This is a genomic window from Streptomyces sp. V4I23, assembly GCF_030817975.1.
Lineage (GTDB): Bacteria > Actinomycetota > Actinomycetes > Streptomycetales > Streptomycetaceae > Streptomyces.
The window spans coordinates 623,442-854,127 of record NZ_JAUSZW010000004.1; the positions used below are offsets into that span (position 1 = coordinate 623,442).

Here is a 230,686-nt window from a genome sequence, read left to right on the forward strand (position 1 = left end):
GCAGTCGCACACTTCATACGCAAACGGACATACCGGCAATGAAAGAGAAACGCCCCATACCGGAAAGTCCGACGCTCTATTGAGTGCCAATAGTCCGTTTTCTTCTGTATGTAATGGCATCGCCCGCTTCGGGTACTCGGGCGTGGTGGCCGGACGCGCGGCGCCGCCCGTACGACGGCCGCAGGCCGCCCACCGGAGAGCAACGCGGGAGGACACGATGCGCGCACTGACATGGCAGGGCCGGCGGGACGTCCGGATCGAGACCGTCCCCGATCCCCGCATCACCGAGCCGAAGGATGTGATCGTCCGGGTGACGTCCACCGGCATCTGCGGTTCGGATCTTCACCTCTACGAGGTCCTGGGCCCGTACCTCGATCCCGGCGACATCCTCGGCCACGAGCCCATGGGCGTCGTGGAGGAGACCGGTCCCGAGGTGACGGCCCTCTCGGCCGGCGACCGCGTCGTCGTGCCGTTCAACGTCTCGTGCGGTGAGTGCTTCATGTGCGCCCAGGGCCTCCACTCGCAGTGCGAGACGACCCAGGTGCGGGACCGCGGCATGGGCGCGTCGCTGTTCGGCTACACGAAGCTGTACGGGCAGGTGCCCGGCGGGCAGGCCGAGTACCTGCGGGTGCCCTTCGGCGACACACTGCCGGTCAAGGTGCCCGAGGGGCCGCCGGACGAGCGTTTCGTCTACCTCTCGGACGTGCTGCCGACGGCGTGGCAGGCCGTGGAGTACGCGGACGTACCGCCCGGCGGGTCGCTGACCGTGCTCGGCCTCGGACCGATCGGCGACATGGCCTGCCGCGTGGCCCTGCACCGGGGCGCCGGACTCGTCATCGGCGTCGACCTCGTCCCCGAGCGTCTCGACCGGGCCGAGGCGCGTGGGGTGACGGTCCTCGACCTGCGCGAGCACGACGAGGTCGCCGACGCGGTCCGCGACCTGACGGACGGCCGCGGCTCGGACGCGGTCATCGACGCCGTGGGGATGGAGGCCCACGGCGCACCGGTCGCCAAGGCGGGGCAGTGGGCGACCGGTCTGCTGCCCGGACGCGTGGCCCGGCGCGTCATGGAGCATGTCGGCGTGGACCGGCTGGAGGCGTTCTACACGGCCATCGACGCGGTACGGCGCGGTGGCACGATCTCCCTGGTCGGGGTCTACGGCGGCATGGCGGATCCCGTGCCGATGCTCACCCTGTTCGACAAGCAGATCCAGCTCCGTATGGGGCAGGCCAATGTCCGGCGCTGGGTGGACGACATCCTTCCGCTGCTGACGGACGCCGATCCGCTCGGCGTCGAGGGCTTCGCCACGCACACGTTGCCGCTGGAGAAGGGCCCCGAGGCGTACGCGACGTTCCAGGCCAAGGCCGACGGCATGGTCAAGGCCCTGCTGAAGCCCTAGCGAGGCCGAAGCCCTGGCGACCCGGGCTCCGCGCGGCCGGGTCGCGCCGGGCGGCTCAGCTCTGGCAGGCGGGGCACCACACGGAGCGGCGGCCGCCCGTGCGGCCCGAGCGCAGCGGCCCACGACAGCGCGGGCACACCGGGTCGCGGTCGTCCCGCCGTCCGGTGAGCCAGGTCCGCCGGGGCGGCACGCGCGCGGCCGGGACCGCGGACCGCAGGACCCGGCCCATCGCGGCGTGGACGCGGCGCAGTTCGGCCTCGTCCACATCACGCGCGGGGCGGCCGGGCGCCACCCCGGCGCGCCAGAGGATCTCGTCGCTGAGGAGGTTGCCGAGCCCGGCGAGCACCGACTGGTCCATCAGCACGTTCTTGACGGCGCCCCGCCGCCCGGCGACACGCTCGAGGAACGTGTCCCGGGGCAGGCCGAGAGCGTCGGGCCCCAGGTCGCCGAGGACGTGTCCCACGGCCTCGTCGCTGCCGGCCAGGTGGACGCCCTGGAGCTTGCGTTGGTCGCGGTAGTGCAGCCTGCGGTCGTCGTCGAGCGTGAGCACGATCCGGTCGTGGTCCGCCACGGGGTCGTCGGGCGCTGCTGCCAGCAGCAGCCCCGTCATCCCGAAGTGCCAGACGACGCGGGGTCCGTCGGTGGGTGCGACGAGCCATTTGCCGTGCCTCCAGGGCTCCCCCAGCCGCTGCCCCTCCAGTTCCTTCCGCAGCCGCCGCACGGTCACCCCGCGCAGCACGCCCGGGTCGCGCACGTCGACCCTCCGGATCCGCCGGCCCGTGCCGCAGGAGCGCAGCACCTCGCGGAACCCTTCGACATCCGGCAGCTCGGGCATGTCCTTCTCCCTCATCGGCCGCCCCCTGGACGACGCGCCCCGCGGCATGCGGCGCGACCCCTGCCGGGTACCCGCCGCATGGCCGCCCTCCCAGCGGAGGGCCCGCGGGCCGGGGCGCATCCGGGGTGAACCGGCCACCGCCACGCTCCCCCGCGTCCGTAAACGGGTCTCCCGCGGCCTGCGCACGGGCGGCCTCGGGCGCGGCCGGGCGCTGCTGAGGCGGGGGGCGGGGGCGACAGGCCGCCGGCCTACTGGGAGGGCCGCGCCTGGCACGATGTGAGCGGCGACGAGCTCAACCGGCATCTGCGCCGGCTCGCGGGCCGCCCCTCACCAGCAAGGACTTCCGGACCTGGCACGCCACCGTCCTCGCGGCCGTGGCGCCGGCCGTGGCGGCGCCCGCCGCGAGGACGTCGCAGGCGGCCCGGCGGCGCGCGGCCCCCGTGCCGTGCGGGAGGCGGCCGACCACCCGCGGCCCGCGTCAGCGGAAGTCCCACGGCGCCGGTGCGTCGCGCACGAGGATGCGGCGGCCCGTGACCCGGTCGGGGGCGAGGACGATCCACAGGTCCCGCTCGCCGCCCGCCCACGGCGCGCTGTACGCCTGCCGCTCCAGCTCTTGTACGGCGTCCTGGTCCGTGACCGGCCGTGCCGCGCCGACGATCAGGACACTCCAGCCACGGCTGAACGCCTCGTCGATGTGGTCCACCTCGAAGGCGATCTCCTCGCCCGCCACCTGACCGGGCCGTGCCTCCCGGGAGGTCCGGAAGGCCACCTCGCCTTCGGCGACCAGGTAGTTGACCGGGAGGATGGCGGGCCCGTCCCGGCCCGCGACGGCGATGCGCCCCACCCCGTGCGTACCGAGCAGCGCCCAGCACTCGTCCTCGGCCAGCTCCACCAGTTCGGGCCGGCGCGCGGCGCGCCCCGAGCCGGGCGGCGCGTCCGCGCCGCCTCCGGTCAGGGCGGTGACGGTGGTCTCCAGGGCGTCGGCCAGCCGCAGCAGGAAACCCATGCCCGGGGTCGCGGTCTGCTCCTCCAGGTACTCGATGTACCCGGGCGCGGATCCGGCCCGCAGCGCGACGTCCTCGCGGGACAGGCCGAGCTGCTGCCGGCGGGCGGCCACCCGGCGGCCGATGTCGCCCTTCGACGGCCCCGCGGCCGGGCCTCCCGTCTGCGGTTTCTCGGGCATGGTGGCACCTTCCCAGGTCGGCGTTCCCGGTGCGTCTCGCGCCTCGCGCCCACGGTAGTCAGGCGCCCGGCGGGCCGCACGGCGACGACGCCCGGCGCGCCGCCCCGCCGCGACCGGCCGGGGCGGCTCGGAAATACTGGGGTCGAGGACCTGTACGCAGGTGGAGGTGGAGCCATGACGCCGAGGACCGGTGCGGGATGAGACACCGCTGCGTCGCCGACCTGATGACACCCGAGGCGGTGAGCGTCCAGCGCGGCACCGTCTTCAAGGAGATCGCCCGGCTGCTCGACGAGTTCGGCATCACCGCCGTGCCCGTGATCGACGACGACGGCCGGCCTGTCGGTGTCGTGTCCGAGGCGGATCTGCTGCGCCGGCACACCAGCGGTACCGGCTCCGACACGGCCGAGGGGCTGATGACGAGCCCCGCCGTGGTCGCACGGCCGGAGTGGAGCGCGGTGGAGGCGGCCCGGGTGATGGAGGACCGGCACATCAAGCGGTTGCCGGTGGTGGACGGCTCGGGCCAGTTGATCGGGGTGGTGAGCCGCAGCGACCTCCTCCAGCTGTTCCTGCGGCGGGACCGGGCCATCCAGGAGGAGATCGTGGAGGACGTCCTCGGCGGCACGCTGGGCGTGTCCCCGGCGGCCGTCACCGTCCAGGTCGACGAGGGCCGGGTGACGCTCAGCGGGACGCTGGACCGCAAGAGCCTGGTGCGCGTGGTCGTTCGCCTGTGCCAGAGCGTCGACGGCGTCGTGGACGTGGTGGACCGCCTCTCCTTCGCGGACGACGACACGCGCGCGACGTGAGCCGGCCTGATGCAAAAGACCTGCCTGATCCAAAAGACCGGCCTGATCCAGAAGAGAGGACCTAGTCGACCGGGAACGGCAGCACGCAGGACGTGCCCGGCTCCACCGACACCGTGCGGTCGGTGAGGCGTACGTCGATCGGGGACTCGTCCGAGTCCGGTACACCGATCTCCAGTTCCCCCGGCCGCATGCGCACGCGCACGCCCCAGTGCCCGTGGTAGCGGATGGAGAAGCCGTAGTCGGGGAGTTCCGGCGAGTGGACGGGGTCGAACCAGAGCGCCCCGCTGCGGGTCTCCATCCCGGTCAGGCCGCGCTGCACGAGGTCGAGCGTGCCGGCCATGGCGCCCAGGTGCACGCCCTCCTCGGTGGTGCCGCCGTGCAGATCGGCGATGTCGCCCTCCAGCGCCTCGCGGCAGTACTCCCATGCGTCCTGCCGCCGCACCCGGGCGAGGACCCAGCCGTGGACCAGGCCGCTCAGGGTCGAGCCGTGGCTGGTGCGCTCCAGGTAGTAGTCCACGGTCCGGTGCCAGGTGTCGTCGTCGAGGCCGTAGCCGAGGCGCCGGAAGAGACCGCGCAGTTCGGCGGGCGAGAACAGATAGCCGAGCATGAGGACGTCGGCCTGCTTGGACGCCTTGTAGCGGTTCACGGTGTCGCCCTCGGCCTCCAGGACGCGGTCGAGACGGCGGATGTCCCCGTGGCGTGCGCGCAGTCCGGCCCAGTCGAGTTCCGTGAGGTCGCCGTAGCCGTGGAACTGGCTGATGACACCGTCGTGGAAGGGCACGTACAGCCGCCGCGAGACCTCGTCCCAGTGCTCCAGCTCCGACTCGTCGAGCAGGGTGCGCTCGCTCAGTTCGCGGCGGCGGGGCGCGGGCAGTTCCCGGATGACGTCGAGTGCGCGGGCGAGCACCCAGGCGGCGGTGACGTTGGTGTACGCGTTGTCGTCGAGGCCCGGCAGCTTCGATCCCGGGTACGCGTCGTGGTACTCGTCGGGTCCGACGACCCCGCGGATGCGGTAGCGCTCCCTGTCCTCGTCGTACGTGGCGCAGTGGGCCCAGAAGCGGGCGATCTGCGTCAGCATCTCCGCGCCCTTGGTGTGCAGGAACTCCGCGTCTCCGCTCGCCTCGCAGTACTGCCAGACGTTGTACGCGATGGCCGACCCCACGTGGTGCTGGAGCCGGGAGTGGTCGGGCAGCCAGCGCCCCGAGCGCGGGTTGAGATGCAGCTCCTGCGTCTCCTCGCGGCCGTCGCTGCCGCTCTGCCACGGGTACATGGCCCCGATGTGCCCGATGTCGCGGGCCAGCCGCAGTGCCGCCTCCAGGCGGCGGTGGCGGTACATGAGCAGCGCCCGGGACACCTCGGGGAAGTGCAGGTTCAGATAGGGCAGGACGAACAGCTCGTCCCAGAAGATGTGCCCGCGGTACGCCTCGCCGTGCAGCCCGCGGGCCGGTACGCCGACGTCGAGGTCGGCGGTGTGCGGCGAGAGGGTCTGCAGGACGTGGAAAAGATGCAGGCGCAGGATGCGCCCGGCCTCCCCCGGCACGTCGAGTTCGCCCCTGCCCCACAACTGCCGCCAGGCGGTGCGGTGGGACTCCAGAAGGGCGTCGAATCCAAAGGCGCGGTCGACGCGGTCGACGGCGGCGTGCAGAGGGTCGCTGATCGCCGCGTCCCGGGAGGTGTGCAGGGCGACGGTCTTGTCGACGGTCCGGGTGCGGCCGTCTTCGAGGAACAGCCGCATCAGCTGCACGGCACGCAGCGGTTCGTGGGCCGTGCGCAGCCGCTCCGCGTCCGCCCGCCGCGGGTCCCCGGGCTCGTCGGCGGTGGTGCGGGCCGCCATGCCGATGCGGATGTCGGAGGTGGTGGTGCGGCAGCGCAGCCACACCGCCTCCCGGTCGCCGTCCCCCGCGTTGACATGGACGAGGTGGCTGCCGTTGAGCTCGCGGTAGCGGGCGACGCCGCTGTTGGTCACGGAGCCGTCCAGCGCGGCCTCGACCTCGATGTCCCCGGACCAGCCCTCGGCGGTGAACTGGGTGCGCAGCACGGCGAGATGCGGGTCGCCCATGTGGACGAACCGCAGCTGGCGCACCGCCAGTACGCGTCCGTCGCCCGCCGCGTACCGCAGGCTGCGTTCGAGCGTCCCGGAGTACAGGTCGAGCCGCTGGCGGTGTTCGCGCAGGGCAGGGCTGTCGGGGTGGAACCAGGGTGCGTCGCCGCTCGAGGTGTGCATGCGGAAGCGCAGCGGCAGCCAGTTGGGCAGGTTGACCATGTCCTCGTTGACGACCTGGCGCCCGGCGACGGTGGAGGTCAGCCGGTTGTAGCAGCCGGCCGCGTAGGTGCCGGGGTAGTGCACGACGTCGGCGACGCATTCGGGGGCGGCGCCGCGGGTGGCGAAGTAGCCGTTGCCGAGTGTGCACAGGGCCTCCCGCAGTCGCTCCCGGCCGGGGGCGTAGCCCTCGTACGTCCAGATCCACTCGGGCATCGTCAGTCCTCGGGGGTGGCGGGGAGCAGGTCGGCGAGGTCACGGACGACGAGGTCGGCGCCGTGTTCCAGCAGCGCGGCCCCCGTTCCGGGGCCGGCGGTGCGGTCGACACCGACGACCAGGGCGAAGCCGCCGCGCCGGCCCGCCTCCACACCGGCGAGCGCGTCCTCGACGACGGCGCACCGGCCGGGCGGCACGCCGAGCCTGCGCGCCGCCTCCAGGAAGAGAGCGGGGTCGGGTTTGCCGGGCAGCCGCAGCCGGGCGGCCTCCTGCCCGTCCACGAGGACGTCGAAGTACGGCAGGACGCCGGCGCGGGTGAGCAGTTCGCGGGCGTGGCGGGACGCGGACACGGCGGCGAGCGGCACGGCCCGGGAGCGCAGCTCGGTCAGGAGCCGTACGGTCCCCGGAAAGGCGTCGACGCCCTGCTGCCGCAGCCGTTCGGTGAACAGCCGTTCCTTGTACGCGGCGACTTCGCCCACGGTGCCGGTGCCCGGCGGGTCGTCGGGACTGCCCGGCGGCAGGCGCATGCCGCGGGAGCCGAGGAACGCGGCGGCCCCGTCCAGGCGGGACCTGCCGTCCACATGGCGCAGATAGTCGTCGCGGACGTCGAAGGGGCGCCGGTCCTGCGGGGCGTCCGGCGGATGCTCCTTCAGGCAGGCGTCGAAGGCGGTCTTCCAGGCGGCCGCGTGGAGGCGGGCGGAATCGGTGACGACGCCGTCGGTGTCGAGGACGACGGCCGCGGCGTCGCGCCAGAACCGACGGGTGCCGGGGGCCGTCCACGAGGCGCCCCGTCCGGCCGGACCCTGGGCGCGGTCCGGCCGCCCGGCGCCCTTGTCCACGGTCATGGCGTCCCTCCCTGTCGTTCCCCCTGCGGCACCGCTGCGTGCGGCGGCCCCGTCCCCGCCGCCGGGCGGCGGAGGGGGACGTGCCATGCGTTCGGGCGGGCGGGTACCCCGTCCCGCGCCCGCCGAACGGCGTTCCCGCGCCCGGCCGCGCGTCCCGGCAGCGGGCCCGGGCGTACGCGCGCGGGCGCATGCCGCCGGGCGCCGTCGAGCGGGACGCTGGAAAGTGGCCGCAGGAGCGATCCGAAGGAGGAACGGACCATGACGCATGTGACCGTCGGCCTGGACAACTCGCCCGAGAGTCTCGCGGCGGCCCACTGGGCGGCCCGGGACGCGCGGCTGCGCGGCGCGGACCTGCTCCTGGTGCATGTGGAGGAGTGGCCGCTGCCGGTGGCCGTGGCCATGCCCACGATCACCCACGACGACCACCGCAGCTGGGCGGACAGGCTGCTGGAGAGCGCCGCCGGGGAACTGCGGCGCACCCACGCCGGGCTCCGGATCTCCACGCGCCGGGTGTCGGGGCGGCCTCCCGCCGCACTCGCCCTCGAGGCCGCCGACGCCGAGCTGCTGGTGCTCGGCTCGCGGGGACTGGGCACGGTGATGGGGGCCCTGATGGGCTCTGTCGGTCTGGCGACCATCGGGGCCACGCGGACGCCGGTGGTCGTCGTGCGGGCCGAGGGCAACGTCGGCGGGCACGACCGGAACAAGGACGTCGTGGTCGGAGTGGATCTCCACCGGCCGGCCGATCCGGTGCTCTCCTTCGCCTTCGGCGAGGCGGCGCGGCGCGGGTGCGCGCTGCGGGCCGTCCACGGCTGGAAGCTGCCGCTCGTGGTCGGGCACTCGGCCGACGCCCGGGCCCAGGGCGCGCGCGAGGCGGCCGCGGCACTGGGCGCCGCACTGCTGCCGCGGCGCCGGGAGCATCCCTCGGTGGAGGTGGTGGAGCGGTCCGTGATGGGCTCCGCCGCCGGGGTGCTGGTGGACGAGGCCGCCGACGCGGGGCTGGTGGTCGTCGGGCGCCATGTCCGCCACGCTCCCCTGGCTCCGCACATCGGCCATGTCGCGCACGCCGCCATGCACCACTGCACGGCGCCGGTGGCCGTCGTCGCCCACGAATGATCCCGGCGCCCGGTGAGCGCGAGCGGCTCACGGAGTCGTGTAGGGCCAGCCGTATCCGGCCCCCGGCGGGCTGCCGTCGCCGGCTCCGACCGCTTCGAGGTCCCGGTCGGCGGCCTTCATCAGCTGCCGTGTGAGGCTGTGCATCGCGCGGGCGGCCGCCAGCTCGTCGCCGATCTCGGGTACGTCCACGTCCTGCGGGTTGCGGTGGGCCGTGCCGTGACCGGTGATCGTGTCGGTGCCGGTGTCCAGCACGGCCTGGGCCCTGGTCGTGCCGTCCTCCTCGACGAGGACGATCGCGACCTTCCACTCCAGCGTCCTTGCCATGGCGCACTCTCCCGCCCTGTCGGAGGTCCTGCTTCCAGCATCCGTCCCGGCCCGCTCTTCGGCGACCGGCTGCGGGGCCCGGAACCGGCGGGGGCACAATGGCCACCATGACGAGTGCGATACTGCGGCCGCGGAAGCGGGTCCGTACTGCCACGCCCGACGGGAGGACCGCGGACGGGAGCACCCAGCCGACGCGGATCCTGGACTGGCGCCATCCGCGGGTCGGCGAGCTGCTCGGCAGCCTCGGCTCCACTGCGGGCCGCGACGTGTCCGCCGGCGATCGGCTGGCGGCCCTGCGCCGTGCACACCGCAGGATCGCCGCGACCGTCCGGCCGGTCTACTCCGTGCAGGACGAACGCCCCGTGTCGGAGGTGCTGCGGCGCGGGCGCGGGTCGTGCAGCCAGCGGCTCGCGGTCCTCGAATCGGTCGCGCGGGCCGGTGGTGTCGCCACCCGCGTCCGCGGCCTGGTCGTGGACGGGGCGCTGTGGTACCCGCGCTTTCCCCGGATGCGCCGGTTCGTCCCGGACCAGGTGCTGCTGGCGTGGCCCGAATTCCGCATCGGGCCGGCCGAGGAGGCGGACGGCGGGTGGCTTGCCGTCTCCGAACTCTTCGGCGGGCTCGACGAGTTGAGCGGGCACCCCGGCGGCGGCTTCACCAACGCGGGCCCGGAGACCCTGTTCGAGGCACTGTCCCGTACGGCGATCGACTGGGACGGGCACACGGTCTGCCCGGCGGACGCAGCGGCCTGCGACCTGTCCGGGCATGTCGTCGCGGACCTGGGCCGTTTCGACTCGCGCGACGACCTCTTCGACGTCCACGGCCAGACGCTGTGCCGCACGGCACGCCTGGTGGCCGAGCCGGTGATGGGCCTCCGCTCGGCGGGGGCGTCGGCCGGCTGATCGAGGCCGGGCGTGCTCCGCGCCGGCCGCGGTCCGGGCGAGGCCCCGGGGCCCGGCGGGCGCTCCCCGCAGGCCGCCGTCCCCTCTCCGGGCGCAGTCCGGCGGGCCGGGACCGGCCCGGCCCGCCGCAGTGCGAACGAATTCAGGCCGCCGCCGGCTGACCCCTGCGGCCGCCGTCCGGAGCCTCCGGTGGGGGGACCGCCCGGTCCGGGGACGGGACGCGGGCCACCACCGGGAAGTGGTACGTCTGGTGTCCGCCGCTGGCCAGCATCCGCACCTCGCCCCGGTCGCTGATCTCCGCGCGCACGATGCCGGTGTCGTCCTCGTAGACGGGGTAGCCGCCCGCGCCCGTCCGCTCGGTACGACGGACCACGACGACGTCGTCCTCCACGGCGGGCGCCTGGAACACGAGCTCATAGGTTTCAGGACTGTTGTTGTTCATGAATGCCACCGCCTTCTTCCATCGTGGCCCGCGCGCTCGCCCGGCGCCTCCCGGGACGGCGTACCGGCGCGGCCACTGCGATGACCTGCCGCTGCGCATGCATGTCGTCGAGAATCGGGGTACCCGCAGGGTGTGATTTCACTCGGCCGCGGACGTGCGGCCGCCTGCACACGGGAGCACACCATGGCGAAGAACAAGGGCAGGGGCGACAGGCTGAAGGGCAAGGCCAAGGAAACGGTGGGCAAGGCCACCGGCAACGAGCGGATGGAGGCCGAGGGCCGCACCGACCAGGCGAAGGGCCACGCCAAGAAGGCCGTCGGCGACGCCAAGGACAGGGCACGCGGCGTAGGCGAATCCCTGCGGGACGAATCCTGACCCAGCGGCTCCGCCGCCGTCCCTGCTCCGGGACGGCGGCGGAGCCTCGCTCACAGACCGAACTCGGTGGGTGACAGACCGAGGACGGAGCACGCCTCGCGCAGCATCTGCTCCTCTGCGGGTGCCACGTATCCGTCCGCGCCGGCGACGACGAAACCGGTCTGGACGACGGCGCGGGCCTCCGCCGGCTTCTTCGCCGCCTTGGCGACCTCCTGCAGGGCCTCTCCCTTCCCCTGCGCAAAGTTGAAGGCCAGCTGGTCGACGTGCTTGTTGAACCGCTGGCGCAGCTGCTCCGGCGGGAAGTTCTGCAGGACGTCGTTGCTCAGGATCAGCGATTCGACGTGCTGCCTCTCGGCCGGGTCGACGTGGCCGTCGGCGGCGGCGACGAGGGCGCACATCGCCATGCTCGCATCCCGGTACGCGCCGCTCTTCAACTCCGTCTTCAACGAGGTGAGCTGCGACTTCAGCGTGCTCACCAGCTGAGCCCGGGAGCCGCCCGAGGAGCCCGGTCCCGGCCTGCCGTGTCCGCCTGCGCCCCGCACGCCCTGGGACTGCTGCTGCAGGCCCTTGGCCTGGTCCTTGATCCGATCCCACATTGCCACTGGTGCACCTCGGCTTCCGCCTGTGTCGTTCCGGTCCGTACTCGGCGCGTACCCGCGCGTCACCATGGCAACGCCGTGGGGCCCCATGAGGTTCCTGGCCCGGGTGCGCGGCCGTGCCGGTGGGGCCGCCTCGCGCCGCCGGGCCGGGGGACGCCACACTGAACGCACCCGACCGACGCGGAGGAGTGGACGGATGCCGAACGAGCGCGCGGGACAGCAGGCGCGGCCCGAGGACCTCATCGACGTGGCGCGGCTGGTGACCGCGTACTACGCCCTGCACCCCGATCCGGCGGACCCGGCGCAGCGTGTCGCGTTCGGCACGTCGGGGCACCGCGGTTCCTCCCTCGCGACGTCCTTCAACGAGGACCACATCGCCGCCACGAGCCAGGCGATCTGCGAGTACCGGGCGCGTCAGGGCGTCGACGGGCCGCTGTTCCTGGGCGCGGACACCCATGCGCTGTCCGAGCCCGCGCGGGTGACCGCCGTCGAGGTCTTCGCGGCCAACGGGGTGACCGTGCTGGTCGACACGGCCGACGGCTACACGCCCACGCCGGCGGTGTCGCACGCCGTCCTCGCCCACAACAGCTCGCGTCCCGCAGGGCGGGCGGACGGGGTGGTGGTCACGCCGTCGCACAATCCGCCGTCGGACGGCGGTTTCAAGTACAACCCGCCGAACGGCGGACCGGCCGGGTCGGAGGCGACCGGCTGGATCCAGGAGCGGGCGAACGAGATCATCGGCGGCGGGCTGAAGGACGTACGGCGGATTCCGTACACGCGGGCCCTGGCCGCGGAGACGACGGGCCGGTACGACTTCCTCGGCTCGTACGTGCGGGACCTGCCCGCGGTACTCGACCTGGACGCGGTGCGCGCCGCGGGGGTGCGCATCGGCGCGGACCCGCTCGGCGGCGCCTCGGTGGCGTACTGGGGCCGTATCGCGGAGGAGCACCGGCTCGACCTGACGGTGGTGAACCCGCACACCGATCCCACGTGGCGGTTCATGACGCTCGACTGGGACGGCAGGATCCGGATGGACTGCTCGTCGCCGTACGCGATGGCCTCGCTGATCGAGGCCCGCGACCGCTACGCCATCGCCACCGGCAACGACGCGGACGCCGACCGGCACGGCATCGTCACGCCGGACGGCGGGCTGATGAACCCCAACCACTACTTGGCGGTCGCGATCGGCTACCTCTACCGCCATCGCGAGCGGTGGCCCGCCCGCGCTGCCGTCGGCAAGACGCTCGTGTCGTCCGGGATGATCGACCGAGTGGCCGCCGACCTCGGCCGCGAGCTGGTGGAAGTGCCCGTCGGCTTCAAGTGGTTCGTGGACGGGCTGGCCGACGGCACACTCGGCTTCGGCGGTGAGGAGTCGGCCGGCGCCTCGTTCCTGCGCCGCGACGGATCGGTGTGGACCACCGACAAGGACGGCATCATCATGGCCCTGCTCGCCTCCGAGATGCTGGCGGTGACGGGCCGGACGCCGAGCGAGCAGTACGCGCAGCTCACCGCCCGGTTCGGCGAGCCGGCCTACGCCCGGGTCGACGCGCCGGCCACGCGGGAGGAGAAGGCGGTGCTGAGCCGCCTGTCCCCGGGCCAGGTGACGGCGGGCACGCTGGCCGGGGAGCCCGTCACCGGTGTGCTCACCGAGGCGCCGGGCAACGGGGCGGCGATCGGCGGCATCAAGGTGACGACGGCCAGTGCCTGGTTCGCGGCGCGCCCCTCCGGCACGGAGGACGTGTACAAGGTGTACGCGGAGTCCTTCCTCGGCCCCGACCACCTGGCCCGCGTCCAGGAGGAGGCCCGCGCGGTCGTCTCGGCGGCGCTGAGCGCCTGACCGAGCCGACCTGTTGTCCTGGGCCGACGGGGTGCGGGCCTCCCGTCGGCCGGGCCAGGCGGAACAGGTCCGCACCGCCAAGGCCGTCGATAGGCCGATTGCACCAACGCGCCACCGCCCGGCCCACATTGTCGGTACCGCCTGTCACCTGGTCTTTCGCCCTTCTTCGGGAGACGGCAGGGGAGATGTGGGCGTGCCGCTGCCGGTGATCGTGCGCACAGTGTGTACGGGAGGCAGCCGACGACACCCCCTCGGGGGACGCTGCGGCCACGCCTTCCGCCTCCAGGGCTGCCTTCCGTTGAGGAGTGTCATGCGTGTTTCACGGAGATGTATCGGGCTGGCCGAAGCCGCTGTCGTCGGGGTACTGACGCTCTCGCCGACGGTGGCGTGGGCGAGCGGCGCTCCCGGGGCCGGAGCGGGGCCGTCGAATGTACGGGTGAGCCCGGGGCAGGTGCATCAGGGCGCGACGCTGGCGGTCACCGCCTCGGGCTGTACCGGCGGCGGGACTGTCACCTCGTCCGTCTTTCCCACCGTCACGCTGCCCCGGGGCGCGACGTCGACGGCCACTGCGCGGGTGGACAACACCGCCACCCCGGGCAGGGCCACCCTGAGCGTGCACTGCGGCGGCCGCACCGCCCATGCCACCTTCACCGTCCTCGCCGGCACGGCGGCGCAGGGCGGCCTCGGTGGCTCTTACACACCCGGCACCAGTGAGGTCGCCGCGGGCGCCGCCCTGACGGGCATGGCCGCGGCCGCTGGAGCCGTCCTTCTGCGTCGCCGCAGCCGCGGCCGGATCTGACCCGGGCAACGACCCGCCCAGGACGGGTCCGACCGCTGCCCGGCCCGCACAGCCGGCGTGCGTTCCGTTCGCGGCGGGGTGGGCGGCGGCCTGTGTCAGGGAGGTGAGCCGGGCACGGCGAGGACCGCACCGGCGTCCGCCGGTGCGGTCCTCGCATGAGGTGCTGCCCGGTCAGACCTGGACGCCGGGCACGCCGTCCTCGACCACGACGCTCGCGCGCGTGCTGATCGGAGCTCCGGGCCTGGTGACGTACGGCAGGACACGGAAGTCGCTCGTCCAGCGCCGGCGGTCGACGCGGACGCGCACGTAACCGCGCTGGCCGTTGAAGAACTTCATGTGCGGGTTGGCTGCGAGGAACGTCTGGCCCTCGGCCGTCATGTCGGCGCCGTCGCCACCGCTGGTGACGGACGTGCCGACGAACTCGGCTCCGACCGTGGCCGATTCCGGGTCCGCGTAGTCCCGCTTGAGGTCCCAGGCGTAGTTCTGGTGCCGGTCGCCGGTGATGACGACGAGGTTGCGCACCCCTCGGGAGTCCGCCTCGGCGAGCAGGCGGTTGCGCTCGGCGGCGTAGCCGTCCCAGGGGTCCATCCACACCTTGGTGCCGGGGCCCGGGTCATGGTCGGTCTGGCCCATGGGAGCCTGATTGCCGAGGACCTGCCAGCGGGCCGGGGAGCGGCTGAAGCCCCTGAGGACCCAGTCGCGCTGCGGTGCGCCGAGCAGGGTCCGGTCGGGGGCGAACCGGTCGGCGCAGTCCGCCGAGATGCCGTCGCCGCACGGCTGGTCGTCCCGGTACTGCCGGGTGTCGAGCATGGTGAAGTCGGCGAGGCGCCCGTAGGAGAGCCTGCGGTACATCTGCACGTCCGGGCCCTCGGGGAGCTGGGGGCGGCGCAGCGGCGCGTGCTCGTACAGGGCCTGGAAGGCGGCGGCCCTGCGCAGCATGAAGGCCGCGGGGTCCTGGTCCTTCTCCGGGATGCCGTCGGCCCAGTTGTTCTCCACCTCGTGGTCGTCGAACGTCATGATCCACGGGAAGCGGGCGTGGGCCTGCTGCAGCGGGGCCTCGGACTTGTAGAGGCCGTACTGGAGCCGGTAGCGGGCGAGGTCGACGGTCTCGGTGTGGAACTTCGGGTCGGTGGTGACGCCGCGCCTGTTCGACTTGACGCCGTACTCGTAGAGGTAGTCGCCGAGGTGGACCACCAGGTCGAGGTCCTCTTCGGCCATGTGCTGGTAGGCGGTGAAGTACCCGTCCTGCCAGGCCTGGCAGGAGGCGAACGCGAACTTCAGGTCAGCGGGGTTCGCCCACGGCAGCGGGGTGGTCCGGGTGCGGCCGACCGGCGAGATCTCGGAGCCCGCGCGGAAGCGGTAGTAGTAGACCCGGTCGGGCCGCAGGCCCTCGATCTCGGGGTGTACGGAGTGGGCGAGCTCGGGCGTGGCGACGACGCTGCCGCTGCGCACGACGCGGCGGAACCGCTCGTCCTCGGCGACCTCGTAGTGGACGCGGACGGGTGCGTCGGGCATGCCGCCCATGCCGTCCTGGGCGAACGGGTCGGGCGCCAGCCGGGTCCACAGCACGACGCCGTCGGACCGCGGGTCGCCGGAGGCGACGCCGAGTGTGAAGGGGTTGCCGGTCAGGGCGGGGGCGGCGAACGCGGCGCCGGAGCTCCACTCACCGGTGCCCAGCATCAGCGCCGCGGCCCCTGCGCCGCCGAGGCCGAGCAACTTCCGCCGGGATAGGGGACGTACGCCCACGAGGTCCTCCTTGGCTGTTCGGTGTGAACCGCCAGAACCCTCGTGCGGGTTGATGTCCCACGGCCGCCCCTGATGTGACCGGTTCCCGAGAAATACGTGAACACAGCGGCCGGTTGGGGCGGGCAGCGCGCCGTCTGCGTTTCGTTGCCCTGGTGTTCGCCCGTGCTCGGGCCGTCGTTCAGGCGGCCGCGGTGTGTGTGGACCGACAGGCAGCGCAAAGCGCGGCGAGCACGGGCGGAGCCCGTGCTCGCCGCGGCTTGCCGGGGTGGTCCACCGCTCATGCGGCCCGTCCGGTCCCAGCCGCGCGGCCTCCGCGCGGCGGACAGGTCAGCCCATACGGCTCTCGGCCCGGGCGAGGAAGGTGTCGAGCACGCCGTCGCCCACCTTCACCTGCGCCTTGACTTCGACCACGACTTCCCGGCGCTGATCGCCCGCTCGTACCGCCTGTGCCCGTCTTCAGGGTTCGCCCGCCAGGGACACGTCCGCGATCTCACTCGGCCCGCTGCCCTCGATGTGCCCTGGTGCCGGTCCCGGTCACGTCGCAATCCGCAGCCCGCCGGCACAGCGGTCAAGGCGCGGGCAGAGGCGTAACGGGAAGCGGTCGTCAGGTGGCGTCTCATCAACGTCCCAACGACTCAACCGGTGGTGCCGGTATTGATGGTTGGCACAGTCGACGGAGGTGCCGACGAGGTCGGGACGGGAGCCGGCGGGGTGGGTGCGTTGGGCGACGAAGGCAGGGCACCACCGGGGACGCCGCCCCCCTCACCGCCCGGCGTACTCGTGCCCGGGGATGGCACCGGAGCGGACTGGTTGCCAGCGGGTCGCCCCGGTGCCGGAGTGTTGTCCGCCCTGCGTGGCGGCGGTGTGTGTTCCGATTGCCGTGCGTGGTGGCGACGCACACCCGGTGCGGTGTCAGAATCCGAGCCCGGTGTGTCGGGCACCGCGACGGGGCCGCCGGAATATACGCGCATCCAGGCCAGTACCAGGTGGAGATAGGACTCTGAGTGGTTGTACGCGAGCACGGCCCGCCGCAGCCCCTCGGGTGTGGCCACATCATCGCCGGCCGCGCACAGGTACCGGCCTGCGGCCAGCGAAGCGTCGAAGACGTTGTTCGGATCGGCCCTCCTGTCGGCATTGCCGTCGGCGGCCCAGCTGTGCCAGGTGGACGGGATGAACTGCATGGATCCGACAGCGCGGTCCCAGACGGTGTCGTCGTCGTAGACCCCGTGATCCGTGTCGGCGATCGCCGCCACACCGGGACTGCCGTCCAACCGCGGTCCCAGAATCGGCGTCCGCGTGGTGCCCTGGGCGTCGACATCACCGCCCCGCGCATGCCCGGACTCCACCTTCCCGATCGCCGCCAGCAACGGCAGCTGCAGGTGGCAACCCGGCTCCGATGCCCTGGTGTTGTCCACCGCCCGCTGATAGGCCTGCAGCACCGTCGCCGGAATCCCCTGGACAACAGGCCGCGCCTGCCCCCTGCCTCCCCCGTTCCGCACGCCAGGGCTGTCGGTCACACTCGGCAGATCCGGCAGTGACACGAAATTGGGGTAAGCGGGATAGAGAGGGGTGCTTCCGCCGCCGGCACCCGGGCCCGTGACGACTCTCTCCTCAGCAGCGGCCGTAGCGACAGCTGCCGAGGAAGGTACGACATGCTGCACCACCAGTATCGTCGACAGCGCTCCGGCCAACTTCTTCCAACGCATCATGCGGACATGGCGCTCCGGCCGTGTCGCATGGGGATCGGACAACGACATCACCGGGCGTCCGAGGCGGTCGTCATGACCGGATTGCTGCTTTCCTGGTTCCTGCATGGTCAACCTCACAATGTCTCAAGGCACTCGGTCGGCTACCGGCGCATCAGGCGGTCGCCCCTGCGGGGCAACGCACTTTCCCTTGTTCGTTCTCCTCGCGAACCAGCACCCCGCGCCGTCGGCATGACCGCTCGTCAGCGGCGTGCGGAGGCATAGTTGTTCGGTGCTTTCGGCCGCCCGCAGCAGCCCCGCGATCCGTTTCGCGCATGCCATGGCCTCGGCCAACGGATCTGCCGCCACATGGTTGGCGAGCCCCATCGCGACGGCGCGCGGCCGGGATGCGGGCGCCGGTGAGTGCGTACTCTTTGGCGAGGAGCAGGCTGGTGTGCAGGGTGAGGTGAGCAGGCCGCCGTCGGCCGTGACCAGCCCGATCTGCACGTGCGGGTCGGCGAGGTAGGTCGTCTTGTGGTGACCCGCTGTTCCAGTCGAGCCGGTCGGGTCACCGCTCGCGCAGCGGCCGTAAGGCGGCTCGGCGTCGACGCGGCCGGGGAGAGCGGGCACCCTCTTCTTGCCAGGGCCGCCCGGCGTCTCCGCCGCCGGGTGGCTTCATACCGGCTACTGATCAGTGGTCAGCGGCAGATCCGGTACCTCCGGTTCGGATGGCTGATCCGACGGAGCGGGCGCGTCCGGCTCCTGTCGCTCAGGGGGTCCGTCTGGGCTCGGGGACGGGCTCTCCTCCTTGCCTTGCCGTGGAGGCTGTCGTGGTGGTTCCTTGTCCCGCCGTGAGGGCTCATCGCTGGGGCGCGGTTCCGCCGGCGCAGTGTGCGTCGGTTGCGTGGCCGGCGAGGTGTCGACCGCCGCCGCCTCGCCCGCGTAGACGCGCATCCACGCGAGCACCAGGTCCAGGTACTGCTCGGAGTGGTTGTACGCGAGCACGGCTCGGCGCAGGCCGCCGTCCCGGCTCACGTCTCCTCCCGCGGCGCACAGGTAGTGGGCCGCCGCGAGCGCGGAGTCGTCCACGTTGTGCGGGTCCGCGGTGCCGTCGTCGTTGCCGTCGGCTCCCCAACGGTGCCACGTCGAGGGAATGAACTGCATAGGACCGACCGCGTGGTCCCATGCGGTGTCACGGTCATAGACCCCGTTGTCCGTATCGCGGATCGCCGCCACACCGGGGCCGCCGTCCAGTCGGGGGCCGAGGATGGGGGTGACGGTGCTGCCGTCCGCATTGACCCGGCCACCGCGGGCGTGACCCGATTCCACGCGACCGATCGCCGCCAGCAGCGGCCATCTGAGCCCACAACCAGGCCGCCGCTCGTTCAGCACGGCCACCGCATTCCGGTAGGCGGCCAGCACCCGCGCGGGGATCGCGACGGCCCCTGCCGGCCGCATCCGATCCGTACGATCACGCTCGTCGGCGTGCGTCGCCGACGGAGCCGGTGAGGGCTCCAGCAACAGGGCGCCCACCGGTGGCGGCTCAGGATACAGCGGTCTTCCGCCGTCAACCGCGCCCGCCATGACCTGGCTGGCTGCGGCCGGCTGGGCGACCTGGTACACCGCCACACCGGTCGCCGCGGTGGTCGCGGCGACCGCCCCGGCCACCGCGGGGGTGACCTTGATCCGCAGCCACGGCCACTTGGTCAGAAGCACGTCAGCGTCTCTCCTCACGAGGCTCTCGTGTTGCGCAGTTGTGGCAGGGCCCGCCTCAACCCTGCCGGGCGGGTATCGCAACGCGCGGCGGCGCGCAGACCCGGCAGGGCGCGAGGTTGCGATCGATCGCCGCCTCGATGCCGAGCAGCTCGGACTCGTCCCGCGCCTCCGACAGCCCGCAATCGACGCGGTGGTAGGACGCGGCACCGGCCACCACGTAGCCACTGAAGCCCGGACCCTGCGCGCCGGGACCGCCGAGCCCCTGCTTCTCTGCCGCGACGGCGAGACGGTCGATCGCCGCCTCCAAACGCACCCGGTCCACCCGGTGGTTCTGCACGATGAGCATCGCGGCGCCCACCACCACGACCGCCAGGCCGATGACGCCGCCGGAGATCAGGTAGGGGAACTGCGCCGGAAGTGAGTTGTAGCTCGCCGCCCCGTTCCAGCCGAGGGACATCAGGACGAAACCGATCAGGCACAGCAGCACACCGAGCTGCCCGCCCAGCCGACCGAAGTTGATCTGCATGATGTATGACTCCTATGCACCTGATCCGAGGTACGCCTCGCGCAGGTTGACGGTCCGCAACTCGTCTCCCACGCCGGTGTACACCAACGTTCCCTTTTCCATGATCAGCGCGCGGTCCGCGAACGGCAGCGCGCCGGCGTTCTGTTCCACCATCAGCACCGTGGTGCCGTCGGCCTTGATCCGCGAGGTGACCTCCCAAACGGTGCGCGCCACGGTGGGCGACAGGCCGAGCGAGGCTTCGTCGATCAGTAGCAGCCTGGGGCGGGACATCATCGCGCGCCCCACCGCCAGCATCTGCTGCTCGCCGCCGGACAGCGTGCCGGCGATCTGGTTCTCCCGCTCGGCCAGGCGCGGGAAGTAGTCCAGCACGAGGTCCATCTGCCGCTTGAGCGTCTTGGAGTCGCGGCGGCGGGACCACGCGCCGAGCTTCAGATTCTGACTCACCGTCAGCCGGGGGAAAAGCCGTCGGCCCTCCGGGCTGAGCGAGATGCCGCCGGCCACCCGCTGTGACGGCGAGCCCTTGCGCAGCTCCTTGCCGTCGAAGGTGATGGAGCCGGACTGCGGCTGCAGCATCCCCGCGACTGTGGTGACCGTGGTGGTCTTGCCCGCGCCGTTGAGGCCGAGCAGCACGCAGCACTCGCCCTGCTCGACGTCGAAGCTGACGCCGTGCAGCACCGGGTACTGGTCGTAGCCGACCACGAGGTCGCGCACTTCGAGCAGCGCCATCAGACGTACTCCTCTCTCGCCCGCTCGGTGGCCGACGCGTCGGCCGTGGTGACCGTCGGTGCCTCAGGTTCCTCCGGGTCCTCGCCCAGGTAGGCGCGCACGACCTCGGGATGCTGCCGCACCTCGTCCGGTTTGCCTTCGGCCAGCACCTGGCCGAAGTTGAGGCAGTAGACGTAGTCGGACACCCTGGTGACGAGCGGCACATGGTGGTCGATCATCACGATCGTCACGCCGAACTCCTTGCGCAGTTCGAGCAGCGTGTCGCCGAGCTGGTGGGCTTCCTCCGGACCCATGCCCGAGCCCGGCTCGTCCAGAAGCAGCAGGTCGGGGTCGGTAGCCAGTACCGCGGCGATCTCCACCTTCTTGAGCACGCCGTAGGGCAGGTCGGCCACTCGGGCCCGCGCGACTCCCTCGAGGTTCATCAGCTCGAGGATCTGGTGTGCCCGGTCGGCGAGCCTGCGCTCCTCGGCGAAAGTGGCCGGTCCACCGAGGATGCCGGCGAACGGGTCGTAATCGGTCTCCAGGTGCTGGGCGGTCACCAGGTTCTCCAGCACGGTGGTGTTCTTCACCAGGCCGACGTTCTGGAACGTGCGGCCGATCCCGAGCTTGGTGCGCTCGTGCACCGGCTTGCCGGTGATGTTCGTGCCCCGGTAGCGGACGCCACCGCTGGTGGGGCTGTAGAACCCGGTGATGCAGTTGAACAGCGTCGTCTTGCCGGCCCCGTTCGGGCCGATGATGCCGACGATCTCCCACTCCCCAACCTTCAGGTCAATGTGCTGCAGCGCCTTCACGCCGCCGAAGTGGATACTGACGTTGTCGACCTCAAGCACGGACATCGGTTACCTCCACGTCCCGCACCTTCCCGGTGTGGATGTCGAATTTCCGGCCGAGCATCCATTCCTTGATCGGTGCGATCTGCTGCCCGATACCGCCGGGGTGGGTGGTCAGCGTCAGGATCAGCAGGACGGGGCCGAGGACATGGGGCACGAAGCTCAGCGGCAGCCCGATGCCGTCCTCGATCAGCCAGTCCACACCGACGGTGTCGAACAGCCAGGTCTTGAACAGCCAGCCGCCCTCCATGAGTGCGAAGAACGCCGAGCCGATCACCACTCCCGCACGGTTCCGCAATCCGCCCACGACGGTCATCAAGATGAACGACAGCGCCAGCTCGAAGCCGAAGTTCTGTGGGACGATCAGGTCCTTGCCGTGCGCGAACAGCGCTCCGGCCACGGCCGCGAACACTCCCGAGCTGACGAACGCGAGCAACGTGAAGGCCTTGACGTTGATCCCATAGGAGGACGCCACCCTCGGGTTCTCCCGCAGGGCCTGCAGTGCCCGTCCGCCCTTGGTTCTGGTCAAACGCCAATCCAGCCAAAGCACCACGACCACGAACCCGAGGCACAGGTAGTAGTAGGCCGTGGGGCTCTGGAACCCCATCGGCCGCGTAACCGCCTTACCGGCGTCACCGCCCGTGAAGCTGATGATTCCGAAGATGCTCTCCTCGGTGAACACGCCATAGGCGAAGGTGACCAGCGCGAAGTACAACCCGGTGAGCCGCAGCGAGATCGCGCCGAGCACCGCTGCCTGCATGCCACCCACGATCGCTGCGATCGGCACCGCCAACCAGAAGTCGATGCCTAGGTCGACCTCCATGTAGGCCGCCATGAACGCCCCGATTCCCACGAACGCCTGGTGGCCGAGCGAGATGGTACCGGTGTATCCGATCAGGATGTTGAGCGAGAGCCCGGTGATCACGAACACGGCAGCGGTGATCAGATGCCCGATGTCCTCGCCATGGAGGTCGAAGGGCGACAGGAAGTTGCCGGGAACCGCGAACACGAACCACGCCAGGGCCGCCCACGCCAAACCGCGGGCGAGCCACCCGGCGGTGGTCGGCCGGAACCGTGACTCGGGCTCCCCCACCACGCTGGGCAGAACGAGCGTGCTTTCGGCGGACGCCTCCTTGCCGGGTGATGCCTGTACCGCACTCATGCGCCGACCACCTTTCGCGCGAACAGGCCCTCCGGGCGGAGCAGCAGGACTACCAGCAGGAACACGAAGAGAATCGTCGCCTTCGGACCGGGCAGGCCGGCCAGCGCGCTGAGCGCACCCAACTGCTCCACGAAGCCCACCAGAAGGCCGCCGGCCAGCGCCCCGGGCATGCTGCGCATCCCGGCGAGCACCGCGGCCATGAGGCCGGGCAGCAGCGCCGCACCGCCGCCGAAGGTGAGGAACGCCGCGGTGAAGGTGTCGTTGGGACCCGACAGGATCCCCGCGAGCCCACCGAGGGCCGCGGCGATTCCCCATGTCATCATCGACACCCGGCGCACGCTGATGCCCACCAGTTCGGCGGCGGTGGCCTCCTGCTGCGCGGCCTGGATCGCCAGCCCGGACGGCGAGCGGAAGAACGCCGCCAGCGCCAGCGCCACCACGATCAGTACCAGCACCGTGATCACCTTCTGGTAGGTGATGGCGACTCCCAGAACCGTGGCGATCGAGCCCTCGACGATCGGCGGCATCTCCCGGATCGGCTGCTCGTTGGTGAGCCAGAACTGGATGCCGATCGCGGTCGTCGCGACACCGGCGGTACCTACCAGCAGCGTCACCTTCGAGCTGTGCCGCAACGGACGGATCACCACTCGCTCCGTCACCAGCCCCATGACGACGGCCACGGATATGCCGAACAGCAGGCCCAGCGCGTAGTCCCAGTGCCACATTTCCACGGCCACGAAGGCTGCGAACAAGCCGGTGGTGCCGAACTCCGTCTGCGCGAAGTTGAACACACCGGTCGCGCGGTACACCAGCACGATGCCCAGAGCTACCAACGCGTACACACTGCCCCGGAACAACCCATTGACCAGGGCGACGACCAGCTCCTGGCTCACGGCTTGTACCTCCCGGGCCGGGTCTTGTACTGCCGCGAACCACAGTCGGCTTCCAGCAGGTACATCGCGCTGCCACCGAACCTCTTGTTCGGTGCGAACTTGACCGACGGGAACACCCCGGCGTCGAAGGTCTTGCCACTGTTGAGCGTCGCCATGAACGTGCGGTGGCTGAGGTTCTTGCCGGCCGCCTGGAGCATCTGACCGACCAGCTTCTCGAGGCCCCAGGCATTGATTGCGATATCGTCCGGATCAGCTCCGCCGTTCTTCGCCTTATACGCTTTCCGGAACTCGGGGTCGATCGAGTCCATCCTGTCCAATTGCGGGAACGACGAGAAGAACCGGGCGCCGTCGATCTGCGGGCAGCCACCCGTGGCAACCACGTTGAGCCCGCTCGTGTTCCCGGGACCGTAGAATTTCACGCTGCACGTCAGCGCCTTGGACACATTCACCAGGCCGCCAGGGCTCGCGTTCCACACGACCGCCTTCGCACCGCTGTTGCAAATCTTCGCCGCGATCGACGTTGCTTCTGCCTGGATCTTCTTCGGAGCGCGGTCGTTCAGCACGAGTTTGGTTCCGAACGCCTGCTTCAGTGAATTGCCCTGTATCTTCGCATAGTTGTCCAGATTATCGTTCTCCGCGACGATCAGCCCGACTTTCTGCCCGGAGAAGGCCGCCCTCATCTCACGTGTGATCACCGGTGCCTGCTGCTCGTAGGTGAGGTAGGCCGCGAAGTAGGTCTGCAGCGCGTTCAGCGATCCGAGACGCGGATTGGACTCATGCACACCGCCCGAGATGTAGGGCCACTGCCGGGAGTTGGCGTAGCGCGCGCAGGCGTCGATCTGGTCGGCACCGGCGGAACCGATGACCAGGAAGTACTTCTGTTCGATGAAGCTCTTGCACTTCGATACCGCAGTCGACGGGTCGAAGTTGTCGTTCTCGAGCTTGACCTGGAGCTTCCGCCCGTTGATCCCGCCCTTCTTGTTGATGTAGTCGGCGTACACGCCCACCGCGTGCTCGATCGAGTTCTGGGGGATCGCCGCCGCGCCCGTCACCGGTGCGTGCACGCCGATCTTGATCGGCGCGCCCGGCTTCAGCGGCGTGGGATCGCCGATACCCGGCGGCACCGGCCCGCTGGTGCCGCCACCGCTGCCGCCCCTGTCACCGGTTCCCCCAGTGCCCGTCCCGGTCCCGGCCCCGTTCCCGGCCCCGGTGCCGGCGGCGTCTGTGCCGGCGCCCGCACCCACATCCTGCGCGCCGGTGTCCAGGGCGCCTGGGTCAACCGGCTGACCGTCCGTACCAACCCCTCCGAGCTCACCTGCAGCGGTGCCCTGTCCACTCGGTCCACCCGGCCCGGCGTAAAGCCCGCTCACGCCCGGCTTCTGCCCGCAGCCCGAGACCACCGCAAACGCCAGCGCCACCGCTGCGACACCGATCTGCCTCGACCGTCGCCGGATCACTTCGCCTCCTTGAAAAGCGTCTTGACCACCCGGAGTTGGTCGAGCGCGCGGCCCACACCGTGACGCGCACCGGACAGCACCGGCTCACCGTTCGGGCCGAGCGCGAACATCACCGCATAGGCGAGCCCGAGCCCGACCGGGATCAGGAAGAGAACTCCGCCGGGGATGTCCTCCAGCATTGAGCCCACGTGCGTCACCGGGGTGGCCGCAGCCGGCAACGGCAGCCCGCTCTTGCGGGCCACGTCCGGGGCTTCCGTGGCGGCCGGCGCCGTGGCGTCATCCGGCATGGTTCCTGCATCCGCCGGTACTTCCCCGGAGACGTCCGTACCGGCACCTGTGTCGACCGCACCCGAATCGCCCGTCGTCCCGCTGTCCGCCGGTATGTCAGCCGGCGGTTGGGGTGTCGCTCCCCCGGTCGCCACCAGCTTCATGCCGATGCCCTTGTCCGACGGCCCGTCCCAGGTCACCTGGAAACTCATCGGAGCCTCGACCTGCTCCACGAGGGCGATCGAGGTGGGTAGCTGACTGTCCTGCGCCAGCCAGAGCCGCGCGATCGGCGTGAGGTCGAAGTGCCAGATCCCGTCCTTGCCGCGTTTGCCGGCAGCAGCGGCGCTTTCACAGTCGTAAGCCGGCCGCGACGACCACTTTCCACCCTCGGCCTTGGTCCAGAACGCCTCCGTGACAGGGCACGCCACGACCTTGACGCCCTCGCCGTCGGAGTTCACGTTCGAGTCGGGGGCGGACGATTCCCTCAGCATCACATCGAACGAGGTCACATCCGCGCCAGGGCCGTACTCCAGGGCGAACTCGACGGCCGCGACCATCTCCTCCGCACCATTGACCGCCGCCACGGTCATCGCACCGGCAGGCACATTCGGCGGCGTCGGCTCAGGCCGAGCGATGAGGCCCGATTTATCGACCTCGTTCTCGTCGTTGCTCTTCCACCACCAACCCGCCTGATAAACTTTTCCTCCGATGGAGGGGCCCGGCTCAACGGCGGGTTCCGCGCTGACCGGTGCGGCCGCACTCAGGATCACGGCGCACGACGCGGCGAACCCGGCGCCGAGACTGCTGGGAGTAGACATCTGTCTCCTTGGCTAGTCCAACTGCCCTGTTGGACTGAATTGCTTGGGGGCCGGCAAAAGCCCGATTTCGGTCTCCCACGACTCGAGGGAGCACGCCGCGCCCGCGGGCATCGAGGAACACCGGGTCACGGAGGCGACCCAGAAGTCCGGCCTCACTGACGACATCCAGCGCGCACCCGCATCGAGGTCGCACCGGGCCAGTCGGCGTCTTGCGGGCGACGTGCACCCGGAATTGACATACGCACCTGGTCGACACGGCCGTCGAGCATGAGTGGGCGCGCTGCGTACGGCGCCCACCATGGCGTCAGTTACACGCCTGCGACATCTTTTTCGTACGGTGCCGGGTCGTAGACACAGCTGATCGCCAGGTCGGGGTCCGCGCGCCGGTAGGGCTCGGCGATGCGGGCGTGGTTGTCGCGGACCTTCTTCAGGTCGAATGCGACAAGGATTTCCCTGGCGCGCAGGGCGGCCGGTACGGGGAGTGGCCGTCGATCGTTCCGTGGTGGCAGAAGGCGTCGCCGCACTGCGGCGGCCAGCGGTGCCGGCGTCCACAACGACACAGGCGCGTCGGTACGACGGCGGCCAGTTGGCTCGCCGGGTCGGGTGCCGAGGCGATCACCGTACGGACCAGGGCGGACCGCTCGACGGCCGAGGTGAGGGCGGCGGCCGTGGCCACCTTGCGCCGTCTCCTTGCGTCGTCGGCCGCGGCCGTGGTGGGGAGGGGGGTGAGCGGGTGCTACGGCAGGCGCCGTGTCCATGGGTGCACACTCCGGTGGGTGGGGGGAGGGCAGGGGGATATGGGCGGAGCAGGGGGGTGGCATCGCGACTGGGGGGAACGTACTGACCGGACGGTATGTACGTCAACGGGTTGTGCAGCAGTTCTTTGCCTAAGCGGTACAGGTGGTTCCGGCCAGGACAGCACTGTGGACCCGGCGTCATGGGACACCGGGCCGGAGCCGGAGACGACCGCAGGAGGGCACCGCAGGACATCGTCGGTTGCGCCCGCCCGGCGGACGAACTCCTCCTTCGCCGGCGATCCGGGCGGCCTGCAGCGTGGCCGGCCCCACGCCGAACACCGCGAGGGACTCGGCTTCGCGGACGCGCGCGGAGTGGTGGACGGCACCGTCTCCGGTGAGCACCGCGCAGCCGCGCGCCGCGTCGGTGAGCCGGACCCCGGCGGCGCCGGCAGCACGCAGACCGGCAGCCCGCCGAGAACGTCGCCCAGCTCATGGGGGCTCACCCGTGAGGAGCAGGACACGTTCGGGGTGAACCGCTCCGGGATCGGTGGAGGCTCCATGCGCTGACTCCGGCCGCCATTGGGGCTGGTGTCGAGCGTAGGGGTTGGTCTCGTGTTCGTGGGGTGGGATGTCTCCGATCGCGCTGTGGAGGCGCTGGTTGTTGAACCAGTTCGACCCATTCCGCGCTGCCGGCCCCACTGACAAGACCCCGCCACCACAACTCCCCACCTGGCAACAGGTAAAGGAAGACCGGCCCCCCTGCTCAGGGGTGTCCCGCAATGATCAACTGACCCGACACGTCAGCATCGGGGATGCCAACCTTGGGCCGGTCCATCCGGCGAGCGCGAGGTTGTGGAGGTGGGCCATGCCAACCATGGCGTGATGGAGGGGGCCGTCAGAGTCTCGCGAGGGACTGGAGTGGTCAAGGGGTTGCGTGGGGTTCTGTGCGATCGGCCCGTTGGGTTGTGGGTGCATTGTGATGCCCTTGTCCAGCAAGGGAGTTGGGGAGCGCCGGACACCGGACGGAGGGACCTCCGCCCGGTGTCCCACGCTGTGCCCTAGGCGCAGTGGAACTTGGCCGCTGCCCAGTCGCCGTGGTCCCCGGTCTTGGACCCGTTGGTGTCCGTGACCTTGAGCCGCACGTGCCGGGCGCCGGCGAGCGGCACGTCGACGGGCACGGTGGCCGACGCCCCGGTCACCTTCGGGGACGTCCACAGCACCTTGCCGTCCGCCTCGACGGAGAAGGCCACTTCGCCGTAGCCGTTGATCTCGTCGTCGATGCCGGCATCCGCCGTGAAGGCCGTGCACCGGCCTCCGGTGTAGACCTCGATGTCGGAGTCGGCGTGCACGCCGATGCCCTTCGCGTAGGTCTTGCCCGCCAGGGTCAGGGTGTGTCCGTCGGTCGCGCCGGACTCGCCGTTCGACCGGTCGCGCTCGGCGGGGCCGTACCCGTTGACGGATCGCAGCCACACGAGGTCGCTCGCCCATGCGTCCGCCGTGGGCGGCGGGGGCATCACGGCGGTGGCGAACCGTCCGGTGGACGTGCGGGACTCGCCGTCCGACCGGTACCGCACCAGCGCTTCGAGCGTCGCCTCACCGGCCTTGGCCCCCTGGGCGGGAGTGACGGTGACCTCCACCCTCTTCGTCGTGCCCGCGCGGATGCGGCCCACCGTGCCCGCGGGCGCGGCCTGCCAGCCCTCCGGCGTCCGCAGAGTGAGGTCCGCGTCCGTCACGTCCGCGGCGCCCGCGGTGATGTCGACGGCGACGGAACCGGCGGTACCGGCTCCGAGTTCCTGCCCCGCGGGGGCGGAGACGGTCGCCGCCGCGGCCGGGTTCCTGCCGCCGACGGCGCTGGTGTCCTCCAGCGTCACCGTGAACGGGCGGTCGGTGGTCAGCGGACGGGTCTTGACCTTCACGACGCCGCCTCGGTCGTCCCGGTCGTACCACCAGCCCTCGGAAGCGGCCTCGAACGCGGCCTCGGAGCCGAGGCTCGGCAGCTTCCCCTGGAGCGTGACCGCGCTCGGGCGCGAGCCGGTGTGCACGGTGAACTCGTACGGCCGCTCGGTCTGCTTGCCGGTGAACTCGCCCCGGCTCGCGCCGATCCGCACGGTGACGTCGCCCGCGCCGCGGGCCGGCGCCTCGACGTCGGCGCGCTGGGTGGCGTACGCGCCCTCGCGGTGCTGCCGGGTGACGCCGTCGTCCTCGTACAGCGTGAAGGAGGAGCGGCCCTGCGGGTAGACGTCCCAGGCCAGCGGGGATTCGGCCGTGCGGTCACGGTACGAGCGGATGCCGGGCCACATGGGCACGGCCGCGCCCGCCTTCACGAACAGCGGCAGGGTGTCCAGCGGGGCGCTGTAGTCGTCGACCGTCGCCGGGCCCTGGTAGGTGCGCCCGGTCCAGTAGTCGATCCACGTGCCCTTCGGCAGGTAGATGCCGTCACGCTCGGTGGCGTCCTTGTACACGGGGGCGACGAGGAAGTGCTCGCCCGAGAGGAACTCGTACTTCGCCGCGTCGGTCGCCGCCTGCGGGTCGTCCGGGTACTCCAGGACAAGCGGACGGACCATGCCCACCCCGGTCTTGGTCGCCTGGTGGGCGTAGGAGTACTGGTAGGGCAGCAGCGACTCCTTCAGCTTCAGGTAGTCGCGGTTGACGGAGGTGTACGGCTCGCCGTACCGGAACGGCTGCTTGTCGCTCGCGGCCCATCCGTCCATCGTCATCGTGGTGCCGAGGAACATCTTCCACTGGAGGTCGCGGGTGTACGTCTTGGCGCTGCCGCCGAAGATCCCGTCGACGTCGCCCGTGGTGTAGGCGAGGCCGGACATGGTGGCGCCCGCGTAGGTGGGGATCTGCCAGCGGATGTACTCCCAGCTGCCGGACTGGTCGCCGGACCACTGCACCCCGCAGCGCTGCGCACCGGCCCAGCTCTCCGGCGCCCAGGTGAAGCCGCGGGCGTCGCTGTTGTCCTCGATGCCCTGGTACGCGTCCTTGCAGCCGTCGAGCGCGAACTTGTAGCCGCCGCCGACCCAGGCCACGTCCAGCTTGGCGACCCGTTGCCCCGCCTTCACCTGGTCGGCGATCTTCTCGATGCCGTCCTCGGTCCACAGCCCGAGCTGCATGCCGCGGTCCTGGAGGCCCTTGGCCGTCTCGGCGAGGTTCTCGTAACCGCAGCCGTAGCCGTCGTTGACGAGCATCCAGCCGTTCGGCATGTCGTGCTCGAGGTACCCGTCGGCGACCTTCAGGGCGTCGAGCGTGTGCCGTTCGCCGCGGTTGGCGTTGTGCAGGTAGCAGTCCGCGTCGCCGATCTCCATGCCGTAGATCGGCGGCAGGAACGGCTTGCCGGTGAGCTCGGTGTACTGGCCGATGACGTCCTTGGCGTCACCGGTGAAGTAGTAGGCGTCGAAGCGCTTCTCGCGGGCGGCGGCCGTCACCGGCTCGCCGAAGGTGTAGGTGTTGGGCGCGTACGTGTTGCGGAAGACGCCGTAGCCGCCCGAGGAGAGGTAGAACGGAACGGAGTTGGGGTGTCCCCCGTCGTTCCAGTTGTAGTCGACGCTGACCTCCACCTTCTTGCCCCGGTGCGAGGTGTTGCCGCGGCCGTTCTGCATGCCGGCGCCGTAGAACTGCTCGTCGGCGCCGCGCGCGAGGCTCTGGGTGGTGCTGTCGGCGGTCCAGGTCAGTCCGGTGGTCTCGGACCAGACCCTGCTGCCGTCCGCGCGGTGGAGGGCGAAGCGCAGCGGCGACTTGTAGGCGCGCAGCGTGATCCTCGGCGTGCTCAGCTCGTAGCGGTCGGGCCGCTCCTTCCAGTGCGTCACGGGCGCCGGGCCCTGCGGCAGCACGATGTCGTCGCCCGTCGGGTCGGTGAACCTGCCGTCCGGCGCGAGTTCGATGCGGAACGTCTCGTCGGAGACGAAGGTGACCCTCGCCGCGGCGCTGCCGGCGCCGATCCGGTAGACGGCTCCCGAGGCTTCGAAGTCCGTGATGTCGCCGACCGTCGTGCCGGGCGGTTCCGCGGGGGCGGCCGCCGCACCGCCCGGCCCCGCGAAGACCGAGAAGAGACCGAGCACAGCGACGACCGCTGCCACTCGTATGCGCGTTAGTGATTGCATGACGCGTGTTTAGCGCAACTACAAGCACATGACTAGAGTGCGGCCGCCACAGTCCCGATCAGCCGGGCAGCTTCCACTGCTGCTCGGCTCCGGCGGTGCAGGCCCGGATCAGGAGTTTCGCGCCGTCGGCACTGCCACCCTCGGCGTGCAGACACCGGCCCGACTTCACGTTCCGCAGTGTGCGGTCCGGCAGAGGGGTCCACGCCTGCGCCGGTGTGCCGTTGCACGGGTACAGCTGGACGACCGTGCCGTCCGCGACCGCGCCGCCCCGCACGTCCATGCACTTGCCGTACGCGCGCAGGGTGCCGTCGCCCGGCACCGTCCACGCCTGGGCGGGCGTGCCGTTGCACGAGTACAGCTGGAGTGCCGTGCCGTCGGCGGAGCTGCCGCCGGTGACGTCGACGCACCGGCCGCCGGAGTCGGTCACCGGCCCCGTGGCCGCGGGCGCGGGCAGCGCGCCCTGGACCTCGGCCGCCTTGGCCACGGGATCTCCCGACGGCTCCACCGGATAGCGGTCGCGCTGCTGGTTCCAGGCGTTCTCCCAGGCGAACCAGTCGATGGCGGCGGGAGCGCGCCCGGTCGCCAGTGCCGTGTCGAGCGAATCGAGGTAAAGCGCCCACCGCTTGGCGTAGAAGCCGGACACGAGCCCCGACCACTCGCGGTTGGCGTAGTCGCGCAGTCCCCCGTTGTCGCTGCCTGAGCGGTGCCCCCAGGTGGTGAGGACCGAGCGGGCGTCGAACTCGGCCGCGGCCCTCTCCGCGTCCGTCGTTCCCCACGACGTGGCGTCCTTCAGCCACGGGCCCAGCAGGAACCGGCTGTCGGTGGCGAGCAGTTCGTCGAGGAGGGCCAGGTCGTCCTGCCATTCGGCGGCCAGCCGGCGGAACAGGGCGAGGTCCTTGGCGTCGTACGCGGCCTTGATCTGCGGCAGCAGGGTGCGGCTGCGGTTGGCCATGGCCTGGCGGGCGACGTCCACCAGGTCGTAGCGGTAGGCGTCCGTGCCGCGCAGTGCAGGCGCGACCTGGAGGAGTTCGGCGAGCGCGCGCTGCACGGTGGCGGGGTCGTAACGCATGTGTCCGGGGCTCCAGCCGGCGGCCGTGGTCGCCGTCAGCCGCGGCCGGGCCGTGAAGAGACTGTCCTGGGACTCGCTCCAGGTGCCGGACGGTGTGCTGTACGGGCCGGTGCGCAGGAGCTCCCACGCCTTGGCGGCGTGCGGGTCGACTCCGCCGTAGCGGCGTTCGGCGTACGCGGCGTACCAGGCGCGGTGGTCGACCGGGCCGGTGCGCCAGGCCAGTTCGGTGAACAGCTCGTAGGCGACGGGGTTGCCGCCAGTGCCTTCGGGCAGGTAGGCGATGCCCTTCAGGGCACTGCCGGGCTTGCTGCGCCACTGGTCGAACCGCTCGGCCCAGACGGCGGTGTTGGCGCCGATGGTGGTGTGCCCGCCGAAGTTGGGGATCGTGCCGAACGCGTACGGCGCACCGTGCCATGCGCTCTCGCGGTCGAGTCCGTTGTACCGGTCGGACAGGCCGTCGACGATGAGCAGTCTGCTCTTGTCGACCGCGTCGATGATCTGGGTCGACGGGTTGTTCTGCCAGCCGAGCAGTACCCAGGTGGCGCCGGGTCGGGCGGTCTGCAGGGCGTTCATGACGGCATCGGCCGCGTCCCCGATCGGCACGTCACCAGGGCGTCCGCCCTCGTGGAGCAGGTCCATCTTGTACATCGCGGAGTCGCCGAACAGGGTTCGCTGGTGGCGGTAGAACGCCTCGGCGACCTCGGGGTACAGCGTGTTGCGCGGGTCGAGCCAGTCGGGGCGTTCGAAGCCGACCCAGTCGCCCTGCGGGACCACCCGGCCCGCCGGGTTCTTCTCGGTGAACCGGGGCGGGACCGTGCCGTAGTAGCCGGGGAGCACGGGGGTCATGCCCAGTTCGCGGACGCGGTCGGCGATCCTGCGGCCGAGTTCGGCGCGGTCGGCCAGCAGCCGCTCGGAGACGGGGCCGCCGAAGCCGGCCATGTTCTGCATCAGCCACCACGGCTGGTGCGCCGGGCCGGGGATCCACGAGCGCAGTTCCCGCCCGGAGTAGCCGAACTCCTTGAACGTCTCGTAGTAGACGGCGTCCGCGCCCATCTGCACGAACACCTCGTTGACGCCGTGCAGGGCGAGCAGGTCGAGCTGCTTCTCGTACGCGGCCCAGCCCCGGTAGGCGCCGGAGTAGCCGTCGTCGGTGTCGTTGAGCGCGAAGCGGTGCGGCACGGAGGCGTCCTTGCGCACGGGCGCCGCCGGTGCGGGAAGGATGGCGGGCAGCCGGGCCGTGCTGTCACCGGGCCAGCCGATGTCCACCCTGGCGGTGTGCTTGAGGTACCAGTTGACGCCACTGAGCAGGACGGCGGGGCTGGTGCCCTCGACGCGTACGCTGCCTGCGCCGCCGGAGACGGTGAAGTAGTCGCCGGAGGCGGGACGGTCGACGGGGACGAGGCGGAACTGGGAGACGTGCCGCGGCAGCAGCCGGGCGAGCGCCGCCCTGGCCGGCCCCGGCGAGAAGGAGGGGTCGCCGGCGGTTACCGCGGCCTGGGCGGAAGGAATGCCCAGCACCGCGGCGAGCACGGCGAGGGCTGTGGCCGCGCACACGGCGGCCCGGGATCTGAGGCTTGTCATGGAGTTTCCCCGATCACGAGGGAGTTATTAACAAAGCGTTCGTTAATATGGGCGCGTCTCGAAGTCCGGTCAAGGGCACGGCCGTTGTGGATTCCGGCGGCTCGGTAGAGTTCCGGGACGGTCAGGGGAAGGGGCGACGACACATGCCGGCCAGGAAAGCGGCGGCCACGGGGCCGCATGTGCTGCGGCAGATGAACGTGGCCGCCGTCCTGGCGGTCCTGCGCGACGACGCCTCCACGGCGGCCGGTGTCAGCGCCGTCGCGGCCGCCACGGGACTGTCCCGCCCGGCGGTGACCAGAGCACTGGCGGAGCTGAAGGACCGCGGCCTGGTGGAGTTCACGGCGGCGGGCGGCGCGCGGCAGCCCGGCAGGCCGGCGCAGTACGCCAGGTTCCGCGCCGAGGCGGGACATGTGGCGGGCATCGACATCGGCCCGCACAAGGTGCTGGTGATGATCGCGGATCTGGCGGGCCGGGTGGTGACCGCCCGCGACTCGGCGGTCGACTCCGGCGCGACCGGGCCTCAGGTGTTCGACATCGTGCGCGGCGCCCTGACCGCCGCGGCCGCCGAGGCCGGGGTCCCGCTGTCCGGCCTGTGGGCCGTCAGCGCGGGCACTCCGGGCGTGGTGGACCGGGACCGGGGCGAGGTGCTGCTCGCGCCCAGCATTCCCGGGTGGGCGGGCCTGCCCGCGGTGTCGATGCTGCGGGAATGGCTGCACTGCCCGGTGTCCATCGAGAACGACGTCAACTTCGCGGTGCTCGGCGAACGGTGGCGGGGGGCCGCGGCCGACGCGGTGGCGGAAGGCGGATCCGACAGCCTGGTGTTCGTGCAGTGGGGGCGCAGGATCGGCACCGGGATCTTCATCAACGGCAGCCCGTACCGGGGCAGTTCGGCCGCCGCCGGTGAGCTGGGGTTCATCGACCTCGTCCGGGACCCGGACGCTCCGGCCGGCCCCCGTCCGGCCGACGGCACGGGGCCGTTCGAGCGTCTGGTGGGAGCGGCGGCGATCCACCGGCTCGCCCTGGAGGCGGGCGCCCCCACGGGCGACGAGGACGACATCGCGCCCCTCTTCGAGGCTGCGGCGGCCGGGGACCCGGTGGCCGTGGCGGTGGTGGATCGTGTGGCGACGCGTTTCGCCAGGGGCCTGGCGGCCCTGCTGCTGGTGCTCGACCCCGGTCGGGTGGTGATCGGCGGAGGCGTGTCCCGCGCGGGCGAGGTCCTCCTCGAACCGGTCCGCAGGCAGCTGCGCCTCCACACCCTGGTGCCGGTGACCGTGCAGGCGTCGGTGCTCGGTGAGCAGGCGGTGGCGTACGGCGCGGTGCGCCACGCCCTCGATGCCGCAGAGGAACGGATGACGGCCGGCTGACCGGCGCCGGCCGCCCGCGGGGCGGGCCTCCCGGTGCGCCGCGCGGTGTCAGACGGCGATGACCTTGACGCCCGCCTCGACCAGGCGGGCCGAGGTCTCCGCGGAGACGTTGGCGTCGGTCACGAGGACGTCGATGCGGTCGAGTCCGCAGATCCGGGCGAAGGCGCGCCTGCCCAGCTTGGACGAGTCGGTCACGACGATCACCCGGTGCGCCCGCTCGGCGAAGAGCCTGCTGACGCTGGCCTCGTCCTCGTGGTGCGCCATGATCCCCAGCTGCGGGTCCACGCCGTCGACGCCGAGGACGACCGCGTCCAGCACGACCTCGTTGAGAACGCCCATGGTCAGCGGTCCGACGAGCTCGTACGTCTGCGGGCGGGCCACACCGCCGGTGGTCACGATCTTGATCTGGGGGCGGACCGCGAGCTCCCCCGCGATGTTGAGCGCGTTGGTCACCACGGTGAAGGCGGGCGAGGGCGCGCCGGTGGTCTCCCGCTGCCCGCCGCTCGCCCGCAGCGCGAGCGCCCGGGCGACCTCGGTCGTGGTCGTCCCGCCGTTGAGTCCCACCACCTCGCCGTCCCCGATGAGGTCGGCGGCCGCCGCGGCGATCCGCTGTTTCTCCGGGGCGTGCCGCGAGGACTTGTAGCGCAGCGGCAGTTCGTAGGAGACGCCGTGCGCGATCGCGCCGCCGCGGGTGCGGACGAGCATCTGCTGCTCCGCGAGCTCGTCGAGGTCCCGGCGGATGGTCGCGCTGGAGACGTCCAGCGCGCTCGCGGCCTCCTCGACGTCCAGGCGCCCCTCGGCGGCCAGCAGCTCCAGCAGCGCGTTCCAGCGCTCGTGCTTGGACATCGTCGGACTCCTTGTCGCCTGTGCAGCCGCCCCTGAGCTGCCACTGATCGTACTGGGGACGCCTGCCGACCAGTGCGGGCCGGGGCCCGACCGTCGCCCACCCCTCATCGTTTTCGCTTACTTCTGCTTGAAACTCATGAGAAATGAGCAACTCTTGACAAGAGTGCCGACAATGCGACAGCGTGCTCAGCGCAAGGGACCCCGTGCAGGGTCGAGGTCTTGTGACAAAGGCGGTCTTGGCAGTGAACAAGCGCATACTCGCTCTCTCCGCGGCCTGCGCGATCGGCGCGCTCACGCTCACGGCATGCGGAGGCGGCGGCGGTTCGGCCGACGGAGAGGTGACGCTGAAGCTCGTCGCCGCCGACTACGGGGACAAGGCGTCCAACAGCTCGACGGCCTACTGGGAGGACGTGGCCAAGAGGTTCACCGCCGCCAACCCCAAGATCAAGGTCGATGTCCGGGTCATCAACTGGAACGACATCGACGCCCAGGTCAAGACCATGATCCAGAGCGGGAACGTCCCCGACGTCCTCCAGACCGGCGGCTATGCCGACAAGGTCGCCGACGACCTGCTCTACAAGGCGGACGAGGTCCTCTCCGAGAAGACCCGCGCCAACCTCATCGACAGCTTCGCGAAGGCGGGAGAGGTCGACGGGACGCAGTACGGCATCCCGTTCGTCTCCTCGGCCCGTGCCCTGTTCTACAACAAGGACGTCTTCGCGAAGGCGGGCATCACCGAGGCTCCCACGACGTGGGACGAGGTGAAGTCCGCCGCCGAGAAGATCAAGGCCAAGGCTCCCGGCGTCACCCCGTACGCGCTGCCGCTCGGGCCCGAGGAGGCACAGGGCGAGTCGCTGATCTGGGAGCTCGGCAACGGCGGCGGCTACACCGACGCCGACGGCACGTACACCCTGGACAGCAAGGCCAACGTCGAGGCGTTCTCCTGGCTGAAGTCCCACCTCGTCGAACCGGGCCTCACCTACGCCAACCAGCGACGACGGACCGCAAGACCGCCTTCGCGGACTTCGCCGCCGGCAAAGCCGCCATGCTCAACGGCCACCCCTCACTGATCCAGATGGCGAAGGACGGCAAGGTCGACTACGGCGTCGCCCCGATCCCGGGCAAGTCGGGGGCGCTGAAGTCCACTCTGGGCGTCGCCGACTGGATGATGGCCTTCAAGGACAACGGCCACCAGGAAGAGATCAGGAAGTTCCTCGACTTCGCGTACTCCAAGGAGAACACGCTGAAGTTCGACGAGACCTACAACCTCATGCCGGTCACCGAGGACACCCTGAAGGAAATGACCGGCAACGGGAAGCACAAGGACCTGGAGCCGTTCTTCGAGCTTCTGCCGAACGCGGTGTTCTACCCGCTCGGCGACACCACCTGGGACATCGTCTCGGCCGAGATCAAGAAGAGCGGCGGCACCGCGGTGAGCAGCGATCCGGCGAAGGTGCTGGGCGAGCTGCAGAAGAAGGCCGAGGACGCGGTCGCCGACCAGTAGCCGACGGCCCGTCACGCACCGACACGGAAGGCACCCTCGTGTCCACCACCTCCCCCACGACTCGCCGCTCCGGCCGCTCCGGCCGGGGCGGCGGGCTCGCCCGCCTCGGGCCGCTGCCCTGGATCGGCCCCGCCGTCCTGCTCATCGTGCTCGTCGTGGTCTGGCCCGTCTACGAGATGGTCCGCACCTCGTTCCTCAAGATCAGCAGCAGCGGTTTCGTCCGCGGCTCGGCAGGATTCGACAAGTACAAGCAGCTGTTCGACGAGCCCGCGCTGCCCTCGGTCCTCCTCGCCACGGTCGTGTGGACCGTGGTCGTGGTGACCGCCACGATGGTGATCTCCCTGGCGCTCGCGCAGCTGTTCGACCAGAGGTTCCCGGGCCGGCGTGTGACCCGCTGGGCGCTCATCGCGCCCTGGGCCGCGTCGGTGGTGATGACCGCCATCGGCTTCAAGTGGATGCTGAACCAGACCGCGGGCGTCCTCAACACCCTGATGACGGACCTGGGTCTGATCGACGGCCCGAAGGACTGGCTCGGCACGCCGTCCACCGCCTGGCCGTGGATGATGTTCGTCGCGGTCTTCGTCTCCCTGCCGTTCACCACCTACACGCTGCTCGCCGGTCTGCAGACCGTGCCGGGCGAGGTGTACGAGGCGGCGAGGGTCGACGGCAGCGGTCCGTGGCAGACGTACTGGCGGATCACGCTGCCCCTGCTGCGGCCGGCCTTCCTGGTCGGCGTCGTCATCAACCTGATCAACGTCTTCAACTCGTTCCCGATCATCTGGAGCATGACGCACGGCGGCCCGGACAGCGACACGGCCACCACCACCGTCTTCATGTACCAGCTCAAGAACTCCGACATCGGCGAGTCCGCCGCCATGTCCGTCGTCAACTTCGCCCTGGTCGTGGTCATGGTCGCCGTCTTCCTCAAGGCCAGCCGGTGGAACCAGGAGGAGTCCTGATGGCCCAGCAGACGCTCGCCCCCGCCGTCACCCGGCCTCCTGCCCGGCCGCGTACGGACACCGTCCGGCCGGGCGGCAGCCTGCGGCCGCGCACGGTCGTCGCCGCCGCGACCGCCTGGATGATCGCGGTGGTCTTCCTCCTGCCGTACGCGGAGATGGTGATCACCGCACTGCGGCCGGCCGGTGAACTGCGCGACGCGACCTACCTGCCCGGCGAGTTCGCCTGGTCGAACTTCGTCGGCGTGTGGCGCGAGTCGAACCTGGGCGCCAACCTGCGGGTCACCCTCCTGGTGGCCGGCGGGTCCACGCTGCTCGTCCTGCTGGTCGCCCTCCCCGCCGCCTACTACACGGCGCGCACGAAGTACCGGGGCCGCAAGCTGTTCCTGCTGCTCGTGCTGGTCACCCAGATGTTCCAGCCGACGTCGCTCCTGGTGGGCCTCTACCGCGAGTTCTACCAGCTGGACATGCTCAACTCGGTGTGGACGCTGATCCTGTGCAACGCCGCGTTCAACCTGGCCTTCGCCATCTGGATCCTCACCGCGTACATCGGCTCCATCCCGGTGGCCCTGGAGGAGTCGGCGATGATCGACGGCCTCGGGCGCATGGGGGCACTCGTACGGGTCACCCTGCCACTGGCGCTGCCCGGGGTCGTCACCGCGATGATCTTCACGTTCATCGCCGCGTGGAACGAGTTCGTCATGGGCCTGACCCTGTCGACGATCCCCGAGAGCCAGCCGCTGACCGTCGGCATCAACAGCTTCATCGGCAATTACACCGTGCAGTGGAACTATCTCTTCGCCGGCTCGGTCATCGCCATCGTGCCCGTCGTCGTGCTGTTCGCTTTCATCGAGCGCAAGGTGGTGTCCGGTCTGACCGCCGGATCCGTCAAATAGCGGGCCCGCGCCCCTCATTCGTCAACCGACCCTTCTGAGCAAGGAGTTCAGCCCATGACCGCCCCGGACGCCTCCCGCACCTCGGTCGAGATCGCCTCCCAACCGGACACCTGGAGGCGAGCGGCCGAGTCCGTCGGTTCGCTCGAAGGCGTCCTGCCGCGCCGCGGCGAGCGTGTCGCCGTCGTCGGCTGCGGCACCTCCTGGTTCATGGCCCTCGCCTACGCCCGGCTCCGCGAGGCAGGCGGCCACGGGGAGACCGACGCCTTCGCCGCCTCCGAGTTCCCCGTGGGCCGCGGCTACGACCGTATCCTCGCCATCACCCGGTCCGGCACCACCACCGAGGTCCTCGGCCTGCTGGCCGAGGTGAAGGGCACCGTCGCGACCGCGGCCCTCACCGCCGACCCCGCCACCCCCGTCATGGACGCCGCCGACGCCGTCGCCGTCCTGGACTACGCCGACGAGCAGTCGGTCGTCCAGACCCGCTTCGCCACCACCGCGCTCGCCCTGCTGCGCGCGCATCTGGAGGCCGAGGACGCGCTGCCCGCAGGGGTGCGTCCGCTGGCACGGGCCGTCGAGGACGCCGAGCGTGCCCTCGCCGAGCCGCTCAGCGCCCAGGTGCGCGCCGCCGAGCAGTTCACGTTCCTCGGCACGGGCTGGACCTACGGCCTCGCCCTGGAGGCGGGACTCAAGATGCGGGAGGCGGCGGGCGCGTGGACCGAGTCGTACCCGGCCATGGAGTACCGGCACGGGCCGATCAGCATCACCGGACCCGGCCGCGTGGCGTGGCTCTTCGGTCCGACGCCTGCCGGACTGGCCGACGACGTCGCGCGGGTCGGCGGCGCCTTCGTCGCCGGGTCGGGGGACGCGGCCGGCGAGCTCGACCCGCTGGCGGACCTGATCCGGGTGCAGCGGCTGGCCGTCCTGCTCGCCGAGGCGCGCGGGTACGACCCCGACCGTCCCCGCAACCTCACCCGGTCCGTGATCCTCGAGAACAGCCATGCCTGATCCGCACGGCACGCGCGACTGCGTCGTGGCGCTGGACGTCGGCGGCACCGGTATGAAAGGGGCGCTGCTCGACCGGGCGCTGACGCCCCTGGCCGTGCTGCGCAGGCCGACGCCCCGCCGGGACGGCCCCGACGCGGTGGTGGCCGCGATCACCGGCGCACTGCGCGACCTCGCGGCCCAGGCCGCCGACCGGCGCCTGACGGTCCGCCACGCGGGCACGGTGGTCCCCGGGATCGTCGACGAGGAGGCCGGACGGGCGGTGTACTCCGCCAACATCGGCTGGTCCGACCTGCCGCTCGCGGCACTGCTGCGGGACGCGTCGGACCTGCCCGTCACGCTCGGGCACGACGTGCGCGCCGGCGGGCTCGCCGAGTGCCGTACCGGTGCCGCGCGCGGTGCGCGGGACGCGCTCTTCGTGCCCGTCGGCACCGGCATCTCGGCGGCCGTCCTGTGCGAGGGCCGGGTGGTGCGCGGCCTCGGGTACGCCGGGGAGCTCGGTCATGCCGTGGTGGAGCCGGACGGCGATCCGTGCGCCTGCGGCGGCCGCGGCTGCCTGGAGACCGTGGCGTCCGCCGCGGCGATCGAGGCCGCGTACGCGGCGCGTTCCGGGCGCGCCGTCGACGGCGCCGCCGGGGTGGCGCGCCTGGTGGCGCAGGGCGATCCCGTGGCCGTGGCCGTGTGGGACCGCGCGGTCGACGCGCTGGCCGCGGCGCTGGCGACGTTCACGACGCTCCTGGCCCCCGGTCTGATCGTGATCGGCGGCGGTCTCGCGCAAGCGGGCGGCCTGCTGCTCGATCCGCTGCGGGCCCGCCTCGGCGAACGGCTCACGTTCCAGCGCCGGCCCGAAGTGGTCCGCGCCGAACTGGGCGACGAGGCGGGCTGCCTGGGCGCCGGGATCCTGGCCTGGCAGGCGGCGGGGGTCGAGCCGGCCTTCCGCGAGCCGGCCTTCCGCGAGCCGGCTTTCCGCGAGCCCGTGACCGCGGGAGCCGCGGCGCCGTGATCCTCACCGTGACCCTGAACGCGGCGCTCGACGTCACCTACGAGGTCGACGCCCTGGTGCCGCGCGACTCCCACCGTGTGCGCGCCGCCTACGAACGGGCCGGCGGCAAGGGCGTCAACGTCGCGCGCGTCCTGTCGGCCCTGGGCACCCCGGCGACGGTGACCGGGCTCGCGGGCGGCCCGACGGGGCAGCTCATCCGGGACGAGCTGCGCGCGGCCGGACTGCGGGACGAGCTGGTCCCCATGGCGGGCGACTCGCGCCGCACAGTCACCGTCGTCTCCCGCGAGGACGGCGATGCCACCGTCTTCAACCAGCCCGGCCCTCAGGTGAATCCGGTCTCCTGGGCGGACTTCACCGCCCGCTTCGCCCGCCTGGTCCGCGAGGCCGCGGTCGTGGTCCTGTCCGGCAGCCTGCCGCCCGGACTGCCGTCCGACGCGTACGCGCAGCTCGTCCGGTCGGCCGCCGGGGCGGGGGCGGCGACCGTCGTCGACACCAGTGGTCCTGCCCTGCTCGCGGCGCTGGCCGCCGGGCCGGACGTGGTCAAGCCCAACGCGGCCGAGATCGCCAAAGTCACCGGTCACCAGGACGTCGTGGCCGCCGCGGAGGCCCTGCGCGCGCTCGGAGCACAGGCCGTGGTGGCCTCGCGAGGGCCGGAGGGGCTGTACGCGGTCGCCCCGCAGGGTGCGTGGCGGGCCACTCCCCCGCACCGGCTGTCCGGGAACCCGACGGGCGCGGGGGACGCCTGTGTCGCCGCGCTCGCCGCCTCGCTCGCGCACGGCGATCCGTGGCCCGTGCGGCTGCGCGAGGCCGTGGCGCTCTCGGCCGCCGCGGTCCCCTGCCCCGTGGCGGGCGATGTCGACGCGGACCTCTACGACCAGTTCCGTACCACCGTTTCCGTGGAGAACACCCATGCCTCTCACGTCCACTGACGACATCGTCGGTCCGGCCCGCGCGAACACCTCGGGTGTCGGCGCGTTCAACGTCGTGCAGCTCGAACACGCAGAGGCGATCGTCGCCGGCGCGGAGCTCGCCCAGCTGCCGGTGATCCTCCAGGTCAGCGAGAACACCGTCCGCTACCACGGCGGGCTCGCCCCGATCGGGCTCGCCTCCCTCGCCGTGGCGCGGGCGGCCGATGTCCCGGTGGCGGTCCATCTCGACCACGCCGAGTCCCCCGGCCTCGTCCGCGAGGCCGTCGACCTCGGCTTCACCTCCGTCATGTTCGACGCCTCCAAGCTCCCCTACGACGAGAACGTGGCCGCCACGCGGGAGATCACCGACCATTGCCACAGCGCCGGCGTGTGGGTGGAGGCAGAGCTGGGCGAGGTCGGCGGCAAGGACGGCGCCCACGCGCCCGGCGTCCGCACCGATCCGGACGAGGCCCGTGCCTTCGCCGCGGCGGCCGGCGTCGATGCGCTGGCCGTCGCCGTGGGAAGTTCGCACGCCATGCTCACCCGGGACGCGGTCCTCGACTTCGAGCTCATCGCGCGGCTGCGCGAGGCCGTCCCCGTGCCGCTGGTGCTGCACGGTTCGTCGGGTGTCGGTGACACGGACCTGGGGAAGGCCGTCACGGCGGGGATGACGAAGGTGAACATCTCCACTCACCTGAACAAGCTCTTCACCCGCACCGTGCGGGAGCGTCTGGAGGCGTCCCCCGACGTCGCGGACCCCCGCAAGTACCTCGGCCCGGCCCGTGACGCGGTGGCGTCGGAGGTCGCGAGGCTGCTGGGCGTCCTCGCGGGGGTCTGAGACCCGCGAGGCGGGAGGAGGGCGACGGGAGCGGGCCGCTGGTGCGGTCCGCTCCCGTCGTGCGTCCGGGGCGCTGCGGCCGGCGGACGCGAGAAGGCCCGCCGTCCGCGCTCTCCCCTGGTGGCGCGGACGGCGGGCGGCTGGGGGCCGGTCAGGAGAACGTCTCGATGTACTCCTCCGTCGGGCCGAGTTCGGGGTTCTCGCGCAGCTCGACCGTGTCGCCGAGGTGCTCCAGTTCGAGCACGGTGAGGCTGTTCCCGCCCGCGGCGGTGAGCGGTGCCGGGAGGTAGAGGGTGGCCTGCGGGCCGATGTTCCAGTAGCGGCCGAGCAGGAAGCCGTTGATCCAGACGAAGCCCTTGCCGGAGCCGGGGAACGCGAGGAAGGTGTCCGCGGTCCCGTCCGCCGTGAACGCGGCCGTGGCGAAGCCCGTCGTCCCGTCCGCCGGTGCGGCGTCCACCGCCCGGCCGAGGAGGCCGGCGGTCCACTCGTCGAGCGGCAGCGGGTGCATCGTCCAGTTGTGGACGAGGCGGCGCCCGATGCGCACTCCGCCGAGAATGCCCTTGCCCTGGCCCAGCAGCGGGCCGTAGTTGATACGTCCCTGGTTCTCGACGAGCAGTTCCAGGCGGACGACGCGGCCGCCCTCGCCGTCCAGGGTGAGGGACGCCGTCTCCCGTTCCAGTACACCGACGGGGCTGCCGTCGACGAAGACCTGCGCGCGGTCGTGCAGGCCGGTCACGGTCAGTTCGACGGTGCCGGGGGGAAGTACGGGGTGGGCGCGGTACAGGACGAGCCCGGACGCCTGACCGAGCTGCCCGAAGCTCAGCGGATCGGGCGAGGCGACGGCGTCGGACACGGCCTCCACCGCGCCGAGCAGTCCGGCCCGCCGTGTGAGGGGCAGGGTGCGCGGGGCGAGCAGGCGCGGTGGTGCGGGCAGGGGGCGCGCCTCGGCGGCGGTGGCCGCCAGCAGCCGGTCCCGCATCGCGTGGAACTTCGGAGTGAGCGCGCCGTGTTCGGCGACCGGCGCGTCGGAGTCGTAGCTGGTGACGGTGGGCTGGAGCGCGTCACCGTCATGGTTGGCGCCGGCCCACAGCCCGAAGTTGGTGCCGCCGTGCGCCGGATAGAGGCTGACCGAACCGCCCTCGCCGAGGATCTCGTCCAGCGTGGCGGCGGCGCTCTCCGCGCCGCGGGTGTGGTGCTTCTCGCCCCAGTGGTCGAACCACCCGTTCCAGAACTCGGCGCACAGGAACGGCTCCCCTTCCCGGCGCGAGCGCAGCAGCCGGGCCGCCTGGTCGGCGCGGGAGCCGAACGTCGCGGTGGCGAGCACACCGGGCAGGGTGCCTCCGTCGAGCATCAGCTCGGTGGGGCCGTCGGCGGTGTAGAGGAGTTCGGTGATGCCGCGCTCCACCAGGGCGTCGCGCACCCAGCGCAGATAGGCGTGGTCGTCCCCGTAGCTGCCGTACTCGTTCTCCACCTGGACGGCGACGACGGGCCCGCCCTGTGCGGCCTGGAGGGCGGCGATCCTGGGAACGAGGACGTCGAACCAGCGGGCGACCTCCTCCAGGTAGGGGGCGTGCGAGGAGCGCAGCCGCATGCCGGGCCGGTCGGTCAGCCACGCGGGCAGGCCGCCGTTGTCCCATTCGGCGCAGATGTACGGGCCGGGCCGGACGATCACGTCGAGACCGGTCTCCTGGGCGGTGCGGACGAAGCGCTCGACGTCGTGCCAGCCGTCGAACCGGTGCTCGCCGGGGCGCCGTTCGTGGAAGTTCCAGGCGACGTACGTGTCCACGGTGTTGAGGCCCATGGCGGCCAGGCGTTGCAGCCGGTCGCGCCACTGGCCGGGGTGGACCCGGAAGTAGTGCAGCGTTCCCGCGAGGACTCGGTGCGGGCGGCCGGCGCGCAGCAGTTCGCCGTCGGGGTGGGTCAGCAGGGCGTTCGGGGCGGTGCGGCTCACTTGACGGCTCCAGCGGTCATGCCCGCGCGCCAGAAGCGCTGCAGGGCGACGAAGGCGACGATCAGGGGGATCACGGAGATCAGCGAGCCGATGACGACGAGCGGGGCCGGTACGGCCACACCGTGGCTCGCGTTCCAGCCGACGAGGCCGACGGTGACCGGCTGGAGCCGGTCGTCGCCGAGCACCATGGCGGGGAGGAGGTAGTTGTTCCAGATGTCGACGAACTGGAAGAGGAAGATCGTCACCAGGGCGGGAAGCATCATCGGCAGGCCGATGGTCCGGAAGATGCGGAACTCGCCCGCCCCGTCGAGGCGTCCGGCCTCGACCACCTCGCCCGGCACCGACTGGGCGGCGAAGATCCGCGCCAGGTAGACGCCGAACGGGCTGACGATGCTCGGGAGCAGGACCGCGAGCGGGTTGTCGATCAGGCCGACGCCGGAGAACATGAGGTACAGCGGCAGGGTGAACAGGATCTTGGGGACCAGGACGGCGGCGAGCACCGTGCCGAACAGTGCGCCCCGGCCCCGGAACTCGTACATCGCGAGCAGATAGCCGGCCATGGCGGACAGCAGGGTGCCGACGAGGGCGCCGATCCCGCAGTAGAGCACGCTGTTGAGCATCCAGCGCCAGAAGATGCCGTCGTTCTGCGCGGTCAGCCTGCCGATGTTCTCGAAGAGACCGAATCCGTCGAACCACAGCCCGTTGCCGCTGAACTGCCGCCCGAAGGGTTTGGTGACCGAGACCAGCAGCCACCACAGCGGGAACAGGAAGTACACGGTGGAGATCAGCAGGAGGGACAGGACGACGGCGCGGCTCGTGGCCGTCGTGTCGCGGCGCGCTCCCGCCGTGGAGATGCCTCGCGTCGCGGCGGCGCTCATGCGTTCTCACCCCGGTCGGTCAGCTTGAAGAAGACGAAGGACAGCGCGCCGACGGCAACCGCCAGGACGACCGACTGGGCCGCGGCGTAGGGGTAGTTGCCGGCGGCGACGGCGGCCTGGGCGGACATGATCGGGGTGAAGGCGGACGAGATGGAGCCGCTGGAGATGGGCTGGAGCACGGCCGGTTCGTTGAACAGCTGCGCCGAGCCGATGAGGGAGAACACGGCGGTGAGGACGAGGGAGCCGCGCACGGCCGGGATCTTGATGCTCCACGCGATCCGCAGCGCGGAAGCGCCGTCCATCCTGGCTGCCTCGAGCACCTCGCCCGGGACGGTCTGCAGAGCGCTGTAGATGATGATCAGGTTGTAGCCGGTCCAGCTCCACGTCACGATGTTCGCCACGGACCACAGGACCGAGCCGCCCGCGAAGAACGGGATCTGGATGCCGAGGGGCTCCAGCAGGTGATTGATCGGGCTGGACTCGGTGGAGTACATGAACGACCACACGAGGGCCGCGCTGACGCCCGGGATGGCGTAGGGCAGGAAGGCGGCGAGGCGGAAGAACCCCTTGCCGCGCGCCGACTTCGCGTCCAGGAGCAGGGCGAGTCCCAGGGCGAGTCCGAGCATGAGCGGCACCTGGACGACGGCGAAGAGCCCCACGCGGGCGAGCGCGGCGAGGAAGTCGTGGTCGCCGAAGGCCTGCGCGAAGTTGTGCAGCGGGTCGAACTCCCGGGTGGGCGCGGCCAGTCCGAGGCCGGAGCGCTTGACGACGTAGAGGCTGCTCACCGTCGCGTACACGATCGGGGCGATGTACATCGCCGTGAACAGGACCACGAACGGCCCGCCGAACAGCAGCAGTGTGCGTCTGCCGAGCGCGGTCTCCCGCGTGCGCCGCCGTGGCAGCGGCCGGGTCCGTCGCGGTGGTGCGGCGGTCTGCGCCGCCCTGACTGTGGTGGTCACGAGCTCTCTTCCGGTCTCATCCGGTTGTCCTTCGGTCCGACGCCCGGCCTGGCGGCCGCCGCGGGGGACGCGGGGCCGGGCCGGCAACCGCCGTGGGCGAGGCGTGGCCCGGGCCCCCGCGGGTCCGCCCTACTCGGCCACCTTCATGCCCTGGTTCCTGAGTTCGGCGACCGTTTTGTCCTGGGCGCTGCGCAGGGCGTCCTTGAAGGTGCCCTTGCCGGCCCATGCCTTGCCGAGCCCGTCGTCGAGGTCGGCGGTCGTCTTAGTCATGACCGGGCCCCAGGTCCAGTCGGGGTTGACCTCGGGCGCCGCGGCGGCGAAGACGTCGTAGATCTTCTGGCCGCCGAAGTACGGGTCGGCCGCCTTGAGTTGCGGCAGGTCGAGCAGCGCGGGAGCCGCCGGGTAGAGCGACGCCTTGGTGACGAGGTCGCCGTAGGCGGCGCGGTCGGTGCTCAGCCAGTGCGCGAACGTCCAGGCGGCCTCGGTCGACTCGCAGCCCTTGAGGACGGCCGTGGCGGATCCGCCGGCGTTGCCGACGGGCTTGTCGCCGGCCCTCCACTGCGGCATCGGCGCGACGGCCCAGTCGCCGGCGCCGTCCTTCACTCCGCCCTTGATGACGCCGGCCTGCCAGACGGCCCCGACGACGGTCGCGATGTTACCGCTCCCAAGACCGGCGTACCACGCCTGGTCGTACATCGGCGCTCCGCTGATCAGGCCCTCGTCGACCAGGCCCTGCCAGTAGTCCGCGACCTTCTGGTCGGCCTCGGACGCGAGGCCGACCCGCCAGGCGTCGCCGTCGACGCCGAACCAGCCGGCACCCGCCTGCCAGGACAGACCGGCGTAGTCGTAGCTCAGGTACGGCGAGGAGATGTAGCGGTCAGGGTCCGACGCGTGGATCCTCTTCGCCTGTGCCTTGTACTCGTCCCAGGTCGCCGGGGGCTTCAGGCCCAGCGAGTCGTAGACCTTCCTGTTGTAGAACAGGGCCATCGGGCCGGTGTCGACGGGCGCCCCGTAGACCGCGTCCCCGAGGGAGACCGAGCGCCAGGCCGCCTGCTGGAAGTCCTTCTCGTCGCCCTTCGCGTGCTGCGAGACGTCCTCCAGGGCGCCCTGGGCGGCGAAGCTCGGCAGTGTCTCGTAGCCGACTTGGGCCAGGCAGGGGGCGTTGCCGGCCTGGACCGCGTTCAGCATCTTCTGGTAGCCGCCCTTGGCGCCGGGCTGCACCTCCTGGTAGGTGACCTCGATGCCGGGGTGCGCCTTGTTGAACGCCTGGACCGCGTCCGCGTAACCGGGCGACCAGCCCCAGAACGTCAGCGACGCCGGCTCACCGGCGCCGGAGCCCTCCTCGGCCGACGAGCATCCGCCGAGCGCCAGCCCGAGCGCCACGGCTGCGGCGACTGACGCCGTGCGCGTACGAGACTTCTTCACGGCCCCTCCTTGTGAACGTGGGCAGGGATCAGACCCGGACACGATCGGCGGGGTCTGCTGCGAGATCGATGTGCGACGGGGGCCGTCCATGGCTCCGCCTTCGCACTGATGGCCGGAACTATGGCAGAGAATGTTATCGATGCCAATACCTGTTGTCGCCTGCCCTCATCACCCTGATGTCGTGGGGATGAGGCCGGTATCATCCGGCCCGTAGGAACGAAGAGAGGGCCGCATGCAGACAGTGAACGGTGGCGAGGGCGCCGGACGGCCGCCCGGCATGGCCGACGTGGCCCGGGTCGCGGGGGTGTCCGCGCAGACCGTCTCGCGCGTGCTCTCCGGGCACCCGAACGTCCGGGAGCGAACCCGCGAGAAGGTGCTCGCCGCCGTCGACCAGCTCGGCTACCGCATGAACAGCGCGGCGCAGATCCTCTCGTCCGGCCGGAGCCGGACGATCGGCGTGGTGACGCTGCAGACGACGTTCTACTCCCGGCTGACCCTGACCTTCGGCATCGAGAGCGCTGCGCGGGCGGCCGGGTACGCGGTGTCCACCGCGTCGACCGCCTCGCTCGACACCTCCGCCGTGGAGGGCGCGCTCTCGCGGCTCGCGGACCAGCGCGTCGAGGGGATCATCCTGGCGATCCCGCTCATCCATGTGAGCCCGCGCATCGAGCAGCTGACCGGTTCGCTGCCCACCGTCACCATCGACGGTTCGCGCACCGAGGCGTCCGAGGTCGTGGCGGTGAACCAGTCGCAGGCCGCGCGACTGGCGACGCGCCACCTGCTCGACCTGGGGCACGAGACGGTCTGGCACGTCGCGGGGCCGGGCGAATGGCTCGACGCGGCGAGCCGCCTGGAGGGCTGGCGGGAGACGCTGGAGGCGGAGGGCAGGACCGTGCCGCCGGTGCTCAAGGGCGACTGGTCGCCCTCGTCGGGGTACCGCAACGGCCTGATCCTGGGCCGTATTCCGGAGGTGACGGCAGTCTTCGTGGCGAGCGACGAGATGGCGTTCGGCGTGATCCGGGCCCTGCACGAGCTGGGCCGGCGTGTGCCGGAGGACATCTCGGTCGTCGGGGTCGACGACATCGCGCTGGCCGAGTACTGCTCGCCGTCGCTGACGACGGTGGCGCAGCCGTTCGCGGAGATGGGCGCGCTGGCGGTGGGCCATCTGCTGCGGCACATCGATGACCCGGAGGCCGCGCCAGAACCGGCGTCCGTGGAACCGAAACTGATCGTCCGCACGAGCACGGCCCACGCCCGCGGCACGACTCCCTGACGCCTCCCCGCGGACCCCGGGGCGGGCATGCGCTCCCGGGGCCCTCGGGCGCCGCCCCGGTGTAGAAGCCCGGGGCCCGGCGGGGCCGAAGCGTGGCAAGCACGCGGGGCAGGGGTGCCCGGCCGGCAACCCCAGTGGGGCCGGCAGCGCCGGGTGGGCCGAGGAGCGTCGTCCCCCGCGCAAGAGCCCGTTGCCCGACGGGGCCGGGCCGTGCCGGGTACCCGGGGACGCGGCACTCGGTTGGCACTCCAGGACCGGCGCGTTGTGCACCCGGCAGCGCCGGGCAGGGGCCCGTCCGCACAGCGCGAGGGCGGGACAACCGGCCTGCGCACAGCCCCAAGCGCCCAACGAGACAGGCTCGTTGCGCCCGTGCGTGCACCAGGACTCCGCGCACGCGGTGTGTTGCGGCGAGGCCGGACTCCCGCTCAGCACCCGGGGACTACCGGACGCGGCCTGCGCGTCCCCGTGAGTGCCGTCCCGGCACAGCAGAGCCGCCCGCAGGCGTCCTGCACCCGGGGCCCGGACCACTCCCCAGTGGCACGCCGCCGGCCGGCACGGCGACCGCGCAGGTCGCACTCCGCAAGCCCCTTGTATGTTTCTGTTTGGAACTCCGTTCTTGCGAGCATCTATTGACACGCCTGCGACCGTCCCGTCAGAGTCGTCCCGCCAGTGATGCCGACCCCATGTCTGGAGCTCGTCATGCCTGAAGTCCCCGAAGTCTCACGGCGTTCGGTGCTCGGAGGCGCCGCCGCCGGTGCGCTCGCCGTCGGTCTGGGGGCCGGCGCCGCCTCTCCGGCGTTCGCCGCGCCGGGCGCCGACGCCGACGTCGCGGCCGGAGCCGCCGCGCCGAGTCGCCGGGCCGGTCAGACGTCCATGATCAACGTGCCGTACGAGGCGCACCGGACAGTCCGCGTCGCCACCATCGGCCTCGGCAACCGCGGCAACGGGATGACCAAGGGCTGGTCCGTCGTTCCCGGTTGCCAGGTGACCGCCGTCTGCGACATCCGCGCCGACCGCGCGAAGCGCGTCGCGGACGACCTGGTCAAGGCGGGCAAGCCGCGCCCCGCCGAGTTCGGCGGCTCCGCCGAGTCGTACGCCGAGATGCTCAGGCGCGACGACATCGACCTCGTGTACATCGCGACGCCGTGGGAGTTCCACTACCAGCAGGGCAGGGCCGCCCTGCTGGCCGGCAAGCACGTCATCGTCGAACTCCCCATCGCCACCGAGCTCGACGAGCTGTGGGACCTGGTCGACACCTCCGAGCGGACCCGCCGCCACCTGATGCTCGCGGAGAACTGTTCGTACGGGCGCAACGAGCTGGCGATGCTCAAGATGGCGCACGAGGGCGTGTTCGGCGACGTCACCAACGGGCACGGCGGCTACCTGCACGACCTGCGCGCGCTGCTGTTCTCGAACACGTACTACACGGACTCCTGGCGCCGTCTGTGGCACACCCGCAGCACGGCCTCCTTCTACGCGATGCACGGGCTCGCACCGGTCGCCGCGGCGATGGACATCAACCGCGGCGACCGGATGACGACGCTGCGCGCCACCGCCACGGCCCCCAAGGGACTGGCCGACTACCGCGAGCGCTTCGTTCCCAAGGGGCACCCCTCCTGGAACGAGACGTACATCAACGGCGACCTCGTCACCTGCATGATCGAAACAGCGAACGGCCGCGTCATCCGGGCCGAGCACGACGTCAGTTCGCCGCGTCCGTACAGCCGCATCAACTCCCTCGCCGGCAGCCGTGGCATCTTCGAGGACTACGCGGGAACGTCCCGGACCGGCGGGCGCGTCTACTTCGAGCCGGACCACGGCGGCCACGCCTGGCGGGACTTCGAGCCGTACCGCAAGGAGTTCGACCACTGGCTCTGGAAGAAGATCGGCGACGACGCGGCGAACAACGGCGGCCACGGCGGCATGGACTACGTCCTCCAGTGGCGCACGGTGCAGCAGATGCGGGCCGGTCTGGTGCCGGACATCGACGTGTACGACTCGGCCACCTGGTGCTCCCCGGTTCCGCTGAGCGTCATGTCCCTCGACCGCAAGGGGAAGCCCGTGGCGGTGCCCGACTTCACGCGGGGCGCGTGGGTGAACCTGCGCGGCGGGCTCGACTCCCGTATGACCGAGATGCCGCCGGTGTGACGCCGGCTCTCTCCCTTCCCCCTCCCCCTGAGACAAGGAGCGAGCAGCGATGTCCGTCCTTCTGACCGCGCCACGAAGAGCCGTGGCGGCCCTGTCGGTGGCGGCCCTGGCGTTCACCGGCGCCCCCGCGGCCGCCGCACAGGCCGCCGAGGAGCCCGTGCCCGCGGCACGCACCGAGGTGGCGATCGCCCCTGTCGATCTGGACGGTCCGGCCGTCTCGGCGGTCAAGGTCACCGTCACCAACGCGGGGCCGGAGCGCATGCGCCGCCTCAAGGTCGCCTTCGAGGGCCCCGCCGGGTGGGCGGTGCAGCCCGCCGTGCGCAGCGTCGACGGTTCGTACGCGCCGGGCGCGGACGCCACGGCGGAGTTCAGGATCCAGGTGCCGGAGCCGCGCCCCGGGTTCACGATGCGCACGTTCACGGCCACCGCCACCTATGAGGGCGGCGACGGCCGGGGCACCGCCACCGGCACTCGCGTGCAGCGCTCGGGTCCGGTCCTGGCCCGCCTCTCGGACGCGTACAACAACGTCGGCATCACCGACGAGAACAACACCGGGCCCGGGGACTACGACGGCGAGGGCAACAGCTTCTCCGCACAGAAGCTGGCGGCCGTCGGGCTCACGCCGGGAGCGCCCGTGACCGCCCTGGGGGCGCGGCTGACCTGGCCGTCCGCCGCGCCTGGCACGAAGAACAACGTGGCGAGCACGGGGCAGGCCGTGCGGTTCGACGCCAAGGGAAGCCGCCTGGTCCTCCTCGGCTCGGGCGTCACCACCGGGGCCACCGGCACCGCGACGGTGATCTACACCGACGGCACCAGCACCAGTGGCGCGGTGGGCTTCCCCAACTGGTCGTTCCAGGACGCCACGGAGCACGGCGCGACGCTGGTCAGGTCGACGGACGGCCGCAACCGGCCCGACGGTTACGGCAACGCGGGCATCGCCTACCGGGTGTTCGCCAACTCGATCCCGCTCGATCCGGCGAAGACGGTCGAGGTGGTCGTCCTGCCGGCGAATGCCAACGTCCATCTGTTCGACATGGCGGTCGCCCCGTAGGACGCGGGCGCGCTGTACGGCCGGCCGGCGGAGTGAGACGCCCTCCGCCGGCCGGCTTTCATCCGTGCGGTGCCGGGACCTGGGCCGCAGCAGTTTCCGCGGCACGGTACACGCCTGCGGGACGGCCCCTGCCGCCTGGCGCGGAGTCAGCCCGCGACGGTCTCGTACTCCGCGAGGGCCTCACGCATCGCGCGGCGGGCGACGGTGGCGAGCACCGGATTCCTGACGCGGTAGCAGTGCTCGGTCGTCAGCCCCCAGGCCAGTGCCCAGCCGCGGCCGCGCGCCCACGTGGCGTCGTCCACCTCGGCCGCCTCGCGGAACAGGTCCCGGGTCCCGGACGTGAGCAGTGTCCAGGCGGCCATCATGTCGCAGGCGGGATCCCCGACGCCCACGCAGCCGAAGTCGATGACGGCGCTCAGCCTGCCGTCCCTGACCAGCACGTTGCCCGGCAGGAGGTCGCTGTGGACCCACACCGGGCCGCCCTGCCACTGAGGCAGCCGCAGGACCTCCTCCCACGCCGCCGTGGCGGCGTCCGCGTCCACGGTGCCGTCCGCGCCCAAGGCCCGGATCGCAGCCCGGACGTCGTCCTGGCGGGTACGGACGGGGCCGCCGCGGAAGGACGGCGGCCCGCCGGCGGCGTCGACCGTGCGCAGGGCCGCGCGGAACCGGCCCAACTCCACTGCGGTGTGCGCGAGATCGGCGACGGGCTCGTCGAACGCGTTCGCGCCGTCGAGCCATCCGTACACCGACCAGGGCAGCTCGTATCCCTCACCGGGAACGCCCTTGCCGACCGGCACGGGCACGGGCAGCGGAAGGTGCATGGGCGAGCAGCGGCAGCCAGCGCTGCTCCTTGCCGACCTGGCGCGCGGCCCCGGGGACGCGCGGCAGACGGACCACCAGGTCGTCCCCCAGCCGGTACATGATGTCGTCGGTGCCGGCGGAAGGGACCTTCCTGAGGGGCAGATGCGCCCAGCGCGGGAACTGCGCCGTGACCAGGCGGCCGACGAGCGACGCGTCGATGTCGACCTCGTCCGCATGCATCTTCACGCCGGACATGGACCTCCTCGACCGGGACGGACGGGTGCGTGACGTGCGTGTCCGCGTCACGGCGCCGGGAGTCCAGCCAGCGCTTCCGCTTCCGGGCGACGGGTTTTCCGCGCGCCGGACGACATGGTCAGACGGCGGACGGCGGCTCGCTCAGCGGGTGCCCGCCTCCTCCGGCGGGCGCAGCAGCTGTGCGACCGGGGTCGACGGCTCCGCCGTGACCTGCGCGAGCAGTGCGGTGAAGTCCTCGCTCCAGGCCCGGACCGTCGCCGCGTCGAAGAGGTCGGTGGCGTACTCGAAGGTGACGTCGATGGTGTCGCCTCGGGGGACGAGCACCGCGTAGAGCTCGTTGCGGGCCACCGCTCGGGTGGGCAGGCCGCGGACCGTGGTGGATACCGCTCGCAGGTCCAGCGCCGGCGGCGGCGTCGTGACCACCGTGAACAGCACGGTGGGGAACAGTCCGTCGGCCGTCTCGGGCGAGACGAGCCGGACGACCTCGGTCAGCGGCAGGTCCTGGTGGTCGATGGCGGTGAACAGCGTCGAGCCGAGCCGCGTCACCAGGTCCGCGAACGCCGGTGCCTCGGACAGGCGGGCGCGCAGCAGCACGGCGTCGCCCAGCAGCCCGACCACGCCCTCCCGCTCCGGCCGGGCTCGGTTGGCGCTGGAGGCCGCGAGGACGATGTCGTCGGTGCGCCCGCACAGCCGGGCCGTCCAAGTGGCGAAGGCCGCGGCGAGGACCGCGTAGGGAGTGACCCCGAGACGCTCCGCCGTCTCGGCCGCGTCGGCGGGCACGGTGCCGCCGATGACCCATGTGTGCAGGGCGCCCCTGCCGGACGGCACATCAGGGCGCGGGCGGTCGCAGGGCAGGGCGGGCCCCAGTTGCAGGCCGGCGAGCTCGATGCGCCAGAAGCGTTCGAGTGCGGCCCGGCGGCTGTCGGTGAGCCGGTGTTCCGCCCGGGCGACGTCCGTGAACTGCGCCGGCGGCGGCGCGAGCGCCGGGGCCGCGCCCTCGCTGCGGGCGTTGTAGAGCTCTTGCAGGTCGTGCCAGATGATGCCCATGGACCAGCCGTCGCAGACGGCGTGGTGCAGGACGGTCACCAGGACCCAGCGGTCCGCGCCGAGCCGGCCGATCCGGAAACGGAACAGCGGTGCGCAATCCAGCGCGAACGGCTCGCTCGCGTGGTCCTGGCACCAGCGCTCGATGCGGGTTTCGTCGTCCGCGGACGCCGTCAGGTCGGTGACCCCGACGTCCACCGGCACCTCGGCGAGCACCTCGAGGAGATGGTGGCCGTCGCGGTGCACGGCCCTGCTGCGCAGCGCCTCGTGCCGTGCCACCAGGTCCCGCAGCGCGCACTTCAGCGCGTCCGTATCGAGGGCGCCGTGCAGGTCGATGCGGTGGGCGACGTTGTAGACGCCGGGATCGGTGTGCTCGTGGTGACGTCTCCACAGCCGGCGCAGGGAGGAGGTCATGGGCACCGTGGCGACGACCCCGGCAGCGGGTGCGGGGGCTTGCGCTTCGGTGCTCGGCACCGGCGAGCGGTGTTCCTCGCACCGTGCCGCGACCGCCCGGATGGTGGGGGCGCGGAAGAACTCCGCCATGCCGAGCTCGGCGCCGAGCAGCGCCGACATCCGGTTCAGCAGGCGGATCGCGCTCAGTGAGTGTCCGCCCAGTTCGAAGAAGGAACGCGTCACGGACGCGTGCGGCAGCCCGAGTTCGGCGCACCACAGTTCGTGCAGGTCCTTCTCCAGCGGGGTGACGGGTTCGGCGCCCTGCTGCGGCGCTCCCGCGTCCGGCGCGGGCAGCCGTTCCCGGTCCAGCTTGCCGGACGCGTTGACGGGCAGCCGGTCCACGCGGACCCAGTGGCGCGGCACCAGGTGATCGGGGAGTTCCGCGGCGAGGGCGCTGCGCAGCCGACCGAGGTCGGTGTCCGGTTCCACGGGGGCCACACAGGCGACGAGTTCGGCCTCCCCGGCCCGGTCGCGCCGGGCGACGACGGCGGCCTCGGCGACCTCCGGCCGGGCGTTCAGCACGACCTGGATCTCGCCCGGTTCGACCCGGTGGCCCCGGATCTTGACCTGGTCGTCGGCGCGGCCGAGGTAGGCGAGGGTGCCGTCGGAGCGCCAGCGCGCGAGATCGCCGGTCCGGTACTGGGGGGCGCCGGTGTCGTCGGTGACGAACGCCGCGGCCGTCTCCTCGGGACGTGCGTGGTATCCGTACGCGACCGGCGTCCCGCTCACGTGGATCTCGCCTACCGCGCCCAGCGGCACCGGCCGGCCCTCCGTGTCCAGGAGCCGGATGCCCGCTCCGGCGACCGGGGTGCCGATGGGCGGCCGTTCCTCCGCGCCGTCGACCCGGTGCGAGGTGACGATGACCGAGGTCTCGGTGGGCCCGTACTGGTTGTACAGCGTGCAGCGGGGATGCGCGGCGAGGAACCGGCGGAATCCGGCAGTGAGCTCCAGTGCCTCACCGGCCGAGAACAGCTCGCGCAAGGAGGGCAGTTCGGGTCCGGTCTCCATCAGATACCGGAGCGGGGTGCAGGGCATGAAGACCCGCTCGACCGCGTGGCGGCGCACGGCCTCGGCGACGGCGGCCGGGTCGAGCCGCACGTCGTCGTCGACGAGGACGAGCTCCGCCCCGGCCGCCAGGGTGGTGAAGATCTCCTGCACGCTGACGTCGAAGGCGGGCGAGGTCCACTGGAGGGTGCGCAGCGCGGGGTGCCGTTCCAGATGGCCGCGCACCAGGCCGACCGGGCCGCGGTGCGGCACGACGACGCCCTTCGGGCGGCCGGTGGAGCCGGAGGTGTAGATGCAGTACGCGGGGTCCTGCGGCCGCGGGCCGACGAGCGGGCCGGAGGTGTCCGCCCCGCCCGCGACGCCGTCCCCCGCCGCCGTCTCCGGTCCGCCCGTCAGGTGCACGGGCCGGGCCGCGAGGGACGGGTTGCGGTCGAGCAGGGCGGGCGTGGTGAGCAGCAGAGCCGGAGTGCCGTCGTCGAGAAGCAGCTCGAGCCGGGCCGTGGGCAGGGAGACGTCGAGCGGCAGGTACGCGGCGCCGCTCTTGAGCACACCGAGCAGCGCCGTGATCAGCTCGGGCCCGCGGGGCAGCAGCACCGCGACCCGCTCGCCGCGTCCCGCTCCCCGGGCCCGCAGCTGCCGGGCGAGCCGCTCGGCCCGCCGGTCGAGCTCCGCGTAGCCGATCCGTTCATCACCGTGGACGAGCGCGGTCGCGTCCGGGGTCCGCCGCGCCTGTGCCTCGAACAGCCCGTGCAGCGTGTCGTCGTGCGCCGGCGCAGGCTCGTCCAGGCGGCCGAGGCGGGACAGGGCGGCGCGGTCCGCGCCGGTGAGCGCCGTCAGCTCGGGCAGGGTGGCGGTCGCCGTCTCGAGCGCCCGGCGCAGCACGCTCTCCACGTAGGCGAGGAGTCGTCTCACCGTGGACGCGTCGAAGAGGACCGTGTCGTACTCGACCGCGCACCGCACTCCCTCGCGGTGGTGCGTCAGGTACAGGGTGAGGTCGAACGGCGCACGCTCACTGGGCATGTCGAGCAGGGTGGCGGTCAGCCGAGGCGGGTCGAACTCCGCCTGCCCCTCGTTCTCGTACTCCACCAGCACCTGGAAGAGGGGATTGCGGCCGGCGTCGCGATGCGGGTTGAGCGCGCCGACGAGCTCGTCGAAGGGCACGTCGCGGTACTCGAACGCCGCGGTGCTGCTCTCCCGTACCCGGCGCAGCAGTTCGCCGAAGTCCGGGTCCCCGGACAGGTCCAGGCGCAGCGGCACGGTGTCGAGGAAGAGGCCGATGTGGTGTTCGGCGCCGGCGGGCCTCGCGGCGACGGCGGTGCCGATCACGACGTCCCGCTGTCCGCTGAACCGGCCGAGCACGGCGCCGATCGCGCTCGTCAGCACCATGAACAGGGTGGCGCGGTGCTCGGCCGCCAACCGGCGCAGGCCCTCGGTGAGTTCGGCGTCGAGTTCGTACGTGAGGCTCGCGCCCTCGCCCGACCTGGCCGCGGGCCGGGGACGGTCGGTGGGCAGGGCCAGTTCCGGGGCGCCGCCCAGCTCGCGCCGCCAGTGGGCGAGGGCCTCCGCCGTCCGGGCGGGGTCCGGCGGAACGGCGGGCAGGACGGGCAGGGGCGGCAGCACGGGCGGGGCGGCGGTGTCGTCGTGGTGCGGCCAGGCCCGGTAGAAGGCGCCGAGATCGCGGGTGAACACGGTGGTGGAGGACGAGTCGAAGACGATGTGGTGGGCGAGCAGGAACAGCAGGTGCCGGTCGTGCGCCAGTCGCAGCAGCCGGGCCGAGACCAGGGCTCCGTCGCTCAGGTCGAAGATCCGCCGGCCCTCGCTCTCCATGGCGGCCCGCAGCGCGGCCTCCTCCGTGTCCCCGGTGTGGTCGGCCACCGGGCAGTCGAGCCGGACGTGCGGGAGGATCTCCTGGTAGGGGACACCGTCGGCTTCGCGGAAGACGGTGCGCAGCGCGGGGTGGCGGTCGCAGACCTGCTGGAGCGCCCACCGCAGCGCTTCGGTGTTCAGCGGGCCCTCCAGCCGTACGGCCTTGGGCTCGTGGTACATGCTGGTGCCCGGGTGCAGCTGTTCGAGGAACCAGATGCGTCGCTGTGCCGGTGACAGCGGTGTCCGCCGTCCCTCGTGCCCCGTGGTGTCCGTACTTCCTCCTCCCGGTGCCTTTCCGGTGCCTGCGCGCCCGATCTGGCGCTGCCGGAGCCGGTCGAGCACCGGCAGCGCGGCCAGCACCCGCTCGGCCGGGACCCCGAAGTCGACGAAGCAGGCGATCTCGTCGGCGCCCGCGTCCACGAGGCGGCGAACCGTCGCGGCCGCCGTGTCCTCGTCGCCGATCAGGGCCCGGGAGTCGCAGTACCGCTCGTAGGCACGGCCGAGCAGGAACTCCACGTCGTCCTCGGGGGTGTTCTCGAGGTCCACCTCGAACCCGAGGCTGTTGGTTACCTGGTCGAAGAGGGACAGCGAGGACCGCAGGTAGGACACGAAGGGCGCGTAGGCCTCGGCGCGCGCCCGCTGCGCGTCCTCGCCGAGGTACGTGTGCACGAGCACGACCACACGGCCCGCGTCCGGGTCGAGGCCGTGCTCGGCACGGGTACGGCGGTACAGGGCGATGTTCTCGGCGAGCTGCTCGACCGTCTGCGCCATCAGGTTGGTGACCACACCGAGGTCGCGCGCGGCCGCCTGCCGGTAGCTGTCCGGGTTGCCCACGACCGCGACGTACAGGGGCGGTTCGGCCTGGACGGGGCGCGGGTGCAGCCGGACCTCGGTCCGTGTGCCGTCACCGGCGGTCACCGGGAGCGGCTGCCCCGACCACAGACGCCGGACGTCCTCCAGGCGCTCGTACATCACGTCGCGGTGCCGGCCGAAGTTCTCCGGGGCCAGGGCGAAGTCCGTGGCGTGCCAGCCGCTCGCGAAACACAGTCCCGCGCGGCCGCCCGAGAGGTTGTCGACGACCGACCACTCCTCGGCGACCCGGACCGGGTGGTGCAGTGGCAGGACCACCGAGCCCGCGTGCAGCCGGATCCGGTCGGTGCGGGCGGCCAGGGCGGCGGCGAGCACGGAGGGGTTGGGGAACAGCGCGCCGAAGGAGTTGAAGTGCCGTTCGGGGAACCACAGGGCGTGGAAGCCATGCCGGTCGGCGAATGCGGCCGCTTCCATGATCAGCGCGTACTTGTCGCCGTCGGCATCCTGCGGGTAGTCGCCGAAGAAGTACAGGCTGACGTCGCAGTGCGCCGCGTGGGGAAGCGGGCCGGGCCGCGCCGGCTCCGGCCGCGGCGGCGCCTCCGGACGCACGGCCTGCGGCGCCGCGGCGGGCGGCGCGAGGGGCGCCGGGAGGGCCGGCACGACCGGCTGGGCCGGTGGGGTCGGCGAGGCCGGTGAGGCCGGCTGGGCGCCGGGGAGGGCGTCCAGTTGGCGGGTGAGCAGACCGGTCACCTGCTCCACGAGGTTCTCGGCGAGCCGGATCTGCTGCGTGAACAGCTGGTGCAGGCTCTCGTCGACGGCCGGAGGCGCGGCGGCCCGCCCGTCGGGCCCGGCCACGGCCGGCACGGCCGCGGGCGGCACGGCGGTTACGAACGCGGGCGGCGCGGCGGGTTCGGAAGCGGGCGGCGCGGCGGGTTCGGAAGCGGGCGGTGAAGCCGCCGCCGCGAGGGGCTCTCCCGGGGACGCGGCGGCAGGCTGTACGGAGGACTCGGCGGCCCCGTCACCCCGCAGGTCCGCCACATGGGCCGCCAGCTTCCGCGGGGTGTCCGCGTCCGAGAACAGATCGCGGACCCGGACGCGCACGCCGTGGCGGCTCTCCAGTTCGGCCACCATGCCCATCAGGGCGAGCGAGTCGGCGCCCAGGGCGAAGAACGAGGCGTCGGGCGAGGTGTCGGCGATGTCGGTCCCGAGCTTCTGCGCGGTCAACCGCCTGATGTCGTCGAGCAGTTCGCCGGACTGTACGGGCCCGTGGCCTGTCAGCGCGGGTACGGGCACGGGTACGGGCGCCGGTACGGGCACGGCGACCGGCCCGGGTCCGGCGGCAGGACCGGCCGCCGCCCGCGCGGGCACGGTGGTATTGACCCTGCGGCGCCGCAGCGGATGCCCGGGCAGGGGGACCCGGCCTCCGCTCCTGACGACGGCCCGCCAGTCGAGTGCGGCCCCCGCGCGGTACAGCTCACCGAGCGTCCGCGTGATCCCGGCCGGCTGCTCGGCGCCCTCTCCCTGGCCGCTGTACCAGCGGCTCTCCGGCGCGCAGTGCCTGCCCAGGCCCGCGAGCGTGCTGCCCGCCCCGATCTCCAGGAAGTCCGCGCACCCCTGCGCCGACGCGGCCGCCACCGCCCGGTCGAACCGGACCGGCTGCCTCGCCTGGCGGCAGAGGTACTCGGCGTCGACGGTCCAGCCCGCGGGGCGCAGCGCGCCGTCGAGTCCCGAGGCGAGCGGGGTGTGCAGCGGCGCGTACGTCGTCTTCTCGGCGTACGCGCGGAATGCGCGGAGCGCCTCGTCCAGCGCGGCCGAGTGGAACGCCCGGTCCACCGGCAGCGCACGCCACGGTATGTCCTCGTCGGCGAGCAGGCGTGCCGCCTCCTCCAGGGCCCGCTCCGACCCTGATATCACCTGGGACCGCGGCCCGTTGCAGGCCGCCGGCTCGGCGCCCGCCGCGCAGGCGATCCGTTCGGCGGTCGCGGCGTCGGTTCGCACGGCGAGCATCCCGCCCGGAGCGGCGGCCTCCCGCATCAGTCCGCCGCGCCGGGCGGTGAGCCGCAGGCCGTCCTCCAGCAAGAGGGCGCCGCCCGCGCACAGGGCCGCGTACTCGCCGAGGCTGTGCCCGAGGAGCAGGGCGGGGCGCACACCGAACGCGCGCCAGACCTCGATGAGCGCCATGTGGTGGGCGAACAGGGCCGGTTGGGCGGTGTCGGTGGGCCAGACGCCGTCGTCCTCCCCGTCGTCCCCTCTGTCCTCCCCGTCGGCGCCGAGGAGCAGCGGCAGCAGGGTGCCGCCGAACTCGTCGGCGTGGACGCGCTCACAGCGTTCGAGGACACGGCGCGCCTCGGGGTACGCGTCCCAGATGCCGCGTGCCATGCCGCGCCGGGCGCTGCCCTGCCCGCTGCAGGCGAAGGCGACGGGACCGAGGGGTGTCACCGGGCCGGGCGGGCTTTCCAGCGCGCGGGCCAGGTCGCGGGCCGTCCTGCCGACGACAGCCGTGCGTGCCTCGCGGTGCGGGCGGCCGAGCGCGAGCGTCGCCGCCACGTCGGCGGCCGCGAGCCCGGGGTGTGCGAGCAGGTGCTCGCGCAGCCGGGTGGCGTACTCGTCCAGTGCCTGGGGGTCGCGCGCGGACAGCGGTACGAGGACCGGCCCGTCCGCGGGACCGGGGCCGGGGCCGGCGGGCTCCGGGCGCTCGGGGGCCTCTTGGAGGATCACATGGGCGTTGGTGCCGCCGACCCCGAGTGCGCTGACGCCCGCCCTGCGCGGCACACCGTCCCGCGTCCGCCAGGGTCCGGTCGCCGTGCCGAGCGCCAAGGGGCCGCCGGACAGGCGCAGTTCGGGGTTGGGCCGGTCGAGGTTGAGCGTCGGCACCAGGGTGCGGTGTTCGAGCATGAGCACGGTCTTGACGAGACCGGCCATGCCCGCGCAGCTGTCGAGGTGTCCGATGGCCGGTTTCACCGAGCCCACGGTGCAGAAGCCCGTCCGGTCGGTGTCCTCGCCGAGAGCCCGGGCGAGTGCCTCGAACTCCACCGGGTCGCCGAGCCGTGTGCCCGTGCCGTGCGCCTCGACGTACGACACGGTGTCAGCGGGGACGGCCGCCCGGCGCAGTGCCTGCCGTACGACCTCGACCTGGCCCGCGACGCCGGGCGCGCTGAACCCGACCTTGCCGGCTCCGTCGTTGTTGACCGCCGAGCCGAGGATCACGGCGTGCACGGTGTCCCCGTCGGCGAGGGCCCGGTCGAGCCGCTTGAGGAGGACGGCGGCCACGCCGTTGCCGCCCACGGTGCCGTCGGCGTCCGCGTCGAAGGCGCGGCAGCGCCCGGTGGGCGACAGGATAGACCCGGGGTGGCTGCGGTAGCCCGTCTCCTGGGGGGTGTGCACGGCCGCGGCGCCCGCCAGGGCCAGGTCCGTGTCACCGCTCAGCAGGGCCTGGACGGCGAGGTGGACGGCGACCAGCGAGGTCGAGCACGCCGTCTGGACGCCGATGGCGGGGCCGGTGAGGCCGAGCCGGTAGGCGACCCGGGAGGCGAGGAAGTCCGGCTGCTGCCCGATGGCCGTCTGCATGCCGGTGGCGGGATCGCCGTCGTCGGGGGAGGACGCGGGCGGCTGCTGGTGGCCGTAGAGGTTCATCCCGGAGCCGGCGAACACCCCGACGCGGGTCCCGGGACCGGTCGCCGCGTAGCCGCCGTCCTCCAGTGCCTCGTGGCAGCATTCGAGGAACAACCGGTGGGCCGGGTGGGTGAGTCCGGCCTCCCTGGGGCTCACACCGAAGAAGTCCGCGTCGAACTCCTCGACGCCGTCGAGGACACCGGCGACCGGTACCCGGTCCGTGGCCCGCGCCTCTTCGGCGGACAGCCCGGCGCACACCAGGTCGTGGGGCGTGAAGCGGCGGACGCTGTCCACGCCGTCCCGCAGATTCGCCCAGAACTTCGCCGTCGAGCCCGCCCCGGGGAAGCGGACGGACATGCCGATGACGGCGATACGGTGGTCCGCCCCCGCAGCAGGATCGCCACCCGCGTCAGCGACAGGGGTCCGACGGGTACCCGCATCCTCACCGGGCTGTCGACGCGTAGCCGCGCCCGTACCCGCGTCCGCTGCTGCCCGCGGCGCGGCGTCGGCGGCCGTCCCTGCCGGCGACCCGGGGACCGCGGCCAGGTGGGCCGCCAGATCGGCGGCCGTGGGGTGCTCGAAGAGCACGGTCTGCGCGATCTCCCTGCCGAGGCGTTCCTCCAGACGGACGCGCAGCCGTACCAGCTTCACGGAGTTCAGGCCCAGTTCGTAGAACGGGACGTGCGCGGCCACCGGGCGCCCGAGCACGGCGTTGAGCTCCTCCTGCACGGCGGAGGACACCTCGTCCGGGTGCGGGAGGGCGACGGCGGGAGCCAGGGCGGTGGGCCCGCCGGCGGCCAGCCGGTCGCGCAGGTCGCCTCGGCGCACCTTGCCGGCCGGAGTCCTCGGGAACGCGTCCGGCGGAACCGGCACGACATGGGACGCGGTGAGCCGGAGCCGGGCGTACAGCACCGACTTGAGCTCCTTCTCGATGCGCGCGTCCTCGCGGGCGCCGCGACTCACGAAGAACACCGCCAGGGTCTCGGTCCCGCTGTCCGGGTCGGGAACTCCGCACGCGGCCACGTCGCCCGTGCGGACGCCGGTGACGGCGGTGGCGGCGTCCTCCACCTCGTGACAGGAGATGTTGTGACCGTTGAGAATGATCAGGTCCTTGCGCCTGCCGGTGATCACCAGCTGGTCTTCCGCGAAGAAGGCGAGGTCACCGGTGTCGAGCCAGCCGCCTTCCCCGGGGAAGGCGGCCGCGTCGGCCTTCGGGTCGCGGACGTAGCCCGGTGTGACGCGAGCCTGGGACCGCACCTGCAGCCTGCCGATCCTGTTCTCGGCGACGGGCTCCCCCGCGTCGTCGACGAGGCGCAGCGTGGTGCCGTGCGCGGGCGAACCGACCGCGACGAAGGTGACGCAGTCCTCGTCGGGGGTGTGCTCCGCGGCTGCCACCAGCGGACCGCCGAGGCTGCTTCTGAGGATGCGCTGCACGGTCCCGGGCCGGTCGAGCCTGCCGTACGTGATGCCGGTGACCGTCTCGGCCATCCCCCACGCCGGCACGATGTGCTCCTCCCGGACGCCGTACGCGGCCGTGGCCGCGAGGAAGCGGCGGAGCACCGGAAGCGCGATCTGCTCGCCGCCGCAGACCAGGGTCCTGAGGTGGTCGAGACGCCTGCCGCCGCCCGGCCGCTCGGCGAGCGCGTCGGAGACCAACTGGTAGGCGAAGGTGGGCGCCCAGCTGTGCTCGGCGCGGTGTTCCTCGAGGAGGTCGAGCCAGCGCAGGGGCTCCGCGACGACGTGTCCGGTGGGGGCGTGCACGTTGGTGCAGCCGGTGAACACCGCGAGCACGTGGTACAGGAGGAAGGCCCCGCTGTGGTCCACGGGCAGCCAGTTGAGCATCGTGTGTCCGGGGCGCACGTCGAGGATGCGCCGGCTGCTGGCGGCGAAGTCCGCGAGTCCGCGGTGGGTGAGCTGCGCCGCCTTGGGCACGCCCGTGCTGCCGGACGAGAGCATCAGCAGGGCGACGTCGCTCCCCGCCGGTTCCGTGTGGTCGTACGCGGGAGCCCCGCGCAGGCAGTCCTCCGCGACCGCGACCCGCAGTTCGCGGGCGGTCCGGGCGAGTGTCGCGGCTCCGGCGGCGTCGCTGAGCACCAGCGGTCCGTCCAGCAGGTCGCAGGTGTGCCGCAGGCGTTCGAGAGCCGCGGTGCCGTCGCCGGGGCGTTCCGCGACGGCCACGGGCCGGGCGCCGCCGAGGACGGCGGCCCAGAAGGCGGGGAAGAACTGGTCGAGGGGAAGTCCGCAGAGCACGAGCGCGTCGCCGGGGCGCAGGCCGTTGCCGCGCAGGCCGGTGAGCAGCCGACGGGCGCGTGACAGGAGTTCGGGGTAGGTCTGCCGGGTCGTGGCGCCGTCCGGTCCGACGGTGACGACGGCCGCGCCGGGAGAGCCGTCCGCGGCGCACAACAGCGCCTGGACCGCGTCTCTCGGATCGTCGTCGGTGAACTCCGGCTCAGGCCCCCGGCGTATCGCCTGTCCCCGTCCGCGCTCCATGCGTGGTCCCCTCTCCTCGTGTCACACCTTGTGTGGGTCGTGTCCGCCGAGGGGCCGTACCGCCCCGCGCCGTCAGGACCAGCAGGGCCAGCGCCCCGCATACGGCTGTTCCGTGGAACGCCCCCACGACGGCGAGGGCGGGCAGGGCCTCGAGCGCCGCGGCGGCGGCGACGGTCCCGAGCGTGAATCCGGACGTCTCCGCCGTGGCCGACAGGCCGAACAGCCGGCTGCGCCACCGGTCGGGGACGGCCTGCAGCCGGGAGGTGTAGACGATCTCGGTGAAGCCGTCCGCCAGACCCGCGCCCAGGGCCACGGCCACCAGCGCGGGGGCGGGCAGTCCGGTGAACGCGAGGACGAAGAACAGGGACATGGCGCAGGTGCCGATCGCGAAGGCACGGTCTCCCGCGGCCCGGCCTCCGCTCATACGGCGCTTGACCACCTGGTGGGCGAGCAGGGTGCCGACGGCCCAGGCGGCCCAGAACTGGGTCATGAACAGGGCGGGGTGGTCCGGCGACGCGGCCCCGGCGGCGACCGGCAGTGCCACGTTGTGCGAGGACGACGCCAGGGCGTCGGCGCCCCTGAGGAGGATCATCCCGATCAGCAGCGCGGACAGGCCGCGCAGCCCGCGCGGCCCGCCCGCCGCACCGACGTCCCCGGGTGCGGCGGGCCCCTCCGCCTCGTCGCCGTCGGTGCTGGGCCGCAGCACGAGCAGCGCCGCCGCGGACACGAGGAAACTGGCACCGTTGATCGCGAAGGCGGCCGCGTAGCCGCCGTATGCGATGACGGGGGCCGCCGACGCGAAGCCGAGCACGGTGGCGAACGACCGCACCGTGACGAGCATGCCGTTCGCCCGTACGCGCTCCTCGTGGCCGACCATCACCGGCACCGCGCTGCGCAGGGCGACGGTGAACAGGGTGTTCCCCGCGCCGAGCACCACGACCGCACAGGCGAGCAGCGGCACGCGGGTGCCCGGCGCGGTCAGCGCGAGCACGGCCATGGCCGACGCCTGGGCGAGGTCGGCCAAGAGCATCAGGGCCCGGCGGCCCGCCTTCTCGGCCAGCGCTCCGGCGGCGAGGCCCGCGAGCATGCCGGAGAACAGACGCAGTGCCATGAGCGCGCCGATGCCGAACGCGCTGCCCGTCACCTCGTAGGTGAACAGGCTCAGGGCGATGAGGCTGAGGTAGTTGCCGTAGGAGGACACGGCGTACGCGGACACGAGGCAGCGGAACCGCCCACTCACAGCCGTCACTTCACTCCCCCGAGTACCGCGGATCCTCCGCCGCCCCGGAACCGTAGCCATGCCGTCCCCGGCGTGTCGAGGGCGGCGCGGACCGGACCGGCGCGCAAGGCGGACGCCGCGGCCCCGGGCAGGTGCCCCGGGGCCCGGCCCGCACCTGGGTTCCCCCTTCATGGACAGCCGTGTCGCACGGTTGTACGGTGCAGCAACGCAATGGCCGGGTTCGTCCCCGGCCACGGACGTCGACTGCCGGCGGAGGGGGCCGTAGTGCGTGTCGCGACATCCGGTGAGCACATCCGCGACGGCATGAGTTCCGTCGACGCGTTCAGCCGCACCGCCCTGGCCGTCTTCCACCTGAACGGCAGATTCGGGGCACTGCTCGACCAGTTGACCGTGCCGTCCGGCCTCAGCGCAGCGCAGTGGCAGGTCCTCGGCGCGGTCGAGGACGAACCGCGGTCCGTGTCGGGCATAGCGCGCATGCTGGGCGTCACCCGGCAGAGCGTGCAGCGCATCGCCGACCTGCTGGTGGAGCAGGGGCTCGCCGACTACCGTGCCAATCCCGCGCACCGGCGCGCCCGACTGCTGGCGGCCACCGAGCGGGGCGAGGCGGTGCTCCGCGAGGTCGACGCCGGTCACGCCGAACTGGCCCGTCGGCTGTGCCGGGAGCTCGGCGGGGAGGAGGAGTTCGGCCGGACCACCGATGTGTTGCGCGAGCTGTCGCTCGCCCTCGGCTCCGTCGTCCCCCAGGCCCGGTCCTGAGCTCGCCCGCGCACCACCGCGCGGCGTCCGGACCACCCCCCGACGGCCCGCCCACGGCACGGCGTCCGCCCCGCTCACGCGGCGACTCCCCGCTGATCGGGGGCCACTTCCTTGTTGTACCGTTACCGACCTGCCTAGAGGTCACAGGCCGGGGGGACCAGTGAATCAGTTCGTCTTCAGAATGCTGGGGCCGCTGCTCGTACAGGCCGACGGGCAGCCCCTGCGCATCAAGGGCAGGCGGCAGTCCACCGTTCTCGCGATGCTGTTGCTCTCGGCGGACCGGATCGTGTCCGTCGACACGCTCGTCGACGCCGTGTGGCCCGAGTCCCCTCCCGCGACCGCCCGCAACCAGATCGCGATATGCGTGGCGACGCTGCGCAAGACGTTCAAGGAGGCCGGCGGGAGCGACATCCTGCTCACCTCTCCCCCGGGTTACGTCCTCGCCCGGGGCACGCACCGCATCGACGTCGTCGAGTTCCTGCACGAGGCCGAGCGCGGGCGGGACGCCGCACGGCACGGCCGGGCCGAGGAGGCGTGCGCCCTGCTGGAGGAGGCGCTCAGCAAGTGGCGCGGCGCGGCCCTCGACGAACTGTCCGGGGCGCGGATCGAGGCGGAGGCGGCCCGGCTGGAACACCTGCGGCTCGACCTGATCGAGGAGCGCGCCGGGCTGATGCTGGAGCTGGGGCGGCACCGGCTCCTGACCGGCGAACTGGGCGAACTGGTGGCCCGGCACCCGCTGCGCGAGCAGTCGCGCGAACACCTGATGCTGGCGCTCTACCGTTCGGGGCAGCGTGCCGAGGCCCTGGAGGTGTTCCGGCAGGGCCGCTCGCTGATGAACGAGGAGCTGGGCATCGAGCCCGGTCCCGCGCTCCAGCACCTGCACGAACTGATCCTGCACGACTCGCCGGAGCTGACCAGGCCGGTCGCCGCCGCGCCCGCCGCCCCGGTCGCCGTCCAGACCACCCCGGCCCAACTGCCCGCGGACGTCATGCGGTTCACCGGCCGCCAGGAGGAACTGGCATTGCTGGACCGGCTGTTGAAGGAGCCGTACCAGCCGCACGCACCCGCCCTGGCGACGATCGTCGGCGTCGGCGGGGTGGGCAAGACGGCCCTCGCCGTCCACTGGGCGAGCCAGGCCGCCGACCGCTTTCCCGACGGCCAGCTCTTCGCCGACCTGCGCGGCTACGACGAGGAGAACCCGCCGGTCTCCCCCGCGGTGGTGCTGGACCGCTTTCTGCGCGCCCTCGGGACGCCCGGCCCGCAGATCCCCGCGGAACCGGACGAGCGCGCGGCGCTGTTCCGCAGTCTGCTCAGCACCAGGAAGGCTCTCGTCGTCCTCGACAACGTGCGGTCCTTCGCCCAGCTCAGACCCCTCCTGCCGGGCGGTGGCCGCAGTGTCGTGCTGGCCACGGGACGCGAGGCCCTGGACGACGTGACCGGCGACTACACGGCCCTGCGGATCAGGCTGCGCGTCCTGCCGCCGGCCGAGGCCACCACACTGCTCACGAGGATCGCCGGCGCCGACCGGTTCGGCAGCGACCCGGTGGCGCTGGAGCAGTTGAGCGCGCTGTGCGACTGTCTGCCGCTGGCGCTGCGGATCGCGGGGGCGCGGCTCGCCACCAAGCCCGGCCTGACCGTGCGCGGGCTGGTGGAACGGCTGAGCGACCAGCGCCGGCGGCTGGACGAGCTGAGCCCCTCGGAGGGCGGGGTGCGGGCCGGTTTCCGGCTGACGTACCGCGATCTGTCCGCCGAGGCGACCCGGATGTACCGCAGGCTGGGGCTGCTGCGCACCGCGGACTTCGCGGCCTGGGTCGCGGCGGCGGCGCTGGGGACCGACGTGTGGCACGCCGAGCAGCTTCTCGACCAGCTCGTCGACGCCCAGCTGCTGGAGACGGTCGAACCGGTGCCGGGCCGCGCGGCCCGCTACCGTTTCCAGGATCTGCTCCAGCTGTTCGCCCGCGAGCGCGCCGAGGCGGACGAGACGGAGGCGGAGTGCGACGCGGCGCTGGACCGGATCTTCGCCGCCTGGCTCTGGCTCGCGCAGGAGGCCCACCGGCGGCTGGACGGGCGGCAGTTCCCCGTCGGCCATCCGCCGGAGGCGGCGCCACGCTTCCTGCGGGGCACGGCGGACGGGCTGCTGGCCGCACCGCTGGAGTGGTTCGACTCCGAGCGCGCCACCGTCACGGACTTGGTGGTGCACGCGGCCGAGACAGGCCGGGCGCGGTACGCCTGGGCGCTGACCGAGAGCGCCGTGCCCCACTTCGAGACCAGGAACTACCTGGAGGACTGGCAGCGCTGCGCCGAGGCCGCGCTGTCGTCGGCCCGGCGCACCGGCGACCGGACGGGCGAGGCCACCATGCTGCGGGTGCTGGGCTCGCTCGCCATCTACCAGCGGCGCTATGAGCAGGCCGAGGGCTGGAACCTCGCCGCGCTGCGGCTGCTCGCGGAGAGCGACGACGTCCCCGGAGCGGCGCTCGCCCAGCGGAACCTGGCCATGTGCGCCCGTTTCCAGGGCGACTGGGACCGGGCACTCGAGTACTGCAGGGCGGCGCTCCAGGGCTTCCACGAGGCCGGCGACACCGGCAACGAGGCCCATCTGCTCGGCTACCTCGCCCAGATCGAACTGGACCGCGGTGAGGTGGAGCGGGCGCTGCCGCTGGCCGTCGAGGCGCTGGCGCTGAGCCGGCGGACCGGATCGGTGCGTGCCGAGACGCAGAGCATCTACCGGCTGGCCGAAGTGCGGTTGCGGGCGGGCGATCTGGACCTGGCCGCCGAGTCCTTCCACGAGGTGCTGCAGCTGTCCCGCAGGGAGGGCGACCGGATCGGGGAGGCCCATGCGCTGCGCGGGCTCGGCGAGACGCAGTGGACCCAGGGTCTGCTCCCGGCGGCCGAGCGCACACTGAACGAGGCGCTGGAGATCACCGAGGAGCTGGCCGACCGCTTTCTCTACGCGCGCGTGGAGACCGATCTCGGCTGTGTCGAGGCGATCGGCGGCCACCACGCGGCCGCGGCGGAAAGGTTCGAGCGGGCCCATGCGGCGCTGGGCGAGGTGGGGGCCCAGCCCTGGCGGGCGCGGGTCACGCGGCTGCTCGCTCGGGTACGCGGCGACGGCGGCGGTCCCGCCGGCAGCGAGGGGGAACGATCCCTCACACCGCAGGCGCTGCAACTCCTGCTGGCGGACCGGCCGGACTGACCCGCCGCCGGGGCCGCAGCGGGCCCCACGGCGCGTCGTCGCGGAGCTCGGCCCCGGCCCCGTACTCATCGGCGTGCGGAATCGGGGGGCGTTTCACCGTCGGGACGCGGAGATCAGCCCCACGGCATGTCGTCGTCGGAGGCGGTCCGCGGCGCGACCGGTTCGACCACGCCCCATGGCATGTCGTCGTCGCCCGCCACCGTGTCCGTGTGCGTCGTGGTGCCGGCTCCGGCCGCGCCGGAGCCCGCGATCAGTCCCGCCAGTACGATCAGACCGGCCATCGTCGCCCGCTTTCCCGTCATCGTGATGCGCATATCGATTCCGCCTCGTCCGTCGACCTTCATTTCCGCTTGCTGCGGTCCGACGGACAGTAGGGACGCGCCCTTTTCCCGGCCTGTCCCTACGGTTTTCCGTGCCGGGACCTCGTGAAATCAAAACGATAACGGGGTGACAGCGGGAGCCCATATCTTCGTCCGTAGATTCGTCACATGGATCACGAACGGGGGTGCCCATGGAATTCCGAGTTCTCGGGCCGGTCGAGGTGCGCGACCAGGGACGCAGGGCGCCGCTGTCCGGCACCAAGCTGCACACGGTGCTGGCTGCTCTCCTGCTGGCCCGCGAAGAGGTCGTGTCCGACGAGCGGCTCAGCCGTCTGCTGTGGGGGTGGGCGCCGCCGGCCACCGCGAACGCACAGCTGTACACCTACATTTCGCGGCTGCGGAAAATACTCGGCGACGACGTCCTCATCGACCGCAGGCCCCCCGGCTATGTCATGTCCATCGGGAATTCCAGCCTCGACCTGACAGAATTCGAAGAATTTGATTGCAAAGGCCGGGACGCTCTGCTCTCGGGCAACTTCGACAAGGCGGGCGATTTTCTGAGCGAGGCGCTGGCGCGCTGGAACGGCCGCCCTCTCGCGAACACCACGGAGCACCTCTTCGACGCCGAGGCGCCCTGCCTGGCCGAGGCCCGCGCGGCGACGCTGGAGCACCGGATCGCGGCGGACCTGGCGCTCGGCCGGCACGAGCAGATCACCGTCGAACTCACCGGTCTGGTGGCGGAGTTCCCCCTGCGCGAGCGCTTCCGCAGCCAGCTGATGACCGCCCTGTGCCGCAGCGGCCGGCAGGCCGACGCGATCCACCTGTACCACCACGGCCGCGAGATCCTGGCCGAGGAGCTCGGCGTGGACCCCGGCGAGGAACTGCAGGCCACCTACCAGGCCCTGCTCGACGGCTCGCTCGTGCGCCTGCCGCAGCCGCGGACCCGGGCGCGCGCCGTGCCCCGCCCGCAGGAACGGACCGAGGACGAGCCCCACGGCGCCCCCGCCACCCTGCCCCCGGACACGGTGGACTTCACCGGCCGGGAGCGCGAGCTGGACGTGCTCCACCGGGCGCTCGCGCCGGACGCCGCCGCGCCCGACCGCCCGCGCCGCGTCCTGGTGACCGGCATGGCCGGGGTCGGCAAGACCACGCTGGCCGTGCACGCGGCACACCGCTGCAAGCAGCACTTCCCCGACGGCCAGCTGTACGCCGACCTGCGCGCCCCGGACGGCACCCCGCGGCCCGCCGGACAGGTCCTGCTGCACCTGCTGCGTTCCCTCGGCCGCCCCGTGGACGCCGCCGCGGCCGGCGATCCGGAGGAGCTGGTCCGTCTCTACCGCGAGAGAACCGGCGGCAGACGCCTGCTCATCCTGCTGGACAACGCCGAGAGCGCCGCCCAGCTCGGCCCGCTGCTGCCCAACACCCCTGAGCCCGCGGTCCTCGTGACCGGACGCACCGCCCTGCCCACCGTGGCCGGGGCGCACACCGTCGCCCTGGACCCGCTGGAGGAGGGCCCGGCACTGGAGATGCTCGCCGCCGCCGCGGGCCCCGACCGGATCGCCGCGGCCCCCGGTGCGGCGGCCGTCATCGTCGAGCACTGCGCCGGGCTGCCGCTGGCGCTGCGCATCGTGGGCACCCGGATCGCCGCCCGGCCGCACTTCACGCCGGACCGGGTCGCCCGGCGACTCGCCGATCCCGCCACCCGGCTGCGCGAACTGCATTCGGGCGACCTGGACGTGCACGGCGCGCTGCTGCCGTCCTGGCGGGCGCTGGAGCCGCAGGCGCGCGGGGCGCTGCCCGCGCTGGCCGGCCTCGGCCCCGAACCGTTCTCCGCGCTGGAGGCCGCGGTCCTGCTCGGCCTGCCCGAGCAGGACGCCGAGCTGCTGCTGGAGGCGATGGCCGACGCCGCGCTGCTGGAGGTCAGCGGAGCCGACGAGTGGGGCCGGCCCTGCTACCTGTTCCACCCCTTGGTACGCCTCTTCGCCCTGTCGCTGCCGGAGCGGTGCGACAGCGCGGACCGGGAGGAGGTTCCCGTGGCGCGTAACCGGTGGCTAACCAGCCGCCCCTAGCCTCGCCGTGCCCAGCAGCGCGCGGCACCCCCTTGTGGCCCCCGGCCTTATGAATTCCGTCATCTGCGAGTGGAGTTGGACCATGACCGAGCTCTTGCACGGCCGCGCCGACAGCGCCGCCCCCTTCCCCATGACCGAGACGCAGCAGGCGCTGATGATCGGGCGGGGCGAGGGGGTCGAGCTGGGCAGCATCGGCTGCTACGGCTACTTCGAGTGGGAGCGCGCCGATCTGGACCCGGAGCGGCTGGCGACGGCCTGGCGCCGCGTGGTCGCCCGCCACGACATGCTCCGCGCGGTCGGCCGTGCCGACGGTACCCAGCAGGTGCTCACGGACCCGCCGCCGTACGACATACCGGTGGTGGACCTGCGAGGTCTCGACGCGGCGGACGCGGATCGGCGCCTTACGGCGCTGCGTGCGGAGATGAGCCACCGGGTGTTCGCGGTGGGCAGCTGGCCGCTGTTCGACCTGCGGATCATCCTGTTGCCCGGCGAGGGGAACCTCAGCCGTATCCATCTCGGCATCGACCTCCAGGTGCTGGACGCGTCCAGCGCCTTCCAGGTGCTCTTCCCCGATCTGATCGACCTGTACGAGAACCCGGGTGCCGAACTGCCGGAGCCCGGCATCACCTTCGCCGAGTACGCGCGCTGGCGTGCCGACGACATGCCCCACACCGAGACGTTCCGCGCGGCCAGGGACTACTGGCTGGAGCGGGTGCCGCAACTGCCGCCCGCCCCCTCGCTGCCGGCCGGAGGCGCACGTGACGGCGCGGTCCGCTTCGAGCGGCACGAGCACCGGCTCTCCCCCGGCGACTGGCAGCGACTGCGGCGCGTGGCCGCGGAGGCGGAGCTGACCCCGTCCGTGCTGCTCACCGCCGCGTTCGCCGAGGTGGTGCGGTGCTGGGCCCAGGAGGCGGACTTCACCCTCAACTACCCGGTGTTCCAGCGGCCCCGGGTGCACGAGGACATCGGCCAGGTCCTCGGCGACTTCACCAACGCCGTCCTGCTCGCCGCGGACAGCTCCGGCCGGACGTTCCTGGACCGCGCGCACGCCCTGCGCGACCAGCTGCACCGCGACACGGAGCACGGCGCCTTCAACGGCGTGCGGGTGCTGCGCGAGCTGACCAGGCTGCACGGCGTGGGCGACCAGGCCGGCATGCCGATCGTCGTCACCAGCCTGCTCGACTACCCCGTCCGCCGTCCGGTCACCGACCTGGGACGGGAGGTCTACTCGATCTCGCAGACCCCGCAGGTCTCCCTCGACGTCCAGCTGCGCGAACTCGACGGCGAGCTGCGGATCATCTGGGACTACGTCGACGGGGCCTTCGCCCCCGGCTTCACCGAGGCCGCGTTCGGCGTGTACGTCGCGCTGCTCCAGCGCCTCGTCGGCGATCCGGACTCCTTGCGCACCGAACGGTTCGACCTGATCCCTCCGGCCGAGCGCGAGCTGCGCCGCCGGATCAACGACACGGCGGGCCAGATCCCGTACACCACCCTGCACGAGCTGTTCGCCGAGCAGGCCGCGCGCACCCCCGACGCCGAGGCCGTCGTCGACGCCACGCGCCGGCTGTCGTACGCCGAACTCGCCGCGTACGCCTGGCGCATCGGCCACCGGCTGCGGCAGCACGGCGCGAAGCCCGGCGAGCTGGTCGCCGTCGTGATGGAGAAGGGCTGGGAGCAGTACGCGGCGGTCTACGGCATTCTCGCGTCCGGCGCCGCCTACCTCCCGCTCGACGCCTCCGTGCCCCCCGAGCGGCTGCGCCGGCTGCTGTCGGACGCCGGTGTCGACAAGATCCTCACCCAGTCCTCGCTGGAGACCCGGATCGCCTGGCCTCCGAACGCCCGGCGCTACCGTGTGGACCAGGACTTCGAGGTCGGCGACGCCACCAGGCCGGGCACCGCGCAGACCCCCGCGGACCTCGCGTACACCATCTTCACCTCGGGTTCGACCGGCGAGCCCAAGGGCGTCATGGTCGACCACATCGGCGTGGTCAACCTGATCCGCGATGTCGCCGAACGGTTCGGCGTCGACGCGTCCGACCGGCTGCTGGCCGTCTCGGGGCTGCACTTCGACGCCTCCGTCTACGACGTGTTCGGTGTGCTGCCCCAGGGCGGGACGGTCGTGATCCCCCCGCCGTTCGAGCACGCGCAGCCGGACGTGTGGGCCGATCTGGTGGCCGCGGAGCGGGTCACCCTCTGGAACTCGGTGCCCGTGCTGATGGAACTCCTCGTCGGCGAGGCGGAGGTACGCGAACGGCGGGGCGGCGAACGTCCGCTGGAGTCCCTGCGCCTGTCCGTGCTGTCCGGCGACTGGATCCCGCTGACGCTGCCGGACCGGCTGCGCGCGCAGAGCCCGCGGATCCAGGTCGTCGGCTCGGGCGGTCCGACGGAGACCATCTGCTGGTCGCTGTTCCAGCCCATCGGCGAGATCGACCCGGCGTGGACGAGCATCCCGTACGGCACGCCCATCACCAACCAGCGCTACTACATCGTCGACGGCACGGCCCATGAGCGCCCGCTCGGCGTGGTCGGCGAGATGGCCGTGGCCAGCGACGTGGGTCTGGCACTCGGGTACTGGGGCGACGATGAGCGCACCCGCAGCCGCTTCATCCGCCTGCCCGAGACCGGCGAACGCGCCTACCTGACAGGCGACTTGGGCCGCTACCTGCCCGACGGCAGCATCGAGATCCTGGGCCGCGACGACTTCCAGGTGAAGGTCCAGGGTCACCGGATCGAGCTGGGCGAGATCGAGGCCGCGCTGCGCCAGGACGAGCGGGTCGACGCGGCCGTGGTGGTCGCCCCGGCCAGCTCCCACGGCGTGCGCCGGCTGCACGCCTACGTCGTCGCCGGAAACGGCGCCTCCGGCGAGCAGATCCTCGCCCGGCTCACCGAGCAGCTGCCGTCCTACATGGTCCCGTCCGCGGTCACCGTCCTCGACGAGCTGCCGCTCACCCGCAACGGCAAGGTGGACCGGCTGCTGCTGGCGCAGACCGCAGGGGCGCAGCAGCCCGCCGGGGACGCGGCCGCCGCGGACGGCGGCGCGGAGCCGGACGACGCGCTGTCGCTCGTGCTCTGCGCGGCGGTCGGCGACATCCTCGGCCTCGACCACGTGGGCCCGGCCGACAACTTCTTCAAACTGGGCGGGGACTCGCTCAGCGGCACCCGGCTCGCCGGACTGCTGCAGGAGTTGCTGGGTGTGCCCGTGCCGGTCAAGACCGTGTTCCAGACCCCCGTCGTCGCGGAGCTCGCCGGGAAGATCGCCGCCGACGAGGAGTACGGCGCCGGGGCGGTGGCGGCCGCGGAGGCGCTGGCCGCCATGTCACCGGACGACACCGACAGCCCGGACGACCCATCCGAAGCCGCGGGGACGGGCGGGCCGGCCGGTCCGCCGCGGACCTGACGGACGGCTCCAGGAGATCCAGGAAGGGACAGTCATGACCTTCACCCTGCCCGCACCGCTCGACGCGCCGGCCGGGGAGCGCGCCCGGCCGGCCGCCGGGCCCGCGCCCCACGGAACCGACCTCGCCGACTTCGCCGGCCGTGCGGCCGCCCGGCTCCGGCGGACCGACCCGGCCCTGTACGACCTGCTGAACCGGGAGTCGGCCCGCCAGAACGACACCCTGATGATGGTGGCCGCCTCCAGCGTCGCCGACCCGTCGGTGCTCGCCTGCGGCGGCAGCGCCCTCGGGAACCTCACCGCCGAGGGCTATCCCGGCGGCCGGTACCACGCGGGCTGCGGCGTCGCCGACGAGATCGAGCAACTCGCCATCGAACGGGCCTGCGCGGCGTTCGGAGCCGGGGACGCGATCGTCCAGCCGCACTCCGGGTCGTCCGCGAACCTCGCGGTGCTCACCGCGCTGCTCAGCCCCGGCGACACCCTGCTCGGACTGGACCTCGACTGCGGCGGTCACCTCACCCACGGCTCCCCCGCCTCGGTCAGCGGCCGCTACTACCGGGCCGTGGGCTACCGGGTCACGCCGGAGGGCCTGCTGGACTACGACCAGATCCGCGAACTGGCCCTCACCCACCGGCCGAAGCTGATCGTGTGCGGTGCCAGCGCGTACCCGCGCAGCATCGACTTCGCCCGCTTCCGGGAGATCGCGGACGAGGCCAACGCCTACCTGCTCGCCGACATCTCCCACATCGCGGGCCTGGTGGCGGCCGGGCTGCACCCCAGCCCCATCGACCACGCCCACATCACCACCACCAGCACCTACAAGCAGTTGTACGGGCCGCGCGGCGGGCTGATCCTGCTCGGCCGCGACGCCCGCAAGGCCGGACCGGAGCGCGGCACGCTCGCGGCGACCATGCGCCGGGCCGTGTTCCCCTTCACCCAGGGAACCCCGGACCTGGCCTCGGTGGCGGCGAAGGCGCGGGCGCTGGACTTCGTGGCGGGACCCGACTTCGCCGAGCTGGCCAAACGGCTCGCGGACGGTGCCCAGGCCATCGCCGAACGGCTCCTGGAGCGGGGAATGCGGCTGGTCACCGGCGGCACCGACACCCACATGGTGCTCATCGACCTGCGCGGCACGGGACTGACCGGCGACGTCGCCGAAGAGGCCCTGGAGTCCTGCGGGATCGTCGTCAACCGCAACCGCGTCCCCGGCGACACGACGCCGGTGCGCACCACCGGCGGCCTGCGGCTGGGCAGCAACACGCTGGCCGCCCGCGGCATGGACCGCGGCGCGGCCACCGCCTGCGCGGACCTGGTGGCCGACGTGCTCGACGCCCTGCGAGCAGGCTCGGGGGTGCTCCCCCCGGCGGTGCGCGCCGCGGCGCGGGCCCGCGTCACCGAGCTGTGCGCCCGCTACCCCTTGCCGGGGTATCTGTCGTGACGTTCAGCGGTTTCCCCCCGTCGGCGCCGCGCCTGTACGAGGACCTGGCGGACGACAACTCCAAGGAGGCGTGGCGGCTGCGTCACCGCGAGGTGTACGAGCGTGACGTGCGCGCGCCGATGGACGAACTGGCCGCGGAGTTGTCCGCCGAGTTCGCGGAGTACGGCGGTGCGGACGGGGTGCGCGTGCTCGGCCCCGTCCGCGACACCCGGATGTCCCACGACAAGTCCCCGTACAAGACGTACCAGGGCTGCTATCTCGATGTGCTGCCCTGTCTGGGCTTCTGGGTCCATCTGGACCGCGACGGGCTGTACGCCTCCGGGCGCTACTACCCGTACGGCGGCGACGAGGTCGCCCGGTACCGTGCCGCCGTCGACGAGGAGGACGGCGGCACGGAACTGGCGGCGATCGTGGCCGGTCTGGAGCGGGAGGGCTTCACGATCGGCGGCGACCGGCTGAAGTCCCGGCCGCGCGGCGTGCCGGCCGATCACCCCCGCCTGGACCTGCTGCGGCACCGCAGGATCGACGCCGGCCGGCGTCTGGGGCCGGGGCCCGACCTGTCCTCGGACCGGGCCGCGGACTTCGTCCGGGAGACCTGGCAGCTGGTGCGGCCGCTGCTGGACTGGGCGGCGGTCCGCGGGCTGACACCGCGGCCCCGGACCCCCGACACCAAGGGAGCTGACGCATCGTCATGACTGCCGAGACCGTTGATCTGCGCAGCGACACCGTCACCCGGCCCACACCCGGCATGCGCAGGGCGATGGCGACCGCGGAGGTCGGCGACGACCTGTTCGGCGAGGACCCGACCGTCCGTGCGCTGGAGGAACGGGTCGCCGGACTGTTCGGCTTCCCCGGCGCGCTGTTCGTCCCGTCGGGCGTGATGGCCAACCAGATCGCGCTGCGGCTGCTCACCGCGCCCGGACAGGAGGTCGTCTGCGACGCCGAGGCGCACATCCTGGCCCACGAGGAGGGCTCACCGGCGCGCTACGGCGGAATCCAGACGCGGACGGTGTCCGGCGAACGGGGACTGGTGGGCGTCGAGGAGCTGGCGGGGATCCTGCGGCCGGGCAACGCGTACACCGTCGGCACCCGGGCGGTGGCTCTCGAACAGACCCACACCCGGGCGGGCGGGACCGTGTACCCGCTGGAGACCCTGCGCGCGGTGCGCGAGCTCACCTCTCGGGCCGGGATCGCGCTGCACATCGACGGTGCGCGGATCTGGAACGCGCACGCCGCGACGGGCACACCCCTCGCCGAGTACGGGGCGCCGGTCGCGGACACCCTCGCGGTGTGCCTGTCGAAGGGCCTGGGCGCGCCGGTGGGATCCGTACTCCTGACATCCGCCGAACACCTGCCGCGGGCACGGTCGTTGCGGCATGGTCTGGGGGGCGGCATGCGGCAGTCGGGCATTCTCGCCGCCGCCGGACTGCACGCCCTCGACCATCACCTGGAGCGCATCGCCGAGGACCACGAGAACGCGGCGCTGCTCGCGGACGGGCTGCGGGAGGCGGGGTTCCCGGTACGGCCCCGGGAGACCAACATCGTCCTCGTCGACACGCCCGGCGCCGAGGACGTCGTGGCGAGGGCGGCGCGGGAAGGAGTGCTGGCGACCGCCCCGGGCCCGGGAGTGGTCCGGCTGGTCACGCATCGGGATGTCGGCCGACAGGCGTGTCTCCGTGCCGTGGAGGTACTGACGGCCGTTATGGGTGAAGGCCGTCGCGGAACGAGCGGGACCGCGGCCGCGGAGCACACACAGCAATGGGAAGAGAGCGAAGTAGCAGCATGAGTCTGGAAGTTCTGCCGGCGACCGCCGAGCGTTGGAACGACCTGCAGTCGGTTCTGCAGCCCAAGAAGAGCGCGCACACGTGCTGGTGCATGGCCTGGCGGCTGTCCACCGGCGACTACGGGCGGATGACCGCGGACGAGCGGGGCAAGCACATGCGCTCCCTCGTCGAGGCGGCCGATCCCCCGCCGGGGGTGCTGGGCTACCTCGACGGCGAGGTGGCCGGCTGGTGCAACGTGGCGCCGCGCAAGCATCTGGACCGCCTCACGTCGTCGAAGACGATCACGCCGGTCGACGACGCGCCGGTGTGGTCGGTGACCTGCTTCGTCGTACGCAAGGACTTCCGCGGCAAGGGTGTGGCCTCGGGCCTGCTGGAGGGCGCGGTGGCCCACGCCCGGGCCAACGGCGCTCCGGCGGTCGAGGGTTACCCCGTCGACCCGGAGGGCGGCAAGGTGAACCCGACGCTGGCGTACGTCGGCACGATGGAGATGTTCGAGCGGGCGGGCTTCCGCCGGGTGCGCAGGACGGAGGCGAAGAGCGACAAGCGCTATCGCTGGGTGATGCGGCGCGACCTGGACTGACGGGGTCGCGTCGTCGCGTGTTTGAAGGGGCTTCCGCCGCGCGGAAGCCCCTTCTCCTGTTGACGCACGGCCACCTCGGGGGCAAGCTCCCCGGCCTGCGCATGGACCTCCGGGCCCCGGCTGACCTGCCCGGCCGGAGCCCCACTACCGGCCCAGAGTGGTGGGCACACAGCCGGCCGCCGACAGGATCGCCCGGGACAGCATGCCGTCGCAGCCGTGCCGGGAGCACCACTGGATCACGCCGGGAGGGACGGCAGCTTGAAAGTGTGAAGGTCTACGACACCGGCCTGCACGTCACCACGGCGACCTCCAAGACCGACCAGGCCGGTAAGGGCTCCGGCCGCTTCATCCCGCCGTCGCGCCTCTCACCCGTTTGCGGTCGACAGCTCGCTGTCGGCGGCTGAGATCCGACGGAGCATCACCGCGTAGACCGGGGAGTCGGGGAACGGCTGTCGTTCTCCGACCTTCTGGTACTGCCAGGATTCGTAGAGGGCCTGCACCCGCGGGTGAGTGGTGTCCACCAGGAGAACGGACAGCGCTTCCTCTCGGCTGGTGAGCAGGGCGGAGTGCAGTCGGTCCGCTACTCCGGTCTTCCGCCACTTCGGTCGCACCATGAGTTCTGACAAGGAGAACGTGGACGGGTCAACAGGTTCGTCGCTGACGTGCTCGCGCCACCACTCTCGCCCTGGGATTGATGGAGCTCCGTAGATGAAGCCGACAGGTTCACTCCCGTCCCAGGCGATGATGCAGGCAAAGCCACTGTTGCCGCCCCAATGATCCACGAACCAGGGAAAGCGCTGATGGAACGGATCATCCATCTGGTCTGCGTAGGCGTCGGCGTGGACATCGATGAGCGTCTGACGGATGTCGTCCAGGTCCGCGTGTGAGTAATGGCGAAGGTCGAGGCTCATCATCGGCTCCACTGGTCGCGGTATTGGTCACCCCAATCTCGCGCCACGGCGGCGTCCGGCGCGAGGGTGAGGAGATCACGGTAGAAGTCGCCGATCAGCGACCTCATTCGGCCCGGCAGCGGAGCGCCGGCCATCAGGTCGAACACCTTGGCCGCGGTGTCGCACGCCTGCTCCGAGTCGCCTTGGTGCAGCTGCGCAAGCGCGAGTCGCGCGGTGGCCAGCGCCCTGTTACGGCGGAACTGATCCGGAAGGACGGCCAGCGCCCGGTGGGAGACGGCTTCGGCCTCTGCCGCGTCCCCGAGCCGATGGCGCACGATGGCGCCCATTGCGTACAGCTCGGCCGGGCCGTAGAACGCGATCCACGGCGGCCTGCCCATCTCGGGGTCCGCCTTGCCCATCATGTCCTCGGCGAACCCAAGGGAACGCAACGCCGCCTGCCGATCCCCGCGGTTTGCATGCCCCACAGCAGTGCGGGCGTGAGCGAGGGATGCGAACAGCCGATCGCGGCGCGTGATGCCTGTCGCCTGGGCGGCGTAGCCGGCGTCGACGGCCTGGCCATGTTCCTTTCGCTGATGGGCGAGCATGGCCAGCGAATTCCACACCCGCATCTCCGTGGCGCTGTCGTTCGCCATCCTGGCCAGGTAGAGAGCTTCCTTGAGCTGGGCGTCTGCCCGGTCGAGCTGCCGGGCGTCGATGCTCGACCATGCCGCCGTCGCGGTGAAGTCGGATGCAAGGCTGAGGAGGCGCTGCCGGATTCGCTGGGAGCTGGCTCGGTCCTGCTTGTTCAGGCAGTCGGCAGCACCGGCAAGGGCTGCCCGCTCAAGCTCGGTATGGCCTCCGCGCTTGTCGTCCAAGCTGGTCAGGCTCTCCAGGCTGGCACGGAGCCCGGCAACCTCCGAGGTGCCGACGCGTCCAGTGCTGCGGGGCATGAAGGGGAGAGACGCCCCAGCCATCGTGGTGGAGGCGAGGAAAGTGCGGCGGAGCAAGGCGCCCTCCGGTGGGATGAAGCCGAGTTCGACGGCCGGACACCCGAATACTGCCTCCAACGCGTCTCGCTGTCGCCGCTGAGGCCACTCGGATTTTCCGGTCAGCCAGTAGCGCACGGTTCGGTCGCTGATCGTCCCGCGGTGACCGGCAGCCACCAGGGACTTGCTCAACGCCTCGACTAACTCCGCCTGGGTGTACCCCGCTTGGTCCATCGCAGCCCTGAGCCGGACATTCTCGGTCACACACTCACGGTAACCGTTGCCTTTCGCTCTGGTCACCCAGTTGGGAGGACCGGCGAGCCAGAATTTCCGGTTGCTTGCGACTAGGTCAGCGGCCCTTTTTCCTGCCTTCCCCGGAGCGCCAGGAGTTGTATGAGCGTCAGCCGGCCCGACGGGGCCGAGCTTCCTACGTTCATCAGGGGGAGTCGTGCAACCGACAAGCGCATCGCTCGCGACGACGCACAGCCCGCCCGCTGCCGACGCCGTCACGTACGAGTGGTCTCGAACCTTCGAGGCGCAGCCCAAAGCCCCACAACAACTCGCCCGGTTACACACCCGGACCAGGCTCACCATGGCCCACTGGCGGGGCAACCGCGAGGCGGCCGCCGTCGTAGCCGGCGTACTGACGGCCAACGCAGTCATCCACGCCAAGCTGGCCCGCTTGGTGACCGGCTGCGCATCGGTCTTCGGCTGGCTCTCACCGAGACCGGTGAGCTCCTGATCGACGTCTCCGACCCTCTGCCCGCAGCCACGGGCACCAGCCCGCGGCCGCCCGAGCGAAAGAGCTTTGGGACCGTGCCCAACTCTGCGATCTGCACGACGCCGCCACGCACCTGCGCCGCCTGGCCCTGGCCACGCTGGACGTGCCTGAACCGCCGTGCCGGACGGCGTGACCCCCTCCGCTGCCTGGCACGGCTTCCAAGCCGCCCTGCACTCAGCGCGCCATGTCGTACCCCCGCGATTGGGCGGTGGGTGCAGGGCACCACTTTCCGAGGAAGTCATGTGCACTCATCAGACCCCGTGCCCGACGGCCGATGCCCCGGACCGGGACGCCGCCCGGCTCCTTACCGCGCGCCCCGAGCAGGGGTGGAGCCTGCTGTGCAACGGCGTGCTGCTGTTTGACGACACCGGCGAGCTGCTGCCCGACGGGCGGATCGTCGAGCCCCACCATCTCCGGATGGGCCTGGGGGCGGCGTCATGATGCATGTGACGACCGCAGCAGAGCGACATCTTGCCGCCGAGCACTGGCTGCTGTCGGCCACCCCCGATCCCGAGGAAGCGCGAGGGGAGTGGAGGGACCGGAACGTCGCGCTGCTGCCCTGTGGCACTCCGTTCGCGGCCGTACGCATCCCGGCCCGCCTCGTCCAGGCCGCAGCGCGCACCACGGACCATGCGGTCATCGACGCCTACCTCGCCCGCGCCCTGCTGGACGGCCCGGTCATCTGCGACCGGCACGCCGGCTGGTACTACGCCCTGGTCCCGGCAAGCTGCGCCCTACGGTGGGACGTTGCCGACACCGTGTGCCTGGGCCGGGAGTCCAGTCTCGGAGTGCCAGGACCGGGACGGACCGGCCTGAACGGTGAGCGGCTGTACTGGTCGGCGCCCATGGACTCGGCCGGGATGCTGTGCTCGGTGTACGCGGTCGCCCAACTCGTCATGATCGGCCGGTACCTGGCCGTGCGCCACATCGGTGAAGCCGACGCGCATCTGCGCCTTCTCGTCGAAGGCGCGGCGTCCAGCCTTCATGCCCTCCACCCCGCTCAAACACGACAGGGAACAGGAAATATGACCCATCTCGAGACGGCCAGCCCCGACGCTCTGCGAGCCGACATGGTCCGCGTCCTGCACGAGCAGGACGCGATCGTCTCCGCAGCCGTCGCGGCAGCCTTCACTGCCGTGCCTCGGCACCGGTTCGCACCCGAGGCGACCCTGGAGGCGGCCTACGACCTGCACGGCATCCTGCCGGTGAAGCAGGACGAAAACGGGCTCAACCTCAGCGTCATCTCCGCGGCGCACCTGCAAGCGGTGATGCTGGAGCAGGCCGGCATCGAGCCCGGCATGAGGGTGCTGGAGATCGGCTCCGGCGGCTACAACGCCGCGATCATACAGGAACTCGTCGGGGCCGACGGCGAGGTCACCACCCTCGACATCGACCGCGACGTCATCGAGCGCGCGCGGCAGCATCTGGACGACACCGGATACGACCGGGTCAAGACGGTCGTGGCCGACGCCGAGACCGCTCTGGCTGACCTCGGCACGTTCGACCGGATCATCGCGACGGTGGCCACGTGGGACATCCCCCTGTCGTGGATCAGTGCCCTCGGCGAGAAGGGCCGGCTCGTCACCCCGCTGACGGTGTGCGGCACGACTCGATCGGTGGCGTTCGAGCGCGACGGCGACGGCCTGGTCAGCCTCTCGTACCGGCTGTGTCACTTCGTGCCGATGCAGGGCGAGGGCGCCGCCCCGGACCGCAAGGTCATGCTGCGGGAGGGCGTGGCTCTCCAGACCGACAACGAGCAGGTCCCGCTGAACGCGCAGGCGCTCGGCCGGGCCCTGGAAGGCGACCGGCTGGAGAAGTGGTCCGGGGCGGCCTACGACCTGCCGGACGAGCTGGAGTGGTTCATGACCCTGAACCTGCCGAGCCCGGCCCGCCTGCATGCGAGCCAGGACGTGATCGACAGCGGCCTCGTGGAGCCCTCCGCGCGGCTGGGCGTGGCCGCCCTGGCCAGCGAGGACAGCATCGCTTACCGCACCCGTCGCCCCAACGCGACCACCGGCACGGCCGGGTTCGAGAGCGGCGTCATCGCCCACGGGCCGCAGGCCGAAGCGCTCGCCGAGCAGTACGCGCAGCTGCTGCGCCGGTGGGCGCAGGAGCACCAGCGGCGAGGGGCCGCGACGATCCGGTACGTGCCGGGTGCCGCCCCGTCTCCGCTGCCCCCGGGCGCGGCGCGCAAGCGCCACGGCTACGTGACCGTGACCTGGGCCTGAGACTCCGGGGCCGACCGGCCCCGGAACATCGCACCATCCATCCACCATCCCAAGGAGGGGACCGATGACGGTTCAGATGGATCAGACGGCCGGCGCCGACGGCGCCGGCCGTCGAGCCGGACGATGCCAGCTTCGACCTGGACATCACCATCGTGGAGGGCGGTGTCGCCGCGGACCAGCTCATCCAGCTGACGGGTGACGGCTGCGGTTCCACGTGCGCGTCCGCGTGCGTCAGCTGCCCGTAACCGCACATCCCGCGTTCACCGCGGTGCCCGGTCACGCCCTCCGCAGGGCGCGGCCGGGCACCGCTCGGCCACAGGAGGGCACGTGTATCGCGCTGTTGATGCAGCAGCGGTCCGGACAGCCGCATGGGACGACCCCGACCGTTGGGTGGCCTGGCCCGATCTCACCGGCCCAGATGCGGGTCCGGACCGGTGGCGGGCATGGCTGCATCAGGTCTGGGAGACCGACGGCTTCCCCGTGGCGGTGACGGCCGCCAGCCCGGATCTGGCAGACCGTGTACGGCAGATCCGTGACGGCCTGCCTGTTCCGGCGGCCGACGTCCGCCGCACGGTGCTCGCCGTCCTGCGCTATCTCCTGCGCGCAAACGGGCGCGCCACTCCCTTCGGACTGTTCGCCGGCGTCGCCGGCGCCCACTACGGCGCGACGCCCGCCATGGCTGTGGGCAGCGGACACCATGCCGCCGCCAGGCCCGACGCGGCGACCGTCAACGCTCTGGTCGCCCGCTTCGAGGCGGACCCGGCGCTGCGCCCCCACCAGATGCTGTTCACCTCCGCCCTCGCTGTCGAGCGCGACGGGCACGTGGTGGTCGAGCACCGGCCGCCCACAACGCTGGACGGTGCGCCTGACCAAGTGCGCGTGCGGCTGACCGGCCCGGTTCGCGAGGCCCTGGACGGCGCCCGATCTCCGATTCGGTGGAGCGAGCTCGCAGCGGCGTTATCCGCAGCTTTCCCCCGCGCGGCGGCCGCCGCGGTGGACAAGCTCCTCGCGGGCCTGGTCGAGCAGCGAATCCTCCTCACCGGCCTTCGGCCGCCGATGACGGCCTCCGACCCACTCGCCGCTCTCCTCGACCACGTCGAGACGTACGCCCCCGAGCAAGCCCCGGCGCTGCGCGCGACGCCGCGGCCGGCGTTCGACCTGCGGGTGGACTGTGACCTGACGATCCCCCAGACCGTGGCCCGCGAGGCGGAAGCAGCAGCGCGGGCCCTGACCCGCCTGGCCCCGCGTGCCGCACTCAGCGGCTGGTCCGAGTGGCACGAACGGTTCCTGGACCGGTACGGGCCGCGGGCCGTCGTCCCCGTCCTGGACGCCATCGACGCGCTCGGCTACCCGGCCGGCTACCGCGGGGCCCCCGACCCCGCGCCTTCCCCCCTGCCCGACCGCGACAGTTACCTGCTCAAGCTCGCCTATCGCGCCGCGATGCAGCGCCGCCGCGAGGTCGTGCTCGATGACGCGATGATCGAGGAGCTGGCCACCGCCGACGTCGACCGGCCGGTGCAGCCGAGCACCGAGCTGACCGTACGGATCCACGCCGCGAGCCTGCCCGCCCTGGAGCGGGGCGACTTCGCGCTGCACGTCACCGGGGTGGCGCGCTCGGCCGGCGCGACCACCGGTCGGTTCCTCAGCCTGCTGTCCGCGGCGGACCGCCGACGCATGAGCAGGGCCTACGCCGCGCTGCCCGGCCTTCACCAAGGCGCGCTCCTCGCGCAGATCAGCTCCACCCCGCTGTCCGTCCAGGGACAGAACGTCGCGCGTGCCCCGCGGACGACGAGTGTGGTGATCCCGGTCGGCGACTACGCGGGCCCGGAGACCGGGGTGCTGCCCATGGCGGACGTGGCGGTGACCGCCGACGCCGAACGGCTGCACCTGGTCTCCCTGTCCCGCAACCGGGCCGTGCACACGCTGCTGCTCAACGCCGTCGACCTGACCCGGCACACCCACCCGCTGGCCCGGTTCCTGGCCGAAGCGCCCGTCGCCCTGGCCGTCGCGTGCACCGGCTTCCAGTGGGGCACCGCCGCCTCTGCGCTGCCGTTTCTCCCCGGCCTCCGCTACGGGCGAACGGTCCTGTCCCCAGCCCGCTGGCTCCTCACCGACACCGACCTCCCCGCCGCCACGGCGCCGTGGCCGCAGTGGGACACGGCCCTGAGCTACTGGCGACACGAGGTCAACCTGCCCAAGCAGGTCTACCTCAGCGAAGCCGACCAGACCCTCGCCCTGGACCTGGCCGAACCCGCGCACCGAGCCGTGCTGCGCGCCCACCTGGACCGCCACCGCACGGTGACGCTTCGCGCTGCGCCCCAAGCCCAGGATCTGGGCTGGGCCGGCGGCCGGGCCCACGAGGTCGTCATCCCCCTCGCCACGGACCAGCGCATCCCGCCCGTCCCCACAGTCAGCGGCCACGTCGTGGACCGCGACCACGGGCAGCTGCCCGGCTGCGACGACCGCCTGTACCTCCAGCTTCACGGACACCGCGACCGGCAGGACGCGATCCTGACCCGTCACCTGCCGGATCTCCTGCACGAACTCGGCGGAGCGCGCTGGTGGTTCATCCGCTACCCGAACCCAGCCGACCACCTACGCCTCCGCCTGACCTGTGCGCCGGGCACCGTAGGGGCGGCCATCGAGAAGGCCGGCGCGTGGGCCCAGCAGCTCCGGCGCCGCGGCCTCATCACGCACCTCACCGTCGCCACCCACCTGCCGGAGACGGCCCGGTTCGGCGGACCAGCCGCGGCCGAGGCGGCCGAGGCGTACTTCGTTGCCGACTCCGCTGCCGCGGTGGCCCAGCTCGCCGCGCAGACGACGGCCGGGCCGGACGCCCGCGCGTTGACCGCAGCCAGCATGGTGGACATCGCCGCCGGCCTGCTCGGCGGCACCGGCGCGGCGATGGACTGGCTCATCGAGCGCACCCGCACTCACCGAGCCGCGCCGCCGCGCGCCGTCTACCGGCAGGCCGTCGACCTGGCCACCGGCAATCCGGCGAGCCTCGGCGAGCACGTCACCGCCGCCTGGGCCGAGCGGCGGGCGGCGCTCGCCCACTACCGCCACGCGCTCGCGGATACGGCTCTGCGCCCGGAGGAGGTGCTGGCCGACCTGCTGCACCTGCACCACGTGCGGATGCGCGGACCCGGCCTGGACGAGGAGCGCGGACACCTTCACCTGGCCAGAGCCGCCGCCCTGAGCTGGACCGCCCGAGCCCGGAGGACGCCATGACCGCGACCGCGACCGTCATCGTTCCCGCCGCGCTGTCGGCCGCCGATACGCTGGCCGGCTCCCTGGTCGACCCGGCGTCGATCTGGCCCGACGGCCGGCCCGAAGGCTGGCAAGCCTGGCCCCAGTCCCTGGCCGGTGGCGCCTCGGGCATCGCCTTGCTCCACGTCGAGCGGGCGCGGACCGGCTACGGCGACTGGGACACGGCGCACAACTGGCTGGCGGAGGCCGTCCGCGGCGAGATCAGCGCCGCCTCCAACGCCAACCTCTACTTCGGCGTCCCGGCGCTGGCGTTCGTCACGCACCGGGCGGCGAGCGCGACCGGCCGGTACGGGCGGGTGCTGAGACGCCTGGACGAGGCGACCGCGGGGGTCACCCGCACCCGTCTGGCGGAGGCCCACCAGCGTCTCGACCGCGAGGAACGGCCGCCGATGGAGGAGTTCGACCTGATCCGAGGCTTGTCGGGGCTCGGCGCCTACCACCTGAGCCGGTACGGAGACGCCGAGATCACCCACGCGGTCCTGGCCTACCTGGTGCGTCTGACCGAGCCGCTGCCGGACCCGGCCGGGTTACCGCCCTGGTGGATGAACGTCGGCACCACCGGCGCGCTCGACGCCGACTACCCCGGCGGACACGGCAACTTCGGGCTGGCCCACGGCATCGGCGCGGCCCTGGCCGTCATGTCCCAGGCGCTCCTTCACGGCCTGGACGTGCCCGGCCTGGCCGGCGCCGTCGAGCGGGTCTGCGAATGGACCGACCAGTGGCGCCAGGGTGAGGACTCCTACCCTTGGTGGCCGGGGCTGATCGACCCCGAGCAGGCGGCGAGCGGACACGTCGCCCCTGAGCTCCGCCCGCGGCCTTCGTGGTGCTACGGCGTCAGCGGAACCGCCCGCGCCCAGCAGCTCGCCGGTCTCGCCCTGGGTGACCCCGTCCGCGTCCGCGCCGCCGAGAACGCGATCCTCGCGACCCTACGCGACCCGGCCCAGCTCGACCGGCTCCCGGAGATCGGCCTGTGCCACGGCATGGCCGGGCTGCTGCACGCCTCATGGCGCATGGCCGCCGAAACCGGCAACGCACAGATCGCCGCCGAACTGCCGCGCCTGGCCGATCGCCTGATCACTGCCCTCGACCAGCCCGGCCGCGACCCCGAACTCCTTGACGGTTCCGCCGGCGCGGCCCTCGCCCTGCACACCCTCGGCATGAACCACGCCCCCGCTCCGCACTGGGACACCTTCCTCGCCCTGGCCTGACACCCTCCGGGAGCCCACGCCATGCCCGAATCCCCCTGGCATCAGGCCAACGTCGCCTTCGCCGACTGGGACTCCGCCGAGACCACCGCCCTGACGCACCTTGCTCCGCTTCTCCGCACGGCGGAGGACGAAGGGGCCCTCGCCGCCTGGTTCCACATCCGCAAAAACCCGTGCTGGCGGGTCCGCTACCAGCCCGCGAACGACCAAGACCCCATCCCCCCCGGCCTGGACGCGCTCACGGTGCAGCGGCACATCACCGGGTGGACCGAGATCGTCTACGAGCCCGAGACCCACGCCTTCGGCGGCCCCGAGGCCATGGACGCCGCGCACCGCCTCTTCCACAGCGATAGCCGCAGCCTGACCATCCACCTCCCAGCCGATGCCAGCCACCGGCTCGAGATATCCCTCCTGCTGTGCAGCCTGCTGATGCGCTCGGCCGGACTCGACTGGTACGAACAAGGCGACGTCTGGGCCCGCGTCAGCAACCACCGCGCCCTACCAACGGCGACGGACGCCGCCGACAACGACCGCCACCGGGCCGCTGTTCACCGGCTGATCTCCGTGAACACGGAGGAGATGCTGCGCTCGGGCGGCTCGCTCGCACACCTCACCGAGTGGGCACGCGCCTACACCGACGCCGGAACGGAGTTGGCGCACTTGGCGGCAACTGGGCGCCTCCGCCGCGGCCTGCGCGATGTCATAGCCCATCATGTGCTCTTCGCCTGGAACCGTGTCGGCCTCCCCTACGACGCACAAGCCACCCTGGCCGCCGCCGCGAAGACGGTCATCTTCGGCCCGGACCCCACCACCGACAGGAACCCGCAGGACCGTGCCGACACTGTCTGACCTCGTCGCCCGCTTCCCCCTCGTTCCCCGACCCCGACCCGCCTGCCTCCCCCTCCCCCAACGCGTCCGCGGCTTAGCCGCCCTCGCCCAGACGGCGGCAGACGCCAACGACCCTGTCACCGCCGCGGCGGTCTACAACCAGGCCGCGCTGCTCGCCTCCGACATCGGGCTCCCCGACCTCGCGTACGAGATGTGCCACCAGCACGCAGCCGCCTACCTGCACGCCGCCCCGCTCCCCGCCGAGACCGCGATCCGAGCCCTGGAACCGGTCGTCAACCTGGCCCGCCTCAAGATTCGCAGCCGGCAAGGCGACGACGGCCTCGACCGTCTCCTGCGACTGTCCGAAGCGGTCAGCAACGGCACGGCCGACCGGTTCGACGAAGTGCTCGTCCCCGCCAACCTCATTCAGACCGCCGCTGCCCGGCAAGAGGTCCGTGCGTGGCTGTGGCGGGTGCTCCTGGCCGACGGCTCCCGCGCCCTCACCGGAGACGGCCGGTGGAACGAAGCCCTCACCCACGCCCAGGAACACCGGGGGGTCGGCACGCGGATGCTCGACGGCCGGCAGATCGCCGTCATCGCAGCGCTCACCAACGGCGAAACCACGGCCGCCGCCGAGCTCATCGCCGAAACCGAACCTGGCGACCCATGGGAACGCGCCGTCACCGCCTGCCTCCACGCTCTGTGCCACCGCACTTCTGCCGGGCTGGACCGTACGCAGGAGAACGAGCTCGCGGCTGCCGTCCTTGCCGTCCCCAGCGAGCCGGGCACGACCGTCTTCGGCCTCCGACTCGGTCTCACGGCCCTGGACACCATCGGCCCCAGCCCGACTGCCCAACGCATCGTGCACGCACTGCACCGGCGTATCACCCACGCATCCGACGGCGCAGCGGCCAGGGAAGCACAGGCGGACGCCCTCTTCGACGCGCTATCCACCAGGGAGCAGAAGCAGAGCTGCCGTGACCTGATCGAAGCGTGCGGCCTGTCCTCTGGCAACCTCCCTGCCCCCCTTCGCCAAGACCTCCAAGGCGCACTTCGGATCAGCGATCGGGTCATCCTCAGCAGTTTCGCGCCGGCCTGATTCTCGGGTTCTGAGGGGGGCGTCCTCGGTCCTATGACGCAAGCCTCGCCGAGGGTGTAACACCTGAGACTGCTACTCCGTCCATACAGGCGGCCAGGCGTTGACGCTCGGCCACGACCTGATGTATCGCCGCCGGGAGGGACCCGACTGTGCCGACCCCAGTCCGCGAGCGCGAACAGCTGACGTTGGCCCTGTTCGCCGATCTCTTCTCGCAAACTCTGGAACCGCCGACGCCTCCGGCAGCCGCAAAGGAAGCCGAGCAGTCCCTTGCGCACGTCTGGATCGTCGCGGCCGAGATCAAGGCCGAGGAACGCATCGCCAAGCTCGCCGACTTCCGCGGCAGCTCCACCACCGTCGAGGGCACCCGCGTGGACGCCCTGGAGGTGTACTGCCGCAACCGCCGCCGACCGTACGAGGACATGGCGGACGGAGACCGCGAAACCCTGATCTCTACGACGTACCACTGCTCACGTTCGGCTGACCGGCAACAGCCGGCGGAGCCAGGGATGGTCGGGCGCAATCACCTTGATCGCGCCCGCGCTTGGCGTCCTATGCCCGATAGCCTGCGTGAACCACTCGTGAGGCCGCGCTCAGCGAGGTCCAGACAGGGGAGCAGGGATATGACGGTGTCGGTCAGGAACGTGGCAGTCTTCTCCCTCGGCGGCACGATCGCCATGACCACGGATCCCACCACCGGAGGCGTCGTACCCGCGCTCTCGGCCCACGACCTGCTCGCCGCGGTACCCGCCCTGGCCACTAGCGGCATCGGCCTCAAGGTGCGGGACTTCCGGCGTTTGCCCGGGGCCTCCCTGACCTTCGAGGACCTCACCGCACTGTCGGCCGCGATCACGGCGGAGCTGGAGGCCGGAGACGTCGACGGCGTCGTCATCACCCAGGGCACCGACACCATCGAGGAGACGGCCTTCCTCCTCGACCTACACCACGGCCACGAGCAGCCGGTCGTTGTCACCGGCGCGATGCGCAATCCCACCCTTCCCGGCGCCGACGGCCCGGCCAACCTCCACGCCGCCGTCCTGGCCGCCGCTGATCCCGGCCTCAGGGGCGCCGGCTGCCTCGTCGTACTCGGCGACGAGGTCCACGCGGCCCGGACTGTCCGCAAGTCCCACACCACCAGCCCCGCCGCGTTCACCTCACCGGCGTGTGGCCCGATCGCCCGGGTCGCGGAGAACCGCGTGCGGATGGTGGGCGGCGTGCCGCGCCGCGGACCGCTGGTCGGCGTCCCTGTCCGGGAGGCGCGTGTCGGGCTGTACACCGTCACCCTCGGCGACGACGGCGCCCTGCTCGACCTGTGGGGCGGCAACTGCGACGGACTCGTGGTCGCTGCTTTTGGCGTCGGCCACGTCCCGGAGCGCCTTGTCGAGGGACTCACCAAGCTCGCCTCCCACATCCCCGTGGTCCTCGCCTCCCGCATCGGCAACGGCCCCGTCCTGTCCGACACGTACGGATTCCCCGGCTCCGAGAAGGACCTCCTCGGCCGAGGGCTCATCGGCGCCGGAGACCTCAGCCCGTACCAGGCGCGGCTCCTGCTGCACGCCCTGCTCGCGCAAGGAGCCGATGGGGCTGCGGTCCGCGAGACCTTCACCACCGCCTCCGCCCGCTGATACCACCTCTTCTGGAGACACCCGCACATGCGCGCTCACGAGCTGACCGTCGGCCGTACCTTCGGCGTCACCTTCGACCACGGAGAAGACTTCTTCGCGGCGCTGTCCACCTTCTGCCGGGACAACGGCGTACGCCAGGGCTACATCCCCTCGTTCATCGGAGCCTTCGCGGAGGCCGAGATCGTGGGCGCCTGCGAGAAGCTCGCGGACCCGGACGCGCCGGTCTGGGCGAAGACGTACGTCACCAACGTCGAGGCGTTCGGCGCCGGCACCCTCGCCCACGATCCGGCCACCGGCGAGATACTCCCGCACATCCACGTCTCCGCCGGCCTGAAGGCCCAGTCGGCCGACGGCAGGACGAGCCACCTCCTCAGCGAACTACTGCTCGTGGAGGTCACGTCGCCCACGATGACCCGGCCCCGGAACCCGGACCTCTACGACGTTCCGCTGCTCACGTTCGGCTGACGGGCTGGAGTCTACGAAGCCAGGGGTGCGTGGGCGCGATCACCTTGATCGCGCCCGCCAGCCAGGCGCGTGCCGGAGCGTCCAGCAGCGGCAGCACAGCTTCGAAGTCGATCTCGTCTTTCTCCCGGGTCGCCTTCCCCTTGTAGAAGAGCTGCACCTCGGGCGCGAGATAAGGGATACCCGGCTCGCTCGTCCGCCCGAGCCGGTCGATCGGGAGCCGGATCGCCGGGTCGCGCCGCGAGACCCACTGGGTGCCCTCGGCCTCGTCCAGCATGAGCTGAATGGACCAGGGCGCCTCCGGCATCCGGCGACACCAGATGTCGTGGAGCGGCGGCTGAAGGACCTCTCCAGGGCGCCACGGTCGCAGCTTCCCCTGGCCGGGCGGGTCCGCCACATACAGGTCCCAGCCGGCCAGGAGATCACGCACGAGGGCCTGGTCGCGGCGGAGGACGAGGACGTCGAGATCGCCGTGCGGGCGCAGTTCACGGCCGACCGCGAGCTCGATCGCGTATCCGCCGGCGATCCACCACGGGAAGTCCGCCTTGGCGAACACCGCGGCCACATCCTCGGGGCGGTCCGGCACCCATCGCCCCAACACGTCAGCACTCACCCGCCCATACTCTCAGTAACCAGACGGGCGAAGGCGAAGGCCAGCGGCGGGTCGGAGTCTGGCCTGGTCTCCTGACCACTCGTTCGCCCCGCGCTCATAAACGCCCATGAGCGTCAGGGGCACCGGCGGCCATCGTTGAGTGTGTGACTCGCGACCGGCCTCGTGGCTGGGGCTTGAGCCACGATCCTCCTGGGTCCGCACGCACCCGAAATCAGGGTGCCTCCTGCGTCAGTACGCCTCTCAGCGGCATACTGCCGCACTTCCGCCCGACCACATTGGAGCCCCCGGGAGGGGGCAACCGACGTCACCCACAGGAGGTCCGCCGCCCGATGATCAGTGCGCCGTCCGCCGCTCCCGGCCTCGTGTACCGCTGGAACGACCACACCATCAATCCGACCGGTGAAGCCCGGGCCGTTCTGCGACGTGTTCTCAAGGACCTGGGCCTGTCCGGCGACACCATCAGCGACGGAGCCCTTGCGGTCTCCGAGCTCGTGGCGAACGCGCACGAACACGCCTGTGGTCCGTACGAGATGCACCTTCGCTTGGTCGGCGGGAGGTACGTCTGCGAGATCCACGACGGAGAGCCCCTCCTCCCTGCAGACCTGTACGTCGCTGCCGTACCTTCGGCGGACGCCGAACCGGCAGAGGGTGCGGGCGGGTTGCTCGCTGAACGCGGGCGAGGTCTACCCATCGTGAACGAGTTGGCCCGGGGGCAGTGGGGGTTCCTCGTCACGGAATGCGGCACCAAGGCGGCCTGGGTCGTGCTGGCCACGAGATCCGCTGCGACGCCGCCCGACGGCACCCATCGAGATCGCCTGTGCGCTGATCGAGCAAGCAACCCTGATACGGAAGCAGAACGCTGACGGTCCTGGCCAACGGCGTTGCTCGAAAGCTCGACTTCGAATCCCAAGGCGAACGCAGTCTAAAAGGACGGGAGGCCCACAGAACAGGCTATGAGGTGATCGCGGCAAAGACACCAGTCCGGTGCCGGACGACCGAGTTCGGCACACGACTCGCGCGCCGTCGCCGGTCAACTACACCGGGAACTTGCAGCCGCCGTACCGCAATCGAGCCCGCGTTTCGGCAGAGCGAGCCCGGCGTCCTGGAGGTCTTGCGCAAGGTGGTGGTACCGCGATGAGCACGCCCAAGCTGGCCCCGCCTGCCTGCGGCATCCGCGCCGTTACCGCGAACGCTCACCGTGGCGGCGGCGCGGCGGTCCCGTGAAGGGCCCGGGACCGCCGGGGCACGCGCTCCGAGACTCACCGGCTCCGTGCCGCAGGCCCTCAGGGCATGTGCGCCGCCGTGTCCCACAGGCGGGCGGGGCGGCCGCAGCGCAGGGCCTCCCAGGCGGCGCGGCGGTAGCAGCCGGCGACCAGGCCGTCCCGTACCAGGCCCGACGCGCCGTGGAGGTGGACCGCGTCGCGGGTCACGTCCAGGGCCGTCTCGGCCGTCAGGGCGATGAGGCCCGCGGCCTCGCCGGGCGTGAGACGGTCCTCGTCGAGGTCCTTGGCCGCGTCCCCGACCGCCCAGCGGACCGCGTCGAGACGGGCCAGCAGCCCGGCCACCCGCAGTCGCGGTCCCTGGTGCTTGACCAGCGCCTGGCCGAACTGACGGCGGCTCCTGATCCGGGCCACCACGGCGGTCAGCGCCGCGGCGGTGATGCCGGCGAGCAGCGACGCCTGGTGCACCGCGGCCCGCAGGCCCACCCGGGCCAGGGCCTGTTCGGCGGCGATCCCGCGCAGCAGGACGGCCTCGGCGGGAATGCGGGCCTCGTCGAAGACCGCACTGGAGACCGCTCCCCCGCCGTGGTCGCGCAGCGGCCGCAACTCGACCCCCGCCGACGGCAGTTCCACGAGGACCACGCACGGCCCGTCGGGCCCGTCGGCGAGGACGAGCAGCGAGCCGGGAGCGACACCGGCGGCGAAGGGCCCTCCCGTGCCGGTCAGGACGACACCGCCGCTGTCGCCGTCCGGCTTCCACGTGATGCCGGGCGGAACCGCGCCGCACGGGTCCGGCAGCCGGCCCGGGAGGGCCACGGGGTGCTCACCGGCCCGGACCCGGTCCAGCAGGCCCTCGATCGCTTCCGGGGCGAGCGGGCCGAGCCCGGCCAGCAGGTCGAGGGCGAGCAGGGTGTCGGTCAGCGGCAGCGGCTGCATCGCGTTCCCCGCCTCCTCGCAGACCATCGCGATGACGGCCTGCCCGAGGTCGAGCCCGTCCCGGTCGATGGGCAGAGCGAACTCCCAGGCGCCGACCTGCGTCAGGGCCACCCAGGCGCACTCGGCGGTGCCGCCGGAGTCGAGCTCCAGGCCCTGGCGGACGGTGAGGCGGAGCTGGCGGAAGAGGGAGTCCTCCTCCTCGCGCTCCCGCCACCGTTCGGCGGGAATCCTGCCGCCGGCGTCCTGTTCCGTCGTCGCGCTCTGTGTCACGGCCGTACCTCCGCCCCTGAGTCGAGACGCAGCCGGGCCAGCGTCTCCAGCATCATTTCGGCCGTGCCGCCGGATATCCGCATCCCGGGGGCGTCGCGCATCGCCGAGTCCAGTGGGTGTGCCACCCCGTCGACCTCCGGGTCGTCGAGGGTCATGCTGCGGTCGCCGTCGAGTTCGGCCGCCCACCAGGCGACCTCGGCGGCGAGTTCGGTGGTGTACCACTTGGCCGCCGCCGCCTCGTCCTCGTTGAGTTCGCCCCGGTCGAGCCGGGTCAGGACGCGCCGTACGAGCGTGCCGGCGGCGAGCAGCCGGGCGTTGAGCTTGGCCAGGCCGATCTGGTCGTGCTGGCCGGCCTCCAGCCGGTCGGTGTGCGCCTCCAGCCGTTCGACGGCGGCGCGGTACCAGCGCAGGGCCTTGACGTAGTAGTCGAGGCCGGTGCGCTCGAAGGCGAGGGTCTTGACGACGATGGCCCAGCCCCGGCCGATCGAGCCGACCACGTCGTCGGCGGTGACGGCCACGCCGTCGAGGGTGACCTCGTGGAAGGCGTCGTCCCCGATGCCGGGGACGGCTCTGATCGTGACGCCCTTCTGGGCGAGGGGGACGAGGAACAGACTGAAGGCGTCGTCCTCGCCGCGGGCCAGGCACAGTCCGTAGTCGGCGAGTCCCGCGAACAGCGAGTGGACCTTGGTGCCGTACAGCTTGTAGCCGCCGTTCCCGTCGGAAACGGCGCGTGTGGACAGGATGTTGAGGTCGGATCCGGCCTGCGGCTCGCTGAAGAGCACGCAGCCGAAGGCGGTGCCGGCCGCGAAGCCCGGCAGGTGCCGGGCCTTCATCGCGGGGCTCGCGACATTGAGCAGGGTGGAGCCGACGATCTGCACGGTCAGCGTGTGCAGCAGGTCGGGCACGTCGTGCATCGCCAGTTCCTCGACGAGCACGGCGGCGGCGACCTGGCTGACCCCCCGGCCGCCGTACTCCTCGGGCCACTGCGGGGCGAGCAGACCGGCCTCGCCGAGTGCCCGGTGGACGGGACGGGGGTCGCGGGTGCGCCGGGCTGCGGCGACGGGTGCGGACACCAGGACGTCGTGGATCTCCTCGCGGAGGGCGCGCATGGGCGTACGGGGCACGCCGTCGCCGGAACGGACGAGGCCGCAGTCGGCGGGCGCCCGGTAGAACTCGGTGGTGAGCAACGGATACTCCCAGGGGCTAGCGGTTGATGATCCCGGGGGCGGCGGGCGATACGGCGGCGTGCCTCAGGACGTCCTCGATGCCGGTGAGCAGCGCGGTCACGTCCTCGGGTGCGGCGGTCCGGCGGTTGAACTCGGCTGTTCCGCCGATCTCGCCGTCGCGTTCGACCAGGCCGATGCAGGCCAGGGTGGCGGCGGGGTCGGGGCTGTAGAGCTCCAGGTGGCGTGCGGGGGGACCGGGCAGCTGGCTCACCTCGATTCCGGAGAGGCCGAAGGGCACGGCCGGGTAGTTGTGGAGGGCGAACAGGACGCTGTAGGGCTGGGTCCCGTCGGTGAAGAGCTCGTCGACGGGGAGCCGCTGGTGGCCGAGGGCGTCGGCCACCGAGGCGCGGGTGCGGTGCAGCAGCCGGGCGAAGGACGGATCCCCCGACAGGTCGATCCTGATCGGGACCACGGTGGTGAACTGCCCCACCGCGCCTTCGAGCTGGGTCGCGAAGCGGCCCGCGGACGGGGTGCCGACGACGACGTCGGTGCTCCCGTCGCGGCGGGCGAGGACCACCGCGAGGGCCGCGAGCAGCGTCATGAAGGGGGTGGCCCCCTCGGCGGCGCCGAGGGCCAGTCCGGCGTCGAGCGCGCTGCCGGGGCCGCGGTCCAGGTGCACCGGCAGGTGGCCGCGCTCGAAGCCGCCCTCGGCGCGGGGCGCTGCCGGGACACCGGCGAACGCGGCCTGCCGGCGCTCCAGTTCGGCGGCGCCGTCCGGGGACGCGAGCCAGCGCCGCTGCCAGTCCGCGTAGTCGGGGAACTGCAGTTCCGGTGGGGCGAGGCCGGCCGCACCGTCCCGGTAGCCGGCCGCGAGGTCGGTGAGGAACACCCCGGACGACCAGCCGTCGAAGACCGCGAGGTGCGAGGCGAGGATCAGTACGTGCTCCTCGGGGCCGACGGTCAGCAGCCGGAAGGCGCTGGTCTCGCCGGTCTCCAGGGACAGCGCGGTCCCGGCGCTCTCGGTGACCGCCCGCCATACGGCGTCCTCCCGCTCGGCGGGTGTGCGGTCCGTGAGATCGGTCCGCGTCAGCCGCAGGGCGGGCTCGTCGTCCACCGTCAGCTGCGGGCGGCCGCCGTCCGGGGCGTCCGTGATCCGGCAGCGCAGCGCCTCGTGACGGGCGAGCACGCCGGTGAGCGCGTCCCGCAGCCGTCCGGGATCGAGGCGCCCGGTGAGCCGCACGGCGTGCGATCCGGTGCCGGCGCCCGGCCGGACGTGCTCGCGTCGCCGCAGCCGGGCCTGGAGGGCGGTGGCCGGGACCGGCCCCGCGCCGGAGCGCGGGGCCGGCCCGGCGGGGACGGGGCGCCGGGCGGCCAGCAGCATGCGGGCCAGTTCGCGTCGGGACTCCGGGAGGGCGGCGAGCGCCTGGTCGACCCCCGCGTCCGATGGGGCGGTCATCACGCGCCGTCCGGGGTCTGCAGGGACCTGAGCAGGGCGGCGGCCTCCTCGTCGGACATGTTCTCGATCTGGTCGAAGACCGCCAGCAGCCGGTCCTGTTCGCCGGCCGCCTCGGCCCGCGCGGCGCGGACGAGGTCGGCCAGGCCGGCGACGGTCGGGCGGCCGAAGAAGTCGGCGAGCGCGATGTCGATGCCGAAGACGGCGCGGACCCGCGAGACGACGATGGTCGCCTGGAGCGAGCTGCCGCCGAGCGCGAAGAAGTCGCCTTCGACGTCGGGGCTGGACCACTCCAGCAGCGGGGTGAGGATGTCCCGGCAGATCTGCTCCTCGATCTCGTCGCGGGGCGGGGTGCCCCCGGTGGTGGCGTGGTCGACGGGCAGCGGCAGCGCGGCGATGTCGACCTTGCCGTGCCGGGTGAGCGGCAGCTCGTCCAGCACGACGACCACGGGGACCATGTAGCCGGGGAGCCGGGAGGCGGCGTAGGCGCGCAGCACTTCGGCGTCGACGACCTCGGAGGCGTACGCGCCGACCTGTTCGACGGTGACGTACGCGGCGAGCATCTTGTCGCCGCCCGCGGCGGGCTGGGCGAGGGCGACGGCCTGCTGGACGCGCGGGTGGCTCATGAGCACGGCCTCGACCTCGCCCGGTTCGATGCGGTGTCCGCGCAGCTTCACCTGGCGGTCGGTGCGGCCGAGGAACTCCAGGTTGCCGCCCGGCAGCCAGCGCACCAGGTCGCCGGTGCGGTAGAGGCGCTCGGTCTCCGGGCCGTCGGCGTAGGGGTTGGTGACGAAGCGCTCGGCGGTCAGCTCGGGCAGGCCCAGGTAGCCGCGTGCGACGCCGGGGCCGGCGACGCACAGTTCGGCGGGCACCCCGGGCGGCACCGGGCGCAGCCGGTCGTCGAGGACGAACGCCTGGTGGCCCGGCATGGGCCGGCCGATGGGCGGGTTGCGGTCGTAGCTGCCGGTGCAGTCCATGAGGGTGACGGCGACGGTGGCCTCGGTGGGTCCGTACCCGTTGACGAACCGGCGGTCCCCCGTGGTCCATTCGGCGACCAGCCTGCCGGGGAACGCCTCGCCGCCGACGGACACCAGGCGCAGGGCGGGCAGCCCGGCCTGGTCGAGGAGGGGCAGCAGCGCGGGCGGCAGTTCCGCGACGGTCACCCCGTCCTCACGCATACGGGTCTGGAGCAGGGCCGGGTCGCGGCGCTCGTCGTCGGTGGCGATGACGAGCTCCCCGCCGGCGAGCAGGGTCGTGAAGACCTCGAAGACGGAGACGTCGAAGGTGAGCGGGGCGAAGTGGAGCACGCGGTCGGCGGTGCCGATCTCGTACGCCCTGGCGATGGTGCGGGAGAAGTGGGTGACCGAACGGTGCTCGATCATCACGCCCTTGGGGGTGCCGCTGCTGCCCGAGGTGTAGAGGACGTAGGCGAGGTCGGCGGGGGCCGACGTCGGCGGCAGGGACGGCACGTCGCGCACGGGAGCGTTGTCGCCCGCGGTGACGCGCTCCAGCGGCACGGGCAGTTCGGTGGCGTCGTCGACGAGGGCGTGCCGCACGCCGGCGTCGGAGAGCACGGCCCTGGTGCGGTCGGCGGGCGCGGTGGGGTCGACGGGCACGTAGTGCGCGCCGGCCTTGAGGATGCCGAGCAGTCCGGCGACGGCTGCGGGGCCCCGGCCGAGGCAGACGGCGACCGGGTCGCCGTGCCGCACGCCGCGGTCGCGCAGGCGGTGGGCGATCGCCTCCGACCACCGGTCCAGGGCCGCGTAGTCCAGCGTCGTGGCCCCGTGGCGGACGGCGACGGCGTCTGGCCGGACGGTGGCGCGCTCACGGAAGGCGCGGTCGAGGGTGGTGGTCCAGGCAGCCTCGTCGAGCGGACCGCCGCGGGACAGCTCGCGGGCGTGCCGGGAGGCGGCCGGCTCCTCGACGAGGCTGAGTTCGCCGATCTGCATGTCGGGGTTCTCGGCCACCTGCTCGATGACGCGCCGGAAGGCGGTCAGCAGTGCGGAGGCGGTGCCGTGCCGGTAGAGGGAGGTGTTGTACTCCAGGGACAGCTCCAGGCCGTCGTTCTCGCCGACGAGGAAGCTCATGTCGAACTTGGCGGCTCCGTCGTGCAGTTGCTCGACGGCGAGCTCGACTCCGCCGGCCTCGGCCGTCTGGGTGCCCCAGCGGCCGAGCGAGGTGAACTCGATCTGGAACAGCGGGTGCCGCAGCGGGTCGCGGGCGGGTCGGACGGCGTCGACGACCTGCTCGAACGGCAGCTCGCTGTTGGTGAAGGCGTCCATCACGGTGCCTGCCGTGCGGGCGACCAGCTCGCGGAAGGTGAGGGTGTCACCGACCTCCGTGCGCAGGGTGATCATCTGGACGAAGCAGCCGATGACCCGCTCCAGGTCGGGGTGCGGGCGGGAGGCGCTCGCCGTGCCGACGACGACGTCCTCGGTGTGCGTCCAGTGCCGCAGCAGCGCGTTGAATGCGGCGAGGAGCGTGGTGAAGACGGTGGTGTCGGAGCTCTCGGCCACCGCGTTCAGCCGGTCGAGCAGTTCCTGTTCCAGGGTGAGCGACAGGCCGCGTCCGTCGCCGCGTGTCTCGGGCGTGCGCGGGTGGTCGGGCATCACTTCGGTGGCCTCGGCGCCCGCGAGCAGCTGCCGCCATTTGTCGGCCAGCGCCCGCCGGTGCTCGGGGTGTTCCAGCTTGGCACGCTGCCAGGCGGCGAAGTCGGCGTACTGAACGGCGAGTTCGCCGGCCTCGGGGCGCTTGCCCTGGGCGGCGTCGGCGTAGCCGGCGGTGAGTTCCTCGGTGAAGACGCGGGTGGAGCCCGGGTCCCAGACGACGTGGTGGACGACCCACAGCAGGATGTGCCGGTCGTCGGCGAGGCGTACGAGGTGGGCGCGGACAGGCGGCGCCTCGGCGAGGTCGAAGGGGGCGGCCGCGCAGGAGGCGGTGAGTTCGGCGAGGTCGTGGTCGGGGTCGTCGCTGTCGCCGAAGTCGCTGGTCTGCACGCCGAGGACGAAGCCGGGCACGGGCTCCTGCCAGGGCACGCCGTCGACCTCGACGAGCTTGCTGTGCAGCACCTGGTGGCGGGCGACGACCGCGCCCAGCGCCTCGTGGAGGGCGGCGCGGTCGAGCGGGCCGTCGAGGCGTATCGCCAGGGCGATGTTGTTGCGTGCCTTGCCCGCGCCCAGCCGGTCGACGAACCACATCTGTTCCTGCTGGAAGGAGGCACGGGAACGGGGTCCGTGGTCGATGCGCTTGAGTTCGTTGCGGTGACCGACGGGCGCGGTCATCTGGTTGCGCATCCGGCCCAGCAGCCGGGAGCGCTGTCCCTGGGGCAGCCGGCCGAGCCGTTCGGCGAGGTCAGACATGGGTTCCTCCGTTGCGGTGCAGGTCGGCCAGCAGCGCGGCGAGCCGGTCGGGCAGGTGCTTGGCGAAGTAGTGACGGCCGCCGGGGATGACGGCGAGCCGCAGGTCGCGGGCGTAGCGGCCCCAGGCGCGGTGGCCCTGCTCGTAGCCCTCGGTCGCGTCGTCGGCGTCGCCGACGATGCAGGTGAGCGGGGTGACGAGAGGAGGTGCGTAGCCGTCGGGCGTGCGGGCGAAGAAGCGGGCGGCCTCGGTCATGTCGTGCCGGACCATCCTGAGCACGGCCGTCAGATCGCTGTCGTCGAGGACGCCGTCGAAGCCGTCCATGGCGGTGAGGTAGCCGACGAGGTCGTCGTCGCTGGAGACGCGTTCCATCTCCAGCGCGTACTCGGGGTCCTCCTCCGGGAGTGCGGCGGCGAGGTGGAGGGCGACCGGCCGCAGGCCGTCGCGCTCCAGGACGCGGGTGGTCTCCAGGGCCGAGACGACGCCGGCGCAGTGGCCGTAGACGGCGAAGGGTCCGGTGACGGTCCGGGCGATCTCGCGGGCGGCGAGTTCGGCGAACTCGGCGACGGGCAGCATCGGGCCGGGGTTGAGCGGGTCGTGTCCCGGCGGGGAGACGGCCAGCAGCTCGATATGGGGAGGGAGGTGGGCGGCCAGCGGCTGGTAGGCGATGGCGTCGCCGCCGCCGTGCGGGAAGCAGACGAGACTGAGCGCGGCGGGGCCTTCGGCGGACCGCGGGGACAGCCGGTGCAGGAGCCGGTGCGGGGCCGGGCCGTCGGCGGCGCCCCCGCCGAGTTCCGCGGCGCGGGCCGCGAGGCCGGCCGGGGTGGGATTGCTGAACAGGTCGACGACGCGCAGGGCGTGCGCCTGCGGTATCGCCTCGGCGACGGCCCGCACCGCGCGGACGGCGGCGAACGAGTCGCCGCCGAGGGCGAAGAAGTCGTCGTCGGGCCCGACGGACTCAAGGCCCAGAACCTCGGCCCAGACCGCGGCCACGCGCCGTGCCGCGGGGTCGCCGTCGGTGGGTGCCGAGGGCGCCGCGGAGCCGGTGGGCGACTCGGCCGCGGCGGGCACGGTGGTGGCGGTGGGCGCCGCGGCCGCGCGCCGGCCGCTCGGCGGCTCGGGCAGGGCCTTGCGGTCGACCTTGCCGTTGGGGCTGAGCGGCAGCCGGTCCAGGACGACGAGTTCGGCGGGCACGCAGTGCGGCGGGAGCACGGTTCCCAGCGCTCCGCGCAGGGCGGCCGGGTCCGGGGCGGCCCCGTCCTCGGGGACGACGTAGCCGATCAGGCGGGCGGAGCCGGCGCCCTGGCGGGCGACGACGACGGCCTCGCGGACCCCGGGCTGCTCGCGCAGGGCGCTCTCCACCTCGCCGGGCTCGATGCGCAGTCCGTTGAGCTTGATGCGGAAGTCGGTGCGGCCGAGGAGTTCGATGGTGCCGTCGGGCCGGTAGCGGGCGAGGTCGCCGGTGCGGTAGAGCCGTTCGGTGCGGCCGGGTTCGAGTTCGACGTGGACGAACTTCTCCGTGGTCAGCTCCGGCCGGTTCAGGTAGCCGCGAGCCAGCCCCACTCCCCCGAGGTGCAGTTCGCCGGGTACGCCCACGGGCACCAGCCGGTCGGCGGGATCGAGGATGTAGGCGCGCTGGTTGGCCATGGGCCGGCCGTACGGGAGTTTCGTCCAGCCGGGGTCCACCCGCCCGACCCGGTACTCCACGGAGTGGATCGACGCCTCGGTCGCGCCGCCGAGCGCGGCGAACGCCAGCCCCGGGGCGAAGGCGCGGAGCCGGTCGGGCTGGGTGACGGGGATCCAGTCACCGCCGAGGAATGCGGTGCGCAGCCTCGGCAGGGCGGGGCCGCCCGCGTGCTCGAGCTGGTCGAGGAGAAGGCCCAGCAGGGCGGGCGCGGAGTTCCACACGGTGACGCCGTGACGCTCGATCAGATCGGCCCAGTGGGCGGGGTCCTTGGCCGCGGCGGGGTCGGGCAGGACGAGGGTGCCGCCCGCGGCGAGCATGCCGAGCGTCTCGTACACGCTCATGTCGAAGCTCGGCGAGGACAGGGCGAGGACCGCGTCCGCGGGACCGATGCCGTAGGAGCGGTTGAGGTCGAGCAGGTTGTTGACCACGCCGCGGTGCTCCAGCGCGATGCCCTTGGGGGTGCCGGTGGACCCCGAGGTGAAGATGACGTACGCGAGGTCACGGGAGGTGACGGGGACCGCCGGCCGGGTCGCGGGCAGCGTCTCGAGCACCGGTCGGTCGGTGTCGAGCAGGACGCGGACGGTGTCGGGGCCCAGCGGGAGCCGGCCGATCAGTTCCGAGTCGGAGACGACGATCGGCGGCGCGGCGTCGCGGAGCAGGAGGCCCAGGCGCTCGGCGGGGTACTCGGGGTCGAGGGGGACATAGGCGGCGCCGGCCTTGAGGACGGCGAGGATCGCGGTGACGAGTCCCGGTCCGCGGCGCAGGCACAGGGCGACGGTCCGGTCCGGTCCGGCGCCCGCCTCGGCCAGGTGGTGGGCGAGACGGTTGGCCCGCTCCTCCAGCTCCCGGTAGGTGACGGTCCAGCCGCCGAGTCCGCCGCAGACGACGGCCGCCGAGTCGGGGCGCCGGTCCGCGTGCTCCTCGAACAGGTGGTGGAGGCAGGCGTCCTGCGGGAACGGCGCGCGGGTGGCGTTCCAGTCGTCGAGGGCCGTGCGGCGCTCGGCGCCGGTGAGCAGCGGCAGGGTGGAGATCGGCACGTCGGGCACGGCGACCGCCGCTTCCAGGGTGGTCAGGAAGTGGCCGAGCAGCCGGTCGACGGTCGGGGCCTCGAAGAGTGCGGTGGGGTACTCCACGAGGGCGCGGACGGCGCTGCCCGTGTCGTGGACGCTGATCATCAGGTCGTACTTGGTGGCGCGGGAGGAGAAGTCGATGGGCTCGGTGTCGAGTCCGGCGAGGCCGGGCGCGGTGTCCGGGGTCTCGTCCAGCAGGAACATCACGGAGGTGAGCGGCGGGCGGCTGGGGTCGCGCGGCAGCCCGAGCGCGTCGACGATCAGGTCGAAGGGCAGCTCCTGGTGCGCGTACGCCTGGAGCGTGGTGTGCCGGGTGGAGCGGACGAGTTCCGCGAAGCCCGGGTCGCCGCCCGTTCTGATGCGCAGCGGCAGCGTGTTGACGAAGAACCCGACGAGGTCGCTGAAGGCGGGGTGGTCGCGGCCGGAGACGGAGGTGCCGACGACGATGTCCTCCTGGCCGGTCCAGCGGCGCAGGGTGGCGGCGAAGCCGGCGAGCATCGTCATGTAGAGGGTGGCGCCCTCCGACTTGCCGAACTCGCGCAGCCGCGCGATGAGGCGTGGCGGCAGGTCGATGTAGCGGGACGCTCCGACATGGCCGAAGACGGGCGGCCGGGGCCGGTCGGTGGGCAGGTCCACGGGGGTGGCGCCGCTCAGCTCCTCGCGCCAGAAGCCGGTGAGCTTCTCCAGGCGTTCGCCGCTGATGCGGCGGCGCTGCCAGGCGGCGAAGTCGGCGTACTGGAGGGCCAGGTGGGTGAGCGGCTCGGCGGCCGCTCCGACGCGTGCCGCGTACGCGCGCTCGAGTTCGGTGTAGAGCAGCCGCATCGACCAGCCGTCGGTGACGATGTGGTGCAGGTTGAGGACGAGGACGTGGTCGTCGGCGCCGATGCGGGCCAGCGAGGCGCGCAGCGGCACGGCGCCGGCGAGGTCGAACGGCGCCGCGGCGTCCGCGTCGTAGAACGCCCGGACGGCGGCCTCGTCCGGCAGGTCGCTCACCGGCAGCGGCAGCCGGAAGCCGTGCAGCACGTGGGGCTCGGCCTCGGCGGCGCCGGGCACGTCCCGGTAGACGGTGCGCAGGACCTCGTGACGGTCAACGACGTCCTGGAGCGCGCCGTGCAGGGCGGGCACCTCGAGGGGGCCGCGGATGCGGGTGGCGACCGGGACGTTGTAGGCGGGGCTGCCGGGCTGGAGCTGGTCGATGAACCACAGGCGGCGCTGGGCGAAGGAGAGCACCGGCGCCTCGGAGGGATCCCGTGGCGCCGGTTCGGGGTCCTCCCGTACGGCGCCGCGCCCTCCGCTTCGGCCCGCGAGGGCCTGGAACAGTGCCCTGCGGTTCTTCGGCAGTGCGGCTATGCGTTCGGCGAGGGACTCGCTCACCTTGTGCCTCCGTGCGGTCTGAAGGAAGAGGGATACGGCGAGTGGGGGCGCGGAGCGCCCCGGTGGTCGGGGTGACGCCCCTGTCTCGGGCGGCGCCGGCTGGCGCCGCCGCACCCGCGGGTGGGGCCGCTTCGGTGCCGAGGTTGCCCCCGTGGTGCGGTCGTTCACGAAAGGTCGTGCGGACCGCTCGGTGCGGGCGGCTGCACGGTCGTAAGGACGAGTCCATGGCGGCGGCCGGTCGTGCCGGCGGCGCCCGAGGTGGGCGGAGAGCCGCCTCGGTGCGGGCGCCGGACCCGGTCGGGCCGCGGCACCCGCTCCGACGCGTCCGGGTCGGCCTAGGCGCCGACCTTGGTGTCGTTCGCCACGGACTCGGTGCCTTCGGCGCCCTCGGCGGGTGCGTCGCCTCCCGGCATCTCCTTGATCGCGGCGACCGGGCCGCCCAGCAGCGTCAGGCCGCCGACGATGGTGATCGCCCCGGCGACGGCCAGCGCCGCGGTGAGGCCGAACGCCTCGCCCAGCGCGCCGCCGGCGAAGTAGCCGAGGGACAGGGCTCCGTAGACGGCCGACAGAGCGGCACCGCTGACGCGGCCCATCTGCTCGTTCGGCGTGATGCCCTGGACCAGGCTGAGGACGTGGATGTCGAACATCGGGGACACGAAGCCGATGACGGCCTGGACCACGATCAGTCCGACGAATCCTGCGACCGCGCCGCCCGTCGGCACCAGGATGTACCCGGCGCCCAGCACGACCGCGGTCAGGATCAGCGTGCGGCCGACCGTGAGCACCTTGGTGACCTGCTCGGACAGCACCGCGCCGACGATGACGAAGACCGACATCACGGCGAAGGCCGCACCGACCTGGCCGGGGCTCAGGTCGAGCACCTTGTACGCGTACACGATCAGCAGGGCGTCGCCCATGGCGGCGCCGAGGTTGACCACGACGTTGGCGGTGAACAGTCCGCGCAGGACGGGGTTGCCGAAGAGGGTCTTCAGGCCCTCCTTCATCTCGGCCTTGGCGGACGCCTTCGTCTCCTCCAGCCGCGCCCGGCTGTCCCGGTGGCGGATGAGCAGCAGGGCCACGAGGGACACGAGGAAGGTGAACGCGTCCGCGGTGACGGCGCGGGCCGCGCCGAGCAGCTGGATCAGCGCGCCGCCGGCGCCGGCGCCGACGGCCTCGGCGACGCTGCGGCTGATCTGGAGCTTGGTGTTGCCCTCGACCAGGTTCTCGGTGCCGATGAGCTGCGGCAGCCACGACTGGTAGGAGACCTCGAAGAAGGTGGTCAGGACACCGGTGACGCCGGCCGCGATGTAGATGTGCGTCATGGTGACCGAGTCGAACGCGAAGGCCAGCGGGATCGAGCCCAGCGCCGCGAAGCGGCCCAGGTCGGCCACGATCATGACCGTACGGCGCGAGACTCTGTCCGCGACCAGGCCGGCTACCGGGGCCAGCAGCAGGAACGGGAGGAAGCGCAGTGCGCCGAGGACGCCGACCTCGAACGCTCCTCCGTCGAGAAAGACGACCGCGAGGGTCGGTAGTGCGAGCAGTGAGATCTTGTCGCCGAAGTTGCTGACGGTCTGCCCGAACCACAGACGATTGAAATCGGAATGCCGACCGAGTGCCATGTCGACGCCCTTTTCTGGTTGGGGACGGAATTGTCGGACGGCACTGACGCTATGGAGGGGCGGTTAGTGTCCGGTTACGGATCCGGGCGGATGAAGACCGGTGATGGACTACGTATGAGAAGCGTTGTAGAAGCGTGCGATGTCGGCGCTCTCCCGGGCGATCTCCGCCGAGACCGCTGCGTCGAGCGGCTCGTTCCCTGGGAAGGGCTCCACCACCGGCTCGGCGCCGCGCCGGCCTCCCGACCAGGTGCCGACCGCCCAGCCGTCGACCACGACGGTGGCGCGGATGACGCCGCCGCCCGGCCACACGCGGCGCTCGTGCTCGGCGGGCACCGACAGATCCCTGCGCCGGTATCCGACAAGATAGTTGTCGTACGCCGGAAGCAGCCGCACATCTCCTCGCGGGATGTGTGCGGCGTCCTCCCACGCGGGTTCGCCGGCGGCGGCCCAGGCGCTTTTGCAGACGGTCGTCCGCAGCCCCGACCAGTGGGCGAAATCCTCCACGTCACTGGGCCCGTGGGCCGCGCGGTAGCGCCGGGCGAGTTCGGTCACGGCTGCGGAGCCGGTGAGAGGCGACGGGCCGGAGGCCGGCAGCCAGTCGTCGAGCAGGACGAAGGTGGCCTCGCCGGCGCGCTGGGGCCCGTGGCAGATCAGCCCGGACAGCGCGGTCCGGCGGATCAGGTGGAAGGCGGACTGGCCCTTGGACTCGACGCCCAGGGTGCCCAGGCGTTCGGTGAGTTCGGCCCGGGTGAGCGGCCCCTCGCCGTCGACGGCGCTCACGATCAGCTTCGCCGCCCGTTCGCACAGGGCCTCGTCCAGGCCGAGTTCGCGCAGGCGGCGGGCGGCGAGTGCCAGGTAGACGGGGCCGAAGAGGCCGAGCAGCCAGCGGGCGTCGGCGGCCGGGACGAGTTGCAGCGTGCCGCGCATGAACCAGCCGCGAACGGCGCTGCGTTCGGTGTCGGTGGCGTGCCGGACGTCGTCGGCGGTCAGGCCCTGGACGCGGGCGCGCAGGCCGAGGCCCGCCGCCGCGAGGTCCTGCGCCTGGACGGCGAGGACCCGGTCCAGGGCGGCGGAGACCGTCGTCTCGCGGACCCGCCCCCCGATCGCCTGTGCGTGTGCTCTGAGCAGCCGGTCGGCAGTTCGTCGTTCCACAGTCCCTCAGTCTTTCAGTCTTTCAGTCTTTCACCGAGATCGTTCGTCGGACACCGGCCCGCGACCCGGCCCGGGTGTGCGCGAGGCTCACGCCGACTCTGGGCGCCCGGGGCCTGCCGCAGCTCTGCACGAGGGTCAGGCTCCGCGCCGGCCGCCGGAGCAGGCGGGCGGCGCGGAGCCTGACGAGTGCGGGGGGGGGCGGCGACGAAGTCGCCCTGGTCCGCGGCGGAGCGCAGGGCGCCGGCCCGGTCCGGCTCCGTACGGGTCGGCAGCCCCCGTGCGTCACCGGTGGCGGCCAGGACGTGCCCGGTCCGCCCGGCCGGCGCGACCGCCGCCATCAGCGCCTGCGGCGCAGCACCGCGTAGTACCCCGGCAGCAGGAGCGCGTCCGCGTCCGACTGCGGGTCGATGGCGTGCAGCTGGATCGCCTCGTCGTCCAGGATCTCCCAGTCGTCCGCGGGGAAGGCGGCGGTGAGTTCGGGACGGGTGAAGCGGTTCGAGTGGCGCACGCCGGCCGCCTCCAGCGGCCCGACCAGGTCCTCGGCCCGGCCGCGCTTGCCGCCGACGAAGCCGAGGTATCCGAAGGAGTTGCTGGAGTAGTCGGGCTCGTGGATGATCAGCACCCCGTCGGGGCCCAGCAGCCGGCCGGCGACCGTCGCGAGCCGTGCCCTGGCGGCGCTGTCGAGGACGTGGAAGACACCGCGGACGAAGATGTTGTACGGGCCCTCGCCCAGGGCGGCTGCCTGCTCGGTGTCGGTCATGTCGACGGCGAGGTACTCGACGTTCGTCACACCCTCCGCCCGTGCCTCGCGGACGGCGTGCTCGATGGCGCTGGCGGAGACGTCCACGCCGACCACGCGCGGGTAGTGCGGCGCGAGTTCGCGGCTGTAGCGGCCGTTGCCGCAGCCGAGGTCGATGACCGGCAGGTCGCTGCCGAAGTGCTTGCGGGCCTGGCCGAGCAGCCACTGGAACTCCTCGCCGCTGTCGGCGTCCCAGATGACGTCGCCGCCGCGGCCGGTGCGTTCGATGCCGGCCCAGTACCGCTCCCACGCGTCGCCGGTGTCGCGCTCCTCGACGGGCTCGGCGGCCGCGCTCTCGTCGCCGGGCGGCGGCGAGAAGCGCTCCCAGACCTCGTCCTCGCCGAGTGCCTCCAGCAGCTCGGTGAACTCCTGGAACATCGACTCGATCAGCCCGTCGGGGTAGACCGCGGGCAGGTGGTCCCAGTTGAAGGTGAGGCCGCCGGCCTTCTCGAAGACCTGGAAGTCCAGCGAGACCTGCGGGGTCTGGGAGATCCCGTACACCGGCACACCCAGTTCGGTCTCCTCGTACTGCGGCGGGTGGCCGGCGAGGCTCGTCATGACCACGGGCATGGCGGGCGCGAGGGAGCCGCGCAGCTTGGTCAGCTCGCGCAGCACCTGGACGCCGCTGAAGTAGCGGTGCTCCAGGTCGGCCCACAGGCGGCGCTGCACAGCCTGGGCGCGTCCCGTGAAAGTGGTGTCCTGCTGTTCGACGGCGAGCAGCAGGGTGGTCGTGGTGTCCGCGAGCAGCGAGTTGACCTGCGGGTGCAGCGGAAGCCGGTTGAAGAGGGGGAAGTTGATCGTGAAGCGGGCCTGTCCGCTGGCGTTGCCCAGGACCTCGGCGTAGGCGGCGGCGAGCACGCCGGACGCGGTGACCTTGCGGTCGCCGGCCCGCTCCTGGATACGGCTCCACAGCTCGGCGGGCACGACGTGGCTGAGGCGTGCGAAGCGGACGGGCAGCTCGGGGGCGTCCGTCGGACGCTCGGGGAGCTGCGGGGCCGGCGGCAGGGTGGCGAGGCGGTCGCGCCAGTACCACTCGGAGCGGCGGTAGAGCTCGCTGTCGCGCAGCGAGTTGCCGACGGCCAGCACGTAGTCGCGGAAGGTCAGCTCCAGCGGCGGCAGTTCGGCGCCTGATTGAGGGACGGCTGCTGTCCGGTGGGTGGTTTCCACGGGGTCGGTGCCGGGCTCGGTGTAGTACGTGACCAGGTCCGGGATCAGGACCTGGAAGTAGCTCCAGGCGTCGGCCACGAGGAAGTCGAGGCAGAGGTGGATGCGGGCGCGTCCGCCGCCGAGCAGGCTGATCCGCACGTCGAACAGGGGCCAGCCGTCGGCGTCGAGCACCTGGTGCGACAACTTCTCCCGCAGGGCCAGCAGTTCCCGCTCGCGCGAGGTCTCGTCCAGTGCGCCGAGGTCGGTGACCGGGATGTCGTAGTCGGGGATCTCCGCGTACACCTGCTGGGTGCCGTTCGGCAGGATGCGGGTGCGCAGCGCGTCGTGACGCTCGACGAGCCGGCGCCAGGCGCGCTCGAAGCGGGCGATGTCGAGGTTCTCGCTCTCCCACTCGAAGTAGCCGTGGCAGCCGACGTTGCCGAGTTCGACCAGTCCGCCCCGGCCGATCCACAGGGCCTGCTGGCTCTCGGTGAGCGGGAAGGGCTCGAAGCGGGCGTCCGGGTCGGGGACGATCGCGGGCAGGCCGCCGAACTCGCCGCGTCCGGCGGTCCGTTCGGTGACGATGAGGGCGCCCAGCTCGGCGACCGTCGGGCAGGACGACAGGTCGGAGAGGCTGAGTTCGACGCCGTAGCGGCGGCGGATCTCGTCGATCAGCTGGAACGCCAGCAGCGAGTGGCCGCCGAGCTCGAAGAAGTTGTCGTGGATGCCGACGCCGTCGGTGCGGAACGCCTCGGCCCACAGGCGCACCAGGCCGTCCTCGATCTCGTTGCGCGGGGGTTCGTACCCGGCGCTGACGGTCTCGCGGGAGTCGGGCGGCTCGGGCAGGCTGCGCCGGTCCACCTTGCCGTTGGGCAGGCGGGGCAGCGCGGGCAGGACGACGACGGTGGCGGGGACCATGTAGTAGGGCAGGGTGCGGGCCACGGCGGCCCGGATCCCGGCCGGGTCCGGGGCCGCGTCGCCGTCGGCGGAGACGTACGCGACGAGCCGCTTGTCGTTCGCTCCGCGCTCGTGGGTGACGACGACGGCCTCGGCGACGCCGTCGAGGCGGGCGACGTGGGTCTCGACCTCTCCGAGTTCGACGCGGAAGCCGCGGATCTTGACCTGGGCGTCGGAGCGGCCGAGCAGCTCGACGGCCCCGTCCTCGCGGCGCCGGGCGAGGTCGCCGGTGTCGTAGAGCACCGGGTGGGGGTCACCGGGGACGACGCCGGTACGGAACTTGGCCCCGGTCAGCTCGGGGCGGCCGTGGTACCCGGCGGCGACTCCGGCGCCGGAGACGTGGAGCCGGCCGACCGCGCCGTCGGCGACCGGGCGGTCCTGCTCGTCCAGCAGGTGCACGCGCATGTTGGCTATGGGCACACCGACGGGGACCTGGCGGGTGGCGCGGATCTCCTCCGGGGTGGCCTGGCTGGTGAAGTCGACACCGGCGCCGAGGTCGAGGCAGGTCAGGACGTTGGTGGTCTCGGTGGTGCCGTAGGTCATGACGACCCGGAAGGGTGTGTCGACGGGCGGCCAGCTGTGCACCCGCTCCGCCGTGGTCACCAGGATGCGCAGCGCGGTGTCCGCCGGCCAGTCGAGACCCCAGACGGGTTCGGCCAGTGCGGCGACGAGCATGGTGTGCGTGATCCGCTCGGCGGCGAGCCAGTCGCGGATCTGCTCCGGGGTCTGGGCCTGACCGGCCTCGGGGATGTGGATCGCCGCGCCCATCGGCAGGTACGGCAGCCACTCCATGATCTGTACGGCGAAGCCGGGCGTGGACATCCAGGACGCGCGGTCGCCGGGGCGCACCCCGTAGGCGCGGGCGGTCCAGTGAACGAGGTTGGTCAGGGCGCCGTGCCGCTCCAGGACGGCCTTCGGGGTGCCGGTGGACCCGGAGGTGTAGATGAGGTGGCTGACCGTGTCCGGGCCGGTGGCCACGCCGGTCGGCGTCTGTGGCCGGCCCTGGCCCTCGGTGGCCACCTCGGCCAGGGCCACGCCCTCGGGCATCCGGGCGGCGACGTCCGCCGGGGTGAGGACGAGCAGCGGCGCGGCGTCGGCGATCATCGCGGCGAGCCGGTCGTCGGGGTTGACCGAGTCGAGGGCGACGATCGCGGCGCCCGACTTGAGGATGGCGAGGGAGCCGATGACGTAGTCCGCGCTGCGCGGATAGCACAGCCCGATCCGCTCGCCGGGTGCGGCGCCGTGCGCGATCAGCGCGTGGGCCAGCCGGTTGGTCTCGGCCTCCAGCTCCGCGTACGTCCAGGAGCGGTCGCCCTGGACCAGGGCGGGAGCGCCCGGGGTGCGGGCGGCCTGCTCGGCCAGCAGCTCGGGGTAGCCGGTGGCGGGGAAGTCGGTGTCGGTCCGGTTGAAGTCGATCAGTGCGGTGGTCACAGCGCGGCCCTTTCTGCCTGTGCGAAGGCTCGGCTGCGCAGCAGCCGTACCGGGAGACTTCTGATCCCCCAGGTGAAGTTGGACGAGTTGAACAGGGCGGGACCGGTCAGTTCGAAGCCGTCGAACCGGTCCAGCATCTCGGTGAGCAGGGCGCCGAGTTCGAAGCGGGCCAGCCGGGCTCCGAGGCAGAGGTGGCGGCCGTGGCCGAAGGCGACATGCCGGTTGGGGCGCCGGTCGACCCGGAAGCTGTGCGGGTCGGTGAAGACGTCCTCGTCGCGGTTGGCGGAGACGTTCCACAGCGTGACCCGGTCGCCGGCGGCGATGGGCGTCCCGTCGATCTCGGTGTCGCGGACAGCGGTGCGCAGGGCGTGCACCCCGGGCGTGGTCCAGCGCAGGATCTCCTCGACGGCCGGGGCGATGCCGGCGGGGCCGAGGCCGCGCAGCAGGTCCCACTGTTCGGGGAGCTGCGCGAACATGTGCACCGCGCCGGCGGCGGAGTATCGGGTGGTCTCGTTGGCGCCGGACAGCACGCCGTTGCAGTTGAAGACGATCTCCTCGTCGCTGAGCGGCCGTTCGGTGCCGTCGCCCTCGTCGACGAGGGTGTCGTGGGCGATCTGGCTCACCAGGTCGTCGCCGGGGCGGGCCCGGCGCTCGCCGAGGAGTTCGATGAAGTAGAGGAAGATCTCGGAGTGCGCGCTGCTGCGCACGCTCTCGTCCGGGGAGTCGAAGGCGTCGGTGGTGAGCGCCCCGATCCAGGACCAGTCGGCCCGCGGGATGCCCATCATGGCGCAGACCACCCGGTTGGGGAGCTGCTTGGCGAGGTCGATGAAGTCCAGTTCGTCCTGCTCGGCGGCCTCGGCCACCAGCTCCCCGACGACCGTCTCGACGAGGGCCTCCGTCTTCGGCATCTGCTGGGGCCCGAACGCCTGGTACAGGGCCCGCTTGAGACGCGTGTGGTGGGGGGCGTCGGAGACGATCAGCATCCGCTGGGTGACGGCGGCGACGGCGGCGGGATCGCTGCCGAGCCGCATGCCCTGCGCGGAGCTGAAGGTGTCGCTGTCGGCGTAGACGCTCATGATGTCGCGGTGCTTGCTGAGCACCCAGAAGCCGTCGTCGCCGCCGGGCTCGGGGTGCCAGTGGACGGGCGAGTTGGCGCGCAGCCAGGTGAACGCGGACCAGAAGTCGTTGCGGCCGAAGGGGGCCGGGTCGAGCAGGTCGATGTGCATCTCAGACTCCTTCGCCCGTCGTCGCGGGGGCGGTTGCCGCCGTGCGCACGCTGCGGGGACGCATGTCGGTCCAGTGCGCGTCCACATGGGCGGCGCACTCGTCCTCGGTGCCGCTGAACCCGGCCGGCGTCCAGCCGTCGGGCAGCTCGCGCGCCGCGGGGTACAGCGCGTACTGGTCCTCGTGGTTGACGAGGACTTGGTAGGTGGTGGGCACGACGTCCTCCGGAATCGGGTGGCGGGCTTCGCGGCTGTCCGGCGTGTCACCGCCGGACAGCCGCGAAGCCCTGAGGTCAGGCGGTGCGGGCCGGTGCGGCCACGTCCTCCCGCAGCAGTCCGGCCAGGTGCTCGAGTACGGTCTCGGGGCGGCGCAGCACGGCGTGGTGGCCGCCCGGGACGCGGTGGACGTGGAAGCCGGCCGTCGTGATCGCGGCCCAGCCGGCCAGCTCCTGCGCGGTGACGGTCTCGTCGCCGTCGGCGCCCCAGGCGTGCACGGGGACGTGGAGCCGGTCGCCCGGGGAGTGGGTGTAACTCAGCGACAGCTGCGCGTCCTTGCGCAGCATGGCGACCATGAGCGAGCGGGTGTCCTCGTCCAGGAAGGCGGGGTCCAGTCCGGCGGTGTCGAAGAGCTTGTCCAGTTCCTCGTCGTCGTCGACGATGCCGCGGCCGGCGCCGTCCCAGTGACCGGGCGCCCGGCAGGCGCTGACCACGAGGGCGGCGGGCGGGACGCGGCGGGCGACCTCGTAGCCGAGCAGCCCGCCGAAGCTGTGGCCGAAGACGACCAGCCGGCGGCCGGCGGCGACGATCGGCCGCAGTTCGGCGGCGATCGCCTCGACGGCCTCGTCGAACGTCTCCGGCATGGGCTCGCGCCAGCGGTTCTCGCGGCCCGGCAGCTGGACGCCGTAGACCTGCGCGACGTCGGCCAGTGCCGGTGTCCAGGCGCGGAACTGCTGGCAGCCCGCGCCGGCCGGCGGCAGGCAGAGGAGGGCCGGAAGGTCCGCCTCGCCCGGCCCGGACGGCCAGGTGGAGATCCAGCTGCCCATGGCGTCAGGCCCCCTCGGCGGTCAGGACGTGTGCTTCGGCCGCCTCCGCCTCGGCGGCGAGCCGGTCGAGTTCGGCGGCGACGGCCGCGACGGTGGGCCGGGTGAGCAGCTTCCCGAGCGTGATGCGCAGTCCGGTGTTCCGGCGCAGGTCGGCGACGACGCGGGCGGCGGCGAGCGAGTGGCCGCCCAGTTCGAAGAAGTCCGCGTCCGGTCCCGGGACCTCGCGTTCGAGGACGTCCTCCCAGACGGCCATCACCTCGCGCTCGCGGGCCGTGGCGGCCGCCTGCTCGGCCTCCCCCGCCGGTGCGGCGAGCCGGCGGGCGAGCGCGTCGCGGTCGGCCTTGCCGGTGGTGAGGGTGGGGATGCGGTCGACGACGCGGACGGTGGCGGGGACGGCGGCCTGCGGGAGGAGCTTGCCGCAGTGTTCGGCGACCGCGGCCGCGAGGTCCTCGGGCGCGCCGGTGCCGGGGGCGGCGACGACCGCGAGTCCGAGGGACTGGCCGGAGGCGAGGGTGCAGCAGGCGGCGGCGACGACCTCGGGGAGTTCGGCGGCGATCCGCTCCACCTCGCCCAGTTCGATGCGGTGGCCGCGGATCTTCACCTGGTCGTCGCGGCGGCCGCGGTACTCCAGTTCGCCGCCGGTCCGGCGGACCACCAGGTCGCCGGTGCGGTACATCCGGGCGCCGCCGCCCTGGAAGGGGTCGGGCAGGAACCGGGCCGCTGTCAGACCGGGCCGGTTGCGGTATCCGCGGGCCACGGCGGGGCCGCCGAGGTAGAGCTCGCCCTCCGTGCCGGCGGCGACCGGGATCAGGTCGTCGTCCAGGACGTACGCCCGGTAGCCGGGCAGCGGTCGTCCGATGGTGGTCACGTCGTCACCCCGCTCACTGTCGGCCCAGGTCGCCGCGATGGTCGTCTCCGTCGGCCCGTACACGTTCAGCAACCGCCGTCCCCGGGCGAAGCGTTCGGCGAGCGCCGCCGGGCACGCCTCGCCGGCGACGACGACGACCTCGGCCTCGTCCAGGCCGCCGCCGTGGGCGGCCAGCAGGGAGGGGGTCAGCGACGCGGTGCGCAGCCCGGCGGGCAGCGGTTCGCGGCCGTCGGCCTCGGCGCGGCGCAGCCCCTCCAGGGACAGGTCCACCAGGGACACGCCCTGGCCGTGCACGAGGTAGAGCAGCGTGCACCAGAGCCAGCCGTCGAAAGCGGGCGAGACGGCGTTGAGGCCGAGGCCGCCGGGCGGCAGGCCCAGGGTCGCGAGGGCGTCGACGAAGGTGTCGAGACCGCGGTAGGTGACCTCGACTCCCTTGGGCCGCCCCGTGGTTCCCGAGGTGTAGATGACGTAGGCGCAGGCGCCGGGCTCCGGACGGACCACGTCGAGCGGGCCGGGCGGGGTGCCGTGCGGCTCCGCCGGGTCGATCGTGCGGACACCGGCGACGTCGAGTCCTTCGGGGGTGTCCGCGGCGACCAGGACGGAGACCTCGGCGTCCCGCAGGACGGTCCCGAGCCGTTCGACCGGGTGTCCGGCGTCGAGCGGTACGGCGGTGGCGCCGAGGCTCCAGACGGCGAGGAGTGCGGGCACGCTCTCCCGGGAGCGGCCGAGGAGCAGCCCGACGGCGGTGCCGGGTCCCACGCCGGCGGAGGCGAGCGCGGACGCGGTGGCGGCGGTACGGGAGGTCAGCGCCGCATGGGTGAGGGTGCCGTCCTCGGCGCTGACGGCGCGTTCGCCGGGCCGCTCGCGGGTCCAGCGCTCCAGGGCGGCGAACAGCGGCGGGGTCTTTCTGGGCGGTCGGCCGGCGTGCTGGGCGGTCATCCGTCGTTCCTCTCCGGGGTCTGGGCGGTCGCCGGCGCGGTGGCGCGCAGGCGCGGGCCGACGAGCCGGCCCTCGGGCCCCTGGGGCAGCTGCATCGACTTCGTCTCCAGGAACGCCTCGACTCCGGCGGTGCCGCACTCCCGGCCGATCCCGGACTGTTTGAAGCCGCCGAAGGGTGCGGCGGGGTTGAAGGCGCCGCCGTTGACGTCGACGAGGCCGGTGCGGAACCGCCGCGCGACGCGCTCGGCCCGGGCGTCGTCGCCGGACCAGACCGCGCCGTGCAGCCCGTAGCGGGTGCCGTTGACGATCCGTACCGCCTGCTCCTCGTCGTCGTACGGGATGACGCACAGCACCGGCCCGAAGATCTCCTCCTGGCCGAGGGTGGACATCGGGTCGACGTCGGCGAAGATCGTGGGCCGGACGTAGTAGCCGGTGTCCAGGCCCTCGGGGCGGCCGGGTCCGCCGCGTACCAGGCGGGCGCCCTCCGACGTGCCGCGCCGGATGTAGTCGTTCACCCGGGCGTGCGCGGCGGCGGTCACCAGCGGGCCGAGGTCGGTCGCGGGGTCGCGGGGGTCGCCGGTGACATAGCCGTCCATGGCCTGTCCGGCGAGCTCCAGGGCCTCGTCCTGGCGGTCGCGGGGCACCAGCAGCCGGCTCCACTGCAGGCATGTCTGGCCGGTGTTGAAGAGCACCTGGTCGACGGTGGCGCCGACGGCCGCGCCGAGGTCGGCGTCGTCCAGGACGAGGCTGGCGTTCTTGCCGCCGAGCTCCAGGTGGATCCGCTTGATGCCGTCGGCGCCGAGGGCCGACACCTGGCGGCCCGCACGGGTGGACCCGGTGAGGGACACGACGTCGACGAGCGGGTGGGTGACGAGGGCGGTGCCCAGGGTGTCGCCGGTGCCGACGGTCATGTTGACGACACCGGGCGGCAGGTCGGCCTCGGCGAACACCTCGGCGAGGAGCCGGGCGTGCAGGGGCGTCAGCTCGCTGGGCTTGTGGACGACGGTGCAGCCCGCCGCGAGCGCGGGCAGCAGCTTCTGCACCGTGAGGAGCAACGGGGTGTTCCAGGGGGTGATGCACGCGGCGACGCCGGCGGCCTCCCGTACGACCAGGGAGTGGCCCACGCGCTCCTCGAACGCGTAGGAGGCGGCGGTCTCGACGCAGTGCGCCGCCATGCCGACGGACAGCCCGACGTGGGTGTGCAGCGACACCCGGGAGGGGGCGCCCACCTCGGCGGTGATGACGTCGGCGAACCGCTCGGCGTTGCGCTCCAGTCCCTCGACCACGCGGCGCAGCATGGCGGCCCGCTCCCGTACGGGTGTGGCGGACCAGGCGGGGAATGCCGCGGCGGCGGCGCGCACGGCGAGGTCGGCGTCCCGGGCGGTGCCCGCGGGCACGGTGGCCAGCGGCTGCTCGGTGCTCGGATCGGTGACGACCAGCCGGCTGTCGGCGTCGGACGGCGTCCAGCGGCCGCCGATCCACTGGTCGTCGTAGCGGGTCGGCAGGAGGGCCGCGGACGGTTCGCCCGTCGGCGCGGCGGAGCCCTGCGGCACGGTCAGCACGGTCACGGTGGATTCCTCACTGAGTCGCTCGGTCACTGAATTCGCGCGCCGGGTACGGCCCCGGCCGGGCCTCGGCCCGCCCGCGGCCAGGCGTCGGCCCCAGCCGCGGCCGGGGCAGCCGGCCGGAAGCCGGCCGGGGTCCCGGCCGGACCACCAGGGCCGCCGTCGGCCGACGGCACGGCCCGGACGCCGGGCCGGGAGGCGGGTAAGGCGTCGGCCCGAGGCGCCGCCCGGACCGCGGCCGGTGCGCCGGCCTGGGCGGCAGCCCGCGACGCGGGCCGGCCGACGGGCCGGAGCGGGGACCAGGACGCGGGCCAGGTGGCGGGCGCGGGCCGCGTCGCGGGGCCGGCCGGGGACGGGGCACGCGTATCGGCCCGCGTGTCGGGGCGGGCGCGGCGGGCCGGGCGGGGGCGGAGGCCGGGGCGGGGCCCGGCCGGAGGCACCAGCGCGGCGAGCAGCCGCTCGGTCTCCGCGGAAGGGGCGACGCCGAGGTCGTCGCGCAGCCGACGCGCGCACAGCTCGTACCAGTTGCGCACGCAGGCGAGTTCGCCGCGGCGCCCGTGCGCCGCCATCAGCGCCCGGTAGGTCTCCTCGTGGTGCCGGTCGATGCCGAGCGTGCGCCGGCAGATCTCGATGAGCTCCGGGAAGTCGTCGCGCTCGACGGCGTCCGCACGCAGCACGTCCAGGGCCCGGAGCGCCAGCGACCGCAGGTACTCGCGCTGTTCGACGACCCAGTCCGCGTTCTCCCCGCGCAGGAACTCGCCCGCGTACAGCCCCACCGCCGACCGCAGCCGTTCCCGCGCGGCGCCGCGGTCGCCGGCCCCGGCCGCCCGCAGCCCGCTGTGCACCAGCTCCTGGAAGCGGTCCACGTCGGACCAGAGCTCGGCGATGTCGAGGACGTAGCCGAAGTCGCGGTAGTGCAGCCGGATTCCCGACTCGTGGGGGCTGTCGGGGTGCGCGTCGAGGACCCGGCGCAGCGCGTGCGCGGCGACCTTCAGCGAACTGCCGCCCGCGGACCGGTCGCAGCCGGGCCACAACACCTCGTACAGCCGGTCGCGGGTGAGCGTCTGGCCGCGGTGGATCACGAGGTACTGGAAGAGCCCGCGGGCCTTGCCGGCCCGCCAGCGCCGCACCGGGGCACCGTTCACGGTCAGTTCGAAGTCGCCCAGGAAGCGGATGCGTACCGCCTGCCGCGCAATTCCGGTCAACGCGGTGGTCATCGCTTCCTCCCGGGGTACGTCGTATTGCCGCTCTGCCTGCGGCCGAGTGTGTTCCGGGGCTCTACGAACGGCCTATACCGGCCGGATCTCGCCTCTGTAGGTCCGTCATAGGGCGGCGGACCACGATGAGGCTCGACGGTCCCGGGACCGACGTCGCAGGACGCGTCCGGCCCCGACCGCCGGATGCGGCCGGCACGGCCCGGCCCCGTAGCGGCATCCGCCTCTCCTCCAGCTCCTCGGCTTCCGGCCGCGAATCCCGACTCCGAAATGAGGGCTGCTCCATGACCAGCACCGACACCCGACTGAAGAAGGTCGTCATCCTGGGCGGCGGTACGGCCGGCTGGATGACCGCCGCGTATCTCGGCAAGGCTCTCCAGGGCACGGTCGACATCACGGTCCTGGAAGCGCCGGCGATCCCGCGGATCGGGGTCGGCGAGGCGACCGTGCCCAACCTGCAGCGCGCGTTCTTCGACTACCTCGGCATCGCCGAGGACGAGTGGATGCGTGAGTGCAACGCCAGCTTCAAGATGGCGGTGCGGTTCGTGAACTGGCGCACCGAGGGCCAGGGCGAGGCCGCGGCCCGGGAACTGCCCGACGGCTCGCCCGACCACTTCTACCACCCGTTCGGGCTGCTGCCCGACTACGACCAGACGCCGCTGTCCCACTACTGGTTCAAGCGCAAGTACGAGGGCCGCACCACGGAGCCGTTCGACTACGCCTGCTTCCGCGAGCCCCCCGTGATGGACGCGATGAAGTCGCCCCGCTGGCTCGACGGCCGGTCCGCCACCCGCTACGCCTGGCACTTCGACGCCCAGCTCGTGGCGGACTTCCTGCGCCGGTTCGCCATCGAGAAGCAGGGCGTCAACCACGTCCAGGACGAGATGACGGAGGTGCGGCAGGACGGGCGCGGCTACGTCACGGAGCTGCACACCAAGGGCGGCAGGGTCCTGGACGCCGACCTCTTCGTGGACTGCTCCGGCTTCCGCGGGCTGCTGATCAACCAGGCGATGGCGGAGCCGTTCGTCGACATGAGCGACCACCTGCTGTGCGACAGCGCGGTCGCCACCGCCGTCCCGCACGACGACGAGGAGGGCGGCGTGGAGCCGTACACCTCCGCGATCGCGATGTCGTCCGGCTGGGCGTGGAAGATCCCGATGCTGGGCCGCTTCGGCACCGGATACGTCTACTCCAGCAAGTTCACCGAACAGGACGAGGCCACCGCCGAGTTCGCCGCGATGTGGGGGCTGGACCCGGAGAAGACGAAGTTCAACCACATCCGCTTCCGGGTCGGGCGCAACCGCCGGGCGTGGGTGAAGAACGTGGTCAGCATCGGCCTGTCGTCCTGCTTCCTGGAGCCGCTGGAGTCCACCGGGATCTACTTCATCACCGCGGCGATCTACCAGCTGGCCAAGCACTTCCCCGACAAGACCTTCAACCCGGGCCTGATCGACAGCTTCAACCACGAGATCGAGGTGATGTTCGACGACACCCGCGACTTCATCCAGGCGCACTTCTTCTACGCGCCGCGCAACGACACGCCGTTCTGGCGGGCCAACAAGGAGCTGACGCTCCCCGACAACATCCAGAAGAAGATCTCCGCCTACCGGGCGGGGCTGCCGATCAACTCGCCGATCACGGACGAGTCGACGTACTACGGCAACTTCGAGGCCGAGTTCCGCAACTTCTGGACCAACGGCAGCTACTACTGCATCTTCGCCGGCATGGGCCTGGAGCCGGACGCCCCGCTGCCGGCGCTGGCGCACAAGCCGGAGTCCGTGGCGGGTGCGGAGCCGCTGTTCGAGACGGTCAAGCGCCAGCAGCAGAACCTGCTGGAGACCCTGCCCAGCGCCTACGAGTACCTGAAGCGACTGCACGCGTAGGACGCGGCCGGGACCGGACCGCGTGTCGCCTCCCCCGGTCCCGGCGCCGACCCCGTGGAAGCCACCCACCGGACAGCAACCGTCAACGGCCCCTGCCCGGACAGGCCACGGCCCCGTTCAGGCGCCTCCCCGCCCCGGCGCAGATCCGGTGGCGTCCTCCGGGCCCCGGCTGCCGCCGCACCCACGGCCCGGTACCCGGCGCAACCCGCCGGGTACCGGGCCGCACTGCTCGTCACCCACAGGGAGTCAGACATGCCCAACTCCGCGCCGCACCGGGACGTACCGGCAAGCGACGACAACGAAGGGACGCCCGGGGCCGAAGGCTCCGCCGTCCTCCGGCAGACCGACCTCCGCCCCTTCATGGCCGCCTTCCCCTCCGGGGTCTCGGTGGTCACCACCCTCGACGCCGACGACCGGCCCCGCGGCCTGACATGCAGTTCGCTGGCGAGCGTCGCGCTCGCCCCGCCCACGCTGGTGGTCTGCATCCGGACCGCGAGCCCCACTCTCCAAGCCCTGCTCGACCAGGGGCAGTTCGCGCTCAACCTGCTGCACGAGCGGGCCCGCGCGACCTCGGACCTGTTCGCCTCCGGGGCGCCCGACCGCTTCGAGCGCACGGAGTGGCGGCTGCCACTGGGCGCGAGCGGTCCGCACCTGATCGCGGCCGCCCACGCCATCGCCGACTGCACGGTCGTGAAGGCGGTCGCGTTCGGGGACCACACGGCCGTCTTCGCGGAGGCGAGCCGGGTGACGGTCCGCCCCGCCGCGCAGCCGCTGCTGTACGGCCTGCGCCGCTACGCGGGATGGTCCGACGCCGCCTCCGCGCCGCAGCCGGCGGCGATCACACCCGCACCGCCCGTGCCTCCCGTGCTGCCGTCCGAAGGAGCCGCCGGTGTCCGCCGCTGACCCCCTTCCCGCACTCCTGGTCGCCGTGCCCGTGGTGATACTCGCCTGCCAGACGGGCGCGGTCCTCCTCAGACGCCTCGGCCAGCCGCCCGTGATCGGCGAGATCGCCATGGGCATCCTGCTCGGCCCGTCACTGGCCGGCTGGCTGTGGCCCGAGGCGCATCACTGGCTGTTCCCGGAGTCGGTGCTGCCGTACACCTCGGTCCTGGGGCAGCTCGGCCTGCTGGCCTTCATGTTCCTCGTCGGCCTCGAACTGGACCTGGGCACGCTGCGCGGCCACTCCCGGATCGCGGTGGCCGTCAGCAGCGCGGGCATGCTGCTGCCATTGGGGCTCGGCGCGCTGCTGGCCGTCGGCATGTACGGTCAACTGGCCCCTGAGGGAGTCGGTTTGACGCCGTTCACGCTGTTCGTGGCGGTCGCCATGAGTGTCACGGCGTTCCCGGTGCTGGCCCGGATCCTGGTGGACCGCGGCCTGTACGGAACCCCGCTGGGCGCGCTCGCGATGGCGTGCGCGGCGGCCGACGACGTGGCCGCCTGGTCCCTGCTGGCTCTGGTGGTGGCCCTGGCATCGGCCGGCTCCCCGCTCGACGCGGTGACGACGGCCGGGCTCGCGGTGGCCTTCGCCGCCGCCATGGTCCTGGTGGTCCGCCCGCTGCTCGCACGGTGGGCAGCGGCACGGGCGGACCGTACGAACGACGGCGTGCTCCTGGTGCTGTTGTTCAGCGGGCTGAGCCTGTCCGCGCTCGTGACGGACCTCGTCGGGGTGCACACGCTGTTCGGGGCCTTCCTGTTCGGCGTGGTCACTCCGCGCGGGCATCGCCGCATCGAGGCGTCGGCCGCCCGGCTGCGCGCCGTGGCGGTGCCCGTGCTGCTGCCGCTGTTCTTCGTGCACACCGGGCTGCGTACGGAGATCGGGGCCCTGGCCGCCGACCCGGTGCAGTGGCTGTGGGCGGGTGCGGTGCTCGCGGTCGCGGTGCTCGGCAAGTGGGGCGGTGCGGCGGGGGCGGCCCGCGCCTGCGGCCGCTCGTGGCGAGAGGCCCTGTCGGTCGGCGCCCTGATGAACTGCCGGGGTCTGACGGAGCTGGTGGTGCTGAACATCGGCCTGGAACTCGGGGTCATCGGGCCGGAACTCTTCACGATGCTGGTCCTGATGGCGCTGATCACCACGGCGGTCACGTCACCGGCCGTGAACCGCTTCCAGTCCCGGAAGCTGCCGCTTCCGCCTCCCCCTTCGACTCCGGCCCCAGCACCGGCCGCCGTTTCTCACACCTGACAGGTCCTGGGCGTCGCCCGGCCGGCGAGCACGGGCTCGTCGGCCGGGCGACAGCGCGCACGAGTACACGGGCCGGTCGTCGGTACCCCTTCTCGGGTGCCAGGAGTCGCTGATCTTGTGTGACAGGAGTTTCACGGACGCGTCCCGGTTGCGTCCCGCACGACGACTGGCCGAAATCTGCCGCATAACCTGACCGCGCTCGGAGCGTCCGTGGGGGCGTTGGCAACATCCGGGCGAAACGGAACGGGGAACTGACATGGGCGGACACAACGGGAACGCGGTGTCACGCAGGCAGGCACTCAGGCTGGCCGGGACGGGGCTCGGGCTGGCCGTGCTGGGGACCGGCGCATGGGGGTGCACCCCCGAGGAGGAATTGGGCGCGTCGGACGGCGGCACGACTCCCGGCGGAGGCAAGGGCGGTGACACCTTCACCACCCCGCCCCCGGGCACCGCGCCCAAGCCGCTGTGGCAGCGGGAGAGCGCCAACGACGCCCTGTCCGGGATGGAGGCGCTCGCGGTCGTCGGGGACACGGTCGTGGTGTCGGGCGACCCGCTGGTGGGGCGTGACGTCGCCAGCGGCAAGGAGAAGTGGTCACGGCCGGGCGTCACCACTCCCGGCGCCGATCTGCTCATCGGCGGCGGGACGCTCTATCTCGCCAGCGCCGAGTACGACGGCGACGTGGTGGGCCTCGATCCGGCCACGGGGAAGGAGACCTGGCGCAGCCGCCTGGGCAAGGCGTACCAGCAGCCGCGCCCCGTCGCGGCCGACGACCGCCACGTCTACGTCGTCGCCGGAATCCTGGAGGAGGACTTCTCCACGCCGCACAACGTGATCGCCGCGATCGACACCACCTCCGGCAAGATCGCCTGGCGTGAGCAGCGAGACAAGGGGACCGAGGAGCACGGCATCACCGCCGCGGTCATCGGCGGGCGCCTCGCGTACACCGACTTCCGGGAGAACGTGACCGTCCGCGACACGACGACGGGCCGGCAGCTCTGGACGAAGAAGATCGGCAGGTCCAACCACCGCCGCTTCGCCGTGCACGAGGACCTGGTGATCGTGGCGGACGGGCAGAAGCTGCGGGCGTTCACGCTGTCCGCGGGCACGGAGCGCTGGTCGCTGGCGACGGAGGAGTTCAGCACGTTCAACGATCCGCAGGTCCTGGACGGGGTGCTCCACGCCTCCGACAGCGCGCGCGGCATGTGGGCGGTGGACCCCGGTACGGGCAAGCGGATCTGGCACAACGAGGACCTGTTGGACTCGGCTACGGCGGCGTGGCAGTTCGCCAAGGTGGGTGGCACGCTGTACGGCGCGACCGAGCTCGACGAGGAAGGCGGCGTGCACGCCTTCGACGCGGCGACAGGGAAGCTGCGCTGGACATACAACGACAACACCGGTGAGAACCAGCGGTGGTACGTGGTCGCGGCGGGCAAGCGGCTGGCCGTGATGCACGCCGAGCGGCTGTACGCGCTGCCCGCCGTCTGAGCCGACGGGGGCGGGGGCGGCGGGGGCGGCGGGGGCGGAAGCCTGACCACGCCCGGCGGCGGCCACAGGGCCGACGTTCGATGCGCGGCTCGGTGACGAGCGGGGGCACGGCGGCCGGCAGGTCATCGGCGGTGACGCCGCCGTGCAGGTCAGGGTCTCCGCTCCGGCCAGGTACGGGACCCCGCTCCGGCCGGACTCGCGTCGGCGGCCCTCGACGAGGATCGGCGCCCCTCCGGGGCGGATGCCACATGCTTACGGCGTGGGGAGCGGGTCCGCGGCCGGCGAGGTGAGGGCGCTGAGTCGGCGGCGGCGGGCCAGCCACAGCACGACCGCCGCGTAGAGGACGAGCATCACCACGTCCACTGCGAACGCCAACGGACCCATGTCGGCGGCCGTCTCGTCGGACGCGAGCGCCCCGGCGATCGCCGCCGCGATGCCCATGGCGAGCAGGTTGTTGAGGACGTGCAGCGCGATCGCGGCCTCGAGTCCCCCCGTACGTATGGTCAGCAGTCCCGTGACCAGCCCGAAGACGAGCAGGTCGGCGAAGCCCCAGGGAGTCCCCCACCCGTGGGCCGCGGCGAAGAGCACCGACTGCGGCGCGATCGCGATCCAGGGAGAGCGGCACCATGCGCCGACCGCCTGCACCAGCCAGCCCCGGCACACGTACTCCTCTGCCGCGGCCTGGAACGGCACCAGGACGCACACCATCCCGAGGCCGAGGAGGAAGTGCGACAGCCCTGCCCACACCACGACCTCGCTGTCGCCCGCGGGATCGGGCAGCAGCAGGGAGACCCCCAACGCCGCGACGACCAGGGGCAGTCCGGCCACCAGGCACGTCCCCAGCCAGCGCCACCGCAGGTGACCGGCGACGGACGACACGGTCCCGGCCGGCCGGCGCTGTGTCCAGCGCGCGGCCAGCAGCACGGGCGGAATCGCGACGGCGATGCCCAGCAGGAGTATCGCCGCGTCGCCGATGTCGCCCCAGGAACGCCAGCCCTCCGCGTCGGCCGGGCGGCCCGTCGCCATCCCCGCGAACTCGACGAGGACAAGCAGCACCAGCATCGAGATCATGATGCCGCCGACCACCACGAGCGTCCCGAGCAGCGGCCGCCACCAGCGGTGCCGATGGGTCACCCGGGCGAGCCGGTGGTACGGCAGCGGTACGGCGGGCGGGTGGCCGGGAGGCGGCGGGCCGACGACGTACGTCGTCCTGTCGGTCGTCATGGTCATCAGCATTCCGGTGGTCGACGGCCGCGGCGTCGGCCATGAGCACGAACATCGTCTCCGACCCAGGGCTGACGGACCCGAGCGGGGGGCGGACAGGCGTCAACAGGCACGTACGTTTCGGCACATGGGGCAGAGGGTGAATCGGCGGGCAGGCCCGCAGGGCGCCCTGATGCCGGCGCCCCGGCGCCGGCCGCGTACGGCAGGGCCGGGGCCGGGCGGCTGGGCGACGCGACCCACCGGTCCCACCGACGTGGGGAGAGGGCGGCCGGCACCCGCTCGGTCAGGGCGTGGTGTCGAGGTCCACGTCGAGGTCCTCGGTCTGCGTCCAGAACCCGTCGTCCGCGTCCTGGAGCCGGGAGGCGGCGTGCTTCATGTGGCGGCGCGCGGCGGTGCGCGCCGCCGCGCCGTCGCCCGCCTCGATGGCGGCCAGGATGGCGTGGTGCTCCTGCCGGACCGCTTCGATGAAGTCGCCGCGCCGCGCCTCGTTCGCGCGCGTGACGTGGATGCCGCTGCGCAGCACCTCGCCGAGGTACCGCACCGTCGAGACCATCACCGAGTTCCCGGTCGACTCCGCGATCGACCGGTGGAAGGCGAGGTCCTCGTCCACGCCGTCGCCTCCGGACGCGACCGCCGCGTCGATCGCGTCCAGGGCCTGACGCATCCGGGCCACGTCACCCGGCGTGGCCCGGGCGGCCGCCAGGTGGGCCGCCTCGCCCTCCATGGCGCGGCGCACCTCCACGATCTGCAGCACCTTGGACTTGGTGTCGGCGGACTCGGCCTCGAGGTCGAGCGGCCGGGTGCGGCGGGGCATGACGAACACGCCGAGACCCTGCCGCGGTTCGACCAGCCCCGCGTTGCGCAGCCTCGACACGGCCTCGCGCACCACCGTGCGGCTGACACCCAGCTGTTTGACCAGCTCGACCTCGGTCGGCAGTTTGTCGCCCTCCGCCAGCCGCCCGGACTCGATCTCCTCCGAGAGCATCGCGGCGACCTGATCCGCGAGCCGGACAGGACCGCTCACCTTCGGAAACATGAACGTCAGTCTATCGGCGGGTCCGGATCGCCCGGGCTTCGACCAGTCCGCCGGCCACCGCGTCCGCGTGGTCGTCGACGTAGTCCCGCACCACCGATGCGAAGCTCGGGTCGGGCTCCAGCCCGAGGGAGGCCGCGCGCGCGTTGTCGAAGACGGCGGGCCACGAGCCCACGATCGCCTCGACGTGAGGGTCGGGTGCGATCGTCACCAGGTCGGCGACGGCGTCGCCGGCCACCTCCCGCAGCGTGCTCAGCATCTCGGCGACCGTGACGGTCAGCGCCGGGAGGTTGACCGGGACCCCGCCGGCGAGCGAGCCCGCACCGTCGCCGCGCTCGGCCTCGGCGATGCGGAGGATTCCCTCCACCGTGCGGCGCGGTGAGGCCAGGGCGACCCGCAGGTCGGGACGGACCGGGCAGGTCGCGGGGAGGCCCGCGAGGGGTTCGCGGATGATGCCGGACAGGAAGCCGGAGGCGGCCGCGTTCGGCTTGCCCGGCCGCACCGACACGGTCATCAGGCGGGCGACGCGTCCGTCGACGAAGCCGCGGCGGGTGTACTCCGCGACCAGCTGCTCGCAGACGAGCTTCTGGGTCCCGTAGCTCGACCGCGGCGTGGGCAGGGTCGACTCGCTGACCACCGGCGGCAGCGGCAGCGCCGGGTCGGAGCCGTAGACCGCGACACTGCTGGAGAACACCACCAGCGCCGTCGGCCCGCCGGCGGCCGACTGGGCCCGGGCGGCTTCGAGCAGCGCCCGGGTCGTGTCCACGTTGGCGCTCATGCCGAGGTCGAAGTCGGCCTCGCACTCGGCCGAGACCGCGGAGGCGAGGTGGATCAGCACGTCCACCGGCTCCGCGAACACCTCGTCGAGACGGTCGGCCAGGTCGCCCTGCACCACACGCACCAGCGGGTCGGCCGCCTCCGGCGACTCGGGGTGTACGAACCGGTCGGCGAGCACCAGCCGGCCGATCGGGGTGCCGCGGAACGTGCGCGTCCTGAGCAGGGCGCCGGCGACCTGCCGTCCGAGGAAGCCGAAGCCACCCGTGATGACGATCCTCATGCGCTGTCTCCTCGGTAGTTCTTCAGCCAGCCGAGCCCCTCGCTCGTGCCGGCGCGGGGGCGGTACTCGCAGCCGATCCATCCCTCGTAGCCCAGGTCGTCCACGACGGCGAACAGGTGGCGGAAGTCGGTCTCGCCCCGGTCGGGCTCGTGCCGGTCGGGCACGCCCGCGATCTGCAGATGACCGACCCGGCCGGTCGGCAGGTCGCGGCGCAGGGTGGTGGTGAGGTCGCCCTCGACGATCTGGCAGTGGTAGAGGTCGAGCTGCACCTTGAGATTCGGCGCGCCCACTTCCCGCACCACGGCGTGGGCCTCGGCCTGGGTGGTCAGGAAGTAGCCCGGCATGTCGCGGCGGTTGATCGGCTCGACCAGGATGTCGACGCCCGCCCGGGCGGCCTGCTCGGCGGCCCGGGCGAGGCCGGCCAGGTAGGCGGCGCGGTACTCGGCGTGCTCCTCCTGCGTCGTGCCGGGCGGTACCAGCCCGGCCATGACGTGCACGCGGGGGCAGTCCAGCGCGGCGGCGTACTCGAGGGCCCGGCCGATGCCGGAGAGGACCTCCGGCTCGCGGCCGGGCAGCGCCGCGATTCCGCGCTCTTTGGACTCCCACGCCCCGGGAGGCGCGTTGAAGAGCACCTGCTTCAGGCCGTGGTCGTCGAGCCGGCGGCGCAGCTCTTCGGCGTCGTACTCGTAGGGGAAGAGGTACTCGACGGCCTCGAAGCCGTCCGCGGCAGCGGCGGCGAAGCGGTCGAGGAAGTCGTGTTCGGTGTACATCATGGACAGGTTCGCGGCGAACCTCGGCATGCTTGCTCCTGTGTTCGGACCGGTGCCGGGCTCGGTCGACGGGCCCGGCACCGGGACCGGGGTCAGCGGTTGACGACCTGCTTCTTGGTGGTGAGCACCGCGCCGGCGCCGACGACGAGGCTGAGCGCCAGGACGTACATCGGGAGGGACGTCGAGCCCGTGGCGTCCTTGATCGCGCCGATCATGTAGGGACTGACGAAGCCGGCGAGGTTGCCCACGGAGTTGATCACGGCGAGGCCGGCGGCCGCGGCGGTGCCGCCCAGGAAGGCGGTGGGGAGCGACCAGAACAGCGGTGCGCAGGTCAGCACGCCGGCCGCGGCGAAGGACAGGGCGACCAGCGACAGCACGGTCGATCCGGACCAGCCGGCCGCCAGCGAGAAGCCGACGGCGCCCATCAGGCTCGGGACGACCAGGTGCCAGCGGCGCTCCCGGCGCTTGTCAGCCGACCGTCCGAACAGGTTCATCGCGACGAGTGCCGCCAGGAAGGGCACGGCGCTGAGCACCCCGATCGTGAGGTTGCTCTCGATCCCGGTGCCCTTGACGAAGGTGGGCATCCAGAAGGTCAGGGCGTACTGGCCCATGACGAAGCAGAAGTAGATGAGGCACATCAGCCACACCCTGGGCTCGCGGAAGGCGTCCCAGACGCGGCCGTGCACGGTCTGGTGCGCGACGTCGTCGGCGATCGCGCGCTCGACGACGGCCTTCTCGTCCTCGGTCAGCCACTTCGCGCCGCGCACGTCGTTGTCGAGGTAGAACAGCGTGACCACGCCGATGATGACCGCGGGTATCGCCTCGAGAAGGAACATCCACTGCCAGCCCTGCCAGCCGTTCACGCCCTGGAACCGGTCCATGATCCAGCCGGACAGCGGATTGCCGAAGATTCCGGCCACCGGGATGGCCGACATGAACATCGCGATCACCCGGGCACGGCGGTGCGAGGGGAACCAGTAGGTGCAGTAGAGGATCACGCCCGGGTAGAAACCCGCCTCCGCGGCGCCGAGGAGGAACCTGAGCGCGTAGAACATCACCTCATTGGTGACGAACATGAACGACGCCGAGACCAGGCCCCAGGTGATCATGATCCGGGCGATCCAGGTGCGGGCGCCGATGCGTTGCAGCATCAGGTTCGAGGGGACCTCGAAGAGGAAGTAGCCGATGAAGAACAGGCCGGCGCCGAGGCCGTACGCGGCCTCGCTGAGTCCGAGGTCGTCGGACATCTGCAGCTTCGCGAAGCCGACGTTGACGCGGTCCAGGTAGGAGAAGACGTAGCAGAGGACGAGGAAGGGGACGATGCGTCGTACGACCTTACGGAAGACGACGTTCTCTCGGGCGAGGTCGGGGGCCTCGGCCGCCGTCATGGGCAGGGACATGGCGAATCCTTCGTGCGGCTCAGGGGATTCTCTGACAGGGGAGGGGTTGATCACCACGCGGCGTCGAACACAGTCCTCAGTTCGTCGAGTGCGTGGGCGGGGAGCGGCTCGGGACGGGGGTCGGTCAGGAGCCAGAGACGTGCCGTCTCCTCGAGTTCTTCGAGGACGGCGAGAGCGGTCGCCGCGTCGGGGCCCCAGACCACGGGGCCCAGCCGGTCGAGCAGGACGGCCCTGATCGGTGTGCCGTTCGCACCGCGGTCGGCGATGCGGGCGGTCACCAGGCCGGCCACGCGCGGGTCGCCGGGCCGGTGGTAGGGGATGAGCGGGACGTGGCCGACCTTCATCACGTAGTAGGGCGTGATGGGCGGGAGCACGTCCTCCGGGCTCCACACGCCGGCCAGCGTGAGCGCGACCAGGTGCGTGGAGTGGGTGTGGACGACGAACCGGGCCGTGGGATCGGCCTCGTAGATGCGCCGGTGGAGCGTCAGGGTCTTGCTGGCGCGGTCGCCCGCGATCTGCTCGCCACGGGCGTCGACCAGCGCGAGGCGCTGCGGTTCGAGAAAGCCGAGGGCGGCGTCGGTGGGGGTGATGAGATGGCCGTCGCCGACCCTGGCGCTGATGTTGCCGGCGCTGGCGTGGACGTAGCCCCTGGCGAACAGGCTGCTTCCGATCCGTACGATCTCGGCGCGCGCCTCCTCGACGGCGGCGCTCACGGGCTCGGTCACGACGCCTCCCGGTCCAGCAGGTCGAACGCCTCGGTGAAGAAGCCGGGACCGCCGAAGTTGCCGGACTTGAGCGTGAGGTGAAGCGTGTCCCCGCCGGGCAGGTCGGCCGCGCACCACGGCACACCGGGATCGATCTGCGGTCCGATCCGCAGGCCGGTGAGGCCGAGCGCCTGGACGACCGCTCCCGAGGTCTCGCCGCCCGCGACGACGAGCCGGCGGACGCCGCGCTCCACGAGCCCCTGCGCGACGCGGGCCAGGGTGCGCTCGACGAGCTCACCGGCCTCGGCGGCGCCCAGCCGGCCCTGGACGCTGCGGACCGCGTCCGGCGTCTCGGTGGAGTACACCAGCACCGGCCCGTCGGCCAGGTGCGCGTCGGCGAAGGAGAGGGCCTGGCCGACCACGTCCTCGCCGGCCGCGATGCGCAACGGGTCCACGCTGAACGCGGGCCGGCCGCCGCGCAGGAACTCCAGGACCTGGCCGTTCGTGGCGACCGAGACCGAGCCGGAGACGACGGCCGCGTGACCGCCGGCCGGCGGCAGCTGGGCGGCGGCGCGGGACGGCTCGAACCCCCAGTTCGCGGGCAGGCCGATCGCCAGGCCCGAACCGGCGGTCACCAGCGGCAGCTCCGAGGCCGCCGCGCCCAGGCGCAGGAGGTCGTCGTTGGAGACGGCGTCGGCGACGGCGATCCCGAAGCCCTCCTTGCGCAGCTCCTCGATACGGGCCTGAATCGCCTCGGCGCCTTTGGCGACGACCGTGTGGTCGATGAGACCGACCCCGCGCGTGGTCTGCGCGTCGAGGACGGAGACCAGGTTGGAGTCGGTCATCGGTGTGAGCGGGTGGTGGCGCATGCCGCTCTCGCTCAGCAGTACGTCGCCGACGAAGAGATGCCCCTTGAAGACGGTGCGGCCGTTGTCGGGGAACGCCGGGGTCGCGATCGAGAAGTCGGTGCCCAGCGCGTCCATCAGCACCTCGGTGACCGGTCCGATGTTGCCGGCCGGGGTCGAGTCGAAGGTGGAGCAGTACTTGAAGTAGATCTGCTCGGCGCCCGCGGACCGCAGCCAGGCGAGTGCCCGCAGCGACGCCTCGACGGCTTCGCCCGCCGGGACCGTCCGCGACTTGAGCGCCACGACCACGGCGTCCGCGTCCACGGCCGGGACGGCGCCGGGCGGCGGCACGTCGATCAGCTGGACCACGCGCATGCCCGCACGCACCAGGTTGTTGGCAAGATCCGTGGCGCCGGTGAAGTCGTCGGCGATGCATCCGAGTCGGACGGCCATGTCAGATCTCCTCCTTCCCGGGCAGGTCGATCCCCGGGAAGATCTTGATCACCGCGCTGTCGTCCTCGGCCCCCAGACCGGACGCCGACGCCTGGAGGAACATCTGGTGGGCCGTGGAGGCCAGAGGAAGCGGGAACCTCTCGGGCCGGGCCGAGTCGAGCACGAGTCCCAGGTCCTTGACGAAGATGTCGACCGCGGAGAGGGGCGTGTAGTCGCCGGCGAGCACATGGGCCATGCGGTTCTCGAACATCCACGAGTTGCCGGCGCTGTGCGTGATGACCTCGTACAGCGCCTCGGCCGGGACACCGGCCTTGATGCCCAGCGCCATCGCCTCGGCTGCCGCGGCGATGTGCACGCCCGCGAGCAGCTGGTTCACGATCTTGACCTTCGACCCGAGTCCGGCACTGTCCCCCAGGCGGTAGACCGTGCTGCTCATGGCGTCGAGCACCGGGTCCGCGACCGCGTAGGCGGCGGCGGAGCCCGACGTCATCATGGTGAGCTCACCGGCCGCGGCACGCGCGGCGCCGCCGGAGATGGGAGCGTCCAGGTAGAGCACGTCCTTCTCGGCCAGGCGCTTCTCGAGCTCGGCGGACCAGCCGGGGTCGACGGTGGAGCACATGACGAAGACGGTGCCCGGGCGGAGCCGGCCGGCCGCCCCCTCGGCACCGAACAGCACCGACTCGACCTGCGCGGCGTTGACCACCACGCCGACGAGAACGTCCACCTCGGCCGCCAGCTCGCCGGGCGAGGCGAACGCCGTCCCGCCGTCGTGGGCGAAAGCCGCGGCCACGTCCGGCCGCAGATCGTGGACGCCCACGTCGTAACCCGCGCTGCGCAGGCTGCGGGCCATTCCGAGACCCATGGCCCCGAGTCCCACCACGCCCACGCGCGGCCGCGTCGGCCTCTCCTGCTCGTTCATGTCCGTCCTCGTCTCGCTGTGCCGTCCGGGACACGTCCCGGCTCGTGATCCGTGCGGCGATCAGGTCATATGATGACCTGAGGAGTGCATCGACGACTACTGTGACGTCCGTCACATTCGACAGTGGCCCTGGCGGCGGAAGCAGGCCGAGCCGGACGGGCGCCGCGCGTCCTCCGTCACGCCTCTGCGGCTCCGACTCCGCCCACGTCGCCAACGTCCGTTCGGCCGATCGGCACTTGAGCGGAAGCGGTCGGCCGAGCACGGCACGACGGCCGGCCACGACCGGCTCTGCGACGGCGACGCCTTTTCTCACCGCGAGCGGCACCGGGGCACCTCGGCCGGCCCGGTCGGCGCACTCCGCTCCACCCGGTCAACCACGCGCTGACGCGCCCGACCTGGCCCGACGGGCCACAGCCGCCCCTGCGAGCCCGCTGTCGATGATCTTCATCGTGCGGGTCAGCGATATTCTGGGCTCCGTGGAGGGCGCGGACGCGCCTGCGGTGCCGGGGGGCATGAGGGGTGGCGGCGTTGTCCGTGTCTGATGGCAGACAGCTCGTAGGACGCCGGCGCGAGATGTCGCTGCTGCGACGCGCGCTGGACGACGCGCGGAGCGGGGCGGGCGGCTCGGCGACCCTGTTGCGGGGTGAGGCCGGCATCGGCAAGACCGCCCTGCTGGACTGGACGGAGACGCGGGCGCGCCAGAGCGGATTCGCCGTCCTGCGCGCGGTGGGCGCCGAAGCCGAGGCGGAACTCGCGTTCGGTGCGTTGCATCAGATCCTCTGGCCGCTGCTGGAGCGCTCCGAGGCGCTCCCCCAGCGCCAGCGGGAGGCCCTGGAGTGTGTCCTGGGGCTGCGCGAGGGCCTGCCTCCGGGCGGCTTCATGGTCGGTGCCTCGGCACTGGCACTGCTCGCGGACGCGGCGCGCGAACAACCCCTGCTGCTCGTTGTGGACGATCTCCACTGGGTGGACTCCTCCAGTGCCGGCGTCTTCGCCTTTCTGAACCGGCGGATCGGCGAACTGCCGCTGGTGATCGTCAGCGCCAGCCGGCCCGACAGCCCCGCCGCCGACGGATGGCCCACGCCACCCGTGAACGTGGAGGCGTTGGGCCTCGCGGACGCCGACGCGCTGCTGCGGCAGTGGCATCCGCAGGTGGCGGCCAAGACCGCCGACCGCGTGCTGGATGAAGCCTGTGGCAATCCCCTGGCACTCGTGGAGCTGCCCCTTCAACTCCACTCGGACCATGTCAAGGGCATCGTCCCGCTGCCGGAGCGGCTTCCGCTCGGTCAGCGGCTGGAGCGGCTGTTCGCCGGCCGGCTCAGGACGCTGTCCGACGAGGCCGCCCGGGTCCTGCTGCTGACGGCGCTCGGCGGCGGCGCGGCGGCCTGGAACACAGGGACGTGGCTGCGCGGCGTCGCGAGGGAAGCCGCCGAGGAGGTGCTCGACCGCATCGAGGCGAGCGGACTGGCACAACTGGACGCGGCGGGAAGGCTGGCATTCCGCCACCCCCTCGTGCGCAGTGCCGTCGTCTCCATGGCGTCGGGTCCCGAGCAGCGGGCGGCCCACCGCACCCTGGCGGAGGCCCTGGAGCGGGACGACCCGCGCCGCTTGGTGCACGAGGCCTCCGCGGCCCTGCTTCCCGACGAGGAACTCGCCTCCCGGCTGCAGGAGGCCGGCCGGCGCATCGCAGGGCGCGGCGGCGACGCGGAGGGGGCACTCCTCCTGGACCGTGCGGCGGTGCTGAGCACGGACCCCGCTTCCCGCGCCCGACGGCTGACCTGGGCGGCCGTGATGGCCGCCCGGGGCGGAAGGCTCAGATACACCGCGAGGCTGGTGGAGGAGCTCAAGCGAGGACCGGTACCACCCGACATCGCCCCGCTGTTCGCCTACGCCGTGGTGTACGTCGACCAGAGCCACCGCGTCGACTTCGAATCGTCCTTCACCCTGCTGCCCGAAGCCCTCGACGCCTTGGCCCGGCCCGGCGGGGAGTCGTTCGGCGGACTGGCCGAGCAGGCGTACTTCAAACTCCTGCTGGCCGCCACGTACACCGACGACCCCCGGGCGTGGCAGGCCCTGGAGCGCCATCTGGACGGTGTGTCCCCGCTCGCCCGGCTCTGTCACCGCGCCTGGTCCGATCCTGCGCGTACCGCCCAGGGTGTGTCCGAGGAACTGTGGGCGCTGGCCGAGGGAATGAGCGAGGAGCAGGAGGCCGGTGGCGCCTGGCTGCTGTTGTGGACCGCGTCGGCCGTGGACGTCGCGCACGGTGAGCTGTGGCGGCGCTTCACGAGCCAGCACGCCTACGCCACCCAGGGCTCGATCGCGAAGGCCAAGTGCTACCAGGACTTCCTCTACGGCCGGTGGGAGGCGGCCGAGGACTGCCTGCGGGAGGCGGAGACCGCCGATGAGTTCGGTTACCACTGCAACGCGCTGATGTTCCGGCTGTACCACGCCCACTTCCTCGCCGGACGCGGCGACGAGCAGAGGCTCCATGAGACCGAACGGCTCATCAGGCCCACGGCGTCGAGGGCGCGTATGCGGTTCGTCACCGACCACCTCACGCATCTGCACGGTCTCCTGGCGTTGGGGCACGGGCGCTACGAAGAGGCGTACTCCCACTTCTCGGCGCTCACACCTCCCGGAGTGCTGCCTCGCGGTCTGCCCTGGTTCCACCTGCCCTTCTTCGACTTCGTGGAAGCGGCCGTGCACACCGGCCGGTACGCGGAGGCCCAGGCGCATCTGACGGCAGGCCGGGAGGCACGGATGGCGGAGATCTCGCCCCACCACGCCTTTCTGCTGGCCGCGGCCGGCGCACTGGCAGCCGCCGACGACGAGGCGGAGGCCCGGTACCAGGCGGCCTACGCGGTGCCGGGCTCCGGACAATGGGTCTTCGAACTGGCCCGCCTGCGACTGGCCCACGGTTCGTGGTTGCGCCGTCGCCACCGTATGGAGGCGCGGGACGTCCTCGGCGAGGCGCACCGCGCTTTTCGCGGGCTGCGCGCCGTGCCATGGGCGGAGCGTTGTGAGCAGGAGCTGCGTGCCGCGGGGCACCCGGTGGGACCGTCCCAGGGCGGGCCGGCGCTCCTGACCGGACAGGAGCTGCGCATCGCCGAGTTGGCGGCGACCGGTCTGTCGAACAAGGAGATCGGGAACATGCTGCGGCTGTCGCCGCGCACGGTCGCGGCCCACCTCTACAAGATCTTTCCCAAACTGGGGATCACGTCCCGGGCGGCCATGGCCCAGGCGCTCAAGGACGCCTGAACCACCGTCTGCCGGTCCACGGGGCCTCGGCAGGGAGAGGCACGTGTCCCCCGCGCGCCAGAGGAAACGGGGGATGCCGGGCGCTGCCCGGCATCCCCGGCGCGGTTCTCCGTCACCACCTGGCCGGGTCGGCGGCGAAGGCCGCCTCCGCCGCATCGAGCAGCTCCCTGCCGACGGCGGGTGCCTCCTCCGGATGGCGTGCCTGCCACTTCACGACGTACGGGCACAGCGGCGCGACCGCGATTCCCTCGCGGGCGGCCGTGCGGTACAACTCGCGTGCGAGCGCGCCCGCGTAGCCGTTGCCCGCGTGTTCGGGCTCGACGACGGTGTGGACGGGCACGAGCGCCCGCTCCGGCTCCGCCAGGACGAAGTACTGGATGAAGCCGACGATCTCGCCGTCGAGACGCCCGACCAGAAGGCCGTGGTCCCTGTCGTCGCTGATGTCGATCGAGATGCTGCTCATGACACTCCTCGGGTCAGCCGGTGAACCGCCGGACGAAGGACAGCGCCGTGTCGGCGACTTCGCGCCCGCCGCTGTCGATGGTCAGTGCGTGGCCACGCCCCTTGGTCTCGAGACCGGCCGATGCTGACACGGCGGATGTCCTCACTGTGAGAGGCGGAGTCCTGTCGACTCCTCGGATGGCGGCGTCGGTGTCACGCTAGGGGCGAGTGCACCACGCGAGGTGACAGCGCGTGCAGGCCGGTGTCCCGACAGCGCACACGTCGTGGATCTCGCGGCCGAACCTGCCCCCGCCGGTTGACCGTTCCCTCCTCACGGAGGCCGGCATCGAGGGTCTAGCGGCTGTGCAGAGCGGTGTGGAGGGTGTCCATGGTCTGGATGCGCGCGGCCCTGGAGGCATCTCCGGCACGCAGCGCTTCGAACAGGATGAAGCCGTGGACGGTGCCGTGGTACCGCATCGACACCACGGGCACGCCCGCCTCTCGCAGCCCGGCCGCGTACGCCTCCCCCTCGTCCCGCACGACGTCTGCCTCGGCGGTCACGATCAGGGCGGGTGGCAGCCCTTCGAGATCGCCGGCCGTCGCGCGCAGCGGGGACGCGGTGATCCGCGAGCGCTCGCGGTCATCGGGTACGTACTGCTGCCAGAAAGTGCGCATGGCCTCGCGGCTCAGGAAGTACCCGTCGGCGAACCGGCGGTAGGACGGGGTGTCCATGGCCGCGTCGGTGACGGGGCAGACGAGGACCTGGTACAGCAGACGCACACCGCCGCGCTGCTTCGCCAGCAGGGTCAGACCCGTTGCGAGGTTGGCGCCCGCGGAAACGCCCATGACCGCGATGCGGCTCCCGTCGAGGCGGCACTCGGCGCCGTGTTCCGAGACCCATCGCGCGACGGTGTAGGTCTGTTCGACGGCCACCGGGTAGCGCGCGTCCGGCGGCCTGTCGTACTCGGGAACGACCACCGCCGCGTCGGCTCCGAGCACGAGGTCGGTGACGAGCTGCCGATGGGCGGTGGCGTCGGTGAGCATCCACCCCAGTCCGTGGAGGAAGAGAACGACGGGCAGCGGTTCGTCTCCGTCCGCGGGACGCAGGATCCGCACCCTGATCCTGCTTCCGTGACCGTCCGGCAGGGCCAGCCATTCCTCCGTGACGTCCACGTCGCCGCCTGAGGTGTCCATCAGCGGCGCGAGCTCGGCCCGTGCTCGCTCGGGACCGGTGCCGACAGGCACCGAGGGGCAGTCGTTCTGCGCGACGAAGTCCCGGGCCCATCGATCGAGGACAACGGGCGGCTGCGCGGCTGGGTCGACATCTTTCACGGTGGCTCCTGGGCGGGCCGGCCATGGCCGGTTGTGGGGGGCACGCACCACGCATCGGGAGGCACGCGGCGGACGCCAGGAGGCCGGACCCCGGCACCGCGTGCCGACCCTAGAGACCGACCGGGGAACGGACAGGCCACCGGGTGCACGAACTCATGACGGTCCGCGCACGCCTCATGCCCAGGTGAGCAGGATCAGTCGACTGAGGCGCTGTTGTGTCGTCAGATGACTTAGGACTCGAAGTCCGGACACGCCCACACTCGACAACAAGGTGGGTGCGGCCTCGCGGGGAGCTCTGTTTCGTTCTGCGACACCGAGGGGCCCGCTCGCCACCGGAGTTCGAGAGCCAAGGAGTCTGTGTGCGACCTGTACTGAGTACGGCTTCCGTGGCCGAAGCGGAGAGAGCCGGCGTCTGGCAGCGCGCTGTCCGCTGCCTGCTGGCTGCGGTGCAGGTCACCCCTCGCCAGACCGAGCGCGCCTTCGAGGCGAGTGTGACGGCGGTCGATCTCGGCTATCTGCGCGTGCTGTCGGTGGAAGCGGACCCGATGCGCCTGAGCCGCAACGCCCGGCTGGTCGCCGCCGCTCCCGAGCACCGCCTCGCACTCGCCATGCAGGCGTCCGGGACCGCCTCGCTGCATCAGGACGGGCGCAGTACGGTGCTGCGCCCCGGAGAACTGGCCCTGTTCGATCTCCGTCGCCCGTTCAGCCTGGAACAGCAGCAGCGCTTCCGCCTCCATATGCTCCGGCTGCCTGAACAGTCGCTGGGCACCGCCGCCGGCGGTGTGGGCCGGATCACCGGACGTGCCATCGCACCCGTGGGGGGCGTTGCCGCGCTCCTGGCCCCCTTCGTGACGGGGCTCGTCGCGGACGCCGCGCGGATCACGGCGCCCGTGGGCGACCGCCTGGCGGGAAACGCGGCCGATCTGCTGGCCACCTTGGTCGACGAGCTGGCGGGGACAGGTGACGGCGACGGCGGCAATGCCCGCGCCCACCTTCTCCCGTTGATCCGCCGCTACATCGACGAGAACCTCCGCGACCCCGACCTGTCCCCCGAACGCATCGCTGAGGCCCACCGCATCTCGGTCCGGTATCTGCACCGTCTCTTCGAAACGGAGGAGACCACGGTACGGAAGTCGATCCAGCGGCGCCGTGTCGAGGAGTGCGCCCGCGAACTGGTGCGGCGTGGACGGGCGACGCCGACCATCTCGACGGTCGCGCAGAGCTGGGGTTTCCAGAACCCCGCGCACTTCAGCCGTGCGTTCAAGGCGGTGTACGGACACTCTCCCCGCCACTGGCGCAAGGAGGCCGGAACCAGCCGCGGCTGAGGGCCTCCTCTCCCCCAGCCGCGCCGTACTTGCCCGCGTGTGCTCAGCCCGCGAGCAGCGGGACTCCCGTGTCCTGGTCGTGCGGCGCGGTCGAGCCGCCGGCGCTTCGGACTCTGAGCCAGTCGCTCGGCGAGATGCCGTACGCGGCACGGAAACTGCGGCTGAAGTGCGCGGCGTTCACAAAACCCCAGCGCTTGGCCACCGCGGCGACGGACGAGGTGGCCTGCCCGAGCCGGGCCAGTTCGCGCCTGCACTCCTCCAGCCGGCGCTGCTGTATCCACCTGCTGATCGTGGTGCCTTCGCTGACGAAGGCCTTGTGCAGATAGCGGACCGAGACATGATGGTGCGCGGCGATCATCTCGGGGGACAGCTCGCGGTCGCCCAGGTTCTCGTTCACGAAGCTGCGGATCCGACGCACCATGCCGGTGCGATCGGCGTTGTCGTCCGGCGCACCGCTGTCCGTCCGTTCGGACACCGTCCGTTCGGACACCAGCGTGCCGAGCAGATCCGTCACACTGCCGGCGAGTCGGTGGGCGACGTGCTGCGAGTAGGACGCGACGGAGTCCGCGATGGCCTCGAGCAGGGGTGCGAGCAGCTGAACGACGCCGTCACCGGACTGTCGGTGGACCCCCCACAGGACTGTCCTGTCCTCGTCGGGAACTCCCAGCGCGGCAACGGGGATCCGGAAGAAGTGCAGGCGGAAGTCACCGAGCTCCCGCACCGTGTACGGGCGTGCCATGTCGATGACGAACACATCGCCCGGCGCGCAGCGCTGCGCCCGGTCGTCCTGGACGAGCACGGCCGTTCCCTTGATGTGGATGCCGACGCCGATGGCACCGGCCGGACGCCTTCCGGGTGGCGCCGTCGGTCCCACGAGGTTCTGCGCACCGCCTTCGACCGTGGTGACCCGCAGGAATCCGAATCGTTGTGACGGCTCCTCCTGCGCGAGCCGGTCCTGATCGACAGAAGATGGGGCGACGGACGCCAGGCTCATGTGCGCCTCCTGGTGCAAGCGGTTCAGCGGAACTCCGGCGGCCTTCCGGCGGCCGGCGGGCCCCGTCCACGTGCCAGGGGCCTCATACGTTCGAGTCTGCTGAAGGAGGCGTGCGGAGGGTTAGGTCATCCGACTGTCGTTCCCCGGCCGCAGTGCTCGTTCGACAGCGGCTCTGCTGGTGACGCCCAGCTTGGGAAAGACCTTGTAGAGGTGGCTCGCGACCGTCCTGGGCGACAGATGCAGGCGGGCGCCGATCTCCCGGTTCGTGAGGCCGGTCGCGGCCAGCTCCGCGATCCGCAGCTCCTGAGCGGTGAGCGCCGCCGCGGAGCCGACAGGCCGGGGCCTGCCGGCCGACGTGCCGGCGTCGCCTTCCAGCGCTTCGGCGGCACGCTCGGTCCAGGGGCTCGCCTTGAGCGTGGTGAACAGCGCATGCGCCGCACGCAGATGCGTCCTCGCCTCGTCGGCACGGCCGCGACGCCGCAGCCACGCCCCGTGGTGCAGGTGTACACGAGCGAGCTCGAACGGCCATCGGGACACCCCGTGTACGGCGTAGGCCGCCTTGCACGCGGCATCGACATCGTCGTCCGCTGCGGCGACCGCCTCCGCCGCCGCCAGGATCACAGCATGGTGAGGCGAGATCTCGCCGAAGCGGGCGGCCCGGCCGGCCTCCACATGGCGGCGCGCCTCGTCGAACCGGCCGGTGCGTACAGCGGCTTCGACGAAGTCGAGAAGGACGAGGGGGACTTGCGTCGCCTCACCGGGGAACCGGCCCGGTGGTGTCAGTGAGGCGGCGAGTGCGTAGGCCTGCTCGTCGTCCCCGAGGCTGAGCGCGCACATGGCCTGCATTCCGGTGATCCGGTGGAGGAGGAACACGTGTCCGCGCGCGAGCGCCCAGGGACGCAGCCGGTCCACGAGTTCGTCCAGCCGCTCCTGTTCGCCCCGAGCCGCACTGACACAGCCCTCCTGGCACCGGAACACGTGCTCGTTGAAGGCGTGTCCGCGTGTCCGCGATGCCGCGGCACCGAGACGGGAGCGTTCGACACATCGGTCCCAGTGTCCGCGCAGGTAGTCGTCGTACGCCGACGCGGCGTCGATGAAGGACTGGGTGTGGTACGACTGGCGCGAGAGACTCGGGGCCCGCGGAGCCGGCGTCTCGGCGCCGGAAGGACCGGCGAGCACATCGGGCGGCAGACCGACGGCGGTCCCGAGGTCTCCGTCGGCATGGAAACGCACAAGGGCATGCGTGAGGTCCAGCAGGTCGCGGCTCTCCGCGGGCACACCGTGGGTGGCCGCCTCGTCGAGAAGGTGCGAGGCGAGCGCGAGCCGGCCGCCTCGTACGGCGGCGTACGCGGCCGTCGCCATGCGACGCCCGCGCGCGGCCGCGTCCGTGCTCAGCGCGGCGGCACGGGCCAAGAGGTGTGCGGCCTCCGCGTCACCGCCCCGCGATTCGACGATCCGGGCCGCGTCGTCGAGGGCCAGCGCGACCGCCTCGTCCGGCAGCGACGTCGCGGCGGCCCGATGCGTGACCTGGCGTACATCGCCCTCCGGCAGAACCGTGGACCAGGCGCGATGTGCGCGGCGGCGCTCGGCACCGGCAACGACACGGACCAGACACGAACGCACCAGCGGATGCCGGAAGCGCACATGGGGCGGCACCTCTCGGTCGATGAGGATCAGTCCGCTCTCCTCGGCGGCGGCGAGGTCCTCCTCCACCTTCTCCGCTCCGGCCGCGCTCGCGGCCGCCGCGACGAGGTGGATCGACAGCCCGTCGCGCCCGGCCAGCGCGCACAACAGCAGGGCGAAGCGCGCCGACGGGGTGAGCGTGGTGATCCGCTGGGCGAACATGCGCTCCAGTCGCTCGCCCAGGGGCAGGTGTTCCGGCAACGGCAGCAGTCCGGTGCGGTGCCGCTGGTCGAGCTGGGCAGGCAGTTCGACGAGAGCGAGCGGGTTGCCCGCCGCCTCCTGCAACAGCCGGGTGCGTGCCTCGTGCGAGAGCTCGGGATGGCGATCGCGGAGGAAGGCGTCGGCCTCGGCGTCGTTCAGCGGACCGAGGTCCAGAAGGTGAACGCCGGTGGAATCGAGCGCATCGACGGCTTCGTCCCAGACGGCCGCGACCATGACGATCGGCACCGAGGAGAGCCGGCGCTGGAGGAAGTGCAGCACCTCGGCGCTGGACGCGTCGAGGTGGTGGAGGTCGTCCACCAGGAGCGTCAAGGGCCGGCGGCGCGCGGCACGCCCCAGCAGCTCCAGCGTGACGGCGGACACCGTGTACGAACCGACGGCCGGGCCCTCGGCGAGACCCAGCGCGTGTTCCAGCACGGTCCGGCGGCCGGCCGGCAGGTGTTCCGCCGCCTCGTCCATCAACGGCCAGATCAACTGGTGCAGAGCGGAGAACGGCAGGTCCCGCTCGGCCTCGGCACCTGCCACCCGCAGAACCCTCATGCCCTCGCTCGCCGCGAGTCCCGCGATCTGGTCGAGGAGGACCGACTTCCCTGTGCCCGCCGCGCCGCACAGCCACAGCGCCCGTCCCTGGTCGCGTACGGACGCTACGGCGTCCCGTGCGACCGCCCACTGCCCGCCGCGCCCCACGAGGTCTGCGTCGATCACCGGCACCCCTCTCACGTCCGGCATCGGCGCCGTCCTCTCCTCAGATCTCCGGCCGACAATGCGGAACAAGGCGGCACAACGCGGAACAAGCTCATCATCCGCCGTCGCCGTGCGCGTCCATGACGAGGAACGCCGGTTCTGCACTGAGGAGCAAGGACGCATCGCGGCAGGTCAAGCCCACCGTGCCGCGTGCGCTCAGCCGCCCCTGACCGGCCCGGTGCTCGCTGCCCCCGGGGCGAGCGGCGCACGGCGTCAGGACCCCACGGCGTCGGCCTGACTGTCGCGCCACTTGCTGGGAGGCATGCCGTACGCGGCGCGGAAGAGCCGGCTGAAGTGGGCCGGGTTGGTGAAACCCCAGCGCCGGGCCACGCCGGAGACCGTCCGCTCGGCGCCGTCGCCGCGGGCGAGGTCCCTGGCACACTCCTCGAGCCGACGGCGTTGGATCAGTCGGCTGACCGTGATCCCTTCCCCTTCGAAAAGCTTGTGGAGGGACCGGACGGACATGAAGTGGGCAGCCGCGATGGTGTCCGGACCGAGCCCCGGGTCCCCCAGGTGCCGGTCCACGTAGGCGCAGACGTCCCGGACCTGGGTGTACCGGGAACCCACCGCGCCCGCCACGTCACCGGCGGCCCGTTCGGCGATGAGGGTGGCGACCAAGTCGGTGACGTTGCAGGCCAGTTGACCGGCCACATGCTCGGGGCAGTCCGCGGCTGTCCCGGCCAGCGTCACGAGGAGTGGTCCGAGCAGGACGGCCACCGGACCGTCCGGCTCGATCACGGTCGCCGTCACCCGCTCCAGCTGGTCGTCGCGCACGCCGAGAACGCGTCGTGGGACGAGGCAGGCCTTCATGTTCACACCGCGCGGGAAGTCGACCACGTGCGGGCGGTCGGCGATCCACAGGGCGAGCGTTCCGGCGGCGAGTTCAACCGTTCTCCCGTCCTGCCGCAGCACAGCACCCGCGGCCCCCACCACGGCGACCACCACATAGCCCTCGGTCTGCCCGTCGTCACGGGCGATCCGTCGCCGGCTGCGGGTGAAGCACTGCGGATCCGCGTCCGTGGTGACGAAGAGCAGATGTCCCAGTCGCCGGGTCGTCATCCGGCCTTCCAGGGAATGCGCCCCGTGCGAGGTCACGGTCACCGGCAGCGCGGCCCTGGAGACAGCCCGGCTCCAGCGGCGGACCCTGTTCCCGTTGTCCGGGAATCCGGCAGTGTCGATCACACGTGTCATGGGCGCCCTCCAGCAAGTCCTCGGGTGCCGGGGTCCACCGCCGCACCTGTTGGCCGGCCCGGCACTGCATCCAGCTTGGGACGCCGGATGACTTACGTCGTCGGCATGATGACTGCGAAGCGACTGTGAGGAGGCGGCCCCGCGCGTGGCCCTTGACTGTCGGCGCAACCTTGTGTTCTCTCCGCGCACGTAGACTGCTTCTGTCCAGGTGGGAGCGCTGGTGCGGGGGTTCGTCGGATGACAGACAACACACTGTTCGGTCGGGAGAAGGAGCTGGCGACTGTCGACGAGCTCGTCGACGGCCTGCCGGAGCGCGGCAGTGCGCTGCTCGTTCACGGAGCGCCCGGGATCGGCAAGTCCTCCCTCCTGGCCCACGCCGTCACCCGTGCCGAGAACGCCGGATTCACCGTCCTTGAGGCATCGGGGGTCCAGGCCGAGACCCATCTGCCGTTCGCGGGGCTGCACCAGCTGACCCACACCATGCTGGATCGCGTCTCGCACCTTCCTCCCGTCCAGGCGGAGGCGCTGCGGGGTGCCTTCGGCATGGCGGAGCCGTCCCCCAGTGCCGCCGCGCCCCAGTTCTTCATGATCGCCCTGGCCACGCTGAGCCTCCTCGGCGAGGCGACCGCCGACGCTCCCCTTCTGCTGGTCGTGGACGACGGCCAGTGGCTCGACGCACCGACCCTGGACGTTCTCGGATTCATCTCACGGCGCCTGGGTGCCGAACCGCTCGGCCTGCTGCTCGCCGTCCGCGAAGGCCACGCCGCGCCGGGCACCCTCGACATCCGCGAACTGCGTCTGAGGCCGCTGGAGCCGACCGCGGCCGACGCTCTGCTGGACGCCCGGAAGCCCGGTCTCGACCCGGCCGTACGCCGTCGTGTGGTGGAGACGTCCGCGGGCAACCCCCTGGCGCTGATCGAGCTTCCGAACACCCTCGGCGCGGATCGCGCCTTCTCCGAGTCGGCGGCCTCGACAGCGCTCCCCCTCACGGCCCGGCTCGAGCGCGCTTTCGCCTCGCGCCTGGCCGATCTGCCGTCCGACACACGCAACGCGCTGCTCGTGTCCGCGGCCGACGACGGCGGTGCGCCGGCCGAGGTGCTCGCCGCCGCTTCGACACTCACAGGCACGGAGATTTCCGCACGCTCCCTGGAGCCCGCCATAGCCGCGCGTCTGGTGTCGGCCGACGAGTTCCACATCGGCTTCACCCACCCGTTGGTGCGCTCCGCCGTCCTGGGATCGGCAACGCTCTCGGAGCGTCTTGCCGCCCACGGCGCCCTGGCCGACGTTCTGCACGGACAGCCTGACCGGCAGGCATGGCACCGGGCCGCGGCCATCGGCCGTCCCGACGAAGCAGTCGCGCGGCAACTGGACCAGGCCGCCCTCAGAGCCAGAGGGCGCGGGGCCACCGCGGTGGCCATGACGGCGCTGGAACGCGCCACGGCCCTGAGCGAGTTGCCCTCCACAAGAGTGGCACGCCTGCTGAGCGCCGCCGAACTCGGCGTCGAACTCGGCAAGACGGACCACGCCTCAAGCCTGTTGCAGCAGGCCGAGACGCTGGAGCTCGGCGTGCTGGAGCGGGCACGGATGCTCCTGCTGCGCGAGCAGCTCGAAGTGGATGTGGCGACGAGCACACCCCGGCTGCATCTGCTGATCAGCACAGCGGAGCAGGCGTCCGAGGCGGGGGATCCCGAACTGGCCCTGCGGCTGCTGCGCACCGCCGCGCGGCGGTGCTGGTGGTCGGACCCCGGACGTGACCTGCGTGAACGTGTGGTGGCTACGGCCGAGCGGCTGCCCGTCCCGGAACTCCACCCGGACCTGGTGTACACGCTGGCCGCGGCGGCTCCGGTGGAGCGGGCAGCGACGGTGCTCGACCGACTGGAGCGACTCGAGCGTCAGGGCGGGTACGACTTCCTGGCCGCCGCCACCCTGGGCACGGCGGCCACGATCGTGAACGCGTACGACCACGCCCCCGGGTTCCTCCAGCACGCTGCGGCCGGCCTGCGTGCCCAAGGCCGGCTGGGCCTGCTTGGCCAGACGCTGGTCTCCCTTGCCTTCAGCGCGGTGCACACCGTCGACTGGGAGACGGGACTGCCGGCTGTGGCCGAGGCGATGCGCCTCGCCGAGGAGAACGCCCAGCCGCGCTGGCTGACCGGTGCGCGGATCGCGAAGGCCCAGTTCGCCGCACTGCACGGGGATCTGGACACAGCGCTCTCCGTCATCGGCGAGGCGGAGCGTCAAGGGCTTTCCGTGATCAATCCCTCCAATCTCGCGTTCATCCAGATCACGCGTGGCCTCATCGGCATCGCCGCCGGCAGCCACGCGGAGGCGTTCGACTGCGTCTGGCGGGTGTTCGACCCGGCCGACCCGGCCTACCATCCGTTCCTGCAGACCATTGCCATCGTGGAGTTGGCCGAGGCCGCAACGGGTGCTGATCAACGGGCCATGGCGAGGGCGGCGTTGGAACAGCTCGACGCGTCCGCCGGATCGAGCGAGGCCCAACTGGTGCGGATCAACCTCGCGTTCGCCCATGCCCTGCTCTCGGACGACGAACATGCCGAGGAGCGCTTCCGATCGGCGTTCGATCTGGACATGTCGCATGCCCCGTTCATCCGCGCCCGGCTGATGCTCGCGCAAGGCGCCTGGCTCCGACGGCGTCGCCGCGTGATGGAAGCCCGCACTCCGCTCCGGATCGCCGGGGAGTCCTTCAAAGCCCTCGGTGCGGAGCCATGGTGCGAGCGCGCCCGTCAGGAACTCCGCTCGGCGGGCGAGAGCAGCAGACGTCAGAGCCGTGCCGACTGGGATCTGCTCACGCCCCAGGAGCTGCAGATCGCCCAGCTCGCGGCGGAGGGCCTCTCCAACAAGGAGATCGGCCAGCAGCTGTATCTGTCGCCGCGAACGATCGGCGCCCACCTGTACCGCGTCTTCCCCAAACTCGGGATCACCTCCCGCGGCCAGCTGCGGGACAAGCTGAGCACGAACTGAGCGCGTTCGCCCGGTCCGTGCCCTCTTGCCGTCCCTCACCGCGCGGGTGGAGTGCGCCTCCCCCGCGGAGCGCTCCTCGCGGAGAACCCTGTGCGGGGCCGGGTGTTCCTTCCCGGCTCACAACGTGCGGCGCACGCCCGCCTGCCGCTCCAGGTTGCGCAACTGAACCGCGAGGTCTCCTTCCACGGCCGTGTGCGCCGGGCCGCTGCGTCCGATCGGGAGAACCTGCTCGCCTCGCATGTCCTCCAGCATGAGGGCGAACGCCGCGTACATGGCCACCGCCGCGAGCAGCAGTCCGAACGCCCCCGAGAGGGAGGACAGCCACTCCACGCCGGTGAGGTTGAAGAGCGCGGCAACCGCGAACCGTGGCACGGCGACACAGAGGACGAACCACATGGCGCGCTTGCGCTGCGCGACCGACGCCATGAGCAGGGCGAAGCACGCGAAGACGAGGTTCAGCACTCCGAGCACCTTCGTACCACCCGGCGGATCGACCGCCAGGACGAGGGAACTCGCCAGCCATGTCCCGGAGAAGCAGGCCATCAGAGTCGCCGCGAGAACGTCCCTCGCTCCGAAGGCGAGAACGCTCACCAGGAACTGGAGGACGAACGCCGGCAGGATCGTGAGGGCGACCGCACGATGGGCGTCGTCACCGAAGAACCCCAGCTGCAGGCTGCCCACGATCACCGACGCGATGGCCACGGCGAAGAAGCCGACCGGCATCGGGGACGCGATCGGACGCAGATTGATCCGCGTCATCGGACGGAGGTCGGGTTCGAAATGCCTGCCGGCGGGCTCGGGTCGTTCGGGGGGCAGGCCCTGACTCGTACTCATCGTGATCTCTCCTGGGTGGTGCCGTCGTGGACGGAGGGCTTGGTGGGCAGCCGGTTCACAGCACGAAGCACGGATCGAAGACCTCCGTGCGCGGCTCCGGCACGAATCCGCGCGCCGCACGCCACTGACGGTGCTGCTCCGACTCGGCGACGGCCTCCGCGAGGAGGTCGGCCTGCCGGGCGCCGGTCACGCTGGGCCGCGGTGTGGCCTGGTAGCCGCCGAAGTGGGCGACGGGGCTCCAGGCGGGGCTGACGGGCTCGATCGCCTCGTCGAGTCCCTCGTACTCGGCCGCTGCGTGGACGATCCGTCCGCCGACCACGGTCAGCACCGACTCGATGTGCGCGATGTCCTGCTCGGGCACGGTGAAGTAGTCGTCGGAGAGGATCGCGAGGTCGCCGAAGAAGCCCTCCCTGAGGATGCCCTTGACGTCTTCCTCGCCGGTCAGCCGGGCCCCACCCCTCGTGTACAGCTCCAGCGCCGTCTCGCGCGGGAGGCGGTTCTCCTCGGGGTAGAGGGCGAGATCGCCGACGGTCCGCCCCGTGACGAGCCAGTGCAGCGCGACCCACGGGTTGTACGAGGACACGCGGGTGGCGTCGGTGCCCGCGCCGACGACGAGGCCCTTGGCCAGCATGCTCCGCACCGGCGGAGTGCGGGCGGCCGCGTGGGCGCCGTAGCGCTCGACGAAGGCGCGTCCCTGGAAGGACATGCGGTTCTGCACGGACACCGCCCCGCCCAGAGCCGCGATCCGGTCCAGGCTGGAGTCGCTGACCGTCTCGGCGTGGTCGAACAGCCAGCGGTTTCCGGCCGGGAACAGCCCGTCGGCGGCGAGCTTCTCGAACACCTCGAGGTCCCGGCGGATCGTCTCGTCGTAGGTGGCGTGCAGGCGGAAGCCCCAGCCGTTCTCCATCAGCAGACGCACGGCCTTCTCGAACTCGGCCTCGTAGCCCTGGGCGAGTTCGGGACGCGGCTCGGTGAAGTTCTCGAAGTCGGCCGCCGCCCAGGTGAGGTTCTCGCCCGCGCCGTTGAGCCGCAGCCACGCGTCGCCGTCCTCGGGGCGGACCGTCTCGATCCACCGTGTGAGGTCGGCGATCTCCTGTCCACCCGTCTGCGGGAACAGGTGGTAGGCGATCCTCAGGGTCAGCTCGCCCGCGCGGGCGAGTTCGATCACCGTCCGGTAGTTGTCGGGAAAGTTCTGGAAGCCGCCGGCCGCATCCACCGCGGAGGTCAGACCGAAGCGGTTCAACTCCCGCAGGAAGTGCTTGGTGGAGGTGCGCTGGTCGTCTGCGCCGAGCGGCGGCGCCTTGGCGAGCGTCGTGTAGAGGATCAACGCCCCCGGGGCGGCGAGCAGCACTCCGGTGGGGCTGCCGTCGCGGCCGCGGACGATCTGCCCGCCGGGCGGGTCGGGTGTCCCGGCGGTGAATCCGGCGGCCCGGACGGCGGCCCGGTTCATCAGCGCGGACTGGTACAGGTGCAGGACGAAGACCGGCGTATCGGGGGCCGCCGCGTTGAGTTCGGCGACGGTCGGCATGCGGCGTTCGGCGAACTGGTCCGCCGTCCAGCCGCCGACCACCCGGATCCACTGCCCCTTCGGTGTGCGCCCGGCCTGCTCCTTGAGCATCGCGAGCGCCTGTCGCAGCGAGGGCACGCCGTCCCAGCGCAGCTCCAGGACGTAGTTGAGCCCGCCCCGGATGACATGCAGGTGCGAGTCGTTGAGACCGGGGATCACCCGACGGCCGAGCGCGTCGACCACTTTCGTGGCAGGCCCCACCAGGCCGGCCACGGTGCGGTCGTCGCCCAGTGCGACGACCTCGCCGCCGCGGATCGCGACAGCCCGCGCCTCGGGGCGCGCGGGGTCGCCCGTGTACACCTTGGCGTTGCGGACAAGAAGGTCGGCGGGCTCGACTGCGCCCGGCGCCGGGACCATGCCCGCGACCGGCATGCTGACCATGTGGCTCACCTCCGGTGAGATCGTTGGGAAGTGGGGACGTCACAACGCGCCCTGGGGCTCTGGGGCACAGCCCCACCGCAGGAGCGGGCGCGGGCTCCTCATGTGCAGGGAGTGCACACGGTGCGCTCCCGTGAAGCACACGGGAGCGAGCTGCCCGGGAGCGGCAGGCGTACCTGCGGCCGGAGCCCCGCTTGCGCGGGTTGCTCCGTGTGCGGTGCCGGGAAGCGGGTCAGGAACGGGCCTTCGCCGAACGGTGCAGTACCGCACGCGTGGCCAGACCGCCGCCGACGCCCAGGGCGACGGCGAAGGCAAGCCACCATCCGTTCCAGGGCAGCAGGCCGAGGACCGCGTCGACCGACCAGGCACCTGGTCCGGTCGACGACAGGACCGCAGCGGCGACGATCAGGAAGAGGGGGTACTCGTAGCCGTCGTTCTGGACCCACAGCCCGTGGGGCCACTTCACGGTCAGAGCCACGGTCATCACACCGATGGCGCCCGCGGCGGCGAGTGGTGTGAGCGCGCCGGCCGCCAGCAGCGCACCGGAACCGATCTGCGTCGCTCCCGCGGCGACCGCGGTCAGCACTCCGCCGCGGAAACCGTCGTGCCGGAACTCCTCGGTGCCGCCTTCGAGTCCCTTGCCGCCGAGGTGAAAGCTCACCTTCTGAACTCCGTGAGCAGCCAGCAGCACTCCGGTCACCGCCCTCAGAATCAGAAGACCGAGGTCCATTGGGTTACTCCTTGCGTCGAGTCCGCGGTCGGGGGGCTCCGGCCTGTCCGGAGCCCCCCGGCTACCCGTGTGGTCAGCCGGCCGCGTTGGCGCCGATGAAGTGCTTGGCGTAGACGACACCGAGGCCGTAGGCGCCCGCGTGAGCCTTGACGATGTCCATCACACCGTTGTAGGTCTCGCCGCGCGCCCAGTCCCTCTGGAGCTCCAGCAGGACCTGGACCCAGGTGACGGGTACGGCCCCGGCCTGGCTCATCCGCTCCAGGGCGTGCTCGTGGGCCTGCGGTGTGACACCACCGGACGCGTCGGCCACGACGTACACCTCGTAGCCCTGGCTCAGCGCCGACAGGACCGGCAGGACGAGGCAGACCTCGGTCCACAGACCGGATATGACGATCTTCCTGCGTCCGGTGGCACGGATCGCGTCGACCAGGTTCTCGTCCTCCCAGGCGTTCATAGAGGTGCGGTCGATGAGCTTGTGGTCGGGGAAGACGTCGACGAGCTGGGGCAGCGCCGGGCCGGAGAAGGAGTCGGCGGCCACCGTCGTGATCACGGTCGGCACGTCGAAGAGCTTGGCCGCCTTGGCCAGGCCCACCGTGTTGTTGATGATCGCGCCGCGGTCGCCGCTGCCCGTGCCGAAGAACATCTGCGGCTGGTGGTCGACGAAGAGCATCACGGCGTTGTCGGGCGTGAGCAGATCCGGGCTCGGCGCTGCGGAGACGTTGTCGAGGTCGAACTCAGACATGACGGTTCCTCAATTCTCATGGTTGTCGATGGAGTACGGAGCGGCCGCTACCGGACACGGCCGCCTTCTTGCGGGCGGTGGTCAGACGGCGTAGAGCGCCTTGCGCAGCGCGTCCACGGCCAGGGTGATGGCGGCGTCGGCGCCCCTGGTGCCGCGCAGCGCGTTGAGCATCACGAAGTCGTGGATGACGCCCTCGACCCGGATCGCGGTGACCGGAACACCGGCCTCCCGCAGCTTGTCCGCGTACGCCTCGCCCTCGTCGCGCAGTACGTCGGCCTCGGCCGTGACGACCAGGGCCGGCGGCAGTCCGGTGAGCTGCTCGGTGGTGGCCCGCAGCGGGGACGCGGTGATCTGGGCGCGGTCGGCCTCGTCGGTCGTGTACTGGTCCCAGAACCACTTCATCGCCTCGCGGCGCAGGAAGTAGCCCTCGGCGAACTGGTGGTACGACGGCGTGTCGAACGCCGCGTCGGTCACCGGGTAGAAGAGCACCTGCGCGACGAGTTCGACATCGCCGCGGTCCTTGGCCATCAGGGTCAGCGCCGCCGACATGTTGCCGCCGACCGAGTCACCGGCCACCGCGATGCGGGCCGGGTCGAGGTTGTTCGCGGCGCCCTCGCGCACGACCCACTGGGCCACCAGGTAGTTCTGCTCGATCGCCACCGGGTAGCGGACCTCGGGCGACCGGTCGTACTCGGGGAAGACGACCGCCGCGCGGGCGCCGACGGCCAGCTCGCGCACCAGGCGGTCGTGTGTGTGCGCGTTGCCGAACACCCAGCCGGCGCCGTGGATGTAGACGATGACGGGCAGCACGCCCTCATGTCCCGCCGGACGCACGACGCGCGCACGGACGGAGCCCGTCGGGCCGCCCTCGACCGTCACCCACTCCTCGTCCACCTCCGGCTTCGCGATCGCGCCGGACTGGACGTCGTCCACCGCCTTGCGGCCGTCGTCGACGGGAATCTCGTACAGGAACGGCGGCTCAGCCGTCGCCGCGGCGAACCCTGCCGCCTCCACCTCCAGAACCGGCCGATTCCTGCTCTGCTCGTCGGACATCACGCACTGCCTTTCCTTGCCGAAGCCCGGTACAACGGGATGGCTTCAACGTAGGAGTCGGCGGAATCGAGAAGTTTGCCCTGTGTGCACAACACATGCCCGCCAGGGCACGGAGGCCGCCGGCGATCCGACCGGGCCACCGCCGATGAGGTGCGGCGGCCCGGAAGCCGGCGTTCACAGGCCGGGCCCGGCCGTGGTGGCCGGGCCCGGGTCGGCAAAGCGCTTCGGCGGAACGGGGGTTACTTCGCCAGGAAGGCGAGGAGCGCGGTGTTGACCTCCTCCGCGTGGGTCCACAACAGTCCGTGCGGGGCGCCCTCGACCTCCACGTAGTCCGCGGAGGGGAGCGCCTTGCGGAACGGCCGCGCGGTGCCCTCGACGGGCAGGATCCGGTCGGCCGTACCGTGCAGGATCAGGGCCGGCACGTCGACGGCCCGGATGTCGGCCCGGAAGTCGGTGTACCAGGTCGACGGTGCGGCGGCGGCGGCGAAGAAGCCGCCGCCCGCCGCCACGTTCCAGCTGTTGCGGACCGCCTCCTCGCTGATCCTGGTGCCCAGGTTCTCGTCGAGGTTGTAGAAGTCCGCGAAGAAGTCGCTGTAGTAGGCGTACCGGTCCGCCTTGACGGCCGCGACCACGCCGTCGAAGAACTCCTTCGGTGCGACGCCGTCCGGGTTGTCGTCGGTCTTGAGGAGACAGGGCTCCAGCGAGGCCAGGAAAGCGACCTTGGAGACCCGGGCGGAGCCGTAGGCGGACACGTACCGGGCGACCTCACCGGTGCCCATCGAGAACCCGACCAGTACCGCGTCCCGCAGGTCGAGGGTCTCCATCACGGTGTTCAGATCGGCGGCGAAGGTGTCGTAGTCGTAGCCGGCCGTCGGCTGACTCGACTGCCCGAAGCCCCGGCGGTCGTAGGTGATCACGCGGTAGCCCGCTTGGAGCAGCACGGCGCTCTGCCGCTCCCAGGAGTGGCCGTCGAGCGGGAAGCCATGGATGAGGACGACCGGCTGCCCGGTTCCGTGGTCCTCGTAGTAGAGGTCGATGGTGGTGGAGTTCTCCTGGCCCACAGTGATGTACGGCAAGTGCTCGTTCCTTCGTCCGGATTGGCTGGCGCGTGCGCAGGGCCGCGCTCCCCCGTGGATGAGCGCGCGGCATACGGACCGCACGGCCCGTCGGGGTCGCCGCAGAACGTTCGCGGCATGCGCGCGCGGGGTTCTCACCACGCTAGGGCGAACGTCCCTCCGCCCATTGTCCTCGAGCGCACCGCTCCTTGTCCGCAAGCGCAGGGACGTGTCCCTGATCCCGACCGGGTCGCGCGTGCCCGCGGCGGCACCCCGTCGATGGGAGCGGGCCTTCCGGACGCAGGCGCGGACGGGCCAGTGGTGGTGCACCGACAGGCAAGACGCCTGCGCCGGCCGCCCATAGCGTGCCGTTCACACCCGCGGCTCATCGCCCGGCCCGGACACCGCGTGCGCCGGTCCGGCCGGGCGGAGCGCCTCGGCCGGGCAGCCCCGTCCGAACCGCCCCGCCGCGCGTCAGCCGATCACACGACATCTACAGGGAGTTGTGCCTTGTCCCGTTCCGACAGCCCGACCGTGGTCCTGGTCCACGGCGCCTTCGCCGACGCGTCCAGCTTCGCCCGCGTCATCCCCGAACTCATCGACCGCGGACTGGACGTGGTCGCCCCGGCGGTGCCCAACCGCAGCCTGCTCGGCGACTCCGCCTACATCGCTTCGATCGTCCGTCAGATACCCGGCCCGGTCGTCCTGGTCGGTCACTCCTACGGTGGCGCCGTCATCACCGTCGCCGGCGCCGAGGACAACGTCCGCGCGCTCGTCTACCTGGCCGGCTACGCCCTGGAGGAGGGCGAGAGCCTGGGCGAACTGCAGGGCCGCTTCCCCGACTCGGACCTCGCCACCGCGCTCGTCCAGACCTCCTTCCCGATCGAGGGCTCCAGCTCTCCCGGCACCGACGTCTCGGTCCGGGTCGACAGGTTCCCGTCCGTCTTCGCCGCCGACGTCGACCCCCGCCTCGCCTCCGTGCTCGCCGTCTCCCAGCGTCCGCTGGCCGCCCAGGCCTTCACGGAGAAGGCCCCGAAGGCGGCATGGAAGACCAAGCCCTCCTGGGGCCTGGTCGCCGCGGCCGACCGCACCCTCAACCCCGATGTGGAGCGCTTCGGGTACGAGCGGGCCGGCATGACGACCGTCGAGATCGACTCCTCGCACCTGGTGATGCTCGCTCATCCCAAGGCCGTCGCCGAGCTGATCGAGGAGGCCGTCCTGGCCACCGCCGGCTGACCCGGCCTTCCCGTCGGACGGTCGCCGCGCGGCGGAGGCCGCCGAGACCGGACGGCCCGGCCGTCCGGTCGGAGCGGCCGTCCGGTCGGAGCGGCCGTCCGGGCCGTCGTACGCCTTCAGTGCCGCGGCGGGTTCCTGCGCGGTGTGATGGGGGTGCGGGGAAGGGCGGGGGCGGGAAGGCGGTCGCCGTCGTATCCGTCGACCCTGCCGAAGCGGTCGGATGCGTTCTCCCACGCCTCTCTCGCCTCGACGATGTCGTCGTGGCTGCGGCCGATGAAGTTCCACCACATGAGGATCTGCTCCTCGAACGGCGCCCCGCCCAGCAGGACCGCCCGTGCGGCGGTGTCGCCTTCGTTCGTCAGCGAGAGCGTGTCGTTGCCCGTGCCGAGGTAGCCCAGGTCCGCCGGCTGCAGAAGTGTGCCGGCCATGCCGATGCTCCCGTGGTCGACGAGGAGGCCGTGCTCGAAGCCGGCGTCCGTCCCGAGCGTGATCGTCGAGCGCGGCTCGAGAACGATCTCGGCGCCGAGCAAGGGCGTGAAGGTCCGCACCGGAGAGGTGTCACCGGCGAGCGCGCCCAGGAACACTCTGACCTCGGCGCCGTCCACCCGGACCGGGTCCGGGACGTAGTGCTGGAAGTCCCGGCCGGTGTGCCGGTGCTCTTCGGGAAGCGCCACCCACAGCTGGACGCCGTGCAGGATCGTGGTGCGGGCGGTGGAGACCTCCGAGTGGCTGATGCCGTACCCGCCCGTCATGAGATTCAACTCACCGGGCCGTACGAAGGCATGGCTGCCGAGACTGTCCCGGTGCTCGATCTCCCCGCTGAACAGCCAGCTCACCGTCTGCAGACCGGTGTGCGGGTGGGGCGGGACGTCCATGCCGCCGGTGTCGGCGACGTCGTCGGGGCCGTAGTGGTCGATGAAGCACCACGCCCCGATGAGCGTCCGGGCGCGCTGCGGCAGCGTGCGCCGCACCGTCATCGCCCTGGGGCCGCCCAGCGGGACGTCCCGCGCCGCAAGGACCTCGACCTTCGGCACGCTCTCACGCCGGACCGCTGACCCGCAGCGCAGTTCGGCGGGATGCGTCTCGACGTTGCTCATGGCATGCCCCTCTCGCTCAAGAATGATTCTATATTCAACGAACACCTCTCGCGCCGGTCCGGTCGCGGGCCCGTCCGGCGGCCTCCTCACGAGCCAGCACAAGCACCCCGTGCGTCGACGGATCCCCCGGCGGTGATCCGAAGGCGCCGGGCGTCGCCCGCCGCGACCACCGCGACCAGGACCGCCAGCAGGCCGCCGGCAGCGAGGGCCGGCGCCGGGGACCACGCCGCCGCCAGCACGCCGACCGCGGCGACGGGATACGGGGCCCGCTCGGCCGCGGTTCTCTGGTGGGGCCGGAGGTGTACGGCCCAGACCGTGATCAGGAAGACCGCCGCGGGGACGGTGACCGCCGCGCCGGCAACCGCGGGCGAGGTGCCCGTGTGCCCCGTGACGTGATCGGCGTACGCGGCCAGACCGGCTCCCTCCGCGGTCGCCGAGGCGAAGATCAGGTAGTGGCCGTAGGCCCAGGTGAACCTCCTGCGGTGGGCCTGGTGCGTCGTGGCCAGCAGCGTGTGTGCGGGTCTGGCGAAGTACAGCCACCACATCGCGAAGGCCATGAGCAGGCCGCCGGCCGCCAGGGCGTACAGCGAGCCGAGGCCGTGGGGCCGGTCGAAGGCGCCCCGCACTGCGACGGTGGCGGCCGCGACGGACTCCCCGAGGACGATGAGGGTGAAGAGCTGGTAGCGCTCGGCGATGTGGCGCGGATGCCATGGGGTCATCCCGGCGGACTGGGCCCACACCGGGACGCAGAGCTCGGCGACGATCATCACCACGATGCCCGGCAGCCGCGCCGACACCGGGAGACCGAGCAGGCCGACCCAGCCGATCTGACACGCCGTCACTCCCCCCGCGAAACGCAGCGTGGTGGCCCGCCGCGCGGGGTCGGACCACGCGGCCCGCAGCCACAAGGCGGCCAGCGCCGTACGCAGGACGACGTATCCGAGGGTGATGACCCGCAGATCGCCCTCCTCGAACGCGCGGGAGACACCGGCGGCGAGCACGAGCGACCCGGTGATCTGGACCAGCACCGTCAACCGGTACGGGACATCGTCCGGGTCGTAGGCCGAGGCGAACCAGGTGAAGTTCATCCACGCCCACCAGACGGTGAAGAAGACCAGCGCGAAGCGCAGGGCGCCGGTGACGTACTCCCCGTGGAGCAGTGCCTCGTGCAGGCTCTCGGACGCCTGCGCCACCGCGATGACGAAACACAGGTCGAAGAGGAGTTCCAGAGAGGAGGCGGGCCTGTGGGACTCGCCGGGGTCGCGGCCCGGCATGGTGCGCCGGCGCCCGGACGGCGGGTGGGCGTGGGTGATCCGTGAGCGGCTCAGCGGAGGGCTCCGAGTGCGGCCTCGACCGTCCGGTGGAAGGTCGGGTAGGTGTAGATCATGTGCCGCAGCCGGTCGACGGGCACCTCGGCGTGCACGGCCACGTTCAGCCCGTACAGCACTTCGCCCCCTGTCGGCCCCGCGGACGTCGCACCGATCAGCACGCCCCGCTCGGCGTCCTCGACGAGTTTCACGAAGCCCTCGTTGCCCGGGCCGTGGATCCAGCCTCGCGTGGAGGACGCGACGGCCGGCACGCTGGTGCGCACCCGCAGCCCGCGCTCCCGTGCCTGACGCTCCGTCAGGCCCACGGCTCCGATCTCCGGATCGGTGAAGGTGACGCGGGGCAGCGCCCGGTAGTCGGCGTCGGGACCGGGCTGCCCGAGGATGTCCCGGACGGCGATCTGCGCCTGGTACATCGACACATGGGTGAAGGCGCCGCGGCCGGTGATGTCGCCGACCGCCCACAGCCCGTCGCCGGCCCGCATCTGCCCGTCCGTGGGCACGGCTCCCGCCGCCGGGTCCAGCCCGACCGTGTCGACCGCCAGCGCGGCCAGGTCGGCGCGGCGGCCGGTGGCGACGAGCAGCCGTTCGGCCTGCAGCGGCTCCGCGTCCCCCTCCAGCCGTACGGTGAATCCGGTGCCGTCATGACGGACCTGCCGGGCCCGTGCGCCGGTGAGGACGGTGACACCGTCCGCCCGCAGAACCTCCGCGGCCAGGTCCCCGGCTTCCGGTTCCTCCTGCGACAGCAGCCGGTCCTGGCCCTCGATCACCGTGACCTCGCACCGGAAGCGGGCGAAGAGCTGGGCGAGTTCGACGCCGATGGCGCCCCCGCCGAGAACGAGCATCGACGCCGGCAGCTCCTTGGCGGCCATGGCGTCCCGGTTGGTCCAGTACGGCGTCCCCTCGAGCCCGGGCACCGGAGGGATCCTGGGCCCGGTGCCGGTGGCCAGGACGACGCCGCGCCGGGCCTCGAAGGTGCGATCGCCGACCGTCACCCTGCGCGGCCCGGACAGGCGGCCCCTTCCCCGGACGAGCCGGCCGCCCTTGGCCGCGAGACGGTCGGCGGCCACCTGGTCGTTCCAGTCGTCGGTGGCCTCGTCACGGATGCGCCCGGCGACCTTGCCCCAGTCCGGCGTCACGACCGCTTCGCCGGCGAGGGCGGGCACCCGGCCCGCCTCGGCGAGCAGATTCCCGGCCCGGATCATCATCTTGCTCGGCACGCACCCCCAGTACGGGCACTCGCCTCCGACGAGTTCGGCCTCGACGCCCACCACGTCCAGTCCGGCTTCGGCCAACGTACCCGCGACGTGTTCACCACCCGGCCCCAGCCCGACGACCACCACGTCCGCCTGCTCGTTCGTGCTCATGCCTGCCTCTCCTCGTCCTTCGGGCTCCACGGGCGCGGGGCCGTCCGGCCGAGGCTAGGCCGGCCTGCCGAAGGCCCGTGTCCGACGGCGCACGGCTGCTTGCCCGAGAGCGAACGACGTCCCGTGCCCCCGCGCTGTGCACGCCCGGGCACGTCCGCGTGCACTGCCGGACAACGCGGCTCCCTGCGGGCGCCTAGCGTCCCTCGGGTACGCACAGCACGGCACCGCAGGAGGCAGACATGACCAGCACGTCCGAGACCGTGGGCAGCAGCCAGCCGTGGCTGCACCAGAAGGGCGAGGTGATCCAGGAGTTCGGGACCGTCAAGCAGTTCCCGGTCGGCCTGTCCTACGAGGCACGGATGTACTCCTGCCAGCGCCTGAACAAGGTCCTGGCGGACACGCAGATCCTCTACGGCCTCTACAAGAAGCATCACTGGCTGATGCGCGGCGCGACCTTCTACCAACTGCACCTGGTCCTGGACAAGCACGCGGGGGAACAGCTCGAACTCGTCGACACGATCGCCGAACGCGTCCAGTCCCTCGGCGGCGTCGCGGTGGGCGACCCCCGGCACGTCGCGGAGATCACGTCGATCCCGCGGCCGCCGGACGGGGTCGAGCAGGTGCCGGCGATGCTGTCACGGCTGCTGGAGGCCCACGAGGCCATTCTCGTCGACGCCCACGACGCAGCCGCCCGGACGGCCGCGCTCGGTGACGACGGCACCAACGACCTCCTGGTCTCTCAGGTGATCAGGACCGGCGAACTGCAGGCGTGGTTCCTGGCCGAGCACCTGGTCGACACCCCGCTGGTCCGCGCGTAGGGATCCGTCGGATCAGGGTGCGGACCGCGGCGGCCCGGACCACCGTGCCGCGATCAGGCCCCGGCGACGAGAGGTTCGACGACGGTCTTCGCCGGCGCGGCGGTCCCCGCGTCGTCGGCTATGGTCGGGCTACCGAACACGCGCCGTTCGGTATACAGAACGCTGGAGGGGAAAGCGTCGTGAGCGAGCAGACCGGATCGATCCAGGGCATGCTGGCCGCCAATCTCAAGCGGGCGAGGACCCTGCACGGCCTGTCCATCTCCGAACTCTCCAGGCGCTCCGGGATCGGCAAGGCGACGTTGTCCCAACTGGAGTCGGGCAACGGCAACCCGACGATCGAAACCGTCTTCAGCCTGTCCCGCGCCCTGCAGATGCCGGTGTCCGACCTCCTCGACACCCGGCCGCCCGGCGGCGTGACCGTAGTGCGCTCGAAGGACGTCGAACCCCTCAGCGGCGAAGGCGTCGACCTGCGCGCGCTGCGCCTCATCCGGAGCGACAACACCACGTTCGAGGTCTACGACCAGCAGTTCCGCGCCGGCCACCGGCAACGCTCCCTGGGCCACGCGGGCACCGAGCACACGGTCGTCCAGTCGGGGAGGCTGGAGGTCACCGTGGACGGGCACGAGGTCGAGCTGGGCCCGGGCGACTACGTGGGCTTCGACGCGGCGCTCCCCCACTCCTACCTGGCGACCGACGGGCCGGTGCGTTCCGTGCTGCTGCTCCAGTACCTGGCCGGGCAGCCGGCCGGGGACGGCACCCCGCATTCGGCGCCCTGACCGGCGGCTCCACAGCCTGCCGCGACCGGACCGTTGACACCTTCTCTTGGGCGCCCATAGTCTCACGTCGTTCGTTAAAGCGAACGGAGGGGGACGATGAACGGAACGCACGTGGCCGTGCTCGGCGCGGGAATCGCCGGTGCCGCGTGCGCCCGTGACCGGCCCTCTGCGGATTCCGCGTCACGGTCGTCGACCGCGGCGCCCCCACCGGTGCGACCACCTCGCACGGCGAGGGGAACATCCTGGTCTCCGACAAGGGACCCGGACCGGAACTCCAGCTCGCCCAACTGTCCCGCAGGCTCTGGCCGAAGACCTTGGCCGCCGTAGCCGAACGCTCCGACCGCGGCGCACGAGCGGCCGCCGCGGTCGAGTGGGAACCCAAGGGCGGCATCGTGGTGGCCACCACCGAAGCCGGGGCCGCCGCACTGGCCGAATTCGCCGGCGCCCAGCGCGCTGCCGGGCTACGGGCCGAGGCCCTGGACGCCGCAGCGCTCGCGGAGGCCGAGCCCCGGATCGCGCATGGCCACACGGCGGCGCCGTACTACCCCGAGGACGCCCAGGTGCAACCCGCCGGTGCGGCCGTCGCCCTGCTCACGGACGCGCTCGCGGCAGGCGCGTCCCTGCCGTACCGCGTCGGCCGTGCCGCGACCGAGGTCGGCGGCCTGCCCGCCGTCGTACCGGAGATCTCCGGCCGGGCCTGGATCACCGGCACGGCGAACCATCTCCTCGACCCGTCCGATCCGTTCCCCCACGGGTTCGTCCTGCAGCCCCTCGCCGGAGGGCCGGCCGCCGCCCGGTCACCGGACCTCCATCTCCTCGTCCTGCCGTCTGGAGTCATCGCCATGTCCGGAGCCGCCCTGCCCGGAACGCCCGCCGAAGAAGGGGACGAAGCCGCTGTCCCGCCTGCGAGAAACCATCGTGTCCACGGACGGGGCGGCTCCGTCGTCCTGAGGCCGGACCGTGCACTGTCCGCCACCGCCGCGGCGGCCGTTGTGATCACCCCGGCCGCTGCCGACGCCCGGGGGGCCGAGATCGCCCAGGGCTACGCCGCGTCGCTCACCCTCGGCGCGGGCCGGTTCCGCACCGACCCGGGCCTCCTCTTCGTCCCGGCGGGGCACAGCATCGTCTACGAGATCGCCTGGCAGGTCCGCGGCATCCCGGCCGCGCCCGCGCTCAACGCGCGGATCGCCGAGGGCTGTCTGTCGGGGGCCGCAAGACTCGCCGACCTCGCCGGCGCCCGGAAACTGGTGTGGCCCGACGACGAGACGACCTTCGCGCCGCGCCTGCTCGTGCTGGACGGATCAGCTTTCACCCCCGCACTGTCGGACGCGGCCCGGGAGTGCTTCGGACCTCTCGGCCTCGTCATCCTGTACCAACGGCTGGAAGCCGTACCGGAGATGGTGTCGGCGCTGCCGGGCCAGTCGACCGTCGCCCTGCACGCCGAACCGCAGGAGACCGACCAACTCCCCCGTCTGGCAGCAGCATTGAGCGAGCACAGCGGCCGGTTCCTGTGGAACGACCGGCCCGCGGCGTACGGGCCCTTCTGAACCCGCCTGCCCCTCTTCCGGAAACCAAGAAAAGGTGCATGACATGAGCAAGCGCCGAAAGAACGGCCTCTACGGAGAACCCTCGCCCGAACTGTCCGCCCTGATGAGGTCGGGCTGGGCGGACACAGAACAGCGCGACCTGAAACCCCTGGAGCAGGCGCCCTACGCCGCACGGCGGCGCGCCGCCCTCTCGGCCCGCTTCCCGGGCGAGCGGCTCGTCATCCCGTCGGGCAACCTCAAGATCCGCTCGAACGACGCCCACTACCCGTTCCGCCCCTGCACCGGCTACGTCCATCTGACGGGCGACCAGTCCAGGGACGGCGCGCTCGTGCTGGAGCCGCGCCCCGGCGGCGGGCACGACGCGTACTGCTACCAGCTCCCGCGCGACGCCCGCGACAGCGACGAGTTCTGGACGGGTGACACCGCGGAGCTCTGGATGGGCCGCCGTCACAGCCTCGCCGAGGCGGAGCGGCTGCTGGGTCTTCGCTGCCGCGACGTGCGCGCCGCGGCCACGGAACTGGCCGCTGCTGCCACCGTTCCCACGCGCATCCTGCGAGGCCACGACCCCGTGCTCGAAGCCGCCGTCGACACCGACGAGGAGCGGGACGCCGAGCTCGAGGAGACGCTGAGCGAGCTTCGGCTGGTCAAGGACGAGTGGGAGATCCGCCAGCTGCGGGCGGCCGTGGACTCCACGGTGCGGGGCTTCACGGACTGCGTGCGCGAGCTGTCGCGGGCCGTCGCCACCTCCGAGCGCTGGGTGGAGACGACGTTCTTCCGCCGCGCCCGGCTGGAGGGGAACGACGTCGGCTACGGCTCCATCTGCGCGGCGGGCGAGCACGCCACGATCATGCACTGGACCCGCAACGACGGGCCTGTGCGGCCCGGTGAACTCCTGCTGCTCGACGCCGGTGTGGAGACGCACACCCTCTACACAGCCGACGTCACCCGCACGCTTCCCATCAGCGGCGCCTTCACTCCTGTCCAGCGGAAGGTCTACGACGCGGTGTACGAGGCGCAGGAGGCCGGGATCGCCGCCGTGAAGCCGGGCGCGCACTACCGGGACTTCCACGAGGCCGCCCAGCGCCACCTGGCGGAGCGGCTCGTCGAGTGGGGCTTCGTCGAGGGGCCGGCCGGGCGGGCGTACGAGCTCGGGCTGCAGCGGCGCTTCTCCATCGCCGGAACCGGCCACATGCTCGGTCTGGACGTGCACGACTGCGCCCAGGCGCGCAACGACACTTACGTGGACGCGCCGCTCGAGCCGGGCATGGTCCTCACCGTCGAGCCGGGCCTGTACTTCCAGGCGGACGACCTCACGGTGCCCGAGGAGTTCCGGGGCATCGGCGTGCGCATCGAGGACGACATCCTCGTCACGGCGGACGGCAACGAGAACCTGTCGGCAGGCCTTCCCCGCAGGGCCGACGACGTGGAGGCATGGATGCGGGACCTCGCGGGCTGAGCGCGGCGCCGCCGGCGTGGACTGGGCGTCGAGAACGACGAAGTCCAGGCCCTGGCGGCGCAGGAGGCAGCCGGCGGCGAGCCCTGCTTGGCCGCCGCCGACCACCACCACCACACCGACGCGCTGCGTCATGAACCCGCGGGCGACAACTGCTGGGGCCGCGCGCCCACCGTTGTGACCGCCAGCGGTCAGGCACCGGTGGTGTGCGTCCAGAACCCCTACGGCGTCGACGCGCCCGGCGGGAAGGACATGCTCCAGGCATGCGCGGAGCGCGGCATCGCGTTCGTGCCCTTCTTCTCCATCGCCGGCGAGGGACGCGAGGCCGGAGGCGTCCGGGGCGAGCACGACGAGGTCCACGCCGTGGCCCGTGCGCACGGCGTCTCACCTGCGCAGGTCCGCCCGGCATGGATCCTGCGGCAAGGCGAGCATGTGCTCGCCATCCCCGGGACGGGCGACCCGGAACACCTCGTCGACAACGTGGCAGCGGGCGCACTCCGGCTGACGGAGGAAGAATGCCGGATTCTCGATGCGATCGGTCGCCGCGCCTCCTGACACCCGCCGGTTACGCGTGCCTGAGCAAGCCTCAGACCCCATACGTCATGTCCCGCTGCGCACAAGCCGTCGGCGCCGACCACAGGACGGTGTGGACGCACAGGCAGGAGGCAAGTTAGGTTAGCCTTACCTCAACAGCAGGGGCCTGGTTCCACGCCGACCGAGCCACCACAGGCGTGCAACTTAGGTTAGGCTAAGCTAAACATTCGAGGGTGGGTGCGGCTTCGCGCATGTCACCAGGGGAGGAATCACCATGGGCCTGCCGGCCATCGGCTCCTACCCCATGCCGGGTCCCGGCGCCCTCCCCAGCTCCTGCGCCTCCTGGACCGTCGACCCCGGTCGCGCCGCGCTCCTGGTCCATGACATGCAAAACCACTTCGTGGAGGCGTTCCCGGCCGGCCAGTCCCCGGTCGTGGACCTCGTCGACAACATCGCGGCCCTGCGCGAACTCGCCGGGGCTCTCGGCATGCCGGTGGTCTTCAGCGCCGAGCCGGCCGCCCAACGGCCCGGACAGCGCGGCCTCGTCGCGGACGTCTGGGGCCCGGGCATCGGCGACGAACCCGACGCGGCCGCGATCATCGCTCCGCTCACGCCCCGCCCCGGCGAGCACCTGCTCGCCAATGTGCGCCAGAACGCCTTCCTCCGCAGCCACCTCGGGAGGCTGCTGCGTTCGGAGGGTCGCGACCAGCTGATCGTCTGCGGGGTGTACGCCCATCTCGGCGTCCTCCTGACGGCCGCCGACGCCTTCATGAACGACATCCAGCCCTTCGTCGTCGCCGACGCCGTGGCGGACTTCTCCCCCGAGGAGCACGCCATGGCCCTGCGCTGGGCCGCCAGGAGCGGTGTGGTGTGCACGACCGAGGCCCTGTTGCGCGACCTCCTGCTCAACAGGGCGCCGCGAGACGTTCGCCGGGACGCGTGGCCGAGTCCCCGTGGCGGCAACACTGCGGCGCCCACCCTGTGACGGCAGCCCTCACACGTACCGAGAGAGACGGAAGAACATGACCGTAAGGGTCGCGGTGGCCGGTGCCAGCGGCTACGCGGGCGGGGAGATCCTCCGCCTGCTGGTGTCGCATCCCGGCGTGGAGATCGGCGCGGTGACCGCGCACAGCAGCGCGGGCCGTTCCCTCGGGTCCGTACAACCGCAGCTGGCTGCGCTCGCCGACCGGGTTCTCGACGGGACTTCGGCGGCCGCTCTGCGCGGTCACGACGTGGTCTTCCTGGCCTTGCCGCACGGCCAGTCGGCCGCGCTCGCACGGGAGTTGGGCCCCGGCACGCTGATCGTGGACTGCGGCGCGGACTTCCGGCTGCGTGACCCGGCGGCCTGGGAACGCTTCTACGGCTCCGCCCACGCCGGGACCTGGCCCTATGGGCTCCCGGAACTTCCGGGCGCCCGGAAGCAGTTGAAGGGCGCCCTGCGCATCGCGGTACCCGGCTGCTACCCAACGGCGGTCACGCTCGCGCTGTTCCCCGCCTACGCGGCCCGGCTGGTGGAGCCGGAGGCCGTGATCGTCGCAGCCAGCGGGACGTCGGGCGCCGGACGAACGCTCAAGCCGCACCTGCTCGGCGCCGAGGTGATGGGCTCCATGAGCCCGTACGGAGTCGGGGGCGGCCACCGGCACACACCCGAACTGACGCAGAACCTCTCCCGGGTGGCGGGCGAGCAGGTCACGGTCTCCTTCACGCCGACTCTGGCTCCCATGCCCCGGGGCATCCTCGCCACCTGCTCGGCCCGCCTGCGCCCGGACACGGCCGCGGCGGGGGAGCAGTCGGTACGCGCGGCGTACGAAGCCGCGTACGCCGACGAGCCGTTCGTCCGGATGCTGCCGCCCGGCCAGTGGCCTTCGACGGCCGCCGTACTCGGCTCCAACACCGCCCAGGTGCAGATCGCCGTGGACCCGGACGCCGGCCGGCTGATCTGTGTGAGCGCCATCGACAACCTGACGAAGGGCACCGCGGGTGGCGCGGTGCAGAGCATGAATGTCGCCCTCGGCCTGCCGGAACGGCTGGGCCTGCCCACGAATGGAGTGGCTCCGTGAGTGACGCGCGCGCAGCCGCCGGTCCGGAGTCGACGACGATGCCCCCACCTCTGCCCCGCGCGGACGGTGGGGGAACCACCCAGGCGTCAGCTCTGGGGGAGAACGGAGAAGCACAGTGAGCGTGACCGCCGCCCGTGGATTCCTCGCCGCCGGCGTGGCCGCCGGCATCAAGGAATCCGGTGACCGCGATCTGGCCCTGGTGGTGAACCGGGGGCCGTCGCCCGCCGCCGCCGGCGTCTTCACCTCCAACCGCGTGCAGGCCGCGCCCGTACGCTGGTCACGACGCGTTCTGGCCGACGGCCGGATATCGGCCGTCGTCCTCAACTCCGGTGGAGCCAACGCCTGTACGGGGGAGCCCGGCGCGGTCGACGCGCGGCTGATGGCCGAGCACACGGCACGGGCGGTGGAGGTGGACCCGCACGAGGTCGCGGTGTGCTCCACCGGCCTCATCGGCGTGCGGCTGCCGATGGACCGCGTCACCGCGGGCATCGCCACCGCCGGAGACCTGCTGTCGCCGGAGGGCGGCGAGGAAGCGGCCGTCGCGATCAAGACGACGGACTCGGTGCACAAGACCGCCGTCGTCTCCGGGCCCGGCTGGACGGTGGGCGGCATGGCGAAGGGCGCGGGCATGCTCGCCCCTGGTCTCGCCACCATGCTGGTCGTCCTCACCACGGACGCGGAGGTGAGCGCGGCCGCGCTCGACTCGACGCTCCGGGCGGCGGTGCGTACCACCTTCGACCGGGTGGACTCGGACGGCTGCATGTCCACCAACGACACCGTCCTGCTGCTCGCGTCGGGCGCCTCGGGCGTCGTACCCGATCCCGAGAGCTTCACCGAGGCCGTGCACGCGGTGTGCCTGGATCTGGCCCGGCAGTTGGTGGCCGACGCCGAGGGCGCGTCCAAGGAGATCGAGGTGACGGTCGTCGGCGCGGCCTCGGAGGACGACGCCGTCGAGGTGGGCCGGTCCATTGCCCGGAACAATCTCCTCAAGTGCGCACTGCACGGCGAGGACCCCAACTGGGGGCGCGTACTGTCCGCGATCGGCACGACGTCGGCCGCCTTCGATCCGGACCGTCTGGACGTGGCGGTCAACGACGTCTGGGTGTGCCGGAACGGCGCGGCGGGCGAGTCGCGGGACAAGGTCGATCTGTCGGGGCGCCGGATCACGGTGACGGTGGATCTGCGCTCCGGCGAGTCCTCCGCGGTGATCTGGACCAACGACCTCACGGCCGAGTACGTCCACGAGAACAGCGCGTACAGCTCATGAGCGGGCAGGGGACGACACAGACGGGGACGCTTCCCTTCGGACGGCTCGACGCCGCGTTCGCCGACGCCACCGCCGAACCGACCGCCGACGCCACCGCCGAGCTGCCCTGGCTCGAGGAACTCCAGGGCCGGACGGTCGTCGTCAAGTTCGGCGGCAACGCCATGGTGGACCCCGCACTCCACCGGACGTTCGCCCAGGACGTCGTGGAGCTGTGGCACGCGGGCCTGCGCCCGGTCGTCGTACACGGCGGCGGACCGCAGATCAGCGCCATGCTCGACCGCCTCGACCTGGAGGTCCGCTTCGAGGCGGGGCTGCGGGTGACCACGCCGGAGACCATGGACGTGGTCCGGATGGTGCTGACCGGCCAGGTCCAGCGGGAACTCGTCGGCGCCCTCAACGCCCATGGCCCCTTCGCCGTGGGCATGTCCGGCGAGGACGCGCACACCATGACCGCCGTACGGCGCCCCGCGTGGGTGGACGGCCGGCACGTGGACATCGGTCTCGTCGGCGAGGTCGTGGCCGTGGCACCCGGCACCGTGCGCACGCTGCTCGAGGAGGGCCGCATCCCCGTGGTCTCGCCCATCGCGCGGGGGGCGGACGGCGAGGTCTACAACGTGAACGCCGATCTCGCCGCGTCCGCGCTGGCCGTGGCCCTCGGCGCGGAACGGCTGGTGGTGCTGACCGACGTCGAGGGGCTGTACGCGGACTGGCCGCGGAGCACCGAGGTGATCGACCGCCTGACGGCCGGTGAACTGGACGCACTGCTGCCGGAGCTCGCGAGCGGCATGCTCCCGAAGATGGAAGGCTGTCTGCGGGCGGTACGAGCGGGTGTCCGCAAGGCCCAGGTCATCGACGGCCGGGTGCCGCACGCCCTGCTGCGCGGCGTCTTCGCCGAGGACGGACCGGGCACGACCGTGGTTCCGGACCCGGCCCCGGAGCGCGAGGCCGAGGAGCGCGCGGCCGGGGAGGACGGCGCGTGACCGCCGACGACAGCACGAGACCGCTCACGGACCGCTGGCGCGCGGTCATGGTGGACACGTACGGCACTCCCCCGCCGGCACTCGTCCGGCGCCGGGGCAGCACGGTTCGGCCGGCTCCGGCGCTCACGGTGACGGACCATCAGGTAGACGCACTGATGCGGGCATTGCCGGAGATCCTCGACGCCTGAGGCTCGGGACGCAGCCGTCAGGCCAGGACGGGCCCGGAGCCGTATCGGCTCCCGGGCCCGTCCTGCGCATTCCTCACCTCACAGGGCGCAGGCGAGGACGCGCGCGTTGCGGCGGGGGTCCAGGGACTGGGCCCAGGCTGCCGGCGCCGCGCTCGGGCAGGCCGGTGCGAAGCCGTGCCGGAGGAAGAGGCGGCCACTGCCCGTCGTCGCCGTGAACAGGGCCCGCAGGGACTGGCTGCGGGCCCTTGCCAGCGCGGCGTGCAGGAGCCGGGCTCCCACGCCGCATCCCTGCCGGTGCCCGGCGACGCAGAAGCTGTAGAGGACTCCGGTGGCGGGTCGGCCGGACGGCGTGTCGGCGTGGTGGACACTCAGCCCGAGGCATCCTTCCAGGGTTCCGTCGGCGGCCTCGGCGACGAGGAAGTCACGTGCCCGGGAGGCGTACTGATCCTGCGTACGCTCGCGCAGCGCTCCCGAGCGCACGAACGGCCGGGAGAGGGCTGCGAGCCCGGCGGCGTCGTCGGGGCGCGCCGGCCGAACGGAGAACGTGGGGAGGCCGGGCGAATGGAGCGCGCGGGGCAACAGCGCGGCAGGGCGCGGCATGGCCGTGATCAAGGCTTTCCTTCCTCGGTTCCACCGTGCGCGAAGAGAGGTTGGATCGCCGCATGACCCCGGTGAAACACTCGAACTAAGGCTAGCCTTACCTAATTGAATGGCCAAGTCGAGTCGTCATGCGCGTTCTCCGTACGGGTCGCGCAGGCAGCCGGGCACCCCGGAAGGACCGGCACGTCCGTGACGGACCAACCGGCAACGGCCGCCGGTCGGCCGTACGGGGCCGAGCGGGCGGCCCCCGTACGGCTGACCGGCGTCGTCAATGGTCCGTCGGCTCGCTCACAGCTTGTGGCCCTCCGTCGCCTCGCGTCCGTCCACGAAGGTCGCCACGACCTCGATGTCACCGATCCGGGAGGGATCGACGCTCCGCGGATCGTCGCCCAGCACGACGAAGTCGGCGCGCTTGCCAGGGCTGAGGCTGCCCGCGCTGTCGTCCCAGCGGCAGGCGTACGCGCCGGCGACCGTGTAGGCGCGCAGGGCCTCGTCGACGGTGATGCCCTCGTCCGGGCCGATCGACCGGCCCGAGGTGGAGGCACGCTCGACCATGAACTGGACGGCCCGCAGCGGCGATCCGTCGGTGACGGGCCGGTCCGAGCTGCCGACGAGGGTGACGCCGTGGTCGAGGAAGCCTCGGCCCCGGTACATCCACGGAGCGCGCTGCGGGCCCATGATCGTCGCGTAGTCGTCGCCGAAGTAACGCAGGAAGTTGGGCTGGATCACGGCGCTGAGGCCGAGCCGGGCGAAGCGCGGGAGCTGGTCGGGCCGGATGAGCCCGGCGTGCTCGATACGGTGGCGCGCGTCGGGCCGGGGCCGCAGCGCCTGCGCCTGCTCCAGGGCGTCCAGGGCGAGGTCCGCGGCACGGTCGCCGATGGCGTGGACGGCGAGCTGCCATCCGGCGAGGTGCCCGTCGACGATGAGGGCGGCGAGGCGCTCCGGGTCGTCCTGGAGCTGGCCGGCTTGGCTCGTGCCTTCGTACGGGGCCGTGAGGGCGGCCGTACGCGCCATCATGCCGCCGTCGGTGTAGATCTTGAGCGCGCCGACGGACAGCCAGTCGTCGCCGAACCCGGTGCGCAGGCCGAGGTCCAGCCCACGGGGAATGCCGTCCCGCTCGTGCGCGCCGAGCGGCCGCAGGGTGTCGGCCCCTGGCATGAGCTGGACCCGCAGGGGCAGTCGGCCCTGGTCCCGGAGGAGTTGGTAGGCGCCGAGCTCGACGGGGCTGTGCCCGAGCAGCCCACCGCCGATGCCGGCCTCGGCGCAGGCCGTGATCCCCTCGGCGAGGCAGACACGGCCGGCGTACTCGATCGCGTCGGCGAGCTCCTCCTGCGCGTACGGGAGGCGCAGCCGCCGTACGGCGCCCATCGCGCTCTCCACGAGGACGCCGTCCTCGTGGGGGACATCGGCCGGGAGCAGGTCGAGGACGGCACTGTTGACCACGCAGGCGTGGCCGGAGTCGTGCATCACGAACACCCGGCGCCCGGGGCTGACCCGGTCCAGTTCGGCTGCCGTCAGATGCCGGCCGAGGGCGCGCTGGTCGTAGCCGCCGATGTGCACCCACGCGTCGGGCGCGCTCGTGCGGGAGACCGCCTCCTCCACGACGGCGAGGGCGTCCTCGATCGTCTCGCAGCCGGCGATGCTCGGCGTGCTCGCTTTCAGTCCCGTCCACGCCAGGTGGACGTGGCTGTCGATGAACCCGGGGAGCACGGTGGCGCCCTGGAGGTCGACGACCTCGCGTGCGGGCAAGGAGGTCACGGCCTCGTCCACGCCCACGATCCGGCCCTGCCAGATGCCCAGGTCGTGGGCGACCGGGTGGTCCGGATCCATGGTGAGGATGCGCGCGTTCGTGAGTCTCGTGCACAGCATCATGGGCGCTCCGTCCGTCCCTAGGAGGTTTCGGCGAGTACGGCGTCGGCGGCTTCGGTGCCCTGCGCGTCGCGCGCACCGGTCTTCGCCTCGTACCGCCTGGGCGCGGCGGGCACCATCAGCGGGGTGCCGGTCTCGGGGTCGTCGATGATCCGGCAGGGCAGTCCGAACACGTCCTCGACGAGCTCGGCGGTCATGACGGTCGCCGGGTCGCCCTCGGCCGCGACCGTGCCGCCGGCCCGCATCACGATGAGGTGGGTGGCGTAGCGGCACGCCTGGTTGAGGTCGTGCAGGACCGCGACGACCGTGTGGCCCTTGCGCGCGTGCAGTTCGGCGCACAGGTCGAGCACCTCGACCTGGTGGGAGATGTCCAGGAACGTGGTGGGCTCGTCGAGCAGCAGGAGAGAGGTCTGCTGGGCCAGGACCATGGAGAGCCAGACGCGCTGGCGCTGGCCGCCGGAGAGGTCGTCCACGGGCCGGTCGGCGAGTTCGAGTACGCCGGTCTGCCGCATCGCCTCGGTCACGGCCGCCTCGTCCTCGGTGGACCACTGCTTCAGCATCCGCTGGTGCGGGTAGCGGCCGCGCGCCACGAGGTCGCCGACCGTGATGCCGCCGGGCGCGTTGGACGACTGCGGGAGCAGCCCGAGCCGGCGGGCGACCTCGCGGGAGCGGTACGAGGAGATGGCCTTGCCGTCGAGGTAGACCTGTCCCGCCTTCGGCGTGAGCATCCGTGACAGCGCCTTGAGCAGCGTGGACTTGCCGCAGGCGTTCGGCCCGAGGATCACGGTGAAGGACTGGTCGGGAATGTCCACGCCGAGGGAGGTGGCCACCGTCCGCTGGTCGTAGGAGAGCGTGAGGCCCTCGGCGCGCAGCCGGGGCATCGGGGCGTTCACTTGTGTCATGCGCGGCTCTTTCGCGACTCGTTGATCAGCAGCCAGATGAGGTAGAGCCCGCCGATGGTCCCGGTCGCCGTGCCCACGGGGAGGAGCGCGGGTGCGAAGACGCGCTGCACGACGAGGTCGCTCAGGGCGAGCAGGAAGGCGCCCATGAGGGCGGACGGCAGGAGAGCGGGGCCGGACGACCGGGTCAGTCTGCGGGCCAGTTGGGGAGCGGCCAGGGCGATGAACACGATCGGGCCGGTCACCGCGGTGGCGAAGGCGGCCAGGGCGACGCTGATGACGAGCAGGGCCGCCCGCGTCCGGGTCACGTCGACACCGAGGGCGGTGGCGATGCCGTCGCCCATCTCCACCATGGACAGGCGTCGGGCGAGGAAGAAGGCGAGCGGGAGCAGGACGACGACGGCGAGGCCGATGGTGTTCGCGTGGATCCACAGGCGGTTCCCGAGACTGCCGATCAGCCACGCCTGGGCCTCCAGCGCCTCCTGCCAGCTCGCCCGGGTGATCAGGTACGAGTTGAGGGCGAGGAGCAGGGCGCTGACGCCGATGCCGACCACGACCAGCCGGAAGCCCTGCAGGCCCCGGCCCAGCATGAGAAGGGAGACGGCCGCGGCGGTGGCGAGTCCACCCACGAGCGCGCCGAGGGCGATCTGGGTCATGCTGCCGTTCAGGACGACGATGACGACCAGGGCCCCGGTGGCCGAGCCGTTGGTGAAGCCGATGATGTCGGGGCTGCCCAGCGCGTTGCCGGTCAGGCTCTGCAGGATGGCGCCGCTGACGGCCAGGGCGGCGCCGACGCACAGGGCGGTCAGCAGCCGGGGCATGCGCAGGGTGTTGACGATGAAGTCCGCGGCTCCGGAGCCGTTGCCGAAGAGCGCCTGGAGGACCTCACCGACGGAGAGTTCGAAGTCGCCGGTGGTGAGGGCGATGCCCATGAGCAGGACGAGCGCGGTGCCCAGGGCGGCCGTGACGGCCAGGACACGGCCCTGGACCCGCAGGGAGAGGCCGCCCTTTCGGGTACGGACGACCATCCCGGTGACGACGCGCGGCGTCGCGGGGGTCGCACGGTTCTTGACGGGGCGTGGATCGGGGGCGGATGCCTCTGACTCCCGTACGGCACTCACAGGGTCTCCTCGTTCTCCCCCAGGGCTGACGCCTGGGACGTACCCCCGTCTCCGCCCGCGAGACGCGGAGGTGCGGCTTGGGGGCCTGTCCGCGGCCCGGCTGCCTCGTGTGCGTCGCTCACAGCATCACCAGCTTTCGACGACGGCACAGCGCGATGAACAGCGGGGCTCCGAGGAACGCCGTGACGATGCCGACCTGGACCTCGCCCGGGGATCCCAGGACCCGGCCGAGAACGTCGGCACCGATCAGCAGAACAGGTGCGAACAGCATCGAGTAGGCCAGCACCCAGCGCTGATCGGGACCCACGACGAACCGGGCGACATGCGGGACGACCAGGCCCACGAAGCCGATCGGGCCGGCCGCGGCGGTCGCCGCGCCGCACAGGAGCATCACGGCCACGGCGCCCAGCACCCGGGTCCGGCCGACGTTCACGCCCAGGGCTCGTCCCACCTGGTCGCCCATGGCCAGAGCGTTCAGGGAGGGGGCCAGGCCGAGCGCGAGGAGCAGGCCCCCGGCGACGAAGGGAAGGATGATGAGGACGATGTCCGTGTTCCGGCCCGCGAGGGACCCGACCGTCCAGAACCGGAACTGGTCGAAGGCGCGCGGGTTGAGCAGCAGTACCGCGGAGCTGAAGGCCAAGAGCACCGCCGTGACCGCGGCTCCGGCGACGACGAGCCGGTCGGGCGTCGCCAGCGTCCGCCCCGAGGAGCCCAGGACGTAGACGAGCACCGATGCCGCCGCCGCGCCGAGGAACGCGAACCACACGTAGCCCAGGGCCGTGCCCACACCGAAGAAGGCGATGGCCACCACTACTCCGGTGGACGCCCCGAGGCTCACGCCGAGCAGCCCCGGGTCGGCGAGCGGGTTGCGGGTCAGCGACTGCATGAGCGCGCCGGAGAGTCCGAGGGCCACACCGACGAGCAGTCCGAGGACGGTCCTGGGGATCCGGTACTCATGGATGATGACCGAGGTCTCCGACCCGTCGGGCTGCCACAGCGCGTTCCAGGTGGAGGTGAACGGGATACCGCGGGTCCCCAGCCACACGCTGAGCAGTCCGACGAGGACCAGGGCCGCCAGGGTCGCGAGCAGGCCCAGGCCGCGCAGGGCGGCCACGGACCGACGGACTCCCGGCACGGCCGGACCGCCCGCTCCGCTCCTGGATGCCGCTTGGGTTCCGACCGACAACGACAACTCCCCCTGGCGGCGACTCTCGCGCGAGACACCACATGTGACGTGGCAACAGACAGCGACTTAGGTGAGGCTAACCGAACCGTTCGACGGGGTCAACGCGTCGGTCCCGCCGCCGAGGCCGGGTCACGGGCGGGCCGGGTGCGACGCCGCCGGCAGCCTTGGCAGTCCACCTGATTAGAGTAGGCTTACCTAACTAATCGACGTCTTGGCGGAGGTACCGCATGCCCGTGGGGGGACCGAACGAGGGGGGCCCGACGGGGGGCCTCGTCCTCCGCAGAACGATCAGAGGTCAGCGCCGACGGGTCGTCGGGGCGTCGCTCCTCGGCATGGGCCACCAGGCGTGCGAGGCCCTCGTCCCCGTCGTGATCGGCGTCATCATCGACCGGGCCGTGTCCACCGGCTCCTCCGCCGCTCTCCTGCGCTGGCTGCTCGTCCTCGCCGTCCTCTTCCTCGTCCTGTCCACGTGTTACCGGACCGCCGCGAGGATCACGGACGGGGCGGGCGAACACGCGGCGCACCAGCTCCGCGTCGACCTCGGCACCAGGGTGCTCGACCCCCGTGGCGGAGCCGACGCCGGACGGCTGCCCGGCGCGCTCACGGCCGTCGCCACCGGCGACGCGACACGCGTCGGAGCGGTCGCGGCCGCCGTGCCGTACGCCGTATCGGCGCTCACCGGGCTGATCGTCAGCGCGGTGGCGCTGCTGCGCGTCTCGGTGCCGCTCGGCCTGCTCATCCTGCTCGGCGTCCCACCCCTGCTGTGGCTCGGCCACCGGATCAGCCGCCCCCTCGAAGAGCGCAGCGAGATCGAGCAGGAGCGTGCCGCGCACGCCTCCGGCGTCGCCGCCGACCTCGTCGCGGGCCTGCGGGTGCTGAAGGGCATCGGGGCGGAGGCCGCCGCCCTGTCCCGGTACCGGCGCACGAGCCAGGACTCCTTGGCCGCCGCGCTGCGGGCCGCCCGCAGCCGGGCCTGGCACGACGGCGCGATCCTCGCCCTCACCGGCCTCTTCATCGCGGCCATCGGCCTCGCCGGCGCCCATCTGGCCATGCGCGGCTCGATCAGCGTGGGCGAACTGGTGGCGGCCGTCGGACTCGCCCAGTACCTCCTCGGCCCCTTCCAGCTCCTCACGTACGTCAACGGCGAGTTGGCGCTCGGCCGCGCCTCCGCCGACCGGATCGCCGAGGTGCTCGCCTCGCCGCCCGCCGTCGCGACCGGACGGACCACGCTTCCCGGTCCCGTCTGCGGAGGAGTCCGGCTGCGTGGGCTCGGACACGGCGCCCTGCGCGGCGTCGACCTCGACATCGCCGCCGGCTCCGTCGTCGGCGTCGTCGCGAAGGACCCGGCGGCGGCGCACGACCTGCTGCTCTGCCTGGGCAGGGAACTCGACCCTGCCGAAGGGGCCGTCGAACTCGACGGCGTACCACTGACCGAGTTGGACCCTCAGAGCGCCCGCCGCGCGATCCTCGTCGCCCACCACGACGCCGATCTGTTCGAGAGCAGTCTGCTCGACAACGTGCGGGCGGGGTCCGGCGCCGGGGAAGCCGACCTCGCGCCCGCCCTGGCCGCGGCCGCCGCCGACGACGTCGCGCGGGCGCTCCCCCAGGGCACGGCCACCGTCCTCGCCGAACGCGGCCGGTCCCTGTCCGGCGGTCAGCGCCAGCGGGTGGCCCTGGCCCGGGCGCTCGCCGCCGACCCCCCGGTGCTCGTCGTCCACGACCCGACGACCGCGGTCGACACGGTCACCGAGTCACGTATCGCCGCCCGCCTTCGGGAACTCCGGGACGGCCGTACGACGATCCTGGTCACCACCAGCCCCGCGCTGCTCGCCGCGACCGACCGCGTGGTGCTGCTCGACGACGGCGCCGTGGCCGCCGACGGCCGCCATCCGGAACTCGTCGCCTCCCACGAGACATACCGCGCGGCGGTGCTGGCATGACGGTGAACGACGAAGGACGCGAGATGACCGAACCCCGTACGGCGGACCGCGGCGCGAGTGGGGACCGCGAGTTGCTGCCCACCGCGACCGGCGCACAGACGTTCGCCGCCGTCCGGGCGCTGTTGCGGCACCACCGGCTCCTGACCGTACTCGCGGTCACCGTGCTCGTCGCCGGCACGGGCATCGGCCTGCTCACCGCCCCGCTGCTCGGACGCATCGTCGACCTCGTCGCCGCGCGGCGCGGCGCGGGCGCGCTGACGGTACCGATGGTGCTGCTCCTGGCGGTGGCCGTGGCCCGGGGCGTGGCGACCGCGATCGGCCAATCGCTCGTCGCCCGCCTCGGCGAGACCGTCCTCGCGGACCTGCGCGAGCGGTTCGTCGGGCGGGCACTGCGCCTGCCCCTGGAACGTGTCGAGCGGGCCGGTTCGGGCGACCTGACCTCCCGGGTGACCGGCGACGTCACGATCATCGCGAAGGCGGTACGCCAGGCGCTGCCCGAGTTCGCCGCGGCGCTCCTCACCATCGCGCTGACGCTCGTCGGACTCGCCGTACTGGACTGGCGCTTCCTGCTCGCCGTCCTGCTGGCCGTGCCGGTGCACGTTCTGACGGTCCGCTGGTACATCCCGCGCGCCGCGTCGGTGTACGCCCGGCACCGGGTGGCGAGCGGCGCCCTGCAGCACCAGCTCCTCGACAGCGTCGGCGGTGTCCGCACCGTACGGGCGTTCCGGCTCACCGCCGGCCACGCGCAGGCACTTCAGCGGCGGTCCGGGGAGGCCGTCGACCTCGCGCTGCAAGGCATCCGGCTGGTCTCCGGCTTCTTCTCCCGTCTCAACGCGGCGGAGTTCATCGGTCTGACCGGCGTTCTGGTGACGGGCTTCTTCCTCGTGGACAACGGCTCCGTGAGCATCGGCACGGCGACCGCGGCCGCGCTCTACTTCCACAGCCTCTTCAATCCGATCAACGCCGCCCTGTTCCTCATCGACGACGCGCAGTCGGCCGGCGCGAGCCTCGCCCGCCTGGTGGGGGTGTCGAACCTGCCCGTCGAGCCGGAGCCCGAACCGGGCACCGCGGAGAAGCCGGTGGACGGCTCGGTCAAGGTCTCCGCGCTCAGCCACGCGTACGTCGACGGCCACCCGGTCCTCAGCGACGTGGACCTTGACGTCCGCAGCGGCGAACGGGTCGCTCTGGTGGGCGCGAGCGGCGCCGGGAAGACCACTCTGGCGAAATTGGTCGCGGGCGTCCACGAGGCGTCCGGCGGTTCGATCGTGCTCGGCGGCGTCGGGGCCCGCGAGTTGGGCCCGGCCGGAGTCCGGCGCGCCGTGACGCTGATCAGCCAGGAGGTCCATGTGTTCGCGGGGCCCCTGGCCGAGGACCTGCGGCTGGCGCGCCCGCAGGCCACGGACGAGGAACTGCGCGCGGCCCTGGCCCAGGTGGACGCCCTGGACTGGGTCGACGCGCTCCCCGAAGGTCTCGCGACGGTGGTCGGTGAGGGCGGGCACCGGCTCACGGTGACCCAGGCACAGCACCTGGCCCTGGCCCGCCTGGTCCTGGCGGACCCGCCGATCGCCATCCTCGACGAGGCGACCGCAGACGCGGGGAGCGCCGGCGCACGCGTCCTGGAGGCAGCCGCCGTACGTGCCTTGGAAGGCCGTACGGGCCTGATGGTGGCGCACCGCCTGCCCCAGGCCGCCACCGCCGACCGCGTCGTCGTACTCGACCAGGGCCGGGTCGCCGAGACCGGCACGCACGACGAACTGGTCGCGGCGGGCGGCCGCTACGCCGCTCTCTGGTCGGCCTGGTCCGACAGCCGCCGGGAGCCGCCGCGGGAGGCGTGAGCCGTCGGCCGGCGGCCTTCTCCGGGAAGATCCCGGAGATCCCGGCAGCGTCGGTGGAGGCCGGCAGCGACCTCACATGGCACCGGGTGGCACCACATGGTGCCACCCGGTGCCATTTTTACGCCCTCGAATCACAATGGACATGCATGGCACCACCACGACTCGGGTCGCCCTCTCCACATGTCCGCAGGCAGGAGCGGTCGCCCCTGAGCGCACGCCACGCAAGACGCCACTCGGGCTTGCATATGGCACCACGATGGTGCCATGATGACGCCATGGACCTCACCCCGTATGTCGACACCCTCCGCCGCGAACTGGCGGTGGCCGCCGAAGCCGGCGGGGCGGATGCCCGAGCGCTGGCCGAGCGGCTCACCGCTCCTCTGGAGTCGGCGACCCGTCTGACCCTGCTCAATGTGCTCTCCGCCGCAATGGACGAGATCACCCGCGAGCTCGCCCCCGGCTCGGTCGACGTACGGCTGCGCGGGCTCGACCCCGACTTCGTGGTGACGCTGCCGCCCACCGACGGCGGTCCCATGGAGCAGGCCGCGCCCGTCGAACCGCTGAAGGCGCAGGCGCCCGCCGAGGGCGACGAGGGCGGCACCGCCCGCGTCAACCTGCGTCTGCCGGCTCACCTCAAGGCACGCGCCGAGGAGGCCGCGAGTCGCGAGGGCCTGTCGGTCAACGCGTGGCTGGTGCGCGCCGTGTCGGCCGCGGTCGACGGCGGCACCCGGCCGCGTACGACGGAGAAGACCCAGACCATCGGGCAGAGCTTCACGGGCTGGGTGCGCTAGCCGCGCCCGCGCTCGCGCCCGCACCACTTCGCCCACACCACGTCCCACCAGCGGGGACGCCCTGAAGACCCAAGAGGACGGGACAACCATGCCTTCTTTCGACACTCCCGAACCGATCTCGGCCACGGCGCACGTGGAGGCCGGTTCCATCCAGTTCACCGCGGGCGACCGCCTCGACACCGTCGTCGAGGTGCAGCCCCGCGACCCGAAGAAGGACCAGGACGTACGGGCGGCCGATCAGACCGAGGTCACGTACGCGAGCGGCGTACTGACCGTCAGGACGCCCAAGCCCCATCTGCTCGGCCTCGGCCGCACCGGCACCGTCGACGTGACGGTCGAACTGCCCACGGGCTCACGCATCGACATGACCGGCGCCTGGGTCCAGGTGCTCGGCGATGGCCGGCTCGGTGAGGTCCGCGTGAAGACCTCGTCCGGCGACGTCCGCCTCGACACCACCGGCCCGCTGAAGCTGACCGCGTCGCACGGCTCGATCACCGTCGACCGGGTCGAGGGCACGGCCGAGATCACCACCAGCTCCGGCAGCCTGCGCGTCGGCCTCGTCGACGGCCCCGCAGTCCTGAAGAACTCGCACGGCACCACGACCGTCGGCGCCGCGACCGGCGAGCTGCGGGTGAGCGGCGCCAACGGCGACATCGAGATCCGGCGCGCCGAGGACTCGGTCACCGCCACCACCGCCCACGGCACCCTGCGCGTGGACGAAGTGGCCCGCGGCACCGTCCAGTTGGAGACCTCCCACGGCGCCATCGACGTCGGCATCCGCCAGGGCACGGCCGCCTGGCTCGACGTCAGCTCGGGCTCCGGCCAGGTGCGCAACACGCTCACCGCGTCCGAGACCCCGGAGCAGACCGAGGACACCGTCAAGGTCCGCGCCCGCACCCGGTACGGCAACATCGACGTCCGCCGCGCCCGGGGCTGAGCACCGGCCCCGCGACATCGCCCGCTCACCCCAGTCACTTCACCCTTCGAACGGGAGGGCTCCATGCCTTCATCTGTCATGCCCACGCCCAGACGGGGTGACGGTCCGCAGTCGTCCGCCGCCGTCTCCGCCGCCGGTCTGCGCAAGTCGTACGGCGACAAGACCGTGCTCGACGGCATCGATCTGCGTATCCCGGCCGGTTCCGTGTTCGCACTGCTCGGGCCGAACGGCGCCGGCAAGACCACCGCCGTGAAGATCCTGTCCACGCTCATCGCCGCCGACGGCGGGCAGGCCCAGGTCGCGGGCCACGACCTCGCCACGTCACCGGACGGGGTGCGCGCCGGCATCGGCGTCACCGGGCAGTTCTCCGCCGTCGACGGGCTGATCACCGGCGAGGAGAACATGCTCCTCATGGCGGACCTGCACCACCTCTCCCGCAGCGAGGGCCGCCGCACCGCCGCCGAGCTGCTGCAGCGCTTCGACCTCGTCGACGCCGCGAAGAAGCCCGCCTCCACGTACTCCGGCGGCATGAAGCGCCGCCTCGACATCGCCATGACGCTGGTCGGCGACCCGCGGATCGTCTTCCTCGACGAGCCGACCACCGGTCTCGACCCGCGCAGCCGCCACACCATGTGGCAGATCATCCGCGAGCTGGTCTCCGACGGCGTCACCGTCTTCCTCACCACGCAGTACCTGGAGGAGGCCGACCAACTCGCCGACCGTATCGCCGTGCTCGACGACGGCAGGATCGCGGCCGAGGGCACGGCCGAGGAGCTGAAGCGGCTGATCCCCGGCGGGCATGTCCGGCTCCGCTTCTCCGACCCGTCCGCCTATAGGAGCGCCGCCCTCGCGCTGCGCGAGGTCACCCGGGACGACGCCACCCTCACGCTCCAGATCCCCAGCGACGGCACCCAGCGCGAGCTGCGCTCCATCCTCGACTGGCTGGACTCGGCCGGCATCGAGGCGGACGAGCTGACCGTGCACACCCCCGACCTCGACGACGTGTTCTTCGCCCTGACCAGCGGTACCGATCAGCCCCTCAAGGAGGCTGTCCGATGAGCTCCCTCTCCCTCGCCGTGCGCGACTCGTCCACGATGCTGCGCCGCAACCTCCTGCACGCGCGGCGCTACCCGTCCCTCACCCTGAACCTGCTGCTGACGCCGATCGTCCTGCTGTTGCTCTTCGTCTACATCTTCGGTGACGTGATGAGCGCCGGCATGGGCGGCGGCGCCGACCGCTCCGAGTACATCGCCTACGTCGTGCCGGGCATCCTGATGATGACCATCGGAGGCACCGTGGTCGGGACCGCGGTGTCCGTCTCCAACGACATGACCGAGGGCATCGTCGCCCGCTTCCGCACGATGGCGATCCACCGCGGGTCCGTGCTCGTCGGGCATGTCGTCGGCAGCGTGCTCCAGTCGGTCGCGAGCGTGGTCCTCGTGGGTGCCGTCGCCGTGGCCATCGGCTTCCGGGCCACCGATGCCACGGCCCTGGAGTGGCTGGCGGCGTTCGGGCTGATGGCGCTGGTCGCCCTGGCGCTCACCTGGATCGCGGTCGGGATGGGCATGGTCAGTCCGAACGCCGAGGCGGCGAGCAACAACGCGATGCCGCTGATCGTCCTGCCGCTCATCTCGAGCGCCTTCGTCCCGGTCGACGCGATGCCGGGCTGGTTCCAGCCGATCGCCGAGTACCAGCCGTTCACACCGGCCGTCGAGACCCTGCGCGGGCTGCTGCTCGGCAGCGAGATCGGGCACAACGGGTGGCTCGCGGTCGCCTGGTGCCTGGCTCTCTCCGCGCTCGGCTCCTTCTGGTCGAAGGCGGTTTTCGACCGCGATCCGAAGTAGCCGGGGACGACCGCGCGGGCCGCCTCCCGCAGTTCGTCGACGCACGCCGCCGCCCGCCGGGAGGGAATCCCTCCCGGCGGGCGGCGGTACGGTGCGCTGCGGCGGGGTCAGCCCTGCTCGGCGACCAGGCTCTTGGGGCGCAGGTCGGTCCAGTTCGTCTCGACGTAGGCGAGGCACGCCTCCCGCGTCTCCTCACCGAAGACGACGCGCCACCCGGCCGGCACCTCGGCGAAAGAGGGCCACAGCGAGTGCTGGTCCTCGTCGTTGACCAGGACCAGGAATCGGCCCTGCGGGTCCTCGAACGGGTTGGTGCTCATACGTCGTCACTCCTCGTGGACTTTGCGGTGAACAGCTCGGAGATCGGCTGCTCGGGGTCGGCCGCTGCGGTGCGCAGCAGTGTCTGAAGTTCTTCGGCGAGCTGCCGGGCCTTCTCCGGGCCGAACAGGCCGGCCGCGTGGATCAGCTCGCAGTGCACCGGTCCGTCGCCCTGCGGCTCGTAGAAGCTGAGGGTCAGCTCCGCCCGCGCCGAGCCGGTCGGAACGGCGTGGAAGGAGCCCATGCCGCCCTCCAGCTGTCCGAGATCCGCCTGTTCGTGGTGGATCACCATGACCTGCGGGCCCTGCGGGGGCAGTCCGGTCACCCGGACGACCTCGTCGAACGGCACGTCCTGCCGGTCGAGGGCGCTGAGGGTGGTCTCCCGTACCCGGGTCAGCAGCTCCGCGAAGGTCGGGTCGCCCGCCGTGTCGGTGCGCAGCACCACCGTGTTGAGGAAGCAGCCGACGAGGTCGGCCAGCTGATCGTCGCCACGGCCGGCGACCATCGTACCGATCGGCAGGTCGGTGCCCGCGCCGTGGGCGGTGAGCATCGCGGCGAGGGCCGAGTGCAGCACCATGAACATGCTGGTGCCCGTTGCCCGGGCCAGCTCGTCCACGGCCGCGTGCAACTGCTCGTCCAGGACGAAGCCCTGGTGCTCGCTGCCCTCGGCACCCGGGCGCGGGGCGTCCGTGGGGAGCGCCAGCTCCGCCGGTACGTCTTCGAGCGTCTGCCGCCAGTAGGCGAGCTGCCGCCCGCCCCGGCTCTCCGGGTCGGACAGGTCACCGAGGACCTCGTGCGCCCAGCGGGTGTAGTCCGCGTACGTCACCGGCAGCGGCTCCCACTCGGGCGTCCGGCCCTCCGTGCGGGCCGCGTACGCCGTGGTGAGGTCACGGAACAGCGGCACCACCGACCACTCGTCCACCGCCAGGTAGTGCGAGGTCAGGAGAAGAGCCTGGTGACCGGCCGGGTCCGTCAGCAGCGTCGCCCGCAGGGGGGCCTCGCGCTCCAGGTCCGGGGCCTGCCCGGCGAGTTCCGCCAGGCGGGCGTCCAGGTCCGCGCACCGGTCGAGCGCGAGTGCCGGGGCCTCGGCCGGCCTCTGGAGCACCACACCGTCACGCTCGGCGAACGCCGTGCGCAGCGGCTCGTGACGGGCCACCACATCGGCGAGGGCGTCGGCGAGCGCCGCGGCGTCCAGTCCACCCTCCGGTACGCGCAGGGCCAGCGCGTGGTCGAAGCCCGGGGTGCGGCGGTGCGACTCCCACTCCCAGCGCTGGACCGGGGCGACCGGCAGCGGGGCGCCGGCAGTGTCCTCGGTGTCTTCGGCGGGCCGAAGCGCCGGGCGGGCGGCCGCCGCGCCCTCCAGCTTGCCGGCGAGGCCGGCGACGGTCAGCGCGTCGAAGACGTCCCGGATGCTCAGCTCGACGCCGAACTCCGCGCGGATACGGCCCAGGAGCCGCATCGAGGCCATGGAGTGGCCACCGAGCGCGAAGAAGTTGTCGTGGATGCCGACCTTCTCCAGCTTGAGGATCTCGCAGAACAGGTCCGCCAGGCGAGCCTGCGTCTCGGTCGCCGGGCTCGCGTCGCCGGTCATCGCGGACCAGTCCGGCGCGGGCAGCGCCTTGCGGTCCAGCTTGCCGTTGGGGGTCAGGGGAAGGGGGCCGTCCAGCGGTACGACCAGTGCCGGGACCATGTACTCCGGCAGGTGGCCCGCCACATGGGCGCGCAGCTCCTGCGGGGCTGCCTCCCCGGCCTCTCCCGCCTCCAGTACGGCGTATCCGACCAGGCGCACGATGTCGCCGTCGCGGTCCGGCAGGACCGCGGCCTGCGCGACCGACGGGTGCGAGGCGAGCGCCGCCTCGATCTCCCCGAGCTCGATACGGAAGCCGCGCACCTTCACCTGGGTGTCGACCCGGCCCAGGAAGTCGAGGTTCCCGTCCGCGCGCCAGCGGGCGCGGTCGCCGGTGCGGTACATGCGGCCGCCGGGCGGGCCGTAGGGGTCCGCGACGAACCGCTCCGAGGTCAGCCCGGCCTTGCCGAGGTAACCGCGGGCGAGGCCGCGTCCGGAGACGTACAGCTCGCCGACGACACCGGGCGGGACGGGCCGCAGGTTGTCGTCGAGGACGTAGCAGCGGGTGTTGGGGTCGGGTCGGCCGATGGGGACCCGGCCGGTGGGCCGGCCACCGTGCTCGCGTGCGGGCCACAGCGTGGAGTTGACCGTCGCCTCGGTGAGTCCGTACGCGCAGATCAGGTGGGCCGTGGTGCCGAAGCGCTCGAACAGGTCCGGCGGCACCGTCTCCGTACCGACGAGGACGGTCGAGCCCTCGGGCAGCTCGCAGCCGGGCGGCAGCGCCGACACCAGGGACGGGGGCAGGATCATGTGGCTGATCCGCTGGTCCGCGAGGAAGTCGGTCAGCGCGGACCCGGCGACCCTGGCCTCGTCGGTGATGAGGACGAGCCGGCCGCCGTGGCACAGCGCCATCGACAGCTCGAAGACGAAGACGTCGAAGCCGATCGAGGCGAACTGGAGCACACGGCTGCCGGGCTCGAGGCCCATCCGGTCGACAGCGGTGGCCACCAGACTGGCGATGCCCTCGTGCGGGACGACCACGCCCTTGGGGCGTCCGGTCGAGCCGGAGGTGTAGATCACGTACGCGGCCTGGTCCAGGCCGACCGGTCCGCTCCCGACGGCGGTCTCCGGCAGACCGTCCAGCTCGGCGGCGACGGACGGCTCGTCGAGCAGCACCATCGGTACGCCCGCCACGTCCGGGATCTTCCCGGCCACGGACTCGGTGCCGACCACGAGGGCCGCCCGCGAGTCCTCGATCATGTAGCCGAGCCGGTCGGCGGGGTGGGCCAGGTCGAGCGGCAGGAACGCGGCGCCGAGCTTGAGCGCGGCGAGCACCGTGGCGATCATGTCGGCGCAGCGGGGCACGGCCACGCCGACCACGCTCTCCGCGCCCACACCGCGCGCGGCCAGCAGCCGGGCGATCCGGTTGGACCGCGCGTCGAGCCGCTCGTACGTCACCGAGTGCGAGCGGTCCACGACGGCGATCGCGTCGGGCCGCTCGGCGAGCCGCCGCGCGAACATCGCCGGCAGGGTCTCCTCGTCGACGGGCCGCGGGGTGCCGTTGAAGCCCTCCAGGACGAGGTGACGCTCGTCGGCGGCGAGGATCTCCGCCTGCGAGACGGGTCGCTCGGGCGCGGCGACAAGGGCGGCGACGAGCGCCCGGAGCCGGTCGCCGATCCGCTCGGCGGTCTCGTGGTCGAACAGTTCGGTGGCGAACTCCAGGCGGCAGGCCAGGGACCCCGCAAGGCCGTCGGCGGCCGTGTGCTCGGTGAAGCTGAACACCAGGTCGAACTTCGCGGAGCGGATACGGAACGGCACGTACTCCACCTGGAGCCCGGCCAGTTCCCGCTCGTCGCCGGTGCGGGCGTGGTAGCCGACCATCACCTGGAACAGCGGGTTCCGGGAGAGCGAGCGGGTCGGGTTGAGCTTCTCCACGACCGACTCGAACGGCACGTCCGCGTGGGAGAAGGCCGCCAGGTCCCTCTCGCGGACCCGGGTCAGCAACTCGGTGAAGCTCGGGTCGCCGCTGAGGTCCGTGCGGAGCACGAGGGTGTTGACGAAGAAGCCGACCAGGTCGTCCAGCGCCTCGTCACTGCGGCCCGCGATGGGCGCGCCGAGGGGGATGTCCGTACCCGCGCCCATGCGGTGCAGCAGGGCGGCAACGGCCGCGTGCACCACCATGAACATGCTGGCGCCGGTCTCGCGGGCGAGCCGCTTCAGACCCTCGTGGACGTCGGCGTCGAAGTCGATGTCCAGCTCGGCTCCGGAGAACGCGGGGCGGGCGGGCCGGGGCCGGTCGGTGGGCAGTTCGAGCTCTTCGGGCGCCCCGCTGAGCGTCGAGTGCCAGTACTCCAGCTGACGCGCAGCCAGGCTGTCCGTCTCGTTGGGGCCCCCGAGCAGCCGCTGCTGCCACAGTGCGTAGTCGGCGTACTGGACGGGCAGCGGCTCCCAGTCCGGGGCCGTGCCGTGTGCGAGGCGGGCCTCGTACGCCGTGGCCAGGTCGCGCAGGAACGGACGGTCGGACCACTCGTCGGTGGTGATGTGGTGCAGCAGCAGGATGACGACGTGGTCGTCGGGCGCGACCTCCACGACCGTGGCCCGCAAGGGCAGTTCGGCGGCGAGGTCGAAGGGCCGGTTGGTCTCCGCGTCGACGATGCCGGGCACCTCGTCCTCGGTGGCGCGGACGAGCTCGACCACGGGCCGCGGGCCTCCTCGGCCGGCAGGACGCGCTGGAACGCCTGGCCGTCGCGCTCGGCGAAGACCGTGCGCAGGGCCTCGTGGCGGGCCGTGACATCGGCGAGCGCGGCGGTCCACGCGTCGACGTCCAGGGCGCCGCGCAGCCTCATCACCAGCGGGAAGTTGTACGCGGCGGAGGTGCACTCGATCTGCTGGATCACCCACAGCCGCTGCTGGGCGTGGGACAGCGGCAGCTCGTCGGGCCGCTCGCCGGCGGTCAGCGCCGGGCGGGCGGCGCCACCGGAGCGGGCCGCGCGTTCCACCAGCTCCGCGACGGTCGGCGCCTCGAAGAGGTCGCGGATGGCCAGTTCGGCGTCGAGCGCGGTGCGGGCACGGCTGACCAGACGGGTGGCGAGCAGCGAGTGGCCGCCCAGCTCGAAGAAATCGCTGTCGATGCCGACGCTGCCCTCGGGCAGGCCGAGCACCTCGGCGAAGAGGGCGCAGAGGGTCTCCTCCCGCGGCGTGCGGGGGGCGCGGCTGGGGCCCGTACCGCCGAAGTCCGGGGCGGGCAGCGCCCTGACGTCGAGCTTTCCGTTGACGGTCAGCGGCAGCGTGTCCACGGCGACGAGTGCGGAGGGGACCATGTAGTCCGGCAGGCCGGCCTTCAGGTGGTCGCGCAGCCGCTGGAGCAGTTCCTCGCCCGCCTCGGCGCCGTCCTCCGGGACGACGTAGCCGACCAGGCGCTTGGTTCCGGTGGCCTCGCTGACGACCACGGCGGCGTGCGCGACCTCGGGGTGCGTGGACAGGGCCGAGGCGATCTCGCCCAGCTCGATGCGGTAGCCACGGATCTTGACCTGGTCGTCGGTGCGGCCGAGGAAGTCGAGCAGGCCGTCGGGACGCCGGCGTACGAGGTCGCCGGTGCGGTACATCCGCTCTCCCGCACCGCCGAACGGATCGGCGACGAACCGCTCCGCGGTCAGCCCGGGCCGGTCGTGGTAGCCGCGGGCCAGACCGGTACCCGCGATGTACAGCTCACCGGGGCAGCCCGGCGGAACGGGCCGCAGCATCGCGTCGAGCACGTAGGCCCGGGTGTTGCGGATGGGCAGGCCGACGGTGGGGGTCGCGCTGTCGGTGGTGGAGCCGCCGAGCGTGTTGATCGTGTACTCGGTGGGCCCGTACAGGTTGTAGCCGTAGGTGCCGTCGGTGTGGCGGAGCCTGCTCCACACCGTGTCGGAGACGGCCTCGCCGCCGAGCAGGACCAGGGCGGGCCGGTGCTTTCCGGCTGCCGCGTCCTGGTCGAGCAGGCCCTCCTCGATGAGGAGCTGGGCGTACGTGGGCGTCACGTTGACCACATCGACCTGGTGCCGGTCGCAGTAGGCGACCAGGGCCTCGGCGTCGCGGCGCAGCTCCTCGTCGCAGACGTGGACCTCGTGGCCCTCGACGAGCCAGAGCAGCTCTTCCCAGGACATGTCGAAGGCGAAGGACACGGTGTGCGCGATGCGCAGCCGTCGTCCGCCGGCCGAGGCGATGGCCGGGTCGAAGATCTCCTCCTGGTGGTTGAGCTGCATGTTCGTCAGGCCCCGGTACGGAGTGACGACGCCCTTGGGCTTGCCGGTCGAGCCCGAGGTGTAGATGACGTACGCCGGGTGCTCCAGGCGGTCCGCCCGGTCGTGGGCGAACGCGGGCCGCTCGGCGTCGGTGATCTCGGTGCCGGGGAGCGCGGCCAGTTCGGCGGCCACGGCCTCGTCGTCCAGGAGGAGTTCGGGCGCGGCGGGGCCGCTGTCGCCGCGGAGGGCCGGGGCCACGGTGGTCGTGGACAGCAGGCACAGCGGCCGGGTGTCCTCGACCATCAGCCGCAGCCGGTCGGCCGGGTGGTCCAGGTCCAGCGGCAGGTACGCGGCACCCGTGCGCAGGACGGCGAACAGTGCGGCCACCATGTCGATGGAGCGCGGCAGCGCGAGCGCGACCGCCTTCTCCGGTCCCGCGCCCCGGGCGAGCAGCAGCCGGGCGAGCCGGTTGATGTGCGCGTCGAGTTCGGCGTACGTGAGGGCCTGCTCGCCGAACACCAGCGCCACGGCGTCGGGGGTACGGGCCACCTGGGCGGCCAGCATGTCGGCGACGGTCTCGTTCGGTACCGGCTCCCGGCTCCCCGCCCAGTCGGCGGAAAGGGACTCCCGCTCGCCGGGCAGCAGCAGGTCCAGGGCGCCGACCCGGGTCGTCAGGTCTCCGATGAGCCGTTCCACCAGGGCGCCGAAGCGGTCGAGCGTGGCCGTGGCCTGCTCGTCCTCGACCAGGTCGGGGCGGTACTCCAGCTTGACCTGGACCGTCTCGGCCGGGTTGACGATCAGGGTCATCGGGTAGTGGGTGGCGTCGACGCTGCCCACGCCCGTGATGCCATGGCGCTCGGTGAGCTGCTGGAAGGCGCCCTCGTCGGCGAAGTTCTGCAGGACGTACAGGGTGTCGAAGAGGGTGGGGTGCCCGCCGGCCCGCTGGAGTTCGGCGAGTCCCAGGTACTCGTGGTCCATCAGGGCGACGCGCTCGGTCTGGATGCGGCGCAGCAGGTCCCCGACCGGCTCGGCCGGGTCGAGGGTGATCCGCTGGGGCACGGTGTTGAGGAACATGCCGATCGTCGTGTCGACTCCGGGCACGTCCGCCGGACGTCCGGCGACCGTGGCGCCGAACACCACGTCGTCACGGCCCACCGTGGAGGACAGGACGAGCGCCCACGCGGCGGAGAGCACCGCGTTGATGGTCAGTCCGTGCTCGCGGGCGGAGCTGCGCAGTCGGTCGCTGAGGGCTCGTCCGAGGCTGAGGGTGCGACGGCGCGGGATGGTCGGTTCGTCACCGCGCTCGCGGGCGACGAGGGTCGGCTCGTCGAGTCCGGCCAGGGCGCCGCGCCAGGTATCGCGGGCCGCGTCGAAGTCCTGCCCGGCGAGCCAGCTCAGGTAGTCCCGGTAGCTTCCGGCGGCGGGCAGGGCGCTGTCGTCGCCGGCTGCCGCGTACAGGCCGAGGAGTTCGTCGAGGAAGAGGGACTGGGACCAGCCGTCCCACGCGACCAGGTGGTGGCTGAGCATCAGCCGGTCGGTGGTGTCGGTGAGCCGGATCAGGGTGAGCCGGAACAGCGGGGGCGCGGCGAGATCGAACCGCCGGCGCCGGTCGGTGTCGGATATCTGGGCGAGCCGGGTCCGGCGCTCGGCTTCGGTCAGGCCGGTCAGGTCGACCTCGGTGAGCGGTACGGGCAGCTCGGCGGCCGGGCAGACGAACTGCACCGGCTCGGGCAGGCCGTCGCTGACGATGCCCGCGCACAGGCTGGGGTGCCGGCGCAGCAGGGTCGCGACGGCGGCGCGCAGCCGGTCGGCGTCGAGGCGGCGGTCGAAGTCGAACGTGTCCTGCGCGGTGTAGACGTCGAGCGCGGTCGTGTCGTAGCTGGCGTGGAAGTAGATGCCTTCCTGGAGCGGCGACAGCGGCCAGATGTCGGCCACCGGCGCCGGGCTCACCCGCTCGACCAGCTCGATGCCGGCCTGGGTGAGGGCGACGAGCGGCACGTCCGAGGGGGTGAGGGAGGGCCGGGCGCCGGGCGCGGCGGTCTTGGCGACGAGGTCGCGCAGGGCGTCGGCCCAGGCGCGGCTCAGTGCCCGCACGTCCTCCGCGGTGAGCACGTCGCCCTCGGGCCAGGTCCAGGTGGCGCGCAGCTCGGGGCCGTTCGGGGTCTCCGCGCAGACGGCGTTGACCTGGAGCGGGTAGGGCATCGCGAGGTCGGCGTCGGGCTCGACGGCGAGCGCGTCGGACTCGACGGCGGGCGCCCAGTCGTGGGTCTGCTCGGCGGGGAGTCGACCGAAGTAGTTGAACAGCACCTGGGCGGTGGACAGCCCTGCGAACACGGGGGCGAGCTGCGGGTTGAGGTAGCGCAGCATGCCGTATCCGGCGCCGGAGTCCGGGGCGGACCGCACGGACTCCTTGACCTGCTTGAGCGTGTCGAGCGGGTCGTCGGCGGCGGGCAGACGCACCGGGTGGAGGCTGGTGAACCAGCCCACGGTGCGCGAGAGGTCGGCGTCCGTGCCGTCCCGTCCGTGGCGCTCCAGGTCGACCAGCAGGTCGCCGTCGGCGTCGGGGCGCCACTGGGTGACGGATCGCCGCAGCGCCGCGAGCAGGACCTCGGTGACGTCGGCGCCGACCGCAGCGGGTACGGCGGTGAGCAGCGCGCGGGTGTCCTCGGCGGACAGGGTGACGACGTGCTCCCGCGCCGCACCGGCCGTTCCGGTACGGGTGGCTCCGGCGACCAGGTCGGCTCCGGGTGCCAGCGTCTTGGCCCAGTAGGGCAGTTCGGCCTGCCGCTGCGGGGAGGTGGCCTGCTCGGCGACGTCACGGGCGAACCTCCGCAGAGAGGTCGGCACCGGCTCGAGCTCCGGGGACCCGCCTCGTACGACGGCGTCCCACGCGGTGGCGAGGTCGCCGAGGAGCACGCGCCAGGACACGCCGTCGATCACGAGGTGGTGGACGACGAGCAGCAGTCGGCCGGGGCGGTCCGTACCGGCGTCGAACCACACGGCCTGCACCGTCACGCCGGCGTCGGGGTCGAGGCGGTTCGCCGCGGCGTCGGACTCCTCGCGGATGACCGTGCGGAAGGCGGACTCGTCGAGGCCGCGTGCGTCGACGCGGCGGAGCAGTCCGGCCGCGTCGAGGGAACCCGCGGGCATCGTCCGCGCGGACCAGAGGGCGGGGATCGCCGGACCGAGGTCCATGCGGGTGAGGGTGAGTCGCAGGCCGTCGTGGTGGTCGAGGACCGCCTGGAGGACACGCGTCAGCTTGTCGGTGTCGGCGGAGGCGGGCGCCTGGACCAGCATGGAGAGGTTGAAGCGGCTGATCGTGCCGCCGTCCTCGCGGAGCTGGTGGACGATCGGCAGCAGCGGTACGTCACCGACGCCGTCGGAGTCGGCGACGGGTGCCGCGATCGCCGGCGCCGCACCGGCGACGGTGGCCGCCAGGGCGGCCGGGGTGCGGTGCTCGAAGACGTCGCGCGGGGTCACCGGCAGGCCCGCCTTGCGGGCGCGGCTGGAGACCGCCATGGACAGGATGCTGTCGCCGCCCAGGACGAAGAAGTCCTCGTCGGCGTCGACCCCGTCGATGCCGAGCACCTCGGCGAAGATGCCGCACAGCTGCTGCTCGCGGCCTTCGCGTGCGCTCGCGTGACGGCTGCGCCTGGGCGCCTCGGGGGCGGGCAGGGCCTTGAGGTCGGTCTTCCCGCCGGGGGTGAGCGGCAGCGCGTCGAGCCGTACGAAGTGGCTGGGCACCATGGGCGCGGGCAGCGAGTCGCTCAGCGCGGCGCGTACGGCCTCGGTGTCCAGGTCCCGCGCACCGGCGGCCGGGACCAGGTAGGCCACCAGCTGCTTGACTCCCCGCTCGTCGTCGCGTGCCACGACGACGGCCTCGGCGACGGCCGGCTCGTCGCGCAGCCGGGCTTCGATTTCCCCGAGCTCCACCCGGTTACCCCTGATCTTGACCTGGTGGTCGGTGCGCCCGAGGTAGGTGAGCACACCGTCTCCACTGAACTGAACCATGTCTCCGGTGCGGTACATCCTCCCTCCTTGCCCGCCATCGGGCAGGAGGGGCCCATCCGGACCGCCGAACGGATCGGCGACGAAACGCTCCGCGGTCAGCGCGGCGCGTCCGTGATAGCCGCGGGCCAGTTGTGCGCCCGCGATGTAGAGCTCGCCCGGCTCGCCCTCCGCGACGGGTCGCAGATGGCGGTCGAGGACGTAGAGGCGGGTGTTCCACACCGGCCGCCCGATGGGCACGGTCGACCCGGCCGGGGCCGGGCCCGCTTCCCAGCTCGTGACCTGGATGACGGCCTCGGTGGGTCCGTACACGTTGAACAGCGGTACTCCGGTGCGCTCCTGCCAACGACGGGCGAGCGGAACCGGCAGGGCCTCACCGCCGCTGAACGCGCGGCGCAGGCTCGCCCACCACTCCCCCGCCTCGTCCTCGGCCAGCAGCGCGCCGTAGAGGGAGGGCACGAGGTCGACGCCGGTGACCCGCTCGCCGCGGATCAGGTCGACGAGGTACGCCGGGTCCCGGTGTCCGTCCGGCCGGGCGATCACCACGGTGCCGCCGGTGAGCAGCGGCGTGAAGATCTCCAGTACGGACGGGTCGAAGCTGGTCGAGTACTGGTGCAGCACCCGCTCGTCGGGTCCGTACCCGAAGTGCTCGGCGGTCCACAGGAGTTGGCCGACGACCGCGCGGTGCGGGACGACGACGCCCTTGGGGCGGCCGGTGGAGCCGGAGGTGTAGATCACGTACGCGGCGCTGTCCGGGTGGACGGCTGCGGACACAGGACCGGATACGGGATCGGCGCCGGCCGTCTCCTCGCCGACGACGACGTGGGTCACACCGTCGAGTGCGGGCAGCCGGGTCCGGGACGCGGCGGTGACGACGACGGTGCGCGCCCCGGAGTCCTCGAGCAGGTACCGCACCCGGTCGGCCGGGTAGTCGACGTCGACCGGCAGGTAGGCGGCGCCCGCCTTGAGCACGCCGAGCATCGCGATCAGCGTCTCGGCCGACCGGGGCACGGCGACGGCGACGACGGACTCGGGCGTCACGCCCCGGGCGAGCAGCCTTCCGGCCACTGCCTCGGCGCGCGCGTCCAGTTCGGCGTAGGTCGTCCGTCCCGCCTCGTGGATCAGCGCGGTCGCGTCCGGGGTCCGGCGGGCCTGCCGGGTGAAGGCCGCATGCAGCGTGTCGCCGGGCAGGGCGTGGTCCGCGCCGGCCAGACGGTCGAGGCCGGTCCGCTCCTCGTCGGGGGTGCGCAGCGCGAGCCCAGCCACCGGGCGGAGCGGGTCCGTGACGAGCTGGTCGAGCAGGGCGAGCAGCCGGTCGGCGAACCGGCGGGCGGCCGCCGGGTCGAGGCGCGCCGGATCGTGGTCGAGGCGCAGCCGGAGCCGTTCACCGGGCAGGACGGTGAGGGCCAGCGGGTAGTGGACGGCGTCGCGGATGTGCGAGCCGGTGATCCGGACCAGTCCGGCCGGGTCGCAGGGCTCGCCCGCCTCGGGGAGGTTCTCGACGACGACCAGTGCTTCGAACAACTCGCCGCGTCCCACGGCTCGCTGGATGTCGGCGAGGCCCACGTGCTGGTGGTCGAGCAGCTCGGCCTGCTCGTCCTGGAACCGCGAGAGGACGTCGACGAGCGACTGCTCGGGGCGCCACCGCAGCCGCGCGGGAAGGGTGTTGATGAGGAGGCCGACGAGCCTCTCCACTCCTTCGACGGCGGCCTGGCGGCCCGAGACGGTGCTGCCGAAGACCAGGTCGCGGGTGCCGGTGACGTCCCCGAGCAGGAGCCCGAAGCCGCCCTGGACGACGCTGCCGAGCGTCAGTCCCAGCGCGCGGGCCCGTGCGGTGAGGGCGGCGGTGTCCGCCGCGGTCAGCTCCACGGCGATCGTGCCGGTCCGGCGCTCGCCGGTGTCCGCACCACCTCGTACGGGGAGCCTGGCCGGGCCGTCGTACCCGGCGAGGGCGTCGCGCCAGGCGCTCAGCGCGCCGTCCCGGTCGCGTGCGGCGAGCCAGCCGGCGTACGCCCGGTACGCCGGGTCCTCCCCCGGCCGAGGAGCCTCGCCGCCGGGCCGGTAGCCGCTGAGGAGTTCGCGCATGAGGAGCGACACCGACCAGCCGTCCACCACGATGTGATGCAGCGTCAGCACCAGCTGGGAACGCTCGGCGCCGTGGCGGATCAGGGCGGCCCGCAGCAGGGGCGGGACGGCCAGGTCGAATCCTTCCGCCCGCTCCTGCGCCTCGATGGCGTCGGCGGTCGTCGCACGATGGTCAGGGTCCTGGCCGGACAGGTCGTCGAAGCGCCAGGGCAGGGTGACGCGCTCGCCGATGAGCTGCACGATCCTGCCGTCCGGCAGCTGGTGGAAGGCGGCGCGCAGCAGCGGGTGGCGGTCGAGGAGGCCCTGGACGGCGAGCCGCAGCACCTCCGGGTCGACGTCGCCGGCCAGTTCGACGGTGTCCTGCACGGCGTATCCGTCGGCGCCCGTCTCGTCGACGGAGGCGTGGAAGTAGAAGCCCTGCTGGAGCGGAGTGGCCAAAACGGCGTCCACGAGGCCCGGGACGGCGGCCTCGCACTCGGCGCGCTCGGCGTCGGTGAGCGTGACGAGCGAGAACGGGGCGGGCACGTCACCGCTCAGGGCGCGAGGCGTGTCCGCCGCCTCTCCCGTGAGGCGGGCGAGTGCCGCGACCGTACGGTGCCGGAACACATCGCGCGGGGTGAGCGCGAAACCGGCCTCGCGGGCGCGGTTCACGAGCTGGATCGCCACGATGCTGTCGCCGCCCAGCTCGAAGAAGCTGTCGTGGACGCCCACCGACGGCAGACCGAGGACGTCGGCGAACAGCCCGGCGAGCGCGGTCTCCGCGGGGGTGGTGGGCGCGTCGTCGCCGCCCATCGCCGTCCACCGGGGCGCGGGCAGGGCGCGGCGGTCGAGCTTGCCGTTGGGCGTCAGCGGCAGGGCTCCGTCGAGGCGCACGACGGCGGACGGAACCATGTAGTCCGGGAGGGTGCCGGCGATCCGGGCACGGGCCTCGGCCACGGCGGCCTCGGCGTCCGGACCGGCACCGTGGGCAGCGGCCGCACCGGCGCCGGCCTCCGCGACCAGGTAGGCGACGAGCCGCTTCACGTTCCGGTGGTCCTCGCGGACGAGGACGGCGGCCTGGGCGATGCCGGGGCAGGCCATGAAGGCGCTCTCGATCTCGCCGGGCTCGATGCGGTGGCCGCGGATCTTGATCTGGCCGTCCGCGCGGCCGAGGAACTCGAGGTTGCCGTCGGCGCCCCAGCGCACCCGGTCGCCGGTCCGGTACATGCGCGTGCCCGGCCCGCCGAACGGGTCGGCCACGAAGCGCTCCGAGGTGAGCCCGGCCCGGCCCAGGTAGCCGCGGGCGAGGCCGCGCCCGGCGATGTACAGCTCGCCCTCGGTGCCGACGGGGACGGGGCGGAGAGCCGAGTCGAGCACGTAGGCACGGGTGTTGGGGTCGGGGACGCCGATCGGGGCGGGGCCCGGACGGTCGGCGTCGGAGACCCACAGCGTGGAGTTGACGCTCGCCTCGGTGAGACCGTAGGCGACGACGACCTGGACATGCCCGGCCCAGCGGGCGATCAGTTCGCTGGGAACCGCTTCGGTGCCGACGATCAGCACAGAGCCGTCGGGGAGTTCGCAGTCCTGCGGGAGCGCCGAGACGAGCGACGGCGGCAGGATCATGTGGGTGGCGCGGTGGCGCGCGATGTAGTCGGTGAGGGCCGGCCCGGCGACGCGACGCTCGGTGGGGACGACGATGATCCGGCCGCCGACGCACAGCGACATGATCAGGTCCCAGACGGTGACGTCGAAGCCGACGGACGCGAACTGCACGACGCGGCTGTCGGCGGTGATGCCGATGCGGTCGGTGGCGGTGGCGATGAGGCTGCCGACGCCGTCGTGCGGGACGACGACACCCTTGGGGCGTCCGGTGGAGCCCGAGGTGTAGATGACGTACGCGGCCTGATGCAGGGCGACGGCCACACCGGGGTCGGTCTCGTCGTGGGTGGCGCACTCGGCGGCCACGGACGGCTCGTCGAGCAGGACATGCACGACGCCCGGCGCGGCGGGCAGATCCGCGGACAGCTCGCGTGTGGTCACGACGGTCCGGGCGCCCGCGTCGGTGAGCATGTACGCGATCCGGTCCTGCGGGTGGTCGGCGTCCAGCGGCAGGTACGCCGCCCCTGCCTTCATCACGGCCAGCAGGGAGATCACGAGTTCCGGGGAGCGGGGCAGCGCCACGGCGACGACGTCCTCGCGGCCGACGCCCCGGGCGGCGAGGAGCCGGGCGAGGCGGTTCGCGGCGGCGTTGAGCTCCGCGTACGACAGTTCACGGTCCTCGTACACCAGGGCGACGGCGTCCGGTGTGCTCCGTACCTGCCGCTCGAAGGATGCGGGCCAGGAGAGTTCGGCCACCTCGCGGGGTGCCACGCCGAACTCGTCGAGCAGCCGCGCGCGTTCGGCGCCGGTGGTGAGTTCGAGATGTCCGACCCGGCAGGTCAGGTCCCGGGCGAAAGCGTGGAGCAGCATGAGGAAACGCCGCTCGTGCTCGATCAGCTTCTCTTCGTCGCACGTGTCGGCGTCGGCGTCGAGCAGGACGCGCAGCCCCTGGCCGGCCTGGAAGTCGCCGAACGTGATGGCGAGGTCGCTGACCGGGCCGAGCCACATCGGGGCGAGGTCGGCGTCGAGGTCGCCGAAGCGGATCCGCTCACCGCTGGGGAGGATGTTGACCGTGGGGCCGACGAGCTCCTGCACACCGTCGACGAGCCCGAGGTCCCGGGCCAGGTCCTCGGCGCGGTGACGGCTGTGGGTGACGGTCTCGGCGACCGCCGTACCGACCGCCGCCACCAGCTGGACGCCGGTCATGTCGGGACGGACGGTGAGGCGCAGCGGCAGGATGTTGGAAACCATGCCGGGGATGTGCCGGGTCGCCGGGTCCTGCCGGGTGGTGACGGGCAGGCCGAGGACCAGGTCCTGTTCGCCGGTGGTCCGGTGCAGGTAGGCGGCGACGGCGGACAGCAGGATGCGGGAGAGCTGGACGCCTGCGGTGGCCGCGGCGTCGCGGAGCTGTGCGACGGCGGGCGCCGCGAGCTCGGCCGTGCGGCGCAGACGCCGCTTGGTCATCCCCGACGACCGCTCGACGAGCCGCACGGGTTCGGGCCGGTCGCCCAGGCGCCGCAGCCAGTACGCGCGGTCCTCCCCGTGCTCTGCGGAGACGCGGTAGGCGGCGTCCGCGTCGACCAGCCGGGAGAGCGACCAGTCGGGGGCGGTGGCCCGGTCGCCATGGGTGTAGAGGTCACCGGCACGGCCGGAGATCCGGATGATGCCGACGCCGTCGATGACGATGTGGTGGTAGCGCTGGTACCACCAGACGCGGTCGTCCGCGAGGCGGAGCAGCGCGTGGGCGTAGAGCGGGGCGGACGCGAGGTCGGTGGGGCGGTCCCGCTCGGCCTCGGCCCACCGGTGGGCCGCATCCAGAGGGTCGGACTCGCCACGCAGGTCGACGGTCGGGACGTCGACCGGGACGGACGATGCCACCTGGCGCGGTACGCCGTTGTCGCCGACGATCCGGACGTGCAGGCTCTCGGCCTCCTCGACTGTCTGCCGGACGGCGGCGGCCAGGCGGTCCAGGTCGATGTCTCCGCGCAGGTCGAGGACGAACGAGACGTTGTAGGCCGAACTCTCCGGCTCGATCTGCTGGGCGAGCCAGATGCCGGATTGCCCGCCGGTGACGGGGGTACCGGCAGCGACTGTCCGGTCCGACTCGGCGTCAAACATCGTTCGCGGGGCCTTTCCCTGGTGGTGCGTCAGTGGTGGGTCGTCACGTGGTGTCGGCCGTGAGCAGCGGCACGATCTCGTCGAGGGCGCAGGAGATCGACAGGGACGGTGTCGAAGGAGAGCGCGGCGCCGGTGTCCGGGCTGTCGTACGGGAGGAACAGGTCCCGCTGCTCCCCCACTTCTCCGTCGTCCACGGCCGCCTGCCGTACGGCTGCTCCCCGAATTCCTTCACCTTCATGGGTGCTCCGGGGCGCGTTTCACACCCGCCCGGTGGGCACGGCCACCTGCGGGTACCCCCACGGCCGCCAGGCCGTGGGGGAGGGCGGAGCGGCCCAGAGAGGTGCCGCCGGGAGGCGGCACCTTGGCCGGACCTACTTGATGGCCTCGAGCCTCGGCACGACCTGGTCGATGGCGTACGGGATCGACAGGACCGTGTTGAAGGAGAGCGCGGCGCCGATGTCCGGGCTGTCGTACGGGAGGAACAGGTCCCGCTTCTCCTGGTGGACCTTGGTCTTCTTGTACAGCGGATCGGCCTTCATGACCTTCTCGGTGTCCGGGGTGCCCAGCCACACGGTGCGGTCGGCCTCCATGACGTCGAGGCGCTCGACGCTGAGGTCCGCGATGTTCTCCTTGCCGAGGGCGGCACGGTACTTCTCGGAGGTGGTGAAGCCCATCTCCGACAGGAAGATGACCTTCGGGTCCTTCGGGGAGAACGCGGAGAACTTGCCCGCCTCGTAGGGCTCGCCGACGGTGACGGTCTTGCCCTTCCACTCCGGGTGCTTGTCGCGGACGGCCTTGAAGCGGGCGTCGATGCCGGCGATCAGCTGCTCGGTCTCGGCGTCCTTGCCCAGCGCCTTGCCGATCTGCCGGGTCATGTCCTGCCAGGGCGCCTGGTAGTCCTCGTGGCCCTTGGGCTGCGCGACGACCTTGGCGATCTTGGAGATCGTGTCGTACTGCTCCTTCTTCATGCCCGAGTACTGCGCGATGATCAGATCCGGCTTCAGCGCCGCGATCTTCTCCACGTTGTACTCGTCACGCTCACCGACGATCTGCGGCGGCGTCGAACCCCACTTGTCCTTCGTCCACGGCCACTTGCCGTACGGCTGCTCCTTGAACCAGTCCACCGAACCCACCGGCTTCACACCCAGCGCAAGCACCGCGTCCTGATCCGACAGACCCAGCGTGACGACCTTCTTGGGCTCCGCCTCGATCGTCGTGCTGCCGTACTTGTGCTCGACCGTCACCGGGAAAGCAGCGGACTTAGCGCTCCCCGACGGCTTCGACTCGGCCTTCTCCGAACCGCCCCCACAGGCGGTCAGAGCGAACGCGGCGACAGCCGCCACAGCGGCACGGGGGAGGTGTCTGACGAGCCGCGTCAGTGCGGGGCGTGTACCAGTGGACACGGTGGTTCCTTTCACGGGGGTTTCACGGTGCGTGCTGCGTGCCCGGGCCGCCGCGTACGACGGCGCTACCGGCGGACCGGGCGGGCTGTGGGGGGCTGGACCGGAGGGGAGTCCCTTGCGCGGGGTCCCCTGGGCAGGGCTCAGCGGACGGCGCCGGCTCCGTCGGCTACCGGCGTGACCTCGACGAGGTCGGGCTTCGGCTCCCGCTCGACGATCGAGTCGAGGATCTCGCCGACCCGGATCGCGGTGTTGGACAGCAGGGAGGACGTGATGCCGTGGGTGTGCTCGGTGCCACCCTGCAGGTAGATGCCGCAGCGCAGTTCGGGGTCGGTCGCAAGACGGTAGTCGCGCTCGACGCGGACGCGGCCCTGGTCGTCACGGTGACAGCGGTCCGCGACCGGACCGAGGAGGCCGAGGGCGTCGGCGCTCGCGTAACCGGTGGCGCACACGACGACGTCGGCGTCCAGCCGGCTCTCCTCCCCGGTGACCAGGGAGGTGATGGTGGCGCTGACCGAGTCGGCCGTCTCCGTGACGTCGGTGAGGCGGGAGACGTTCAGGAAGCGGAGTCGCTCGGCGCCGAGGACCTTCTCCTGGTACGCCTGCCGGTACAGGTCGTCGATCAGGTCGATGTCCACCACGGAGTAGTTGGTGTTGCCGTGATAGTCCATCAGCTTGCGCTTGATGTCGTCGGGTGCCGTGTAGTACTCGTCGACCGCCGCGGGGTCGAAGATGCGGTTGGCGAAGCTGCTGTCGTCGGCCGGGCTGTACCCGTAGCGCGAGAAGACGGCGCAGACCTCGGCGTCGGGGAAGCGGCGGTGCAGGTAGGCGACGTTCTCGGCCGCGCTCTGCCCGGCGCCGACGACGATGAAGCGGGAGGGGTCGGTGCCCTCCAGGCCGTCCACCTTGGCGAGCAGGTCGGAGTTGTGCCAGACGCGGTCGGTCCGCTCGACGCCCTCCGGCATGAGGGGGCGCAGCCCCGTGCCGATGACGAGGTTGCGGGCCCGGTGGACGACGGTCTCCGCTCCGCACCGCGCCGTCACGTCGAGGTACTCCACCACACCGTCGCGGACGACGGGCTCGACGGAGACGACCTCGTGGCTGTACGAGACCATGTCGTCGACCTTCGCCGCGGCCCACTCGAAGTAGTCGTGGAACTCCACGCGCAGCGGGAAGAGGTTCTTGTGGTTGACGAAGTCGATCAGCCGGCCCTTGCTCTGCAGGTAGCAGAGGAAGCTGTACTCGCTGCTCGGGTTGCGGAGCGTCACCAGGTCCTTGAGGAAGGAGACCTGCATGGTCGCGTCGTCGATGAGCATGCCGCGGTGCCAGCCGAACCGGGGCTGCCGCTCGAAGAAGTGAGCGGTGACCGCCTCCTGCCTTCCGACGCGTGCGTTGTGCTCGCTGAGCGCGATCGCCATGGCCACATTGGACGGCCCGAAGCCGATGCCTATGAGGTCGTGGATCAGTGGTGCGTCGTCAGGAAGAGTCTGAGACATGTCACTCCCATCGTGCGGGACAGCCGCCTGTCAGGCGTGCTGTCAGGCGTGGGGGAACGGCGGAGCCCAGGCACACCGGTAACCCGGCCGCCGAGCGGAACTTAGGTAAAGCTAACCTGATCTGGCCAGACTGTCGACGGGGCAAAACGGACACCGACGCCGTTCCCGCGCCAACTGGGGCCGAAATCAGGACTCGTTGCATCCTTAGGTAAGGCTTGCTTTACTAAGCCCGGTCAGTCGCTTTCCTGAGGAGGAACCCCCATGCGGGTCGTCATGTTCGGTTATCAGACCTGGGGCCACCGCACCCTGCAGGCGCTCCTGGACTCCGAGCACGACGTGGTCGCGGTCGTGACGCACCCGAAGAGTGAGCACGCCTACGAGAAGATCTGGAGCGATTCCGTCGCCGACCTCGCCGAGGAGCACGGCGTCCCGGTGATCATCCGCAACCGGCCCGACGACGAGGAGCTCTTCCAGCAGCTCAAGGAGGCCGACCCGGACATCATCGTGGCCAACAACTGGCGCACCTGGATCCCGCCGCGCATCTACACCCTGCCCCGGCACGGCACGCTGAACGTCCACGACTCGCTGCTGCCCAAGTACGCCGGGTTCTCGCCGCTGATCTGGGCCCTCATCAACGGCGAGCCCGAAGTCGGCGTCACGGCCCACATGATGGACGAGGAGCTCGACGCCGGCGACATCGTCATGCAGCACGCGGTCACCGTCGAGCCCACGGACACGGCCACCGACCTCTTCCACAAGACGGTCGACCTCATCGCCCCGGTCACCATCGGCGCCCTCGACCTGATCGCCTCCGGACAGACCGAGTTCACCAAGCAGGACCGTTCGCAGGCCACCTTCTTCCACAAGCGGGCCGAAGAGGACATCCGGATCAACTGGGACTGGCCCGCCGAGGTCCTGGAGCGCCTGGTCCGCGCCCAGTCCGCCCCCTACCCGAGCGCCTTCACCTTCCACAAGGGGAAGCGGCTCGAGATCCTCTCCGCCGTCGTGTCCGAAGGCCGCTACGGCGGTACCCCGGGCCGCATCTTCTACCGGGAGGGCGAGGGCGTGGCGATCGTCGCCGGCGCCGATGCCCGCACGGGCCGCAACCACGGCCTGGCGATCACCCGCGTGCGGACCGAGGACGGCCGGGAGATGCCCGCGACCGAGTACTTCACCTCCATGGGCGGCTACCTGACCAGCCGTCCCTGACGGCTGGGATCCCCAAAGACCACCGGCCCACCCCGGACGGTCCCGGGGTGGGCCGGCATCTTCCCCAAGCGGCATGCGGTTGTACCCGCAACGTCACGTGGACGGTCGGACAGGCAGGGCCTCCGGATCATCTGATCATCGGTTCATGTGCGTCGTTGTCTCCATACACTGACGGTCATGGCATGCCGCATCAGTGAGCTGGTCATCGACGCCGCCGACCCCGACCGGCTCGCCGCATTCTGGAGCAAGGTCCTCGGCTACGTCGAAATCGACCGGGAGGACGACGGAAGCATCGCGATCGGGCCGCCCGACGCCGGGTTCGGCGGAGCGCTGCCCATCGTCGTCCTCAGCCCCAGCAATGAGCCGCGGACCGGGAAGCTCCGAGTGCACATCGACGTCAACGCCACCGACCGCGACCAGGACGCCGAGCTGGAGCGGCTGCTCGCTCTCGGCGCCAGGCCCGTCGACGTCGGCCAGACCGGCACCGAGAGCTGGCACGTCCTGGCCGACCCGGAAGGCAACGAATTCTGCCTCCTGCGCACCCGGCTCCAGCCCCTGTGACCACGTGCGTCCTGGCGCCAAGCCGCTCGGCCGTTGAGTGAGGCCGGGGGTTTGCTCGTCCGTGTCAGCGCCCGAGCCTGCGCGTGAGTTCCGCCGTTTCAGGCGGGGCGGCCACGTGAGACGGCCTCGTGACGTCACGGGTCGGCGTCCGGCCGGGTCGCCCTGTAGCGCGACCCGGCCGTCACCGTGCTCGGCCGGCCGTCAGTGCGCGGCCGGGTTGGCCACGCTGATCGTCAGGTCGTCACCGGTGTCGCCGGTGACCGTGACCTTCACCCCGTGGCCCGCGACCTTGACACTGGCCTGCGGGGCCGACGTGTCGTAGTACGCGTTCGGGTCGGTGTCGTCGAAGACCGCGATGCCCGGGACCGAGGGCGCGCAGGCCGCCTTCGTCACGACCGTCTGCTGCTGTCCCTTGCCCGACAGGACCTCCTTGTGGAGGCAGGTCGCGTCGGTGGCCTCCAGGCCGAAGGTCGCGTCGAACGGCTGGCGCCGGTTGCTCGGCGCGGTGCCGTCGTCGTACCTGAACGGCGCCGGGCGGGCGTCGACGGCCATGGCCGCGCCGCCGCCGGGATGCGAGCTGACGTTGTTGTCGTCGTACGACCGGTCGACGTACCAGACGAGCATGCCGTTCTGGTACTTGAAGAACTCCACCCAGTCGGGTGCCGTGATGCCCTTGCTGAACTGGTACGGGCCTTCGGCCAGGAGCGCGTCGCTGCCGACGTACTCGCGGTTCTCGACCAGGTAGTAGCGCGGGTACGTGGCCGTCTCCGTGCCGGTCGAGATCTTCCACCTTCCGGTCGCCGTCCAGCCGCCCACGCCCTGCTCGACGTCGTCGGTGGCCAGCGTCGTACCGCCGGAGGCCAGGGTGATGTCGTCCAGGAACGCGCCGGCGAAGTGCACGCCGCCGTCGGTCTGGTAGCGGAAGCGGAACAGCGAGGGCTTGCCCTGGGAGTCGTACGCGTAGCGCAGCGTCGTCCACTTGCCGGCGGAGGAGCCGTCGACGGCCGCGCCCGCGCGGAGCCAGTTCGCCCCGCCGTCGAGCGAGTACTCGGCGAAGAGGTAGTCGAAGTCGGCCTCGATCTCGTACCAGGCGCTCGCCGTGACGGTGACACGTGAGGCGGCCGGCACGGAGCGGGTGAGGGACTGGTTCAGGCCGTCGGCCGAGCCGGTCCACCAGGCGTGCGTGCCCGAGGTGGGGGTGGTGTACGTGGTGCTGCTCGTCTTGTCGGGCAGCGCGACGCGGACGGCCTGCTCCTTGCCGGTGACCTGGAACTGCGCCGGGTTCAGGGTGTACGTGCCGGTGGCGCCGAGCGGCGCGTCGGCGTAGTCGAGCCAGCCGAGGAAGAGTTTCTCCTCGGCGCCCATCAGGCCCGGGTGGGTGCCGATGCCGGCGCCCGCGGCAGCGCCGTGGCTCAGCCAGGAGCCGGAGCTCATCAGGGTCCAGAAGGCGGTGGAGTTCTCGCCGCCGGCGGTGTCGTAGTAGTCCGGCAGGCCGAGGTCGTGGCCGAACTCGTGGCAGAAGACGCCGAGTCCGCCGTTCTCGCCCTCGGTGGTGTAGTCGCCGAGCCAGTACTTCGACTGGCCGATACGGGCGCCGCCGGCCTTGTTCTGCGTACCGGCCACGTCCGGGCCGGTCAGGCCGTAGTCGTCGCCGTTGACGTACCAGCGGTGCGACCAGATGGCGTCCTCGCCCTGCGCGCCGCCGCCCGCGTCCTCGCCCATGCCGGCGTGCACGGCCTGGAAGTGGTCGATGTAGCCGTCGGCCTCGTCGAAGTTGCCGTCGTGGTCCCAGTCGTTGCGGTCCCAGACGTCGAACTGGGCGAGGTAGGCATCGATCTCGGCGGGGGTCTTTCCTGCCGCGATCCGGGCGTTCCACCACGCGTCGCCGGTGTCCTGGACGAAGGCCCACGAACCGCCGTTGTCCTCAATGGCGTTGTCACCGTAGAAGGAGGCGTTGTACGGGACCTTGACCCAGTCCTCGACGGTGTTGGTCACCGAGTAGCGGCCGCCCGAGAGGTTCTCGTAGTACGTCTTCATCGACTCGCCGGAGCCGTTGAAGAGGTTCTCGTAGTACGCCTTGTCGAAATCCGCCGTCCAGGCGTTGGAGTTGTCCACGCTCCGGTCCGGCTGGGCTATCTGGTTGTGCAGGGGGCCGGGGGTGGAACCGTACCGTCCGGCGCTCTGGTCGCCGAACTCGGAGAGGATGGTGAAGATCTTCTCCTGGCGTACGGCCGTGGTGGTCTCGGTCTCCACGAACTTGCCGGGCGCGACCTCGACGACGCCCCGGGCATTCGCCTTGGCCTTCCCCTTGGCGATCTTGTCGATCGCCTGCTCGCGCAGCTCGGTGCGCTGCTTCGTGAGCGGTCCGGGGCGATTGTCGGAGCGGTGCGCGGTGGCGGCTCCCGAGGCTTTCGGCGACGTGTCCGCGGCCTCCTGCGCGGCGGCGGGCTGCAGCCCCGCCGCGAGGAGAGCGGTGAGCGCCGACCCTAGGGTCATGCCCACGACAGATCTCTTCACGTTGCGATCCCTTTCGCATGCATGCGTCGCATGGCTCGCGTGGTTCCGTGTGGTGCTCGGGGTCTCCCCAGGCCCTCAGGGCAGGGGAAGGATCGCCTGGGGGAACGATCGCCGCAGAGTCTGGCACGAATGGAGTCGTCCCGAGGAGGGGAGAAACCGTCATTCCGCCGGGACTTGCCGGGTACGGCGCAAGGACGTCCCGCGCGGCGCACGCCGGCGACCATCATGGTCGGGACCCGAGGGGCCGTGGGCTCAGCCTGCGGGCGAACCCCAAGGCTTCTGGCCTCCGTTCAGGAGGAAGCTGCCAGCCGGCCACCCGGTTGATCCGGTGGCTCCTGCCACCCCCTCCCCGGAGCCCTGTCTGTGAGCAATGGCTCACACAACACCCCCACCCCTGACCACTTCAAGCGCCAGACAGCAGGCCGACCCAGGCCCTCGGCCCGACGCACAAGGCGGAGCAGGACGGGGAGGCTGGCCCGCTGATCCTGCCGGACGAGACCGTTCAGTATGACGCGCGCAGATGAGCATTGCCCCGCGCCCCGTCGCCGCGGCCACTGCCTCGTGCCCCAGGCCCCACATGTTTCCGGCCCCCTCGACGATGCGTCGAGGGGGGCCGGAGTTGGTAGCGGGGACAGGATTTGAACCTGCGACCTCTGGGTTATGAGCCCAGCGAGCTACCGAGCTGCTCCACCCCGCGTCGGTGATGCCTACCCTACGGCACGGGCAGGACGGTCCCGTACCGCAGGCGCTGCGGTCGGGCTGCCCGGGCAGGAAGAAGCGAGGCTCCTGCAGGGGAACCGAACCACCCAGGTCCATGCTCGAGCTCGTGCCACCGGCCGCGAGCTCTCGTTCCCGATTTTGCAGACGATCCGGGTCAAGGACGGGCGGATCTCTGAAGTCCGCCCTTTCTACTGGGACACCGAGGCAATCGCTGACGCCTGCGGCCCTGGCCGCCCGAAGCCGTCCGTAAGCACACTGATCACAGACACTCATTGATTACTGCAATCAGCACCTCGATCAAAGGGCCGGGAAATGTCGGTGAGAACTAACACCGCTGAGGGACGGACGGGCCCTTTTTGTTGGGATGTGCGGACCCTTCGGGTGACTGTCCCCGCCACGACGAATGGGGTTCACAGTCGGCTGCGCCATCTGGCGGCCGCCCACGTCGAGGGGCCATTAGCATGTGGCATGACCGAGTCGATGAAGCGAGGAGCGTCGTGCGAGAGATCGCCGTGTTCAGCGGTAGTGCCCACCCCGAGCTGGCGGCCGAGGTGTGCGACCACCTAGGGGTTCCTCTGAATCCGGTGCGTGTGAACCGGTTCGCGAACGATTGTCTCGAGGTGCAACTGCAGGCGAACTGCCGCGAACGGGATGTCTTCCTGATCCAGCCGCTGGTCACTCCCGTGCAGGAGAACCTCGTCGAGCTGTTGCTTATGTGTGACGCCGCTCGCGGGGCCTCCGCCAGCCGTATCACCGTGGTGATGCCGCACTACGCCTATGCCCGGTCCGACAAGAAGGACGCGCCAAGGATCTCTATCGGCGGACGCCTGGTGGCGGACTTGCTGGTCACCTCGGGAGCAAGCCGTGTTCTGGCGCTGACGCTGCACTCGCCGCAGGTGCACGGGTTCTTCTCTGTTCCGGTGGACCACCTGCATGCACTGAGGGAGCTTGCGCAGCACTTCCGCCGCTACGACCTGTCCAATACGACGGTCGTGTCCCCGGACCTGGGCAACGCAAAGGAGGCGGCAGCCTTCGCCCGGCTGTTGGGCACGAAGGTGGCTGCCGGTGCCAAGCAGCGCTTCGCCGATGACCGGGTGAGCATCAGCTCTGTCATCGGGGACATTGCTGACCGGGATGTCATCGTGTTGGACGACGAGATCGCCAAGGGCAGTACGGTCCTTGAGCTCTTGGACCGGCTGCGCGAGTTGGGGGCGCATTCGATCCGCGTTGCCTGTACGCACGGACTGTTTTCGGCGGGAGCCCTCAGACGATTGTCAGAACAGCCGGATGTGCTGGAGATCGTGTGCACCAACACCGTGCCCATACCGATCGAGCACCGCACCGACAAATTGCGGGTCCTGTCGATCGCCCCGGCGTTGGCTGAAGCGGTCCGGCGCATCCACGACGGCGAATCAGTGAGCGCGCTGTTCGACGCGCCCTGATCTCGATAAACAGCCAGTCGGCCTCCATGATGCGGCTGGTCGAGGATTCCTCCTGTGACATCTCGGGGATGTCGATCCAGCGCTAGGCAACTTGCGCAGCAGCTCGGGCTTGTGTGAGGGCGAGGCGGTAGGTCTCCGTGCCGGTCTGGACGAGGGTGTCGCCGAAGGTGAGGCGGTCGACGATGGCCGCGCAGAGGCGGGGGTCGGTGGACTTGGGCGGCATCGGAGCCCCCTCACCACGAGAAGCACGCCGATCCTCCCACCACAAGGCCCGCTCTCGGCGCAGCGCTGGCCAGCCCCGCGGAGGCCAGTCCGCACCGCTGGTACGGCTCGGAGGTGTTGGGCTGCTCGCCCCAGCCGACCCCCCGGCACCGGTGACATACCGGGTAATCGACGGCAAGAGCATGGTCTTCCTCCCCCTCCAGGTTGGCCGCCGGCTGGCGCCAGCCGTCCCGCTCCGCCGCAACCGTGTCCTGCCACGGCGAGGCCAACTGGGGAATCTCGGGCCAGCCGCTCCGCCGCCCGAAACGCCCCCGGCTGACCCGCCGCAGGACTCGCGCCACCCCCGTCCACGCGCAGCTTCATGCGTCCGCCCGGCCAGCCGCCGGGCCGCTTGCTGCTTCTCCTCCTGGCTCGTCATGCCGTTCACGTGCCCACTCACCTCGTACGCTGTCCTCCCCCGCCGGTTGTTCACTCCATCCGCACCGAGCAGCCGGGGAGGGCCACCGGCCCGCGCCCGCGGTCGACGATGATCAATACATGGAGCATGGGTGTAGTTCGAGCTACTGCCAGGCCAAGGCGGCGACCCGTCGGAAGTTGCCACCCAGAATCGCGGTGACGGCGTCCTCGGGATACCCGCGGGCGAGCAACGCGTCCTCGACGGTCAACAGCCCCTCCGGAGGCATGAAGTCGATCGGCCCCCAGCGGGTGTAGCAGTCGGGGAACAGCTCCGGACTCTGCACGAGCATCGCGTTGAAGTCCTCGTGGTCGAACGGGTAGTCGGTCGACACGCCGACATGTTCCGGGCCCACGAGGTCGACGGCGTGGTCGATGTGCCGTACCAGCGCGTCGATCGTGGCGTCGTTGGGGCCGAGAAAGATCCCGACACCGGTGATCCCGACGACCCCACCGGTGGCGGCACACTCCCTGGCCTGCTCGTCGGTGATGTTGCGGGGATGGTCCCACACCGAGCGCATGCAGGAGTGGCTGTAGATCACCGGCTGCTCGGACACCTCGCACAGGTCCAGTCCGGTAAGGGCACCGCAGTGGGAACCGTCCACCACCATCCCGACAGCGTTCATCTCCCGTACCAGCGCTCGGCCGTAGGCGGTGAGCCCTTCGTCAGCCTCGTCCAGACAGCCTCCGCCGGCCGCGTTGCGGTTGTTGTAGCTCGGCAGCATCGTACGGACGCCGAGCTCGTAGAATTCGCCCACCCGATCCAGACGCCCCTCGAGAGGCCCAGAATCCTCCAGGTCGAAGGCCACCGCCACATCGCCCGCCCGCCCGGCGCTGTCGACGTCCTCGACACTCACCGCCAGCCGCAGACGGTCGTCCGCGTCGATCCGCTCCCGCCAGCTCGCGATCAGAGCGGCAACGTCATCAGCGCTGTGCGGCACATAGCGTCACCCGACGGGCTGATGGGGTGAGCGGGTGGGGATCAGACCCCACGATCGAGACATTCCCTGCTGGAACGATCCCGCACACCCTGACATGGGTATTCACGGAACTCCGGTCTGAGGCGATTGAGCACCATCAGCCCGGCCCCTCACCCGGTCGTGAGCTACGTCAACCAGTCCGAAGGACCGACCTCACCGCCAAAGGTCAGCTCCCTCGCGACCGCTGGGATCCCCATCGCCAGGAGGTCTTCATGCAGCCCCGACAGAACCCGCCCCGTCGGGGAGCCGTCTTCGCCCGACTCCATGACCACCCAGCCGGCCTCCACGCCCGACACGTTCACATCGCCGCCCGCGTCCAGCTCGTCGAGCGTCACGAACACCGCCTCATGGGCAACGGCACGAACCAGGCGCACAAGGTCCTCCTTATCCGCCCCGGCGGCAAGAAGGCGCTGAGCGGCAGGCAGTTGATCGAGCGAGCCCGGGTCGGACCAGCCGTCGATCGCACCGCGCCACAGGCTCCGCAACAGCACAAAACGCGCGAGCTGCGGAAGTTCTTCAACGACCTCCGACTTGATCAGGTCGACAGGATCGGTCACGCCGAGGGCGCTGAACTGGGCACGCGGCGACTCCGCAGCGGCCTTCCGCGGCACGTCCAGGCTGCTCAGCCATTCGTGCCATGCTGGTTGAGGATCACTCACCGCAACAGCATGCCCTACGTCGGGACACGCGGCGATCGGCGCACCTGTCTCTGCTGGCGCACCAGACGCCCTGGGCCACGGAACTCCGACCGGAGTCCGCAGACTTCGCATCAGGGCGTCCAGATCCTCGTCTCGGAGTGGTGTCTGGGGCTTTCAGGCGGTACAGGATGGAGTCGCCGGCTGGCCGGTGCGGAGTGATTCGTAGGCGGCCAGGACGGTTCGAAGAGTGCGTAGTCCGGTCTCCCCGTCCGGGTGGGCTCGTTGGCCGGTGCGGGCGGCGGTGAGGAAGCTGTCGAGCATGGCCTCGTTGAGGTCGACGGCGCCGGGCTCCCAGCGGGTGGTGGCTTGGGTGGTGTCGTAGCCGTCGAGGAGTGGCTGAAAGGCGTCGAATTCGACGAGGGCGCGCTGCCCGACGCAGGTGAGCGTCAGGCCTCCCCAGGTGGGGTGGGAGGACGGGTGGCTCCAGCTGCAGTCGATGGTGGCGACGAGCCCGTTTGCGTAGGTGAGGGTGAGGAGGCCGGCGGATTCCACCTTTGGTTCGTCTTCGTGGTCCGAAGTGAGGTGGGTGTTGGCGACGGCGTAGACGTGTGTGGGTTGATCGCCGTCGAGGAGGACGTCCAGGAGATCCGCGATGTGCAGGGTGTGGTCCATGATTGCGCCGCCGCCCGCGAGGGCGGGGTCGGCGAACCAGGGCCGTTCCAGGCCCGGGGGGCTGGAGTTGTTGATGCCATGAACACTGAGGAGGGATCCGAGGGAGCCATCGGCGAGGGTGTGGCGCAGTGCCGTGAATGCCGGGTGGAAGCGCACGGGGTATGCGGTCATGAGACTGACGCCGGCCTGCTCGCAGGCGTCGATCATGGCGCGTGCGTCTTCTTCCGTGGTGGCTATGGGCTTCTCGCACAGGATGTGTGCGCCTGCCGCGGCGGCCTGTTCGACGAGCTGCCGGTGGCGGCTGTTCTCACTGGTGACAATCACGGCTTGGGGAAGCTCGGCGAAGACCTCTTCGTAGCCGCCCCTGTAGGTGACGCCGAGTACGTCGGCGAGTGCCTTGCCGCGGGTCGGGTCGCCGGGCGGGGCGTCGGGGTCGGTGGTGATGAGCTCGACGTCGCTGCGATCGCGCAGCAGCTCGACGTACGTTGCAGCGTGCACATGGGCGAAAGACAAGACGGCGACCTTCATCAGTGGCGTCCTTCCATCTGCTTGTGCGGACAGGTGTCGTCGACCGCGACGGCCAGGCCGGTTGCTACGGATTGGCGGGCGGCTGCGGCGATGCGAACGGCAGCCACACCGTCGAGCGCGCTGACGCGGGGGACGCTGCCGCCCTGGAACGCGGCGGCGAACTCGCGTATCTGAGTGGCGAACGGGTCTTCACCGAAGTCGCCGGTGGGTACCCCGTCGGCTTCGGCACCGGCTTTGCCGATCACTCGCAGCGACGGGTGTGCGAGGGAGTCGTGGGAGAGGGTGCCGTTGGAGCCTGCGACGTGGAACGTGTAGCGGAACGGGGTCGCGGGCGGGCCCCATACGCCCAGGACCTGGGAGATGACGCCGGATGCGTGGGTGAGGGTCGCGCTGCCGGTGGCCACGGCTCCCTCGGGTGCGGGGGCGGTGAGGTGGCCGCGCTGGGTGGCGTGGACGGAGACGACGTCTCCGAAGAGCCACCTGGCGATGTCCATGTCGTGGAGCATCTGGTCGGTCACGATGCCTCCGGAGAGCGCGGGGTCCGCGAACCAGGGGCTCCATGTCGGATAGCGGCCGGTGCGGGTGAAACGGGCCACCGCGACGCGGCCGGGCGCACCGGAGTTGACGGCGTCGTGGAGCCGGACGTAGGCGGGGAAGAACCGTACGACGTGCCCGGGGTAGAGCTGGCGTCCTGCCTTCTCTGCGGCATCCGCCATGTCCGCAGCCTCGGCGGGGGCGAGCGCCAGCGGCTTCTCGCACAGGACGTCCGCCCCTGCCTCGAAGGCGGCCAGCGCGATGTCGCGATGGGTGGCGGTGGGAGTGCAGATGTCCACGATCGTGGCCCGCTCCAGCACTTCCTCGAGGGTGGAGGCCTCGGTGATTCCGAAGTCTTCGGCGAGACGGGCGGCTTGGCCGTCGGTCGAGAAGACGCGCACCCGTGCGCCGAGGGCGATCCAGGCCGGCAAGTGGGTGCGTGCGATGAAGCCGGCGCCGATCATGGCTACGTCGAGTCTTTTCACGTTGTGGCCTCCTTGGCGTCGCTTTCCCGGGCCGTCTGTTCGGCGTTGATGGATCTGCGTACGTGACGTAGGTGTCGGGTGGTGAGGTCGGGGACCGTCCAGCGAGCTCCGGCGCGGGTGAGATCGGCTGCATTGGCGGTTGTGGTGACACCGACGATGTCCCGGACACCCGCGGCGGTGAGAGCGTGGATTCCCGAGGGTGAGTCCTCGAAGGCGAGGCACTGTTGAGGCCGTGCCCGCAAGGCCGCGCAGGCCCTCAGATAGCCCTCGGGTGACGGCTTGCCGCAGGTGATCTCCTCCGAGGTGATGACGAAGTCCACCAGTTCGCGCACGTCGAGGACATCTTCGAGGAGATGCTGGGCCCACTGCGCTCCGGCGCTGGTAACTACGGCCACTGGGTACTTGATACGCAGCTGTCGGATGAGAGCGGCGGCGCCGGGCACGACCTTCACGCTGCCGGCATGCTCCAGGGTGAAGGCGGTCATGGTGGCGAGGGCGGCAGCCGGGTCTGTTCCTGCCCAGGGCCCTGGTACGTCCGTGATGATGTCGTTGGGCCGCCGTCCCATGTAGCGCTGTTCGTAGTCGGCGTCGGTCACCTCCATGCCCCACGTGTCGAAGAACGCCTGCCAGGCACGCCGATGGACGCCCTCACTGAGTACCAAAGTGCCGTCCAAGTCCAGGAGGACCGCCTCGCAGGGAGAGCTGGTGCCGATCGCCTTTTGCGAGCCCACACCGGCGCCGGTCATGACGCAGCCCAGCTGAACATGAGTGCACCGGCCTGGATCGGACCGGTAACAGTCGGCGGCTGCGCCGATCCGGGCCGGCTGTCGAGCACGACGACAGGGCATATCGCGGACAGGCCGTGCGCTCGGACCGCGGCGGGGTCGAAGGTGATCACGCGATGGCCGACCTCGACCCGGTCTCCTTCCACTACATGCGTGCCGAAACCTGTTCCCTTGAGCCGCACGGTGTCGATGCCCACATGCACCAGAACGCCGATCCCGTTGTCGGTCTGGATGACGAACGCGTGCGGGTGCAGTTTGACCACTGCACCGTTCACAGGGGCCACGACATCGACGAGTCCTGCGCCAGAGAAGGGCTCCACCGCCAGTCCCGAGCCAACCAATTGAGCTGCGAAGACCGGGTCGGGCACCTCGCCGAGTGCCGCAAGATCGCCCGACAGCGGGGCATGGACGGCGAGGCTCACAGCAGCTCCTTGATGTCCTCGGCCAGGCCGTCCGCCTCGGCGCCGACGACGACCTGCACGATGCCGGCCGAGACGAGGACCCCGAGAGCCCCTGCCTTCTTGAGGGCAGCGACATCCACGGCGGCCGTGTCGTTCACCTCGGTGCGGAGTCTGGTGATGCAAGCCTCGATGTCGGCGATGTTGCCGGCCCCGCCGAGGCCTTCGACGATCAAACGCGCCTTGGACATGAGTCCCCTCCTCAATGGATCACCTTGTGAATGGGGTGCCTCTGACAGCACCGCCTACTGGTAATAACCAGACATGACCACAAGGTACTTCGTCAAGCGTCCGCACGCAACGGAGGAATGTCGTGAACCTGTCAATCGCATGGGATCCCCGGACGGAGAGCTGGCGCGGGGCCATCCGGACCGAAGAGCTGCCGCACGACGACGACAAAAATGGTGACAGAAAGGACTTCTGTCCTCCTGAAGGCTCGTTCAACGATGCCTGGCCTGTTCTCATCGTCGCGCCGAGCCCGATGTGCCGGTCCCCCACTCGCGAGGCCGGGAGCAGCGCTTTAGGTTCGGCGGCTACGCCCTCGACTCACCCGTCGGTGAGCGTCATGTGCAGCTGGTACCGGTCGGCGCGGAACCATGAGTAGGCGTGCTCGATGGGCTGCTCGCCGCTGTAGGCGATCCGGTCGAAGGTCATGACGGCGGTACCTGTGCGAATGCCCAGCAATGCAGCTGTTTCGGAAGAGGCCGGGCCGGCTCCGATCGTCTGCTCCGCGCGGGAGATGGGGTGACCGAAGCGCGTGGCGAGGGTGTCGTAGATCGATGCAGTGAAGTCCACACTGTCCAGCTCCGGCAGGACATCGGCGCTGTACCACGCATCCTCCACGGAGATGGGTGTCCCGTCGGCCAGTCGGAGGCGGCGGACATGCCATGCCTGCTGGCCGTCGGTCATTTGCAGCGCTGTGGCGGATGCAGGTGGAGGGGCGTCCTGACCGATGGACAGGACGACGGTGCCCGGCTCCAGGCCGAGGCGGCGCATGTCCTCATGGAAGGAGGCCAGGCGCAGTTCGGAGCGGTAGGCCCGCTCGGCCACGAAGGTCCCGCGCCCATGGACGCGGACGGCCAGGCCCTCGCTCACGAGCTGGCTGAGCGCTTCGCGCACCGTGACACGGCTGACGCCGTGGTCGATGCACAGCTGCCGCTCGCTGGGGAGTGCGTCCCCGGGTGACAGCTGATTGGTGCACATGTCGACCAGGATCGCGCGGAGCTGTGCGTGCTTGGGAACCATGCCCTTGGCGACAATCTGCTGTCCGGCCACTGTGACCCGCTTTCCGTCCAGGGAGCGATGCGCCCCCTACTGGTTATTACCAGTATGCATCATGCACTCACCTTACCGCCGCCTGCGGCCGGACCGGCCGGTGGAGCGGGCAGGTCCCGGCGACGGTGCTGTTGTTCTCCCCGATGACGAGCGCCCCAGGCATTGACACCCGCGCGGCAGCGAGGCCATGCTGAAACCACTGGTCATAACCAGATGGTACCGGTCCTGTCCACCGGTCGTTTCAGCCGTGTCGGGTTTCCGCCCGTCCCATTGGCTCCCTTCCTCCTGCACACCCTTTGAGGTCGTCATGAGTACCAGCGCAACTCCATCCACCGGCCGCCGACCCGGCTTGGCAGGCCTGCAGAAACTGGGCCGCAGCCTGATGCTGCCGATCGCCACGCTCCCCGCCGCAGGGCTCCTGCTGCGGCTGGGGCAGGACGATGTCCTTGGCCGCTTCCCCGCGCTGCAGGACACGGCGCACGTCATTTCCGCCGCCGGCGGGGCGCTCTTCACTCACCTGCCCCTGATCTTCGCTGTCGGCATCGCCATCGGATTCGCGAAGAAGGCGGACGGTTCCACCGCACTGGCCGCCGTGGTCGGGTATCTCGTCCTGGAGGGCGTCTTCGAAGCGATGTCGCCGGTCGTCCTCGAAGGCCAGAAGGACCCTGCCGGAGATCAGGCCCTGGTCAACTTCGGGGTCCTGGGCGGCATCGTCATCGGTCTGCTGGCGGCGATGCTGTGGCAGCGTTTCTACCGCACCGCGCTTCCGCCCTATCTGGGCTTCTTCAGCGGACGCCGGCTGGTGCCCATCCTGACGGCCGTGACCGCTCTCGGCGTCGGCGTTCTGATGAGCTTGATCTACCCCCTGTTCAATGACGGTCTGACCTCCGTCGGCGAGGCCGTCGACAACAACAGCATCGTCGGCGGCGGCATCTACGGCACGGCGAACAAGCTGCTGATCCCGCTCGGCCTGCACCACATCCTCAACTCCGTCGTGTGGTTCATCCTCGGCGACTACAACGGCGCCCAGGGCGACTTGAACCGCTTCTTCGCGGGCGATCCCGAAGCCGGCATCTTCATGACCGGCTTCTACCCGATCATGATGTTCGCCCTCCCTGCCGCAGCCCTGGCCATCTGGCGCGAAGCCCGTCCCGAGCACCGCAAGGCCGTCGGCGGCATCATGCTCTCGGCCGGCCTCACCAGCTTCCTCACCGGAATCACCGAGCCGATCGAGTTCTCCTTCCTCTTCGTCGCCTGGCCCCTCTACCTCGTGCACGCCGTGCTGACCGGCACCTCCCTCGCCCTGGTCAACGCCCTGGACATCCACCACGGATTCACCTTCTCCTCCGGGCTCATCGACTACGTCCTCAACTGGGGCAAGGCCACGAACCCCCTCCTGCTGATCCCCATCGGCCTGGCCTACGCCGCCCTCTACTACGTCCTGTTCCGGTTCGTCATCCGCCGCTGGAACCTGCGCACTCCCGGACGAGAGGAAGAGAAGCCGGATGCCGCACAGGAACGACAGCCCGAACCTGCGGCCTGACGTCAGCCGCATACATCCCTGAAGAACCGTCGAAAGGAACCGTCCATGGCGCAGCGCGTCGTCTCCATCGGCTCACGCAGCGGACTGCACGCCCGGCCCGCCGCCATCTTCGTCCAGGCTGCCGCCCAGGTACCGGTCCCCGTGACCATCGCCGTAGAGGGCAAGACCCCGGTCCCCGCCAACAGCCTGCTGGGCGTCATGACGCTCGGCGCCGGCTGCGGCGACCAGGTCACCCTGACCGCGGCGGGAGACCAGGCGGAGGCCGTGCTGGAAGAGCTGGCCGCCCTGCTGAGCAAGGAGCTCGACGCGTGAGCGCATCCTCCACCACGATGACCGGCTACGGCGTCAGCCCGGGGCTGGCCTGCGCTCCACTGATCCGCATGACGCCGCCGGTCGTCACCGACCCCGCCGAAGCCTCAGGCGAAGACCCTGCGCACGAAGTACAGCGCGTACGGCAGGCCTTGGCCGAAGTCGCTGAGCAGTTGTCCGCGATCGGGGCGAGCGGAACAGGCGGCGCCATTCTGGAGGCCGGCGCCGCCATGGCCGGCGACGATGCTCTGGTCCAGGCCGCCGCCCGGCACATCTGCGACGGCGTGCCCACCGCCCACAGCCTCTCGCTCGCCGTCGACGGCTATTGCAGGCAACTGGAGGCGCTCGGCGGCTACATGGCCGAACGCGCCGCCGACTTGCGCGATGTCCGCAACCGGGCAGTGGCACTCCTTCTGGACGTGCCCATGCCCGGCCTCCCCCGGCCCGGACACCCCTTCATCCTGGCCGCCGAAGACCTCTCCCCGGCCGACACCGTTGGCCTGGCCGACAGTGACGCGGTGGGACTGCTCACCGAGCGAGGAGGCCCGACCAGTCACACGGCCATTCTCGCGCGCAGCTTGGGTCTGCCCGCGGTGGTGGGATGTGCCGAGGCCGCCGCTCTGCCGGGCGGCACGCCCGTCATCCTCGACGGCCGGGCCGGTACCGTCGAAGCGCATCCCACCCCCGAACGCCGACAGCAAGCCCTGGAAGAACAAGCCCGAGTCCGACAGCAGCGCCGCGCACACGGACCTGGACACACGGCCGACCAGCACGCTGTCGCCCTCCTCACGAACATCGGCACACTCGACGACGCCTCCAGGGCAGCACAGGAAGACAACGAGGGCGTGGGGCTGTTCCGTACGGAATTCCTGTTCCTGGACCGCCGCGAGCCCCCCACCGTCGACGAACAGATCCACGCCTACACGCAGGTCTTCACCGCCTTCGAGGGCCGCGCCGTGACCGTCCGCACCCTTGACGCCGGCTCCGACAAGCCCCTGCCGTTCCTGCGCCTTCCCCCCGAGGAGAACCCGGCCCTGGGCGTGCGGGGCCTGCGCACCTGCACGGTCGTGCCCGGCATCCTCGAGACCCAGATCAAGGCCCTCGTCGCAGCCCAACAACGCACCGGCGTGCAGATGAGGGTCATGGCACCCATGGTCTCCACTGCGCAGGAGGCCGCCGAGTTCGCCGACCTGGCCCGCAGCTACGGAGTACAGACCGTCGGCATCATGATCGAAGTACCATCAGCAGCCCTGCTCGCGAACGATCTGCTGCAGCACGTCGACTTCGCCAGCATCGGCACCAACGACCTTGCCCAGTACACGCTCGCCGCCGACCGCACCGCCCACACCCTTGCGCACCTCCTGGACCCGTGGCAGCCGGCGCTGCTCACCCTCATCGCTCGGGTGTGCAGCGCCGCAGCGGCGCTCGGCCGCCCCGTGGGCGTCTGCGGTGAAGCCGCAGCCGACCCGCTCCTCGCCCCTGTCCTGACCGGGCTGGGCGTGAGCAGCCTGTCCATGGCCGCGCCCGCCGTCGCCGCGGTCCGTGACGCCCTCGTCCGGCTCACCTTGCAGGACTGCAAGAACCTGGCGGCGCGCGCGCTCGTGGCCGGGGGCCCGGACACCGCACGCGCCACCGCGCAGCGGACGAGCGACGCCATCGTCGCCTCAGCGGGCGAGCGGCTGGAGGACTGATGGAGGTGGTGCTCCTCCCCGACGCCGACGGGGCCGCCCGCACGGTCGCGGGCATCATCGAGCGCGCGATCACCGGCGGTGCGAAGACCCTTGGGCTGGCCGCAGGCTCCTCGCCGCTGAGCGTCTACCAGGACCTGATCCGCCGCCACCGGCAGGAGGGCCTGAGCTTCGCAGGTATCGACGCCTTCCTGCTCGACGAGTACGCGGGACTCTCGCCCTCCCATCCCCAGTCCCATGCCCAGGTGATACGCCGCGAGCTGGTCGACCACATCGACCTCGACCCCGCCCGGGTACACGTCCCGCAGGGCTCGGCGTCAGACCTGCAGCAAGAGGCCCGCCGCTTCGAGCGCGCACTCACCGGGGCGGGGCCGGTCGGCGTGCAGATCCTCGGGATCGGCGTGAACGGCCACATCGCTTTCAACGAGCCGGGGTCCTCCCTCGCCTCCCGCACCCGGCTCAAGACCCTCACCGACGACACGCGCCGCGACAACGAGCGCTCATTCGGCGGACTCGACCAGGTACCCCGAAATGCCATCACCCAAGGGCTGGCCACGATCGGGGCAGCATCCCACCTCGTCCTGATCGCCACCGGCCCGCACAAGGCCCACGCCGTGGCCGCCGCCGTCGAAGGACCCGTCACCACCCAGTGCCCCGCCTCCATCCTTCAACTGCACCCGCATGCCACGGTGGTGGTGGACGAACTCGCCGCCGCCCGACTGGAACAGCAGCGCTACTACCGCCACATCGCTCACCACAAGCCTCCCGGTCAGGGGTACTGATGAGACGCCCCACCAACGTCGTCGCGGTCGACCTCGGCGGCACCACCATCAAGGCCGCACGGTTCAACGCCCAAGGGGCGGCCGAGGAAACCCTGCGGCTGGCCACCCCGACCTCCGAAGGTCCTGCCGCCGTTGTCGCCGCCGTCGTCCGCGTCGCCGCTGCTCTCGTCCGTCCCCCTACCGCAGCCATCGGCCTGTGCGCCCCGGGGCTGATCGACGCCGATGCGGGTGTCGTCCGGTTCGCCGCGAATCTCGGCTTGCACAAGACGCCTCTTGCCGCAGCCGTGAGGGACAGGCTGCACCTGCCCGTCACACTCGAGCACGACGTCCGCGCAGCGTGCTTGGCCGAGCAGCGGCTCGGCGCCGGTGCCGACGCCGACGACCTGCTCGTCGTCGTCCTCGGCACCGGCGTCGCTGCCGGGATCGTCAGCAACGGCCGGATCACACGAGGCGCCCATGGATTCGCCGGCGAGTTCGGCCACATCCCCGTCCATGCCGACGGTGAACTCTGCGCCTGCGGCCAGCACGGATGCCTGGAAGCCTACGCGTCAGCCAGCGGCCTGGTCCGCCGCTACCGCCACACCGGAGGCATCGCCGACAGCGCGGCCGACATCACCGCACGCCTGGACACCGACCCGCATGCCGCACGCCTGTGGGCCGAGGGGACGGACGCTCTCGGCAGAGCCCTCGTCACCTCGACCGTGCTCCTGGACCACCGGCGCATCGTCCTGGCAGGCGGCATGACCGCGGCCGGAGAAGCACTCACCGAGCCCGTACGACGCACGCTGCAGCGCGGACTCACCTGGCGCACCGCGCCCCCTGTCGACATCTCATCACTGGGCGCGGATGCGGCACTCCTCGGAGCGGCGCTGCTGGCGGCAGACACCTCAGGGCTCCCGCCCTCCCGCAATGGACACACGACCACGCCGGGACAGCACACGCGGAGGTGACCGTCCTCGGCCGGCAGCGACGGTGCCGCGCCACCGGCACGTGACGGCGGATGAAAAGGAGCAGATCACCGTGTGGCCTCGAAAACGAAGTCAGCGCCCTCCCCAGCGGCTGCGGCCAGAGCTCGATGATTTGCCGCTGGTCCGCGCCCTGACACATCTGGAAGCGCAGATCGCGGCCCAGGGAAACAACCTGGCCGAGTGCAACGACCGCGGCGCCCTCACCTACCCGATAGAGCAGGCACTTCGTGATCCGGGAGAGGACTGGGACCGGCGGATGCACCGCCTGCTCATCTTCAGCTCGCTTCCCGACGCGCACGTCCTGGCAGGCCAATGGCGCGCCTGGAATCCTGCCTGTGCCGACGCAATGCTTCTACAGGCCTTCGCCGACATCACCCGGGCACGAGCCGGCGACGCCGGCAGCGAGCTGAGCACAACGGTCTCGCTGTGCCAGGACGCCGCAGAGCTCGCGCCGGCCGACCCTGCCCCCTGGGTCGGGCTGCTGAGCTACCACCGACTGGTGCGGGCACCCTGGGCTCAGATCCACCACACATGGACGGCCGTGAACGCGCGGGATCCCTGGAACCGCGAGGCCCACCGGCAGATGCTGCACTACGTCTCCCCGGAGGAATGCGGATCCAACGTCCTGACCGTCCAGTTCACCGACTCGGTCATCGCCTCTGCGCCCTCGGGCTCCCCCGTAGTAGCCCTGAGCCTCACTGCCAGCCTCCACCGGTATCGCAGGGCTCTGGCAGCCGGAGGAATCACCGCGCTGACCGCACGCAGGCACTGGGACCAGCCCCACGAACGCGTCCTCGTCGACGAGGCACTGGCCACCTGGCCCCAGCCCGGCTTCCTCAGGCACGCAGCAGCACTCGCCGACCTGAACCTCCTTGCCTACGTGCTGACGAAGGCAGCACGCCCGCAGGACGCCTGGCCGGTCTTCGAAGCAACCGCGGCGGTCGCCACCTCCTGGCCCTGGGAACTGGACGGCGATCCACTGAAGGAGGTCCGGGAATGGCACTCACGGGCATTCCGAGCCAGGAGCCGGTGACCCCACGTAGTCGCGAAGCGCTGTGTGTTCCCGTCCACACTGACGATATGGGCGCTGTTGCCCCTCGCAGAAGGCAGGCTCGAACCGCCTCGGCGCGCAGGGTTGGCCACTGGCGACTGGATCGACACAGATGACGCCGTTCCATCACTGATATCGCAGAAAATAGGCCACATCTTCTGCGATATCGGAATTGACAACCTCGCCTCTCGATGCGCAGAGTGGTCATATCTGGTAATTACCAGTTTATGGGCTCGCTCGGCGGTGGCGACGACATTCGTTGCATCCGCGGAAACCCGAGGTTGTGATGACTGCTCAAGCACCACCTGCACACTGCAGGGCCACTACGACCGACCAGCTCTTCCGCGCAAGTCAGGGAGCCGCGGCAGTCGACAGGAATGACCGATACCTCACCCTGGTGAGTGCCGACGCCAAGGACGTCAGCCGGATTCGACGCGTTGCCAAGGAATTCCTCACCGACCTGAGGGTGTCGCCGACGGCACTGGACGATGCTCTACTCATCATCTCCGAACTCGTCACCAACGCAGTACTCCACGCCCTGCCGCCGGCCGCCCTGCGAGTGCGCTGCATCCAGCAGCAGCTCCTGCGGATCGAAGTCACCGACGGCGGTCCGCGCCCCAATCCGACGTCGAAGCCTGACCAGCACGAGGAACACGGCCGCGGCATGCTCATCGTGGCCGCCATGGCGGTCCGGTACGGCACGATCGCACACGCAGGCGGAGCCACCTGCTGGGCGGAGCTGAACCCCTGATGGCCGGCATTCACCCCCCCGGAGACCGGCAAGATTGCTCTCAAGGTGGGTGCAGCCCACGCCTGGCGGACGGGGTGTTGGGCGTGACTGGGCCGGTGGTCTCGCTGCCGCGCTGTCACTGGAGACGGTGCACCGGAGTGGGCACGGTGCGATGTAAACCCCCGGCTGCCCCTATCAGATCGCCGCATCCCTCGGTGGCACACGCTCGCCGTAGCCCGGACCGCTGGAGGCGGTGCACCTCGGCTCCTACGACGGCCGGCCCGACTGAGGTGCCGCCACTCGATCCACGACCTGCCAGCGCGATTGTGCGCGACAGGGCAATGGCTGCCTGGTGACCCATCGGTGCTGCTCGTGCCCGAACTCCGGCTACGACATCGAGCATCTGACTTGGCTCCTGCGCGAGGTACCAGTGCGTGGTTTGCCGGCACGCATCCGCGCGACCGGATGATGTACAGACCACCGGGCGAGCGCCGCGGGGACTTCCAGCACGGCACCGTCTTCCGCCTGACCCACCCCACTCGAACCTGTTCATGACACGGCCGGCCACCACGACCGCTTCGGACGCGCCACCCCCGCCCGCTGCTTTCCGTCAGCACCTGTCCCGTCCACACCCGCCGCCTGGACCAGCGCGGTCAACGACGGCCTGCTCAGGACGACGCCGGACACGCACGGCTCAGCCACTGCCTCGCCCACGACCCGGCGGTGGTCGACCTCGCGATCACCGCCTTCGGCGTGGATGGCCTCGTTCTCGCGCTGACCAGCAGAAGCTCGCCGCGCTCCGCTCCTGTCGGCGGGCCACCGGGCAACTCGCCCCGCGTCAGGACGCTTGAAGGCATACGCCGACTCGTCACCCATCACCCGCGCGTCCGGCAAGAAGTCCGCCATCACCAGACGGTGGATGAAGAGCGACCGGCTCACCACGCCGGCTACCTCTGCGCCTTCGCCTCACTACGGGCATCCGCCGGTGCCAACGCCCACTACCGAGGCCGACGCCGACGCCGACGCCGACGCCGACGCGAACAAGGCGACTGGTACGCGGCGGCCCAGCGCAACCTCTTCAACCGCATGATCGGCCAGCTCTACCACTGCCTTCAGAAGCGAGAACTTTCGAGGAACAGTCCGCGTTTCCGACACCACTGCTGTCAGAAGTGGCAGCCGCGTGACCAGCGGACACGTCTTGCCAGCGGTGGCGACACCAGCCGATCATTCACCCATGAGACCCGAAGTGCAGGCGTTCGTCGCCGACGGCCCGCTCCCCGACTGGGATGCGAGCGGAGAGGAGATCGACAGGCGCGTCGAGCAGCTCGACGCGATCCCAAGGCCGGTCACGGGAGAGGAAGCCCGAGCGCTCGTCTCCTGCTTCGGCCCGGACGACTGCTACGGCGTCGCGTGGACCCTGCTGCACCTCATCGAGACCGGCCCGAACCCCGTCCTGACCACCGACCCAGGACCCGACGCCAACGAGTGGCACCAGCGGCTCTACGACCGCGCCGTGAACGGAGGAGTCATCCCGACAATTGACGGCATAGCAACGTGAGATGTCTGGAGGTGGTGCAGCCGCTCGGCGGTGAGCTCCAGGGATTGCACGTCCGTACGTGACTCCTTCAGGTCCCGCAGTGCTGTCAGGTCGATCGCCGACCGGGGCGCGCTCTCCTGACGGTCCGGCACTGAGGCGGGATCGGTGTCCTGTTGCGCGAGCAGCTGCTCGGACATCGCGGCACCGGTTCGCCAACCGTATCCGGGCGAGGCACCACCGTCCACGCCCTGCTGGAAGCCGGTCATAGTCGACACTCGATCGGCCGTCAGCTCCATATGACCCACCGCACGGTCAAGAGCCTCGCCGACGCTGCGAGGCCGGAAGACCTCTTCCGCGGGCAGTGGCAGTACAACCGGACCTCCGCCTTGGACGAGTGCAAGCCCTACTTGGACGACCGTTGGGACGAGGGGCTGCACCAATGCATGGGAGCTCTGTGAGGAGATCATCCCGCTCGGATACCAGGGCAGTTACGGCATTGTCAGCGCCTACATCGGAAAGGAGCGCACCTCATCCCGCCCAATCACCGCACAGCCGCCGGCCCCTCGGGTGGTCACCAGGTGGATCCTCAGACGCCCGGAATCCCTCACCGAGATCGAGCAACTCCGGCTCAAGCCCGTCCTGGCCAACTGCCCCGAGCTTGATGCCCTCACGGGCCACGTCCAGTCCTTCGCAACCATGCTCGCCGAGCCCCAGGGCAGACGGCTGTCCGAGTGGCTCGATGCCGTCCGCAAAGACGACCTGCCCAGCCTTCATACCCTCGCCGCGGGCATCGGACCGTGACCGTGACGCCGTCATCGCCGGCCTCACCTTGCCTTGGAACTCGCCGTTGTCGAAGGACCAGCAGCACCAAGATGCTCAAGCGCCAGATGTTCGGCCGCGCAGGCTTCAAGCTGTTGCGGAAGCGAGTACTACATGCCTGAGCCGACCGGCCGAGTCGCGGCCGCTTCAGGAGCCGGAAGCCGTGGGCTGGGTCGGTGGAGGTAGCCGTCACTCGGGCAGCCGGCATCCGGGTCCCCAGTCGGACACATCACAGGGTCGTCTTCGTCACCGAAGAGGTAGGTGTCCACCTCGCAGTCGTCGGCGGAGAAGACGGGCAGCCGCCCTGCACTCGGCCTCTTCGGCCGAAGCCCAACCATATTTGAACGCGCTCAAAATTGGGTGGTGGTCTGCCGTCAAGGGTGCATTGCGGAGTACGGAGCCGCGGTGCCAGGGCGCCACCTCCAACAATCACTCAGCGTGTCCCCTTCACGGAAGGCGAGCCAGAACCTCAGCTTCGACACTCAGTTGTTCATGACTTCGGGAGGCACTTCCACTGTGCCGTGTTCGACGTTCGCGAGAAGCGACAGCGCTCCGGTGCCCCTCCAGGGGACGGAGGCGTCACCGGGATACGAGCAGTGGGTTGCCCAGTTCGTCGATGAGTCGGCGGTACGTCTCGAAGGCCGGCTTGGGGGTGTAGTCGTCGCGCAGGAGACCGAAGCGGTGGAAGAGCCCCGCTGCGCCGCTGTCGGCGTCCCGCAGGGCGAAGAACGAGTAGCCGTCGATGTTCAGGTCGGCCGCGAGCGCGGCCACGGTCCGGACGACGAGGTCAAGAACCGCTGCCTGCCGCTGCTCGGGACGGTCGGGACCGGTGGGCCAGCCGTTCTCGCAGACGCGGATCGCAACCGTGTCCGGGATGCCGGCCTTCGGCAGGTCGGTGCGCCGGAAGGCGGTGAGAACCGCGGTGACCGCTGCGGCCAGCCGGTCGGGGGCGATGGGGCGGAAGACGTCGGGGAAGAAATCCAGGCCAACGTAGTCCAGGCTCTCCAGGAAGCATGCGTCGGCCAGGGCGGCGAGCTCGCTCCAGAAGGTATCGGCCGGATCGAAGGTCGGCACGGCGTTGAAGCCGACCGCCAGCGTGTGGCCCAGGGCGCGGGCTTCCTGCTTGGCCGTGACGACTCCCTGGACAAGGGCGTTCAGGACGTTCGGGATGCTGCCGTCGAGGGCGGGGAGGTCGGCGTTCGGCTCCTCGCAGATCTGCAGGGATGCCAGGTGCGGTCCGTGAGTCCGGACGGTTTCACGGACGAACTCCAGCCACTCGTCCAGGCGGCCGGTCGGCTCCCGGAAGGTCAGCACGAGGTCGAGTTTGCGTCCGCGCTCAAGGTAGCTCTGCGGGTTGGCGGGGGCGGGCGGCTCCTGCGGTGTCACGGTGGCGGCGAACGGGCGGTAGGCGCGGACCGACAGTGCGGCAGCGGTGCCCTGCAGCGTGTCGAGTGCGTCGGTGATGCGGTCCGGCAGGTCCGGTCGGACCGGGTGGACGATTCCGTTGTCGTCGCCCAGGAGCCCGCCCGGGTAGATGCCGAAGGTCAGGGCCATGGTCGTCACACTCCCCCTGAATCTTGGTGTCACCACAAGTTTGGAGTGACACTATCATTCGGAGTGTGGGACTTCGAGAGAGCAAGAAGCAGCAGACCCGCACGACGATTGCCGACGCGGCGCTGCCGCTGTTCCTGGAGCACGGCTTCGACCAGGTCACAGTCGCCGACGTGGCGCGACACGCGGGTGTGTCCACCAACACCGTGTTCAACTACTTCTCCACCAAGGAGGACCTCTTCTTCGACCGCCAGGCCGAGGCCGAAGGCCATCTCGCCGCGCTGGTGCGCGACCGGGCACCCGGGACCTGTCCGGTGGAGGTCGTCCGCGACGACCTGCTGGCCGCCCTGCAGCAGAACGAGCCCACGCTGGGCCTTCACCCCGGCGCCCTCAGGTTCTGGCAGGTCATCCATGACAGCCCCGCCCTGCGCGCCCGCGAACGCGAGATCGGCGAACGCGCCGAGGCCCAACTTGCGACCGCCCTGGCCGAGCATCCGCCGAGCACCGTCGGCGCACCGGACACCATCGACCCCCCCGGGCCCGCGCTTCTCGCGGGCGCCATCGCCGGGACGTACCGGGCGGCCCTGCGTGAGATCCAACGGCGCATCGTTTCCGGCGAACCCCCGGCACGCGCGCGCGACGCGGTCGCCCCGGCAGTACTCCGGGCATTCAACTGGCTGCGTCTCGGACTGTACGCGGACGCTGGTGAACAGACGCCACAGGAGCGGCAGCCTCCTCGGTGGCCTCCCGAAGATCAGTGAGAGCCCTGGGGCAGCCAGGAGGACCGCCGGAGCGCGGCCTGTCCTTCCCTGCTGTCGCCGTCGCTCGGCCCCGGTGGACGGTTCAGGTCTTGGAGTCCACTCCGCCGCGCTTCCGCTCGACGATGGGCCTCGAGCACCGCGTGGTGCAGCACGAGATTGCCACTCCCGGCTTCCTGCACGGTGAAGGCGGGGCCGCACAGTCTGGCGCCGGCCCAGAGCGACTGCAGCTCGGCGGACCAGAGCGACACCGATTCCGGAGGCTTCGGACAGTCCGCGGGCAGGGTCGTTCATGAGTGGTCCTTCCGGGTCCGGAGCGAGTGGTAGCCGCGCAGGGCGGGCGCGCGCCTGTGCGAGCGTGGCTCCGCCGCGGACGGCCTCGACGATGGCCTCTTTCCATGCGGTCGATGCGCCCGGCCATGGCGGCGACCTCGTCCCAGCGGGCGGCCGGGACGACCACGGCGCCGTCGCCGTCGGCCACGAGGATGTCGCCGGGGTCGATGACGACCTGGTCGATGGTGACGGGCGTCTGGACCGCGGCCACTCGCCCGGCCACGCGGTACGACGGCGAGACCGGTCTCGTCGGCGTCGACGATGTCGCCCTGGTGGACCGTGAGTCCGGCGACTTCGACCAGCTCGCCGGCGGAGCGCTGCTGCCCCCTCGCCGTGGCGACGCCGTGCCGGACATCGAGATCCGTACTCAGGAGATCGACACGCACGAGGCCGCAGCCGGCCTGCTCGACCGCACGCTCGACTGGGCGATCGTGCGCAAGACGGCGCCGGTACGCGGCACCACGGCGACCTCGCTCCTCGTCGACCGGTTCGTCGCGGCCCTTCCCGCCGATCACCCGGCGGCCGGCACCGCCGTTCCGCTGGACCTGGCGGAGCTCTCGGGTGACACGTGGGTGTGGCTTCACCGCAACATCTCGCCCGACTACCACGACGCCATGGCTTCGATGTGCCGAACCGCCGGTTTCAGCCCTCTCCCGGCCCACTGGGCACGGTCGGTGACCTCGGAGATCGCCATGGTCGAGTGCGGTCTCGGTGTCACCGTCGTGCCCGCCGCGGCCGCCGCGGTGCGCCGTGCAGTCAGGTTCCGACCGCTCAGTCACGGGACGGCGGCCATCGGGCTCACCGCCATGACCAGATCCGATCCCGACGCGCTGGTCCGGCGACTCACCGCGCTCACCACGCGGCTGACCGCGGCACAGGCACCGCCGCCGCCCGCCTGACCGACAGGGCGGCCGCGGTGAGCTGTTCCGCCCTTGCGGGTCCTGACCTCTGCCGGGCCGGCGTCGGAGGTGTACGGAGAAGCCGTACGCCCCGGTGTCGGCCCGCCGCCGTTTCCGCCGCGGTCAGCCCGCGTCCTCCAGCCTCCGCAAGCGCTCCGCGTCACAGGTCCGGGGACACGTCGAGCACGCCCGGGCGCCGTCGAAGGTGTAGTACATGCAGCAGCCCAGGCGTGTGCGGGTCGGGTGCCGCCGCCCGTCTCGACCTGCCAGCCGGCGGAAGTCGGCGCCGCCGGGGAAGGGCGGGACGGCCGTCGGAAGCAGCTCGGTCGCGGCCCGGATCGCCCGGTCCTCCTGGTCGAGCATGCGGCCGAGGTACCAGATCCCGGAGACAAGGTCGTCGCCGGCCATGCCCCACAAGGCCCTTGGCCTGCGGCGCGCATGGGGCCCGACAGCCGCCAGCAAGGGGCCTACGTGGTCGGCGACGGCGGCGCGCAGCTCGGCGCGCAGCGCCTCCTCGTGTGCCACCACCCGGACACCGGGCATCCCGGCCGCCGGGTCGTCGGGCAGGCAGGCGAAGTCGGAACCCGGGACGATCTCGAACGCGGCCGCCGCGACGTCGATGCGGACATCCTGCGGGGCGATGCGCGGCACGCGCCGCTCCAGGTACCAGGGGCCGCTCATCAGCAGACTGACGGACCAGAGGTAGTCGTGCAGGGCGCGGGAGGCGGCGACGTCCCTGCGGGGCGCATGTCTGTGATGTTCCCGGATGCGGGCGGACTCGGCGTCGATGAAGGCGTCCAGCGCTTTCTCGTTCCGCGTCAGTTCGGCCCCGTCGAGGAGCGCTTCGGGTGCCACGGAAGCGATCCGCACGTTCAGCGCTTCGCATGAGGCCACGAGTTCGAGGTAAGTACGGGCGAGCGCGGAGGCCGCGGTCACGACGGGGCCGGCGGTCGCGGTCCCTGTGGCCATGGTCATCGGCAGTCCTTCATGGAGCGGCACGGTAGCTCGGGTGTCACAAATGAAAAGGTAAGCCTTACCTTAGTCGAGCGCCCGCCCCGGCGATCAAGGGGGTGACTTCCGCGAGTCGCACGGAAGTTGATAACTTAGGGTTGCCTAACTTCGGCTGCCGCGCCGAGGACGAAGGCCGGTCGGTGCCTGCGCCGCCGCCGGCCTCTCCCCACGCCGCCCGTCCCCACGTCCTCGACTCGGAAGGGGCCACCGCCCATGCGGTTGTACCTGCTCGCACTGAACCCCACCGACTCGGTCACCGAAGGCTTCCTCCCCGCCGCAGCACGGCTCGGCCTCGACGTCACCGTGCTCACCGACCAGCCCCGGGCCCACCGCCGCACGTACCCGGACATCGAGGTCCTGGAGTGCGACGTACGCGACTTCCGCGCGCTCATCACCCGGCTCGCGACCCACCACACACCCGACGCCGTCTTCACCAACAGCGACCACCTGCAGACCCAGGCCGCTCTCGCCGCCGACTACTTCGGGCTCCCCGCCAAGCCCTGGCAGGCCGCGCTGCGCGCCAAGGACAAGGCGCACATGCGCCGCCACCTCGCCGCGACCGGGGCCGACACGGTGTGGTCGGCCGAGCTGGCCGCCGGCCAGGACCCGGCCGTACTCACCGGCCTCGACGTGCCGTTCCCGTGCGTCGTCAAGCCCCGCGAGGGCGTGGCCAGCGAGGACGTGGTGCTCGCCGACGGCCCCGAGGACCTCCTGCTGCGCTGCAAGGAGATCCAGGAGCGGCGCCCGGAAGCGGCACTGGTCGTCGAGGAGTACCTCGCCGGTGAGCTGTACACCCTCGAGACGCTCGGCGACGGCCGCGTACGGCACGTCCTGGGCGGCTTCCACACCGAGCTGTCCGCCCCGCCGTACTTCGTCGAGGAGCGGCTGACCTTCGTCGCCGCCCACCCCGAGCCGGTCGTGGAGCAGATCCTCGCCCAGCTCGACGCGCTCGGCGTCGGCTTCGGCGCGTGCCACACCGAGTTCGTGGTGCACAAGGGCCGCGCCCGCATCATCGAGGTCAACTACCGTGCCATCGGGGACCAGTGCGACCTGCTGCTGGCCCAACTGCTGGAGATCCCGCTCTTCGAGCACATACTCCGTACGCACCTGGGCGAGCCGCTGCCCGCCGACCTGGGCGCCCGTACCGACGGCGCGGCCCGGCTCGAATGCCCTTGCGCCGACAGGGCCGGCACGCTGACATCGGCCCCGGCGGCCGCCGATCTCGTCGTGGACGGTGTGAACCTGACGTACCGGCCACTACGCGAGGTCGGCGAGCGGCACGGTCTGTACCACACGAACCGCGACTACCTCGGCGTGGTCCGGGCCACCGGCACCGACCAGGGAACCGTCGACCGGGTCGTGGCCGACTTCCTCGCCGCTCAGCGCTGGGAGTTCACCCCATGACGGTGACCACCACAGCCGTCGGCACGGAGGCGGACCTGCTGCTGCGCGTGCTCGGCGCGCTGCTGCGCGAGGACGTCGCAGGCCTGCGCACCCGCTCCACGCCGGTGGAGCGGGAGGACGGCCTCTGGCTGCGGCTCCCCCACGACGCGGACGGTGACGCCCTGCTGCTCCCGGTCGCCGAGGACGGCTTCCAGAGCAGGTACACCGCGCGACTGCCGCGGCTCGTACGGGAGTCGGACGGCCGTGAGCTTGCGTCCCACGACGATGTCCTCGCCGCCTTGAGCGCGCACGCGCACCCCGACGACCGGGCCGGCTTCGACGCCTTCGCCGAGGAGTGCCGCCAGACCCTGGCCACCATGCGGCTGCACGCCCGCACCCGCGAGCAGGTCACCGGCCGTCTCACCGGCCGTCACGGCGCCGACCCCGCCGACTGGACGGGCCTTGCCGGCGGACTCGCCCACGACACCCTCGCCGCCCGCCATGACCACCCGGTCTACCCCACCGCGCGAGGACGCTCCGGCCTGGACGAAGAGCAACTTCGCGCCTACGCACCCGAGTTCCACCCCCGCTTCGCGCTGCGCTGGATCGCCGTGCCGCGCGAGGACGTCACCGTCCCGGGTGGCACCGCCCGGCTTCCCGACCGGTGGCCCACGCCGGCGATCCTCGGCCTCCCGGAGCTCTTCCACAGCCATATCGCCCTCCCCGTCCACCCGCTCACCGTCGGAGCGCCCCTGCGCGAGGCACTGCGGGCGACGGGCCTCCGGGACCGCGCCGTGCTCGCCGACCACCCGTATCTCGAGGCCGTACCGACCCTGTCGATGCGTACGGTGGCTCTCGCCGCCGACCCGGCCCTCCACCTCAAGCTGCCGCTCGCCACCGCCACCCTGGGCCTGCGCAACCGCCGCACCATCAAACCGGGCACCCTCGTCGACGGCGCCGCCTGCCAGCGCCTGCTGGGAACGGTGGTCGCCCGCGAGCCGCGCTTTTGCGACACGGTTCTGCACGCCGACGAGACGGTGTACGCCCACGCCGGGCACGAACTCCTCGCCGTACTCG

The 230,686-nt window shown here is 71.9% G+C and carries 166 protein-coding genes, 1 tRNA gene and 11 pseudogenes (1 of these 178 running past the window's edge); 80 read left to right on the forward strand and 98 right to left on the reverse strand.

Annotated elements, in window-relative coordinates; genetic code table 11:
- Window positions 1-217 precede the first annotated feature (217 nt).
- Window positions 218-1,399 (forward strand): zinc-dependent alcohol dehydrogenase, encoded by a 1,182-nt coding sequence (locus tag QFZ82_RS05135; protein WP_307711980.1) that lies wholly within the window; start codon window positions 218-220, stop codon window positions 1,397-1,399.
- 55 nt (window positions 1,400-1,454) lie between these two features.
- On the opposite strand, the gene QFZ82_RS05140 is transcribed toward QFZ82_RS05135, so the two are convergent.
- Together QFZ82_RS05140 and QFZ82_RS05150 are read right to left on the reverse strand one after the other, a co-directional pair.
- Window positions 1,455-2,234, reverse strand: coding sequence for an Fpg/Nei family DNA glycosylase (locus QFZ82_RS05140; RefSeq protein ID WP_307711981.1), 780 nt, complete (start codon window positions 2,232-2,234; stop codon window positions 1,455-1,457).
- 478 nt (window positions 2,235-2,712) lie between these two features.
- Window positions 2,713-3,417 carry a pyridoxamine 5'-phosphate oxidase family protein gene (locus tag QFZ82_RS05150; RefSeq protein ID WP_307711982.1) on the reverse strand — a complete coding sequence of 235 codons (705 nt, stop codon included), beginning with the start codon at window positions 3,415-3,417 and terminating at the stop codon, window positions 2,713-2,715.
- A gap of 197 nt (window positions 3,418-3,614) precedes the next feature.
- Here QFZ82_RS05150 and QFZ82_RS05155 point away from each other — a divergent pair, with 197 nt between their 5' ends.
- Window positions 3,615-4,220, forward strand: coding sequence for a CBS domain-containing protein (locus QFZ82_RS05155; protein ID WP_177151237.1), 606 nt, complete (start codon window positions 3,615-3,617; stop codon window positions 4,218-4,220).
- Between the two features lie 61 nt (window positions 4,221-4,281).
- Here the strand turns inward: QFZ82_RS05155 and QFZ82_RS05160 are convergent, their stop codons facing one another.
- Window positions 4,282-6,696: a glycoside hydrolase family 65 protein gene (locus QFZ82_RS05160; protein ID WP_307711983.1), complete on the reverse strand. Its 2,415-nt coding sequence runs from the start codon at window positions 6,694-6,696 to the stop codon at window positions 4,282-4,284.
- 2 nt (window positions 6,697-6,698) lie between these two features.
- The gene (locus QFZ82_RS05165) at window positions 6,699-7,541 is read right to left on the reverse strand and encodes an HAD family phosphatase (protein ID WP_307711984.1); all 843 of its coding nucleotides are present in this window, start codon (window positions 7,539-7,541) and stop codon (window positions 6,699-6,701) included.
- Between the two features lie 258 nt (window positions 7,542-7,799).
- Here QFZ82_RS05165 and QFZ82_RS05170 point away from each other — a divergent pair, with 258 nt between their 5' ends.
- Window positions 7,800-8,654 carry a universal stress protein gene (locus tag QFZ82_RS05170; protein ID WP_307711985.1) on the forward strand — a complete coding sequence of 285 codons (855 nt, stop codon included), beginning with the start codon at window positions 7,800-7,802 and terminating at the stop codon, window positions 8,652-8,654.
- A gap of 27 nt (window positions 8,655-8,681) precedes the next feature.
- Here the strand turns inward: QFZ82_RS05170 and QFZ82_RS05175 are convergent, their stop codons facing one another.
- Window positions 8,682-8,978 (reverse strand): DUF1876 domain-containing protein, encoded by a 297-nt coding sequence (locus QFZ82_RS05175; RefSeq protein ID WP_307711986.1) that lies wholly within the window; start codon window positions 8,976-8,978, stop codon window positions 8,682-8,684.
- Window positions 8,979-9,085: 107 nt separating this feature from the next.
- Between QFZ82_RS05175 and QFZ82_RS05180 the strand changes: the two genes are divergently transcribed.
- A complete protein-coding gene (locus tag QFZ82_RS05180; RefSeq protein ID WP_307711988.1) occupies window positions 9,086-9,877 on the forward strand; it encodes a transglutaminase domain-containing protein in 792 nt (263 codons plus the stop codon).
- A 142-nt stretch (window positions 9,878-10,019) separates the two neighbouring features.
- Here QFZ82_RS05180 and QFZ82_RS05185 read toward each other — a convergent pair whose 3' ends face one another.
- The gene (locus QFZ82_RS05185; protein WP_307711989.1) at window positions 10,020-10,319 is read right to left on the reverse strand and encodes a DUF6296 family protein; all 300 of its coding nucleotides are present in this window, start codon (window positions 10,317-10,319) and stop codon (window positions 10,020-10,022) included.
- Window positions 10,320-10,502: 183 nt separating this feature from the next.
- On the opposite strand from QFZ82_RS05185, the gene QFZ82_RS05190 reads away from it, so the two are divergent.
- Window positions 10,503-10,694, forward strand: a complete 192-nt coding sequence (locus QFZ82_RS05190; RefSeq protein WP_307711990.1) for a CsbD family protein — start codon at window positions 10,503-10,505, stop codon at window positions 10,692-10,694.
- A gap of 50 nt (window positions 10,695-10,744) precedes the next feature.
- Here the strand turns inward: QFZ82_RS05190 and QFZ82_RS05195 are convergent, their stop codons facing one another.
- The gene (locus QFZ82_RS05195; RefSeq protein WP_307711991.1) at window positions 10,745-11,296 is read right to left on the reverse strand and encodes a tellurite resistance TerB family protein; all 552 of its coding nucleotides are present in this window, start codon (window positions 11,294-11,296) and stop codon (window positions 10,745-10,747) included.
- A gap of 193 nt (window positions 11,297-11,489) precedes the next feature.
- On the opposite strand from QFZ82_RS05195, the gene pgm reads away from it, so the two are divergent.
- Window positions 11,490-13,130, forward strand: a complete 1,641-nt coding sequence (pgm, locus tag QFZ82_RS05200; protein ID WP_307711992.1) for a phosphoglucomutase (alpha-D-glucose-1,6-bisphosphate-dependent) — start codon at window positions 11,490-11,492, stop codon at window positions 13,128-13,130.
- A gap of 310 nt (window positions 13,131-13,440) precedes the next feature.
- A complete protein-coding gene (locus QFZ82_RS05205) occupies window positions 13,441-13,929 on the forward strand; it encodes a hypothetical protein (RefSeq protein ID WP_307711993.1) in 489 nt (162 codons plus the stop codon).
- A 171-nt stretch (window positions 13,930-14,100) separates the two neighbouring features.
- On the opposite strand, the gene QFZ82_RS05210 is transcribed toward QFZ82_RS05205, so the two are convergent.
- The 14 genes and pseudogenes from QFZ82_RS05210 to QFZ82_RS05275 form a co-directional block, all read right to left on the reverse strand.
- Complete coding sequence (locus QFZ82_RS05210; protein ID WP_373429400.1) at window positions 14,101-15,609, reverse strand: alkaline phosphatase; 1,509 nt, start codon at window positions 15,607-15,609, stop codon at window positions 14,101-14,103.
- 701 nt (window positions 15,610-16,310) lie between these two features.
- Entirely contained in the window at window positions 16,311-17,489 is a 1,179-nt protein-coding gene (locus QFZ82_RS05215; RefSeq protein WP_307717627.1) for a lytic transglycosylase domain-containing protein, read from the reverse strand.
- A gap of 555 nt (window positions 17,490-18,044) precedes the next feature.
- Complete coding sequence (locus QFZ82_RS05220; RefSeq protein WP_307711995.1) at window positions 18,045-19,076, reverse strand: lytic transglycosylase domain-containing protein; 1,032 nt, start codon at window positions 19,074-19,076, stop codon at window positions 18,045-18,047.
- A gap of 55 nt (window positions 19,077-19,131) precedes the next feature.
- Window positions 19,132-19,602: a hypothetical protein gene (locus tag QFZ82_RS05225; protein ID WP_307711996.1), complete on the reverse strand. Its 471-nt coding sequence runs from the start codon at window positions 19,600-19,602 to the stop codon at window positions 19,132-19,134.
- A gap of 12 nt (window positions 19,603-19,614) precedes the next feature.
- Entirely contained in the window at window positions 19,615-20,331 is a 717-nt protein-coding gene (locus QFZ82_RS05230; protein WP_307717628.1) for an ABC transporter ATP-binding protein, read from the reverse strand.
- The gene (locus tag QFZ82_RS05235; protein ID WP_307711997.1) at window positions 20,328-21,164 is read right to left on the reverse strand and encodes an ABC transporter ATP-binding protein; all 837 of its coding nucleotides are present in this window, start codon (window positions 21,162-21,164) and stop codon (window positions 20,328-20,330) included. The genes QFZ82_RS05230 and QFZ82_RS05235 overlap by 4 nt, the downstream gene beginning before the upstream one ends.
- On the reverse strand, window positions 21,151-22,320 hold the full coding sequence (locus tag QFZ82_RS05240; protein ID WP_307711998.1) for a branched-chain amino acid ABC transporter permease: 1,170 nt from the start codon (window positions 22,318-22,320) through the stop codon (window positions 21,151-21,153). Before QFZ82_RS05240 ends, QFZ82_RS05235 begins: the two co-directional genes overlap by 14 nt.
- Entirely contained in the window at window positions 22,317-23,213 is an 897-nt protein-coding gene (locus QFZ82_RS05245; protein WP_307711999.1) for a branched-chain amino acid ABC transporter permease, read from the reverse strand. Before QFZ82_RS05245 ends, QFZ82_RS05240 begins: the two co-directional genes overlap by 4 nt.
- Complete coding sequence (locus QFZ82_RS05250) at window positions 23,210-24,670, reverse strand: ABC transporter substrate-binding protein (protein ID WP_307712000.1); 1,461 nt, start codon at window positions 24,668-24,670, stop codon at window positions 23,210-23,212. The genes QFZ82_RS05245 and QFZ82_RS05250 overlap by 4 nt, the downstream gene beginning before the upstream one ends.
- On the reverse strand, window positions 24,667-25,755 hold the full coding sequence (locus tag QFZ82_RS05255) for a hypothetical protein (RefSeq protein ID WP_307712001.1): 1,089 nt from the start codon (window positions 25,753-25,755) through the stop codon (window positions 24,667-24,669). The genes QFZ82_RS05250 and QFZ82_RS05255 overlap by 4 nt, the downstream gene beginning before the upstream one ends.
- Window positions 25,756-26,182: 427 nt before the next feature.
- Entirely contained in the window at window positions 26,183-26,431 is a 249-nt protein-coding gene (locus QFZ82_RS05260; RefSeq protein ID WP_307712002.1) for a hypothetical protein, read from the reverse strand.
- Between the two features lie 340 nt (window positions 26,432-26,771).
- Window positions 26,772-26,950 (reverse strand): annotated as a pseudogene (locus tag QFZ82_RS05265) (alcohol dehydrogenase); the annotation flags it as partial.
- A gap of 600 nt (window positions 26,951-27,550) precedes the next feature.
- Window positions 27,551-30,595 carry an NPCBM/NEW2 domain-containing protein gene (locus QFZ82_RS05270; protein WP_307712003.1) on the reverse strand — a complete coding sequence of 1,015 codons (3,045 nt, stop codon included), beginning with the start codon at window positions 30,593-30,595 and terminating at the stop codon, window positions 27,551-27,553.
- Window positions 30,596-30,653: 58 nt separating this feature from the next.
- Window positions 30,654-33,245 (reverse strand): alpha-N-acetylglucosaminidase, encoded by a 2,592-nt coding sequence (locus QFZ82_RS05275; RefSeq protein ID WP_307712004.1) that lies wholly within the window; start codon window positions 33,243-33,245, stop codon window positions 30,654-30,656.
- A 143-nt stretch (window positions 33,246-33,388) separates the two neighbouring features.
- Here QFZ82_RS05275 and QFZ82_RS05280 point away from each other — a divergent pair, with 143 nt between their 5' ends.
- Window positions 33,389-34,609: an ROK family protein gene (locus QFZ82_RS05280; protein WP_307712005.1), complete on the forward strand. Its 1,221-nt coding sequence runs from the start codon at window positions 33,389-33,391 to the stop codon at window positions 34,607-34,609.
- A gap of 48 nt (window positions 34,610-34,657) precedes the next feature.
- Here the strand turns inward: QFZ82_RS05280 and QFZ82_RS05285 are convergent, their stop codons facing one another.
- A complete protein-coding gene (locus QFZ82_RS05285; RefSeq protein ID WP_177151257.1) occupies window positions 34,658-35,455 on the reverse strand; it encodes a DeoR/GlpR family DNA-binding transcription regulator in 798 nt (265 codons plus the stop codon).
- Between the two features lie 242 nt (window positions 35,456-35,697).
- On the opposite strand from QFZ82_RS05285, the pseudogene QFZ82_RS05290 reads away from it, so the two are divergent.
- The 7 genes and pseudogenes from QFZ82_RS05290 to QFZ82_RS05320 all read left to right on the forward strand — a co-directional run bounded on the left by QFZ82_RS05290 (window position 35,698) and on the right by QFZ82_RS05320 (window position 42,562).
- A pseudogene (locus tag QFZ82_RS05290) lies at window positions 35,698-36,959 on the forward strand (extracellular solute-binding protein).
- Between the two features lie 38 nt (window positions 36,960-36,997).
- Window positions 36,998-37,918, forward strand: a complete 921-nt coding sequence (locus tag QFZ82_RS05295) for a carbohydrate ABC transporter permease (RefSeq protein WP_307712006.1) — start codon at window positions 36,998-37,000, stop codon at window positions 37,916-37,918.
- Entirely contained in the window at window positions 37,918-38,811 is an 894-nt protein-coding gene (locus QFZ82_RS05300; RefSeq protein ID WP_307712007.1) for a carbohydrate ABC transporter permease, read from the forward strand. The genes QFZ82_RS05295 and QFZ82_RS05300 overlap by 1 nt, the downstream gene beginning before the upstream one ends.
- A 54-nt stretch (window positions 38,812-38,865) precedes the next feature.
- Entirely contained in the window at window positions 38,866-39,816 is a 951-nt protein-coding gene (locus QFZ82_RS05305) for an SIS domain-containing protein (protein WP_307712008.1), read from the forward strand.
- Entirely contained in the window at window positions 39,809-40,816 is a 1,008-nt protein-coding gene (locus QFZ82_RS05310; protein ID WP_307712009.1) for an ROK family protein, read from the forward strand. The genes QFZ82_RS05305 and QFZ82_RS05310 overlap by 8 nt, the downstream gene beginning before the upstream one ends.
- Window positions 40,813-41,745, forward strand: a complete 933-nt coding sequence (locus tag QFZ82_RS05315; RefSeq protein ID WP_307712010.1) for a 1-phosphofructokinase family hexose kinase — start codon at window positions 40,813-40,815, stop codon at window positions 41,743-41,745. Before QFZ82_RS05310 ends, QFZ82_RS05315 begins: the two co-directional genes overlap by 4 nt.
- Window positions 41,726-42,562, forward strand: coding sequence for a class II fructose-bisphosphate aldolase (locus tag QFZ82_RS05320; protein WP_307712011.1), 837 nt, complete (start codon window positions 41,726-41,728; stop codon window positions 42,560-42,562). The genes QFZ82_RS05315 and QFZ82_RS05320 overlap by 20 nt, the downstream gene beginning before the upstream one ends.
- A gap of 151 nt (window positions 42,563-42,713) precedes the next feature.
- On the opposite strand, the gene QFZ82_RS05325 is transcribed toward QFZ82_RS05320, so the two are convergent.
- From QFZ82_RS05325 to QFZ82_RS05340, 4 genes are all read right to left on the reverse strand, one after another.
- Complete coding sequence (locus QFZ82_RS05325; protein ID WP_307712012.1) at window positions 42,714-44,513, reverse strand: beta-galactosidase; 1,800 nt, start codon at window positions 44,511-44,513, stop codon at window positions 42,714-42,716.
- A complete protein-coding gene (locus tag QFZ82_RS05330; RefSeq protein ID WP_307712013.1) occupies window positions 44,510-45,391 on the reverse strand; it encodes a carbohydrate ABC transporter permease in 882 nt (293 codons plus the stop codon). The genes QFZ82_RS05325 and QFZ82_RS05330 overlap by 4 nt, the downstream gene beginning before the upstream one ends.
- Entirely contained in the window at window positions 45,388-46,350 is a 963-nt protein-coding gene (locus tag QFZ82_RS05335; protein ID WP_307712014.1) for a carbohydrate ABC transporter permease, read from the reverse strand. Before QFZ82_RS05335 ends, QFZ82_RS05330 begins: the two co-directional genes overlap by 4 nt.
- Window positions 46,351-46,479: 129 nt before the next feature.
- Window positions 46,480-47,775: a sugar ABC transporter substrate-binding protein gene (locus tag QFZ82_RS05340; RefSeq protein ID WP_307712015.1), complete on the reverse strand. Its 1,296-nt coding sequence runs from the start codon at window positions 47,773-47,775 to the stop codon at window positions 46,480-46,482.
- Window positions 47,776-48,007: 232 nt separating this feature from the next.
- Here QFZ82_RS05340 and QFZ82_RS05345 point away from each other — a divergent pair, with 232 nt between their 5' ends.
- From QFZ82_RS05345 to QFZ82_RS05355, 3 genes are all read left to right on the forward strand, one after another.
- Window positions 48,008-49,048 carry a LacI family DNA-binding transcriptional regulator gene (locus tag QFZ82_RS05345; RefSeq protein WP_307712016.1) on the forward strand — a complete coding sequence of 347 codons (1,041 nt, stop codon included), beginning with the start codon at window positions 48,008-48,010 and terminating at the stop codon, window positions 49,046-49,048.
- A gap of 699 nt (window positions 49,049-49,747) precedes the next feature.
- Window positions 49,748-51,196, forward strand: a complete 1,449-nt coding sequence (locus QFZ82_RS05350; protein ID WP_307712017.1) for a Gfo/Idh/MocA family protein — start codon at window positions 49,748-49,750, stop codon at window positions 51,194-51,196.
- 49 nt (window positions 51,197-51,245) lie between these two features.
- Window positions 51,246-52,247, forward strand: coding sequence for an NEW3 domain-containing protein (locus QFZ82_RS05355; protein WP_307712018.1), 1,002 nt, complete (start codon window positions 51,246-51,248; stop codon window positions 52,245-52,247).
- A gap of 146 nt (window positions 52,248-52,393) precedes the next feature.
- Here QFZ82_RS05355 and QFZ82_RS05360 read toward each other — a convergent pair whose 3' ends face one another.
- The 4 genes from QFZ82_RS05360 to QFZ82_RS05375 all read right to left on the reverse strand — a co-directional run bounded on the left by QFZ82_RS05360 (window position 52,394) and on the right by QFZ82_RS05375 (window position 65,832).
- Window positions 52,394-53,068, reverse strand: a complete 675-nt coding sequence (locus tag QFZ82_RS05360) for an aminoglycoside phosphotransferase family protein (protein ID WP_307712019.1) — start codon at window positions 53,066-53,068, stop codon at window positions 52,394-52,396.
- Entirely contained in the window at window positions 53,016-53,303 is a 288-nt protein-coding gene (locus QFZ82_RS05365; protein ID WP_307712020.1) for a hypothetical protein, read from the reverse strand. Before QFZ82_RS05365 ends, QFZ82_RS05360 begins: the two co-directional genes overlap by 53 nt.
- Before the next feature lie 141 nt (window positions 53,304-53,444).
- Complete coding sequence (locus tag QFZ82_RS05370; protein WP_307712021.1) at window positions 53,445-64,583, reverse strand: non-ribosomal peptide synthetase/type I polyketide synthase; 11,139 nt, start codon at window positions 64,581-64,583, stop codon at window positions 53,445-53,447.
- The gene (locus QFZ82_RS05375; RefSeq protein WP_373429235.1) at window positions 64,543-65,832 is read right to left on the reverse strand and encodes an MFS transporter; all 1,290 of its coding nucleotides are present in this window, start codon (window positions 65,830-65,832) and stop codon (window positions 64,543-64,545) included. The genes QFZ82_RS05370 and QFZ82_RS05375 overlap by 41 nt, the downstream gene beginning before the upstream one ends.
- Before the next feature lie 255 nt (window positions 65,833-66,087).
- Between QFZ82_RS05375 and QFZ82_RS05380 the strand changes: the two genes are divergently transcribed.
- Both QFZ82_RS05380 and QFZ82_RS05385 read left to right on the forward strand, forming a co-directional pair.
- On the forward strand, window positions 66,088-66,579 hold the full coding sequence (locus QFZ82_RS05380; RefSeq protein WP_373429236.1) for a MarR family winged helix-turn-helix transcriptional regulator: 492 nt from the start codon (window positions 66,088-66,090) through the stop codon (window positions 66,577-66,579).
- A 160-nt stretch (window positions 66,580-66,739) separates the two neighbouring features.
- Complete coding sequence (locus tag QFZ82_RS05385; protein WP_307712022.1) at window positions 66,740-69,772, forward strand: BTAD domain-containing putative transcriptional regulator; 3,033 nt, start codon at window positions 66,740-66,742, stop codon at window positions 69,770-69,772.
- A 113-nt stretch (window positions 69,773-69,885) separates the two neighbouring features.
- On the opposite strand, the gene QFZ82_RS05390 is transcribed toward QFZ82_RS05385, so the two are convergent.
- A complete protein-coding gene (locus QFZ82_RS05390; RefSeq protein ID WP_307712023.1) occupies window positions 69,886-70,086 on the reverse strand; it encodes a hypothetical protein in 201 nt (66 codons plus the stop codon).
- Between the two features lie 197 nt (window positions 70,087-70,283).
- Here QFZ82_RS05390 and QFZ82_RS05395 point away from each other — a divergent pair, with 197 nt between their 5' ends.
- The 6 genes from QFZ82_RS05395 to QFZ82_RS05420 all read left to right on the forward strand — a co-directional run bounded on the left by QFZ82_RS05395 (window position 70,284) and on the right by QFZ82_RS05420 (window position 79,357).
- Window positions 70,284-72,161: an AfsR/SARP family transcriptional regulator gene (locus QFZ82_RS05395; RefSeq protein WP_307712024.1), complete on the forward strand. Its 1,878-nt coding sequence runs from the start codon at window positions 70,284-70,286 to the stop codon at window positions 72,159-72,161.
- 82 nt (window positions 72,162-72,243) lie between these two features.
- Complete coding sequence (locus QFZ82_RS05400; RefSeq protein ID WP_307712025.1) at window positions 72,244-75,558, forward strand: amino acid adenylation domain-containing protein; 3,315 nt, start codon at window positions 72,244-72,246, stop codon at window positions 75,556-75,558.
- Window positions 75,559-75,592: 34 nt separating this feature from the next.
- Window positions 75,593-76,993, forward strand: coding sequence for a serine hydroxymethyltransferase (gene glyA, locus QFZ82_RS05405; protein ID WP_307712026.1), 1,401 nt, complete (start codon window positions 75,593-75,595; stop codon window positions 76,991-76,993).
- On the forward strand, window positions 76,990-77,688 hold the full coding sequence (locus QFZ82_RS05410; RefSeq protein ID WP_307712027.1) for a DUF2461 domain-containing protein: 699 nt from the start codon (window positions 76,990-76,992) through the stop codon (window positions 77,686-77,688). Before glyA ends, QFZ82_RS05410 begins: the two co-directional genes overlap by 4 nt.
- A complete protein-coding gene (locus QFZ82_RS05415) occupies window positions 77,685-78,779 on the forward strand; it encodes a low specificity L-threonine aldolase (RefSeq protein WP_307712028.1) in 1,095 nt (364 codons plus the stop codon). Before QFZ82_RS05410 ends, QFZ82_RS05415 begins: the two co-directional genes overlap by 4 nt.
- Window positions 78,776-79,357 carry a GNAT family N-acetyltransferase gene (locus QFZ82_RS05420; RefSeq protein ID WP_307712029.1) on the forward strand — a complete coding sequence of 194 codons (582 nt, stop codon included), beginning with the start codon at window positions 78,776-78,778 and terminating at the stop codon, window positions 79,355-79,357. Before QFZ82_RS05415 ends, QFZ82_RS05420 begins: the two co-directional genes overlap by 4 nt.
- A 365-nt stretch (window positions 79,358-79,722) precedes the next feature.
- On the opposite strand, the gene QFZ82_RS05425 is transcribed toward QFZ82_RS05420, so the two are convergent.
- A complete protein-coding gene (locus QFZ82_RS05425; RefSeq protein WP_373429237.1) occupies window positions 79,723-80,271 on the reverse strand; it encodes a GNAT family N-acetyltransferase in 549 nt (182 codons plus the stop codon).
- Window positions 80,268-81,497, reverse strand: a complete 1,230-nt coding sequence (locus tag QFZ82_RS05430) for a helix-turn-helix transcriptional regulator (RefSeq protein WP_307712030.1) — start codon at window positions 81,495-81,497, stop codon at window positions 80,268-80,270. Before QFZ82_RS05430 ends, QFZ82_RS05425 begins: the two co-directional genes overlap by 4 nt.
- A 184-nt stretch (window positions 81,498-81,681) precedes the next feature.
- On the opposite strand from QFZ82_RS05430, the gene QFZ82_RS05435 reads away from it, so the two are divergent.
- The 10 genes from QFZ82_RS05435 to QFZ82_RS05480 all read left to right on the forward strand — a co-directional run bounded on the left by QFZ82_RS05435 (window position 81,682) and on the right by QFZ82_RS05480 (window position 92,731).
- Window positions 81,682-81,975, forward strand: a complete 294-nt coding sequence (locus QFZ82_RS05435; protein WP_307712031.1) for a hypothetical protein — start codon at window positions 81,682-81,684, stop codon at window positions 81,973-81,975.
- Window positions 81,976-82,254: 279 nt separating this feature from the next.
- The gene (locus QFZ82_RS05440) at window positions 82,255-82,455 is read left to right on the forward strand and encodes a DUF5999 family protein (protein ID WP_307712032.1); all 201 of its coding nucleotides are present in this window, start codon (window positions 82,255-82,257) and stop codon (window positions 82,453-82,455) included.
- Window positions 82,456-82,460: 5 nt separating this feature from the next.
- Window positions 82,461-84,242 carry a methyltransferase, FxLD system gene (fxlM, locus tag QFZ82_RS05445; RefSeq protein WP_307712033.1) on the forward strand — a complete coding sequence of 594 codons (1,782 nt, stop codon included), beginning with the start codon at window positions 82,461-82,463 and terminating at the stop codon, window positions 84,240-84,242.
- A gap of 152 nt (window positions 84,243-84,394) precedes the next feature.
- Window positions 84,395-84,487: an FxLD family lanthipeptide gene (gene fxlA, locus QFZ82_RS05450; RefSeq protein WP_373429238.1), complete on the forward strand. Its 93-nt coding sequence runs from the start codon at window positions 84,395-84,397 to the stop codon at window positions 84,485-84,487.
- 82 nt (window positions 84,488-84,569) lie between these two features.
- A complete protein-coding gene (locus QFZ82_RS05455) occupies window positions 84,570-87,473 on the forward strand; it encodes a lantibiotic dehydratase (RefSeq protein WP_307712034.1) in 2,904 nt (967 codons plus the stop codon).
- Window positions 87,470-88,720 carry a lanthionine synthetase C family protein gene (locus QFZ82_RS05460; protein WP_307712035.1) on the forward strand — a complete coding sequence of 417 codons (1,251 nt, stop codon included), beginning with the start codon at window positions 87,470-87,472 and terminating at the stop codon, window positions 88,718-88,720. The genes QFZ82_RS05455 and QFZ82_RS05460 overlap by 4 nt, the downstream gene beginning before the upstream one ends.
- A gap of 21 nt (window positions 88,721-88,741) precedes the next feature.
- Complete coding sequence (locus tag QFZ82_RS05465; RefSeq protein WP_307712036.1) at window positions 88,742-89,566, forward strand: thiopeptide-type bacteriocin biosynthesis protein; 825 nt, start codon at window positions 88,742-88,744, stop codon at window positions 89,564-89,566.
- Window positions 89,550-90,644, forward strand: coding sequence for a hypothetical protein (locus tag QFZ82_RS05470; protein WP_307712037.1), 1,095 nt, complete (start codon window positions 89,550-89,552; stop codon window positions 90,642-90,644). Before QFZ82_RS05465 ends, QFZ82_RS05470 begins: the two co-directional genes overlap by 17 nt.
- 149 nt (window positions 90,645-90,793) lie before the next feature.
- On the forward strand, window positions 90,794-92,266 hold the full coding sequence (locus tag QFZ82_RS05475; RefSeq protein ID WP_307712038.1) for an asparaginase: 1,473 nt from the start codon (window positions 90,794-90,796) through the stop codon (window positions 92,264-92,266).
- Window positions 92,267-92,293: 27 nt separating this feature from the next.
- Window positions 92,294-92,731 (forward strand): PPC domain-containing DNA-binding protein, encoded by a 438-nt coding sequence (locus QFZ82_RS05480; protein WP_307712039.1) that lies wholly within the window; start codon window positions 92,294-92,296, stop codon window positions 92,729-92,731.
- On the opposite strand, the gene QFZ82_RS05485 is transcribed toward QFZ82_RS05480, so the two are convergent.
- Window positions 92,718-93,341 (reverse strand): nucleotidyltransferase domain-containing protein, encoded by a 624-nt coding sequence (locus QFZ82_RS05485; RefSeq protein ID WP_307712040.1) that lies wholly within the window; start codon window positions 93,339-93,341, stop codon window positions 92,718-92,720. The two genes, QFZ82_RS05480 and QFZ82_RS05485, sit on opposite strands and share 14 nt — an antisense overlap.
- 329 nt (window positions 93,342-93,670) lie before the next feature.
- Between QFZ82_RS05485 and QFZ82_RS05490 the strand changes: the two genes are divergently transcribed.
- A complete protein-coding gene (locus QFZ82_RS05490; protein ID WP_307712041.1) occupies window positions 93,671-94,204 on the forward strand; it encodes an ATP-binding protein in 534 nt (177 codons plus the stop codon).
- Window positions 94,205-94,624: 420 nt separating this feature from the next.
- On the opposite strand, the gene QFZ82_RS05495 is transcribed toward QFZ82_RS05490, so the two are convergent.
- The 14 genes from QFZ82_RS05495 to QFZ82_RS05560 form a co-directional block, all read right to left on the reverse strand.
- Complete coding sequence (locus QFZ82_RS05495) at window positions 94,625-95,767, reverse strand: acyl-CoA dehydrogenase family protein (RefSeq protein WP_307712042.1); 1,143 nt, start codon at window positions 95,765-95,767, stop codon at window positions 94,625-94,627.
- Window positions 95,764-96,954, reverse strand: a complete 1,191-nt coding sequence (locus QFZ82_RS05500) for an acyl-CoA dehydrogenase family protein (protein ID WP_307712043.1) — start codon at window positions 96,952-96,954, stop codon at window positions 95,764-95,766. Before QFZ82_RS05500 ends, QFZ82_RS05495 begins: the two co-directional genes overlap by 4 nt.
- A gap of 16 nt (window positions 96,955-96,970) precedes the next feature.
- Entirely contained in the window at window positions 96,971-98,389 is a 1,419-nt protein-coding gene (locus tag QFZ82_RS05505) for a condensation domain-containing protein (protein WP_307712044.1), read from the reverse strand.
- Entirely contained in the window at window positions 98,389-101,745 is a 3,357-nt protein-coding gene (locus tag QFZ82_RS05510) for an amino acid adenylation domain-containing protein (protein WP_307712045.1), read from the reverse strand. Before QFZ82_RS05510 ends, QFZ82_RS05505 begins: the two co-directional genes overlap by 1 nt.
- Window positions 101,738-105,874: an amino acid adenylation domain-containing protein gene (locus QFZ82_RS05515; protein WP_307712046.1), complete on the reverse strand. Its 4,137-nt coding sequence runs from the start codon at window positions 105,872-105,874 to the stop codon at window positions 101,738-101,740. Before QFZ82_RS05515 ends, QFZ82_RS05510 begins: the two co-directional genes overlap by 8 nt.
- Before the next feature lie 335 nt (window positions 105,875-106,209).
- Window positions 106,210-107,496, reverse strand: a complete 1,287-nt coding sequence (locus tag QFZ82_RS05520) for an MFS transporter (RefSeq protein ID WP_307712047.1) — start codon at window positions 107,494-107,496, stop codon at window positions 106,210-106,212.
- A 108-nt stretch (window positions 107,497-107,604) separates the two neighbouring features.
- Window positions 107,605-108,648 carry a winged helix DNA-binding domain-containing protein gene (locus tag QFZ82_RS05525; protein ID WP_307712048.1) on the reverse strand — a complete coding sequence of 348 codons (1,044 nt, stop codon included), beginning with the start codon at window positions 108,646-108,648 and terminating at the stop codon, window positions 107,605-107,607.
- A 337-nt stretch (window positions 108,649-108,985) separates the two neighbouring features.
- The gene (locus tag QFZ82_RS05530; RefSeq protein WP_307712049.1) at window positions 108,986-112,981 is read right to left on the reverse strand and encodes an amino acid adenylation domain-containing protein; all 3,996 of its coding nucleotides are present in this window, start codon (window positions 112,979-112,981) and stop codon (window positions 108,986-108,988) included.
- Window positions 112,978-114,207 (reverse strand): cytochrome P450, encoded by a 1,230-nt coding sequence (locus QFZ82_RS05535; protein ID WP_307712050.1) that lies wholly within the window; start codon window positions 114,205-114,207, stop codon window positions 112,978-112,980. Before QFZ82_RS05535 ends, QFZ82_RS05530 begins: the two co-directional genes overlap by 4 nt.
- Before the next feature lies 1 nt (window position 114,208).
- Window positions 114,209-114,421: an MbtH family NRPS accessory protein gene (locus tag QFZ82_RS05540; protein ID WP_307712051.1), complete on the reverse strand. Its 213-nt coding sequence runs from the start codon at window positions 114,419-114,421 to the stop codon at window positions 114,209-114,211.
- Between the two features lie 76 nt (window positions 114,422-114,497).
- A complete protein-coding gene (locus QFZ82_RS05545) occupies window positions 114,498-115,247 on the reverse strand; it encodes a thioesterase II family protein (protein WP_307712052.1) in 750 nt (249 codons plus the stop codon).
- Between the two features lie 4 nt (window positions 115,248-115,251).
- Window positions 115,252-117,054 carry a non-ribosomal peptide synthetase gene (locus QFZ82_RS05550; RefSeq protein WP_307712053.1) on the reverse strand — a complete coding sequence of 601 codons (1,803 nt, stop codon included), beginning with the start codon at window positions 117,052-117,054 and terminating at the stop codon, window positions 115,252-115,254.
- A complete protein-coding gene (locus QFZ82_RS05555; RefSeq protein ID WP_307717634.1) occupies window positions 117,051-118,559 on the reverse strand; it encodes an aldehyde dehydrogenase family protein in 1,509 nt (502 codons plus the stop codon). The genes QFZ82_RS05550 and QFZ82_RS05555 overlap by 4 nt, the downstream gene beginning before the upstream one ends.
- 89 nt (window positions 118,560-118,648) lie before the next feature.
- Window positions 118,649-119,836 (reverse strand): BTAD domain-containing putative transcriptional regulator, encoded by a 1,188-nt coding sequence (locus QFZ82_RS05560; protein ID WP_307712054.1) that lies wholly within the window; start codon window positions 119,834-119,836, stop codon window positions 118,649-118,651.
- 281 nt (window positions 119,837-120,117) lie between these two features.
- Here QFZ82_RS05560 and QFZ82_RS05565 point away from each other — a divergent pair, with 281 nt between their 5' ends.
- From QFZ82_RS05565 to QFZ82_RS05580, 4 genes are all read left to right on the forward strand, one after another.
- Window positions 120,118-121,716 (forward strand): tryptophan halogenase family protein, encoded by a 1,599-nt coding sequence (locus QFZ82_RS05565; RefSeq protein ID WP_307712055.1) that lies wholly within the window; start codon window positions 120,118-120,120, stop codon window positions 121,714-121,716.
- Between the two features lie 252 nt (window positions 121,717-121,968).
- Window positions 121,969-122,619 carry a flavin reductase family protein gene (locus tag QFZ82_RS05570; protein ID WP_307712056.1) on the forward strand — a complete coding sequence of 217 codons (651 nt, stop codon included), beginning with the start codon at window positions 121,969-121,971 and terminating at the stop codon, window positions 122,617-122,619.
- Complete coding sequence (locus QFZ82_RS05575; RefSeq protein WP_307712057.1) at window positions 122,606-123,892, forward strand: cation:proton antiporter; 1,287 nt, start codon at window positions 122,606-122,608, stop codon at window positions 123,890-123,892. Before QFZ82_RS05570 ends, QFZ82_RS05575 begins: the two co-directional genes overlap by 14 nt.
- A 256-nt stretch (window positions 123,893-124,148) precedes the next feature.
- Window positions 124,149-125,378: a PQQ-binding-like beta-propeller repeat protein gene (locus QFZ82_RS05580; RefSeq protein WP_307712058.1), complete on the forward strand. Its 1,230-nt coding sequence runs from the start codon at window positions 124,149-124,151 to the stop codon at window positions 125,376-125,378.
- Between the two features lie 252 nt (window positions 125,379-125,630).
- On the opposite strand, the gene QFZ82_RS05585 is transcribed toward QFZ82_RS05580, so the two are convergent.
- From QFZ82_RS05585 to ltnD, 8 genes are all read right to left on the reverse strand, one after another.
- Window positions 125,631-126,602 (reverse strand): CPBP family intramembrane glutamic endopeptidase, encoded by a 972-nt coding sequence (locus QFZ82_RS05585; RefSeq protein WP_307712059.1) that lies wholly within the window; start codon window positions 126,600-126,602, stop codon window positions 125,631-125,633.
- Window positions 126,603-126,885: 283 nt separating this feature from the next.
- Window positions 126,886-127,626, reverse strand: a complete 741-nt coding sequence (locus QFZ82_RS05590; protein ID WP_307712060.1) for a FadR/GntR family transcriptional regulator — start codon at window positions 127,624-127,626, stop codon at window positions 126,886-126,888.
- A 22-nt stretch (window positions 127,627-127,648) separates the two neighbouring features.
- Window positions 127,649-128,692, reverse strand: a complete 1,044-nt coding sequence (denD, locus tag QFZ82_RS05595; RefSeq protein WP_307712061.1) for a D-erythronate dehydrogenase — start codon at window positions 128,690-128,692, stop codon at window positions 127,649-127,651.
- The gene (gene otnI, locus QFZ82_RS05600; protein ID WP_307712062.1) at window positions 128,689-129,492 is read right to left on the reverse strand and encodes a 2-oxo-tetronate isomerase; all 804 of its coding nucleotides are present in this window, start codon (window positions 129,490-129,492) and stop codon (window positions 128,689-128,691) included. The genes denD and otnI overlap by 4 nt, the downstream gene beginning before the upstream one ends.
- A gap of 62 nt (window positions 129,493-129,554) precedes the next feature.
- Window positions 129,555-130,862 carry an MFS transporter gene (locus QFZ82_RS05605; RefSeq protein WP_307712063.1) on the reverse strand — a complete coding sequence of 436 codons (1,308 nt, stop codon included), beginning with the start codon at window positions 130,860-130,862 and terminating at the stop codon, window positions 129,555-129,557.
- Window positions 130,863-130,912: 50 nt separating this feature from the next.
- A complete protein-coding gene (locus QFZ82_RS05610) occupies window positions 130,913-131,587 on the reverse strand; it encodes an aldolase (RefSeq protein ID WP_307712064.1) in 675 nt (224 codons plus the stop codon).
- Window positions 131,584-132,864, reverse strand: a complete 1,281-nt coding sequence (gene otnK / locus QFZ82_RS05615; protein ID WP_307712065.1) for a 3-oxo-tetronate kinase — start codon at window positions 132,862-132,864, stop codon at window positions 131,584-131,586. The genes QFZ82_RS05610 and otnK overlap by 4 nt, the downstream gene beginning before the upstream one ends.
- Window position 132,865: 1 nt before the next feature.
- Entirely contained in the window at window positions 132,866-133,783 is a 918-nt protein-coding gene (gene ltnD, locus QFZ82_RS05620) for an L-threonate dehydrogenase (protein ID WP_307712066.1), read from the reverse strand.
- A 534-nt stretch (window positions 133,784-134,317) separates the two neighbouring features.
- Here ltnD and QFZ82_RS05625 point away from each other — a divergent pair.
- A complete protein-coding gene (locus QFZ82_RS05625) occupies window positions 134,318-137,038 on the forward strand; it encodes a helix-turn-helix transcriptional regulator (RefSeq protein WP_307712067.1) in 2,721 nt (906 codons plus the stop codon).
- A 112-nt stretch (window positions 137,039-137,150) separates the two neighbouring features.
- On the opposite strand, the gene QFZ82_RS05630 is transcribed toward QFZ82_RS05625, so the two are convergent.
- Window positions 137,151-137,501, reverse strand: a complete 351-nt coding sequence (locus QFZ82_RS05630; RefSeq protein ID WP_307712068.1) for a GNAT family N-acetyltransferase — start codon at window positions 137,499-137,501, stop codon at window positions 137,151-137,153.
- Between the two features lie 332 nt (window positions 137,502-137,833).
- Window positions 137,834-138,811, reverse strand: coding sequence for an alpha/beta hydrolase (locus QFZ82_RS05635; RefSeq protein WP_307712069.1), 978 nt, complete (start codon window positions 138,809-138,811; stop codon window positions 137,834-137,836).
- A 359-nt stretch (window positions 138,812-139,170) separates the two neighbouring features.
- On the opposite strand from QFZ82_RS05635, the gene QFZ82_RS05640 reads away from it, so the two are divergent.
- Window positions 139,171-140,136, forward strand: a complete 966-nt coding sequence (locus QFZ82_RS05640; RefSeq protein WP_307712070.1) for a helix-turn-helix domain-containing protein — start codon at window positions 139,171-139,173, stop codon at window positions 140,134-140,136.
- 43 nt (window positions 140,137-140,179) lie between these two features.
- On the opposite strand, the gene QFZ82_RS05645 is transcribed toward QFZ82_RS05640, so the two are convergent.
- The 3 genes from QFZ82_RS05645 to QFZ82_RS05655 form a co-directional block, all read right to left on the reverse strand.
- Complete coding sequence (locus QFZ82_RS05645; RefSeq protein WP_307712071.1) at window positions 140,180-141,130, reverse strand: helix-turn-helix domain-containing protein; 951 nt, start codon at window positions 141,128-141,130, stop codon at window positions 140,180-140,182.
- A gap of 120 nt (window positions 141,131-141,250) precedes the next feature.
- Entirely contained in the window at window positions 141,251-143,761 is a 2,511-nt protein-coding gene (locus QFZ82_RS05650; protein WP_307712072.1) for a LuxR family transcriptional regulator, read from the reverse strand.
- A gap of 228 nt (window positions 143,762-143,989) precedes the next feature.
- The gene (locus QFZ82_RS05655) at window positions 143,990-144,967 is read right to left on the reverse strand and encodes a helix-turn-helix domain-containing protein (RefSeq protein WP_307712073.1); all 978 of its coding nucleotides are present in this window, start codon (window positions 144,965-144,967) and stop codon (window positions 143,990-143,992) included.
- Window positions 144,968-145,204: 237 nt separating this feature from the next.
- Between QFZ82_RS05655 and QFZ82_RS05660 the strand changes: the two genes are divergently transcribed.
- Window positions 145,205-147,949: an AAA family ATPase gene (locus QFZ82_RS05660; RefSeq protein WP_307712074.1), complete on the forward strand. Its 2,745-nt coding sequence runs from the start codon at window positions 145,205-145,207 to the stop codon at window positions 147,947-147,949.
- Between the two features lie 117 nt (window positions 147,950-148,066).
- Here QFZ82_RS05660 and QFZ82_RS05665 read toward each other — a convergent pair whose 3' ends face one another.
- From QFZ82_RS05665 to QFZ82_RS05690, 6 genes are all read right to left on the reverse strand, one after another.
- Window positions 148,067-148,783: a GPR1/FUN34/YaaH family transporter gene (locus QFZ82_RS05665; protein WP_307712075.1), complete on the reverse strand. Its 717-nt coding sequence runs from the start codon at window positions 148,781-148,783 to the stop codon at window positions 148,067-148,069.
- A gap of 55 nt (window positions 148,784-148,838) precedes the next feature.
- Entirely contained in the window at window positions 148,839-150,731 is a 1,893-nt protein-coding gene (locus tag QFZ82_RS05670) for an amidohydrolase (RefSeq protein ID WP_307712076.1), read from the reverse strand.
- A 229-nt stretch (window positions 150,732-150,960) separates the two neighbouring features.
- Window positions 150,961-151,458 carry a DoxX family protein gene (locus QFZ82_RS05675; RefSeq protein WP_307712077.1) on the reverse strand — a complete coding sequence of 166 codons (498 nt, stop codon included), beginning with the start codon at window positions 151,456-151,458 and terminating at the stop codon, window positions 150,961-150,963.
- A gap of 73 nt (window positions 151,459-151,531) precedes the next feature.
- Window positions 151,532-152,200 carry a hydrolase gene (locus QFZ82_RS05680; RefSeq protein WP_307712078.1) on the reverse strand — a complete coding sequence of 223 codons (669 nt, stop codon included), beginning with the start codon at window positions 152,198-152,200 and terminating at the stop codon, window positions 151,532-151,534.
- Between the two features lie 81 nt (window positions 152,201-152,281).
- Window positions 152,282-153,253 carry an alpha/beta hydrolase gene (locus QFZ82_RS05685; protein ID WP_307712079.1) on the reverse strand — a complete coding sequence of 324 codons (972 nt, stop codon included), beginning with the start codon at window positions 153,251-153,253 and terminating at the stop codon, window positions 152,282-152,284.
- Window positions 153,254-153,492: 239 nt separating this feature from the next.
- Entirely contained in the window at window positions 153,493-154,329 is an 837-nt protein-coding gene (locus QFZ82_RS05690; protein WP_307712080.1) for an alpha/beta fold hydrolase, read from the reverse strand.
- Between the two features lie 489 nt (window positions 154,330-154,818).
- Between QFZ82_RS05690 and QFZ82_RS05695 the strand changes: the two genes are divergently transcribed.
- Window positions 154,819-155,544 carry an alpha/beta fold hydrolase gene (locus tag QFZ82_RS05695; RefSeq protein WP_307712081.1) on the forward strand — a complete coding sequence of 242 codons (726 nt, stop codon included), beginning with the start codon at window positions 154,819-154,821 and terminating at the stop codon, window positions 155,542-155,544.
- 116 nt (window positions 155,545-155,660) lie between these two features.
- On the opposite strand, the gene QFZ82_RS05700 is transcribed toward QFZ82_RS05695, so the two are convergent.
- The 3 genes from QFZ82_RS05700 to QFZ82_RS05710 all read right to left on the reverse strand — a co-directional run bounded on the left by QFZ82_RS05700 (window position 155,661) and on the right by QFZ82_RS05710 (window position 159,333).
- Window positions 155,661-156,641, reverse strand: a complete 981-nt coding sequence (locus tag QFZ82_RS05700; protein WP_307712082.1) for a pirin family protein — start codon at window positions 156,639-156,641, stop codon at window positions 155,661-155,663.
- Between the two features lie 86 nt (window positions 156,642-156,727).
- The gene (locus tag QFZ82_RS05705) at window positions 156,728-157,915 is read right to left on the reverse strand and encodes a low temperature requirement protein A (RefSeq protein WP_307712083.1); all 1,188 of its coding nucleotides are present in this window, start codon (window positions 157,913-157,915) and stop codon (window positions 156,728-156,730) included.
- 50 nt (window positions 157,916-157,965) lie between these two features.
- Window positions 157,966-159,333, reverse strand: a complete 1,368-nt coding sequence (locus tag QFZ82_RS05710) for an NAD(P)/FAD-dependent oxidoreductase (RefSeq protein ID WP_307712084.1) — start codon at window positions 159,331-159,333, stop codon at window positions 157,966-157,968.
- A 239-nt stretch (window positions 159,334-159,572) separates the two neighbouring features.
- Here QFZ82_RS05710 and QFZ82_RS05715 point away from each other — a divergent pair, with 239 nt between their 5' ends.
- From QFZ82_RS05715 to QFZ82_RS05735, 5 genes and pseudogenes are all read left to right on the forward strand, one after another.
- A complete protein-coding gene (locus tag QFZ82_RS05715; RefSeq protein ID WP_307712085.1) occupies window positions 159,573-160,151 on the forward strand; it encodes a Dps family protein in 579 nt (192 codons plus the stop codon).
- Between the two features lie 179 nt (window positions 160,152-160,330).
- On the forward strand, window positions 160,331-160,927 hold the full coding sequence (locus QFZ82_RS05720; RefSeq protein ID WP_307712086.1) for a helix-turn-helix domain-containing protein: 597 nt from the start codon (window positions 160,331-160,333) through the stop codon (window positions 160,925-160,927).
- A 230-nt stretch (window positions 160,928-161,157) separates the two neighbouring features.
- Window positions 161,158-161,490, forward strand: a pseudogene (locus QFZ82_RS05725) (FAD-dependent oxidoreductase); the annotation flags it as partial.
- Window positions 161,488-162,474, forward strand: a complete 987-nt coding sequence (locus QFZ82_RS05730; protein WP_307717635.1) for a proline racemase family protein — start codon at window positions 161,488-161,490, stop codon at window positions 162,472-162,474. The pseudogene QFZ82_RS05725 and the gene QFZ82_RS05730, both read left to right, overlap by 3 nt.
- A gap of 43 nt (window positions 162,475-162,517) precedes the next feature.
- Window positions 162,518-163,930: an aminopeptidase P family protein gene (locus QFZ82_RS05735; RefSeq protein WP_307712087.1), complete on the forward strand. Its 1,413-nt coding sequence runs from the start codon at window positions 162,518-162,520 to the stop codon at window positions 163,928-163,930.
- Here QFZ82_RS05735 and QFZ82_RS05740 read toward each other — a convergent pair.
- Window positions 163,883-164,062: pseudogene (locus tag QFZ82_RS05740) on the reverse strand (NAD(P)-binding protein); the annotation flags it as partial. The gene QFZ82_RS05735 and the pseudogene QFZ82_RS05740 overlap by 48 nt on opposite strands.
- A 48-nt stretch (window positions 164,063-164,110) precedes the next feature.
- Here QFZ82_RS05740 and QFZ82_RS05745 point away from each other — a divergent pair.
- The 6 genes and pseudogenes from QFZ82_RS05745 to QFZ82_RS05770 form a co-directional block, all read left to right on the forward strand.
- A pseudogene (locus QFZ82_RS05745) lies at window positions 164,111-164,482 on the forward strand (aldo/keto reductase); the annotation flags it as partial.
- Window positions 164,483-164,735: 253 nt separating this feature from the next.
- On the forward strand, window positions 164,736-165,446 hold the full coding sequence (locus QFZ82_RS05750; protein WP_307712088.1) for an isochorismatase family protein: 711 nt from the start codon (window positions 164,736-164,738) through the stop codon (window positions 165,444-165,446).
- A gap of 37 nt (window positions 165,447-165,483) precedes the next feature.
- A complete protein-coding gene (argC, locus tag QFZ82_RS05755) occupies window positions 165,484-166,521 on the forward strand; it encodes an N-acetyl-gamma-glutamyl-phosphate reductase (RefSeq protein ID WP_307712089.1) in 1,038 nt (345 codons plus the stop codon).
- 115 nt (window positions 166,522-166,636) lie between these two features.
- On the forward strand, window positions 166,637-167,788 hold the full coding sequence (argJ, locus tag QFZ82_RS05760; RefSeq protein WP_307712090.1) for a bifunctional glutamate N-acetyltransferase/amino-acid acetyltransferase ArgJ: 1,152 nt from the start codon (window positions 166,637-166,639) through the stop codon (window positions 167,786-167,788).
- Window positions 167,785-168,768 (forward strand): acetylglutamate kinase, encoded by a 984-nt coding sequence (argB, locus tag QFZ82_RS05765; protein ID WP_307712091.1) that lies wholly within the window; start codon window positions 167,785-167,787, stop codon window positions 168,766-168,768. Before argJ ends, argB begins: the two co-directional genes overlap by 4 nt.
- Entirely contained in the window at window positions 168,765-168,956 is a 192-nt protein-coding gene (locus tag QFZ82_RS05770; protein WP_307712092.1) for a hypothetical protein, read from the forward strand. The genes argB and QFZ82_RS05770 overlap by 4 nt, the downstream gene beginning before the upstream one ends.
- A 78-nt stretch (window positions 168,957-169,034) precedes the next feature.
- Here the strand turns inward: QFZ82_RS05770 and QFZ82_RS05775 are convergent, their stop codons facing one another.
- From QFZ82_RS05775 to QFZ82_RS05795, 5 genes are all read right to left on the reverse strand, one after another.
- A complete protein-coding gene (locus QFZ82_RS05775) occupies window positions 169,035-169,556 on the reverse strand; it encodes a GNAT family N-acetyltransferase (RefSeq protein ID WP_307712093.1) in 522 nt (173 codons plus the stop codon).
- Window positions 169,557-169,844: 288 nt separating this feature from the next.
- Window positions 169,845-171,425, reverse strand: a complete 1,581-nt coding sequence (locus QFZ82_RS05780) for an amidohydrolase (RefSeq protein ID WP_307717637.1) — start codon at window positions 171,423-171,425, stop codon at window positions 169,845-169,847.
- 20 nt (window positions 171,426-171,445) lie between these two features.
- Entirely contained in the window at window positions 171,446-172,327 is an 882-nt protein-coding gene (locus tag QFZ82_RS05785) for an ABC transporter ATP-binding protein (protein WP_307712094.1), read from the reverse strand.
- On the reverse strand, window positions 172,324-173,445 hold the full coding sequence (locus QFZ82_RS05790) for an iron chelate uptake ABC transporter family permease subunit (RefSeq protein WP_307712095.1): 1,122 nt from the start codon (window positions 173,443-173,445) through the stop codon (window positions 172,324-172,326). Before QFZ82_RS05790 ends, QFZ82_RS05785 begins: the two co-directional genes overlap by 4 nt.
- A 118-nt stretch (window positions 173,446-173,563) precedes the next feature.
- Window positions 173,564-174,631 carry a FecCD family ABC transporter permease gene (locus QFZ82_RS05795; RefSeq protein WP_373429239.1) on the reverse strand — a complete coding sequence of 356 codons (1,068 nt, stop codon included), beginning with the start codon at window positions 174,629-174,631 and terminating at the stop codon, window positions 173,564-173,566.
- A gap of 227 nt (window positions 174,632-174,858) precedes the next feature.
- Between QFZ82_RS05795 and QFZ82_RS05800 the strand changes: the two genes are divergently transcribed.
- The 6 genes from QFZ82_RS05800 to QFZ82_RS05825 all read left to right on the forward strand — a co-directional run bounded on the left by QFZ82_RS05800 (window position 174,859) and on the right by QFZ82_RS05825 (window position 181,978).
- Complete coding sequence (locus QFZ82_RS05800; RefSeq protein WP_307712097.1) at window positions 174,859-176,571, forward strand: ABC transporter ATP-binding protein; 1,713 nt, start codon at window positions 174,859-174,861, stop codon at window positions 176,569-176,571.
- Between the two features lie 23 nt (window positions 176,572-176,594).
- Window positions 176,595-178,406, forward strand: coding sequence for an ABC transporter ATP-binding protein (locus QFZ82_RS05805; protein ID WP_307712098.1), 1,812 nt, complete (start codon window positions 176,595-176,597; stop codon window positions 178,404-178,406).
- A gap of 275 nt (window positions 178,407-178,681) precedes the next feature.
- The gene (locus tag QFZ82_RS05810) at window positions 178,682-179,197 is read left to right on the forward strand and encodes a toxin-antitoxin system HicB family antitoxin (RefSeq protein WP_307712099.1); all 516 of its coding nucleotides are present in this window, start codon (window positions 178,682-178,684) and stop codon (window positions 179,195-179,197) included.
- Window positions 179,198-179,285: 88 nt separating this feature from the next.
- Window positions 179,286-180,134 carry a DUF4097 family beta strand repeat-containing protein gene (locus QFZ82_RS05815; RefSeq protein WP_307712100.1) on the forward strand — a complete coding sequence of 283 codons (849 nt, stop codon included), beginning with the start codon at window positions 179,286-179,288 and terminating at the stop codon, window positions 180,132-180,134.
- Window positions 180,135-180,197: 63 nt separating this feature from the next.
- A complete protein-coding gene (locus tag QFZ82_RS05820; protein WP_307712101.1) occupies window positions 180,198-181,193 on the forward strand; it encodes an ATP-binding cassette domain-containing protein in 996 nt (331 codons plus the stop codon).
- Window positions 181,190-181,978: an ABC transporter permease gene (locus QFZ82_RS05825; protein ID WP_307712102.1), complete on the forward strand. Its 789-nt coding sequence runs from the start codon at window positions 181,190-181,192 to the stop codon at window positions 181,976-181,978. The genes QFZ82_RS05820 and QFZ82_RS05825 overlap by 4 nt, the downstream gene beginning before the upstream one ends.
- Before the next feature lie 107 nt (window positions 181,979-182,085).
- Here the strand turns inward: QFZ82_RS05825 and QFZ82_RS05830 are convergent, their stop codons facing one another.
- The 8 genes and pseudogenes from QFZ82_RS05830 to QFZ82_RS05855 all read right to left on the reverse strand — a co-directional run bounded on the left by QFZ82_RS05830 (window position 182,086) and on the right by QFZ82_RS05855 (window position 200,768).
- Entirely contained in the window at window positions 182,086-182,295 is a 210-nt protein-coding gene (locus QFZ82_RS05830; protein ID WP_307712103.1) for an MbtH family protein, read from the reverse strand.
- Window positions 182,292-186,557, reverse strand: a complete 4,266-nt coding sequence (locus QFZ82_RS05835; protein ID WP_307712104.1) for an amino acid adenylation domain-containing protein — start codon at window positions 186,555-186,557, stop codon at window positions 182,292-182,294. Before QFZ82_RS05835 ends, QFZ82_RS05830 begins: the two co-directional genes overlap by 4 nt.
- Window positions 186,558-186,628: 71 nt before the next feature.
- Window positions 186,629-191,380 (reverse strand): annotated as a pseudogene (locus QFZ82_RS39675) (amino acid adenylation domain-containing protein); the annotation flags it as partial.
- 189 nt (window positions 191,381-191,569) lie between these two features.
- Window positions 191,570-191,830 (reverse strand): annotated as a pseudogene (locus QFZ82_RS39680) (phosphopantetheine-binding protein); the annotation flags it as partial.
- Window positions 191,816-197,872, reverse strand: a pseudogene (locus QFZ82_RS39685) (amino acid adenylation domain-containing protein); the annotation flags it as partial. The pseudogenes QFZ82_RS39680 and QFZ82_RS39685, both read right to left, overlap by 15 nt.
- A 43-nt stretch (window positions 197,873-197,915) precedes the next feature.
- Window positions 197,916-198,110 (reverse strand): hypothetical protein, encoded by a 195-nt coding sequence (locus tag QFZ82_RS05845; RefSeq protein WP_307712105.1) that lies wholly within the window; start codon window positions 198,108-198,110, stop codon window positions 197,916-197,918.
- A gap of 133 nt (window positions 198,111-198,243) precedes the next feature.
- On the reverse strand, window positions 198,244-199,275 hold the full coding sequence (locus QFZ82_RS05850) for an iron-siderophore ABC transporter substrate-binding protein (RefSeq protein ID WP_307712106.1): 1,032 nt from the start codon (window positions 199,273-199,275) through the stop codon (window positions 198,244-198,246).
- A 140-nt stretch (window positions 199,276-199,415) separates the two neighbouring features.
- Entirely contained in the window at window positions 199,416-200,768 is a 1,353-nt protein-coding gene (locus QFZ82_RS05855; protein WP_307712107.1) for a lysine N(6)-hydroxylase/L-ornithine N(5)-oxygenase family protein, read from the reverse strand.
- 261 nt (window positions 200,769-201,029) lie between these two features.
- On the opposite strand from QFZ82_RS05855, the gene QFZ82_RS05860 reads away from it, so the two are divergent.
- Complete coding sequence (locus tag QFZ82_RS05860; RefSeq protein ID WP_307712108.1) at window positions 201,030-201,977, forward strand: methionyl-tRNA formyltransferase; 948 nt, start codon at window positions 201,030-201,032, stop codon at window positions 201,975-201,977.
- Window positions 201,978-202,154: 177 nt separating this feature from the next.
- Window positions 202,155-202,538: a VOC family protein gene (locus QFZ82_RS05865; protein ID WP_307712109.1), complete on the forward strand. Its 384-nt coding sequence runs from the start codon at window positions 202,155-202,157 to the stop codon at window positions 202,536-202,538.
- Between the two features lie 201 nt (window positions 202,539-202,739).
- Here QFZ82_RS05865 and QFZ82_RS05870 read toward each other — a convergent pair whose 3' ends face one another.
- Window positions 202,740-205,055: an immune inhibitor A domain-containing protein gene (locus QFZ82_RS05870; protein WP_307712110.1), complete on the reverse strand. Its 2,316-nt coding sequence runs from the start codon at window positions 205,053-205,055 to the stop codon at window positions 202,740-202,742.
- A gap of 620 nt (window positions 205,056-205,675) precedes the next feature.
- A tRNA-Met gene (locus QFZ82_RS05875) sits at window positions 205,676-205,752 on the reverse strand.
- 107 nt (window positions 205,753-205,859) lie between these two features.
- Between QFZ82_RS05875 and QFZ82_RS05880 the strand changes: the two are divergent.
- Both QFZ82_RS05880 and QFZ82_RS05885 read left to right on the forward strand, forming a co-directional pair.
- Window positions 205,860-206,051 (forward strand): annotated as a pseudogene (locus QFZ82_RS05880) (nuclear transport factor 2 family protein); the annotation flags it as partial.
- Between the two features lie 221 nt (window positions 206,052-206,272).
- Window positions 206,273-207,217 carry a ribose-phosphate pyrophosphokinase gene (locus QFZ82_RS05885; RefSeq protein ID WP_307712111.1) on the forward strand — a complete coding sequence of 315 codons (945 nt, stop codon included), beginning with the start codon at window positions 206,273-206,275 and terminating at the stop codon, window positions 207,215-207,217.
- A gap of 82 nt (window positions 207,218-207,299) precedes the next feature.
- On the opposite strand, the pseudogene QFZ82_RS05890 reads toward QFZ82_RS05885, so the two are convergent.
- From QFZ82_RS05890 to QFZ82_RS05930, 9 genes and pseudogenes are all read right to left on the reverse strand, one after another.
- Window positions 207,300-207,425: pseudogene (locus QFZ82_RS05890) on the reverse strand (AAA family ATPase); the annotation flags it as partial.
- Window positions 207,426-207,999: 574 nt separating this feature from the next.
- Window positions 208,000-208,833, reverse strand: a complete 834-nt coding sequence (locus QFZ82_RS05895; RefSeq protein ID WP_307712112.1) for a dipeptidase — start codon at window positions 208,831-208,833, stop codon at window positions 208,000-208,002.
- 164 nt (window positions 208,834-208,997) lie between these two features.
- The gene (locus QFZ82_RS05900) at window positions 208,998-209,531 is read right to left on the reverse strand and encodes a hypothetical protein (protein WP_307712113.1); all 534 of its coding nucleotides are present in this window, start codon (window positions 209,529-209,531) and stop codon (window positions 208,998-209,000) included.
- A gap of 153 nt (window positions 209,532-209,684) precedes the next feature.
- Window positions 209,685-210,710 carry a Gfo/Idh/MocA family protein gene (locus QFZ82_RS05905; protein WP_307712114.1) on the reverse strand — a complete coding sequence of 342 codons (1,026 nt, stop codon included), beginning with the start codon at window positions 210,708-210,710 and terminating at the stop codon, window positions 209,685-209,687.
- Window positions 210,710-211,729 carry a Gfo/Idh/MocA family protein gene (locus QFZ82_RS05910; protein WP_307712115.1) on the reverse strand — a complete coding sequence of 340 codons (1,020 nt, stop codon included), beginning with the start codon at window positions 211,727-211,729 and terminating at the stop codon, window positions 210,710-210,712. Before QFZ82_RS05910 ends, QFZ82_RS05905 begins: the two co-directional genes overlap by 1 nt.
- A complete protein-coding gene (locus tag QFZ82_RS05915) occupies window positions 211,726-212,475 on the reverse strand; it encodes an HAD family phosphatase (RefSeq protein WP_307712116.1) in 750 nt (249 codons plus the stop codon). The genes QFZ82_RS05910 and QFZ82_RS05915 overlap by 4 nt, the downstream gene beginning before the upstream one ends.
- Window positions 212,472-212,936 (reverse strand): PTS glucose transporter subunit IIA, encoded by a 465-nt coding sequence (locus QFZ82_RS05920; RefSeq protein WP_307712117.1) that lies wholly within the window; start codon window positions 212,934-212,936, stop codon window positions 212,472-212,474. The genes QFZ82_RS05915 and QFZ82_RS05920 overlap by 4 nt, the downstream gene beginning before the upstream one ends.
- Window positions 212,933-213,163 carry a glucose PTS transporter subunit EIIB gene (locus tag QFZ82_RS05925; protein ID WP_307712118.1) on the reverse strand — a complete coding sequence of 77 codons (231 nt, stop codon included), beginning with the start codon at window positions 213,161-213,163 and terminating at the stop codon, window positions 212,933-212,935. Before QFZ82_RS05925 ends, QFZ82_RS05920 begins: the two co-directional genes overlap by 4 nt.
- Window positions 213,164-213,518: 355 nt before the next feature.
- The gene (locus tag QFZ82_RS05930) at window positions 213,519-214,247 is read right to left on the reverse strand and encodes a GntR family transcriptional regulator (protein ID WP_307712119.1); all 729 of its coding nucleotides are present in this window, start codon (window positions 214,245-214,247) and stop codon (window positions 213,519-213,521) included.
- 307 nt (window positions 214,248-214,554) lie between these two features.
- On the opposite strand from QFZ82_RS05930, the gene QFZ82_RS05935 reads away from it, so the two are divergent.
- From QFZ82_RS05935 to QFZ82_RS05980, 10 genes and pseudogenes are all read left to right on the forward strand, one after another.
- A complete protein-coding gene (locus QFZ82_RS05935; RefSeq protein WP_307712120.1) occupies window positions 214,555-215,790 on the forward strand; it encodes a PTS transporter subunit EIIC in 1,236 nt (411 codons plus the stop codon).
- 45 nt (window positions 215,791-215,835) lie between these two features.
- Window positions 215,836-216,102, forward strand: coding sequence for an HPr family phosphocarrier protein (locus QFZ82_RS05940; protein ID WP_307712121.1), 267 nt, complete (start codon window positions 215,836-215,838; stop codon window positions 216,100-216,102).
- A gap of 17 nt (window positions 216,103-216,119) precedes the next feature.
- Window positions 216,120-217,790 carry a phosphoenolpyruvate--protein phosphotransferase gene (gene ptsP / locus QFZ82_RS05945; RefSeq protein ID WP_373429401.1) on the forward strand — a complete coding sequence of 557 codons (1,671 nt, stop codon included), beginning with the start codon at window positions 216,120-216,122 and terminating at the stop codon, window positions 217,788-217,790.
- Window positions 217,790-218,569 (forward strand): glucosamine-6-phosphate deaminase, encoded by a 780-nt coding sequence (gene nagB / locus QFZ82_RS05950; protein WP_307712123.1) that lies wholly within the window; start codon window positions 217,790-217,792, stop codon window positions 218,567-218,569. Before ptsP ends, nagB begins: the two co-directional genes overlap by 1 nt.
- Entirely contained in the window at window positions 218,569-219,519 is a 951-nt protein-coding gene (locus QFZ82_RS05955; RefSeq protein WP_307712124.1) for an ROK family protein, read from the forward strand. The genes nagB and QFZ82_RS05955 overlap by 1 nt, the downstream gene beginning before the upstream one ends.
- A 130-nt stretch (window positions 219,520-219,649) precedes the next feature.
- Window positions 219,650-220,570 (forward strand): hypothetical protein, encoded by a 921-nt coding sequence (locus QFZ82_RS05960; RefSeq protein ID WP_307712125.1) that lies wholly within the window; start codon window positions 219,650-219,652, stop codon window positions 220,568-220,570.
- Between the two features lie 415 nt (window positions 220,571-220,985).
- Window positions 220,986-221,339, forward strand: a complete 354-nt coding sequence (locus tag QFZ82_RS05965; RefSeq protein WP_307712126.1) for an ATP-binding protein — start codon at window positions 220,986-220,988, stop codon at window positions 221,337-221,339.
- 826 nt (window positions 221,340-222,165) lie between these two features.
- Window positions 222,166-222,502: pseudogene (locus tag QFZ82_RS05970) on the forward strand (IS110 family transposase); the annotation flags it as partial.
- 50 nt (window positions 222,503-222,552) lie between these two features.
- On the forward strand, window positions 222,553-222,876 hold the full coding sequence (locus tag QFZ82_RS05975) for a hypothetical protein (protein ID WP_307712127.1): 324 nt from the start codon (window positions 222,553-222,555) through the stop codon (window positions 222,874-222,876).
- Window positions 222,877-223,422: 546 nt separating this feature from the next.
- Window positions 223,423-223,656, forward strand: a complete 234-nt coding sequence (locus tag QFZ82_RS05980) for a hypothetical protein (protein ID WP_307712128.1) — start codon at window positions 223,423-223,425, stop codon at window positions 223,654-223,656.
- Window positions 223,657-224,253: 597 nt separating this feature from the next.
- Here the strand turns inward: QFZ82_RS05980 and QFZ82_RS05985 are convergent.
- Window positions 224,254-225,228 (reverse strand): hypothetical protein, encoded by a 975-nt coding sequence (locus tag QFZ82_RS05985; protein ID WP_307712129.1) that lies wholly within the window; start codon window positions 225,226-225,228, stop codon window positions 224,254-224,256.
- 65 nt (window positions 225,229-225,293) lie between these two features.
- Between QFZ82_RS05985 and QFZ82_RS05990 the strand changes: the two genes are divergently transcribed.
- Window positions 225,294-225,986: a TetR/AcrR family transcriptional regulator gene (locus QFZ82_RS05990; RefSeq protein WP_307712130.1), complete on the forward strand. Its 693-nt coding sequence runs from the start codon at window positions 225,294-225,296 to the stop codon at window positions 225,984-225,986.
- Window positions 225,987-226,068: 82 nt separating this feature from the next.
- Here QFZ82_RS05990 and QFZ82_RS39690 read toward each other — a convergent pair whose 3' ends face one another.
- Window positions 226,069-226,500: a hypothetical protein gene (locus QFZ82_RS39690; protein WP_373429402.1), complete on the reverse strand. Its 432-nt coding sequence runs from the start codon at window positions 226,498-226,500 to the stop codon at window positions 226,069-226,071.
- Here QFZ82_RS39690 and QFZ82_RS05995 point away from each other — a divergent pair.
- Window positions 226,382-227,215, forward strand: a complete 834-nt coding sequence (locus tag QFZ82_RS05995) for a LysR family substrate-binding domain-containing protein (protein WP_307712131.1) — start codon at window positions 226,382-226,384, stop codon at window positions 227,213-227,215. The two genes, QFZ82_RS39690 and QFZ82_RS05995, sit on opposite strands and share 119 nt — an antisense overlap.
- 123 nt (window positions 227,216-227,338) lie before the next feature.
- On the opposite strand, the gene QFZ82_RS06000 is transcribed toward QFZ82_RS05995, so the two are convergent.
- Window positions 227,339-228,190 (reverse strand): (2Fe-2S)-binding protein, encoded by an 852-nt coding sequence (locus QFZ82_RS06000; RefSeq protein WP_307712132.1) that lies wholly within the window; start codon window positions 228,188-228,190, stop codon window positions 227,339-227,341.
- Between the two features lie 249 nt (window positions 228,191-228,439).
- Here QFZ82_RS06000 and QFZ82_RS06005 point away from each other — a divergent pair, with 249 nt between their 5' ends.
- The gene (locus QFZ82_RS06005; RefSeq protein WP_307712133.1) at window positions 228,440-229,630 is read left to right on the forward strand and encodes an acetyl-CoA carboxylase biotin carboxylase subunit family protein; all 1,191 of its coding nucleotides are present in this window, start codon (window positions 228,440-228,442) and stop codon (window positions 229,628-229,630) included.
- Window positions 229,627-230,686, forward strand: partial view of an IucA/IucC family protein gene (locus QFZ82_RS06010; RefSeq protein ID WP_307712134.1) — the 5' portion only. The gene runs 719 nt beyond the window's last position; the window shows 1,060 of its 1,779 coding nt (coding positions 1-1,060); its start codon is at window positions 229,627-229,629; the stop codon falls past the right edge of the window. Before QFZ82_RS06005 ends, QFZ82_RS06010 begins: the two co-directional genes overlap by 4 nt.

What these genes read in the sequence shown, in the direction of transcription:
- QFZ82_RS05155 (WP_177151237.1), top strand. Translation starts at nt 3,615, where the DNA reads ATGAGACACCGCTGCGTCGCCGACCTGATGACACCCGAGGCGGTGAGC.
- QFZ82_RS05845 (WP_307712105.1), bottom strand. Translation starts at nt 198,110, where the DNA reads ATGAAGGTGAAGGAATTCGGGGAGCAGCCGTACGGCAGGCGGCCGTGG.
- QFZ82_RS05825 (WP_307712102.1), top strand. Translation starts at nt 181,190, where the DNA reads ATGAGCTCCCTCTCCCTCGCCGTGCGCGACTCGTCCACGATGCTGCGC.
- QFZ82_RS05605 (WP_307712063.1), bottom strand. Translation starts at nt 130,862, where the DNA reads ATGTCCCTGCCCATGACGGCGGCCGAGGCCCCCGACCTCGCCCGAGAG.
- QFZ82_RS05560 (WP_307712054.1), bottom strand. Translation starts at nt 119,836, where the DNA reads ATGACCACCGCGTTGACCGGAATTGCGCGGCAGGCGGTACGCATCCGC.
- QFZ82_RS05585 (WP_307712059.1), bottom strand. Translation starts at nt 126,602, where the DNA reads ATGACGACCGACAGGACGACGTACGTCGTCGGCCCGCCGCCTCCCGGC.
- QFZ82_RS05300 (WP_307712007.1), top strand. Translation starts at nt 37,918, where the DNA reads ATGGCCCAGCAGACGCTCGCCCCCGCCGTCACCCGGCCTCCTGCCCGG.
- QFZ82_RS05995 (WP_307712131.1), top strand. Translation starts at nt 226,382, where the DNA reads ATGCGGTCGATGCGCCCGGCCATGGCGGCGACCTCGTCCCAGCGGGCG.
- QFZ82_RS05360 (WP_307712019.1), bottom strand. Translation starts at nt 53,068, where the DNA reads ATGCACCTTCCGCTGCCCGTGCCCGTGCCGGTCGGCAAGGGCGTTCCC.
- QFZ82_RS05425 (WP_373429237.1), bottom strand. Translation starts at nt 80,271, where the DNA reads ATGATGAGCCTCGACCTTCGCCATTACTCACACGCGGACCTGGACGAC.
- QFZ82_RS05350 (WP_307712017.1), top strand. Translation starts at nt 49,748, where the DNA reads ATGCCTGAAGTCCCCGAAGTCTCACGGCGTTCGGTGCTCGGAGGCGCC.
- ptsP (WP_373429401.1), top strand. Translation starts at nt 216,120, where the DNA reads ATGACCGGCTACGGCGTCAGCCCGGGGCTGGCCTGCGCTCCACTGATC.
- QFZ82_RS05190 (WP_307711990.1), top strand. Translation starts at nt 10,503, where the DNA reads ATGGCGAAGAACAAGGGCAGGGGCGACAGGCTGAAGGGCAAGGCCAAG.
- QFZ82_RS05440 (WP_307712032.1), top strand. Translation starts at nt 82,255, where the DNA reads ATGTGCACTCATCAGACCCCGTGCCCGACGGCCGATGCCCCGGACCGG.
- QFZ82_RS05705 (WP_307712083.1), bottom strand. Translation starts at nt 157,915, where the DNA reads ATGCCGGGCCGCGACCCCGGCGAGTCCCACAGGCCCGCCTCCTCTCTG.
- QFZ82_RS05520 (WP_307712047.1), bottom strand. Translation starts at nt 107,496, where the DNA reads ATGGCACTCGGTCGGCATTCCGATTTCAATCGTCTGTGGTTCGGGCAG.
- QFZ82_RS05650 (WP_307712072.1), bottom strand. Translation starts at nt 143,761, where the DNA reads ATGCCGGACGTGAGAGGGGTGCCGGTGATCGACGCAGACCTCGTGGGG.
- QFZ82_RS05170 (WP_307711985.1), top strand. Translation starts at nt 7,800, where the DNA reads ATGACGCATGTGACCGTCGGCCTGGACAACTCGCCCGAGAGTCTCGCG.
- QFZ82_RS05275 (WP_307712004.1), bottom strand. Translation starts at nt 33,245, where the DNA reads ATGACAAGCCTCAGATCCCGGGCCGCCGTGTGCGCGGCCACAGCCCTC.
- QFZ82_RS05800 (WP_307712097.1), top strand. Translation starts at nt 174,859, where the DNA reads ATGCCCGTGGGGGGACCGAACGAGGGGGGCCCGACGGGGGGCCTCGTC.
- nagB (WP_307712123.1), top strand. Translation starts at nt 217,790, where the DNA reads ATGGAGGTGGTGCTCCTCCCCGACGCCGACGGGGCCGCCCGCACGGTC.
- QFZ82_RS05460 (WP_307712035.1), top strand. Translation starts at nt 87,470, where the DNA reads ATGACCGCGACCGCGACCGTCATCGTTCCCGCCGCGCTGTCGGCCGCC.
- QFZ82_RS05955 (WP_307712124.1), top strand. Translation starts at nt 218,569, where the DNA reads ATGAGACGCCCCACCAACGTCGTCGCGGTCGACCTCGGCGGCACCACC.
- QFZ82_RS05815 (WP_307712100.1), top strand. Translation starts at nt 179,286, where the DNA reads ATGCCTTCTTTCGACACTCCCGAACCGATCTCGGCCACGGCGCACGTG.
- QFZ82_RS05780 (WP_307717637.1), bottom strand. Translation starts at nt 171,425, where the DNA reads ATGCTGTGCACGAGACTCACGAACGCGCGCATCCTCACCATGGATCCG.
- QFZ82_RS05660 (WP_307712074.1), top strand. Translation starts at nt 145,205, where the DNA reads ATGACAGACAACACACTGTTCGGTCGGGAGAAGGAGCTGGCGACTGTC.
- QFZ82_RS05545 (WP_307712052.1), bottom strand. Translation starts at nt 115,247, where the DNA reads ATGGGCAGCTGGATCTCCACCTGGCCGTCCGGGCCGGGCGAGGCGGAC.
- QFZ82_RS05860 (WP_307712108.1), top strand. Translation starts at nt 201,030, where the DNA reads ATGCGGGTCGTCATGTTCGGTTATCAGACCTGGGGCCACCGCACCCTG.
- QFZ82_RS05320 (WP_307712011.1), top strand. Translation starts at nt 41,726, where the DNA reads ATGCCTCTCACGTCCACTGACGACATCGTCGGTCCGGCCCGCGCGAAC.
- QFZ82_RS05185 (WP_307711989.1), bottom strand. Translation starts at nt 10,319, where the DNA reads ATGAACAACAACAGTCCTGAAACCTATGAGCTCGTGTTCCAGGCGCCC.
- QFZ82_RS05935 (WP_307712120.1), top strand. Translation starts at nt 214,555, where the DNA reads ATGAGTACCAGCGCAACTCCATCCACCGGCCGCCGACCCGGCTTGGCA.
- pgm (WP_307711992.1), top strand. Translation starts at nt 11,490, where the DNA reads ATGCCGAACGAGCGCGCGGGACAGCAGGCGCGGCCCGAGGACCTCATC.
- QFZ82_RS05700 (WP_307712082.1), bottom strand. Translation starts at nt 156,641, where the DNA reads ATGAGCAACGTCGAGACGCATCCCGCCGAACTGCGCTGCGGGTCAGCG.
- QFZ82_RS05285 (WP_177151257.1), bottom strand. Translation starts at nt 35,455, where the DNA reads ATGTCCAAGCACGAGCGCTGGAACGCGCTGCTGGAGCTGCTGGCCGCC.
- QFZ82_RS05135 (WP_307711980.1), top strand. Translation starts at nt 218, where the DNA reads ATGCGCGCACTGACATGGCAGGGCCGGCGGGACGTCCGGATCGAGACC.
- QFZ82_RS05865 (WP_307712109.1), top strand. Translation starts at nt 202,155, where the DNA reads ATGGCATGCCGCATCAGTGAGCTGGTCATCGACGCCGCCGACCCCGAC.
- QFZ82_RS05160 (WP_307711983.1), bottom strand. Translation starts at nt 6,696, where the DNA reads ATGCCCGAGTGGATCTGGACGTACGAGGGCTACGCCCCCGGCCGGGAG.
- QFZ82_RS05565 (WP_307712055.1), top strand. Translation starts at nt 120,118, where the DNA reads ATGACCAGCACCGACACCCGACTGAAGAAGGTCGTCATCCTGGGCGGC.
- QFZ82_RS05255 (WP_307712001.1), bottom strand. Translation starts at nt 25,755, where the DNA reads ATGTCTACTCCCAGCAGTCTCGGCGCCGGGTTCGCCGCGTCGTGCGCC.
- QFZ82_RS05675 (WP_307712077.1), bottom strand. Translation starts at nt 151,458, where the DNA reads ATGGACCTCGGTCTTCTGATTCTGAGGGCGGTGACCGGAGTGCTGCTG.
- QFZ82_RS06005 (WP_307712133.1), top strand. Translation starts at nt 228,440, where the DNA reads ATGCGGTTGTACCTGCTCGCACTGAACCCCACCGACTCGGTCACCGAA.
- QFZ82_RS05855 (WP_307712107.1), bottom strand. Translation starts at nt 200,768, where the DNA reads ATGTCTCAGACTCTTCCTGACGACGCACCACTGATCCACGACCTCATA.
- QFZ82_RS05715 (WP_307712085.1), top strand. Translation starts at nt 159,573, where the DNA reads ATGACCAGCACGTCCGAGACCGTGGGCAGCAGCCAGCCGTGGCTGCAC.
- QFZ82_RS05535 (WP_307712050.1), bottom strand. Translation starts at nt 114,207, where the DNA reads ATGCACATCGACCTGCTCGACCCGGCCCCCTTCGGCCGCAACGACTTC.
- QFZ82_RS05925 (WP_307712118.1), bottom strand. Translation starts at nt 213,163, where the DNA reads ATGTCCAAGGCGCGTTTGATCGTCGAAGGCCTCGGCGGGGCCGGCAAC.
- QFZ82_RS05940 (WP_307712121.1), top strand. Translation starts at nt 215,836, where the DNA reads ATGGCGCAGCGCGTCGTCTCCATCGGCTCACGCAGCGGACTGCACGCC.
- QFZ82_RS05490 (WP_307712041.1), top strand. Translation starts at nt 93,671, where the DNA reads ATGATCAGTGCGCCGTCCGCCGCTCCCGGCCTCGTGTACCGCTGGAAC.
- QFZ82_RS05235 (WP_307711997.1), bottom strand. Translation starts at nt 21,164, where the DNA reads ATGTCCGTGCTTGAGGTCGACAACGTCAGTATCCACTTCGGCGGCGTG.
- QFZ82_RS05210 (WP_373429400.1), bottom strand. Translation starts at nt 15,609, where the DNA reads ATGCTGGGCACCGGTGAGTGGAGCTCCGGCGCCGCGTTCGCCGCCCCC.
- QFZ82_RS05465 (WP_307712036.1), top strand. Translation starts at nt 88,742, where the DNA reads ATGCCCGAATCCCCCTGGCATCAGGCCAACGTCGCCTTCGCCGACTGG.
- glyA (WP_307712026.1), top strand. Translation starts at nt 75,593, where the DNA reads ATGACCTTCACCCTGCCCGCACCGCTCGACGCGCCGGCCGGGGAGCGC.
- QFZ82_RS05270 (WP_307712003.1), bottom strand. Translation starts at nt 30,595, where the DNA reads ATGCAATCACTAACGCGCATACGAGTGGCAGCGGTCGTCGCTGTGCTC.
- QFZ82_RS05370 (WP_307712021.1), bottom strand. Translation starts at nt 64,583, where the DNA reads ATGGAGCGCGGACGGGGACAGGCGATACGCCGGGGGCCTGAGCCGGAG.
- QFZ82_RS05580 (WP_307712058.1), top strand. Translation starts at nt 124,149, where the DNA reads ATGGGCGGACACAACGGGAACGCGGTGTCACGCAGGCAGGCACTCAGG.
- QFZ82_RS05205 (WP_307711993.1), top strand. Translation starts at nt 13,441, where the DNA reads ATGCGTGTTTCACGGAGATGTATCGGGCTGGCCGAAGCCGCTGTCGTC.
- QFZ82_RS05395 (WP_307712024.1), top strand. Translation starts at nt 70,284, where the DNA reads ATGGAATTCCGAGTTCTCGGGCCGGTCGAGGTGCGCGACCAGGGACGC.
- QFZ82_RS05915 (WP_307712116.1), bottom strand. Translation starts at nt 212,475, where the DNA reads ATGACCGGCGCCGGTGTGGGCTCGCAAAAGGCGATCGGCACCAGCTCT.
- QFZ82_RS05505 (WP_307712044.1), bottom strand. Translation starts at nt 98,389, where the DNA reads ATGACCGCCCCATCGGACGCGGGGGTCGACCAGGCGCTCGCCGCCCTC.
- QFZ82_RS05225 (WP_307711996.1), bottom strand. Translation starts at nt 19,602, where the DNA reads ATGCAGATCAACTTCGGTCGGCTGGGCGGGCAGCTCGGTGTGCTGCTG.
- QFZ82_RS05680 (WP_307712078.1), bottom strand. Translation starts at nt 152,200, where the DNA reads ATGTCTGAGTTCGACCTCGACAACGTCTCCGCAGCGCCGAGCCCGGAT.
- QFZ82_RS05310 (WP_307712009.1), top strand. Translation starts at nt 39,809, where the DNA reads ATGCCTGATCCGCACGGCACGCGCGACTGCGTCGTGGCGCTGGACGTC.
- QFZ82_RS05750 (WP_307712088.1), top strand. Translation starts at nt 164,736, where the DNA reads ATGGGCCTGCCGGCCATCGGCTCCTACCCCATGCCGGGTCCCGGCGCC.
- argB (WP_307712091.1), top strand. Translation starts at nt 167,785, where the DNA reads ATGAGCGGGCAGGGGACGACACAGACGGGGACGCTTCCCTTCGGACGG.
- QFZ82_RS05280 (WP_307712005.1), top strand. Translation starts at nt 33,389, where the DNA reads ATGCCGGCCAGGAAAGCGGCGGCCACGGGGCCGCATGTGCTGCGGCAG.
- QFZ82_RS05400 (WP_307712025.1), top strand. Translation starts at nt 72,244, where the DNA reads ATGACCGAGCTCTTGCACGGCCGCGCCGACAGCGCCGCCCCCTTCCCC.
- otnK (WP_307712065.1), bottom strand. Translation starts at nt 132,864, where the DNA reads ATGGCCGTCCGACTCGGATGCATCGCCGACGACTTCACCGGCGCCACG.
- QFZ82_RS05240 (WP_307711998.1), bottom strand. Translation starts at nt 22,320, where the DNA reads ATGAGTGCGGTACAGGCATCACCCGGCAAGGAGGCGTCCGCCGAAAGC.
- QFZ82_RS05985 (WP_307712129.1), bottom strand. Translation starts at nt 225,228, where the DNA reads ATGGCCCTGACCTTCGGCATCTACCCGGGCGGGCTCCTGGGCGACGAC.
- ltnD (WP_307712066.1), bottom strand. Translation starts at nt 133,783, where the DNA reads ATGAACGAGCAGGAGAGGCCGACGCGGCCGCGCGTGGGCGTGGTGGGA.
- QFZ82_RS05140 (WP_307711981.1), bottom strand. Translation starts at nt 2,234, where the DNA reads ATGCCCGAGCTGCCGGATGTCGAAGGGTTCCGCGAGGTGCTGCGCTCC.
- QFZ82_RS05820 (WP_307712101.1), top strand. Translation starts at nt 180,198, where the DNA reads ATGCCTTCATCTGTCATGCCCACGCCCAGACGGGGTGACGGTCCGCAG.
- QFZ82_RS05775 (WP_307712093.1), bottom strand. Translation starts at nt 169,556, where the DNA reads ATGCCGCGCCCTGCCGCGCTGTTGCCCCGCGCGCTCCATTCGCCCGGC.
- QFZ82_RS05735 (WP_307712087.1), top strand. Translation starts at nt 162,518, where the DNA reads ATGAGCAAGCGCCGAAAGAACGGCCTCTACGGAGAACCCTCGCCCGAA.
- QFZ82_RS05420 (WP_307712029.1), top strand. Translation starts at nt 78,776, where the DNA reads ATGAGTCTGGAAGTTCTGCCGGCGACCGCCGAGCGTTGGAACGACCTG.
- QFZ82_RS05670 (WP_307712076.1), bottom strand. Translation starts at nt 150,731, where the DNA reads ATGGTCAGCATGCCGGTCGCGGGCATGGTCCCGGCGCCGGGCGCAGTC.
- QFZ82_RS05785 (WP_307712094.1), bottom strand. Translation starts at nt 172,327, where the DNA reads ATGACACAAGTGAACGCCCCGATGCCCCGGCTGCGCGCCGAGGGCCTC.
- QFZ82_RS05710 (WP_307712084.1), bottom strand. Translation starts at nt 159,333, where the DNA reads ATGAGCACGAACGAGCAGGCGGACGTGGTGGTCGTCGGGCTGGGGCCG.
- QFZ82_RS05480 (WP_307712039.1), top strand. Translation starts at nt 92,294, where the DNA reads ATGCGCGCTCACGAGCTGACCGTCGGCCGTACCTTCGGCGTCACCTTC.
- QFZ82_RS05365 (WP_307712020.1), bottom strand. Translation starts at nt 53,303, where the DNA reads ATGTCCGGCGTGAAGATGCATGCGGACGAGGTCGACATCGACGCGTCG.
- QFZ82_RS05810 (WP_307712099.1), top strand. Translation starts at nt 178,682, where the DNA reads ATGGACCTCACCCCGTATGTCGACACCCTCCGCCGCGAACTGGCGGTG.
- QFZ82_RS05975 (WP_307712127.1), top strand. Translation starts at nt 222,553, where the DNA reads ATGAGACCCGAAGTGCAGGCGTTCGTCGCCGACGGCCCGCTCCCCGAC.
- QFZ82_RS05345 (WP_307712016.1), top strand. Translation starts at nt 48,008, where the DNA reads ATGCAGACAGTGAACGGTGGCGAGGGCGCCGGACGGCCGCCCGGCATG.
- QFZ82_RS05550 (WP_307712053.1), bottom strand. Translation starts at nt 117,054, where the DNA reads ATGACCGCCCAGCACGCCGGCCGACCGCCCAGAAAGACCCCGCCGCTG.
- QFZ82_RS05570 (WP_307712056.1), top strand. Translation starts at nt 121,969, where the DNA reads ATGCCCAACTCCGCGCCGCACCGGGACGTACCGGCAAGCGACGACAAC.
- QFZ82_RS05180 (WP_307711988.1), top strand. Translation starts at nt 9,086, where the DNA reads ATGACGAGTGCGATACTGCGGCCGCGGAAGCGGGTCCGTACTGCCACG.
- QFZ82_RS05150 (WP_307711982.1), bottom strand. Translation starts at nt 3,417, where the DNA reads ATGCCCGAGAAACCGCAGACGGGAGGCCCGGCCGCGGGGCCGTCGAAG.
- QFZ82_RS06000 (WP_307712132.1), bottom strand. Translation starts at nt 228,190, where the DNA reads ATGACCATGGCCACAGGGACCGCGACCGCCGGCCCCGTCGTGACCGCG.
- QFZ82_RS05415 (WP_307712028.1), top strand. Translation starts at nt 77,685, where the DNA reads ATGACTGCCGAGACCGTTGATCTGCGCAGCGACACCGTCACCCGGCCC.
- QFZ82_RS05165 (WP_307711984.1), bottom strand. Translation starts at nt 7,541, where the DNA reads ATGACCGTGGACAAGGGCGCCGGGCGGCCGGACCGCGCCCAGGGTCCG.
- QFZ82_RS05630 (WP_307712068.1), bottom strand. Translation starts at nt 137,501, where the DNA reads ATGAGCAGCATCTCGATCGACATCAGCGACGACAGGGACCACGGCCTT.
- QFZ82_RS05655 (WP_307712073.1), bottom strand. Translation starts at nt 144,967, where the DNA reads ATGACACGTGTGATCGACACTGCCGGATTCCCGGACAACGGGAACAGG.
- denD (WP_307712061.1), bottom strand. Translation starts at nt 128,692, where the DNA reads ATGAGGATCGTCATCACGGGTGGCTTCGGCTTCCTCGGACGGCAGGTC.
- argC (WP_307712089.1), top strand. Translation starts at nt 165,484, where the DNA reads ATGACCGTAAGGGTCGCGGTGGCCGGTGCCAGCGGCTACGCGGGCGGG.
- QFZ82_RS05510 (WP_307712045.1), bottom strand. Translation starts at nt 101,745, where the DNA reads ATGTCTGACCTCGCCGAACGGCTCGGCCGGCTGCCCCAGGGACAGCGC.
- QFZ82_RS05685 (WP_307712079.1), bottom strand. Translation starts at nt 153,253, where the DNA reads ATGTCCGACGAGCAGAGCAGGAATCGGCCGGTTCTGGAGGTGGAGGCG.
- QFZ82_RS05645 (WP_307712071.1), bottom strand. Translation starts at nt 141,130, where the DNA reads ATGAGCCTGGCGTCCGTCGCCCCATCTTCTGTCGATCAGGACCGGCTC.
- QFZ82_RS05175 (WP_307711986.1), bottom strand. Translation starts at nt 8,978, where the DNA reads ATGGCAAGGACGCTGGAGTGGAAGGTCGCGATCGTCCTCGTCGAGGAG.
- QFZ82_RS05830 (WP_307712103.1), bottom strand. Translation starts at nt 182,295, where the DNA reads ATGAGCACCAACCCGTTCGAGGACCCGCAGGGCCGATTCCTGGTCCTG.
- QFZ82_RS05355 (WP_307712018.1), top strand. Translation starts at nt 51,246, where the DNA reads ATGTCCGTCCTTCTGACCGCGCCACGAAGAGCCGTGGCGGCCCTGTCG.
- QFZ82_RS05665 (WP_307712075.1), bottom strand. Translation starts at nt 148,783, where the DNA reads ATGAGTACGAGTCAGGGCCTGCCCCCCGAACGACCCGAGCCCGCCGGC.
- QFZ82_RS05905 (WP_307712114.1), bottom strand. Translation starts at nt 210,710, where the DNA reads ATGAAGGTCGCCGTCTTGTCTTTCGCCCATGTGCACGCTGCAACGTAC.
- otnI (WP_307712062.1), bottom strand. Translation starts at nt 129,492, where the DNA reads ATGCCGAGGTTCGCCGCGAACCTGTCCATGATGTACACCGAACACGAC.
- QFZ82_RS05390 (WP_307712023.1), bottom strand. Translation starts at nt 70,086, where the DNA reads ATGCGCATCACGATGACGGGAAAGCGGGCGACGATGGCCGGTCTGATC.
- QFZ82_RS05805 (WP_307712098.1), top strand. Translation starts at nt 176,595, where the DNA reads ATGACCGAACCCCGTACGGCGGACCGCGGCGCGAGTGGGGACCGCGAG.
- QFZ82_RS05305 (WP_307712008.1), top strand. Translation starts at nt 38,866, where the DNA reads ATGACCGCCCCGGACGCCTCCCGCACCTCGGTCGAGATCGCCTCCCAA.
- QFZ82_RS05330 (WP_307712013.1), bottom strand. Translation starts at nt 45,391, where the DNA reads ATGAGCGCCGCCGCGACGCGAGGCATCTCCACGGCGGGAGCGCGCCGC.
- QFZ82_RS05215 (WP_307717627.1), bottom strand. Translation starts at nt 17,489, where the DNA reads ATGCAGGAACCAGGAAAGCAGCAATCCGGTCATGACGACCGCCTCGGA.